The sequence below is a fragment of the Streptomyces narbonensis genome (assembly GCF_014649015.1).
In the GTDB taxonomy this organism is placed as follows: Bacteria; Actinomycetota; Actinomycetes; order Streptomycetales; family Streptomycetaceae; genus Streptomyces; species Streptomyces narbonensis.
On the sequence record NZ_BMSF01000014.1, the window covers coordinates 1 to 223,533 of the forward strand.

Below are 223,533 nucleotides of genomic sequence, written 5' to 3' on the forward strand. Positions count from 1 at the left end.
GCAAGGCCCTGCCCGCCCCCGACGCCGGCTCCGCCCCCGGCGGGCGCGCACCGCGCACGGAGCAGGAGAAGCTCCTCTGCGACCTCTTCGCCGAGGTCCTCGGGATCCCGGACGTCGGAGTGGACGACGACTTCTTCCACCTCGGCGGACACTCCCTCCTCGTCACCCGGCTCATCAGCCGCATCCGTGCGGTGTGCGACACCGAACTGTCCATCAAGACCGTGTTCGAGGCATCCACGCCGGCGACTCTTGCCGAGCGCCTGGACGGCGCCGAGAAGGCCAGGCCCGCACTGCGGCGCCGGTCCCGCTCCTGAGGAGAAACCATGATTCCGTTGTCGTACGCGCAGCAGCGGCTGTGGTTCCTCAGCCGCACGCAGCCGAATCCCAGCTACAACGTGCCGCTCGCCCTCCGCCTGCGCGGAACCCTGGATGCCGATTCCCTGCGCCTGGCGCTCATGGACGTCCTCGGCCGCCACGAGGCGCTGCGCACCCGCTTCCCCGACTCGGACACCGGGCCCCGGCAGGACATCGTCCCGGTCGAGGAGGTCGATCTCCCGTGGGAGGTCGTCGTGACGGATCCCGGCCGGCTGGCCGCCGACCTGAGTGCCACCGCTCGTCACGTCTTCGACCTGACCGCCGAACTTCCCCTGCGGGCAGCCCTGTTCGCGGTCGACGACGGCGATCACGTACTTCTGCTCGTCTGCCACCACATCGCCGCCGACGGCTGGTCCCTCGGCCCGCTCGTACGGGACCTCGCCACGGCCTACACCACCCGCACCGCCTCCGGGCTGGAGCCGGTGTGGCCCGAACTCCCGGTGCAGTACGCGGACTACACGCTGTGGCAGCAGGAGGTGCTGGGGCGCGTGGAGAATCCGGAGAGCGTGGCGTCGAGTCAATTGAGCCACTGGCGCGAGGTGTTGGCGGACCTTCCGGAGGAGCTGGCGCTGCCCGCGGACCGCATGCGCCCGGCTGTGCCGAGTCATCGGGGCGACGCGGTCCCGATGCGACTCGACGCCGGGGTGCACGGCCGCGTGGTGGAGTTGGCGCGGTCCTCGGGTGCGACCGTGTTCATGGTGTGCCAGGCGGCTCTGGCCGGCCTGTTCACCCGGCTCGGGGCAGGCACCGACATTCCCCTCGGGACGCCGGTGGCCGGGCGTACGGACGATGCCCTGGACGAGCTCGTCGGCTTCTTCCTCAACACCCTGGTGCTGCGGACGGACACCTCGGGCGATCCGACGTTCCGTGAGCTGGTCGCCCGTGTCCGGCACACCGACCTGGAGGCCTTCGCCCACCAGGACCTTCCCTTCGAGCGGCTGGTCGAGGAGCTCAACCCGGCCCGCTCCCTCGCCCGCCACCCCCTCTTCCAGGTGCTTCTGGTGAAGAAGGACCCCACCGCCTCAGGCCAGGCCGAATCCATGCCCGGCCTGCGCACCGAGGTGGTCCCCGTCGGCACCTGGGTCGCGAAGTTCGACCTGACGGTGGGGATCGAGGAGCGGTACGACTCCGAAGGTCGTCCGGCGGGTCTCGACTGGACGCTCGGATACGCCTCCGACCTCTTCGACCACACCACCGTGGAGCGCATCGGCCATCGTCTCGGGGTCCTGCTCTCCGCTCTCGCCCAGGAACCCGACCAGGCCCTCGGCGCCGTCGACCTCCTCACCGACGAGGAACGGCGCCGGCTGGTCCCCGTACCGGGCGACGAGCGGCAGGCCCCGGCACCCGGCCGTGTCGACCGGGTCTTCGAGGCGCAGGCGGCCCGCACCCCCGACGCGACCGCCCTCCTCTTCGACGGCGCGTCCGTCACGTACGGCGCGCTCGACGCCCAGGCCACCCGGCTCGCCCGCCGACTCCACGCCCATGGGGTGCGGGTCGGGGACATCGTCGCCGTACACCTGGAGCGTGGGCCCGACCTGGTCCGTGCGCTGCTCGCCGTGCTCAAGGCGGGCGCGGCGTACACCCTCCTCGATCCGGACTTCCCCGCCGAGCGGCTGTCGGCCGTTCTCGCCCAGACCCGGGCCACCGCGGTCGTCACGGCCCCCGATGTGCCGGAGTGGCTCGCGGCCAGCGGCGTCCCGCCGATTCATCCGACCACTCCTGATGACGTCCCCGACGCCGACCTCGCGCCGGTAGCCGCCCTCCCCGCGGGCCCCGACAGCGCCGAGGCGCCCGCCTGCGTGATGTTCACGTCCGGTTCGACGGGCGTGCCGAAGGGCGTCGTCGCCCCGCACCGGGCGCTCACCGGCACCCTCACCGGCCAGGAGTACGCCCCCTTCGGCGCAGGCGAGACCTGGCTGCAGAGCGCCCCGGTGTCCTGGGACGCCTTCGCCACCGAGCTCCTCGGCCCGCTGCTCAACGGCGGCCGCGTCGTGCTTCAGCCGGGGCAGCGCCCCGACCCGGCCACCATGGCCGCCCTCGTCACCCGGCACGGGGTCACCGTCCTCAAGGCCTCGGCGAGCCTCTTCAACCACCTGCTCGACGAGCACCCCGAGGCCTTCCGGGGCCTGAACGCCGCCATGACCGGCGGCGAGGCCGCCTCCGTCGCCCACACCGCGCAGGTGCTCGAACGGTTCCCCGGAGTCCGCGTCACCAACGGCTACGGCCCCGCCGAGAGCATGGGCTTCACCACCACCCACACCGTCACCGCCGGCGATCTGACCGGTCCGCCCATCCCGGTCGGGACGCCCGTCCACGGCAAGTACGCCCACGTCCTCGACGACCGGCTCAGGCCGGTGCCCGACGGCGTGCCGGGCGAGCTGTACCTGTCCGGCGCCGGGCTCGCGCTCGGCTACCTCCACCGCCCCGCCGCCACCGCGGAGCGCTTCGTCGCCCACCCGTGCGGAGCACCGGGGGAGCGGGTCTACCGCACCGGCGACCTCGTGCGCCGCCGGGCCGATGGCGTCCTGGACTACCTCGGCCGCGCCGACGACCAGGTCAAGATCCGCGGCTTCCGCGTCGAACCCGCCGAGATCGAGACCCATCTCACCGCGCACCCCGACGTCCGGCAGGCGGCCGTCGCGGTCCGCGAGGACCGGCCCGGTGACCGGCGCCTCGTCGCGTACGTCGTCCCCGTCCGCCCCGGCACGGCCCCGGCCGGCCTGCGGGCCCACACCGCCGCGCGGGTCCCCGACCACATGGTGCCGTCCGCGTTCGTCACCCTGGACGCCCTGCCCCTCACCCCGAACGGCAAGCTCGATCGCCGTGCCCTCCCCGCCCCGGGGAACAGCCCCTCACCGGGCGGCCGGGCCCCGCGCACCCCGCGCGAGGAGATCCTCTGCGGGCTGTTCGCCGAGATCCTCGGCGCCGGCGCGGTCGGTGCGGACGACGGCTTCTTCGACCTCGGCGGCCACTCCCTGCTCGCCGCCCGGCTGATCACCCGGGTCCGCGCCGCGCTCGGGGTGGAGATGACCGTACGCGACCTGTTCCAGGCACCGACGCCCGCCGGCCTCGCCGGCCGCCTCGACGCCGCCGTCCGAGCCCGGCCCGCGCTGCGCCCCGTGCCCCGCCCCAGTACCCCCCCGCTCTCCTTCGCCCAGCAGCGCCTCTGGTTCTTCGGACGGGTCGACGACAGCCCGCTCTACAACGTGCCGTTCGCCCTCCGCCTGCGCGGCACCCTGGACCGCGAGGCCCTGCGGGAGGCGCTCGCCGACGCGGTCCGCCGCCACGAGTCGCTGCGCACCCGCTTCCCGGAGTCCGAGACCGGCCCCTGGCAGGACGTCGTCCCGGCAGAGGAGGCCCAGGCCCAGGTGCCGTGGGAGTACGTCACCACGGACCCCGCTCGCCTGGAGACCGACCTCAGCGACTTCGCCCGCCGCCCCTTCGACCTGACCGGCGGGATGCCCCTGAGGGCCGCCCTGCTCACGGTCGCCGAGGACGACCACGTCCTTCTCCTCGTCCTCCACCACATCGTCTGCGACGGCTGGTCGATGGGGGCGCTGGCCCGGGAGGTCGCCGCCGGATACACGGCCCACGCCACCGGCCGGCCGTCGCCCGCGCAGCCGCTCCCCGTGCAGTACGCGGACTACACGCTGTGGCAGCAGGAAGTGCTGGGGCGGGTGGAGGACCCGGAGAGTGTGGCGTCGGGTCAGTTGCGGCACTGGCGTGAGGTGTTGGCAGGTCTGCCGGAGGAGCTGGCGCTGCCCGCGGACCGCGCGCGTCCGGCTGTGCCGAGTCATCGGGGCGACGCGGTCCCGGTGACGCTGGACGCCGGGGTGCACGGCCGCGTGGTGGAGTTGGCGCGGTCCTCGGGTGCGACGGTCTTCATGGTGTGCCAGGCGGCTCTGGCGGCATTGTTCACCCGGCTCGGAGCGGGGACGGACATTCCGCTCGGGACGCCGGTGGCCGGGCGTACGGACGAGGCCCTGGACGAACTCGTCGGCTTCTTCGTCAACACGCTGGTGCTGCGGACGGACACGTCGGGGGATCCGACGTTCCGTGACCTGCTCGCCCGTGTCCGGCACGCCGACCTGGAGGCGTTCGCGCACCAGGACCTGCCGTTCGAGCGGCTGGTCGAGGAGCTCAACCCGGCCCGCTCCCTCGCCCGCCACCCCCTCTTCCAGGTGCTTCTGGTGAAGAAGGACCCCACCGCCTCAGGCCAGGCCGAATCCATGCCCGGCCTGCGCACCGAGGTGGTCCCCGTCGGCACCTGGGTCGCGAAGTTCGACCTGACGGTGGGGATCGAGGAGCGGTACGACTCCGAAGGTCGTCCGGCGGGTCTCGACTGGACGCTCGGATACGCCTCCGACCTCTTCGACCACACCACCGTGGAGCGCATCGGCCATCGTCTCGGGGTCCTGCTCTCCGCTCTCGCCCAGGACCCCGACCAGGCCCTCGGCGCCGTCGACCTCCTCACCGACGAGGAACACGACCAGGTCGGCCACCACTGGAACGACACCACCGTCCCCGTCCCCGCCACCACCCTGCCCCGGCTCTTCGCCGAACAGGCCCGCCGCACACCCGGGGCCACCGCCGTCCTCTTCGAAGACGAGCGCCTCGACTACGCCGCGCTCGACGCCCGCGCCGAACACCTCGCCCGCCACCTCGTGGCCCACGGCGCCCGCCCCGAACGCGTCGTCGCCGTCGCCCTGCCCCGATCTGTCGAGCTGATCGTCGCCCTGTACGCCGTGCACAAGGCCGGCGCCGCCTACCTGCCCGTCGACCCCGACTACCCCCGGGACCGCGTCGCCCACATGCTCGACGACGCCGCGCCCGCCCTCGTCCTCACCCCCGGACTCCTCGCCGAACTCGAAGCCGCCCCCGCCCCCGACTCCGTACACGACCTGCCCGAGGCCCTGCCCGGACACCCCGCCTACGTCATCTACACCTCGGGCTCCACCGGCCGGCCCAAGGGCGTCGTCGTCACCCACGACGCGATCGTGAACCGGCTCCTCTGGATGCAGCACACCTACGGACTCGAACCCGGCGAACGCGTCCTGCAGAAGACCCCGTCCAGCTTCGACGTCTCCGTCTGGGAGTTCTTCTGGCCGCTGATCACCGGCGCCACCCTGGTCGTCGCCCGGCCCGAGGGCCACAAGGACCCCGACTACCTGGCCGGCCTGAGCCAGCGGCACTCCGTCACCACCGCCCACTTCGTCCCCTCGATGCTGGAGGCGTTCCTCGGCGCCGCCGACGTCGGCGCCTGCCGCTCCCTGCGGCGCGTCATCTGCAGCGGCGAGGCCCTGCCCACCGTGCTCGCCGAACGGCTCGCCGCCGTCAGCGCCGCCGAACTGCACAATCTGTACGGCCCCACCGAGGCGGCCGTCGACGTGACCGCCCACCGCTTCGACCGGGCCGGCGCCGGTGCTCCGCCGAGCGCGGTCACCGTCCCCATCGGCCGGCCCGTCTGGAACACCGGCGTGCACGTCCTGGACGCCGGACTGCGGCCCGTGCCGCCGGGAGTGACCGGCGAGCTCTACCTCTCCGGCGTCCAGCTCGCCCGGGGGTACCTGGGCCGGCCGGGCCTCACCTCGGAACGCTTCACCGCCGCCCCCTTCGGGCCGCCCGGCAGCCGCATGTACCGCACCGGCGACCTCGCCAAGTGGCGCGGCGACGGGGTGGTGGAGTTCCTCGGCCGTGCCGACGACCAGGTGAAGATCCGAGGCTTCCGCATCGAGCTCGGCGAGATCACCGCCGTGCTCTCCCGCCACCCGGGTGTCCGGCAGGCCGCCGTCGTGGTCCGCGAGGACCGGCCCGGCGACAAGCGCCTCGTCGCCTATGTCGTCGGAGAGACGGAGCAGGCCGACGCGGAGGACGCGTCCGCCACGAGCGACGCCGACGGCACCTTGGGCTGCACGGACGCGCTGCGCGACCACCTCGCCCGTGCTCTGCCCGCCCACATGGTGCCCGGACAGTTCGTCCGCCTCGCCGAACTGCCCCTGAGCCCCAGCGGCAAGCTCGACCGCCGCCGTCTGCCCCGGCCCGTCCGCGCGGACTCCACACCCGTGCGCGGGCCCCGGGACAGCCGCGAGGAAACCCTGTGCGGGCTGTTCGCCGAGACGCTCGGCGTGGAGACGGTCGGCGTCGACGACGGCTTCTTCGACCTCGGCGGCCACTCCCTGCTCGCCACCCGCCTCATCGCCGGCATCCGCCGCGTCTTCGGCGTCGACCTCGGAATCCAGGCACTGTTCGAAGCGCCCACCGTGGCAGGCCTCGCCGCCCGGCTCGCCGACGGCGGCGCTGCGACGGGGGCCGGAACCGGCGACTCCCTCGGCTCCCCGCTGCCGCTGCGCCCGCGCGGCGCCGTCGCCCGCACCGCACCGCTCTTCTGCGTGCACCCGGCGGCCGGGATCAGCTGGGTGTACGCCGGCCTGCTGCGCCACCTCGGGCCCGAGCGCCCGCTGTACGGACTCCAGGCCCGCGGCCTGACCCCGTCGGAACTGCCGGCGGCCGGGCTGGACTCGATGGTCAAGGACTACCTGGCGCAGCTCCGCTCGGTGCAGCCCGAAGGGCCGTACCACCTCCTCGGCTGGTCCTTCGGCGGGCTCGTCGCCCACGCCCTGGCCACCCGGCTGCGCGCCGAGGGTCAGGAGGTCGCCCTGCTGGCCCTCATGGACGCCTACCCGCACCTCGTGACGCAACCGTCCGCCACCGCCGGAGGCACCGGGACCGCCGACCTGCCCCCGTCCTGGGCCGCCGGCGGGCCGCCGCCCGCCTCCTGCCCGCGGACGCTCGCCGCCCTGCTGGAGTCCCTGGGCCTCCCGGTCCCGGCCGGCGCCCCGGCCGACCCCCTGACCTTCGCCCGCTTCGAGGAGACCGTACGGGAGACCGGCGGCCCGCTCGCCCGGTTCGACGGCCCCGCGCTCGCCGCCCTGGCGGAGGTCTTCTCCTCGAACGTCCGGCTGCGCCACGAGTTCGTCCCCGAACGCTTCGACGGCGACCTGCTGTTCTTCGCCGCGAGCGAGGGCCGCACCGGCCCCCGCCCGCGCCCGGACGACTGGCGCCCGTACCTCGCGGGCCGGCTCGACGTCCACGAACTTCCCTTCACGCACGGCGACATGACCCGGCCCGACGCGCTCGCGCGGATGGCCGACGCACTGATCGACCGGCTCACCCCGCCGGCGGTCTGAGATCCCGACCCACCCGTCCCGCTCACTCACCGCTCAGGAGACCCCGCATGCGGACCGACGACTCCACCGCCACCGCCACCGCCACCGCCACCGCCGCCTCGGCCGCCGAGGCCGATGTGCGCCGCTACTACGAGCTGGTCGACGCCGGCGACGTCCCCGGCCTGGTGGGCCTGTTCACCTCCGACGCCACCTACCACCGCCCGGGCTACGAACCCTTCGAGGGCCACGAGGGCCTGACCCGCTTCTACGGCGGTGCCCGCGTGATCCGGACCGGGCGGCACACCCTCACCAAGGTCCTCGTCGAGGGCTCCGACATCGCCGTGCACGGCGAGTTCGACGGCGAGCTCCACGACGGCACCACGGTCGGACTGCGCTTCGCCGACTTCTTCCAGCTCACGGCGGACGGCCGGTTCGCCCGCCGCGACACCTTCTTCTTCGCACCGCTCGTCTGACGACCGGAGCGCGCCCGACCGGGCGCGCCCGGCTCCCACCGTCCCGTACCGAACCGTCCCGTAAGGAATCGTCATGACCATCACGTTCGACCGGAACTCCGCCGCCTCCGCGTCCCAGCCCGTCCGCTCCCCGGGGCACGGCGACGCGTTCACCGACCACATGTTCACGATGTCGTGGAACGAGACGGACGGCTGGCACAAGCCCGGTCTCTCGCGGCTGCACGACCTGACCCTGCACCCGGGGACGATCGGCCTGCACTATGCCCAGGTCATCTTCGAGGGCCTCAAGGCCCACCGGCAGGCCGACGGCGGCGTCGCCGTCTTCCGCCCCTGGGAGCACGCCCGCCGCTTCCAGCGCTCGGCCCGCCGACTGGCCATGCCGGAGCTGCCCCAGGACGTCTTCGTCGACTCCATCGAGCAGCTGCTCCGCGCCGACCAGGGGCTGCTCTCCGACGACCCGAGCCACAGCATCTACCTGCGGCCGCTGATGTTCGGCGCGGACGCCAACCTGATGCTCCGGCCCTCCCACACCTACGAGTACCTGGTCATGGCGTTCGTCGCCGGCGGGTTCTTCGGCAAGGCGATGGAGACGGTGTCGGTCTGGGTCAGCCACGAGCACAGCCGCGCCATCCCGGGCGGCACCGGCAACGTCAAGTGCGCCGGAAACTACTCCGGTTCGTTCGTCGCCCAGCTCCAGGCGCAGGAGGCCGGCTGCCAGCAGGTCGTCTGGCTGGACCCGGTGGAGCGCACCTGGGTCGAGGAGATGGGCGGCATGAACATGTTCTTCGTCCGCGGTACCGGCCCCGGCGCCGAGATCGTGACCCCGTCCCTGAGCGGCTCGCTCCTGCCCGGCGTCACCCGTGACACCCTGCTCGGGCTCGCCGAGGGCATGGGATACGTGCCCCGGGAGGAGAAGGTCTCCCTGGAGCAGTGGCGCCGCGAGTGCGCGGAGGGCCGCATCACCGAGGTGTTCGCCTCGGGCACCGCCGCCGTCGTCACCCCCGTCGGCCATGTCAAGGACCGCGACGGCGACTGGACGATCGGCGACGGCACCCCCGGCCCCGTCACCCTCGCCATGCGCGACGCCCTGGTCAACCTGCACCACGGCACCGCGCCGGACCCCAAGGGCTGGCTGCACCGCATCTCCTGACGGGACGTACCCCCCTCCTCCGGCGGCAGCCGGAGGTACCGGAGGCAGCCGATCGGCTCAGGCGCGGCGCGCCTCGGCCGTGCGGACGGCCGCCGGGGGACCATCGGTGGGCGGGCGGCCCCGGCACGGGCCGCCCGGCACCGCCCCCAGGTACGAAGAGGACCGGTCATGGAACAGTTCGGCGGCCGTTACGGCGAGGACGTCTTCCGTCCCGAGCAGGCGGGCGAGGGCGAGCGCATCGACTTCGGGGCCCTCGCCTACGACGGCATCACCATGGCACGGCTGCGGGCCCTCGGGGCCGGGCCGGGCTGGCGGTGCCTGGACGTCGGGGCCGGCACGGGCACGGTCTCCCGCCGGCTGCTCGCCGAGGCCGGCGTCACGAGCGTGCTCGCCGTGGACCGCGACGTACGCTTCCTGAGCGAGCGGCCCCTGCCGGGGCTCGACGTACTGGAGGCCGACATCACCGCCCCGGACTTCGATCCCGGCCGGTTCCGGCTCGTCCACGCACGCTTCGTGCTCATGCACCTGCCCGGGCACGACCGCCTGATCAGCCGGCTCGCCGGACTCGTCGAGCCGGGCGGGGTGCTCGTCCTCAGCGACGCGGTCGACCTGACCAGCGGCCTGCCGGGCTCCGTGACACCCGGGACTCCGTACACCGCGGTCATGCGGGCGATGTGGCAGGGACTCCGGGACACCATCGGCACCGATGTCGGCTGGGTGCCGTCGTACCCCCACCTCCTGCGCACGGCCGGTCTCCTGCCCGTGGCCGCCGAGATCCACGTACCGCCGCTGCAGCCCGGCAGCCCCATCAGCCGCTTCTGGGCGGACACCTGGCAGCGCAGCCGGGCCGCGATGCTCGCCACCGGCCTGGTCGACGACACGGACGTCGACGCGGCGGTCCGGTACCTGGATTCCGCGGAGTGCGCCGCGCTGTCGGCCGGGATGCTCACCGTCTGGGGACGGAAGCCCGGAGGAAGCGAGCCCGGCGGGACGGGGCCCGGGGAGGGTCAGGAGGCGACGGACCGCACCACGGGGCCGGTGAGCAGCGGGTAGCTCTCGCCGCCCATGCGTTCCGCCGCGTCGATGTAGCCGTTGAGGGCCTCGCGGGACTGGGCGAGCCGGTCCATCTGGCTGTCGAGGCGCCGAAGGCGCGAGCGCATCGCGGCCAGCAGCTCGGGACAGCCGACCAGTTCCGGAGCCTCGCCGACCGCGCAGGGCAGCAGATAGGCGATGTCCTCCGAGGACAGCCCGGCGGCGAGCAGGTGCCGGATCTGCTTCACCCGCAGCAGGGCGTTCTCGTCGTACTCGCGGTAGCCGTTCGCGCCGCGGTCCGCCACCAGCAGGCCCTGGGCCTCGTAGTAGCGCAGCTGGTGGGCGTTGACGCCCGTCCGCCGACTCAGTTCCCCGATCCGCATCGAAACCTCGCTTGACCTTCACACCGGTATCAACGTTGACGATGCTGCCATGAACGACAACACAGCACACGCGCCCGTGACGGTCATCGGACTCGGACTGATGGGCCAGGCCCTCGCCGGCGCGTTCCTGAAGGCCGGACACCCCACGACCGTATGGAACCGCACCTCCGCCAAGGCCGCCCCGCTGGTGGCCGCGGGGGCACGGTCGGCGCCGACCGTCGCCGACGCGCTCACGGCGAGCCCCCTGACGGTCCTCTGCCTCACCGACTACGACGCCGTGTACGAACTCCTCGACGCGGAGGGCGTCGAGCCGGCCGGTACGACGCTGGTCAACCTGACCTCGGGGAGCTCGGGCGAGGCCCGCAGGGCCGCCGCATGGGCGAAGCGGCGCGGCGCCCGCTACCTGGACGGCGCCATCATGGCCGTCCCGCCGGGGATCGGCACCGCCGACGCGGTGATCCTCCACAGCGGGCCCGAGGAGGATTTCGAGGCACACGCGCCGACGCTCGGCGCGCTCGGCACGGTCACCCACCTCGGCGAGGACCCCGGCCTGGCGTCCCTGTACGACGTGGCCGGCCTGGCCATGATGTGGAGCGTCCTGAACGCCTGGCTCCAGGGCACCGCCCTGCTCGCGACGGCAGGCGTCGACGCCGTGACGTACGCGCCGTTCGCCCGGCACATCGCCGCCGGCGTCGCCGACTGGCTCCCGGGGTACGCCGAGCAGATCGACAAGGGCTCCTTCCCCGCCGAGGTGTCGGCGCTGGAGACCGACGCGCGGGCGATGGACCACCTGATCGAGGAGAGCGAGACACTGGGGGTCAACGCCGAACTGCCCAGGCTGATCAAGGCGATGGCGGCCCGCGCGATCGCCGCCGGGCACGGCGGGGAGCAGTACCCCGTCCTGATCGAGGAGTTCGGCCGGCCTCAGGAAGGGTGAGCGGCCGACCGGCTCAGCGCGTCGCGTGCGAGGCCGTACTCCCGGGGGTGATCGCCCGCTCCTGGCAGCGCGAGGGCGGTGCGGAACTCCTGACACGCCTCGGCATGGCGGCCCGCCGCCGCGTACGTGCTGCCGAGGCGGATCCGGACGCCCATCTCCAGCCAGGTGCTCGTGTGCCCGGTCAGCGACGACAGCGCCTCGTGGTGGGTGTCGACGGCCGAGCGCAGATCGCCCTGTACGTGCTCCGTCGCGGCGAGCTGCGACAGGCCTGCCGCGCGCAGCGGGAGGTCCTCGGCCTCGCGGGCCAGCTCGGCCGCCCGCCGCAGCAGCTCCGTGGCCTCGGCGGGCCGGCCGAGGGCCAGGTGGGCCTCGGCGGCGAAGCACAGGGTGCTGCTGATCATCCGGGGGCGGCCGTTCTTCTCGGCGAGGGCCAGGGCGGTGGCGTAGTGGTCGAGCGCGAGCTCGTGCCGGCCGGCATGCCGCGAGTGGACCGCTCCGAGGTTGAGGTTCGCCATCCCGGTGAGCCAGTCGTCGTCGAGACCGGCCGCCAGCTCCACCGCCTCGGTCAGGTGCGCCAAGGCCTCCTCGGGCCGGCCCAGCGGCCACGTCGCGGCGCCCAGGCCTGCGGTCGCCCGGGCGCTGTCCCGCGGATCACCCTGCCGGCGGGCGTACCGCAGCGCTTCGGCGAACCAGTCGGCAGCCTGCCGGAACCGTCCCTGGTACACGTCGACGATCCCGAGGCAGATGCGCAGGGAGGACGGCATGCGCCGTTCGGTCGTCATGTCCGCGCAGGCCAGGGCGTGTTCGAGGGCGGAGCGGCACTCGTGGAAGTGGCCCCGGCGCGCCAGGTGGTCGACGAGGGCCTCCGCGATCCGGCAGGCATGGTCGAACTCGCCGGCGGCGGAGGCGGAGGCCACCACGTCGACCAGGTCCCCGCCCGCCGCGTCCAGCCAGGCGGAGGCCCCCGCCCCACCGGAGAAGGGCTGCGCGTCGACGTCCCGGCCCGTGACGTCGGGACCGGCGACCCCCTGCCCGGTGGGGAAGGTCTCCGGTCCCCAGTCGCTCGCGGCGCGGCCCGCCGCCGTGTAGAGCGCCAGTACCGCCGCGCGGTCCGCGGCGGCCTCCCGGGGCGCTTCGGCGGCGAGCCGCCGAGCGTGGGCCCGTACGAGATCGTGCAGCCGGTAGCGGCCGGGGTGCGGCTCTTGGAGCAGGCTCGCGTCGACCAGGTCCTCCAGGAGCGCCTCGGCTTCCTCGTCGGGCGTGCCCAGCATGGCGGCGAGGGTCACGCCGTCGAAGCGGGCGGCCGGTGCCGAACCCAACGCGCGGAATCCACGCCGCAGTTCGGGAGTGAGCTGGTCGTACGACATTCGGAAGGCGGCCTCCACGCTGCGGTCCCCGGCCCGCAGCTCGCCGAGGCCGCGCGTGTCGTCGGGCATCCGGCCGGCCAGGAAGGCCAGCGTCCACGACGGGCGGTTCTGCAGCCGGGCGCTCGCGATGCGCAGGGCCAGCGGGAGGCCGCCGCAGCGCAGGGCGAGCTCGCGCGCGGCCTCGGGCTCGCGGTCCGCCCGGGACTCGCCGAGCAGCTCCCGGAACAGGCCGACGGCTTCGCCCGGGCCCAGCGGCTCCACCGTGAGCCGCAGGTCCGCGTCGAGGCCCGGCAGCCGCTGCCGGCCCGCCACCAGGACCCGGCTGCCCGGTCCGGCGGGCAACAGCGGCCGTACCTGCTCGGCACTGCGGGCGTTGTCCACGACCAGCAGCAGCCGCAGGCCGCTCGTCGCCGCCCGCCACGCGGTGACCAGCTCCGCCATGTCGTCCCCATGTGCCTCGTCGTGCGGGAGTTCGTCGCCGGGGCCGCGCAGAGCACGCAGCAGGCGGCGCAGCGCCCGCTGCGGGCCGACGGACTCGTGGGCGGCGCCGTACGCGTACAGGTCCACGAACAGGCAACCGTCGGGGTAGGAGGCGTCCAGTGCCCAGGCGGCCCGTACCACCAGGGCGGTCTTCCCGACGCCCGCCGTGCCGTCGATGGTCATCACGGACACGGCGCCGGGCGCCACGGGAGCCGTGAGGAGGGCGAGTTCGGCCTCGCGGCCGACTAGGCAGGCGGTGTCGCCCGGCAGTTCGTTCCGGCGCGGACGCGGCTGCCGCCGGAGGTCCTGCGGGAGAGGTCGGGCGGGGGAGGGCCCGGTGGCCGGGTCGGACGGTTCCGTGCGGTGGTCCTGTCGGGGCGGGGAGTCCGGAAGCGGGACGTCCCCGCCCGCGCGCGACTCCGGTGCCCGGCCGAGCAGCAGCGCGTCCTCCCGGCGCAGCACGGCCTGATGGATGCGGCGCAGTTCCTCCCCCGGCTCCACCCCCAGCTCGTCGAGGAGCCGACGCCGCGTCTCCTGGTAGACGGACAGCGCCTCGGCCTGCCGGCCGCTGCCGTACAGGGCGCGCATCCGCAGGGCCGCCATCGGTTCGTCGTGGAGCGGGGCCGGCGGCGCCGCCATCAGCTCCTCCAGCGCGTCCCGGTACCGTCCGAGCAGCAGCAGGCACTCGGAGCGGTCCTGGTGCAGGGCGTGCCGCCGGCGGGCGAGGCGGTGCCGCTCGGTGTCGGCGAGCGGCCCCGGCAGACCGGGCAGCGGCTCGCCGCGGAGCAGCTCCAGGGCCCGGCCGCCGTGGTCGACGGCCCGGTCGAGGTCTCCTGCGGCCTTCGCGGCCCGCGCGAGAGAGGCATGCTCGGCGAGGTCGGCGAGGTCGGTCCGCGTGTCGCCGGTCACGAAGCGGTAGCCACCGCGCCCCCCTTCGATCACCGAGCCGTCCGGTCCTGCGCCCGGTACGTCGAGTGCCTTGCGGAGCGCGTACACATAACTCGGCAGGACCCGGTGGCCCGTCCCCGGAGGTTCGGTCCCCCAGACGTCGTCGAGGAGCTGCCCGTACGTCACGAAGGCCGGTGCGCGCAGGACCAGGGCGGCGAGGACCGCCTGGCGCCGAATCGGGCCGAGACCCAGCGGCCTGCCGTCGCGACGGGCGTGGACGGGTCCGAGCAGCTCGATCCGCAGCCGCCCCGCCGTCCCGGCCGGGACCGCACCCCGCCCCGCTGCATCCACGCCCACTTCGAAGCCCCAAGTCCCCGTGTTCCCTGCCCGCGCAGTGCCCCAGTCTCCCGCATCAGCGGGATTTCATCCGCGCTGCAGAGCGCCTCTCCAGTGTGTGACTCGTCATGTCGGGTGCCGACAGGCCGGGCGGTGAGCGGGAAGAGTCGGTCGGCGGGAAGCAGCCGGCACACCGTCAAGAGAGGACATGTCCCCATGTCTCATGCCAGCGGAGCGTCCGGCGCACGGCCCACCCGGCGGAGCGGCCGATGGGAGCGCTACCGGGTCACCCATCCGTTCTCCGCGCGCGACCAGGCGGCCCTGTGGGGTTCGATCGTCGGCGTCGTGGCCCTGGCCGCGCTCCTCGGCTGGGCCCTCGACATGAAGGGCGGTGTCGTCATCGTCGCGGCGCTGCCCTTCATCATCGCCTCGTTCGAGAACCGCCGCACCGCCTTCCAGTTCGACGCGGCCGGTGCCCGCTTCGGCACGGTCCTCGTGCCGTGGGCCGACGTCACCGAGTTCGTCGTGGCCACACCGGCGGACGGACAGCGGGCGCTGATCGGCGCGCGCCTGCGCCCCGGCGCGGTCCTCCCGGCGGGGGCGGCCACGGCGCAGGACCCGGCCATGCCCGCACCCGTCCATGTCTCCGTTCCGCGTTCGAAGTTCGATCTGTCGAAGATGCTCCACAAGGCCCGCAAGTACGCTCCGTCGCACATCCGGATCGTGGTCTCCGACCCGTCCGGTGAACGCCCCGCCTCCTGATATGACCAGCTCTCGGACCGGCGGACAAAGGGGAGACCGATGCACCACCCGCCACAGCCCTGGTACCGGCCGCACCAGCCACAGCAGCAGGTCCCGGACAATCCGTACGCCCCCGGGGGCTACACCCCGCCGGAGCCGCCGCCCCGCCGCAGACGCTTCGGCAAGGGGTCGCTGATCGCGATGGTCGTCGCCCTGTCGCTCCTGGCGGCGAGCGGATGGGTGTACGCCCTCGTCGACGGCCCGTGGAACCGGTCCGCCGCGCCCGTGGCCGACAAGGCGCCCGGCCCTTCCGCGACGCCGACCCCCTCCCGGGGGCCCGCCGTCCGCACCCCGGTGCCGGTGCGTGTCCCGACGTCGGAGGAGCTCAACGCCGGGCGCGCGGCGGGCGACGCCACGGCGTGGATCGCCGACGACCGGACCGACCTGCCCCGGCGGTCCGTCAAGCTCTATCCCCTGTGGATCGTCGGGGACACCGTCGTCCAGGCCGGGTACGAGAAGGTCACCGCCCGCCGCCTCTCGGACGGCACCGAGGCCTGGAGCGTGCCCCTGCCCGCCTCCGTCTGCGAGGCGCCGGCCAACCCGACACCCGACGGCAAGATCGTCGTGGTCTACAAGAGCGACCGGAACTGGACCGGCAACCGCTGCAACCAGCTCCAGATGATCGACCTCAGGACCGGGAAGGCCGGTTGGCGCAAGAAGCTCACCGAGACCGGTTCCATGGACGGCACGATCATGGTGAACAGCGCCATCAGCGGCGGCACCCTCGCGATCGTCCAGAGCATGAGGGCCGCCGCGTACCGCGTCGACACCGGAGGCAAGCTCTACGACATCCCGCTGGAGAACCCCGGGAAGTGCTACCCCGACAACGTCGCGGGCGGTCCCCGGCTCGTGGTGGGCTCCACGTGCGCGATCAACGTCGACCGCGGCAAGTCCTACCACCAGCTCCGCGAGCTCGACCCGCGCACCGGAAAGGTCCGCTGGCGCTACCGCACCCAGCCGGGCTGGAGCGTCGGGAAGATGCTCTCCGTCGACCCGGTCGTCTTCACCAGCTACCACCACAAGGAACTCACCGCCGACTGGCGGGTCGTGGCCCTGAAGCCCGGAGGGAAGCTCCGCGTCACCATCGACGCCCGGCCCAAGGGATTCGCGTACTGCGCCGACGCGGGCGACTCGGGAGGAAACATGCAGATGTGTCCGGGCACCGCCGTCGGCAAGGACATCGTCTTCCTCGGTGGCACCGACCGCGTCGGCGGCTACAGCCTCGACACCGGGAAGCTCGTCTGGGGCGTGAAGAGCTCGGTCGGCACCCTGCACCCCCTCCGTCCGGACGGCGGCGCGTTCGCACTCGTCTACGAGGCCCCCACGGACGAGGAGCCCGGAAAGATCACCCGCTTCGGGCCCGGCGGCGTGGACACGAAGAAGCAGGTGCTCCGGCATCCCGTGACGGCCCGGGCCACCGAGCGCCGCATGCTCGCCGGACGCCTGGCCTACGCGAACGGCCGGATCGTGATCGCGCCGAGCGGCGTCTCCGGAAACGACGCGGACCACCAGGCCCGCATGCTGTCCTTCGCTCCCGGAACGTAGCCCTCCGGGGCCCCGCCGAGGCGGTGGGGCCCCGGTTACCGCTCAGTGATCACGCAGTGGTACCGGCCCCGTTACGGTCGGTGTCGTTCAGTGAGTCGCTTGACGTCTTCAGGAGTTGTGATGGGCAAGTACGCCGGCAAGAAGGCCGTGGTCATCGGTGGGACGCACGGCATGGGCCTCGCGATGGTGCAGGGGCTGCTCGACGGCGGGGCCGAGGTCCTGCTGACGGGGCGCAACAAGGACAACATCGAGACCGCGCGCCGCGACCTGGACGGCAAGGCCGTGCACGTCCTGCGGTCGGACGTCGCGAGCATGGACGACATCGCGGAGCTCGCCGCGGAGGTCGAGAAGACGCTCGGCCGCGTCGACGCCGTCTTCGTGAACGTCGGCTACGCCGCGCTCGAGCCGATCGCCCTCGTCACCGAGGAGACCTACGACCGGCAGTTCAACGTGAACACCAAGGGTGTGTTCTTCACGGTGCAGAAGCTCGCCCCGCTCGTGAACGACCACGGGTCGATCGTCTTCACCACCTCGATCGCCAACGTCACCGGCACCCCCGGCATGGGCGTGTACTCGGGGGCCAAGGCGGCCGTGCGCTCCTTCGCGCAGGTCTTCGCCGCCGAGCTCCTGCCCCGCGGCATCCGCGTGAACTCCGTCAGCCCGGGCTTCATCCACACCCCGACCATGGGCATCGCGGACGCCTCCGCCGAGGAGCGGGCCGTCCTCAGCCAGGTCGGCGACGCGCTCACCCCGATGAAGCGCCACGGCACGGCGGAGGAGGTCGCCACCGCGGCGCTGTTCTTCGCCTTCGACGCGACCTTCACCACCGGTGTCGAGCTCGCGGTGGACGGCGGACTCACCCAGCACATCCAGCCGGTTCCTCAGCAGTAGCAGTAGCAGGAGCAGTAGCAGGAGCAGGAGCAGGAGCAGGAGCAGGAGCCGATGGCCCGTGGAGCGGCATGGCCGCCCCGCGGGCCGTCACCGTCTCCGGCCGTCTCCGACCGGCTCTCGCGGCCGGTGACGGCCCGCAGGTGACGCGGTCAGGCCCTGACGCGCTGCGAGGCGAGTGCCCTCGGCGCCACCGCCTGCGCCGCGGCCCGGCCCGACTCGATCGCCCCGTCGACGAAGCCGTTCCACACGCTCGCGAGGTCGCCGCCCGCGAACGCGATCCGCCCGTACGGCCGCTGGATGTCCGGCAGCTGACGCAGGAGCTGGCCGGGGCGGCGCAGGGCCTGGGCGCCCCGGGCGTACGGGTCGGAGCCCCAGTCGTGCGAGCGTACGGAGACGACCTGGGCGGCCGGCAGGTACTCCCGGACGGCGGCCTGCACCTGCGAGAGGTTCCTCGGGTCGAAGGTCGGGTCGAAGGCGAAACCGATCATGAGGTGGCTGCCGTCGGTCAGCTTGGCGGTCGGGAAGAGGCTCTCGATGCGCTGGCCCTCGTACCCCTGGCAGAGGGTGAGGGGCGTGACGCCCCGGACCTGCATCCACAGCTTGACCGTGCGGCGCACGCCGATGCCCTCGACCGCCGCGTCGGCGTGCACCTTGGGCAGCCCCGGCGCGAAGGTGATGTCCTTCCACACGTTGGTGGGCACCGCCACGACGACGTGCGAGGCGCGGAAGGTCCCGCGGTTGGCCGTGACGACCGAGACGCCGCTGCCCGTGTCCGCGACGGCGGTGACCGGGGTGGAGAGCTTGACGGTGACCGGCTCCTCGTACAACATCGCGCGGACGAGCCCGCTCATGCCGTCGAGGCCGACGCGCTGGGACATCAGGGAGAACCAGCCGTCCGCGTTCCAGCCGGTGTGCGCCCACCACTGGGCGAGCGAGGTGAGGGCGCCGTCCCTGCTGGACCCGCCGGCGAACCCCGCGACCTGCGAGCTCAGCCAACCCGCGTCCTGGGCCGAGAGGTTGAGCCGGGATATGCGGTCGTGGAGGGACAGGGGGTCGACCGCGCGCAGCAGGTCGGCGCGGAACAGCGGGTCGCGCGGCCGCTCGAAGTACTGCTGGGAGCCTTCGAAGAGCTGGGCCAGCATCTCGCCCAGCCGCCCGAACACCTCGCCGGGCGCGAAGCTCGTCGGACCGCTCGCGGTCGGGTAGACCGCCACCTCCGGCTGGATCTCGGTGACCAGCGGGATGTTGTAGCGGTTCAGCTCCTCCATGGCGTACGTCTGCGCCGGGTGGATCCACTGTCCGCCGAGCTCGATCTTCCGGCCGAGGTAGCTGTCGGTCCAGACCCGGCCGCCCACGCGGTTACGGGCTTCGAGGACCAGGACCCGGAGTCCGCGGGAGCGGAGCTCCCGGGCGGCTGCCGCGCCGGCGAAGCCCGCGCCGACGACGATGACGTCGTAGTCCCTCCGGGCGTCTTCGGCGGCCTCGACGGTTCCGGCGTGCGCGGTGCCGCCGAAGGCGAGCGATCCGGCCGAAGCGGCGACCGCGGCGAGACCCGTGGCCTTGAGCGCGGTACGGCGGCCCACCGGGCGATGGGCTCCGGAGCGCGACGGCGTCCTGTCGGTGTTCACGATGTCTCCTCGATGTTCTGCGACGTTCTACGACGACGGTCTGCGGCGTGCTGCGAGGTTCTGGGCATGCGGTGGCCTTCGGCGACGGCAATGAAGTCCTGTGGTGTTCCGCGTCCGCCGGTCGGCCCGGGAAAGCCGTTCCGAATCGAGCGATTCCCGGGCCGTCGAGCGAAGGGAATGAGCCGAATGCCCGTGCCGGTGCGAAAGTAGCCGAGGTGCCGTCGTGTCCTGCCCAATGCCTGCTCACGGCCCGGTAAGCAGGTGGCTGATGAGCGGACGGAGAGGGGACGGTTTCCCGCCGGTGCCCGGACGGTGGGGATCTTCGAGGACGGTGGAGGAGCACCGGAACGCCCAGGCCTCCGGCCCTGAGGGCGGGGGCGAGGGGGCCCGCGGGCGCGAGTCGAAAAGATGACCGCGGCCCGGCAAGCCTCTCAAGGAGAAAGGCCGACCGATGTGAAATCATGGCAATCGGCGGTGAAATGCGCAGCCGGTTATGTCCTGGATTGCCGACCACACTCCAGAGGCTGAGTATTTCAAGCCAAGAAACAGTAATAACCAGCCAAGAGCGAATGATGTCCGAATGCGGGGGAGCATGGCGACGAGCTGGCAGAACAGAGTGATCCGGCCGAGACGCCGACACGGGGACGCGAGCGGGGCCATGGGGACAATCGACGGATCTTGCGCAGTCCAGGGGGACACATGCACATTCACATGCTGGGGCCGTTGGAGGTCGTTTCCGAGGGTGGGGGGACCGTCTCGTTAGGAGGCTCGCGTCAGCGGGCGACTCTGGGATTCCTCCTGCTGAAGGCCAACAAGGTCGTCGCCACCAGCCAGTTACTGAACGCCGTCTGGTCAGCCGACGACGCACCGAGCTCCGCACGGAAGATCCTGCAGAACGCGGTCTGGGGACTCCGCGGCATCCTCCACAACGGCGCGCAGGGCGGTTCCGGCAACCGGACGACACAGGCTCCCGTCCTGATCACCCAGGCACCCGGCTACATGCTGCGCGTCGAACCGGAGCAGGTGGACCTCTTCCGCTTCGAGCGGCGCGCGACCCAAGGGCGGGCGGAACTGGAAGCCGGCCGGACCGAGTCCGCGGCACGCCTCCTCAAGGAGGCGCTCGACCTGTGGCGTGGGCCCGCACTCACGGATCTGGTGGAGACGGGGATCTCCTGGCCGGAACTGTCGGCCGTCCAGGGCGCCCGCACCGACGCCATGGAGGACTTCTTCGAGGCGCAGCTCGCCCTCGGACGCCACCACTCCGTCCTCGGCGAGCTCGAGACGCTCGTCGAGCGGGAGCCCCTCCGCGAGCGGGCCTGCAGCCAGCTCATGCTGGCGCTGTACCGCTGCGGACGGCAGGCCGACGCGCTCAATGTGTACGGCCGGATCCGCTCGGCCCTCGTCGAGAACCTGGGACTGGAGCCGGGCCATGAACTCCGCACCCTCCAGCAGGCCATCCTCACCCACGACCCCGCCCTCACCCTGCAGGCCGCCGCCACCTCGTACGAGTTCACCCAGGCCGCCGCGGCGACCGAGCACGCGGTCGCCCTGCGAGGCGTCTCCGGAGTTCCCGCGTACCGGGCCGGCTCGGCCGGCTCGCCCGCGCAGGCGGCCGGGGCGGCGGGTCCCGTGGAGGCGCCACCGGCCGGGGCCCACCAGACCGTGGTCTCCGAGCACCGCAAGGTGGGCGTCGTCCTGCTCAGGACCGAACTCCACGCCCACGCCTCCGAGACCGGAATCGAGGCCGACCGGCTGCTCCAGGGCACGGCCGCCGTGGTCGAGGAGGAGATCGAACGCCACGGCGGGACCGTCGCGGGCTCCGTCGGCCCGTTCTCGCTCGCACTGTTCGGCGTGCACCGCGGCCGGGCGGACGACGCGGAACGCGCGGTTCGCGCGGCCCTCGCCATCCGTGACCGGCTCGCCCCCACTCGGCAGCTCGCCGTCAAGGCGGCCGTCGAGGTGGGGGAGGCGCTGGTGCGCTACCTCCCCGGCGACGAGGAGACCCCGCCGTCGGCCGTCGGCGCGCTCATGGACGAGTGTCACCGGCTCCTCGCCCTCGTCCCCCAGGGCGAGATCAGGGTGAGCGACAGCACCTTCAGGGAGACCGAGTCCGTCATCGCCTACGAGCCGGCCGAGGACCCGGCGGGCGGATGGCGGATCAGGAGCGGCAGCGAGGAGCCGGCCGACCACCACGGCGTGCCGATCGTCGACCGCGAGATCGAACTCGAAGTGCTGCGCGGGCTCCTGGAGCTGGCCCGCCACCGCGGCAACCCGCACCTCGTCACCCTCCTCGGCCAGGGCGGTGTGGGGAAGACCCGGTTCATCGTGGAGCTGGAGCACCGCATCACGGGGCGCCCCCACGCGCCGCTGTTCCTCGCGACCCGGGCCACCCTCCTGTACGGCAACCACCCGCTCTCCGCGCAGATCGCGATACTCGCCTCGTGCTGCGGGATCCAGCAGGGCGACTCGGGCAAGTCCGCCCGCGCCAAGCTGGCCAGCACGCTCCACCAGCTGGTCCAGTGCGAGGAGACGGCGGGCAGGCTGCTGCCGTACCTCAGCCCGCTCGTCGATCCCGAGGGCTCGGAGATACGCCAGCCGATGGTCTCCGAACTCCTCAACGCCTGGTACGAGTTCGTGGGCCTCGCCGCCGAGGAGCGGCCTCTCGTGATCGTCGTCGACGACCTCCACCGGGGCGACGACCGCCTGCTCGACTGCGTCGAACAGCTCCCGGAGAGGGTCGGCGCCGTGCCCCTCGTGGTCATCGCGGCCGCCCGGCCCGAGCTCCTGGAGCGTCGTCCCGACTGGGGCAGCGGCAGCCGCCAGGCGACCACCCTCACCCTCGAACCCCTCTCGGACGCGGCCGAACAGCGCCTCCAGGAGCTGCTGTCCGCGGCGGCTCCCGGCGACACGCACGAGGCGGCGGGCGGGGCGGCCGGCGCCATCACGGCGGGTGGTGGCCGGCACGCCGGAGGCCTCCCCGCCCGGGCGGCACTGCGTCTCGCGGAGCCCCGCGTCGTGGAGCCCCGCCACCCGGGTGGCAAGGGCGGCGGCGGTGCGGCCGGCGGACACGGCCCCGGCGTGCCGGAGCAGGTCGAACGGGTCAAGAACGAGCGCCAGTACAGCTAGGGCCTGTCCGGCGGATCATGGCCGGGGAGGATCCCTCCGCCGGGCGGGCTGGAGGGGAGACCTCCGCGTGGCCCGACAGGGAGGAGACCTCCGCTCTGCCGGCCGGGGAGGAGACCTCCGCAGGCGACGGTGTGGCCCGTCCCGTCCGGGACGGGCCACACCGGCCACACGGATCGACGACCCTCACACCCTTCCGCCGGTGAGGCGCTTCTAGTCCTCGTCGCGCAGGACGGAGGCCACCGCGCGCAGGGCGTCCGCGAGCCGCTCGATCTCCCCGTCCGTCAGATGGATCGACGGCGCGAACCGCAGCGTGTTCCCGGCGCTCGCCGTGGGGAACGTCCGCACCCGGTGCTCCCGCAGCAGATAGCCGGACAGCGTGTACCCCAGCAGGCCGGACCGGGCCCCGTCCCGTACCGCCTCGGAGGACGACTCCGACTGGTCATGGAACTCCAGGCCCAGCATCAGTCCCTTCCCGCGGACCTCCTTGACGACGTCCGGGAAGTCGGCGCGGACCCCTTCCAGGGCCTCGGCGAGCCGGGCGCCCCGCTCCCGCGCGAGCCCGTAGGCGCGGCCGCCGTCCGCCTCCAGCATCTCCAGGACCTTCAGGGCGATCGGCGTGGAGAAGCCGTCCTTGGCGAAGGTCGAGCTGTGGACGAGATCGAACTCGTGCCGGTACCGGCCGCTCGCCACGAGCATCACCGACGTCTTCGCCAGACCGCCGCCCAGGCTCTTCGCCAGGACGTAGTAGTCGCCGCGCAGACCGATCAGCGAACTCGCGAGGAACGCGCCCGTGCGGCCCATCCCGCTCTGGATCTCGTCGATGACCACCGGGATGCCGGCGGCGTCGCATTCCCGCCGGACCGTGGCCGCGAACTCCCGGGTCAGCGGGACGATGCCGCCCTCGCCCTGGATCGGCTCCAGCAGGAACGCCGCCACGAGCGGGAAGGGCCGCTCGACGAGCGTGACCGCCCCGTCGCGCACCACGATGTCACGCAGCGCGGCGCTCTCCTCGGCGATGATCTCCCCGACTGCGGAGGGTCGGTCGAGCGGGACGAACCGGGCCCGGTTCGCCAGCGCCCCGAACGGGGTCCGGTAGGCGGAGTTGTGGGTCAACTGGACGCTGCCGACCAGCTTTCCGTGGAAGGAACCCTCCAGCGTCAGGAAGACCGGCGGCCTGGAGCCGACCTCCGCGTTCGCACGGGCCACCTCCTCGGCCAGGACCTCGAAGTCCTGGTGTCCGCCGGCCGGCAGGACCGCCTCGCCGGACTCGACCGCCGCCCGCGCGGCGGCCGTGTGCTCCGCCAGCTCGGCGACGAGCGCCTGCACCTGGAGCACCCGGTCCAGCTCGGCGTGCTTGACGGCCGCCTCGATCGCCTCGGCTCCGCTGTTGGCGAAGATCGCCGCGTACGTCTCGGCGGAGCCCGTCTCCCGGCGAACGATGCCGCTGAGCAGGGCGGCGACCTCCTGGGCGCACGAGTTGCGCGAGAACTGGGCGTTGACCGGAGCGCCTTCGTCGAGCAGCCGCCTCGCCCGCGCGACGAGCTCGGGATGGTTGTGGCCGAAGATCAGCGAGCCGTAGCCGCCCGCCGCGTCCAGGACGGGGACCTCCTCCCCGTCCTCGCCGCGGAAGAACAACGTGTTCCCCTCGGCCCGCGTGTATTCGACATCGAGCCCGACGGAGGTGAGGAAACCGAGCAGATAAGGCTCGGAAATTCCGGGTTCATCGGATACGGATTTCATGACGCCCCCTCTTCTTGGATACGGGGGGACCCTACCCACGGGGGCACCCGGAGAGTGCTGCCACGAGGTCATGGAGCGGTCATCGCCCGGCTACCGCAAGCCGTGAACAGCTCTGTTGGGCACGTTACTTGAGAATGAACAGGCGTCAGAAGGGTCTCCGATACGTTGGTTCGGTGTTCCTGCATCCGAATTTCGAAAGAGGCGCCATGAGTTCATCGTCAGAGGCGACGGGGATTTCCGATCCCGGCCGCTCCGCGTGGTGGCGCGGCGTGGACGACCGGGAATCCGTCGGCCGGCTCTCCGCCGCCGACTGCCTGGAGCTGATATTCGCCCGCATCCCGGTCGGCGAGGGATCCCGCACCTGGTCCTCCGAGGGATCCCGCACCTGGTCCTCCGAGGCCCGCACGGCGGAGGTCTGAGATGTCCCCCGTACAGCCCGTCGCCACCGAGGTGACCCCCGCGTCGCTCCGCGAGGTCATGTCCCGCTTCGCCACCGGCGTCGTCGTCCTCACCGTCGGTGGCGAGAACCCCCACGGCATGACGGCCAACGCCTTCAGCTCCGTCTCGCTCGATCCGCCGACCGTGCTCTGCTGCATCGGCCACAGCGCCGTCATGCACTCCGCGCTCACCCGGGCCGGACGGTTCGGCGTCTCCGTCATGAGCGCCGAACAGGAGGAGACCACCAGGTACTTCGCCGACAAGAAGCGCCCACTCGGACCAGCCCAGTTCGAGCGGATCGACTGGCTGCCCGGCCCCGGCACCGGAGCGCCCCTGCTGTCCGGCGCCCTCGCGTGGCTGGAGTGCGAGGTCACCGCCGCACACGAGGTCGGCGACCACTCCGTCTTCCTCGGCGAGGTCGTCAGCGCGATGAACGGAGCCGCCGGCGAGGGACTCCTCTTCTACGAAGGCCGCTTCCGGCGGACCGGTGCCACCACCACCGCCACCGGCGGCCGCTGAAGGGCGACCGCGGACCCGCACACGCCGATGATCCCGGCGGCCGTCCGGCCGCCGGGATCATCGGCGTCGACGTGTGCGAAGGCGTCGACACACGCGAACCCGGGGCCTCCCCGCCCCGGGTCCACGCCGTTCCCTCCCTACAGGAAGGGGGTCTCCGGGTCGAGACCGAGCAGCGCCCGGCCCTGCACCTCCAGATTGCCGTTCAGCTGCGCCAGCGCGTGCAGGGAGAAGCCCTGGATGTCACGGTGGAAGCGCTGCAGCGGAACGCTCCGCTGGATCACCGACCCGCCGCTCGCGTTGAACAGCACCTCGACGGCCTCCTTCGCGAGCTGCGCCGCGAAAGCGGTCTGACCGCGCACGACCGCCTTCTCCTCCAGCGACAGCTGCTCACCCGCGTCGGCCCGCCGCTGCATCAGCTCCAGCCACACGCCGGCCAGGGCCTCCGCGGCCGTGATCTTGTTGGCGGCGGTCGCCACCTGGATCTGGGTGAGCGGGTGCTGAGTCTGGTCCGTCCACGAGGTGTACGTGATGCCGCGCCCCGGGAGCCGCTCGACGAACAGGTCGTACGCGCCCTTGGCGATGCCGATGAAGACCGCGGCGGCCGCGGCCATCACCTCGCTCACGAAGCCGTACTCACGCCCGTCCGCACCGCCGTTGGACCGGCCACCGGTCGTGCTGAACAGCAGCTCCTCGAAGCGCCCCACGCGATGGTCCGGGACGAACACGTCGTCGGCCGAGGAGGTCGCGCTGCCCGTGCCGGAACCGGCCGAGACCTTCCAGTCGTCGACCACTGTCATGTCGGACATCGGCAGCAGGGCCATGACCTCTTCGAGGGAGCCGTCCGGGTGCTCCAGCATCGCCGAGGCGAAGTTCCACTGGGCGCCCCGGCAACCGGAGTTGAACCGCCAGCTACCGGTCAGCCGGTACCCGCCCTCGACGGGCGTGAGCCTGCCGGTCGGCGCGAAGGCACTGGAGATCCGGACGGAACCCTCGGTGAAGAGCTCCTCCTGCGCCCGGTCGGGATAGAGCGTCGCCGCCCACGCGCTGGTCGCCCAGACGAAGGTCACCCAGCCGGTCGACGGGCAGCCGCGCGCGACCTCGGCGATGACCTTGGACTGGTCCGCCAGGTCGAAGTCCAGGCCCCCGAAACGCTTCGGGACGGCTATCCGGAAGACCCCCGCCTTCTCCAGGAGCTCGACGTTCTCGTCGAGAATCCAGCCGCGGTTCTCCGACTCGACCCCGTTCTCCCTGAGCGTCGGCACGATGCTCCGGACGGATTCCAGTACGGATTCGAGTTCAGCGTTCATGAGATGCAAACTCCCTGCTCGATCGTCTCGTTCCGGAGCCGAGCGTACGGCGGGCCGTTCCCCGGCCGATCGGGACGTGGTCACGAGGCGGTCACCGGGGTGTTCCGGAATTCCCGATTACCGGTCAATTACCGGGCGATTCGCGAGCAGTGGACGAAAGAGGCCGGGGCCGCCCTCCGATTCTCCGGAACATGCGAACGGCTGTGGCAGCATGACTCGCATGTCTATCTCCTGGCCCGACCGCGTAGTTACCGCCGCCACCGACTGCACCGACATTCTGCAGAAGGCCGCCGATCAGGACTGGTCCGTCAAAGCCCGGGACAGCGACTGGTCCTGTCGCGAAGTCCTCGACCACACGGCCCTCGGCCTCGTCGGCTATTCGGCGCTCCTCATCGCCCAGCCGTCCGACCGCTTCACCGGCATGCTCGCCGGGTTCAACGGACAGTCCCCGATCCCCGTCTGCCTCGAAGGCGTCCGCATCTGCGCCACCATCCTGGCCTCGGCCGTGCGCGAGGCGGACCCCCAGGTCCGCGCCTTCCACCCCTGGGGCACGTCCGACGGCCCCGGCTTCGCCGCCATGGGCGTCCTCGAGATGGTCGTCCACACCTACGACGTGACCGCGGCAATGGGCCTCGACCGGCTGCCGTCGGACGAGCTCTGCGCACCCGTCGTCGAGCGCTTGTTCCCGAACGCCCCGACCGGGCACGCCCCGGCCGAGACCCTGCTCTGGTGCACGGGCCGGATCGACCTCCCCGGGCTGCCGCGGCGGCGCGACTGGGGCGGCTGGGACGGCACCGTCCGCTGACCGGCCGTCGGCCGGCCCCCCGGTACGGAGTACGGGAGCGGCAGGAGTACGGCAGAGTCATGGACGCGCACCCGTACGGGAGTCCGTACGCGCATCCGTACAGGAGCCCGAGCGAGGGCGAGCGAGGACAGGAGGGGGAAGTGATGGACATCGCGTGGCTTCGGCGATTCGGTGGGGTGGGGCAGAAGGAACCGGAGGGTGGGGTTCGGCTGGTCTGCTTCCCGCACGCGGGCGGCGCCGCCACCTCGTACGTGCAGCTCTCCCGCCTCCTGAGCCCCGCCGTCGACGTGCTGGCCGTGCAGTACCCGGGGCGGCAGGACCGGCACCGCGAGCGACCGGTCGAGTCCGTCACCCGGCTCGCCGAACTCGTCGCGGACGCCCTGGGCACGGCGGACGGCCGGCCGTACGCCTTCTTCGGGCACAGCATGGGCGCGGCCGTCGCCTACGAGACGGCGCGCACGCTCGCCGCGCGGTCGGCGCCCGGCCCCCTGCGGCTGTTCCTCTCCGGGCGGGCCGCGCCGGAGCCGAAGCCCCAGGCCGCCGACCGGATGACGAGCGACGCCGACGTGATCGCGGCGATCCGGATGCTCGGAGGGACGGGCGTGGGCGTCCTGGACGACCCGGAGCTGATGGAGATGGCCCTGCCGGCCCTCCGCGCCGACTACCGGGCCATCGGCTCGTACGCCTGGGAGCCCGGACCGCCGCTGGACTGCCCGATCACGGCGCTGGTCGGCGACGAGGACCCCGTGGCCCCCGTCGACAAGGTGGCGGCCTGGAGCGGATTCACCGCCGCGGACACCGATCTGAAGGTCTTCCCCGGCGGCCACTTCTACCTCGACGGCATCACGGAGGAGATCGGCGACGTGATCACCGCCGCGCTCGGCGTGCGCGTCTGACAGCACGAAGGAAGAGGGGCCCTGCTTTCCGGTCGACCGGAAAGCAGGGCCCCTGTCCTTTCGTGCTGTCAGCTGCCGTTCGGGTAGTCGATGGCGAAGCGCCACTTGCCGTCCGCGCCGAGCCGCAGGACGTCGTTGCCCACGCCCTCGTGGACCTCCGCGACCCCGTCGGCGCCCGCGACGTCTATCCGCCAGTCCACGACCAGGAGCGCGGCGTCGCCCGCCACGTAGGAGTGGCGGAGGGTGGCCGTCATCTTCGGGCCGAGGGAGAGGAACTCGGCGAGCGCGTCCTTCCGTGCCCGGCCGGTGAGCGGCTTGTCCGCCTCCCAGGCGGAGACCGCCGTCTCGGTGTAGAGCAGATTGACGAGTTCAGGGTCGCCCGAGTTGAAGGCCCGGACGTAGAGCTCGGTCTGCCTGGTCGCGTCGTCGGTGAGAGCGAAGTTTTCGACAATGCTCGTCATAGCGAATTAGTGCCCGCTTTCCATGTGAAGTGCACGGCTGATTCCATTGGCGCTCGAAGGCTATCTCCGGTGACCTCACGAAGGGTTCAGCGAGGGGTAATCGACCGCCCATGAGTGACCAGGCGATGAGTGAGTTCGACGGCCCGAACCGAGTTACCCAGCATTTGCAGAACCTGTTCCGCAGATCTGTATGGTCGTTGACGTCAGCAAAACCCGTGCCGATCCGCGGGGGGCGGAAAAGCGGCAGTAGTTGGGGAAGTCCGTTGGGGGATTCAGTGACGAAGAAGCGGCCAGGCGTGACGACGAAAGACGGGATTCCCGGGACGGCCCACGAGGGCCGGTCGTCCGGCGGGGGCCGTTCGCCCGGCGAGGCGACCCGTCCGATGAACGAGGCCATCGCCGTCGTCGGCATGTCCTGCCGGCTGCCGAAGGCCTCGAACCCGACAGCCTTCTGGGAGCTGCTGCGGAACGGCGAGAGCGCCGTCACCGACGTGCCCCCCGGCCGGTGGGAGTCGGTGCTCGGGGGCCCGGCGCGTGCGGGGGGCGTGAACAGCGCGGAGGGCGTGGAGCCGGACGGGTCCGGTGTCCGCCGCGGCGGCTTCCTCGACTCCCTCGACCTCTTCGACGCGGCCTTCTTCGGGATCTCGCCCCGTGAGGCCGCCGCCATGGACCCGCAGCAGCGACTCGTCCTCGAACTCGCCTGGGAGGCGCTGGAGGACGCCGGGATCGTCCCCGGCACCCTCGCCGGAAGCCGCACCGCAGTCTTCGTCGGCACCCTCCGGGACGACTACACGAGCCTCCTCTACCAGCACGGCGAGCAGGCCATCACCCAGCACACCATGGCGGGCGTCAGCCGCGGCGTCATCGCCAACCGCGTCTCGTACCACCTCGGTTTGCAGGGCCCGAGCCTGACCGTCGACACCGCGCAGTCCTCCTCGCTCGTCGCCGTGCACCTGGCCTGCGAGTCCCTGCGCGCGGGGGAGTCCACGACGGCCCTCGTCGCCGGCGTGAACCTCAACATCCTCGCGGAGAGCGCCGTCACCGAGGAGCGCTTCGGCGGCCTCTCCCCGGACGGCACCGCCTACACCTTCGACGCGCGGGCCAACGGATTCGTCCGGGGCGAGGGCGGCGGAGTCGTCGTCCTCAAGCCCCTCGCCCTCGCCCTCGCCGACGGGGACCGTGTCCACGGCATCATCCGCGCCGGCGCGGTCAACAACGACGGAGCCACCCCGGGTCTCACCGTGCCCAGCAGGACCGCCCAGGAGCAGGTGCTGCGCGAGGCGTACCGCAAGGCGGACCTGGACCCGGCCGCCGTCCAGTACGTCGAACTCCACGGCACCGGCACCCCCGTCGGCGACCCCATCGAGGCGGCCGCGCTCGGCACCGTCCTCGGCGCGGCCCGCCCGGCGGACGAACCCCTGCTCGTCGGCTCGGCCAAGACCAACGTGGGGCACCTCGAAGGCGCCGCCGGAATCGTCGGCCTCATCAAGACGCTCCTCGCGCTCGGCCGGCGCCGCATCCCGGCGAGCCTCAACTTCCGCACTCCCCACCCGGACATCCCGCTCGACACCCTCGGCCTCGACGTGCCCTCCGGACTGCGGGAGTGGCCCCACCTGGACCGCGAACTCGTCGCCGGAGTCAGCTCGTTCGGCATGGGTGGCACCAACGCCCACGTCGTCCTCAGTGAAGGTCCCGCCCGGGACCGCGAGCAGCCCGGCTCCGGCGAGACCCCCGGGACTCCCACCGGCGGCGCGGCCACACTGCCCTTCGTCGTCACCGGCCGCGGCGGCGAGGCCCTGCGCGCCCAGGCCCGGCGCCTGTACGAGGCCGTCGAAGCGGACCCCGAGCTCACGCCCGCCGCACTCGCCCGGTCGCTGGTGACCACCCGTACGGTCTTCACCCACCGGTCGGTCGTCCTCGCCCAGGACCGGGCCCGCCTCCTCGACGGCCTGCGCGACCTCGCCGCCGGCACGCCCGCGCCGGGCCTGGTCACCGGCACCCCCGCTCCCGGACGCCTCGCCGTCCTGTTCAGTGGCCAGGGTGCTCAACGTGCGGGCATGGGAATGGAGTTGTACGCCGCCCACCCGGCCTTCGCGGCAGCCTTCGACGCCGTCGCCGCCGAGCTGGACCCCCTCCTCGACCGTCCCCTCGCCGCACTCGTCGCGGCGGGCGACACCCTCGACCGGACCGGCCACACCCAGCCCGCGCTCTTCGCCGTGGAGGTCGCCCTCCACCGCCTCGTCGAGTCCTGGGGCGTCACGCCCGACCTGCTCGCCGGCCACTCCGTCGGCGAGATCAGCGCCGCCCACGTGGCCGGGGTCCTCTCGCTGCGCGACGCCGCACGCCTCGTCGCCGCCCGCGGGCGCCTCATGCAGGCACTGCCCGAGGGCGGCGCGATGGTCGCCGTCGAGGCGAGCGAGGAGGAGGTGCTGCCGCACCTCGCGGGACGCGAGCGGGAGCTCTCCCTCGCGGCCGTGAACGGCCCGCGCGCGGTCGTCCTCGCAGGCACCGAGCGTGCCGTCCTCGACGTCGCCGAGCTCCTCCGCGCACAGGGCCGCCGGACGAAGCGGCTGAGCGTCTCGCACGCCTTCCACTCGCCGCTCATGGAGCCGATGCTCGACGGCTTCCGCCGGGTCGTCGAGGAGCTGGACTTCCAGGAGCCCCGCGTCGACGTCGTGTCCACGGTCACGGGACTGCCCGTCACGGCCGGCCAGTGGACCGATCCCGGGTACTGGGTGGACCAGGTCCGCAGGCCCGTACGCTTCCTCGACGCCGTACGCACCCTGGAGGCGTCGGGGGCCGACACCTTCCTGGAGCTCGGTCCCGACGGGGTCTGCTCCGCGATGGCCGCGGACTCGGTGCGCGACCAGGAGGCCACCACCACGGTCTCCGCCCTCCGCAAGGGCCGCCCGGAGCCCCAGTCGCTGCTCGCCGCACTCGCCACCGTCTTCGTCCGGGGCCACGAGGTCGACTGGACCTCCGCCCATGGGAGCGGCGACACGGTGAGGGTGCCCCTGCCGACGTACGCCTTCCAGCGCGAACGCCACTGGTTCGACGGCACCGCGCGCACGGCGGCGCCCCTCACAGCGGGCCGAACGGGCAGCGGTGCGGGCGAGGGCGCGGGGGCTGCTTCGGGCACGGAGCCTGTTGCCGGGAGGGGCGAGGGCGGCAGCGATCGTCCGGGCCGCCACGAGACGACCGAGCGCGTGCGGGCGCACGTCGCCGCCGTCCTCGAGTACGACAGCCCGACCCGGGTCGAACCGGGACTCACCTTCAAGGAGTTGGGCTTCGACTCCCTCATGTCGGTCGAACTGCGGAGCGCGCTCGCCGCGGACACGGGCCTGCGTCTGCCCACCGGTCTGCTCTACGACCACCCGACGCCCCGCGCCCTCGCCGCCCACCTCGGCGACCTGCTCACCGGGGGGAGCGGCGGGAGCAGCGAGACCGGCGCGGCCGGCGGGACACCGCCCGCGCCCCCGGCGGACACCACCGCCGAGCCCATCGCGATCATCGGCATGGCCTGCCGCTACCCCGGCGGTGTCACGTCCCCCGAGGACCTGTGGCGGCTCGTCTCCGAAGAGCGCGACGCCGTCTCGGGGCTGCCCACCGACCGGGGTTGGGACGAGGACCTCTTCGACGCCGACCCCGACCGCGGCGGCAAGAGCTCGGTCCGCGAGGGCGGATTCCTGCACGACGCCGCCCTGTTCGACGCCGGCTTCTTCGGGATCTCACCCCGCGAGGCCCTGGGCATGGACCCGCAGCAGCGGCTGCTCCTGGAGACCGCCTGGGAGGCGGTGGAGCGCGCCGGACTCGACCCCGAGGGCCTCAGGGGCAGCCGGACGGCCGTCTTCGTCGGCGCCACCGCCCTGGACTACGGCCCACGCATGCACGACGGCGCCGAGGGCGTCGAAGGTCACCTCCTGACCGGCACGACGCCCAGCGTGATGTCGGGCCGCATCGCCTACCAGCTCGGCCTCACCGGACCGGCGGTCACCGTCGACACGGCCTGCTCGTCCTCCCTCGTCGCGCTGCACCTGGCCGTCCGCTCACTGCGGCAGGGAGAGTCGAGCCTCGCGCTCGCCGGCGGAGCGACCGTCATGTCCACACCGGGCATGTTCGTCGAGTTCTCGCGGCAGCGCGGCCTCGCCGCCGACGGCCGCTCCAAGGCGTTCGCCGAATCCGCCGACGGCACCTCATGGGCCGAGGGCGTCGGCCTCCTCGTCGTCGAGCGGCTCTCCGACGCCGAGCGCAACGGCCACCCCGTCCTCGCCGTGATCCGGGGCAGCGCCGTCAACCAGGACGGCGCCTCCAACGGCCTCACCGCCCCCAACGGCCCGTCCCAGCAGCGCGTCATCCGGCAGGCCCTGGCCGACGCCGGGCTCACCCCCGCCGACGTCGACGCCGTCGAGGCGCACGGGACGGGCACCCGCCTCGGCGACCCCATCGAGGCCGAGGCGATCCTCGGCACGTACGGCCTGGACCGGGGCGAGGGCGCTCCGCTCCAGCTCGGCTCGCTGAAGTCCAACATCGGCCACGCGCAGGCCGCCGCGGGCGTGGGCGGGCTCATCAAGATGGTCCTCGCCATGCGCCACGGCGTACTGCCCAGGACGCTCCACGTGGACCGGCCCACCACCCGCGTCGACTGGGAGGCGGGCGCCGTCGAGCTCCTCACCGAGCAGCGGGAGTGGCCGCAGACGGGCCGCCCGCGCCGCGCGGCGATCTCCTCCTTCGGCATCAGCGGGACCAACGCCCACGTCGTGGTGGAGCAGGCTCCGGAGCCCGCGGACTCCACTTCGGCCCCCGCGCCGGGCGCGCCGCAGGCCGCGGATTCCACCTCCGCCAGCGCCCCCGGCGCCCCACAGACCGCGGGCCCCGCCTCCGCCACCGACCCCGAGCCCGTACGCGCCCCCGTCTTCGTCTCCGCGCGCGACGGCTCCGCCCTGCGCGCCCAGGCCGACCGTCTGCGGACCTTCCTCGACGGCTGCCCTGACGTCACCGTCGCCGACCTCGGACGCTCGCTGGCCGCCCGTACCGCCTTCGAGCACAGGGCCGCCCTCACCGCCGGCACCCAGGACGAGCTGCTCGCCGCGCTCGACGCACTCGGCCGCGGGGAGCAGGCCACGGGCCTGGTCACCGGCGGCGTGGGCAGGGCCGGACGCACGGCCTTCCTCTTCACGGGCCAGGGAGCCCAGCGCACCGCCATGGGCGAGGAACTCCGCTCCGCCCACCCCGTGTTCGCGGACGCCCTCGACACCGTGTACGCGGCCCTCGACCGGCACCTCGACCGGCCGCTGCGGGAGACCGTCGCCGCCGGCGAGGAGCTGGACCTCACGGCGTACACCCAGCCCGCCCTCTTCGCCTTCGAGGTGGCGCTGTTCCGCCTGCTCGAACACCACGGGCTCGTCCCCGACCTGCTCACCGGCCACTCCGTCGGCGAGATCGCCGCCGCCCACGTCGCCGGCGTCCTCTCCCTGGACGACGCCGCACGGCTCGTCACGGCCCGCGGCCGCCTCATGCAGTCCGCCCGAGAGGGCGGCGCGATGATCGCCGTGCAGGCGGGCGAGGCCGAGGTCGTCGAATCCCTGAAGGGCTACGAGGGCAGGGTCGCCGTCGCCGCCGTCAACGGGCCCACCGCCGTGGTCGTCTCAGGCGACGCCGACGCGACCGAAGAGCTCCGCGCCGAGTGGGCAGGACGCGGCCGCCGCACCCGCCGACTGCGCGTCAGCCACGCCTTCCACTCCCCGCACATGGACGAGGTCCTCGACGAGTTCCTCCGGGTCACCGAGGACCTGACCTTCGAGGAGCCGCGGATCCCCGTCGTCTCCACGGTCACCGGCGCGCTCGTCACCTCCGGCGAGTTCACCTCGCCCGCGTACTGGGCCGACCAGATCCGGCGGCCGGTGCGCTTCCTGGACGCCGTCCGCACCCTCGCCGCCCAGGACGCGACCGTCCTCGTCGAGATCGGCCCCGACGCGGTCCTCACGGCACTCGCCGAGGACGCCCTCGCGCAGCCGGAGGACGCGACACACGCCCCGGACGCCCGGGAGGTGACGGTCGTCCCGCTGCTGCGTGCGGGACGACCCGAGGCCGAGACCCTCGCCGCCGGTCTCGCGACCGCCCATGTCCACGGCGCCCCCCTGGACCGCGCGTCGTTCTTCCCGGACGGACGCCGTGTCGACCTGCCCACGTACGCCTTCCGGCGCGCGCACTACTGGCTGACGCCCGAGGCCCGCACGGACGCCCGCGCCCTCGGCTTCGACCCCGCGCGGCACCCGCTGCTGACGACCACGGTCGAGGTCGCGGGCGGCGACGGCGTCCTGCTCACCGGCCGCCTCTCCCTCGCCGACCAGCCCTGGCTGGCCGACCACGAGATCCACGGCACCGTCCTGCTGCCCGCCACCGCCTTCCTGGAGCTCGCCCTCGCGGCGGGCGACCACGTCGGCGCGGTCCGGGTGGACGAACTCACCCTCGAAGCACCGCTCGTCCTGCCCGAGCGCGGTGCCGTCCGCATCCAGGTCGGCGTGAGTGGCGAGGGCGACGGCGACGCGCCGACCGGTCGCACCTTCGGTGTGTACAGCAGCCCCGACTCCGGCGGTGCGGAAAGCGGCGACGACGCGCCCCGGGAGTGGACCCGCCACGTCTCCGGCGTACTGGCCGAAGGAGACCCGACCACGGCGGCGGACCACTCCCTCACCGGCGGGGACGACCCAGCTGCCTGGCCGCCCGCCACGGCGACCGCCACGCCCCTCGACGGCGTCTACGACCGTCTCGCGGAGCTGGGCTACGGCTACGGCCCGGCGTTCCAGGGCCTGACGGGGCTGTGGCGCGACGGCGCCGACACGCTCGCCGAGATACGGCTGCCCGCGGCGCAGCACGAGAGCGCGGGACTCTTCGGCGTCCACCCGGCGCTGCTCGACGCGGCGCTCCACCCGATCGTCCTGGAGGGCGGTGGTTCCGCCACCGAAACCGGGGCCAGTGCGGCCGACCGGATCCGGCTGCCGTTCGCGTGGGCCGGGGTGACCCTGCACGCCGAAGGCGCCACCGCGCTGCGCGTACGGATCACCCCCACCGGCCCCGACACGGTCACGCTCCGCCTCACCGACACCACCGGCGCGCCCGTGGCCACCGTGGAGTCCCTGACCCTGCGCGCTGTGGAGAAGAACCGTCTCGGCACGACCGCCGGACGCCTCGACGACGCCCTGTTCACGGTCGCGTGGACCGAAACCTCCACCCCGGAGCCCGCGGGGCGCCGAGCGGCGGAGATCGAGGACCTCGGCGACCTCGCCGCACTCGGTGACCTCGTGGACCTCGGCACGACGGACGTCGTCCTCCGCGCCGACCGCTGGACGGCCGACGGGGACCCGTCGGCCGCCGCGCACACCGCCGCGCGGCGCGCCCTCGGCATCGTCCAGGAGTTCCTGTCCGAGCCCCGCTTCGACGGCTCGCGACTGGTCTGCGTCACCCGGGGCGCGGTCGCCGTGCTCCCCGGCGAGGACGTCACCTCCCTCGCCACCGCGCCCCTGTGGGGCCTCGTCCGCTCCGCCCAGTCCGAGAACCCGGGACGTCTGTTCCTCCTCGACCTCGGTGCCGGTGGCAAGGACGCGGGCGGCACGGGTGAGGGCGACGGCGGGGCGGCGATGATCCGCGCGGCGGCCGCCGGCGACGAGCCCCAGCTCGCGGTACGGGACGGCCGGCTGCTCGCGCCGAGGCTGGCCCGTACGGTCGCCCCTTCGAGCCCTTCGAGCGGGGACGCCGACGCCAACGGGACCGACCGCTTCGGCCCCGACGGCACCGTCCTCGTCACGGGCGGGACGGGAGGCCTCGGAGCGCTCCTCGCGCACCACCTCGTCACGCGTCACGGGGTACGCCGCCTGGTGCTGGTGAGCCGTCGCGGGGCCGACGCCCCGGGCGCGGCCGAACTCGCCGAGGACCTCACCGGGCTCGGCGCCGAGGTGGTGTTCGCCGCCGCCGACGTCGCCGACCGCGAGAGCCTGGCGCGGGTGATCGCCGCCGTGTCGGCCGAGCAGCCGCTGACGGCCGTCGTGCACACGGCGGGCGTCGTCGACGACGCGACGGTGGAGGCGCTCACGCCTGACCGCCTGGACGCCGTGCTGCGCCCGAAGGTCGACGCCGCGTGGAACCTGCACGAGCTGACGAAGGACCTCGGCCTCGACGCCTTCGTCCTCTTCTCCTCCGTCTCCGGCATCGTCGGCACCGCGGGCCAGGCCAACTACGCGGCGGCCAACACGGCCCTCGACGCCCTCGCGGCCCACCGCGCCGCCACGGGCCTCGCCGCCACGTCCCTGGCCTGGGGCCTCTGGGACGGCACGCACGGCATGGGCGGCACCCTCGGTGCCGCCGACCTCGCCCGCTGGAGCCGTGCCGGTATCACCCCGCTCACCCCGGAGCGGGGCCTCGCGCTCTTCGACGCCGCGGTCTCCCGGGACGACGCCCTCCTCGTACCCGCCGCACTCCGCCCCACCACCCACCGGGGCACGGACGGACAGCCTCCGGCGCTGTGGCGCGGGCTCGTACGAGCGCGTCCGCGCCGTGCCGCGAGGACGGCCGCGGAGGCCGCCGGCACGCCCGGCGGGTGGCTCGGCGAGCTTGCCGCGCAGTCCCCGGAGGAACGGCGCGGCACGGCCGTCGCCCTCGTGACGGCCGTCGTCGCTGACGTCCTCGGGCACGCCGATGCCGGCGCGGTCGGGGCGGAGCGATCCTTCAAGGACCTCGGCTTCGACTCGCTTGCCGGGGTGGAGCTCCGCAACCGGCTGAACACCGCCACCGGCCTGCGGCTCCCCGCGACCACGGTCTTCGACCACCCCTCGCCGGCCGCGCTCGCGGCCCATCTCCTCGGCCAGGTACCCGGATCGGGCACCGGTGCGACGGCGAACGGCGCCGCCGCGGTCACTGCCGCCCCCTCCTTTGCGCGCACGGCGGACGCCGACGATCCGATCGCGATCGTGGGGATGGCGTGCCGCTATCCGGGCGGGGTGTCGTCGCCGGGGGACCTGTGGCGCCTGGTGGCCGAGGGGACGGATGCGATCAGCGAGTTCCCCGTCAACCGTGGCTGGGACCTGGAGAGCCTCTACGACCCGGATCCCGAGCGGACCGGTACGTCGTACGTCCGGCACGGCGGCTTCCTCCACGAGGCGGACCTCTTCGACGCGGACTTCTTCGGGATGTCGCCGCGCGAGGCGACCGCGACCGACCCTCAGCAGCGGCTCCTCCTGGAGACCGCGTGGGAGAGCTTCGAGAGCGCCGGCATCGACCCGGCGACCCTGCGCGGCACCAACACGGGTGTCTTCACCGGCGCGATGTACGACGACTACGCGTCGCGCCTCGCCGCCACCCCGGCGGAGTTCGAGGGCTTCGTCCTCGCGGGCACCCTCTCCAGCGTCGTTTCTGGGCGTCTGTCCTACACGTACGGCCTTGAGGGCCCGGCGGTGACCGTCGACACGGCGTGCTCGTCGTCGCTGGTGGCGCTGCACCTGGCGGCAAGCGCCCTGAGGCGCGGTGAGTGCGACCTCGCGCTCGCCGGCGGAGTCACCGTCATGGCGGGCCCGCACGTCTTCGTCGAGTTCTCCCGACAGCGAGGCCTTTCCGAGGACGGCCGCTGCCGGTCTTTCGGAGCCGGCGCCGGCGGCACGGGCTGGGCCGAGGGCGTGGGGCTTCTCCTGGTGGAGCGGCTGTCGGATGCCGAGCGGCACGGTCACCGGGTCCTGGCGGTGCTGCGGGGTTCCGCGGTGAACCAGGACGGCGCGTCCAACGGCCTCACGGCCCCGAACGGTCCGGCGCAGGAGCGGGTGATCCGACAGGCGCTGGCGAACGCCGGTCTGTCGGCTGCGGATGTGGACGCGGTGGAGGCGCACGGTACGGGTACGAGGCTCGGCGACCCGATCGAGGCGCAGGCGCTCCTTGCGACGTACGGGCAGGACCGTTCGAGCGAACGACCTCTGTACCTGGGCTCGTTGAAGTCGAACATCGGCCACTCGCAGGCGGCTGCCGGCGTCGGTGGCGTGATCAAGATGATCGAGTCGATGCGGCACGGTGTGCTGCCCAGGACCCTGCACGCGGATGAGCCGTCGCCGCATGTGGACTGGGAGGCGGGCTCGGTCTCGCTGCTCACGGAGGAGCGGGAGTGGCCGGAGGTCGGGCGTCCGCGCCGGGCCGCGGTCTCGTCCTTCGGGATCAGCGGCACGAACGCGCACGTCATCATCGAGCAGGCTCCGGAACCCAGCGGCACGAACGCGCACGTCATCATCGAGCAGGCTCCGGAACCCGTGTCGGTGGACGGGGAAGAGCAGGCCGCCACGCCGGTGTCCTCCCTCCCGGCCGTCCCCTGGCTTCTGTCGGGACGCGACGAACGGGCCGTGAGCGCCCTGGCCGAGCGCCTCCACGCCTACGCGATCGAGCATCCCGAGGCGGGCGTCGCCGACATCGGCCTCTCGTTGGCCACGGACCGGGCCCTGCTCGACCACCGGGCCGCCGTCGTCGGAGCCGACCGGGACGAACTCCTCGACGCCCTGGCCTCCTTGGCCCGGGGCGAGGAATCGCCGGCCATCGTCCGCGGCGGGGCCGAGGCCACGGGCCGGACGGCTGTCCTGCTCACGGGCCAGGGATCCCAGCGCCGGGGCATGGGGCGTGAACTGTACGACCGTGCACCGGTGTTCGCCGCCTCGCTCGACGAGATCTGCGCCCACCTGGACCCACAACTGCCCCGCCCCCTCAAGGACGTTCTCTTCGCCGCCGAGGGGTCGGAGGACGCGGGGCTCATCGACCGCACGGTGTTCACTCAGGCGGCACTGTTCGCCGTGGAGACCGCCCTCTACCGGCTGTTCGAGGCCCACGGCCTCGTCCCCGACTACCTCATCGGCCACTCCATCGGCGAGGTCACCGCGGCCCATCTGGCCGGGGTCCTCGACCTGGCCGACGCGTGCGTCCTGGTCGCCCACCGGGGCCGCCTCATGCAGTCGGCCCGGGCCGGCGGCGCGATGGCCGCGGTCCAGGCGAGCGAGGAGGAGGTCCGCGAGGCCCTCGCGGCCGTCGGCGACGCGGTGGCCGTGGCCGGAGTCAACGGCCCGAACGCCACCGTCGTCTCCGGCGACGAGGACGCGGTCGAGAGACTGGTCGCGCGGTGGCGCGAGCAGGGAAGGCGGACGAAGCGGCTGCCGGTCAGCCACGCCTTCCACTCGCCGCACATGGACGAGATCGTCGACGAGTTCGTCGGTGCCGTCTCCGGCCTCACCTTCCGCGCCCCGAGGATCCCGGTCGTCTCCAACGTCACCGGGACCCTGGCCACCGCCGACCAGCTGTCCTCGCCCGCGTACTGGGCGCGCCACATCCGCGAGGCCGTGCGCTTCGCCGACGGGGTGCGGTTCCTGGAGGGCGAGGGCGTCACCGAATGGCTGGAGCTGGGCCCCGACGGAGTTCTCGTCGGGCTGGTCGAGGACTGCCTCGTGAAGGAGGCGGGATCGCTCGCCACCGCCCTCCGCAAGGGCGCGAGCGAGATCCGGACCGTGGGCGCGGCCGTGGCCCGGACGGCACTGCGCGGAACGAGCCCCGACTGGGCGGCGGTGTTCCCGGGCGCACGACGGGTCGACCTCCCGACGTACGCCTTCCAGCACCGGCGCTACTGGCTGGAGGGCCGCGCGGAGGCTCCGGTCGACGCCACGGCCCTCGGCCTGGCCGCCGCGGACCATCCGCTGCTCGGCGCGGAGGTCGCGATGGCGGACCGCGACGGGTACGTGTTCACCGGACGCCTCTCGACGCGCACGCACCCGTGGCTCGCCGACCACGCGGTCGCCGGCTCGGTGCTCGTGCCCGGCACGGGCCTGCTCGAACTGGTCCTTGCCGCCGGCGAACAGGCCGGCGCGGGCCACGTCGAGGAACTGCTGCTCTCGGCACCCCTGGTGCTGCCCGAGCGGGGCGGCGTACAGGTGCAGGTCGTGGTCGGGGGTGCGGAGGAGTCCGCGGGCCGTCGCGCGGTGGAGGTCTACGGACGGCCGGACGGTGAAGGCTCGTGGATCCTGCACGCGAGCGGTTCCGTGGTGCCCCGCGCGGGCGGGTCGGACGTGCGCGGCGATGGTCTGTCCGTGTGGCCGCCGGCCGGTGCGACCGAGGTGGAACTCGACGGTGTGTACGGCCGCTTGCCGGAGCGCGGATACGAGTACGGCGACACCTTCCAAGGGCTGAGGCGGCTGTGGAAGAGCGAGGGAGCACTCTTCGCCGAGGTCGCCCTGGAGGAGGGACAGCGGACGGACGCCGGTCTGTACGCCGTGCATCCCGCCCTCCTCGACGCGGCCCTGCACTCCCTCCTCCCGGGCGTCGCCACAGAGGAAGGCCCGTCGTGGCTTCCCTTCTCCTGGGCCGGCGTGGACGTCCACGCCACCGGGGCCTCGGTGCTCCGCGTGCGGTTCGCGCTGACCAGCCCCGACCCGGACTCCCTCGTGGCGTCCCTGACCCTCGCGGACGGCGCGGGCGATCCGGTGGGTTCCGTGGGTGCGCTGGTGCTGCGGCCGTTGTCGCGGGAGGCGCTGCGTGCGGCGGGCTCGTCGCGGGACGGGCTGTTCCGGGTGGAGTGGCGCCCGGTCCCGGTGGCCGGGACGGAAGGTGCCGGAGCGCCGCACACGGTGTCGCTCGTACTGGCTCCGGGGACCGGCGGTGCCGGGAGCGGTCTCGCCGAGGCGGCTCGGGGTGCTGTGGCGGACGTACTGACGAAGGTCCAGGAGTTCCTGGCGGACGAGTCGTCGGCCGAGTCCCGGCTGGTGGTCGTGACCCGGGGCGCTGTGGGTGTCGGTGGTGGGGGTGTCGCGGATCTCGTGCACGCGGGTGTGTGGGGTCTGGTGCGTTCGGTGCAGGCCGAGCATCCGGGGCGGGTGGTTCTGGTCGACGTCGACGTCGACGAAGAGGCGGACGCCGCCGTCGGCCTGGTGCTGGCCTCCGGTGAGGACCAGGCGGCTGTGCGGGATGGCCGGGTGTTCGTGCCGCGGCTGGTCCGTGCGGATGTCGCGCCTGCGGAGGAGCCCGTGGACTGGGGGCGGGGCACGGTCCTGATCACCGGCGCCACGGGCACGCTCGGCAGCCTCGCCGCACGCCATGTGGTGACCCGGCACGGTGCCCGTCGGCTGGTGCTGGTGAGTCGGCGTGGCGGGGAGGCTCCGGGGGCTGCGGAGCTGGCCGGAGAGTTGGTGGCCGAGGGCGCCGAGGTGGTGTTCGCGGCTGCCGATGTGGCCGATCGTGGCGCCTTGGCGGAGGTGATTGCCGGGATTCCGGCGGAGAGTCCTCTGTCGGCGGTGGTACACACGGCGGGTGTGTCGGACGACGCGACGGTGGAGGCGCTGACGCCGGATCGTCTGGATGCGGTGTTGCGTCCGAAGGCCGATGCCGTGTGGAACCTGCACGAGCTGACGAAGGACCTGCCGCTCGACGCGTTCGTCGTCTACTCCTCGCTCGCGGGTCTGCTGGGGACGGCGGGTCAGGCGAACTACGCGGCCGGCAACACCTTCCTCGACGCGCTGATGGAGCACCGGCGGGCTTCTGGTCTCGCGGGTGTGTCGCTGGCATGGGGTCTGTGGGCGGAGTCGAGTGATCTCTCCGGGCATCTGGGCGAGGCGGATCTGCAGCGTCTGGCGCGTTCGGGTCTGCTGGCGCTGGAGTCGAAGGATGCGATGGAGCTGTTCGACTCGGCCACCTCGGCCGGTGCGACGGACGCCGTGTTCGCGGTGACGCGGATGGACATGGCCGCCCTTCGGGCGCAGGGGAGCGAGTCGCTGTCGGCGATGCTGCGGGGTCTGGTGCCCCCGGCACCCCGCCGCGCCGCCGCGGGCACCACCTCCGCGAGCAGGGTTCCGGCCCTGCCGGAGCGACTGGCCGGCCTGGCCCGGGCCGAGCGGGAACGGATCCTGATCGACCTCGTACGCGAGCAGGCCGCGGGAGTGCTGGGGCACGCGGATCAGGGTGCGGTGGAGGCGGAGCGGGCGTTCCAGGAGCTGGGTTTCGACTCGCTGACGGCGGTGGAGCTGCGTAACCGTCTCAACGCGGCCACCGGGCTCCGTCTGCCCACCACCCTCGTCTTCGACCACCCCTCGCCCGCCGCCCTCGCCACCCACCTCCTCGACCTCCTCGCCCACGACGAGGTCGCGCCGGAGGAGCCCGTCCTGACCGAACTGGCCGGGCTCAGGGCGGCGATCGGGGCGGTGGCCACGGACGGCACCGCATACGAGCGGATCACCGCCGGGCTGCGCGAGCTCCTCGACGTCGCCGACGCGGCGGCCGGAGCACCCGGAGCACCCGGAGCCCCCGGAGCCGGGGACGAGTCCGAGGCGGAGGGTGACGACCGGGACCGGGACCAGGACCTCACGACCGCGAGCGACGAGGAGCTCTTCGCGCTCTTCGACGACCTGGAGTGACAGGCATGACGAGCGCAGCACGGAAGTCGACCAGCACAACACAACCGGGAGCTGAGAACACCATGGCGGGCGAGGACAAACTCCGCGACTACCTCAAGCGGGCGATCGCGGACGCCCGTGACGCGCGCAGGCGGCTGCGCGAGGTGGAGGACAAGGCCCAGGAGCCCATCGCGATCGTGGGCATGGCGTGCCGCTATCCGGGCGGTGTGTCGTCGCCGCAGGACCTGTGGCGACTGGTGGCCGAAGGGACGGACGCGATCAGCGAGTTCCCCGTCAACCGTGGCTGGGACATCGACGACCTCTACGACCCCGACCCCGACCAGGCGGGCAAGTCGTACGGTCGCGAAGGCGGCTTCCTCCACGAGGCCGACCGTTTCGACGCGGACTTCTTCGGGATGTCGCCGCGCGAGGCGCTCGCCACCGACCCGCAGCAGCGGCTCCTCCTCCAGACGGCGTGGGAGAGCTTCGAGAGCGCGGGGCTCGCCCCGGACGCCCTGCGTGGGAGCCGTACCGGCGTGTTCACCGGCGTCATGTACAACGACTACGGATCGAGGCCCAACCTGCCCCCCGAGGGCTTCGAGGGATACCTGTTCAGCGGTAGCGCGGGCAGTGTCGCCTCGGGCCGCCTGTCGTACACGTACGGCCTCGAGGGCCCGGCGGTGACGGTGGACACGGCGTGCTCGTCGTCGCTGGTGGCACTGCACCTGGCGGCGAGCGCCCTGCGGCGCGGCGAGTGCGACCTCGCGCTCGCCGGCGGCGCGACGGTCATGTCGACCCCGGTCGCCTTCGTCGAGTTCTCCCGCCTGCGGGGCCTCGCGGCCGACGGCCGGTGCAAGGCGTTCGGAGCCGGTGCGGACGGCACGGGCTGGGCCGAGGGCGTGGGCCTTCTGCTGGTGGAGCGGCTGTCGGATGCCGAGCGGAACGGTCACCGGATCCTGGCGGTGCTGCGGGGTTCGGCGGTGAATCAGGACGGCGCTTCGAACGGCCTGACCGCTCCGAACGGTCCGGCGCAGGAGCGGGTGATCCGACAGGCTCTCGCGAACGCGGGTCTGTCGGCCTCCGACATCGACGCGGTGGAGGCGCACGGTACGGGTACGAGGCTCGGCGACCCGATCGAGGCGCAGGCGCTCCTTGCGACGTACGGCCAGGACCGCTCCGAGGAACGACCGCTCTACCTCGGCTCGTTGAAGTCGAACATCGGCCACGCCCAGGCGGCCGCCGGTGTCGGCGGTGTCATCAAGATGATCGAGTCCATGCGCCACGGCGTGCTGGCGAAGACGCTCCATGTGGACGAGCCTTCGCCGCATGTGGACTGGGAGGCGGGTTCGGTCTCGCTGCTCACGGAGGAGCGGGAGTGGCCGGAGACCGGTCGTCCGCGCCGGGCCGCGGTCTCGTCCTTCGGGTTCGGCGGCACCAACGCGCACGTCATCATCGAACAGGCACCCCAGACCGTCACTGCGGGCGACGACGAGGCCGCCGTCACGCCGCTCGCCCCGCTCCCGGCCGTCCCGTGGCTGCTCTCCGGGAAGAGCGCCGACGCCCTGCGGGAGCAGGCGGCGCGCCTGGCCGCTCTCCTGGACGCGGCAGGACCGGGCGCGACGCGAGCGCTCGACGTGGGCTACTCCCTCGCCGTGAGCCGCTCCGCGCTCGACCACCGGGCGGTGGTGGCCGGCGAGGACCGAGAGCAACTGCTGTCCGAAATCCGTCTGTTGGCGGCGGGTGAGACGGCTCCGGGCGCCGTGCGGGGCGTCCGGAGCAGCGGAAGGACCGCGTTCCTCTTCACGGGGCAGGGCGCGCAGCGGATCGGGATGGGCCAGGGACTGTACAAGTCGTTCCCCGCCTTCGCGCGGGCCTTCGATGTGGTGGCGGCGGAGCTGGACGGTCACTTGGCGCGGCCGCTGCGGGAGGTGATCGCGTCGGGTGACGAGCTGGACCTGACGGGGTACACCCAGCCCGCGCTGTTCGCCGTCGAGGTGGCGCTGTTCCGCCTGCTGGAGTCCTGGGGCGTCACTCCGGACTTCGTCGCCGGGCACTCGATCGGCGAGCTCGCCGCCGCCCACGTCGCCGGCGTCCTCTCCCTTGAGGACGCCTGCGCCCTGGTCGCCGAGCGAGGCCGCCTGATGCAGGCGCTGCCCGGCGGCGGTGCCATGACCGCCGTACAGGCGAGCGAGGAGGAGGTCGTCGCGCTGCTCGCGGGCCGCGAACAGCGGGCCGCCATCGCCGCCCTCAACGGCCCCACGTCCGTCGTGATCTCGGGCGACGGCGATGCGGTGGCCGAGATCGCCGCGGAACTGGAGCAGCGGGGACGCAGGACCAAGCAGCTCACCGTCAGCCACGCGTTCCACTCGCCGCACATGGACGGGATGCTCGACGCCTTCGGCGAGGCCGCTTCGCGGCTCACCTTCGACGCCCCGCGGATCACCGTCGTCTCCACCCTGACCGGACGGCTCGCCTCCGGCGACGACCTGCGGACCGCCGCGTACTGGACGGACCAGGTCCGGGGCACCGTGCGGTTCGCCGACGCGGTCGCCACCCTCGTCGACGAGGGCGTCACCACGTTCGTCGAGCTGGGCCCCGACGGCGTGCTCACGGCCCTGGCCGGCGGCCTGACCGACGGACTGCGTGGCGCGGACGGGTCGGACACCTCCCACCGCTCCCACGCGACGGACGTCTCCGGCGTCTCCGGTGGCGCCGGTCGCTCTGACGGCTCCGGCCCGGCGAACGGCGTGTCCGAGGCCGTCGTCGCCGTCCCCCTCCTGCGTCGCGACCGGCCCGAGGACCGGACCCTGATCACCGCTCTCGGGTGGCTCCACGTCCGGGGCGTCACCGTGGACTGGGACGCCTTCTACGAGGGGACCGGCGCCCGGCGGATCGACCTGCCGACGTACGCCTTCCGGACCGACCGGTACTGGCTGGAGCCCGGCACCGCCGCCGCGTCAGGCGCGGAGGCCCTGGGCCTCGGGTCGGTCGTGCACCCGCTGCTCGGCGCCGCCGTCACCGTGGCGGGGGCCGAGGAGACCCTGTTCACGAGCCGCGTCTCGCTGCGCACGCACCCGTGGCTCGCCGACCACGCCGTACTCGACAGCCTTCCCTTCCCCGGCACCGCGTTCGTGGAACTCGTCCTGGCGGCGGGGGAGCAGGTGGGCGCGGGACAGGTCGAGGAGCTGACGCTGGCCGCCCCGCTGGTGCTGCCCGAGCGCGGCGGTGTCCAGCTCCAGGTCGTGGTCGGGGGCGCGGAGGGGGCCTCGGGCCGTCGCGCGGTCGAGGTGTACGGGCGGCTTGAGGGCGAGGGCTCGTGGGTCCTGCACGCGAGCGGTTCGCTGGTGCCCCGGGCGCTCGCGTCGGTCGCGTCGGTCGCGGATGAAGCCGGTCTGTCCGTGTGGCCGCCGGCTGGTGCGGCCGAGGTGGAACTCGACGGTGTGTACGGCCGGTTGGTGGAGCGCGGTTACGGTTACGGGCCTGCTTTCCAGGGGTTGAGGCGACTGTGGAAGGGCGAGGGCGAACTCTTCGCAGAGGTCGCCCTGGAGGAGGGACAGCGGGCGGACGCCGGCCTGTTCGCGGTGCATCCCGCGCTTCTCGACGCGGCGCTGCACTCCCTGCTCCCGGGCGTCGCCGACGAGGTCGGCCAGGAAGGTTTCCCGTTCTCCTGGTCCGGCGTGAACGTCCACGCCACCGGAGCCTCCGTCCTGCGCGTCCGCCTCACGACGACCGGACCCGACACCGTCACCCTGACCCTCGCGGACGGCGCGGGCGGTCCTGTGGGTTCGGTTGCCGCGCTGGTGCTGCGGCCGTTGTCGCGGAAGGCGCTGCGCGCGGCGGGTTCGTCGCGGGACGGGTTGTTCCGGGTGGAGTGGCGGCCGGTTCCGGTGGCCACCGGTCGGCGACCCGCGGACGATGCGGTGACCGTACGGCTCATACCCGGCGCAGCCGACGGGAGTGGTCTCGTCGAGGCGGCTCGGGGCGCTGTGGCGGATGTACTGGCACGGGTCCAGGAGTTCCTGGCGGACGAGTCGGCGGCCGAGTCCCGGCTGGTGGTCGTGACGCGGGGCGCTGTGGGCGTCGAGGGGGAGGGTGTAACGGATCTTGCGCACGCGGGTGTGTGGGGTCTGGTGCGTTCGGTGCAGGCCGAGCACCCGGGCCGGGTGGTTCTCGTGGACGTGGAGGACGAGACGGGTGTCGCCGTCGCCCTGGCGTCGGGTGAGGATCAGGCGGTTGTACGGGGCGGGCGGGTGCTCGTGCCGCGTCTGGTCCGTGTGGATCTCGCGCCTGCCGAGCCATCCGTGGACTGGGACCGGGGCACGGTCCTCGTCACCGGTGCGACAGGTGCGCTGGGCTCGGTCGCGGCTCGCCACCTCGTGCAGGGGCGAGGTGCCCGCCGGCTGCTCCTGGTGAGTCGGCGCGGGGCGGAGGCTCCGGGGGCTGCCGAGCTGGCCGAGGAGCTGACGGCCGAGGGTGCCGAGGTGGTGTTCGCGGCGGTTGACGTGACGGATCGTGCCGCATTGGCGGGGGTTGTTGCTGCGATCCCTGCCGAGAGTCCCTTGTCGGCCGTGGTGCACACGGCGGGTGTGTCGGACGACGCGACCGTGGAGACGCTGACCGCCGAGCGGTTGGACGCGGTGCTGCGCCCGAAGATCGATGCCGTGTGGAACCTGCACGAGCTCACGAAGGACCTGGCACTGGACGCGTTCGTCGTCTACTCCTCGCTCGCGGGGCTGCTGGGGACGGCTGGTCAGGCGAACTACGCGGCCGGTAACACCTTCCTCGACGCGTTGATGGAGCACCGGCGGGCGTCTGGTCTTCCGGGTGTGTCGTTGGCGTGGGGGCTGTGGACGGAGTCGAGTGCGCTGTCGGGGCATCTGGGGGAGGCGGATCTGAAGCGTCTGACGCGTTCGGGTCTGCTGCCGCTGGAGTCGGCGGACGCGATGGAGCTCTTCGACGCGGCCACGGCGGTCGGCGTGAAGGACGCCGTGTTCGCGGTCACCCGTATGGACACCGCTGCCCTTCGGGCGCAGGGGAGCGAGTCACTGTCCCCGATGCTGCGGGGGCTGGTGCCCCCGGCGCCCCGCCGGGCGGGGGCCGGCGCCACCGCTGCGGGGGGTTCCTCGGCTCTGGCCGATCGCCTGGCCGGACTGGACCGGCCCGAGCGGGAGCGCGCGCTTCTGGAGCTGGTGCGGGGTGTCGTCGCCGGCGTACTCGGTCATACGGATCAGGGTGCGGTGGAGGCGGAGCGGGCGTTCCAGGAGCTGGGTTTCGACTCGCTGACGGCGGTGGAGCTGCGTAACCGTCTCAACGCGGCCACCGGGCTCCGTCTGCCCACCACCCTGGTCTTCGACCACCCCTCGCCGGCCGCCCTCGCCACCCACCTCCTCGGGGAGTTCTCCACCACGGACGACCAGGTGCAGGCCGTGGCCGAGCGGGGCGCTTCGGCCCGTGACATCGCGACCGTCACTGCCGCCCCCACCGCCGAGGCCGACGATCCGATCGCGGTCGTCGGGATGGCGTGCCGGTACCCCGGTGGCGTCTCCTCGCCGCAGGACCTCTGGCGGCTGGTGGCCGAGGGGACGGACGCGATCAGTGAGTTCCCGGTCAACCGGGGCTGGGACCTCGACAACCTCTACGACCCGGATCCCGAGCGGACCGGCACGTCGTACGTCCGGCACGGCGGCTTCCTCCACCAGGCAGACGGCTTCGACGCGGACTTCTTCGGGATGTCCCCGCGCGAGGCGCTCGCCACCGACCCGCAGCAGCGGCTCCTCCTGGAGACCGCGTGGGAGGCCGTGGAGAGCGCCGGCATCGTGCCGGCCACCCTGCGCGGCAGCCGCACCGGGGTGTTCGCGGGCGTGATGTACCACGACTACGGCGTCGGCGCGCAGAACATACCGGACGACCTGGAGGGCTACCTCGCCGCCGGCATCGCGGGCAGCGTGGCCTCCGGCCGCGTCTCGTACGCGCTCGGCCTCGAAGGGCCCGCGATCACCGTCGACACGGCGTGTTCGTCGTCGCTGGTGGCGCTCCACACGGCGGCGCACGCGCTCCGGCGCGGAGAGTGCGACCTCGCGCTCGCCGGCGGTGTCACCGTCATGTCCTCGCCCCTCACGTTCGTCGAGTTCTCGCGGCAGCGCGGTCTCTCGACCGACGGCAGGTGCAAGCCGTTCGCGGCCTCCGCGGACGGTACGGGCTGGGGAGAAGGAGTGGGTCTGCTCCTGGTGGAGCGTCTGTCGGATGCGGAGCGGAACGGGCACCGCGTGTTGGCCGTCCTGCGGGGTTCGGCGGTGAACCAGGACGGTGCGTCGAACGGTCTGACGGCGCCGAACGGCCCGGCGCAGGAGCGGGTGATCCGACAGGCTCTGGCGAACGCGGGTCTGTCGACCTCCGATGTCGACGCGGTGGAGGCGCATGGGACGGGTACGCGGTTGGGTGACCCGATCGAGGCGCAGGCGCTGCTTGCGACGTACGGTCAAGGCCGTGCGGAGGAACGGCCGCTGTATCTGGGCTCGTTGAAGTCGAACATCGGTCACGCGCAGGCGGCCGCCGGTGTCGGTGGCGTGATCAAGATGATCGAATCCATGCGCCACGGCGTGCTGCCGAAGACCCTTCACGTGGACGAGCCCTCGCCGCACGTGGACTGGGAGGCGGGTTCGGTCTCGCTGCTCACGGAGGAGCGGGAGTGGCCGGAGACCGGTCGACCGCGCCGGGCCGCGGTCTCCTCCTTCGGGATCAGTGGTACCAACGCCCACGTCATCATCGAGCAGGCACCGCAGCCGCAGCGCTTACCCGGACTCGGACCCGTATCCGTACCCGTACCCGACCCGGTGTCCGTGTCCGAGGGGGACGACGAAGCCGTCGTCGCGCCGATCGTGCCCAATGCGGCGATCCCGGTCGTGCCGTGGCTGCTCTCGGGGAAGTCCGGTGACGCGCTGGAGGCGCAGGCGGCCCGTCTCGCCGCCTTCGCCGAGTCCGATGGGACGGCCGTGGAGCACGTGGGCTGGTCGCTGGCGACGCGCCGCTCGGTGTTCGAGCACCGGGCCGTGGTCGTCGGTGGCGACCGGGAGGCGCTCGTCGCCGGGCTGCGTGCCCTCGCGGCCGGTGCCGAGGCGCCCGGGGTCGTAAGAGGCGCAGCCAGGGAGTCCATGCGTACGGGATTCGTCTTCACGGGGCAGGGTGCGCAGCGGGTCGGCATGGGGCAGGGGCTCTACGAGTCGTTCCCCGCCTTCGCGCGGGCCTTCGACGCCGTGGCGGCACAGCTGGACGGCCACTTGGCGCGACCGCTGAGAGAGGTGATCGAGAGCGGAGACGAGCTCGATCTGACCGGCTACACCCAGCCCGCCCTGTTCGCCGTCGAGGTGGCGCTGTTCCGTCTCCTGGAGTCCTGGGGCGTCACGCCGGACTTCGTCGCCGGCCACTCCATCGGTGAACTCGCCGCCGCCCACGTCGCCGGAGTCCTCTCCCTTGAGGACGCCTGCCTCCTCGTGGCGTCCAGGGCCCGCCTGATGCAGGCCTTGCCCGGGGGCGGGGCGATGCTCGCGGTACGTGCCGGCGAGGACGAGGTCGCCGGACTGCTCGCGGGGCGCGAGCACCAGGTGGGGATCGCGGCCGTCAACGGCCCCGCGTCGGTCGTCCTCTCGGGAGACGCCGACGCGGTGGCCGAGATCGCCGGGCGGCTGGAGGAACTCGGTCACCGTACCCGCTCCCTGACGGTCAGTCATGCCTTTCACTCGCCGCACATGGAGGGCATGCTCGACACGTTCCAGCAGGTCGCAGAGGGTCTCGCGTACCACGAACCGCGGATCCCGGTGGTGTCGACACTGACCGGCCGGCTCGCTGCCGGAGACGACCTGCGGTCCTCCGCGTACTGGACGCATCAGGTGCGGAGCGCGGTCCGGTACGGCGACGCCCTCGCGGCCCTCGCGGGCCTGGGCGTCACCACGCTGCTGGAACTGGGGCCCGACGGTGCCCTGACCGCGATGACCGACGGCGTACGGCCGGAGGGCGCCGCGACGGCGATGACGGCGGTGCCCGCACTGCGCCGCGGGAGGCCCGAGGCCGAGACCCTGCTCGCCGCACTGGGCCTGCTCCACACTCGTGGCGTACGGGTCGACTGGTCGGCGTTCTACGGAGACGGCGGCGACCGTCCGCACGTCGACCTGCCCACGTACTCCTTCCGGCACCGGCGCCACTGGCTGGAGTCCGGTCCGATGCGGTCCGGGGCCCGATCAAGGGCCGGATCAGGGGCCGGATCAGGGGCCGGATTCGGGGTCGGAGCCGGGGCGGTCGGCTCTCGGCACGCCGCCTCCGAGGCGACCCTGGGAGGTCACCCCATCCTCGGCGCGCCCGTCGCCCTCGCGGGCTCCGGGGAGACCGTGTTCAGCGGCCGTGTCTCCCTGGCCACCCACCCCTGGCTGGCCGGACACGTGGTGCGGGACGCCGTCGTCGTGTCCGCCGGCACGCTCGTCGACATGGCTGTAGGGGCGGGTGACGCGACCGGCGCGACCGTGCTGGACGCGCTGTCCCTGCGCGCGCCGCTCGTGATGCCCCGCGAGGGCGCGGTGGAGACACAGGTGCGGGTCGGGGCCCCGGACGAGGCCGGTCGTCGCTCCCTGGCCGTCCACGCGCGCCCCGACCGTCCGGGCGCCGGCTGGGCCCTCCACGCCGAGGGGCTGCTCGCCGGAGGAGGGGCCGACGCGGATGAGGAGCAGCACGGGTACGCGGCGTCGGGCTCCGGTGGCGGGGAGACCTCACGGAACGCACCCGAGGTTCGCGTCCCCGAGGAACTCCTGGCCGACGTACCGCGGTTCGGTCTGCATCCGGCCCTCCTCGACGCGGCCGTCCTCGGTCACCCGTTCCCGGCCGGCGACGCAGGTTCCGTACTCGTACCGGCCGAGTGGCGGGGGGTTCGGCTCCACGCCACCGGCGCGGCGACAGCTCGTGTACTCCTCGCGGAGACCGGCGAGTCGACCGCCACCGTCCGGCTCACGGACCCGGCGGGCCGACCCGTGATCACGGTGGAATCGCTCGGCTACCGGGAGGTCCTGCTGGAGGAGTTCGCTCCGGTGAACCCCTCGGCAGGGGAGGAGCAGACGGTGGAGACGGTGGAGACGGGGGCCGGAGGTGCGATCGGACCCGTCCGGCGCGTCATCGAGCCCGCCGCCGTCACGACAGCGGCCACGGGGCCCGCCGCCTCCGGAGCCACCGAGCCGTTCGCCGAGCTCCTCGCGGCCATGCCCCGGGAAGCGCGGCGCGAGGCGCTGCTCGACCTCGTCAGGGGTGAAGCGGCCGCGGTTCTCGGTCACTTCGACCCACTCGCCATCGAGCCCGAGCGGGCCTTCCAGGACCTCGGCTTCGACTCGCTGATCGCCGTCGACCTGCGCAACCGCCTCGGCAGGGCGATCGGATCCGAACTCCCCGCGACGCTGGTCTTCGACCACCCGACGCCCGACGCGCTCACCGATCACCTGCTCGCCCACCTCGCGGCCGTACGGGAGGAGTCGACCGTCCGGTCGACTCTGGCCGGCCTCGACCGCCTGGAATCGGCGCTGCCGGACATGGCCGGCGACGGGGAGCTCCGCGCGACCGTCGCGGCGCGACTCCAGGGGCTCCTCGTCACGCTCACCGGAGAGGGGCGGCCGGGCGGCGCCCCCGCCCTGAGTGCTTTGACCGCTCCGACCGCTCCGACCGCTCCGACCGCTCCGACCGACCTGGCTGGCCTGGCCGGCCTGCCGGAGGACGGCGACGACCTCGCCGCACGGCTCGCGGACGCGACCACGGACGACCTCTTCGCCCTCATCGACGGCGAGTTGGACCCGTCGACCGACTGAACCGACCGACTGAACCGACCGACTGAACCGGTCGGCCGGCCGAAGCCGCCGGCAACCGACCTCTCCGACGACCCCACTGATCTGGGAGACCGCAAGCCCATGAACAACGAAGACAAGCTCGTCGACTACCTCAAACGCGTCACCGTGGACCTGCAGAAGACCCGCCGGCGGCTCGCCGAGCTGGAGTCGGCGGCGTCCGAGCCCGTCGCCGTCGTCGGCATGGCCTGCCGCTACCCGGGCGGCGTCGCCTCACCCGACGACCTGTGGGACCTCGTGGCCGAGGGGCGCGACGCCATCACCGAGTGGCCCGCCGACCGCGGCTGGGACGTCGACTCCCTGTACGACCCCGAGCCCGGGACGCCCGGCCGGACGTACACCAAGGAAGGCGGCTTCCTCGAAGGAGCGACCCGCTTCGACGCGGGCTTCTTCGGGATCTCGCCGCGCGAGGCGCTCGCCATGGACCCGCAGCACCGCGTGCTCCTGGAGACGGCGTGGGAGCTCTTCGAGGACGCGGGCATCGACCCGACCGCCCTCCGGGGCAGCAGCACCGGCGTCTTCGCCGGCATCGTCGAGCAGAGCTATCTGGGCCTCGACGGACCGGAGGAGTTCGAGGGATACCTCATGACGAGCAAGCTGGGCAGTGTGGCGTCCGGCCGCATCGCCTACTCGTTCGGCTTCGAGGGCCCGGCCGTCTCGCTCGACACCGCCTGCTCGTCCTCGCTGGTGGCGCTGCACCTCGCCTTGCAGTCCGTACGCTCGGGAGAGTCGGCTCTCGCGGTCGCCGGCGGCGTGACGGTCAACGGCCATCCCGGCGGGTTCGTCGACTTCTCCCGCCAGAACGGGCTCTCCGCCGACGGCCGTTGCCGTTCCTTCGCCGCCTCGGCCGCCGGCACCGGCTGGTCCGAGGGCGTCGGCCTGGTCCTCGTGGAGAAGCTGTCCGACGCGCGTCGGAACGGGCACCGCGTCCTCGCGGTCATCCGGGGCTCCGCCGTCAACCAGGACGGCGCGTCCAACGGCCTGACCGCCCCCAACGGCCCGTCCCAGGAGCGGGTCATCAAGGGCGCGCTCGCCGACGCCGGACTGACCACCGCGGACGTCGACATCGTCGAGGCGCACGGCACCGCGACCCGGCTCGGCGACCCGATCGAGGCACAGGCGCTCCTCGCCACCTACGGCCGGGGCCGCCCCGCCGACCGTCCGCTGCGGCTCGGCTCGCTCAAGTCCAACATCGGGCACACGGTCGCCGCGGCCGGCGTCGGCGGCGTCATCAAGATGATCCAGGCCATGCGCCACGGCACCATGCCGAGGACGCTCCACGTCGACGAGCCCACCCCCGTGGTCGACTGGCGTGCGGGCGCCGTCGAGCTCCTCACCGAGGAACGGGCCTGGCCCGAGCTCGACCGGCCGCGCCGCGCGGCGGTCTCGTCCTTCGGAGTCAGCGGCACCAACGCCCACGTCATCCTCGAAGAAGTGCCGGAGGAGAGCCGTGTTGCGCGCGAGGCGGCAGCCGAAGAGACCGAATGGACCGAAGCGACCGAAGAGACCGAAGCGACCGAAGAGACCGAACGGACCGAAGAGACCGAACGGACCGAAGCGACGGCAGACACCGCGGAGATCCCTCCCTGGGTGCTCTCGGCCAAGTCCCGCCCCGCGCTGCGCGATCAGGCGCGCCGTCTCGCGGAGCACCTCGCCGAGCGGCCCGGACTGACCTCCCAGGACGTGGCGTTCTCCCTCGCGACCACGCGGGCCGCGCTCCCCGAGCGGGCGTCGATCGCCGGCGCCGACCGGGAGACCCGGCTGGCACGGCTCCAGGCCCTCGCCGACGGCGAGCCCTCCGCGGGCCTGGTGACGGGGAGCGCGGGCCGGTCCGGCAAGACCGTGTTCCTGTTCCCCGGCCAGGGCTCGCAGTGGGCGGGGATGGCCGTCGACCTCATGGACACGTCCCCGGCGTTCGCCGCCCGCCTCGACGCCTGCGCCGAGGCGCTGGCCGAGTTCGCCGACTGGTCGCTCCAGGACGTCCTGCGCGGCGCCGACGGCGCACCCGGGCTGGACCGCGTCGACGTCGTCCAGCCCGTCCTGTGGGCGGTGATGGTGTCCCTCGCCGAGCTGTGGCGTTCCCAGGGCGTGCGCCCCGAGGCCGTGGCCGGACACTCGCAGGGGGAGATCGCGGCGGCCACCGTCGCCGGGGTGCTGACCCTCCGGGACGGCGCCCGCGTGGTGGTGCTGCGCAGCCAGGCTATCGGCCGGGTCCTCGCCGGTCTCGGCGGCATGGTGTCCGTGGCCCTGCCCGCGGCGGAGGTCCGCGAGCGGATCGTGCCGTGGGAGGGCAGGATCCAGCTCGCCGCCGTCAACGGCCCGCGCTCGGTGGTCGTCTCCGGTGAGAACGAGGCGCTCGACGAGTTCCTCGCGGAGGCCCGGACCGGCGGGATACGGGCGCGTCGCGTCCCCGTCGACTACGCCTCGCATTCGGCGTACGTGGAACTGCTCCAGGACGAACTGTCCACCCTCCTCACGGACATGGCTCCGCGCCGGGCGGAGATCCCGATGCTCTCCACCGTGACCGGGGACTGGGTCGAGGGGCCCGAGCTGGACGCCGGCTACTGGTACCGCAACCTCCGGCAGACCGTCGAGCTGGAGCGGGCCGTCCGGGCCCTCCTCGGCCAGGGCTTCGGCACGTTCGTGGAGGCGAGTGCCCATCCGGTCCTCGTGACCGGGGTCCAGGACATCGCGGAGGACGCCGGGCGCACCGCCACCGTGGTCGGCACCCTGCGACGCGACGAGGGCGGCCTGGAGCGGTTCTGGACCTCGGCAGGCGAGGCGTACGTGCGGGGCACCGCACCCGACTGGAAGGCCGTCTTCGAGGGCTCCGGGGCACGCAGGGCCGGGCTGCCGACGTACGCCTTCCAGCAGGAGCGCTACTGGTACGAGCCGGTCCGGGCCGCCACGGACGCCGTGGGCCTGGGCCTGGACGCCGTCGGCCACCCGCTGCTCGGCGCGGCCGCGACCGTCGCGGGTCCGCACGGCGACGAGGTGCTCTTCACCAGCCGGATCGCCCGGCACTCCCACCCGTGGCTGGCCGACCACGTCGTGGACGGGGCGACCGTCCTGCCGCCGGCAGCCCTCGTGGAACTGGTGGTGCGGGCCGGCGACGAGTTCGGCGCCACGGTCCTCGACGAGTTCTCCGTCGAGGCTCTGCCGAGGCTGGACGCCGGAGCCGGGCTGCGGGTGCAGGTCGGCGTGGGCGTCGCGGACGAGCGGGGACGGCGTACGGTCACGGTCCACACCCGCCCCGAGGCCGGTGACGTCACGTGGTCGCTCGCCGGTCGCGGCCGGGTCGGCGTGGAGGCCTCCGAGCCGGGCTTCGAGCTGGAGAACTGGCCGCCGGAGGGCGCGACCGCGCTCGACCTGGACGGCGCCTACGAACGACTCGCGGCCGACGGGCCGGCCTACGGCCCCGGTTTCCGGGGCGTGAGCGCAGCATGGCGACTCGGCGACGACCTGTACGCCGAGGTACGCCTGCCGGAAGCGGGCCGGAACCGCGCCCTCCCCGGCGACTTCGGCCTGCACCCCGCCCTGCTGGACGCGGCCCTGCACGCGGCACCGCTGACGGCCGGGGCACCGCTCACGGCCGCGACGCAGCCGGCGGCCGACCCGACGGCGGCGCCGACCACTCCGCACGAGAGCGCCACGGAGGTCTCCTCCGACCCTGCCGAGGCCGCCACCAGGGGCACCGCCACCACCACCGCCCCCGACCCCGGAGCCCGGTCCGGGCGGCTCGCCGTCGATTGGCGCGGGGTGCGGTTGTACGCCACCGGCGCCTCTCTCGTCCGTGTGCGCCTGACGCCCGCCGGTGACAGCACCCTCGCCGCGTACCTCGCCGACGCGACGGGGCGGCCCGTCGCCACGGTCGCCTCGCTCGGCTTCGGCCCCGCCGAGCCCCGTGTGGCCGCCGGGGCGCGCGAGCACGACGCCCTCTTCGAGGTCGCCTGGGCACCCGTCGGCCTCGCCGGGGCGCCGTCCCAGGACGGGACCGCGGCCTGGGGCGTGCTCGGGGCCCGTACGCCCCAGGCCGACGCCCTCCTGCCCGGCGCCCGGCGCCTGCCCGACGTGCCGGCCGCGGGCGAGGCCGTGCGGTCCGGAGGGGGCTCGCAGCCGCTGCTCGCCGTGCTCGCCCCCGCCGGGGGCGCCCAGGGCGGCATCCTGCCCGGCTCCGCCCACCGGGCCGCGCGTCACGCGCTCGCCCTGGTCCAGGAGTGGCTGGCCGACGACCGGCTCGCCCGGACCCGGCTCGTCCTCCTCACGCGGGGCGCGGTCGCCACCCGTACCGAGGACGTGACCGACCTCGCGGCATCCGCCGTCTGGGGCCTGGTGCGTTCGGCCCAGTCCGAGCACCCGGGACGCATCGTGCTCGTCGACACCGACGGCTCCCCGGCCTCGGACGCGGTGCTTCCGTTGCTGTCCGGCGCGGGCGCCGGCGAGGCGCAGCTCGCGCTCCGCGACGGTCGGCTGCTCCGGCCGCGGATGCGCCGGGTGTCGGCCGCGGCGGACGGCCGCCCGTCGGGGGTCTGGAACCCCGAAGGCACCGTCCTGATCACCGGCGGCACCGGCTCTCTCGGCGCGCTCTTCGCGCGTCACCTGGTGACCCGCCACGGCGTGAGGGATCTGCTCCTCACCAGCCGACGCGGTGAAAGGGCACACGGAGCGCGGGAGTTGGCCGACGAGCTGACGCGTCTCGGCGCCCGGGTGACGATCGCCGCCGCCGACGCCGCGGACCGGGACGCGCTCGCGCGGGTCCTCGCCGAGGTCCCGTCGGACCGCCCGCTGACCGGCGTCGTCCACATGGCCGGTGTCCTGGACGACGGCCTGATCGCGGACCAGACGCCGGAGCGCCTGGACGCGGTGCTGCGCCCGAAGGCCGACGCCGCCTGGAACCTGCACGAACTGACCCGCGGCCTCGGCCTCTCCGCCTTCGTGCTGTTCTCCTCCCTCGCCGGCGTGATCGGCGGCGCCGGCCAGGCCCCGTACGCCGCGGCCAACGCCTTCCTCGACGGCCTCGCCGAGCACCGCGCGGCCCGCGGCCTGCCCGCGACCTCCGTCGCCTGGGGCCTGTGGGAGCAGTCCGGAGGCATGACCGGGGACCTGGACGAGGCCGATGTCCGGCGCATCGCCCGGGCCGGCTTCCGGCCCGTCACCGCCGAGCGCGGGCCGGCGATCCTCGACGCCGCCCTCGCGCAGGCGTTGCCGGCGCTCGTCGGCACCCCGCTGGACGTGGCCGCCCTGCGGGAGCACCCCGGCCGGGCGCCGCTCCTGCTGTCCGCGCTCGCGGGTGCCCCGACCCGCGGCACCGCCCGGAATGCCGCAGACCCCGGCGCCGCCCCCGGCCGTGACCTGGGGGGGATGACCGAGGCCGAGCAGCTCGCGTACCTCCTCGGGGTCGTCCGGGCGGAGGTCGGTGCCGTGCTCGGCCACCCCGACCCGGCGGGCATCGCGGGCGACCTGCCGTTCCCGTCGCTCGGCTTCGACTCGCTGACCGCGGTGGAACTCCGCAACCGGCTGGACGACGTCGCGGGCGTCAGGCTCCCCGCCACGCTGGTCTTCGACCACCCGACCCCCGCAGCGCTCGCGGCGTACCTCCGTACGGTCCTGTCGGCAGGGGCGGCGGGCAGCGGCACCGGCCGGGCGGGGGCCAAGGGCGACGCCGCCGGCGCGGCACGCGGCGTGGACTTCGCGGCCGAGACCGTACTCCCCGAGGACATACGCCCCGAGGGCGCCGTCACCCGGGTCTCCACCGACCCCACGACGGTGTTCCTGACCGGGGCGACCGGCTTCCTCGGCGCCTTCGTCCTGCGCGACCTGCTGCGGACCACGACCGCCCGCGTGAGGGTGCTCGTCCGGGGCGCGGACCCGGCCGAGGCCCGGGAGCGACTGCGCGCCAACCTGGACTGGTACCGCCTCGGGGAGGAGATCGACGAGAGCCGGGTCGACGTCGTCGTCGGCGACCTCGCCCGGCCTCTTCTCGGCCTCGACGAGGGGGAGTTCGACCGGCTGAGCCGCGAGACCGACGTGGTCTACCACGTCGGCGCCTCGGTCAACTGGATCCTTCCGTACGAGGACGTGAAGGCGGCCAACGTCGCCGGCACGATCGAGGTCCTGCGGCTCGCGGCCCGGCACCGCTCGGTGCCCGTTCACTACGTGTCGACGACCGGGGTCTTCTCCGGCGCCGACGGCGGTGGCGCCGCCCTCGCGCCGGGCGCGCCGACCGGCCCGGCCGAGTCGCTCCCCACCGGATACGTCCAGAGCAAATGGGTGTGCGAGCAGCTCATCGGAACGGCCCGGGAGCGAGGACTGCCGGTCTCGGTCTACCGGGTCGACGTGATCTCCGGTGACCAGGTCAACGGAGCCTGTCAGACACGGGACTTCGTGTGGCTGAGCCTCAAGGGCATCCTGCAGGCGGGCGCGGTGCCGGAGGGGATGGTGGGGCCCGTGCACCTGATGCCCGTGGATTACGTCAGCGCGGCCATCCTCGCGATGTCGGGCCGGGAGGGCGCGGCGGGACGGACGTTCCACCTCTACAACCCGAGCGAGCTGACGCTCGCCGAAGCCGTCGACCACCTGCGGTCGTTCGGCTACCCGCTGGGGGAACTGGACCGGGACGCCTGGCTGGAGCTCGTGCGCTCCGACCGGGGCAACGCGCTCGTGCCGCTGCTCGACGCCTTCGAGCTGCTGACCGCGGACAGCTCCGGTTTCTACCCGCCGATGGACGTCACCGACACGCTGGAGGTGCTCGCGGGAAGCGGCGTGCACTGCCCGCCCGTGACCAAGCAACTGTTCGGCAGGTACGTCGACTTCTTCACCGAGGTCGGCTACTTCCCGGCCCCACCGATGACCGAGGGGTGATCCGCGCCGGATCGGCGATTACCCCATGGTGGACGGGGGGTGGGGCGCCGCCGCATACGGTCGGCGTGCCGTCGGACCCCCCGTCTCAGCCGGCGCGGACCGTAGCGACCGGGCACGGCCCGGACGGACCAGAGCGCGCCGGAACGACCGGAACACCAGAGAAAGCACCAACGAACAGGAAGCAGTCATCACCATGACCACCGATCTCGCCAACCTGGTCCTCACCGACGACGTGGAACAGCAGAACCAGGCGTTCATCGACGCCTTCAACTCGGGCGACGGCGCCATCTTCGACACGCTCTACCGTGACGACGCCATCTCGAACCTCTCGGGCAGCCCGCTGTCGGGCGCGGAGCGCCGCCAGGGCATCATCGACCTGCTGAAGACCGGCCCCAAGCTCGACTCGAAGGTCGTGCAGAACTACGTCGCCGGTGACGTCTCCCTCGTGATCGTCGAGTTCCGCCTCGACGTCGCCGACGGGCAGGGAGGGCGCCAGATCATCACGGGCACCTGCACCGACGTCATGCGGCGCACCGGCGACAACCGCTGGATCATGGCGATCGACCGCCCGCTCGCGGACGAGCTCCCGACCAAGTAGCCGCCCGCCGGATCCGCAGCCCCCACCCGTCGGCCCCGGCCCCGAATCCCCCGCGGGGCCGGCACCAGGAGAGCCCTCCGTCCCCGTGGACGGGGGGCTCTCCGCGCTCTCCGCGCCCCGAGTGTCACCCGCGTCCCGAGTGTCACCCGCGCCCCGGGTATCACCCGTGCGGGGGCGCGTCACCCGTGCGGGCCGCCTGGGCCTCCCTCCGGGTCCCCGTCGGGGAGAGGCCGGGCCACGACGCTCTGGGCGGGTTCCTGATGGCCGCCCGAGGCGAGCACGCGCACCTCGCCCCGGTCGCTGATCTCCGCTCGGATGATGCCCGTCGGGTCGGAGTACACGGGATGACCACCGGGCCCTTTGGAGAGGGTGCGCTCCACGGTCACGACGTCCCGGGCCGAGCCCGCACCGTCAGAGAACACCAGCTCGTACCGGAGTGTGTTCATTTGCCCCATTTTACGCCGCATGTGTGGCGCACACCGCGCCGACCCCGCCCCCTCCGGCACGAAACCGCTGGTTAGAGTGGTGATCGGTTGCGCCGCCGCACCAGGACCACGCGCATGACCGGGCCGACTGTCGACCACAGAGTCCCGTACGACCGTCACTCCCGACTCCTGCCCTGCGCGGCCCCCGGCCGCCCGCCCGGAAACGCCGCATCACATGAGCACCGACACCGCACGCCGTACCGCAGCCGACGGCACGGCTTCCGCCCGCCCCTCCGGCCCCCGCAGGCCGAGGATCGTCGGCCGGGCTCCGGCCCGGCCCGCGCCCGCGGCCGCCTTCCACAGCGTCACCGCGGCGACGGCCGCCCTCCTGGGTCTCGTCGCGATAGGCGCCGTCATCCACGAGCCGGTACTGATACCTCCGCTGGCCGCGAGCGCCGCCCTGGTGCACTGCGCTCCCACCCTTCCCCTCGCCCAGCCCCGCAGCGTCATCGTCGGACACCTGCTGGGAGCCGCCGCCGGCTACGCGGTCGCGGCAGCGGCGGGCAGCAGCACCTGGGCCGCCGCGGTCGCCGCCGGTGTCGCCCTCGCGCTCACGACGCTGGCTCGGACCCCGCACTCCCCGGCCTGCGCGACCGCCGTCGTCATCGTGCTCCAGACGCCCGCGCCGAACCGGTTCGTCCCGCTGCTCTTCGGCGCCACGGTCCTGCTCGTCCTGACCGCGTTCACCGCGTCCCGCATCCGCAGGGGCGCACCGCGGTACCCCGCCTACTGGTGGTGAATCAAGCCACCGTCAGGCCCCTTCGCAGCCCGCTCCCAGGCCGCTCCCGGGCCGTTGTCAGTGGGCGGGGATAGGTTCGTTCCTGTCGCGCCGATCCGGCGTGGACATCCCCTTTGACGTGCATGGGAGAGGTGTCTTGACGGTCTGGGAGACGTCGAGCGTGGCGCGGGTCGTACCGCCCGCGCGACCGCGGAAGCTCGCCAAGGTGCCGTTCGTCGAGCTGGCCGACGGACGGTTGCAGGGTGTCGTGTCCAGCGGGTCCGACATAGGGCGCGTGTACGTGTCCTCGATCGCCGCCGGGACGTACGCGTTCGCGTGCAGCACCAACAACAACCGCCCCTGCGGCGGTGCTCGCGGCTCGTTCTGCAACCACATCCGCGCGCTCGTCGGCGAAGCCGCCCTGCAGTACGGGGCCGAGCGCGTCGCCCGCTACCTGAAGGCCGAGACGCCGGGGCAGGAGCCCGACGCCTCCACGCTCGTCTCGGTGATGACCGCCACGCGCCCCGCCCAGGGCGACACCTCGGCCGCCGCCCCGGTGTTCAGCCGCTTCCTGCGCCACCTGGCCTACCTCGAACGGGAGCCGGTGACCGTGCCGTTGCCCGAGATGCAGTGGTTCCCGCCGACGAGGGCGGTGGCCTGATGCGCACGGATCTGCTCTCCGACCCCGTGGACGGGCTCGACGAGGCCCTCGCGGCCGTCGACGCGTTCGACCGGGTGCTCGTCGCCGGACTGCTCCGTCCGCAGCCCGCGCAGGCCGAGGGCCTCGCCGCGATCACGGAGGCCGTCGCCGGGACGCCACTGGCCTCGCGCGTCGCCGAGGCCGCCGAGAAGACGGCGGCCGGCGCGGCGGGCGAGGAGCACTTCGTCGCCCTCGCCGCCGCCCGCACCGCCCTCATGGGTTCCGTGCACGACGCCCTCGTCGCCCGCGTCGGCGACGTCACGGGCCGACCGCGCGCGGAGGCCGCCGCACCGGCCGAGGGAGACGGGGGCCCCGCCGCCAACGTGCTGGCGGCGGCCCGCGCCTGGCTCTGCGACCTCGCGCGCGCCGGCTGGCAGGGCATCGACCACGAACTGGTCGCCGGTGCGGCGCCCGTCGTCTCCGCGATGCTGCCGGACCCGCTGCTGCGGCGTCAGGCCGCCCTGCTCGACGGCTTCGCCGCCGAACTGGCCGCCTCCTGCCCGGGAGCCACCCTGGAGCGCGTCCCCGTGCGCCGCTGGGCCGACCTCTGGTCCCGCGCGCTGCTGCTGACCCTGCCCGGCGCGACCGGTGCCGCCGCAGGACCGATGACGTCCGCCGCGACCGGCCGCCTGCTACCCCTCGGCGTCGACGTGCAGGAGCACGCGACCGCCGTACAGGCACAGGTCCACGCGGTGTTCGAACCCGCCGACGGCACCGCTCCGCGACTCGTGCGGGCCGCGGTCTCCGCACCCAAGCCGGACACCGTCGTCGGCGCCGGACTCTGGCAGCTGCTCCGCCCGCGGATGTCGCTCCTGGCCGCCGTGAGCGAGGGCCGCTCCATGGAACTCGACGCCATGCCCGTCACGGACGAGGGCGACCTCGTCTGGGACGACGAGCGGGCCCGCGCGGGAGAGCCCGCCGACCCCTTCGCGACGGCCCGGGTGATCCTCTCCACCGCCGCCGACCCGGTGACCGCCCCTCTGGACCGCCACCCGGTCCGGATCGCCGTACCCGTGCTCGTCGAGGGATACACGGTGGAGCGCGAGGACGACGGACCGACGGCGTTCGCCGTCGCCGGGCACCGGCTGGCCGTCGACACCGACCGCGCCCCGGCGGCCGGTCCGCTCACCCCGGAGGCGGTCGCCGCGTCCGGAGCGTGCGTCGGACTGCTCCGCTGGGACGCCGGGCAGTTCGTCCTCCAGCCGCTGGCCGTCGAGACGACCGTGCGGAAGAAGACCGTCGCGGTCCACGCGGGAGCCTGGGCCGGAGGCACCACCGACAAGGTCGGCGTCCGGGCGGAGAAGGCCGCCACGGACTCCGTCGCCGTCCTGCGCGAACGAGCGGGAAGGCTGCTGCGGAAATGACCGACCGCACCCACCCCGGCGACGCCACCGCCGACCTCACCGAAGCCACCGACCCCATCGCCGACCTCACCGAAGCCACCGACCCCATCGCCGTCCCCACCGACCCGGCCACCGCCGTCCCCGCCGTCCCCACCGACGCGGCCATCGCCGTCCCCGCCGACTCCGACGACAACCGCCGCCAGGTCCTCTACTGGCGTCTCCTCGCCCGGCTCTTCGACCACGAGGAGCAGCCCGCCCTGGAGTCCGCGAGCCTCGCCGTCGTCGAGGACATCGGCCTCCCGTCGGCGCTGCTCGACCCGGGCGCGTCCGTCGACTCCGTCGTCCAGCGCCACCCGGAACTGGCCGAGGAGTTCGACGGCCTGATGACCCCGGAGCCCGAGCCGGACGACACCCGCGACCGGGCCGCCGAAGTGCGGCGCGCCGCACTCGCCTCGAAGGTCCTGCTCAACGTCTTCTCCACCGGCTCCGGCACGGTCTCCGCCGGACAGCTGGCGCGCTGGCAGTCGGACGCCGGCTGGCTGGAGCGCGCGCTCGGCTGCCCGCCCGGCGGCCTGCGTGGCGGACGGGCGGCCGGAGCGGGCCTGACCGGCGGCGGCCTCGGTGCCGAGCTCGGCACCGTCGAGGCCGACCTGGTCCAGCGCATGCACCTGCGGGAGGTGCTGGCCGACCCCGCGCTCGCCGCCAAGCTCACCCCGAGCATGTCCCTCATCGAGCAGCTCCTGCGCGACAAGGGCAACCTCTCCGGCATCGCCCTGGCCAACGCCAAGTCCCTCATCCGGCGTTACGTCGACGAGGTCGCCGAGGTGCTGCGCACCCAGGTGGAGAAGGCGACCGTCGGCGAGCTGGACCGCTCGGTCCCGCCCAAGCGGGTCTTCCGGAACCTCGACGTCGACCGCACCATCTGGAAGAACCTCACCAACTGGAGCCCGGAGGAGGAGCGGCTCTACGTCGACCGCCTCTACTACCGGCACACCGTCCGCAGGACCACGCCCCAGCGGCTCGTCGTCGTCGTGGACCAGTCCGGTTCCATGGTCGACTCGATGGTGAACTGCACCATCCTTGCCTCGATCTTCGCCGGTCTGCCGAAGGTGGACGTCCACCTCATCGCGTACGACACCCGCGCGATCGACCTCACCCCCTGGGTGCACGACCCGTTCGACGTGCTGCTCCGCACCAACCTCGGCGGCGGCAACGACGGCCCGGTCGCCATGGCCATGGCCCGGCCGAAGATCGCCGAACCGAAGAACACCGTCATGGTGTGGATCTCCGACTTCTACGAGTTCGACCGCTCCCAGCCCCTCTTCGAGGGCATCGAGGCGGTCCACCGGTCCGGCGTGCGGTTCATCCCCGTCGGCTCGGTGACCAGCTCCGGACGCCAGGAGGTCAACCCCTGGTTCCGCGAGCGGTTCAAGGCACTCGGCACCCCCGTGGTCTCCGGCCACATCGACAAGCTCGTCCACGAACTCAAGACCTTCCTCACCTGAGAGGCCCTTCGCATGTCCGAACTGCTCCGCGCCCCCGCCGAGATCAAGTACGCCGAGGAACTCGACTGGCTGGAATCGATCGACGACAACCCCAAGCCGTTCTCCTGGCGGCTGTCCCCGAAGATGGTGCGCCTCTTCGTCCTCGGCTCCGAGCGCGCCGACGGCCTCGACCGGGAGGTGGCCCAGAAGTGGTTCGGCGACCGCAGCATCGTCGAGCGCTCCATCGTCACCCTGGCCTCCGACCGGGGCCTGCTCCTCATCGGTGACCCCGGCACCGGGAAGAGCTGGCTCGCCGAGCTCCTCGCGGCCGCGATCAGCCGAAACTCGACCCTGGTCGTGCAGGGCACCGCGGGCACCACCGAGGACCACATCAAGTACTCGTGGAACGTGTCCATGGTCATCGCCAAGGGCCAGTCGCGGGAGTCGATGATCCCCTCGCCGATCATGACCGCGATGGAGTCCGGCACCATCGGCCGCTTCGAGGAGCTGACCCGCTCCACCAGCGACGTCCAGGACGCGCTCATCTCGATCCTCTCCGAGAAGTACGTCTCCGTCCCCGAGCTGGAGAGCGACGGCGGCGGCGACAACATCGTCTTCGCCAAGCCCGGCTTCTCGATCATCGCCACCGCCAACAGCCGCGACCGGGGGGTCAACGACCTGTCGTCCGCGCTCAAGCGCCGCTTCAACTTCGTCCGCATCCCGGTCGTGACGAACAAGAAGAGCGAGGCCGAGATCGTCCGCTTCCGCACCGAGGAACTGCTCCGCCGCCACCAGATCGACCTGGACGTGCCGCCCACCCTCCTCGACGTCCTCCTCCAGAGCTTCGCCGACCTCCGCGCCTCCTCCGCGGCGGCCGGCAGCGACGACGAGAAGCTGGAGTCCGCGCTGTCCACCGCCGAACAGATCGGCGTACTGGAGGACGCCGTCCTCCACAGCAACTTCTTCGGCGAGCGCGCCCTGACCGCCCGTACCCTCGCCGCCTCGCTCGTCGGCTCCCTCGCCCGCCGCGAGCCCGAGGACCTCGCCATCCTCAACAAGTACCTGCACGGCGTCGTCGAGCCGCGCGGCAAGGAGGAGGGTGGCTCCTGGCCCGAGTTCCTGGAGGGCGGCCGCGAAGCGATCGCCAAGCTGGCATGAGCGCGGCCCCCGAGACCCCGTTCGCCGCGCTGCGGGGCCAACTCCACGAGGCGGCGGCCGAGTTCGCCGGGGGAGGGGACGCCCTCGAAGGCATCCTCCTCGGCATGGTCGACGACGTCGACCGGGCGGCCGGCGAACCCCTGGAGATCTTCCCCGTCTGCCACCACTCGCCCGCGTCGGCACTCGCCATGGCCCGCCGGCTCCGGGAGAAGCAGCCGAAGGTCGTGTACCTGGAGCTGTGCGAGGACATGGCGCCGCTCCTGACCGAGTTGCGCAACTGCCGGCTGCCGGTCGCCGTGCAGGCGTTCGCCGGCGACATCGACGGCTTCCCGGCCGACTGGGCCCCGCTGTCCGTCGTCGCCCCGATCACCGAGGCCTCCGCCGAGTACCAGGCCATCGCGTACGCCCTCGACACCCCCGGTGTGGAGCTCGTCCTCGTCGACCGCTCCTCCGACCACGTCTTCCAGTGGGACACCCGGCACGACCGGTCAGGAGCCCCGGACGGCACGGACGGGGACACGGCGGCTCCGGCGGGCGCCGCGGGCACGGCGGCCCCCGCGACGAAGGCCGCCGAGGCCGAGGCGGCGCTCCACGGCGAGGCCGTCGGCGTCGAGATCGGCGACCTGCGGCCGCGCTTCGCCGAGCTGGAGGAGCACCTGCTCCGGCACGGCAAGGTCCGCCACTGGTCGGAGTGGTGGCACCAGTACGTGGAGGTCCCGCTCGGCGACAGCGATCACGACACCTACCGCCAGGTCATGTTCCTCATCGGCAGCCTGTTCCGGCGGCTCGCCCCGGGCGACGGCGACCGGGTCCGCGTGGACGAGGACCGCGAGCGCTACATGTGGACCCGGATGCGCGAGCACCTGACCGCGACCGGCACCGACCCGGCGGACTGTCTCTACGTGTGCGGCGCCTTCCACGCCGCGAGCCGCGTCGACGAGTTCGGTGTGGACGGCACCACGGGCGCCGACGGCACCACCGGCTTCACGATCTCCCCGCGGACCGCCACCACCTGGCAGTACGGGCTGATCCCGTCGAGCCACACCGCGATCGAGGCGCAGTTCGGCCTCGCCGCCGGATCGGTGTCGATCGCCGCGACGCAGTGGGCGAAGAACCTCAAGCGCACCCGCGTGAAGCCGTACCGCCTCGAAGGCCAGGCCGGCGCGAAGAAGCCGGCGCCGACGAAGACGGCCGCGAAGGCCGCCGTCCCCGTCGTGCCCGTGGGCGCGGAGGACCGGCTCTCCGGCTTCCTGCGCCGGCCGCCGGTCGTCGACACCCTGGACGAGGCCGAGCTGCTCGGCTGGTCCGTGGACATCGTCCGCGCGGCCCGCCGCAGTGGCTACCTCGCCTCGACGGCCGACGCGATCGCCGTCTTCGAGACGTCGATCCTGCTCGCCGGAATGCGGGACCGGGCCAAGCCGACGCCGTACGACTTCCAGGACGCGGCCGTCACCTGCATCGAGAAGGACTCGGTGCCGGGGCGCCGGGACGTGCGGCGCCTCGTCGAGATCATGATGGGCGGCGACCGGATCGGCCAGGTCGGCTACGACGCGTTGCCGCCCCTCGCGCGCGACGTGTACGACCGGCTGGCGCCGCTGGCGCTCAATCTGGAGCAGCGCGGTGTGCGCCGCGCCCTCCTCGACATGGCCTCGGAGCCGGACCTCCGGGCCTGCTCCGACGTCCTCTGGATGCTCCGCCGGCTGATGCCGCCGGGTGCCGCCCGGCCCATCATGGGAGAGCGGCGGCTCGGCGAGCGCTCGATCCAGGAGTCGTGGGACCTGTCCCTCGGCACCCACCAGCGCGCGCTCATCGAGCTCGGCTACGAGGGCGTGAGCCTCGAACAGGTCCTGGAGCAGCGGCTGCGGCGCACGGCGTACGGGCCGCAGGCGACGACCGCGCAGGTCCTGGCGGCGGTCGAGGACGCGACGCTGTACCTCGGCGGCCGACGCCTCGCCGAGGAGCTGGGGACCCGGGCCCTGGAGGTCCTGGCCGCCGAGCGGACGGTGGACGGGGCCCCGGAGGTGCTGCGCAGGGTCCGCGGCCTCCTCGCGTACTACCGGACGAGCGAAGCGGTGCTGCCGCCGTGGATCGAGTCGTTCGTCCGGACCGGTTACGCCCACTACTGCACCCTGCTGCCGACCGCCTTCCGGGACGAGGACGCGACGGCCGGGCAGGTGGCGGCCATGCTGGGCTTCCTGTTCAGCATGGAGAGCCTGGCCCTCTCGCTGGGCTGCGACCGGACGCAGCTCGAACTGTCGGTGGCGCAGTCGCACCCGCAGGACCCTGCGAAGACGGCGCTGCTGTGGGCGGCGCAGGTACAGCTCGGCACGCTCTCCCGGGCGGAGCTGAGGGCCCGCTGCGACGAGCTCCTCGGCAACCCCCTGGTGGTGCCCTCCTATCCGCGCTACCTCAGCGGTTTCGTCCACGCGCTCGAACCGGTGCCGGGACTCGCCGACGTCGTGGTGGAGGCCGTGTCGAACGCCTTCGGGCGGCTGCCGGACGCCGTCCTGCTGCCGTGGCTGCCGGTCCTCATCACCACGCTCCGGTCGAACGCGACGGAGCTGGCCCCGCTGCTCATCCGCGAGGCGGGACGCATCTTCCCGGCCCGGCTCGCCGCCCTGGACGCCTGGGTCCCGCCCTGGCGGCAGCAGCCGGTGGCGCTCGCGGCGGCCCGTACCCGTCCGGACTCCACGGCCCCAGGGGGCGTGGCGCTGCTCCCGGCGCACCCGGAGACCTGCGACGCGCTCGCGGAGCTGCTGGGCTGCGCGGACGGCTGGGAGCCGGCGGGCACCGCGTCCCGCCGCCCGTCCCTGACGGACCGCCACCCCGACACGGCGCGTGCGGTGGCGGCCCTCCTCGCGGGCGCATGACGCCCCCGCGAGGCCGTTGACGTGATGCGCGTCACTGCCCGGGCGGTCCGGCCCGGGCATACGCGATCATGAAGGGATGGACACTCGTTTCCTCTCCATCGCCGAAGTGGCCGAAGTCCCCTCCGTGGCCGTCGTCGTCGACGTCATGCGCGCCTACACGGTGGCCGCCTGGGCCTTCGCCCGGGGCGCGGAGAAGATCGTGCTCGCCGGGTCGCTGGACGAAGCCCTCGCGCTCAAGTCCCGTCACCCGGACTGGATCGCGCTCAAGGACGGTCCGCCCGCAGCCGGCTTCGACGCCGTCAACTCCCCGGGCCTGCTGCGCTCCCTCGACCTCGACGGGCGGACCGTCGTCCAGAAGACCACGGCGGGGACGGTCGGCGCCCTCGCGGTCAAGGACGCGTCGCTGGTGCTGTGCGCCGGTTTCGTGGTCGCGGAGGCCACGGCCGGGGTCCTGCGGGCCCGGGGGAGCGAGGGTGTCACGTTCGTGGTCACCGGCGAGGACGGTCAGGCCGACGAGGACCTGGCGTGCGCGCAGTACATCGCCCGGAGGGTCACCGAGACGGAGACCGGCGCGGCGGAGTTCCTGCGCCGCGCCGACACGTCACGCGCCGCCGCCGAACTGAGGGAGGGCGTGCGCAAGGGAGTTCATCCTGACGACGTCGCCCTCTGCCTGGAGCTCGACCGCTTCCCCTTCGCCATGGTGGCGACCGTGGAGGACTCGCTCATGGTCCTGCGGCCGGTGGCCGTCTCCTCGCCGACGGACGAGGCCTGAGCAGCCGGCCACGGCAGGTGACGGACGTCAGCGACCTCCGTCACCGGCGCCCGGACCGCTGCCATCCGGACCGCTGCCGTCCGGTGCACTGCCGTCCGGACCGCTGCCGTCCGGACCGGCCGGGTTTTTCGGGCCGCCGACCGCCGGAGCCCGGCCGAGCGCGCGGACGGCCGGGACGCAGAGCATGACCCCCAGGAGCGCGACACCCGTCACGGCGGAGAAGAGCAGCACGCGGTCGGCCCCGAAGGACTCCGCCGCCGGACCGGCCAGCGCCCGGCCGAGCGGGATCACCATGATGGAGCCGGCGATGTCGTAGGCCGAGACACGGCTGAGGACGGCCAGCGGGATGTGGGACTGCACGCTCGTCGCCCACATGACCCCCCAGAAGGCGAAGCCGCAGCCGGCCACGACGCCGGTGACCGCCGTGAGCGTGAACGACCAGCCGAGGGCCGGGGCCAGGGGGTTGAGCGAGAAGAACAGCATGGCGAGCGCTCCCGCGACGAGTGGCCGACGAGGTTTGACGCGCATACCGAGCAGCCCGCCCACGATCGTGCCGGCCCCGTCGGCCGAGGCGATCCAGCCGTAGCCGCTCGCCCCGTGCTGCTCCGTGAGCAGCGCCGCGCCCAGCGGCAGCGCCGGGCCGAAGACGAAAAGGCCGTAGACCGCCCAGACGGCGATGACACCCCACAGCCAGGACCGGGACCGGAACTCGTGCCACCCCGTGGCCAGCCGCTGCCACAGCGGGTCGGCGCTGTCGTCCTCGGCGGTGCTCAGCTTCCGCAGCGGCGCGAGGCCCAGCGCGCTGAGCGCGTACGCCGCCGCGATCACCAGGAAGGAGCCCGCCACGTCCCAGTAGGCGACCAGGAGCCCCGCGAGGCCCGGGCCGAGCAGGGTGCATATCGCCTCGGATATCCGCAGCAGCGCGTTGGCCCGCTGGATGTCCTCGGCGACCTGGGGGACCATACTCGCCAGGCCCGGCTGGAACATGGCCGTCGCTGCGCCGCTGACCGCGAGCAGCGCCATGATGTGCCAGAGCCGCACCCCGCCCGCGGCCAGCAGCGCCGCGAGCGCGAGCATGGCCACCAGGCGCACCACGTCGGCGCCGACCATCATCACCTGCGGGGTGAACCGGTCCGCGAGGACTCCGCCGACCAGGACCAGCAGCACGATCGGCGCCATCCACGCGGCCAGCGCGTATCCGACGCCGGCGGCCCCGTAGCCCGCGCCGAGGACGGCGGTCGTGAGCGAGACCATCAGCATGCCGTCGGCGAGCAGGGACGCGCTGCGGGCGGTGAAGAAGAGCCGGAAGCGGCTCGACCGCCACGGGCTGGGAAGCGTGTCCGGCTCCTGCCGGACGGTCACACCATCGGTTTCCATCGTCATGTCACATCCGCCGGTCCCGGCCGGTCCCTTCCGAGAGAATCTGCTGCCGGACCCAGGCGTCGCTCAGGTCGGCCTCCGCCGGCGGGTCCTGGACGATCACGTACCGCCGGGGAGCGAGGAGTCCGGGACGGCCGGGGAGGACGTCCATGAACGCGGCGTGAGCCCCCGCCGGGGTCAGCGGGCCGCCCCCGGCGGCGATGTACGCCGTGAGCCCCGGCCCGGCTGCCCCGTCCGGCGACCCACCGTCCGGCGGGGGAGCCGTCGTGACGTGTACGGGCACGCCGTCGAGGGCCCGGCTCAGGGCCTCCGCCACGGCGGGCGGCGACACCCAGGAGCCGTCGACCCGCTCCCAGTCCGGGCCGCGCTCGACAGGCCGGACCCCCGTCACCTCGCTGAGCGTGTCCAGTGGCACGTCCCCCACTGCGGCCGCCTCCAGGAGACGTACCAGGCCGACGACGAAGCCCTCTGCCTGCTCCCGCGGGAACAGCGCGGGGTCCGCCCACACGCCGAGCCGCAGCAGCGGGTCCGTCTCGTGGACGAAGGTCAGGACGCGCGTCGGCAGCACCTGCACCTCGCCCCAACTGAGCTCCAGCTCCGGTCCGATGACGGTCTCGTCGCCGGAGGGGAGCGAGGACGGCAGCGCGGTGGGCAGGGTGCTCACGTCGTTGAAGGCGACGTCGCGCGCGAACCGGCTGCCGCGCTCGAAGGTCGTCCTGTCGATCATCTCCCACAGGCTCACCGCGTCGAAGCGGCTGTGCCGGTAGGCGTTGAGCGCCGCGCCCCAGGCCTTGCTGAGGAGCACGTCGAAGGACGGAACCCGGACGTCGAGGCAGAGCAGGGCGTCCTGCGAGAGGGTGTTGACCGAGCGGGTCAGCCTGGGCTCGTGCCGGTTGGCGGTCGGGACGGCGGTCACACAGGCCGGCTGGCCCGCTCGGTGCGCGAGGAGCGCGCACCAGGCCGTGAGCAGCACCGTCGCCGGGAGGCCGCCGGTGCGCTCCGCGACGGCCGCCAGGGCGCGGGCGCCCCGCCGCGACCGCAGGGTGAGCCGCGGGGCGGCGGCCTCGGTGCCCCCGGCACCCGGCTCCGCGAACATGGCCTGCGGTCCGGTGCGGATGATCCGCTCCCAATACCGCAGCGACGCGGCGGACTTGCGGATCCCGGTGGGGGCCGCCTCCTCCGCGGCGAGGCCCAGGGGCGTGAGAGCCGTCAGCGCGGGCAGCGTCCCGCCGGACAACAGCGTGAGCCATTCCTCCTTCAGGACGGCGAGGGCGCTGATGTCGGTGACGGCATGGCTGGCCGCCACGGCGGCGTACGCCACCGCGCCGTCGAGGGCGACCAGGGTCACCCGGAGGGGGAAGTCCCGGTCCAGGCGGAAGCGCTCGCCACGGGCCTCGCGCGCCAGCGACTCCGCGTAGACGGCGGCATCGCCGGGCAGTTCGTCGTGGTCGAGGACGGTGACCGTGAACGCCCCGGCGGCGGCCACGACTTGCTCGCGAGGAGCGGATCCCGGGTCGTGCGGGAAGGTGGTGCGCAGCCCCTCGTGCCGTACCGCGAGGGTACGCAGGGCGTCGACGGCCGCCGCCGTGCCGGTCCCGGCGGGCGTCGGCCACACGTCGTGGATGTTGATGTGCTCGGGCTCGTCCCGCAGGACGCAGCGGATCATGTTGGCCTGCCCCATCGTGACGGGCCCCCGACGCTCCTCGCCGCCCTCGTACGCCACGGTGAGAGTGGCCGCGCGTGCCGGTGCGGGAGTGTCCTTGAGCCGCGAGGAGTCTCGCTCACTCACCATGTGATGCCTTTCACGGACTTCGTGGAGCGGGTCAGGTGGCCCCAGGCGTCGATCAGGAGGGCGAACTCCGCCATGTCGGACCGGGCTTCGTCGAGGAGCTGTCCGCGCTCGGCGGCGAGGACGTCGGCGGCCCCGGCGTAGCGGCCGCCGAGCTTGCGGTAGGAGCGGTCGACGACGTCGAGCCGCTCGATGTTCTCGGCGGGGTCCAGGCGGGTGCTGTCCCTGACGAAGCCGGCGACGGCGTCCGCGCGGACACGGCCGTCGCTGTCGAGCAGCTCCGCTCCCGCGGCGGCCATCCGGTCGTACACGGCGCCGAAGTACGGCGTGGAAAGGAAGAACTTGGCGAGCCGGCGGTGGTAGGCGAGGAATCCCGAGTCGGAACGGCGTTCGTTCGTATGGAAGTTGACGATATGGCGGTTGTGGAGGACGCCGGGCAGCCGGGCGTCGTGGACCAGGTGGATGAGGAAGTAGTCGCTGCCGATGGTGTCGGTGGCGGGAGGCAGCGGCACCCGACTGTAGACCTCACTCGTGAAGGCGATGTTGCACATGTCCACGCGCGTGGGGCCGATGCTGGTGAGCGTCGAGAGGTCACGGGTGAAGGGGGTGGTCCCGGCGCCGCGGAACGACTCGGCGATGAGGTTCCTGCGCCAGATCTCCGGATAGCCGGCGGGGACCGAAAGACCGATGACGTCCTCGTAGACGGCGGGGTCGAGCCGGTGGATCTCCTCGACGTCCACGGACATCTCGCCGATGAAGGAGCCGCCGACCATGGCCACCGGCCGGTCCGCGTGCGCGGGGTCGAGCCTGCTCCGCGAGACGCGTCCGGCGAGGTCGGCGGGCAGCCGCCCCAGGGACGTCAGCTCGTGGTGGATCGGGAACACCGGTCCGTCCTCGTCCGGATGCCCGGAAGGGGAGCGGGAAGGGGACCGGGACTGGTAGCGGCTGTCGGAGTCCCGGCGGTGCACCGACGCGCAGCCCAGGGACTCCGCGATCAGGAAGGCGCGGTCTGTGCAGGCGCCGTAGGACAAGCGGGACGGCAGCAGCAGGTCGAGCACCCGCTCGGGCTCCGGAACACCCGATGCGGCGGTCACCTCCCGCAGGAAGGTCCGCTGCTCGGTCTCGTCGAGGTGGTGGACGACCACGCCCGGTACCGGCGGCAGACCGGCCACCGTCGCCCGGTGGCCGGCGAGCACCGGCGCCTCGGAGGAGTCCAGGACCAGGAGGTGCACTTCGACACCGAACCGGCGGGCGCCGTAGGCGGCCTCCTCGGCGACCGCGCTGATGGTCTCGGAGCAGGCCCGGTTGGTGGGGAGGGTCAGGCAGACGCGGCGCACGCCGGTTCTCCGTCCCCGCTCCGACCAACCCTCGCGGAAGCGCCGGTGGTCGCGGCCACGTTCGTACCGGCATCTCCGGCCGAGGTCGCCCCGGAATCCCCGACCGCCGTCGCGCCGGCTTCGGCCGACTCGTGCCACGAGGTGAGCCCGAGGAGCCGGCTGCCGAGCCCGGTCAGTTCGGCCGTGGGGTAGCGCTTGGACTCGTGCAGCACCGGATCGCCGACGAGCGTGCGGTTCCAGCGGGGAGTGCGCAGGTGCCGCCAGGACTCGACGCGGGAGCGTCGCAGCCTGTCGTGCTCCTCGAGCGCCGGCATCATCGACAGGTACTGGACGGCCCGCACTCCGTTCTCGGAGGCGTTGCGCGCCACGCCGTGGGCGAGGAGGCCGTTCCAGATCAGCAGGTCGCCGGGGTGGAGGTCGGGCCGTTGGACGGGGAACTCGGTCCGGTCCACGGCGGGACGCAGCGGGTCCCGGTCGGCAGGCTGGGCGACCTTCCACTCGTCGAACCGCCGGAACAGCTCGGGGTCGCACTGGAAGCCGCCGGTCTCGGGCCGGGTGTCGTTGAGCGCGATGATTCCCTGCACCCGCTGCGGCGGGACGCCGAGCGTCGTGTCGATGTCCCAGTGCAGCTCGATGTCGAAGCCCCGGTCCGTGGGCTCGATCAGGGCCCGGTCACGGTTGCCGACGTTGGGCGGGTTGAGGTTGAGCCGGTCCAGCGTGACCCACAGCTCCTCACAGTCCCAGACGTCGACGAAGGCGTCGTAGACGCGCTGTGACTGGCGGCTGTTCCACAGCAGTTGGTGGTGGTACGCCTCGACGAAGCCGTACACGTGCAGCTGTTGGTCCAGTTCGGAGCGGAACGGCCTTTCCTCGTACCAGCTTTCCGGTCGGTCCGGGTCGAGCCCCTGGAAGTCCCAGGTGAAGTCGAGGAGCTGCTGGGCGTCCTCCGCCGGTATCGCCTCTCGGACGATGACGTACCCGTACGCCTGCCAATGGGCGAAGTCCTCCTCGGACAGCACCCTTAGGGGGCGGGACTTCTTGAGTTCCCGCAAGGTGGTCTGTGCGAGATAGGACTCGCCGTCCGCGCTGAAGTACGGAAGGTCCGACGCCGCTCTGTGCAGACGGGGGCGGCGAGGGCGGCCGTGGGGAGCGGGGGTCGTCATGGGGTCCCTCCAGAACGGGGTCAGGCCCCAGGGGGCCTCCTGCCGATTACGCAGCAGCATTGGTTTAGACCATAGCCGCTGTCAAGCGTCGGCTGGATATGCGCAGTTGACTTGTCCGGAAGATCGAAACGAACACTCGGCGACCTGCGCCGACCCGCCCACTTTGGTCTAGACAAGGCGTGCGGGGCTGGCCTAGGGTCCATGGCGCGGCTCCGATTCCAGGGGCTTTTCGCAGGCCGTGGTCCCGGCGGGGCACCGGCCGGACGCACCGCCGCGCCCGGTCGAAGGCGACTCGCCGGCGACGCAACGGCGACCACATTCCCGGACGTTCGAACCGACCGAACCGAACCGATCCGGCCGCCACCACCACACGCCCGCCCTTGATCGTCGCCCTGCCCACCCGCCTACGCCCCCGACTGTTCGCACACGCTGAGAGGGAGCGGTTCCCATGAGCACAACCAGCAGTACGGCCCTGCCGGACGGCGGCCTCAAGAACCCCGGTCCGGGCCTGCTCACGCTCGACCCGGTCCACACCGCCCTGCTGCACGGCCTCGACGCCCTGCTGGCCGGACTGGCGGCCCGCCTCTCCGCCCCCGAGGTCGTCGGACCCCCACTGCTGTCCGTCGAAGGCCTGGCCCGGCTGGACTACTTCCGCAACTTCCCCCATCTCGGAGTCTCTGCCGGGCGGTTCACCCCCGAAGCGCTCGACGGACTGGCCGCCGGCGAGGACCCGGCGGAGCTCCCGCTGCGCCCCACCGGCCACCTCCTCCCCTCCGCCACCTGCTACGGACTCCTGCTCTCCCTGGAGGGCAGGGACGTCGGCGAGGACGGGCTGCGCCTCTCCGCGACCGGCCGCTGCTTCCGCAACGAGACCCACTACGACGGGCTGCGCCGCCTGTGGGGCTTCCACATGCGCGAGGTCCTGTACCTCGGCACCAAGCAGGGAGCGGTCGAACACCTGGAGCGCGGTGCCGAGTTCATTCAGGAACTGGCCGGCCTCCTCGGCCTCGACCTGACCCGGGCCACGGCCGACGACCCGTTCTACGACCGCGGGGGCTCCCGGGCCCGCCTCATGGCGCTCGATCCGGTCAAGCACGAGTTCAGCGCGCCGGACGGCACGGCCATTGCCTCCGTGAACCGGCACCGCAACTTCTTCGGCGAGCGGCTGGACATCCGGGCGGGCGCCGAGGGGCCCGCGTACAGCGCCTGCGTCGCCTTCGGGGTCGAACGCTGGGTGCACGCCATGATCCTCGCCCACGGCACCCCCGAACAGGCCCTCGCCCGGCTCCTCGCCGCCCGGTCCTGAGACACCACCGAACCCGCACAGCACCAGGGAGTGACCCGCACCATGGAACGCATCGCCGAGTGGCTCCACGAGAAGAACCCCGGCCTCGACGGCCCCATCGACGTCGACGAGGACCTCATCGAGGCCCGGCTCATCGACTCGATGGACTTCCTGGAGTTCATCGACCTGCTGGAGGAGATCTCCGGCGACACCATCGACCTCCAGGAGGTCACCATCGACGACTTCCGCACGCTCAGCCGCGTGGAGCGCCGCTTCCTGACCCCCTCCGCGACGGCCGCGGCCCCCGGCGCCGCCGCCGCCGGCTGACCGGCCCACCCATGACCGCACCGGTCCACGCATGACCGCACCGGCCTACCCATGACCGCACCGGCCCGACCCATGACCGGCGACGGCCGTACGGCACTGGCGGCCGTCGCGACCACCGGCGAGGTCCTTGCCCACCCCCGGCTGCACGAGGGACTGCTCGAACCCTGGGAGCTGCGGCGGCTCGCCGCGATACGGATGCCGCGCCGCCGGGACGACGTCCTGGCCGCGCGGCTGCTGCTGCGGCTCTGCGTCGCCCGGTTCACCGGAAGACCACCGGAGGAGTCGGCGCCGGCCCAGTACTGCGCCGACTGCGACCGGCCGGGCCACGGCCGGCCCTACCTCCACGACCACCCCGGCGTGGGCGTCAGCCTGAGCCACGCCGACGGCCTCGTCGGGGCGGCCGTCGGCCCCGGCGCCGTGGGAGTCGACGTGGAGCCCGCCACCCGCAGACCGGGCCCGCTGTCCGTGCTCGCCCGGGTCCTGCCCGAGTCCGCCGTCCGCGAGGCCGCCGACGCCCCGGACCCGGGCGCGGCCCTGCTCCGCTTCTGGGTCCGCGCGGAAGCGCGGCTGAAGGCCGGCGACGGAGATCTCCGCGTCCTGGAATGGACGGACCGTCACAGGTCGGCCGTGGTGGCGGTGGCCTCCACCGCCCCCGCCACGACCTTCACCGTCGGACCGGAGCCCGCCCCGCGGATCAGGCGGCCGCGGGACCCCACGCGGTGAGCAGGCCGTCCAGCCACGCCGGCGGCAGCTCGGCGGCGTCCCACTCCTCGTGGAGCGCCGCCGGCGCCGCGGCGAGACGTTCCAGCACGGCGACGCTGGTGGGGGAGTGGACGAGGGAGTAGCGGCCGTGGATCGCGATGGCGCTGCCGGGGCCGTACTCCGCGTACAGCCGCTCCAGGCGCGCGTGATGGGCCGTGGCGAACTCCGTCAGCCGCCCCGGGTACCCGGCGCGCTGCCGGGGGCTCATCGTGCTCAGGACGGCGGTGAGCACCTGCTCGGTCGCGTCGGGGTCGAGCTCGGAGACGGCGGTGTACGAGAGGTAGAGCGGCGTGATCGCGACCTTCGCCCGCTCCATCTCCGCCCGGCCGACGGGAGAACGGTCGTCCGGTGAGGACGCCGTGGGGTCGGGGGCGAGGGCCCGGCGCAGAGTGCGTTCGGCGATGTCCGCGAGTTCGTCGGAGACGGCCCGGGTGCCGTCGCGCCAGCCGGCCTCGTAGTGCTCGCCGTTCCCCTCCGGCGCGCTCCGGCCGCTTGCGCCGATCTCGGTGTGGGCGAGGGCGAGGGCGCCGGCCTCCACGAGCCCGATCAGCTCCTCGGCGTCGCCGGACCAGACCCCGGCTCTGGCCAGGAGCTGGAGGAGCGTCCTCTTGGCGTTCAGGACGCTCGCCGCGTCCAGCTGCTGCCGTCCTTCGTCCGCGGCGTTCATGGGCTCCTCCTCACCCGGCACGGGACACCCGCCCCGTACCGGACACTAGCAGCGGACGATCACTCGAACACGGGACCCGACCGGCTCCGTGACGCGCCGCCCGCACCCTCGGGTCCGCCCCCGGCTGACCGGGCGAATGTCGGGCCGCCGGCGTGGCCCGGAGCGCCCCCGGTGGTACCTCGTCGCCATGCAGCCAGGCACAGCACCGCCGGTGACCCCGTTCCTCCGCACGGCCGCCGCGTACGCGTGGCGGCTGCTGATCGTCGGCCTGCTCGTCTACAGCCTCTTCGCCGTCCTCGGCCGCTTCCACGAGATCGGCGTCGCCCTCTTCCTCGGCCTGGTGATCACCGCGCTGCTGCGCCCGGTCGCCGACATCGCCGCCAAGGGCCTGCCCCGGCCCCTGGCCGTGGCACTCACCCTGCTCGGCGGCATCGCGCTCGTCCTCGGCGTGCTCACGCTGGTCGGCGAGGCCGTCGCGGGGGAGCGGACGACGCTTGTCCGCGAGTTCCGGGACGGTGTCGGCCGGATCGAGGACTGGCTGGAACGGCCGCCGTTCCGCCTGCACCCCGAGGCCCTCGGCGACGTACAGGCGAGGATCGGACAGTTCCTGTCCAGCCACCGGTCGGCCCTGGTGAGCGAGGCGGTGAGCGGCGCGGGCCATGTGGTGGCCGTCTTCACGACCCTGGCCCTGGCGCTGTTCTCCGCCGTGTTCTTCATCCACGCGGGGGACCGGCAGTGGGCCTGGTTCCAGGGGCAGCTGCCGAGGTCGGCACGGGGCCGGGTGGGGATCGCGGGACGCGCGGCCTGGCGGACCTTCACCGGCTACACGCACGGCATCGTGCTCGTGGCCGCCGTGAACGCGATCCTGGTCGGCATTGCGCTCTGGCTGCTCGGCGTCCCGCTGGCCGTCCCGCTCGCCCTCCTGGAGTTCGTCGCCGCCTTCGTCCCCCTGATCGGCTCTCCCGTCGCCCTCGCCGTCGCCGCCGTCGTGGCGCTGGCCTCGCAGGGCCCGCTGGTCGCCCTGATCGTGGTCGCCCTGATCGTCGTGATGGGCCAGATCGAGGGGCACCTCCTGCACCCGCTGGTCATGAGCTGGGCCGTACGGCTCCACCCCTTGGTGGTGGCCGTCTCGGTCATCGCCGGCTCGATCGCGGCCGGCATCGTCGGCGCGGTGGTCGCCGTGCCGCTGGTGTCCGTGGTCTGGTCGGTCCACACGGCGCTGCGCGAGGCGCGGGAGGCGGCGCGGGACGGGGCCACAGAGGCGATGTGACGGGCTTCCGGAGGGCCCGTCCGACGCGGAATCCGAAGAAGTTCCGTGCCAAAGAGCCCTCCGGCCCATTCCGTGATACAGTAGTTATCAGTTGCAGTTGTGGTTCCCATAGACTTCAAGTGCTTAGGTGGGTTCATTCTCGCCAGAGCACTTTTTGTGTTTTCGGTGCTTTTTCCGGACGGGGCAATCATCGCGGCGACGCCGGGATTCACGCAGTGTGAATTCCGGGTAATGCCTCGAAGGAGATATCGCATGGCTACCGGCACCGTTAAGTGGTTCAACTCGGAAAAGGGCTTCGGCTTCATCGAGCAGGAGGGTGGCGGCCCGGACGTCTTCGCCCACTACTCGAACATCGCCTCCTCCGGCTTCCGTGAGCTCCAGGAAGGCCAGAAGGTGAACTTCGACGTCACGCAGGGCCAGAAGGGCCCGCAGGCGGAGAACATCACCCCCGCCTAAGCTTGACGCGCTTGACGTAGCCGGTGCCCCCCACCCCCAGGGTGGGGGGCACCGGCCGTCGCCGTTTTACCGGGCCTGAAGCCCGCGGGCCGCAGGCCGCCGCCCGCCGGGTCCCCGGCATTCCGCCCACCGGATGCCATGACGCGGTACCGCACCGCACGGATGCGCCCGGATCCGTACAGGTACTGTTCTCGGCCCGTTCCTGCAATTCTTCCGGCGCATTCACGCCGTGGATTCCTTGATACGCGCCGCATCTCAGATCGCCGCATCAAGGAAGGCATCCATGAACCGCTCGGACCGCACGAACGACACCCGCCGCCCCGCCCCCTCCAAGGGGGAGTTCGCGCCGCCGGCCACCGTCACCCCGGCCCTGCCCCCCGCGGACACCTTCGGCGCCATGGAGCTCCCCGCCGAGGTGCTGCGGACGCTGACCGACCTCGGCGTCACCACGCCGTTCCCGATCCAGGCCGCGACCCTGCCGAACGCCCTCGCGGGCCGCGACGTCCTCGGCCGTGCACGCACCGGATCCGGCAAGACGCTCGCCTTCGGGCTCGCGCTCCTCAGCCGCACGGCCGGCCGGCGCGCCGACGCCAAGAGGCCCCTGGCCCTGGTCCTCGTCCCCACGCGCGAGCTCGCCCAGCAGGTCGGCGACGCCCTCGAGCCGTACGCCAAGGCCCTGAAGCTGCGGATCACCACCGTCTTCGGCGGCGTGTCGATCAACCGTCAGGTCGCCGAGCTCCGCGCGGGCGTCGAGGTCCTCATCGCCACCCCCGGCCGCCTCATGGACCTCGTCGAGCGCCGCGACTGCCACCTCGACCAGGTGGCGATCACCGTCCTCGACGAAGCCGACCAGATGGCCGACCTGGGCTTCATGCCCCAGGTCACCGAGCTGCTCGACCAGATGCGGCCCGGCGGGCAGCACCTGCTCTTCTCGGCCACCCTCGACCACAACGTCGACCTGCTGGTCCGCACCTACCTCAGCGACCCGGTGGTCCACTCCGTCGACCCCTCGGCCGGCGCCGTCACCACGATGGACCACCACGTCCTCCAGGTCCACGGACCCGACAAGTACGCCACCGCCACCGAGATCGCGGCCCGCGACGGCCGCGTGCTGATGTTCCTCGACACCAAGCACGCCGTCGACCGCTTCACCCGCCACCTCCTCGGCAGTGGTGTACGGGCGGCGGCGCTGCACGGCGGCAAGTCGCAGCCGCAGCGGACGCACACCCTCGAGCGGTTCAGGACCGGCGCCGTCACCGTCCTCGTCGCGACGAACGTCGCCGCCCGCGGCATCCACATCGACGACCTCGACCTCGTCGTCAACGTCGACCCGCCCGCCGACCACAAGGACTACCTGCACCGCGGCGGCCGCACCGCGCGCGCCGGCGAGTCCGGCAGGGTCGTCACCCTCGTCACGCAGGACCAGCGCAAGGACGTCGCGCGCCTCATGGCGGACGCGGGCATCCGGCCGAAGATCACCCAGGTCCGCTCGGGCGAGGCCGAACTCACCCGGATCACCGGCGCCAAGGCCCCCTCCGGCGTAGCCATCGGAGGCAACGCGCCCGTCACCCCGGAGCGCTCCCAGCGCGGCGCGGCCTTCCGGGGAATCGGCACCGTCCCCGGGAAGCCCGGCCGCGCCAAGAACGAGTCCCGCCGCTCCGCCGAGGCCCGCAAGCAGGCCGAGGCCCGCCAGGCCGCCCGGATCCGGCGCGGCGCCTGACATTCCGCGACGGTCGCGCGCCGCGCCAGGGGTGGGAGAGGGCCGCGGCGCGCCCGGCACGCCGCGCGCCGGCGGGTCCTGTGCGGTGGAACGCCCTTGATTCCGCGCCGGAGTCGTGGTCGTATGTCCCGTCTGTTTCATGATCATGAATATGGGGGGTTACGAATGACCGGGAACATGGACCGACGCTCGCTCATACGCGGAATGGCCACGGCCGGCGCGGGTGCGGCGGGCGTCATGGCGCTGGGCGGAAGCCCGGCGTACGCCGCCGGCGGGGGCGACGACCCGTACAGCGTCGACGTCATCAGCAAGGGCGCCGACCCGACGGGTGCCACCGCGAGCGACGCCGCCTTCCGCGCGGCCGCCGCCGAGGTGCTCGCCTCCTTCCAGCCGGACCCGATCTCGGGGGCCGTCCCGAAGAAGGTGCTGGTCATCCCGCCGGGCACCTACCTCCTGACCCAGCCCGACTCGCTCCTGCCCAACGTGAACGGCGAGGGCGGCGGCGGCATCGTCGACGGCATCTCGATCACCGGCTACGGCAAGCGGCTGTCCCGCATCGTGTACGCACCGACCGCGGACGACACCACGCTGTGGACCAACTACCAGCGCTACAAGAACATCCGGATCTCCGGGCTGACGTTCACCAGCGAGAACGCCACGTCGAGCTTCAACTACGCCTACTCCTCGGCCGCCTACGGCGTCCAGGACACCTGGTACACCGACGTGGAGTGGCGCGGTGCCTGGAAGCGCGGCATCGGCCTCGACGGCCCGGCCACCACCTCCAACCTCAACAGCGAGATGGGCTGGGACCGTTGCCAGGTCGGCGGCTCCTACTCCGACGCCTTCCTCGTCATGGGGATGACCCCGGCCGCGACCCAGCAGGACCAGTTCCTCAACTACTGGTTCCGCGACTGCAAGGTCGAGTACCAGTCCGGTGTCTTCGTGAAGAACAACCGCGGCGGCTCGATGAACTTCATCGGCGGCTCCTACATCCTCACGGACGCCGCTTCCAACGGCACCTTCTTCCAGCTCAGCTCGGACGCGCCCACCCGCGCCGACTCCACGATGCGCCTCTACGCCGAGGGCATCCGCTTCGAGCTGCGCGGCCTCGGCCACAAGGTGATCGACTCCCGCTGGTACAAGGGCAGCATCAGCTTCGTGTCCTGCGACGACACCGCGCTGAGCTTCAAGTCCTGGGCGCCGGACGCCGTGACGCACACGTACGCCTTCAACGCCAACGGCGACCGCGGCCCGACGGTCCGCTACACGGACTGCGCGCTGATGGGCTCGCACCAGGTCGCCACCGGCAGCGCCGCCACCACCGCCGGCAAGCTGATCTACGACGGATGCCGATTCATCGACATGACGTCCGCGACCGGCGCCACCGGCTTCCTCCGGTGGACCGGATCGGCCGCGCCCCGCTACGCCGTCCGCGACTGCCTCGGCGGCGCGACCTACGTCGCGGACGTGAAGAACCCGGCCTGACGGTCCGGTTCCACCACCATCCAGTGATCACCCCGCACGCGGAGGGAACACCATGATCGGCGAGCTCGTGCCCGGATCGGTCGCCACGGCCTGGCGGCTCGACGACAACGAACCGGTCACGCTCTTCCCCGAGGAGACGGCGCTCGTCGTCAAGTCGGTCGAGCGACGGCAGCAGGAGTTCGCCACCGTCCGGCTCTGCGCGCGGCTCGCGCTGGCCCGGTTCGGGGTGCCCGAGGGCCCCCTGACACCGGGCCCGCGTGGGGAGCCGCGGTGGCCGGCGGGCATCACGGGAAGCATGACCCACTGCGAGGGCTACCGGGCCGCCGCGGTGGCCAGCACGGCGGACGTCGTGTCGATCGGCATAGACGCCGAGCCGGCCGAGCCCCTGCCGGACGGCGTCCTCGCGGTGGTGTCACTGCCCGAGGAGCGCCGCCACCTGGCCGCCCTGGAGGCCCGGAAGCCGGGGATCTCCTGGGAGAAGCTCCTCTTCAGCGCCAAGGAGAGCGTCTTCAAGACCTGGTACCCGCTGACCGGGCGCGAGTTGGACTTCGACGAGGCAGTGCTCGAGTTCACCCCGGACGACGGGGAAGGACAAGCGGGTTCGTTCGATGCCCGGCTGCTCGTGCCCGGTCCGACGGTCGACGGCGTCCCGCGTGGGCACTTCAGCGGTCGCTGGATCGCCCGTGGAGGCCTGGTGATCACGGCGATCGTCCTGACGCGTGACGCGTGACGCGTGACGCGTGACGCCTGACGCCTGACGCGTGATGCGTGACGCGTGACACCTGACGCCTGACGCGTGACGTGGTGACGCGTCACGCGGTGACGTGGTGACGCTCTGATCCGGCGCCCGGACGCCCCGGCGCCCCGGCTTCGGGTGAACCGGTAACCCGGCCTGGCCGGCTGCCGGTTCATCAGGAGTTCACGGGCGTCGGGGATCGTTGCTCTCCCATCCTTCCGGACAAGGGGGAGCGCCATGCCGTACGGGGACGGGGAGACACCGGAGACCGGTGCGGGGACGGACGCCACGGGCGAGGCGGAGCGGACCGTGGCCGCGCTGCGGCGCGCGGTGGCCGCCGACCCCGGCCGCGCGCTCCCCGAACTCGCCTACGCGCTGCTCGCCTTGGGGTCCCTGCTCGCGGGCGACCCGGAGCGCCACGAGGAGTCGATCGGCGTCCTGGGCGAGGCGGCCCGGATCTACCGGGGGCTGGCCGGTGACGGGACGGATCCCCCTCTCGTCGGCCTTGCCGTCGCCTCGCAGCGTCAGGCCCTCGCCCTCGGAGTAGTGGGACGGCGCGAGGAGGCGCGTGCGGTGGCGCGCGAAGCCGTCGGGCTCTGGCGCGGGATCGTGGAGCGACATGTCGAGGGCGCCCGGCCGGAGTTGGCAGGCGCCCTGGTGAACCTCGGCAACCAGCTCGCCGAGACGGGACACCACCACGAGGCCCTCGACCGCATCACCGAAGCCGTGGAGATACGGCGCTCACTCGTCGACCCGGCGAGCGGAGCGGGCCGCCAGGAGCTCGCCTCCGTCCTCGGGGACCTCGGCGTCAAGCTGGGGGAGATGGGGCGCCGGACGGAGGCCCTCGACGCGCTGCGGGCGGCGGTCGGCACGTACCGCGAGAGCGGGGCCGCGGGCCCCGGACGTGCGGCCGGGGCGCGGGGCACCGGGGAGCTCGCGGAGCACGCGGCGGTCTCCTTCGCGACCGCCCGCACTCTCACCGGCCTCGGGCGCACGGGGGAGGCCCGGCCCTACCTCGAGGAAGTGGCCGCGCTCCGCGCCGAGATCACCGCGCGCGATCCCAGGGCCGGCGCGTTCCTCGACCACCTCCTCACGGGCCACGGCTACCGCGTCACCCAAGACGGCGGGATCCAGCGGGAAGGAGCCGAGGGAGTCGATCCGCTCGGCGAGCTCGACCGGCTGAACGCGCACGGTCTGGCCCTCGCGGACTCCGGCCGGGTGGACCTCGCGGCGGAGACCCTCGCCGAGGCCGCCGCCCTCGGCCGCTCGGCAGCCGCCGACGGCGGCACCGCAGTCGTCGTCGCCCTGGCCCGGACACTGCACCACCTCGGCCTCGTCCGGGCTTGGGCCGGTCGTCGGGAGGAGGCGCTGGAAGCCGCGGACGAGGCCGTCCACCTCTGCCGACGCCACCTCTTCACCGCACCCGACACCCTCCGGCCCCTCCTCGCCGAGGCCGCGGACAGCCTCGGTAGCCGGCTCGCGGTCCTCGGCCGCCACAGTGACGCCGTCGCGCCCGCCACGGAGGCCGTCGCGCTCTACCGGCAGCTGGCCCACACCGACCCGGAGACGTACGAGGGAGAGCTCGCCCGGGCGCTGAACAACCTCGGCATCCGGCTCACCGACAGCGACCGGCACGAGGAGGCGCTCGCCGTCACGGAACAGGCGGTCGACCTCCAGCGTCGCCTGCACCGGCGCGACCCGGAGGGCCACTTCGAGGGCCTTGTCCACGCCCTGTCCAACCTCGCGCTGAGGCTGGCCCGCGTCGACCGGTCCGAGGAGGTCGTGCGCCCCACGGCCGAGGCCGTGCGGCTGCTGGGTTCTCTGGACCGGATCCATCCGAGCAACGACGTCGCCGCCCTCGCCGACTCCCTCGCCTGGCTCGCCTGGTACCTGGGGAAGCGGGGCCACCGCGGAGCCGCGAAGGACACGGCGCGGGCGGCGGAGGAGCTGCGCCGTCGCGCCCCGAAGCCGGGCAGGTAGCGCAGGAGGAACCGTCCGGCGGCGGCCGGCGTCCGTAGCCGACATGAGCGGTGGGGAGCGGCCGGAGAGGGCCGAGGACGAGGGGTCCGACGAGAACGGTGAGCGGGGAATCCTGGGCGAGCCGGGTGGACCGGGCGAACCGGGCGAGAAGGGCGAGCCGGGCGGGGACAAGGAGCTGTTGCTGAGCAGCGCCGGCTGCGTGCTGGCCCTCGCCGGCGTCCTGGCCGCGGCCGCCTACGCGGTGCCCCGGGCCGAGTACAGCTACGACGGTGGCTTCGAGGGCGAGGGCACCGACTGGGGCGTGGTCCTCGTCGAGGTGCCGCTGATCCTCCTCGGCGGCTTCGCTCTCCCGCCCCTGACCTGGGCGGCGGCCACCCGGCACCTGCGCCCGTGGGCGGCGGCGCTCGTCTGCCTCGCCGTCGTCGTCCTCGGACTCTGGGGACTCGACGCGCTCTGGCATCCGCCGCAGGCCCCCCGGGGGTACGAGCGGGGGATCTGACGGCCGCGCAACCACCCGTGGCCGAGGGGGAGTACGGTCGTGATCATGTACGGACGCAGGGCGTCCCCCGGCGAGGAGTGAGGAACCCCATGGCACAGGAACAGAGCACCCCCGAGACCGTCGTCTCGTACCCGGTCGGGCACGTCGTCGGCGGACGGCAGGAGGTGCGCGACGACGAGTGGGGCGACGTCGAGTCGGTGGTCCGGCTCGACGCGGAGGCCTTCGGCCCCGAGGCGCTGGCCGGCCTCGACGCCTTCTCGCACCTGGAGGTCGTCTACCACTTCGACCGGGTGCAGCCCGACGCGGTCCAGACCGGGGCTCGCCACCCGCGCGGCAACACGGAGTGGCCGCTGGTCGGGATCTTCGCCCAGCGCGGCAAGAACCGCCCCAACCGCCTCGGGGTCTCGCGCTGCCGGCTCATCCGCACCGACGGCCTCGACCTCCACGTACAGGGTCTGGACGCCGTCGACGGCACGCCCGTCCTCGACATCAAGCCGTACATGGCCGAGTTCGGCCCCCAGGGCACGACCACCCAGCCCGAGTGGGCCGACGAGATCATGCGCCGCTACTACTGAGGCGTGGGCGCTCGCTTCGACAGCCGTCCGGCGGTGAACCGACGCACACGGAACTCGAACCAGGGGGTGTCTCGTCGATCAGGCCGGATCAGGGAGCGGCGTCCGGTGCGGTGCATCGCAAGGCGCCGGAGCGGCATAATAGCGGAGCTATTCAGGCGTTTCGGCAACGCGGCGAGGTGACGTGCCGGACGCCGCGAGCCCGGCATGATCGACAAGACACCCCCTAGGGTTTCCCTTGTGCGTGTACTGCTGGTGGCAGACGACGAGCCGATCGCGGAGTCCCTGCGGCGCGGACTGCTGCGCTACGGGTTCGAGGTGGAATGGGTGACCACGGGGGCCGCGGGGCTCGCCGTCTCCACCCCGTACGACCTCGTCCTCCTCGATCTCGGCCTGCCCGACACCGACGGGTTGGACGTCTGCCGGGCGCTGCGGCTCCGAGGTGACGTGCCGATCATCGTGATCAGCGCGCGCAGCGACGAGACGGACCGGGTCGTCGGCCTGGAGATCGGGGCCGACGACTACGTGTCCAAGCCCTTCGGGGTGCGCGAGGTGATCGCCCGGATCCGGGCCGTACTGCGACGGGCACGGCCCGAGAACCGTCCGTCGGGGCCCCAGAGTTACGGCGCGCGGCTGAGCCTCGACCGCAAGGCCGGACGGGTGCGGCTGGACGGCGCCGAGGTGGCGCTGACGCCGAAGGAGTACGACCTGCTGGCCTTCCTCACGGAGGAGCCGGGCGCCCTGATGTCCCGCGAGCAGATCATGGAGGCCGTCTGGGGCGCCAACTGGTTCGGGCCGACCAAGACGCTGGACGTCCATGTGGCCGGCCTGCGCCGGAAGTTGGCGGGGGCCGTGGCCATCGAGGCGGTGCGCGGAGTGGGGTTCCGGCTGGTCGTCGCGCCGGACGGGACGGGTGACGGGCCCGTGGCCCCGGGGGACAGCGCGTGATCAGACGGCTGATCGTCAGTTACGTCGCACTCGTCGGCGTCGCGCTCGCCGCCTTCACCGTGCCCGTCGCCTTCACCCTCACCGCCCAACTCCGGGGCGACACCGAGGAGTCCGTACGGCGCGAGGCGACCACGATGGCGCTGCTGCTCGGCGACGGGGACGAGCCCGCCCGGCAGGCACTCGTCCGGATGGCGCGGGCGTACGCGGACGAGACACCGGGCACGGTCGAGGTGGTGGCGGCCGACGGCAGGAGTGCGGTGGCTCCGCTGCCGCTGCCCGCGAGCCCGGCCGACGACCCGGCGATCCGGGAGGCCCTGCGTCGCGGGGTGACCACGGTCGACTGGGGCTCCCCGCTCGTCTGGGGGCCGGAGCTGGTCCTCACCGTGCCCGTGTACGAAGGGCGGCACGCGGTCCGGGCGCCGGCGGGGGAGGAGGCGCGGATCGTGGGCGCCGTGCGCATCCGCTACGCGACCGCCGACCTGACGGACCGGCTCTGGCGGATCTGGGGCTTCCGGGCGGTCCTCGCGATAGGGGTGCTCGCGGTCGCGGCCGGCCTCGGCGCCGTCGTGGCCCGGCTGCTGACCAAGCCGCTGCGCCAACTCAACGACATGGCACGCCGCTTCGGGGACGGAGATCTCACGGCCCGCTCGCCCGTCACGGGACCGAGGGAGACGCGCACGCTGGCCCGGACGCTCAACCAGGGCGCCGAACGCCTCGACACCCTGGTCGCCTCGCAGCGCATCTTCGTCGCCGACGCCTCGCACCAGCTGCGCACCCCGCTCACCGCCCTGCGGCTCGCGCTCGACAACATCGCGGACGGCGTCGAGGACGACTGCGTACGGGAGGACGTGGACCAGGCGACCGCCGAGGTCGTCCGGATGAGCCGGCTGGTCAGTGGACTGCTGGTGCTGGCCCGCGCCGAGGCCAAGGTGGCCGCGCCCGAGCCGCTCGCCCTGCGCGAGCTCGTCGAGGACCGGCTGAGCGTGTGGCGGCCCGCCGCCGACGAGCGCGGAGTGACGATCGTCCTCTCGGGCACGGCCGACGAAGGGCCCCGGGTGCTCGCCGGGCCCGGCAATCTGGACCAGGTCCTCGACAACGTCCTCTCCAACGCCCTGGAGGTCTCCCCTGACCGGGGGACGATCACCGTACGGGTGGAGACGCGCGGCCCGGAGGAGGCGGTCCTGGAGGTCTTCGACCAGGGCCCCGGCATGTCCGCCGCCGAACAGGCCCGCGCCTTCGACCGCTTCTGGCGCGGCCAGGGCCTGACCGGCCGCACGGGATCCGGCCTGGGCCTGGCCATCGTCAAGCAGCTGGTGACGGACGACGGCGGCCGGGTCGCCCTGAGGGACGCGCCCGGCGGCGGACTGTGCGTACGGATCGGGCTGCGGACGGCGGGCCAGGACCTGTCCGGCCGATCACGGCCGGGGCCGCGGCCTTTCCGACCCTGATCGTCCGGTCCTGGGGTCCGTCGTCGACCGTCACATGGGCAAGGACAGCAGGCGGACGGGACCCGATGGCCACGCCGCGTCATCGCGCAGCGGGATGACCATCGTGCGCAGGGGCATCACGACCAGCCGTGACTCGGGCTGTTCGACGAGGACGTCGACATCGAGGCCGTGCCAGCCAAGACGGCCGTACAGCTCTTCCAGGGGCGGCCGGCAGAACAGCAGAGCGTGGCGGGGGCCCATCGTGCGGGCGTGCTCCAAGGCCGCGGAGACGACCTGACGGGCGAGGCCGCAGCCGCGTACGTCAGCGGCCACGGCCACCCCGCCGACACCCACGACCTCGGTCGGCGTGTCGTCGATCACGAGCGGAAGGCGGACCAGACCCGCGTGCGCGACGAGGCGCGCGCCGCGCCGGATGCCGAAGTGCTCGTCCTTGCCCCGCCACGTGAGGCCGGCCTCCATGACGCCGAAGGGGTCATCGGCGGCGCCAAGGATCTCGTCCTGCTCGGCTCGGGTGTAGCGCTCCAGGCGTAACACGGTGAACGGGGCAGGGCTCGTGTTCTCGTTCATCTCCCCATCGTGATCCATGCGACCGCGGGCCGGTCACCGGGGTCATCGCTCACACGCAGAGCTCTCAGCTCTCGGCCGGGACCACCGAGGAGTGGTGGTTGACGATCAGCCACCGGCCGTCGCGCTTCTCGTACTGGTAGGTGTAGCGGGCGTCGACCGCCTTGGTGACGCCCGTCCGGGGGTCGGTGAGGTGGAAGCGGTAGAGCCCGGCGTCGAGCGCCGAGTTCCGGTCGAGGAGGTGTATCACGGAGCGCAGCTTCTCGCCCCGCGGCTTCTTCTGCAGGAAGTGCGCGAAGTAGTCGGTGATCCCTTCGTGGTCGGTCCGGATCCGGGAGGAGGCGGTCGGCAGCAGTACGGCGTCCTCGGCGTACCGGTCGGCGACCTTCTCCGGGTCACCGGTCAGGAGCGCCGCGTTCCACTGGTCGAAGAGCGCGGCGATCTCCCGCTCACCCGCCCGGCCGCGCTGCTTGCCGTCCTCCTCCCCGGCCACGCCGACCCCGGCGGCGAAGGTGCCGAGCGTCGCCACGGCCAGGGAGGCGGCGAGGGCGGTACGAATGCGGGACTTGGGTGTCATCGGGGCTCCTGCTGCGAGTGGACGTCACCCGGACGCGGACCGGTCCGGGTGGTGTCACTCTCGTCGCGGGTCGTCCAACACCCGTACAGCGGACGGCAAGAGCCCGGACAAGGCTCGGGAAAGTCCGCGCCGCGGACGGGCGGGTCCGCTCACACGGCGGGGCGGACGGGCGGGAAGGGGACCTCCCTGAGCAGCGGCAGCAACATCTCCTCCTCGTAGGCGAGATGGGCCGTGAGCTCCCTGGACATCCGCTCCAGTTCGGCGCGGAACACCTCCGGGTCCGCGCCGGCGATGTCGGCGAGGTGTCCGCCCAGCTCCTGCTGGAGGCGGGCGAAGGTGCGGTGTTCGGCGCGGAGCCGCTCGAAGACGTCGGCGAGGTGCGGGTGATGGGCCTCGACGCCCGGGAAGAGATGGGCGTCCTCGGTCGTGTGGTGGAAGGTCAGCGACTGGCAGAACGCGAGGCACCGCTGCCGGATCTGGAGTCCTAGCCCCGGCGCCGGCGGCTCGCCGGGTTCCTGGTGCGCGGCCAGCGCGGCGAAGTGCGCGTCGACCTCTTCCCGTACGCGTCCCAGCTGGCCGCGGAGCCAGACGTGGACCTCCATGACCTTGTCGGCGAGGTTCGCGACCTCGGACGGGCCCTCGTCCGCGGAGGTCGTATCGCGCTCCAGGACCACGACCGGCAGGACGCGCGCGGTGTTGCGCTGGTACTCGCCGTAGCCCGGCTCCGCGCTCACCACATGGGCGAACAGCCGGTCGCGCCGGGCGCCTTCGGCGGGGACGGCGAGGGCCTCGAACTCCTCGGTGCCGAGCTCCACCCGGACCAGCGGGTGGGCCATCAGGTTGTGGAACCAGTCGGGGTGCCGGTCCGACCCGAGGTTCGATCCGACGACCATCAGGAGGTCGCCGTGGCGGACGTACCCGAGGGGCACGGTGCGCTGGACGCCGGAGTGCGCCCCGGTGGTGGTGAGGAGCAGCAGGTCGCCGCCCTCGAAGTAGCCGCCGACCTTCCCGCTGTTCGCGCGGAACTCGTCGATGACGGACTGGTTGAAGGATGTGGGCATGATGATGCGGTCTCCGTGAAGGGCGCGAGCGCCCCGGGTGTGCCGTGCGGGCGCGCGTCGGAGGCGGCCGGGTCACGGTGTGCGTGAAAGGACGGGTGCCTCGCGCGGGAATGCCGCGCGCGAACGCACCGGGTCAGGTGGTCGCTTGACTGCCGGCCGGCCCACTGCTCTTTGGCCGACGCCACGCGCCACGGGTCCGATTAAAGCACAGCACCGTCGAGCGCCGTGCCCCACCGCACGGAGCCTCAGCCCGAGGGCGGTCCGTCGACGATGCCCCGGACCGCGCCGAGGGAGAGGAGGTCCCGCGGGCGCAGCCGGAGCAGGTCGGCGGTGGAGTCCGCCTCCTCGGGAGCCCGCTTGAGGATGGCCGCCGCGAGTTCCGGGGCGATGACGGAGAAGTAGCTGTCCGGGGTCGCCCAGGTGTTGCCGGGGGCGGCGAGGGCGAGCGCGCCGCCCGAACCGCCTTCCCCGACGAGCAGGGACGTGATCGGGACATGGGCCGTGGCGACGGCCTCGAAGAGGGCGGCGATGGCGGGGCCCGCTCCGTCCCGCTCGGCCTGGGGGTCGTTGGCCGCGCCGGGCGTGTCGACGAGGGTGAGGACCGGGATCCCGAGGCGGTCGGCGAGGCGGACGAGCCGGGTCGCCGTGCGGAAGCCGGCGGGCCGGGTGGCGGTGCCGCACTGGGCGGCGTAGGCGACGGTCCGGCCGTCGGGGTCCTGCCCGAATCCGCAGAGCATGCCCGGGTCCGTGCCTCCGCAGCGGTCGCCGGAGATCTCGGCGCGGTGCGTGAAGTGGGCGTCGAGGTAGGCGGGCGCCCGGGGCCGGTCGGGGTGCCGGGCGCGGGCCACGGCCTCCCGGCCGGACTCGACGGCCGCGGTGGCGCCGGTGAGGGGGCCGGCTCCGGTTCCGAGGGCGTACGGCGGCGGGACCGGCCCTTCGGCGGGCCGCGTGAGGAGCGTGAGCCAGCGGCCGAGCACGGCCCGTAGCTCCCCGGGCGGAACGACGGCGTCGATGTGGCCGTGGGCGAGCTGGGCCTCCGCCGTGTACGCGGCGGGGTCGGCGTCCGCCGGGCGCACCCGCGAGCCCGCGAAGCCGACCTGTGCGCCCGGCAGGGCGAGGACGACATCGGAGCCCGCCCCGAGCGTGGCCCAGCCGCCACCGGTCGTCGGGTCCCGCAGGACCGCGACCTGCGGCAGGCCGGCGGCCCGGGTGAGCGCCGACTCGCGGGCGATCGCCTGCAGTTGGAGCAGAGCGCGCATGCCCTCGTGCATCCGGCTTCCGCCGGTGGCGGGAAGCGCGACCACGGGCAGCCGCCGGGAGCGGGCGAGCCGGTGCGCGGCGGCCGCCCGCGCGCCCGTGCGCTCGCCGATGGACCCGCCGAGGAAGCGGAACTCGAAGGACAGCAGCACCACCGGCACGCCGCCGATCGCACCCGTACCGCAGATCACCGACTCGGACTCGCCGGAGCGGTCCGCGGCGCGGCCGTGCGCGGCCGCGTAGCCCGGCCAGCCGATCGGCCCGTCCCCTTCCAAGGGTCCCTCGGAGAAGGGGAGTTCGGTGAAGTCGTCGGTGACGAGCGCGATCGCCTCGCGTGCCGTCATCGGGTGGGTCATGCGTCGCCTCGCCGCTCGTCGCCGGTCCGTCCGTAGGGGTGGTTCGGTGGTGCCCCTCCACCGTACCGTCGGCCGGTGGAGGGGTGACGAAGCCGCACGAAAGACCAGGTCAGACGCCTGGGCGGGGCTCCGCTACGGGTCCGGCCGCCGCTCCGGCGGTCGCCGCCGTCCCGCCCCCGGCCGCCTCCGGCTCCTTGCGCCGGCTCCGGCGCCAGGGCCGCCGCCGGGGACGGTCGGGCAGCCAGCCGAAGGCGAGCGAGCTGCCGACGAGTCCCAGCAGCATGCCGATGACGAACCCGCCCAGGTTGGACGTCACCCAGCTGCCCAGGGACGCGAGGACGCCGACGACCGAGTAGAAGAGCCGCTGGCGCGGGTTGAGGACGACGAGCAGACCGCAGATCACCATGAGGACGGGCAGGACGTAGCCCACGAGGCTGTCGGCCCCGGCCGTGAGGATCACGGTGATGCTCGCCCGCTGGGTCAGCAGGATCTCCGCGCCGCCCAGGGCGAGCGTGAGACCGGCGCCGAACGGGCGGCGGTACCGCCAGAGCCGGAAGGCCCGCCAGGGGTGGCGGGGGCGGCCGGACGCCACGCTCAGCAGCCCTTCGAGCTGAAGCGCATCTTCAGGTCGGGCAGGGTGAACCGGACCGCTGTCGTGGCGTAGTTGGTCTGCCGCAGGTCCTTGATCCTGACGGTGTCGGCCTGCTGGCCGAACACACCCAGCGGTCCCTTGACCGGCGGTTTCTCGAAGGTGCTCGCGTCGCCGCCGATCTCGATGTTGTCGAAGTCGGCGAGCTTGCCGGAGATCTCGGTGGAGTCGGTGGTGAGCCCCGAGGCCTTGACCGGGGTGCCCTTGGCGCCGGCCGTGATGTGCAGGAAGGTGCCGCCGAGCTCCACGCTCTGGCAGAGGTCGGTGAGTTCGGCCTCGCGGATCGCGGTGACGATCACCAGGACCTGGCCGCCGGTGTCGCCGGCGTTCGGGCTGCCCTCGGGCATGTTGTCGAGGCCACCGAACTGCCCGAAGCCCCGGCCCTCCAGGCTGTCGGCGGTCACCGTGAACGGCATGCCGGAGATGGCGAACTGGGCGGCGAGGGCCCCCTGGGCGGTGAGCACCACGAGCGTGGCGGCGGCGGCGAGGGCGGGTCCGCCCATCAGGGCCGCGCGGCGGAACCGGACCCGGCCGCGTCTGTCGGACCGGTCGTCGGGTAACGGGGCGGGGGTGTTGTCCTGGGTGTTTTCGGACAAGGCCATGAGGCGCTCCTGACATGGGTGAGGAAACTGACCTGCGCGGCGGCGTCCTGGCGCGGACGGTTCCCCGAGCTGCCCGGGTCTTCCTCGCGTGGTGCGGAGGCAGACGTGCCGCAGGGAACCTACCGGACAGTAAGGCTTGTGGTTACCCGGGGTCAACTACCGCGCATGTGCGGTCTTTTGACCTTGCCGCAGTGGATCATTCGGCGGTGAAAGGGGCCACGACGACGTGCACCAGGGTGTCGAGCAGCGGAGGGAGGTCGGTGAACCGTCCCTCGTCGACCGCGCGGTGCACCGCCGCGTGGACGGCGCCCACCACGATGTCCACGAGCTCGGCCCGCGCCACCCATGGCGGGCCCGCCGGGGCGTCCGCGAAGAACCGTCGAAAACTGGCCAGAAGTTCCGCCCGGGCCCCGCGCCCCGCGGGTCCCACCGACTCGATCTCGACCACCATCGTGGCGAAGGCGGGGTTCTCGGTGAGCAGGGTCAGGAGCACCCGCAGCCCGGCCCGCACCGAGGCCGGCCAGTCCGCCGCGCCGCCCGCCTCCTCGTACGCCCGCCCCATGGCCCGCACCACCAGCTCCGTACCGCCCCGGTAGGCGGCGACGACGGCGTCCTCCTTGCCGGAGAACAGCTCGTAGAAGACCGGTCGGGTCACCCCGGCCTCCCGGCAGATGTCGCTGATGCGCGCACCGGCGTAGCCGTTCTCCGCGACCGTCCGGGCCACTCCGTCGAGCAGCCGCTCCCGCTGCCGGGACGCCACCTGCTCGGGGCTCAGCCGGCGCGGCCCGGGGCGCAGTGAGCGCCCCGGTTCACGGCCCGAGCGGGCCCCCGGCAGGACGAGCCCCTCCTCGGCCTCGCGGGCACTCGTCATCGGCCACATCCTTCCGGGCTTGTTGACGTCACATACTCGGCGGGATTACAACCCTCGTGGGTTTTCCTCTCGGTGCGCCGAGTGTCATCGGGTGTTCTCAGGTGTTCGGCGGAGCCGCTCCCCGAGGGACGGGACGCGTCTCCACCGCACACGGCACCGAGTATCACGCTCCCCGTACCGCTCCAGCACCCCTCTCCAACCGCTGTCTCCCGCACCGCTCTCTCCAGCACGCCGCTGCCGGGACGTCATCCGTGGCGCCGGACCGTTCCGCCAGGGCTCGCACGTCGCTCCGTACGCACCGCCATCCCCACCCCACATCCGTACGGAAGGAAGCATCCCCATGCGCAAGTACGCTCTCCTCGCCGCCGTCGGCCTCGCCGTCTCGGCCACGCTCGCCGCGACCACCCAGGCCGGCGCCCTCGGAGCCACCGCAGGGAACGTCCTCACCACCGGCTCCGCCACGGGCACCGCCGTCGCGGTCGGCGACGTCCTGTCCGCCTCGCTCTCCACCGGCACCAAAGCCCGGATCGCCACCACGCTGGGCGGCAGCACGGGCATCACCTGCAACACGTCCGCGTTCACCGCCACCGTCACCGGCAACCCCGCCGCGCCCGGCACCGCCACCGAGACCGTCACCGCCCACACGCTCAGCAGCTGCACCACCAACATCTTCGGGGCGACCGGCGTCCAGAGCATCACCGTCAACAACCTGCCGTTCAGCACGGCCGTCGTCTCCGGCGGCGCGCTCACCGTCACGGCCGGCGCCGCGGGCCCGATCCAGACCACCCTGAAGATCAACAGCGTCCTCGGCCTGATGACCTGCGTCTACCGGGCCGGCAGTCTCACCGCCACACCCTCCAACACCGACAACTCACTCACCTTCACCGACCAGCTCTTCACCAAGGCCAGCGGACCCGGCACCTGTCCGGCCAACGGCTACTTCACGGCGAAGTACGGCCCCGTCCAGGACGTCAGCCAGGCCGGCAGCCCCTCCGTCTTCGTGAACTGAACCCGGTCGGACCGTGGCCCCGCCCTCCGCCTGTACGGCGAAGGGCGGGGCTCACGCGAGGGCGGGGCTCACACCGGGCAGGGGCTCACGCGAAGATGCCGCTCCCGTGCGGGGCGTACAGGTCGAGGAGCCGGACCCGGGTCACGTTCAGGCGATGGGCCAGGATGGACCCCACCCAGAACACGACCGAGGCGCCGAACTCCGTGTCCGCCCGGCACATCGACAGGACTGCCGGGGCGTCGAACTCGTACGCCCGTACCGGCGTCATCGCCTCGGCCCCCGACTGGCACAGATACGGCGGGAACATCCAGGACAGGCCCACCAGCTCGCCGTGGCGCAGGGTCTCGATCACCGGCGACCCGCGGCCCGGCACCTTGGCGTCGAGCGTCACCGCTCCCGTCTTCACGATCCAGAACCGGTCGGCGTGCTGCTGCTCCTCGAACAGCCGATGACCGGATTCGAAGTACACGTCCTCGGCGAAGGCCATCAGCCGCTCCCGGTGCTCCGGCGGCAACGTGCTGACCTTGGGCGCGACACTGGTCATGGCGGACCCTCCTCCGACGCTCGGCTCCCACCCCCAGTGTCCGACAGGCCGGGCCCGGGCGCGCCCGAGAGGACGTGCGGAGCCCCCGCTCCACACGTAGCGTGGCGGCGGGGAGACGGGGCGGGATCAGGGGCGGGAACAAGGGGCGGGGACAGGGGGCGGGAACAAAGGGCGGGATCCATCCCTCGTACAGATCGGTACGGAAACCCATGGCAGACAAGCCCGCGATCGTCCTCGTGCACGGATTCTGGGGCGGCGCCGCCCACTGGTCGAAGGTCGTCTCCGAGCTCCACCGGCGGGGCTACGACAAGCTGCACGCCGTCGAGAACCCGCTCACGGCACTCGGCGACGACGCCGAACGCACCCGGAAGATGGTCAGGCAGATCGACGGCCCCGTGGTGCTCGTCGGCCACTCCTACGGCGGCGCCGTCATCACCGAGGCCGGAGACCTGCCGAACGTGATGGGCCTGGTCTACGTCGCCGCCTTCGCCCCGGACGTCGGCGAGAGCCCCGGGCAGCTCAGCCAGGAGATGCCGCCGGCCGCCTTCGAGAACATCGTCCCCGACTCGGACGGCTACCTCTGGATCGAGCAGAAGGCTTTCCACGACAGCTTCGCCCAGGACCTCACCCAGGAGGAGGCACTGGTCATGGCCGTCACCCAGAAGGCCCCGCTCGGCTCCACCTTCGGCGACCCGGTCACCGCCCCGGCCTGGCGGGCCAAGCCCTGCTGGTACCAGGTCTCGACCCAGGACCGCATGATCCACCCCGACAACGAGCGGCGCATGGCACAGCGCATGAACCCGCGCAAGACGATCGAGCTCGACGCGAGCCACGCCTCGCTCGCCTCCCGGCCGGCCGAGGTCTGCGACCTCGTCGAGCTCGCCGTACGGGAGACGACGGGCTGATCCCCCTGCCGACGGGCCGATGCCGCTGCCGACCGGGCTGATCCCGCTCCCCCCACCGCCCGGCGTGCGAGGGCCCGGCGGAGGGCGGAGCATGAACGTGAGGAGGGGGCGGCGAGCGGGGACGTGACCCTGGAGGGTGCCATGCCCGTCCCGGACGGTGGCGACGCGCTTGTCGTGCTGCGCGAGGTGGACAAGCACTTCGGCACCCTGCACGTCCTCCAGTCCATCGACCTGACGATCCACCGAGGCGAGGTGGTCGTCGTCATCGGGCCGTCCGGCTCGGGGAAGTCGACGCTCTGCCGGGCGATCAACCGCCTGGAGACCATCGACGCGGGCGAGATCGTCATCGACGGCCGCCCCCTCCCGGCCGAGGGCCGCGAGCTGGCGGCCCTGCGGGCCGACGTCGGCATGGTCTTCCAGTCCTTCAACCTCTTCGCACACAAGACGGTGCTCGACAACGTCACCCTGGGCCAGATCAAGGTCCGCAAGAAGGACCGGAAGGCCGCCGAGCAGCGGGCCCGCTCGCTGCTCGAACGGGTCGGGGTCGCCTCCCAGGCGGACAAGTACCCGGCGCAGCTCTCCGGTGGCCAGCAGCAGCGCGTGGCGATCGCCCGCGCGCTGGCCATGGGCCCGAAGGTCATGCTCTTCGACGAGCCGACCTCCGCGCTCGACCCCGAGATGATCAACGAGGTCCTCGAGGTCATGCAGCAGCTCGCCCGGGACGGCATGACGATGGTGGTCGTCACCCATGAGATGGGATTCGCACGGTCCGCCGCCAACCGGGTCGTCTTCATGTCCGACGGCAAGATCGTCGAGGAGACGACCCCGGACGAGTTCTTCAGCAATCCGCGCAGCGACCGGGCCAAGGACTTCCTCTCCAAGATCCTCCACCACTGAGCCCGGCCGTCGCCCGACCAGCAGCCCGCAGGGGTGATCCACATGAACGTCCACAGGACCTGCAGGACCACCGTGGCCGTCGCCGCGGCCGTCGTCCTCTCCTTCACGTCGGCGGGACTGGCCTCCGGAGCCTCCGGAGGCGTCTCCCGCGCCCAGGACGAGGACGAGATCACCATCGGCATCAAGTACGACCAGCCCGGCATCGGCCTCAAGACCCCGGACGGCACCTATACGGGATTCGACGTCGACGTGGCGACGTACATCGCCAAGGAGCTCGGTCACGAACCGGGCGACATCGTGTGGAAGGAGGCCAAGAGCGCCGACCGGGAGACGCTGCTCCAGCGCGGTGACGTGGACTTCATCGCGGCCTCGTACTCGATCAACGACGAGCGCGCGGAGAAGGTCGACTTCGCCGGCCCCTACCTCCTCGCCCACCAGGACGTCCTGATCCGCGCCGACGACGACTCGATCAAGCAGCCGTCCGACCTGAACAACAAGAAGCTCTGCTCGGTCACCGGATCGACCTCCGCGCAGAACGTCAAGGACAAGATCGCCCCCGACGCCCAGCTCCAGGAGTACGGCGGCTACTCCGAGTGCCTGACCGGCCTGGAGAACGGGGTCATCGACGCCGTCACCACCGACGACTCGATCCTCGCCGGGTACGCCTCGCAGGAGGAGTTCAAGGACAAGTTCAAGCTCGGCGGCTTCAAGATGAGCAACGAGAACTACGGCATCGGCGTCCAGAAGGGCAGCGAACTCCAGGACCAGATCAACACCGCCCTGGAGAAGATGGTCGCCGACGGCTCGTGGGAGGCGGCGGTGGAGAAGAACTTCGGTCCCGCCGGCTACCAGAACGAACCCGCGCCGGAGATCGGCGTCATCGTGAAGTGAGCAGGCCGTCGTGTTCGACTTCCTCCAGGGGTACGACCTGCTCGGAGCCTTCTGGGTGACGGTGCAGCTCACCGTCTACTCCGCGATCGGCTCCCTGATCTGGGGGACCCTGCTGGCCGCCATGCGCGTCAGCCCGGTCCCCCTGATGCGGGGCTTCGGCACCGTCTACGTCAACGTGGTGCGCAACATCCCCCTCACGGTCATCATCGTCTTCACCTCGCTCGGCCTCTTCCAGACCCTCGGGGTGAGCCTCGGCGCCGACAAGTTCACCACGATCAACTTCCGGCTGGCCGTCCTCGGCCTCACCGCCTACACGAGCGCCTTCGTCTGCGAGGCGCTCCGCTCCGGCATCAACACCGTCCCCCTCGGCCAGGTCGAGGCGGCCCGCGCCATCGGGCTCAGCTTCCCTCAGGTCCTGCGCATCATCGTGCTCCCGCAGGCCTTCCGCTCCGTCGTCGGCCCCCTCGCCAACGTCCTCATCGCCCTCACCAAGAACACCACCGTGGCCGCCGCGATCGGCGTCGCCGAAGCGGCCCTGCTGATGCGCGAGATGATCGAGAACGAGGCCCAACTCATCCTCATCTCCGTGATCTTCGCCGCGGGCTTCCTCTGTCTCACCCTGCCCACCGGGCTGTTCCTCGGCTGGGTGGCCAAGAAGGTGGCGGTGAAACGGTGAAGAGCAAACCCACGGTCCTCTACGACGTCCCCGGCCCGCGCGCCCGGCGGCGCAACCTCCTCTGGACGCTGCTGTTCCTGGTCGCGCTCGCCGCCGTGGTGTGGTGGGTGGTCGCGAGCCTCGCCGAGAAGAACCAGCTCGAATGGGCCAAGTGGGCGCCCTTCTTCACCGACGCCCGCGTCTGGGAGACGTACATCCTGCCCGCCCTGAAGAACACCGTGATCGCCGCGGCGCTCGCCATGGTGATCGCGCTGCCGCTCGGCGCCTTCCTCGGCATCCTGCGGCTCTCCGACCACCGCTGGGTGCGCGGCGCCGCCGGCACCGTCGTCGAGTTCTTCCGGGCCATCCCCGTACTGATCCTCATGCTCTTCGCCAACGCCGCGTACGCCGAGTTCACCGACATCAGCCCGGACACCCGTCCCCTGTACGCGGTCGTCACCGGCCTCGTCCTCTACAACGCCTCCGTGCTCGCCGAGGTCGTCCGCGCCGGCATCCTCGCCCTGCCGAGCGGGCAGACCGACGCGGCGAAGGCGATCGGCATGCGCAAGGGCCAGACCATGACGTACGTGCTGCTCCCGCAGGCGGTCACCGCCATGCTGCCCGCCCTGGTCAGTCAGCTCGTCGTCATCGTCAAGGACACCGCGCTCGGCGGCGCGATGCTCGGCTTCTCCGAACTCCTCGCCTCCGTGCGCCCGATGAGCGCGAACTACGGAGCCAACACGATCGCCTGCTTCACCGTCGTCGCCGTGATCTTCGTGGTCCTCAACTTCGCCCTCACCACCTTCGCCTCCTGGCTCGAAGGCAGGCTGCGGCGCGGCAAGAAGTCCACGGGCGCGGTCGTGGGCGTCGAGGCGGTCGAGGAACTGGCCGCGCCGGGCGAACACATGGGTCCGACCGACGGGACCAAGTGACCTCAGGGCTCCGGGTCCGTCAGGTAGCGCTGCACGGTCGGTCCCAGCCATGCGACGACCTCGTCCGTGGACATCTCGACCGCGGGCGGCAGCCGGAGCACATAGCGGGCGAGTGCCATGCCGAGGACCTGTGAGGCGACGAGCGCCGCCCGGCGGGGCGCTTCCGCGGGGTCGGGGCAGACTCCGCGCGCGATGGGTCCGAGCTGCTCGGCGAAGACGGCCCGCATCCGCTCGGCGCCGGCGGTGTTGGTGACCCCCACTCTCAGCATTCCGGTGAGGACGTCGTCGCGTTCCCACCGGTCGAGGAAGTGCGTGACGAGGACGGCCCCGATGTGCCGGGCCGGCAGGCCGCCGAGCGCGGGAAGGTCCAGATCGATCTCGGAGGCGGCGGCGAACAGCCCCTCCTTGTTGCCGTAGTACCGCATGACCATCGAGGGATCGATGGCGGCGTCACGGGCGATGGCGCGGATGGTGGCGCGCTCGTAGCCGTCCTCGGCGAAGCGTTCGCGGGCGGCTTCGAGGATCGCGGCCCGGGTGGCGTCGGAGCGGCGTGCGGTCGTCATGCCAACAACCGTATGCCAACACCTGTTGACGGTCCATCGCGGGCGGGTCTACATTGGCCAACAAGCGTTGGCCAACAAGCGTTGGCCAACAGTCGTGGGTACTACGGTCAGGCAGGGGAGAGTCATGAAGAGCCTGGACATGGACTTGGACACGGACGTCCTCGTCGTGGGGGCCGGCCCCACCGGAATGCTGCTCGCCGGCGACATCGCCGCCGCGGGCCTGCGCGTGACCCTCGTCGAGCGCCGCCCGCACGGCATCAGCAACATGACCCGTGCGTTCGGAGTCCACGCCCGCACCCTGGAGCAGCTCGACGCACGCGGACTCGCCGACGAGCTGGTCTCCACCGGCACCCCCATCACCGAGCTGCGGCTCTTCCGTCGCCTCACCCTCGACCTGGACCGGCTCCGCACCCGCTTCCCGTACCTGCTCATCACCCCGCAGTACGAGGTCGAGCGGCTTTTGGAGCGGCGCGCGGTCACCGCAGGCGTGGACTTCCGGTACGGAACGGAACTGCGCGGACTGAGCCAGGACACCGGTCGCGCCGTCGCGGAGCTCACGGGCCCCGACGGGACCCCCGTCACCCTCCGTGCCCGCTATCTCGTCGGCACCGACGGCGTGCGCAGCGCCGTGCGGACGGCTCTGGGCCTGCCCTTCCCCGGTGCCTCGGTGATCCGGTCCATCGTGCTCGCGGACGTCCGCCTCGCCGAGAAGCCCGAAGGGCTGCTCACGGTCAACGGCGTGGGGGACGCCTTCGCCTTCGTCGCCCCCTTCGGTGACGGCTGGTACCGGGTCATGGGCTGGGACCGCACCCGCCAGGTGCCCGACAGCGAGCCCGTCGACCTCGACGAGGTCCGCGCCATCGCGCGCCGCGCACTCGGCAGCGACTACGGGATGCACGACGCCCGCTGGATCTCCCGCTTCCACAGCGACGAGCGCCAGGTCCCGGCCTACCGCGCCGGTCGCGTCTTCCTGGCCGGGGACGCCGCCCACGTGCACTCCCCGGCCGGAGGTCAGGGGATGAACACCGGCCTCCAGGACGCGGCGAACCTCTCCTGGAAGCTCGTCGCCGCACTGCGCGGCGACGCTCCCGACCCCGAGGCCCTTCTCGACAGCTACCAGTCCGAGCGGCACCCTGTCGGAGCCATGGTGCTCCGCAGCAGCGGAGCCATCGTCCGGCTCGCCATGGCCCGCGGGCCGCTCCAGCGCACCCTGCGGGCGCTCGCCGCACGGATCCTTGCTGCTGTCCCGGCCGCCTCCGCCAAGGCACTGGGCATGGTCAGCGGGCTTGGGATCTCCTACGGCCGGAACACCCGGCGCGTCCCCGACCTGGAGCTCCGCGAGGGCAGGCTGTACGAGCTGCTGCGCGAGGGCGAGTTCGTCCTGATCGGTCCCGAGGGCGCGCGGCCCGATCCGGCGCCCTCCTCCCCGACCGGTCCGGCCCGCCTCATACGGGCGACCTGGACCGACCCCGCGGACCGCTCCACCCTCCTGGTCCGCCCCGACGGCTACACGTTCTGAGCGCACCGCCGGAAGGCGCGGGCCCAGGCCGCCCCGCGGTCCTGGGCCCGATCGTCACGGAGTCCCGGCGCCGGTTTCCTCCCGAGCCGGACCGGTGCTCTCGGGACCCGTCGCGCGTCGGCTGAGCTCGCCCGGCCACCACGCGACGGGGCCGAGGTCCCTGACGAGCGCCGGTACGAGCAGCGAGCGGACGACGAGGGTGTCCAGGAGGACGCCGAACGCGACGATGAAGGCGATCTGCACCAGGAAGGCGAGCGGGATGACACCCAGGGCCGCGAAAGTGGCGGCCAGGACGACACCGGCGGAGGTGATGACCCCGCCGGTGGCGGTCAGACCGCGCAGGACGCCCTCCCGGACCCCGTGCAGCAGCGACTCCTCACGGACCCGGGACATCAGGAAGATGTTGTAGTCCACGCCGAGCGCGACCAGGAACACGAAGCCGTAGAGGGGGACCGAGGAATCCGTACCGGTGAATCCGAAGACGTGCTGGAAGACCACGGCCGAGACGCCGAGTGTGGCGAGGAAGTTCAGGGCGACCGTGGCGACGAGCAGCAGGGGCATCAGCAGGGAACGGAGGAGGCCGACGAGGATGGTCAGGATGACGGCGAGCACCACCGGCACGATCAGCGTCCGGTCGCGTTCGGCGGTCTCCCGGGTGTCGTAGCGCTGCGCCGTGTAGCCGCCGACCAGGGCATCGGCCCGCGGCACGGCGTGCACGGCCGAGCGGAGGCGGGCGACGGTCGCCGCGGCGGCCTCGCTGTCCGCCGCGTCGGCCAGGGTGACGTCGATCCGGACCCGCCCGTCGACCACCAGCGGCGCACCCGCGCCGGGCCGGCCGGAGGCGGTCACGGCATCGGCCGAGTCCACTCCCTCGACGCTCTCGGCCGCCGCCGTCACCTCGGCGAGCTCGCCGGCCCCGGCGATCACGATCGCCGGATTGCCCGCCCCGCCGGGGAAGTGCCGGCCGAGCGTCTCCTGCGCGGCCACGGAAGGGGCGTCGTTCACGAAGATCTCGTCGAGCGGAACGCCCTTGGACTCCAGGACCGGGGCGAAGGCGGCGCAGGCGAGCAGTCCGGCGAGCGTCGCCGCCCAGACCTTGCGCGGCGCCCGGTCCACCAGTGCGGCGACCCGCCGCCAGATGCCGGTGCCGCCGCCCTCGGCGTCGGACGGGCGGGGCTTGGCCGGCCAGTACGCGGCGCGGCCGAGCAGGACCAGGACGGCGGGCAGGAAGGTCAGGGTGCTCAGGACCGCGCAGACGATGCCGATGGCGCCCACCGGTCCGAGGGCCCGGTTGTTCGTCAGATCGCTGAACAGCAGCGCGAGCAGGCCGAGCGCGACGGTGGCCGCGCTGGCCGTGATCGGCCCGGCGGACCGGCGCAGCGCCGCGCGCATGGCCGGGAAGCGGTCGCCCTCGTGGCGGGCGAGCTCCTCGCGGTAGCGGGCGGCGAGGAGGAGGGCGTAGTCGGTGGCGGCGCCGATCACCAGGATGGACAGGATGCCCTGGACCTGGCCGTCGACCCGGACGACGCCGTGGTCGGCGAGGACGTAGACGACGGCGCAGGCCAGAGCCAGGGAGAGCACCGCGCCGACGATGATGATCAGGGGCAGCAGCACGCTGCGGTACACGAGCAGCAGGATGAGCAGCACCGTCACCAGGGCGACCGCGAGCAGCAGCCCGTCGATGCCGGCGAAGGCGTCCGACAGGTCGGCCTGGGTGGCGGCGGGACCGGCCAGCTGGACGGCGGTCCCGGGCACCGCGGAGGCGGCCTTTCCGATCGCTTCGAGCGTGGGCGCCAGCTCCTCGCCGAGGTCGGGACGGAGCTGGACGACTCCGCGCAGCGCCTCACCGTCCTCGGAGGGGAGGGCCGGGGACGGCGTGCCGACGATTCCGGGGCGACCGGCGAGCGTGGTCAGAGCCCGTGTGGCGGCGCTCTGCGCCTCCGGGCCGATCCGCCCGCCGCCGGGCGAGGTCCAGACGACGAGCGCGGGGAGCGTCTCCTCCTGGCGGAAGGCCCGCTGGGCCTCGATCACCCGGGTGGATTCGGCGCTGCGCGGGAGGAAGGCGGCCTGGTCGTTGGTGGCCACCTCGCCGAGCTTCCCCGCGTAGGGGCCGAGGCCGCCGCCGACGGCGAGCCAGAGGACGAGCAGGACGAGGGGCAGCAGACGGGCGGCCCATCGCATGGGGCGGGGCATGCGGACTCCAGGGGAGGGGTCTCTCGACACGGAATCGGTATCTCAAGGAAAAAGTATCTCAATGATTGAGAGAGATTGAATCATGGAGCTTCCGCGTGAAGAGGCATGGGGGTGCCGGGGCCGTGATGAGGTGGTGGGAGCCCGCGGGACGTCCCGGTCAGCGGCGGGGGACCCGCAGGTCGCCGAGTTCCTCATTGAGGGCTTCCAGGAACCGCACGGCCGCGGCGAGCTCCTCGTCGTCGAACCGCAGCCGGGCCCGCTCCGCCGCCTGTGCCAGCGGCATGAAGTAGCTGCGCGCGGCGGCCTTCGCGCCGTCCACGTAGTGCACGTGGACGACCCGGCGATCGGCGCTCTCCCGGGAGCGGCGGATGTGCCCGGCGCGCTCGAGCCGGTCGAGGCAGGCCGTGACCGCGCCCGAAGTCAAGCCCAGGTGTTCCCTCAGGCGGCCCGGCGTCAGCGGCTCCGGGCTGTCCAGCACGACCGAGAGCGCCTGCACGTCCGTGGGATGCAGTCCTTGGGCGGCCGCGAAACCGTGCACCAGCCGATTGATCTCGCCGTTCGTCCGCCGCAGTGCGCGGGCGAAACTCTGAGCGTCACCCGGCGCGCCACCGGGCGCGGTTCCACCGGTCTCGGAATCCTCTGTACTGGCCACACGATCAGCCTATATAAGGCGGTCCGCGCGGCCGGTCCATGGGTGGCGCCGGCAGCGCACAGCCGTCCGCCTTCCAGGTGAACCGGCCCATCCGGACCGCCGTCGATGCCGAATGAGGAACATGACCCCCTCCGAGTCACCCCGCGAACCGACCCGTACGGACCGACTCCTGGCCGCCGTCGGCGGTCTGCTCGCCGGATACGTCTCGCTGGCCGTCGCGGACATCGCCGCCCACTGGGTGCGGCCCGAGGCCGGCCCCGTCCCCGCCGTCGGCGGCGCCGTCGTCGACCAGACCCCGGCGGCCGTCAAGGAGTGGGCGATCCGCGAGTTCGGCGAGAGCGACAAGGCCGTCCTCCAGCTCGGCATCCTGGTCGTCCTCGGGCTCCTCGCCGTCGGCATCGGGCTCCTCGCCCTGCGCCACCGTCTGCTCGGATCGGCCGCGGTCGGCGCCTTCGGCGTCCTCGGGGCCCTGGCCGCCGTCACCCGCCCCGACTCGGACTCCGCCCTCGACGCCGTGCCCTCGCTCGTGGGTGCCGTGGTGGGCGCGATCCTGCTCTACGGCCTGATCGGCCTCCTCTTCGCCCGGAGGGCCCGCGCCGGATCCGGGGCCGCCCAGGCCGACCGCCGGAACTTCCTGGTCGTGGGCCTGTCGGCCGGGCTCGCTGCGACCGGCGCCGCCGCCGTCGCCAGGGCGATCGGCAGCCCCGTCGAGGAGAACGCCGCCGCCTCCCGCGCGGCCCTGCGGCTGCCGAAGCCCGCGTCCCCCGCCCCGGCCGTACCCGCCGGGGCCCAGCTCCGAGTGCCCGGCATCAGCCCCTTCGTGACGCCCAACCGCGACTTCTACCGGGTCGACACGGCGCTCGTCGTGCCCCGGGTCGACGCCGACCGCTGGCGGCTGCGCGTCCACGGCAGCGGCGTTCGCGAGGAACTCACCCTCACACTGCCGGAGCTGATGACCCGGCGGATCGTGGAGCGGGACATCACCCTGGCCTGCGTCTCCAACGAGGTCGGCGGTCCGTACGTCGGCAACGCCCGCTGGCTCGGCGTCTCCCTCGCCGACCTGCTCCGCGAGGTCGGTGTCCGCCCGCCGTCCGAGGGCGGTCCCGCCGACCAGCTCGTCGCCCGCTCCGTCGACGGCATGACCATCGGTACCCCCGTCGAGGCCGTCATGGACGGCCGCGACGCCCTCCTCGCCTTCGGGATGAACGGCGAACCCCTGCCCTTCACCCACGGATTCCCCGTCCGCATGCTCGTCCCTGGTCTGTACGGATACGTCTCCGCCTGCAAGTGGATCACCTCGATCGAGCTCACCACCTTCGACGCCTACGACGCCTACTGGGTCCCGCGCGGCTGGGCCGCCCAGGCACCCGTCAAGACCCAGTCCCGCATCGACACCCCGCGCCCCCTCGCCCGCCCCGCCGCCGGCACCGTGATGATCGCCGGGGTCGCCTGGGCCCAGCACCGGGGCATTCGCCGGGTCGAGGTACGGATCGACGAAGGACCCTGGCGGGACGCCCGGCTCGCCGCCGAGGACAGCCCCGACACCTGGCGCCAGTGGACGTACCCCTGGGAGGCCACCCCCGGCCGCCACACCCTCACCGTCCGCGCCACCGACGGCACCGGCGTCACCCAGCCGGAAGAGCGCACCGACACCATGCCCGACGGGGCGCAGGGGTGGCACTCGGTGGTCGTGACCGTGAAGTGACCGGGGAACGACGGGGGATGACCGGGAACGACGCAGAATGACGGTCAGATGCCGGACAAGATGCGTAACGAAGAGGTTCAGCCGGTCCGTTCGAGCCCAAGATGAGGGACACTGCTTCCGTGCGTGGACATCTTCCGGACGAGAACCCTGGGTTCGTGGGGCGCCGCACGGAACTGGGCCGAATATCCGCCGCGTTGGCGGAGCACCGACTCGTCACCGTGACCGGCGTCGGCGGAGTCGGCAAGACCCGGCTCGCGCTGCGCTCCGCGCACCGCGTCGCCGAACGGTTCCCGGACGGCGCCTGGTGGACCGACCTGACCCCCCTCGACGGCGACCGGCTCCTCGTCGCGCTCGTCGCCGACTCCGTCGACCTCTCCGACCACACCCCCGGCATGGCGAGCACCGCGCTCTGCCGCAGACTCGCCGAGGACCGGCTGCTCCTGGTCCTCGACTCCTGCGAGCACCTCGCCGAACCCTGCGCCCGGCTCGTCGCCGAACTCCTTGCCGCCGCCCCCGGACTCACCGTCCTCGCCACCAGCCGCCGCCCCCTCGGCGTCGAGGGCGAACGGATCGTCGCCCTCGACCCGCTGCCGCCCGCGGGGCGCGACGCCCTGGAGCTGCTCCGCCGGGCCGCCGGCGAGGACTTCCCCGCCGCCGGGCCCGCTGGGGAGATCTGCGTACGCCTGGAAGGCATCCCCCTCGCCCTGGAGCTGGCCGCCGCACAGATCCGCCTCCAGGGCGCCGAGGCCGTCCGCGACCAGCTCGGGACCCGCCTCGACACCCCGCCCGGAGCCCGCTTCGACCTGCTCGCGCACACCCAGCGGGTGTGGCCGAGCCGGCACCAGACCCTGCGCGCCGCCATCGGCTGGAGCCACGAGCTCTGCTCCCCGCTCGAACGCCTCCTCTGGGCCCGCCTCTCCGTCTTCCGCGGCCCCTTCGACCTCGCGTCGGCCCTCGCCGTGTGCTCCGGCGGCCCGCTGACCCCCGCGACCCTGCCGGAGGCCCTCGACGGACTCGTCCGCTCCTCCGTGGTCCGTCCGCCCGACGCCTCCGGCCGCCACCGCATGCTCGACACCATCCGCGCGTACGGGGCGACCTGGCTGGAGCGGACCGGCGAGACCGGGACCGTCGCCGACCGGCACGCCGCCCACTTCCGGGGCCTCGCGCGCCGCGCGGACACCGAATGGCTCGGCGCCCGTCAGCTCCGCTGGTACCGCAGCGTCGACGCCCACCACACCGACCTTCGCACCGCCCTCGACCGGCTGCTGCGCACGGAGCCCGACGCGGCCCTCGACCTCGTCGGCTCCGTCGCCTTCGCCTGGTCCTGCCGCGGCCGCCTCAGAGAGGCCCGCGACGGCCTCGAACAGGCCCTGCTCCTCAGCGGATCGCGCGGCCGGGCCCGGGCCCGCGCCCTCTGGGCGCTCGGCGTGACCCTCGTCCTCCAGGGCGAGTTCGGCCCCGCCCAGGACGTCAGCGAACGCTGCGCCCGAGAGGCCCGCTACACGGAGTACGAGGAGGCCCTGGGGACGGAGCGCGCGGCCGTACCCGGCCCGCACCCGCACCCCGACCCGTACGCGGAGATCACCCGGCCGCGCCCCGGCGACCTCACCCTGGACGCCGCCGCCCTCGCGGGGCTGCTCGCCCTGACCACCGGCCGCCCCATGGCCGCGTTCGTCGTCGTGGACCACGTCCTCGATTCCGTGCCCGGTGGACCGGCCGACTCCGCGGCCCGCCTCCGCTGCGGCCTCGTGCGGGTCTTCGCCCTCACCGGTCTCGGCCGGCTCGCCGAGGCCCGTGAGCGGGCCCTCGCGCTCCACGCCCTTTGCGAGCAGCTCGACGAGCACTGGACCCGCACCGCCCTGGAGTACCAGCTCGCCCTCACCGGCCTCCTGGAAGGCGCACCCGCGGACGCCGCCGGACACGCCCGCGCCATGCTCGAAGGCACCCGGAGGCTCGGCGCGAGCCTCGGCGTCGCCCTCGGCCTCGATGTCCTCGCCACGGCCCTCGCCGCCGCAGGCGACGGCGAGCGGGCGGCCGACGTCTCCGGCACGGGCGAGGCCTACTGGCGCTCCACCGGCCAGCCACGGCGCGGCCTGCCCGGCCTGCGCGCCCTCCGCGAGAAGTACACCGACACGGCCCGCGCGACGATCGGCGAGCCCGCGTACGAGGAGATCTTCCTGCGCGCCCTCACGGGCCTCCCGCAGGACGGCCTCGACCGTGCCCTCCGCGGCTTCCCCCAGGCCTGACGACGGGTCCGCCGCCCCGCTCCTCCCGGCAGCCCGAAGGCCCGCGGGCCTTCGGGCTGCCGCTTCCGGCGGGCCCGCATGCCTGACGGCCGGATCGCCCCCCGGGGGGCGGGCGAAGGCCCTCGCCGCCGACCGCTGCCGCTCCCACCGACAGGACACCCCGAGCCGCCCGGCGCACCATGAGGGCATGGAAGGATCCCTGAGCGCGCCGGGCGGCGTCAGCGGGCCGGGGCGGCTCGCGGACCCCGAGGAGGGCATCTCCGTCCAGGAGCTCGCCCTCGCCGCCCGCAACCACGGGCTGCCGCTGGAGGCGCTGCGGTACGACGTGACCCCGCCCGGCCTCCACTACGTCCTCGTGCACTACGACATCCCCGCCACGGACCCCGACGGCTGGCGGCTCACCGTCGGCGGCCGGGTCCGGCGACCGCTCTCCCTCGACCTGGACGCGCTGCGCGCCCGCCCCTCCGTCACCCGCCGAGTGACCCTGGAGTGCGCCGGCAACGGCCGCGCCCGCCTCACGCCCCGGCCCGTCAGCCAGCCCTGGCTCGTCGAGGCCGTCGGCACGGCCGACTGGACGGGCGTCCCGCTCGCGGAGCTCCTCGCGGAGGCCGGGACCGCCGAGGGCGCCGTCGAGGCGGTGTTCACCGGAGCCGACCACGGCGTGGAGCGGGGCGTCGAGCAGGACTACCGGCGCAGCCTGCCCCTGCGGGTCGCCGCGGAGCCGGCGCGGGACGTCCTCGTCGCGTACGCCATGAACGGCGCGCCCCTGCCACCGCAGCACGGCAGCCCGCTCCGGCTCGTCGTCCCCGGCTGGTACGGCATGGCCCACGTGAAGTGGCTCCACGACATCACGGTCACCGACACCCCGTACACCGGCTTCCAGCAGAGCGTGGCCTACCGCATCCGGACGACAGCGGAGGGGGACGACCCCGGGACGCCCGTCACCCTCATCGCGCCGCGCGCCCTGATGATCCCGCCCGGCTTCCCGGACTTCATGTCCCGCGCCCGGGTCGTCCGCCCCGGGCCCGTCCCGCTCGCCGGGCGCGCCTGGTCAGGCCATGGAGGGGTCACGCGGGTCGAGATCGGCGAGTTCGGGGAGGGGGTCGGCGAGGACGGCGACGCGGTCTGGACCGACGCCGTGCTCGAACGCGACCCCGCGCACCCCTGGGCCTGGCAGTCCTGGCGTACGACCTGGACCGCGACACCGGGGCACCACCACCTCGCGGTACGGGCTACCGACGCCGAGGGGCACGTCCAGCCGCTCGCCGCGCCGTGGAACCGCGGCGGCTTCGCCAACAACCTCGTCCAGCGCGTAGAGGTGTTCTGCACCCCCGAAGCCACCTGAGCCGCCCGGGGCCGCGAAGCAGCCCAAGCGGTCAGCGCCCCTGAAGCCGGCGTGGCCGCGACGCCGCCCAAGCCGCCGTCGCCCCTGAAGCCGTCGGGGCCGCGACGCCGCCCAAGCCGCCAGCCCCCCGGAGCCACGCGAGCCCCCGACGCCGCCGAAGCCCCCCCGTAGGCGCCCGAGGCGCCCGCCACCCCCGAAGCGCCCGCCACCCCCGAGGCCGCCCGGGCCGGGGAGCGGCCGGGGCCGGGGCCGGGCGACACCCCCAGGCCCCGGTGCGTAGAGTCGACCTCGGCAGTCCGCAGCCCGCCCCGACGAGGAGAACCCCGTGACCGACCCGGCGTCCACCGCCCTCCAGCAGCAGATCGCCCGGGACCTCGAGGTGTCCGACACCTTCGACCCGGCCGTGGAGATCGAGCGCCGAGTGGCCTTCCTCGCCGAGCGCCTCACCTCCACCGGGCTGCGCTCCCTCGTCCTCGGCATCAGCGGTGGCGTCGACTCGACCACAGCAGGCCGGCTCTGCCAGCTCGCCGTCGAGCGGGTCCGGGCCGCCGGCCACGACGCGACCTTCTACGCCATGCGCCTGCCGTACGGCGTCCAGGCCGACGAGAGCGACGCCCAGACCGCCCTCGGCTTCATCCGCGCCGACCAGGTCCTCACGGTGGACGTGAAGGCCGCCAGCGACGCGGCCCTGGCGGCCGCCCTCGCGGGCGGGGTCGTCTTCCGCGACGCCCACCACGAGGACTTCGTGCAGGGCAACATCAAGGCCCGCCAGCGGATGATCGCCCAGTACGCGGTCGCCGGCGCCCACGCCGGTCTCGTCGTCGGCACCGACCACGCCGCCGAGGCCGTCTCGGGCTTCTTCACCAAGTTCGGCGACGGCGCCGCCGACGTCGTCCCGCTCACCGGTCTCACCAAGCGGCGCGTCCGCGCGGTCGCCGCCGAGCTCGGCGCCCCCGGCGAACTGGTGTGGAAGGTCCCGACGGCCGACCTGGAGACCCTGGACCCGGGCAAGCCCGACGAGGACGCGCTCGGCGTCACGTACGACGACATCGACGACTTCCTGGAGGGCAAGCCGGTCGCGGAGGCCGCCTTCGCCTCGATCGTCCGCCGCTACGAGCTCACCGAGCACAAGCGACAGCTGCCGATCGCGCCCTGACCGGTCCTTTCGGGCGCTCCTGAGCGCTTCGCGGCCCGTCGGCGGATCCTGGAAGGGGACCTCGGACGAGTTCCCCGGAAGGGAGCACGACATGTTCGGCGAGACCTCGGCATTCAGCGGCTTCTCGGTCGACGACATCGACGCCGCCCGGCGCTTCTACGGCGAGACCCTCGGACTGAAGGTGGAAGAGCAGGGCGTGGGCGACATGCGCATGCTCCTCCTCACCCTGGCCGGCGGGGCCCGGATCTTCGTCTACCCGAAGGAGAACCACACCCCCGCCTCGTTCACGATCCTCAACTTCGAGGTCGACGACGTCGACCGGGCCGTCGACGACCTGACGGCGCGCGGGGTGACCATGGAGCGCTACCCCGAGTTCGACGCGGACGAGAAGGGCATCATGCGGGGCGGGGAGGGCCAACCGACGATCGCCTGGTTCACGGACCCCGCGGGAAACGTCCTGTCGGTCCTCAAGGAGGCCTGATCACCGGCCGGCCCGGTCGCGCCTCCTGATCACCGGACGGTGCCTGATCCCCGGCCGACCCGGTGCGCGTACCTGAGCACCGGACGGTGCCTGACCCCCCGGCCGGCCCGGTCGCGCCTCCTGATCACCGGACGGTGCCTGATCCCCGGCCGACCCGGTGCGCGTACCCGAGTACCGGACGGTGCCTGCACACCGGTCGGCCCCGCCCGCGTACCTGATCACCGGCCGGTCCGGCCGACGTCCCCGAGCACCCGAACGGCCCGGCCGGCGTGCGGGAGGCCCCCGGCACCGCCTGCAATGGACAGGTGACCGCGCCGCCCGACGACTGCCTCGCCCGCAACGACTGGATCTGTGGCGCGTACGTGTCCACACGCGACGAGATCCTGACGGACGCCGTCGTCCAGCACCTCCAGCTGACGGGCGTCTCGGTCGCCCTCGCCCTGCTGCTCGCGCTGCCCCTCGCGGTCCTCGCGCGCCGCTGGCGCTGGGCGGCCGGGCCCGTCCTCGGGATCACCACGGTCCTGTACACGATCCCGGCCCTCGCGATGTTCTCGCTGCTCCTGCCCGTGTACGGCCTCTCCGCCTCCCTGGTCGTGGCCGGGCTCGTCCTGTACTCGCTCACCCTCCTCGTACGGAACGTCCTCGCAGGCCTCCGTGCCGTCCCCGAGGAGACGCGGCAGGCCGCGCGCGGCCTCGGCTACGGGCCGGTCCGCCTCCTCCTCGCCGTCGAACTGCCCCTCGCGCTGCCCGCGGTCATGGCCGGGCTGCGCATCGCCACCGTCTCCGCCGTCTCCCTCGTCACCATCGGCGCGATCGTCGGCCACGGCGGCCTCGGCAACCTCATCTACGCCGGGATGAACACCTACTTCAAGGCCCAGGTCCTCACCGCCTCCGCCCTCTGCGTGATCATCGCCGTCGTCGCCGACCTGCTCCTCCTCGGCGTGCAGCGGCTCCTCACCCCGTGGACACGGGGGCAGGCCGCGTGACCACGCTGACCGACGCCTGGTCCTGGCTCACCACCGCCGCGCACTGGTCCGGCGAGAACGGGGTCTGGCACCGCCTCTTCGAGCACCTCCTCCTCACCGTCGTCTGCCTCGCGCTCAGCTGCCTCGTCGCCCTGCCCGTGGCCCTCGTCCTCGGTCACCTCGGCAAGGGTGGCGCGCTCGCCGTGAATCTCGCCAACGCGGGCCGCGCCGTGCCGACCTTCGCCGTCCTCGTCCTCCTGCTCCTCAGCCCGCTCGGCCCGTACGGCGAGTGGCCGACGATCATCGCGCTCGTCCTCTTCGCCGTGCCCCCACTGCTCACCAACGCGTACGTCGGGATGCGCGGCGTCGACGCCGACGTCGTACGGGCCGCTCGCGGCATGGGCATGACGGGCGCTCAGACCCTCGCCCGGGTCGAACTGCCGCTCGCGCTGCCGATGGTCCTCACCGGCGTCCGGATCGCCGCCGTCCAGCTCGTCGCCACCGCCACCGTGGCCGCGCTCGCCGGGGGCGGCGGCCTCGGCCGGATCATCACGGCGGGGTTCAACCTCGCCTCCACCCCGCAGGTCGTCGCCGGCGCCCTCCTCGTCGCCGCCCTCGCGCTCCTGGTGGAGGGCGTCTTCGAGGGGGTCCAGCGCCTCGCACCCGCCGGGGCACGGGGGAGCGGCGCGTGAGGAGGGCCCGTGGGCGCCTGCTGCTCGCCGTCGCGGTTTCGCTCGCGCTGTCGCTCTCCGGCTGCGCCGAGGGCCCGAGCCTGGAGGAGCAGGGCGAGGTCACGGGGCCGCCCGGCGACAGCCGCCGCCTGGTCGTCGGCTCGGCCGGGTTCACCGAGAGCGACCTGCTCGCCCAGATGTACGCCCTGCTCCTGGAACAGGTCGGCTACCGCACGAAGATCCTCTCGGTCACCAACCGCGAGCTGTACGGACCCGCGCTGGAGAACGGTCAGATCGATGTCGTGCCGGAGTACGCGGCGACCTTCGCCGACTGGCTGAACGCCAAGGTCAACGGCGCGGAGGCGCCGACCGTCGGCTCGCCCGACCTGGCCGCGACCATGACCGCGCTCCGCTCGCTCGCGGGACCGCGCGGGCTCACCGTCCTCGACCCCGGCCGCGCCGTCGACCAGAACGCCTTCGCCGTCACGGCCGCCTTCGCCGCCGAGCACCGGCTGAAGACCCTGAGCGACCTCGGCGCCACCCGACTGCCCGTCCGCCTCGCAGCCGGGGACGAGTGCGTCCAGCGGCCGTACTGCGCGCCCGGCCTGACGAAGGTGTACGGGATCGAGGTGACCGCCGTCGACCCCAAGGGGGTCGGGACGACCCAGGCGAAGCAGGCGGTCCAGAGCGGTGAGGACCAGCTGGTCCTCACGACGACCACCGACGCCACGCTCGACGAGTTCGGGCTCGTCCTGCTCGCCGACGACAAGAACCTCCAGAACGCCGACCACATCGTGCCCGTCGTCAATCGCGCCCGCGCCGGGGGAGAGGACGTCACGGGCGCCCTGGACCGCCTCAACACCGTCCTGACCACGGCCGATCTGGCGGCGCTCAACGAACGGGTGGACAGCTGGCGCCGGCTCCCCGAGGACGTGGCACGCGACTATCTCGCCGGCAAGGGCCTGATCCCGCACTGAGAGGGCCGGAGCAGGGAAGTCAGCCTGCTGAACAGCGTCTCTTGTCATGACCCTTGCGAGGTGCTCCGGAGCCCTGCTATTCATTCGTTAGGAAGGTTTCCTTCCAGTCTGACATCCCTCTTCCTCGTTCATCGTTCCGGGAGACCCCCATGACTTCGGCACGATCCGTACGACCCCGCCCCCGTCCCCGCCCTCGCGCCGGGCTCCGGCGCCTCGGCGTCGCCGCCACCGCCCTCGGTACCCTGCTCGTCGGCCTCGCCGCCGCACCGGCCACCGTGAGCGCGGCGCCAGCCCGCGCCGCCGCCTCCACCCCCGCCGAGATCAACGGACAGCTCAAGGTCTGCGGCACCAAGCTCTGCAACAAGTACGGCAACCCGATCCAGTTGCGCGGCATGTCCAGCCACGGCACCCAGTGGTACTCCCAGTGCCTGACGGGCGGTTCCCTCGACGCCCTCGCCAGGGACTGGAAGGCCGACGTCCTGCGCGTCTCCACGTACGTCCAGGAGGACGGCTACGAGACCGACCCCCGCAAGTACACCGACCTGGCCCACTCGCTCATCGAGCAGGCGACCGCGCGGGGCATGTACGTGATCGTCGACTGGCACATGCTCGACCCGGGCGACCCCCACCACAACCTCGCCCGCGCCAAGACCTTCTTCACCGAGATCGCCAAGCGGCACGGCTCCAAGACCAACCTGCTCTACGAGATCGCCAACGAACCCAGCGGCGTCTCCTGGTCCCGGATCAAGAGCTACGCCGAGCAGCTCATCCCCGTCATCCGCGCCAAGGACGCCGAGACCCCGGTCCTCGTCGGCACACGCGCCTGGTCCTCGCTCGGAGTCTCGGAAGGGGCGAACGAGTCCGAGGTCGTGTCCAACCCGGTGAACGCGGCCAACATCATGTACACCTTCCACTTCTACGCGGCCTCCCACCGCGAGGAGTACCTGAACACCCTCTCCCGCGCCGCCGGCAAACTGCCCGTCTTTGTCACCGAGTTCGGCACGCAGAACTACGCGGGCGAGGGCGCGAACGACTTCACCATGACGAAGAAGTACCTCGACCTGATGGCCGCGAAGAAGATCAGCTGGGTCAACTGGAACTTCTCCGACGACGAGCGCAGCGGCGCCGTCTTCAAGCCCGGCACCTGCGCCTCCGGCGGAAGCTGGACCGGCACCGGCTCCCTCAAGCCCGCCGGCGTCTGGATCCGCGACCGCATCAGGACGGCGGACTCCTTCCCCACCTCCTGACCGCGCCCGGCCCCGGTACGCCCCCGCCATGTGATCCACTGTCCTGGCGGGGGCGTACCGATCAGGAGCAGGAGCAGCGTTGACCACCTACCGCCAGCCGGGACTCGTCCTCACCGACCACCGCTTCCCCGTCCCCCTCGACCACACCCGCCCCGACGGCGAGCGGATCGAGATCTACGGCCGCGAGCTCGTCGCGAGCGGGTCGGCCGGCAAGGACCGGGAGCGACTCCCCTGGCTGGTGTACCTGGAGGGCGGCCCCGGCTTCGGCGCCCGCCGCTTCGTCGGGCCGCAGGCCTGGCTCGGCCGGGCCGTACGCGAATACCGCGTCCTCCTCCTCGACCAGCGCGGCACCGGCCGCTCCACCCCCGCCAACCGCCAGACCCTGCCCCTGCGCGGCACCCCGGCCGAGCAGGCCGGCTACCTCGCCCACTTCCGCGCCGACTCCATCGTCAGGGACTGCGAACTGATCCGGCGGCGCCTCACGGGCGGCGCCCCCTGGACCGTCCTCGGCCAGAGCTTCGGCGGTTTCTGCGCGACCCACTACCTCTCCACCGCCCCCGAAGGCCTGGACACGGTCCTCGTGACCGGGGGCCTGCCCTCCCTGTACGCCACGGCCGACGAGGTCTACCGCGCCGCCTACCCCCGCGTCCGGCGCAAGAACGAGGCCCACTTCGCCCGCTACCCGCAGGACGCCGAACGCGCCAGGGCGATCGCCGCCCACCTCCTCGACCACGAGGTCACCCTCCCCGGCGGCGGGCTCCTGACCGTCGAGGCCTTCCAGTCGCTCGGCATCCTCCTCGGCTCCGGAGACGGCACCCACCAGCTCCATCTGCTCCTGGAACACGCCTTCGTGCCGGCCCCGGGCGGACCCGAGCCGGCCGACGCCTTCCTCGAACAGGTCCAGGCCCACCTGTCGTATGCGGGACACCCGCTCTACGCCGTCCTCCACGAGGCCATCTACGCCCAGGGAGAAGGCCCCACCGACTGGGCCGCGGAGCGGGTCCGGGGCGAGTTCCCCGAGTTCGACGCCGCCGCGGCCCTCTCCTCGGGCGCGCCGTTCCTCTTCACCGGTGAGACCGTCCACCCCTGGCTCTTCCACACGGACCCCGCCCTGCGCCCGCTCCGCGAGACCGCCGAACTGCTCGCCGCCCGCGCCGACTGGGACCCGCTCTACGACCCCGAGCGCCTCGCCGCCAACGAGGTCCCGGTGGCCGCCGCCGTCTACCACGACGACATGTACGTGGACACCGCCCACTCCCTCGAAACAGCGAACGCCGTACGCGGCCTGCGGACCTGGGTGACCGACGAGTTCGAACACGACGGCGTACGGGCCGGCGGCCCCCGAGTCCTCGACCGCCTGCTCTCCCTCGCCCGCGGGGAGAAGTGACAGGGGGGCGATAGTGGCGATCTGCCCGTACGGGTCGGTCGCGTCACCGCGCGGGGCGGGCCGTTCGTCCTCGCGAGGGTGGAGGCCCGGGCCGGATCCGGCCGGTCGGGCATAGGATTCGGCGCGCAATCGATCAGTACTGGAGCCGGGCGCGTGGCCGGCCCGCGTGAGGGGGTCCGGGTGGCGGGACGACGTGAGACTCCGGCGTCCGGCCGGGAGCTGAAGTTCCGGGCCCTCATGGCCGAGCTGCGGCGCGGCATCCTCGACGGCACCTGGCCGCCCGGCAGCAAACTCCCCACCGAGCGCGCCCTCGCCACCGAGACCGGCCTTTCGGTGACGACCGTCCGCCGCGCCTACGAGGACCTCGTCGCCCTCGGCCTCGTCGAGCGCCGCCAGGGCGCCGGCACCTTCGCGGCCCACCGCCCCGAGCGCGGCGGCACCGGCCGACGGATCGTCGGCGTCCTGGTCCCCGACACCACGTTCTACTACCCGCGCGTCCTCCAGGGCATCGAGAAGGAACTCGCGGCGGACGGCGCCCGGCTCGTCCTCGCCTGCTCCCACTACGACCCCGTCGAAGAGGACGCCGCCGTCGAGCGGCTCCTCTCCGACGGGGTCCACGGGCTCCTGCTCGTCCCGAGCCTGCACACCGCCACCGATCCCGGCCGGCGCGCCGAGGAGCTCCTCGCGCTGCCCGTGCCCGCCGTCCTCGTCGAGCGCCGACTCGCCGCGCACGGCCCCGGCGACGCCACCGAGCACGTCTGCACCGACCACGAGGGCGGTGCCTACGACGCCGTACGGCACCTGCACGGCCTCGGCCACGAGCGGATCGGGCTCGTCGCCCGCACCGACGCGCCCACCACCGCACCCATCGAGTCCGGCTTCGCCCGGGCGCTCGCCGACCTCGGCCTGCCCGCACCGCCGCCGTACGAGCGGGACGTCATGGCCCACTGGGACCCGGACCGCGCCGACCGGGCCCTCGCCGCCCTGCGCGCGGCGGGTGTCACCGCCGCGCTCTGCTTCGGCGACCGGGAGGCCGCCCTGATGCTCGGGGCGGTCCGCCGCGCCGGGCTGCGGGTGCCCGAGGACCTGGCCATGATCAGCTACGACAACGAGTTCGCGGACGTCGCGGAGACCCCGCTGACGGCCGTCTCACCGCCCAAGTACCAGCTCGGGCGGCTCGCCGCGCAGATCCTGCTCCGCCGCCTCGCAGAGGGCGACGCCGCCCCGCTCCACCAGGTGCAGCTGCGGCCGCGGCTCGTCGTCCGCGCCTCCTGCGGGAAAAAGTCCAAGCAGTGAGTGCCTATTGCTCATGGTGTGCTCTTGACCGGCGCCGGTAGAACTCGGTCCGGACCCCACGGGGGAGTCTGCGAGAGAGGACCGGACCATGAGCACCCACGTCACCGCGGAGATCGCCAGCCAGCCCGACTGCTGGCGGCGCGCCGCCGAGACCGCCGACCGCCACGCCGCCCGGCTGCCGCGCCGGGGCGAGCGCGTCGCCGTCGTCGGCTGCGGCACCTCCTACTTCATCGCCCGCGCCTACGCCGCGCTGCGGGAGTCCCTCGGCGCGGGCGAGACCGATGCCTTCCCCGCCTCGGACCGGACACCGCTCGGCCGCGGTTACGACAGGATCGTCGCCCTCACCCGCTCCGGGACGACCACGGAGGTCGTGAACCTGCTCGCCGGCGCGGCCGGCCGGATCTCGACCCTCGTGCTCACCGGCGTCCCCGACAGCCCGGCGGGACGGCTCGGGGACGAGACCGTCGACCTCTCCTTCGCCGACGAACGCTCCGTCGTCCAGACCCGGTTCGCCACCACGGCACTCCAACTCCTGCGCGCGGGGCTCGGGGTGGACCTCGCACCGGCGATCGCCGACACGGAGCTCGTCCTCTACGAACGGCTCCCCGCGGTCTGGGAGCGGCGCGGCCAGTTCACCTTCCTCGGCACCGGCTGGACCGTGGGGCTCGCCGACGAGGCGGCGCTTAAACTCCGCGAAGTGGCCCGCGCCTGGACGGAGTCGTACGCGGCGATGGAGTACCGGCACGGCCCGATCAGCATCAGCGACCGGACGAGCCTGGTCTGCTGTCTCGGCCCCGCGCCTTCGGGTCTCCGGGACGAAGTGGAGTCCACCGGTGCCCTGTTCGCCGCCGACGCGATCGACCCGGTCGCCGCCCTCGTCCGCGCCCAGCGGCTCGCCGTTGCCCTCGCCGACCGGCGCGGACTCAACCCCGACCGCCCGCGCCACGTCTCGCGCTCGGTGATCCTCGCCGGAGCGTTCCGTCCTACCGTCGCGGACGCGACCCGTATCCTGCGTCCATGATCGAGAACGCCGCCCCGGACCTTCTGGACATGCCCCGCGACTGGCAGCGGGCCCTCGCTGTCGTCGCCCACCCCGACGACCTGGAGTACGGCTGCGCCGCCGCCGTCGCCGACTGGGCGGACGAGGGCAAGGAGGTCGTCTACGTCCTCGCCACGCGCGGCGAGGCCGGCATCGACACCCTCGCCCCGGACGTCTGCGGCCCGCTGCGCGAGCGGGAGCAGCGGGACAGCGCCGCCGTCGTCGGCGTCCGCACGGTCGACTTCCTCGACCACCGTGACGGCGTCATCGAGTACGGGCTCGGCCTGCGCCGGGACATCGCGGCGGCGATCCGCCGTCACCGCCCGGAGCTCGTCATCACCCTCAACCACCGAGACACCTGGGGCGGCGGCCCGGGCGCCCCCTGGAACACGCCCGACCACCTGGCCGTCGGCCGCGCCACGCTCGACGCGGCGGCCGACGCCGGAAACCGCTGGATCTTCCCCGAGCTGACCGCACAGGGCCTGGAGCCCTGGAACGGCGTCCGCTGGGTCGCGGTCGCCGCCTCCAGCACCCCCACCCACGCGGTCGACGCGACCCCGGGCCTGGACCGCGCCGTCCGTTCCCTCCTCTGCCACCGCGCCTACATCGAGGCCCTGACGGACGAGGACCCGGAGGAGTACGTCCGCTCCTTCCTCACCTCGGCGACGAGCCGCGCCGCCGCCCGCTTCGGCGACCGCCCGGCGGTGACGTTCGAACTCTTCGGCCGTTAGGGTCCGTTCAGGGGAATCCGTTCTACTGGGGGGCAGATGGCGCACGAGGGTGCTCGGCAGGTGACCAAGCCGGCTGACGGCGAGGGGCAGCGGCTGGTACGCCGAAGGGCGGTGCGGGGCGCGGTCGTCGGCGGGGCCGTCGGGGCGGTGTGGCCGCTCGGCGGCGTGATCGGTCTCGTCCCGCCCGAGCTCGTCGAGCCGTTCGCGCGGTGGTGGTGGCTGGGAGTGCCCGTGCTGCTGGCGTGCAGCGCCGTCGGCACCTGGATCGGCATGCGGTTCGGCCGCACGGACGGCATCCGTGAGGCGGCGCTCGAACCGGGCGAGACCGTGCTGAGCGCGTACGCCGTCCGTCCTCCCGTGGTGGACGGGCGGCCGACCAGGCCGACGGAGCTCGACCGGTTCGAGCTGAGGATGACCAACCGGGGCCTCCAGCTGTGGGACGGGCCCGGCCGGCTCTGGAGCCATCCCTGGTCCGAGGTCCGTCTGACGACCGTCAAGGGCAGCCTGCTCCTCGTCCACCACGGGGACCAGGAGATCGCGGAGTTGCTGCCCGTACCCGAGACGATCGGCTGGGACGCCCTGCTGCTCGGCGCCCGGCGGCTGCGTGCGGCCTCGGCCCGCTAGGGGGTGTCGTCACATTCCCGTCTGCCCCGCAACGTCTGGTGCCGCGGGGCCGCCCTTCGGGCGACGACGGGAATGTGACGACACCCCCTAGCGCTGAGAGCGGGCCGCTCAGCCCATCGGTGCCGGCTTCAGCACCGCGAAGGGGGCGCCGAAGGGGTCGGCGAGCCAGGCGATGCGGCCGACGTCGGGGATGTCGGCCGCCGGCATGAGGACCGAGCCGCCGTTGCCCTGGGCCGTCCGGGCCATCGCGTCGGCGTCCTCGACCGCGAAGTACGGGATCCAGTGCGGCGTCTTGCCCTGGAGTTCTGCGACTCCGCCGAAGGAGGCGTCCTCCTGGTCGCCCGCGGCGGTGGAGATCACCCGGTACGTCATGCCGGGCGCCTCCATCTCGGCCCAGCGCCAGCCGAACAGGGTCCGGTAGAAGGCGAGCACGGACTCCGGGTCGGCGACGTGGAGTTCCGCCCAGACGAGCGTGTTGGCCGAGGAGGTCCGCTCCAGGCCCCGGACGGTTCCCGGCTGCCAGATCGCGAACCGGGCGCCGCCCGGGTCCGTGAGGGCCGCCATGCGGCCCGCGTCCATGACGTCGAACGCCGCGAGGCGCACGGTGCCGCCCGCGGACTCGGCCGCCTTCTGGGTGGCGTCCGCGTCCGGCGTCTGGAAGTACACCGTCCAGGCGCTGCTCGCGCCCTCCTCGGTGAGCGGGCCGAGCGCGCCGACCGTGAGGCCGTCCTGCTGGAAGAAGCCGTAGCCGCCGGCGTCCGGTCCCGCCGAGCGGAACTCCCAGCCGAGGACCGCCCCGTAGAAGGCGGCGGCGGCCTCGGTGTCGGGGCTGCCGAGGTCGATCCAACTGGGGGAACCGGTGGTGAACTGCGTACCGAGCATGGGAGGTGTCCTGTCCTTCCGTCGTCCGAGACTGCCGGAGCCGCGGCGTCAGGGTGAGTCCTGCCGACCCTGACGTCGGACGGGTGCTGGTCCCGTCGGCTTCCGGCCACCATGACCGATCCTCACCCCTGCGTCGTGGCGGCGCAGCCGCAGCGCCCCCGGTTCATCCGAGCGGCCGACCGGCCGGCCACCGCGTCCTCCAGGGGGTGTCTCACCGGCCTGGTGGCCGAGCACGGCCGCGTCCTCGACCAGGGCGCGGCGCCGCGACCTCCCCAGGATCAGCGCGGCGCCGAGTCCTCAGAGAACGGCAATTGTTCTTGCTGTTTCTGCAAGACTTGCGTCATGACCGAAGACGACGACCGCATCGACGCCGTACTCAACGAGGTGGGCCCCCGGCTCCGCCGCGTCCGCCGCGACCGCGGGGTGACCCTGGCCGAACTCTCCGCCGCCACCGGCATCTCCGTGAGCACGCTCTCCCGCCTGGAGTCCGGGCAGCGCAAGCCCAGTCTCGAACTGCTCCTCCCGCTCGCCCGCGCCCACCAGGTCCCCCTCGACGAGCTGGTCGGCGCCCCCGCCGTCGGCGACCCCCGGGTCAAGGCGCGGCCGATCGTGCGCCACGGCCGCACCATGTACCCCCTGACCCGGCAGCCCGGCGGGCTCCAGGCGTACAAGGTGATCCAGGAGAAGCCCGCGGAGGCCCCGGAGCCCCGCGTCCACGAGGGGTACGAGTGGCTGTACGTGCTCTCCGGGAAGCTGCGGCTCGTCCTCGGCGAGCACGACGTCGTCCTCGCCGCCGGCGAGGCCGCGGAGTTCGACACGCGCGTCCCGCACTGGTTCGGGCCGACGGTCGAGGGGCCGGTGGAGTTCCTGAGCCTGTTCGGGCCGCAGGGGGAGCGCATGCATGTCAGGGCGCGCCCCAAGAAGTCGGGCTGAGCCGTTCCCCCAGGGGCAAGCGACCGCTTAGTATGCAACCGACCGCTCGGTACGGAGGAGGCTTCCGGATGCAGGCATGGCGTGTGTACGAGAACGGCGAACCCGGCGTGGTGATGCGCCGCGAGGAGGTGGAGCCGCCCACGCCCGGCGACGGGCAGGTCCTCCTCAGAGTCCGCGCCGCGAACGTCAACTTCCCCGACGCGCTGCTCTGCCGCGGCCACTACCAGATCAGGCCCCCGCTGCCCTTCACCCCCGGCGTCGAGGTCTGCGCCGAGACGGAGGACGGGCGCCGGGTCATCACGACGGCCGCCCTGCCGCACGGCGGCTTCGCCGAGTACACGCTCGCCGACGCCGCCGGGCTGCTCCCCGCCCCCGAGAGCCTCGACGACGCCGAGGCCGCCGCGCTGCACATCGGCTACCAGACCGGCTGGTTCGGCCTGCACCGCCGCGCCGCCCTCCAGGAGGGCGAGACCCTGCTCGTCCACGCGGCGGCGGGCGGCGTCGGCAGCGCCGCCGTCCAGCTCGGCAAGGCGGCCGGCGCCACCGTCATCGGAGTCGTCGGCGGACCGGAGAAGGCCGCCGTCGCCCGCGCCCTCGGCTGCGACCTGGTGATCGACCGCCGCTCCGAGGACGTGGTCGCAGCCGTCAAGGCCGCCACCGGCGGCCGGGGCGCCGACGTGATCTACGACCCCGTCGGCGGCGAGGCCTACCAGCAGTCCGCCAAGTGCGTCGCCTTCGAGGGCCGGATCGTGATCGTCGGCTTCGCGAGCGGCACCGTCCCCGCCCCCGCCCTCAACCACGCACTCGTGAAGAACTACTCGGTCCTCGGCCTCCACTGGGGCCTGTACGCGGCGAAGGACCCGGCCTCGATCGGCCGCTGCCACGAGACCCTGACGGCCTACGCGGCGAAGGGGCTCATCAAGCCGCTCATCGGCGAGCGGGTCCCCTTCGCGGGCGCCGCGGACGCCGTCCAGCGCGTCGCCGACGGCACCACCACCGGCCGCCTGGTCGTCCTCCCGGAAGGAGCCTCCGCGTGACCGACACCGCACCCGACACGGACGCCCGGGGCCTGACCGGTGCCGGGCGCCCGATCGACGCCGAGGAACTCCGGGCCCGCACCCGGAGGCTGCTCGCCGACCACCCGCCCGCCACCACCGACCGCACCGACTTCCTGCGTGCCCGCTTCGACGCGGGACTCGCCTGGGTGCACTACCCCGTGGGCCTCGGCGGACTCGACGCGCCCCGCGCCCTCCAGGCCGTCGTCGACACCGAACTCGCCGCCGCGGACGCCCCCGACAACGACCCGCGGCGCATCGGCATCGGCCTCGGCATGGCCGCCCCCACCCTCCTCGCCTACGGCTCCGAGGAGGTCAAGCGCCGCTTCCTCCGGCCCCTGTGGGTGGGGGAGGAGGTCTGGTGCCAGCTCTTCAGCGAGCCCGGCGCCGGCTCCGACCTCGCCGCACTCGGCACCCGCGCCGTCCGTGACGGTGGGGGAGACTGGGTGGTCGACGGCCAGAAGGTGTGGACCTCCAGCGCCCACGTCGCCCGCTGGGCCATCCTCATCGCCCGCACCGACCCGGACGTGCCCAAGCACCGGGGCATCACCTACTTCGTGTGCGACATGACCGACCCCGGCGTCGAGGTCCGGCCACTGCGCCAGATCACCGGCGAGGCGGAGTTCAACGAGGTCTTCCTCACCGGCGTCAGGATCCCCGACGCCCACCGCCTCGGTGGGCCCGGAGACGGCTGGCGGGTCGCGCAGACCACCCTCATGAACGAGCGGGTCTCGATCGGCGGCGCCCGCATCCCGCGCGAGGGCGGCATGATCGGGAAGGCGGCCACGACCTGGCGCGAACGCCCCGAGCTGCGCACCCACGACCTCCACCGGCGCCTCCTCGACCTCTGGGTCGACGCCGAGGTGGCCCGGCTCACCGGCGAACGGCTCCGCCAGCAGCTCGTCGCGGGCCAGCCCGGCCCCGAGGGCAGCGCGATGAAGCTCGGCTTCGCCCGGCTCAACCAGGCCATCAGCGGCCTCGAAGTGGAACTCCTCGGCGAGGAGGGCCTCCTGTACGGCGAGTGGGAGATGCGCCGTCCCGACCTCGTCGACTTCACCGGCCGCGACGCCGGCTACCGCTACCTGCGCTCCAAGGGCAACTCGATCGAGGGCGGCACGACCGAGGTCCTGCTCAACATCGTCGCCGAGCGGGTCCTCGGCCTGCCCTCCGAGCCCCGCAACGACAAGGACGTCGCATGGAAGGACCTCGCCCGATGACCGAAGCGACGGAACGGACCGGTCGGACGGAACAGCTCGACCTCCTCTACTCCGAGACCGAGGACGACCTGCGGGCCGCCGTTCGCTCCCTGCTCGCCGACCGCGCCGGCCACCAGGATCTGCTCGGCCGGATCGAGACCGACAGCCCGTACGTCCCCGGCCTCTGGAAGGCGCTCGCGGGGGACATGGGCGCCGCCGGACTCCTCGTACCCGAGAAGCTCGGCGGCCAGGGGGCGAGCCACCGTGAGGCCGCCGTCGTCCTGGAGGAGCTGGGGCGCGCGGTGACCCCGGTGCCGTACCTGACGAGCGCGGTCGTGGCCACCGAGACGCTGCTCGCCCTCGCGGGGGAGTCCGTCCCGGCGGCCGAGCTCCTCGCGGAGCTCGCGAGCGGCCGCACGGTCGCCGTCCTCGCCCTCCCGCTCACCGCGAGCCCGCACGCGAAGCCCGTTTCCACCCCGTCCACCGTCACCGGCGTCGCGGACGCGGGCGCCGCCGACGTCCTCCTCGTCTCCCGCGCCGACGGCCTGTACGCCGTCCCGGCCGCCGAGGCGACCGTCGAGCCGCAGACCCCGCTCGACCTCACCCGCCCCCTCGCGCAGGTGACCACGGAGGCCGGGGGCGGCACCCGGCTCGCCGGGCCGGACGAGGCCGCCGCCGCGGTCCGCCGCGGGCTCCTCGCGGGAGCGGGGCTGCTCGCCTCCGAGCAGCTGGGCCTGGCCGAGTGGTGTCTGGAGGAGACCGTCCGGCACACCCGCGAGCGCCACCAGTTCAACCGGCCGGTCGGCTCCTTCCAAGCGCTCAAGCACCGCATGGCCCAGCTCTGGCTGGACGTCGTCGGCGCCCGGGCGGCGGCCCGCGCCGCGGCCGACGCCCTCGCCACCGGCAGCCCGGACGCCCCGCTCACGGTGGCGGTCGCCCAGGCCTACTGCTCCAAGGTGGCCGTCCGCGCCGCCGAGGAGTGCGTCCAGCTGCACGGCGGGATCGGTATGACCTGGGAGCACCCCGCACACCTGGCGCTCAAGCGGGCCAAGTCCGACCAGCTCGCCCTGGGCTCGGCGGGCCGCCACCAGGACGCGGTCGCCGCCCTGGTGGACCTCCCGGCGCCCGGGACGGAGGCCGTCGGCGCCGGTTGAGCGGTGGCCGTCGGCGCCCGCCGAACGGAGGCCGTCGGCGCCCGCCAAGCGGCGGTCATCAGATCCCCGTAAGGGGCCACTGTGTCCACACCCCGTTACATGCTGTTTAATTGCATGCTGTTCGCAATAACAGTTGATCTCCAAAAAGGGGTGTGGACACGATGACCGCCCGATCCATCCGCGGCACGGCCACCGCGATACTCGCGGGGGCCGTGGCACTCACCGCGGCGGCCTGCACGAACCCCGGCTCCACCGCCGGGGCCTCCGGCGGCCCCAAGGATTCCGCGGTCGTCGGCATCGCCTACGAGCCCGAGACGCTCAGCCCGCTCCTCGGCTACGGCAAGGACGGCAACTCCAAGATCTTCGACGGCCTTCTCGCCTTCGACGAGAACATGAAGCTGAAGCCGGCCCTCGCCGTGAAGCTGCCGCACATCACCGCGGACGGGCTCACGTACACGTACACGCTCCGCGACGACGTGAGCTTCAGCGACGGAGCACCCTTCACCTCGAAGGACGTCGTCTTCACCTACCGGACGATCCTCGACCCGAAGACGAACAACGCCTCCCGCACCGAGCTCGACGCGGTCAAGAAGGTCGAGGCGGTCGGTGACGACACCGTCGTCTTCACCCTGAAGTACCCCTACGCGCCCTTCGCCGAGCGCACCGTCCAGGCCATCGCGCCCGAGCACGTCGCCGCGAAGCAGGACGTCAACACCGGCGCCTTCACCACGAAGCCCATCGGCACCGGACCGTACGTCCTCACCGGCTGGTCCAAGGGCGAGAAGCTCACCTTCAAGGCCAACCCCACCTACTGGGACGGCGCCCCCGAGGTGAAGAAGTTCACCATGGCCATCGTCAAGGACGACGACGTCCGCGCGACCCGGCTGCGCGCCGGCGACCTCGACGGCGCCATCCTCCCGCCCAACCTCGCCGAGGGCTTCGAGGCGGACAAGGGGAGGAAGACGTACGCGGCGAAGACTTACGACTACCGCACCGTCACCCTCCCCACCCACCACAAGGTCACCGGCGACACCGCCGTCCGCCGCGCCCTCGACATCGCCGTCGACCGGCAGGCCATGGTCGACAAGATCCTCGAAGGCGCCGGAAAGCCCGCCTACGGGCCCGTCCCCACCGACAGCCCCTGGTTCACCAAGGGCACCGAGCGCCGCCACGACCTCGCCGGCGCCCAGAAGATCCTCGACGAGGCCGGCTGGAAGCCCGGCCCGGACGGCGTACGCGTCAAGAACGGCGTCCGCGCCGAGTTCCCGCTCTGGTACCTCTCCGGCGACAAGCTGCGCCAGGACCACGCCCTCGCCTACGCCTCCGACGCCAAGAAGGCCGGCATCGACATCAAGACCCAGGCGGGCACCTGGGAGGTCATCGAGCCCCGCATGAAGACCGACGCCGTCCTCGCCGGCGGCGGCTCGCCCGGCGACCCCGACTTCGACCAGTACCTGCTCCTGAAGTCCTCCCTCGCCGGCGACGGCTTCAACAACATGGCCCGGTACGACAACAAGACCGTCGACAAGGCCCTCGACGACGGCCGCCGGACGAACGACCCGGCCAAGCGGAAGGCCGCCTACGACACCGTCCAGCGCGAACTGGCCGCGAACCCCGGCTACACCTTCCTCACCCACATCGACCACCTCTACGTCGTCGACGACAGCTGGGACGGGCTGAGCACCCAGATCGAGCCGCACGACCACGGCCTCGCCTCCGGACCCTGGTGGAACGTCGAGGGCTGGAAGCCGAAGAGCACCGGAGAAGCGAAGAAGTGAGCCGCCGCCTCCCCTGGGGGGCCATGGCACGGATGACGGGACGGCGCGCCCTGGCCGCCGTCCCCGTCCTCCTCGCCGTCACCCTCGCGGTGTTCGCCGTCGCCGCGGCCTCCCCCTTCGACCCCGTCAAGGCCTACGCCGGCACCGCCGGACTCACCGCCTCGCAGGAGAACCTCGACCAGCTCCGCGCCAACCTCGGCGCCGACCAGCCGCTCCTCACCCGCTGGTGGGACTGGCTCACCGCCGCCGTCACCGGCGACCTCGGCGACTCCTCGGTCATGCGCCGGCCCGTCGCCGAGGTCATCACCGAGCGACTCGGCTGGTCCGTCCTCCTCGCCGTCACCGCCTTCGCCGTCGCCATCGTCCTCGGCACCCTCCTCGGCGTCCTCGCGGGCCGCCGCCGCGGCGGCCTCCTCGACCGGGCCGTCAGCTCCGCCGCGTACACCCTGGAAGCCGCCCCCGCCTTCTGGCTCGGCCTCCTCGCCATCTGGTTCTTCGCCCTGAAGCTCGGCGTCCTGCCGGCCGGCGGGCTCACCGACACCGCCAGCGACACCGTCACCGCCGACCAGGTCGCCCGCCACCTCGTGCTGCCCGCGCTCGTCCTCGGGATCTCCCAGCTGCCCTGGTTCTTCCTGTACGTCCGCCAAGGCGTCGGCGACGCCCTCGACGAGGACCCGGTCCGCGGCGCCCGCGCCCGCGGCCTCAGCCGCCGCACCGTCCTCACCGGCCACGCCCTGCGCTCCGGAATGCTGCCGATGCTCACCCTCGTCGGCTCCCGCGTCCCCGAGCTCATCACCGGCGCGCTGCTCGTGGAGACCGTCTTCAGCTGGCCCGGCATCGCCGCCGCCACCGTGCAGGCCGCGACCTCCGTCGACTTCCCGCTGCTCGCCGCGCTCACCGTGCTCGCCACCGCGGCCGTCCTCCTCGGCAACCTCCTCTCGGACCTGCTGTACGGACTGGCCGACCCGAGGGTGGGCTTCGATGGCTGACCGCCGCACGCACCGCCTGCGGCTGTGGACCTCGGCCGTGACCGTCGGCGTCGTCCTCCTCGCCGTCCTCCTCGTGCCCCCGCTCGTCCAGCTCGACGAACAGGCCGTCGACCTTTCGCAGAAGCTCCTGCCGCCGTCCTGGGACCACCCCTTCGGCACCGACGACCTCGGCCGCGACCTGCTCCTGCGCTGCGTCTACGGGCTGCGGATCTCGCTTCTCGTCGGGCTCGTCGCCGCGCTCGTCGCCACCGTCGTCGGCACTGCCGTCGGGGCGGCCGCCGGAGCGCTCGGCGGCTGGACCGACCGCTGCCTGATGCGGCTCGTGGACGCCTTCTCGTCCGTGCCGCACCTGCTGCTCGGCATCTTCGTCGTGGCCCTCTTCAGGCCGGGCGTCTGGCCGGTCATCGCCTCCGTCGCCGTCACCCACTGGCTCTCCACCGCCCGGATCGTCCGCTCCGAGGTCCTCTCGCTGCGCACCCGGCCCTTCGTGGACGCCGCAGTCTCCGGCGGCGCCTCGCGGTGGCGCGTCACCGTCCGGCACCTGCTGCCCGCCGTCCTGCCGCAGGCCGGACTCGCCGCCGTCCTCATGGTCCCGCACGCCATGTGGCACGAGTCTGCGCTCTCCTTCCTCGGCCTCGGCCTCCCCAGCCACCAGGCGAGCCTCGGCAACCTCGTGCAGAACGCCCGCTCCTCGCTCCTCGCCGGAGACTGGTGGCCGACCCTCTTCCCCGGCCTCCTCCTCATCGTGCCGACCCTCGCCATCGCGGGACTCGCGGGCGTCTGGCGCGACCGGCTCAACCCGCGCCGCCGATCGGAGCTGATGCTGTGAACGCCGCCGACCCCACGGTCCTGCGCGCCCTGGCGGCCGTCACCGCTGGGGGTCCCCCCGCCACAGGTAGGGGGAGGGCCGACGACGCCGTCCTCAGCGTCCGGGACCTGACCGTCCGCTTCCGGCTGCGCGGCGGGCGGAGCGTCGCCGCCGTCAGCGACGCCGACTTCGATCTCGGCGCGGGGGAGTGCCTCGCCCTCGTCGGCGAGAGCGGCTGCGGCAAGTCCGTCCTCGCCTCCGCCCTCCTCGGCCTGCTCCCGGGCAACGCGGAGGCCTCCGGTACGGCCCTGCTGGCCGACCCCTCCGGAGCCGGACCCACGGACCTGCTCACCGCCGACGAGAAGACCCTGGCCCGCACCGTACGCGGCCGCCGCGTCGGGCTCGTCCCGCAGAGCCCCGCCGCCCACCTCACGCCCGTCCGCACCGTACGGTCCCAGCTGGAGGAGACCGTACGGGCCCTCACCGGCACCCCCCGCCGGGCGCGGCGCAAGGCCGCCGAGGACGCCGCCGAGCGGGCCGCCTTCCCGGGCGGCCACCTCGACCGCTACCCGCACGAACTCTCCGGTGGCCTCGCCCAGCGGGCCGCCACCGCCCTCGCGCTCATCGGCGACGCCCGCCTCCTCCTCGCCGACGAACCGACCACCGGCCTCGACCGGGAGCTCGTCGACCGCACCGTGGACGAACTGCGCCGCCACGTCGACGAGGGGCGGGGCCTGCTCCTCATCACCCACGACCTCGCGGCCGCCGCGCGCGTCGCCGACCGCGTCGCCGTGATGTACGCCGGCCGGATCGTCGAGATCGCCCCCGCCCCGCGCTTCTTCGGCCCCACCGGACCCCGCCACCCCTACGCGCGCGGACTCCTGGACGCCCTCCCCGACCGGGCGTTCACGCCCGTCCCCGGCATGCCCCCGGAGCTCTCCGCGCTGCCCGACGGCTGCGCCTTCGCCCCGCGCTGCCCCCTGGCCACCGACCTCTGCGCCACCCGCCCCGAGCCGCGCGCCGGGGTGGCCTGCCACCACCCGGAGCACCCCCGTGCTTGAACTCGACACCGTCACCGCCGGATACGAGCGCCGCGCCCCCGTCTTCCGGGGCGCCTCGCTCACCGTCGCCCCCGGCGAGTCCGTCGGCCTCCTCGGCCCCAGCGGCTGCGGCAAGTCCACCCTCGCCCGCGTCGCCGCCCTCCTCCACCGGCCCGACGCGGGCCGCCTCGTCCTCGACGGCACCGAGATCCGCGCCTGGCGCCACCGCGCACCGCGCGAACTCCGCACCGCCGTCGGCGTCGTGTTCCAGCAGCCCCGCACCGCGGCCGACCCACGCCTGACCCTCGCCGAGATCATCGCCGAACCCCTCCGCGCCACCGGCCGCCGCACCGAGGCGGACGCCCGGGTCGCCGAACTCGCCCCCGCCGTCGGCCTCACCGCCGACCTGCTCACCCGCCGCCCCCACGAGGTCAGCGACGGTCAGCTCCAACGCGCCTGCCTGGCCAGGGCGTTGACCCTGCGCCCGCGCTGGCTGATCTGCGACGAGATGACCGCGATGCTCGACGCCTCCACCACGGCCGCACTCGTCGCCGCCGTCGAGGCCTACCGGACGGAGACCGGAGCGGGCCTCCTCGCCGTCGGCCACGACCGCGTCCTGCTGAATCGCTGGTGCGACCGTACGGTGGAGTGGAAGGACTGCCTGCCCGCGGAGGACACCCCGTGACCACCACCTGGACACGCGCCACCGAGGGCGACCCACTGGACGGGCTGCGCGCGGCGCTCACCAGCGACGGCGCCGGGTGCGGGTACGAGCCCCCAGGCGGGTACGGGGACCGCTGCTGGCTCCTCCACCCCATCCACGAAGGGCCGGTACGACTCCGCTGGGACCAGGTCCTGGCCCGGGAGGGCCGCCGCCTCGACGACTGGACCGGGACCCCGTCCCACCTGGTCTTCGAGGGCGTGGCGGGGACGGACGACCTCGAAGGCCCCGACCCGGCGGAGCTGGACCGCGCCACGCTGGCCCGGCTGGTGGACCGGCTGGCACGGCACACCCCGCACGGGGCGGACGCCCTCGTCGGCGCCGCCCAGGCACCCGTCGCGGCCCTCGTGGGAGACACGGGGCTCGTGGCCTGGCGGGGCCGGCTCGGTGACGCTCTCGCCCACCACGACACCATGCCGGACCCCTGGTTCCCCGCCACCTGGTGGGCCGCCGACGGCAGTTGGCTCGTCCTCACCGACTTCGATCTCAGCGCCACCGAAGTCTTCGGGAGCCGTGCGCTGATCGAGGGCCTGCTCGCCGACCCGGAGCTCGACGCGGTTCGCCACCCGAGCATCGCCGAGAGCCTCGGTGGCTGGACGCGACCTGGATCCCACCCGTAAATCCCACCCGTATGGCCGCCCCGCCATACGCCCGGACGGACGGGTCATTCCGCCACACTGTCCGCCGAACGCCGCAATTCCGGTGCGGCGACGGAGGGACGTGAAGGCGATGGCCGTTTCCATTTCAGTCGTGGTGCTCCTGCTGGTGCTGGCCGTGATCTTCCTGCGCAGCGGCGGGCTCAAGGTCACCCACGCGCTCACCTGCGCCCTGCTCGGCTTCTTCCTCGCCGGCACCAGTGTGGCGCCCACGATCCACAACGGGGTCGCCGCCACCGCCAACGTGGTCTCCAGCCTCAAACCCTGACCTCCCCGCCGGGGTTCGGATATCCGAACCCCGGATGCGGGGGCGGACACGATCGACCCGCCCCGCCGTGCCCGCCGAGGATGAGGGCATGGCTGAGACGACGACAGACACGAGGACGGCGACCGCCGCCCGCGCCGATGACCTGCACCGCGCGTACGGACGCGGCGGCGCCACCGTGCAGGCACTCCGAGGAGTGTCGGTGGCCTTCACACCCGGCACCTTCACCGCGGTCATGGGCCCCTCGGGATCCGGGAAGACCACCCTGCTGCACTGCCTCGCCGGCATGGACCGCCCCACCCGGGGCACCGTGCGGTGGGGCGACACCGAGGTCTCCCGGCTGCCGGAACGGAAACTGGCGGAACTGCGGCGCACCCGCGTCGGGTTCGTCTTCCAGGCGTTCAACCTGATGCCCGCGATGACCGTCGCCCAGAATATCGAGCTGCCCGGCCGGCTCGCCGACGCCCGGCCGGACCGCGGCCAGGTCCTCGACGCCGTCGCCCGGGTCGGCCTCGCGGGACGCGAGCGGCACCGCCCCGGACAGCTCTCCGGGGGTCAGCAGCAGCGCGTGGCCATCGCCCGGGCGCTCGTCTCCCGGCCGGGCGTCCTCTTCGCCGACGAACCGACCGGCGCGCTCGACCGGGCCACCGGCCACGAGATCCTCACCCTGCTCCGTGCCGGGGTCGACCGGGACGGCCAGACGTGCGTGATGGTCACCCATGACCCCGTCGCGGCCGGGTACGCGGACCGGGTGCTGCTCCTCGCCGACGGACTGCTCGTGGACGAACTCGTCCGCCCCACAGCTGCCCAGGTCGCGGAGCGCCTCGGCCGGCTGAGCGGGTGAGCGAAGTGTTCCTCCTCGCCCTCGGCCAACTCCGCCGGCGCCCGGCGGCCTTCAGCGGCCTCGCGGTCGCGCTCTTCCTCCTCATCGCCACCACGACCCTCTTCGGCTCGCTCGCCGCCGCCGAGATCACCGCGCCCGAGGCCGTCCGCGACACGAAGGCGGCGGGACCCGGACTGATGGTGATCGCCGGAGTCTTCGGCGAGATCGCCGTCCTCGTCGCGTTCTTCGTCGTCGTCAACGCGACCGGCTTCGCACTCCGCCGCCAGCTGCGCGAACTGGCGCTCCTGCGCACCATCGCGGCGACACCCCGCCAGGTGAGGCGGCTGGCCCGCGTCCAACTCCTCGCCACCACGCTCGCCGTCGCGGCGCCCGGCGGGCTCGCCGGAACCGCCGCCGCCCACAGCTTCCTCGCCGCGCTGCGCGAGCGCGGGATGGCGGCGCCGGACCCTGCAGGTGCCGACGACACCCCTCCCCGCCCTGATCGCCACGGCGATCACCCTCGCCGTCGGCCTCGCGGCGTCGGCCGTCGCCGTCCGGCGCATCTCCCGGATCGCGCCCGCCGCCGCCCTCACCGCGACCACCACCGAGCACGGCCGGACCGGTGTGCTGCGCCTCCTCGCCGGCGTCGGCGCCCTGGTGGGCGGCGGCGTGCTGCTGCGGCTGGCCGCGACCCGGCCGGCCGAAGAGCTCGACAAGGCGGGGCAGGCCGCGCTGTTCGGCTCGCTGGTGCTGCTGGTCGCGGTCGCCCTCACGGGACCGCTCGCGGCGCGCGCCCTTGCGGCCGCGCTGGGCGTGCCGATGCGGCTGCTCCTGCCCGGTACGGGCTGGCTGGCTGGCCGACGCCAACCTCCGTGGCTACGCCCACCGGCTGACCTCCGCCGTGGTCCCGGTCGCGCTCCTCGTGGGCCTGTCCGCGACCATGTTGATCATGACAAGCACCGCCGAACACGCGGCCCGCGCGACCAGCGCCACCTCCGCCACCGACGTCTGGCTGCGCCAGGCCGAACTCGCCCTGCTGACCTGCTTCGCCGCCGTCTCCACGATCAACACCGTCGTCGCCGTCACGGCGGAGCGGCGCCGCGAGTTCGCCCTGCTGCGGCTGGTCGGCGCGACCCGGCGGCAGCTGCTCCGCATGCTGACCGCCGAGGCCGCGCTGACCACCGCGGTCGGAGTGCTCCTCGGCGCCGCGGTCGCCGCCGCGGCCACGGCGGCCTTCAGCACGGCGGCGACCGGCTCGGTCCTTCCGTCCGTCCCGGCCGCGGCCTGCGGCTGGATCGTCCTGGGCGCGGCGGCGCTGACCGTGCCCGGCATCCTCACCACGGGCCTGGTCACGATCCAGGGCGCGCCGACGGAACAGGCGGGCGCCGGCCGTGACTGATGCCGACCTCCACGCAGTCAGCGACGCCCACGCCCACGCCGACGCCGAGGCAGTCACCGACGCCCACGCCGACACCCACGCGGTCACCGACGCCCACGCCGACACCCACGCGGTCACCGACGCCCACACCGATACCGACGCGGGCGCCGACGCCCACACCGACACGCACGCGGTCACCGACGCCCACACCGATACCGACGCGGGCGCCGACATCCGAGCCTGCGCCCTCCGTTCGACGGCGGACGGCGTTCCGGCGGCCGGGCCCTCCGGTTCCGGGACGGGCGTGCGGCACTCCGGCGGCGTGGATGCGACGGACGCGGTGCCCGCCGACGAGCGGGCGCCCGCCCCGTGCGAGGCGTCCGGCGGCGAGGACGGCGCCGAGCGGCGGCGGTACCTCTCCGTGCGCGGCGGCGAATGGGCCTTCGCCGTCCTGGGGCTGCCGCTCGCCGTGGGCGCCGGCGCGTACGCGCTGGCCGTCCTCTACGCGGGGACACTGCTCTCGCTCACCGTGCTCGGGCTGCCGTTCGTCGTCGTCGCGCTGCTCGGCGCGCGCGGTCTCGGCGCGCTGCACCGGCGCCTCGTCGGTCGGCTGCTCGGCGAGCACGTCGACGCGCCGGCCGCGCTGCCCCGCCCCGCCGGTGTCCTCGCCCGCGGTCGCGCGGTCCTGACGGACCCGGTCGCCTGGCGGACTCTGCTGTACCTGCTGCTCAGGCTGCCGCTCGGGGTACTCGGCTTCGCCGCCGCGGTGGGCCTGCCCCTCGGCTGCGGCTGGCTGATCGGCTTCCCGCTCTGGGGCCGCCTGATCGAGCCCGACTCCCCGCCGCCCGCCTGGCTGGGCGTCGTGTCCGTCCTGCTGGGGCTCGCCCTGCTGGCCGCAGCGCCCGGCGCTCTGCGCGTACTGAGCGGAGCGAACCGGAGGCTCGCGGGGCTCCTCCTCGGGCCCGCCAGGGCGCAGCGGCGCGTCCGCGAGCTGGAGGCGGCCCGCGTCGCCCTGCTCGCGGACAGCGGTGACCGGCTCCGCCGTCTGGAGCGCGACCTGCACGACGGCACCCAGGCCCGGCTGGTCGCCCTGGCCATCACCCTCTCGCTCGCCGAGGACGCGCTGGAACCGCCCACCGGTCCCGACCTCGCCCGGCTGCGGACCCTGATCGACCGTGCCAAGGGGCAGACCGAGGAGACCGTCGCCGAACTGCGGCTGCTCACGCGCGGCATCCACCCCGTGGCGCTGGACGGGGGCCTGGGGGAGGCGCTGCCGGGACTGACCGCCACCTCGCCCGTGCCCGTGACGGTCCGCCTGGACCTCGCCGAGCGCCCGCACCAGGCCATCGAACGGGCCGTCTACTTCTGCGCCGCCGAACTGCTCACCAACATCGCCCGGCACAGCGGAGCCCGTACGGCCGGGCTCTCGGCCTCCGTGCGCGACGGGCGGGTCCGACTTACGGTCCGCGACGACGGCCGGGGCGGGGCGGCGCCGGGTGCGGGAACCGGCCTCGCGGGACTGGCCGAGCGGCTCGCGGCGGTGGACGGCACCCTCCGGGTGGTCAGCCCGCCCGGCGGGCCGACGGAGATCACCGCCGAGCTGCCCGCACGGTTGTGACCCGCCGCCGGGCCGCCGGGTCACCCGCCTGCTTCCGACGGACAGGCGGGCGCGGCCTTCACCCGCCGGTCTCCGACAGATAGGCGAGCACAGCCTTCACCCGCCGGTTGTCCTCGTCCGAGGCCGGCAGGCCGAACTTCGTGAAGACCGCGGCGACGTGTTTCTCCACCGCCCGCTCCGACACCACGAGGCGCGCGGCGACGGAGCGGTTGGAGTGCCCCTGCGCCATCAGTTCGAGCACCTCGCGCTCGCGGGGGGTCAGGGTGTCCACCCGGCCGGCGCGGCCGCCGTGCACCAGCCGGTCGACCACCTCGGGGTCGAGCGCCGTCCCCCCGTCCGCCCCGCGGCGCACCGCGTCCATGAACTCCGAGGTGCGCGCGACGCGTTCCTTCAGCAGGTAGCCGACGCCCGTGGCGCCCGCAGCCAGGAGCCGGGAGGCCCAGGCGGTCTCGACGTGCTGGGAGAAGACGAGGACTCCGACCCGGGGTGCGGTCGACCGGATCGCGACGGCGGCGCGGATGCCCTCGTCGGTGTGGGTGGGCGGCATCCGGACGTCCACCACGGCGACGTCGGGCCGGTGGTGCTCCACCGCCGCGAGCAGCTCGTCCGGTGTCCCGGCCGTGGCCACCACCCGGCATCCGCGGGCGGTGAGCAGCTCGACCATCCCGTCCCGCAGGATGACGGAGTCCTCGGCCAGCACCACGCGCAGATCTCTTTCGGTCATCGGACCATTATCGGCCCCCTCGAACGCGGGGCGAGGCACGCGCCCCTCGTGAACGGCGCATGAAAGCCGGGGCGGTTCCATGTACTTCTCCGCTGCTCGGGCCTAGCGTCGGCCGCCGGCGCGACGCACGCACGGACCCTGAGGAGAAGCCTTGACCACCCCACCGTCCCGCAGGAGGACACGCGCGCTCGCGCTGGTCACCGCGCTCGCGGCGACCCTCCTGGCGGGCGCCGCCCCCGTGGCCCAGGCCGAGGAGATACCCCTCGCCATCGGCCACCGCCTCGTCGACCACTACGACGGGGCGCCCGCCACCGCCCGGCCCGTGCCCGGCAAGGCCCCCGCCCAGCACCCGTACCTCGCCCCCAACGGGCGCAGCGGCATGCACGCCGACGGCGCGGGCAGCGGCACCCACCCGTACTCCGGCCCCCTCGGCCGCGATCCGCAGGTCGACAGCGAGAAGATCGCCCCGATCGGCGGCGAGTGCGCCACCGTCACCTTCGACTCCGGCGGCCGCCTCGTCACCGTCTGCGGCACCTTCAGCGGCTTCCTCCTGAAGCTGCTCGACCCGCGCACCCTCGACACGCTCGCCGAGTACAAGCTGCCGCAGCGCTCCTCCACCGTCGAGGCCATCACGCGCCTCGACTTCGAGAAGATCTTCAAGGACACCTCCGGCGGCGCCTACTTCTACCTCGACGACCAGGACCGCGTCGTCCTCGCCGACTCCCGCCAGCACGTCCTGCGCATCGCCCACCGTCAGAAGGCCGATGGGGCTTGGGAGTTCGTCGTCGAGAACGACTGGGACCTCACCTCGCTCGTCCCGCACGACTGCGTCACGTGGACCAACCTCTTCCCCAGCGGCGTCTGCGACCCCGTCACCTCCGTCATGCCCGACTGGGACGGCCGCATCTGGTGGGTCACCCGGCTCGGCCGCGTCGGCACCGTCGACCCGGTGACGGGCGCGCTCCGCGCGATCAGGCTCGACGGGGAGGAGATCCAGAACTCCTTCTCCGTGGCCGAGGACGGCGTCTCCATCGTCACCGACCACGCCCTGTACGGCTTCCGAGCCGACGCCGACGGCACCCCGCGCGTCGAGTGGCGCCAGACGTACGACCGGGGGACCGGCACCAAGCCCGGCTCCGTGAACCAGGGTTCGGGCACCACGCCCGACCTGTTCGGCGACCGGGACCAGTACGTCGCCATCACCGACAACGCCGACGACCGCATGAACGTCCTCGTGTACCGGCGCGACTCCGACGTCCCCACCGCAGAGCGGCTCGTCTGCGAGGTGCCGGTCTTCCGCTCCGGGGCGTCCACCACCGACAACTCCCTCATCAGCTGGGGCAACAGCCTCGTCGTCGAGAACAACTACGGCTACGAGAACCCGAGTACGCTCGCGCTCGGCCGCAGCGTCGTCGGCGGAGCGACCCGCATCGACGTCCGCGCCGACGGCAGCGGCTGCGACACCGTCTGGGAGAGCGACGTCCGCTCGCCGTCCACCGTCCCCAAACTCTCCACCGCCAACGGGCTGCTCTACTTCTACGAGAAGCGCCCCCACTCCTTCGGCATCGACGCCTGGTACCTGACGGCCGTCGACTTCCGCACCGGGAAGCGGGCCTTCTCGCGCTTCACCGGCACCGGCCTCGCCTACGACAACAACTGGGCGCCGATCACCATCGGCCCGGACGGCACCGCGTACGTGGGTGTCTTCAACGGCATCGTCGCCGTTCGCGACGGAGCCTGACGCACGGCGGCGCGGCGCCCCGTGGCGCCGCGCCGGTCGTTCCGGTGCTTCCGGTCGTTCCGGTGCTTCCGGTCGTTCCGGTGCCTCCGGCCGTTCCGGTGCCTCCGGCCGTTCGGCGTGTGTCAGACCATCTCGGGCACGTCACCGACCGTGGTCTTCAGGTCGATGACCGCGAAGGGGGCACCCTGCGGGTCGATGATCACCGCGAACCGGCCGAACGGACTGTCCATCGGCCCGAAGACCTTCTTCCCCTTGAGGCGCTCGGCGGCCTCGACGGCCTTGTCGCAGTTGTCGACGGCGAAGTAGATCTGGAGGTACGGGGGCACTTCCGGGGGGAAGTCCTCCGCTGTCATCTTCATCCGGCCCAGGACCGGCATCTCGCCGCCGAGGTCGAACACCTTGTAGTCGACGTGCTCGTCCTGCATCTTCTTCGCGTTGTAGCCGAAGACGGCGGTGAAGAAGTCGTCGGACTTCGCCGGCTCCCGGGTGAACACCTCGGCCCAGGCGTACGAACCGGTCTCGCCCTCCAGCTCGAAGCCCTCGTGGTCGCCGGGCTGCCAGACGCCGAACGTCACGCCCGTCGGGTCCTGCGCGATGCACATCGAGCCGAAGGTGCCGACGTCCATCGGATCCATCAGGACCGTGCCGCCCGCAGACCGGATCTTCTCCGCGGTCGCGCGGACGTCCGGCGAGGAGAAGTACAGACACCAGGCCGACTGCGCCTCGCCGTCCTGGCCCGGCATTGGCGGCACGACGGCCGCGACCGCCTTGCCGTTCTTGTACGCCTGCGTGTAGTTGCCGTATTCGGAGGAGGACTCGCCGAAGGTCCAGCCGAGCACGTCGCCGTAGAACACCTTGGCGCCCTCGACGTCGGTGAACGCCGCGTCGGTCCAGACCGGCGTGCCTTCAGGTCGTGCGGCCATGATGGTGACTCGCTCTCTTGCGATCGATGTCGTGTTCCCTGGGAGCCACGCTAGCCACGCCCGCGGCTCACCGCGCGGTGACGCAAGGTGACGGCGTGTCCCGGCTGCGATCATGTAGCCATGAAGCCGAGCGCAGAGCAGGGGATCATCGCCGTCCCGGCGGGGCGGGTCACGCTGTCCGACCGGCGCACCGAGCGGAGCTGGACGGTCGAGCTCGACGCCTACGGCCTGGCCGCCGCCCCGGTCACCCAGGAGCTGTACGAGCACGTCACGGGCGAGCGGCCGAGCAGCGCGCACGGTGCCCGGCTCCCGGTGGAGGGCGTCTCCTGGGGCGACGCGGTCCGCTTCTGCAACGCGCTCTCCGGCCAGGAGGGGCTCACCCCCGCGTACCGGATCACGGACGGTGGTCCGGAGGGTGCCGAGGACGGCGACCCGGGCGGGGTCGAGTGGGACCGCGGCGCCGACGGCTACCGGCTGCCGACCGAGGCCGAATGGGAGCACGCCTGCCGGGCCGGCACGACGGAGGCGCGGTACGGGCCGCTCGACGAGATCGCCTGGCACCGGGGGAACTCGGGTGAGCGCCTCCACGAGACCGGGGGCCGCCGCCCCAACGGCTGGGGGCTCCACGACATGCTCGGCAACGTCTGGGAGTGGTGCTGGGACGTCTACGACGCCGAGGTGTACGGGAGCTACCGGGTGCTGCGCGGTGGCGGCTGGTTCGACGAGCGCTGGAGCTGCCGAGCCTCCGTGCGCCGCCGCAGCCACCCCACCCTCCGCATCGACGACGTGGGTTTCCGGATCGCCCGCACGCTGACGGGCTGATACCGGGCGGGCGTCGGCCTCAGCGGGGCAGGCGGCTCAGGGCGTCGGCCTCAGCAGGCCAGGCGGCTCAGGGCGTCGGCATCAGTGGGCCAGGCGGCTCATCGCGTAACGGTGGAACGGGCCGTCGGGTACGGGGAGTTTGGGACGCCACATCTTCAGGACCTGGCCCGAGGGTACGAACAGCTCCGTCGGCAGCTGGTCCGGGTCCGTCCACTCCCAGCGGGCGATGCTGTCCGGCTCCGTGACGGCCGGGGTGCCGCGGAAGCCGCGTACCACCGTGGCCACGGTCATCCGGGTCAGCTCGGCCGAGGTGACCGAGTCCAGGATCAGCCCCAGCACCTCCACGTCGGCGGCGTCCGCGACCAGCGACGTCTCCTCGGCGAGCTCGCGCACCGCCGCTGCCTCCACGGACTCGCCCGGCTCGACCTTGCCGCCCGGTAGCTCCCACACGCCGGAACGGTGCAGCCCGAGGAGGACCCGCCCGGACGCGTCGGTCACGACGACACCCGCGCCGAGCGAGGCCTGGGCGGCGGGCGGCCGGACGTTGCGGAGGGCGGCGGGGGCCTGCTCGGCGGGGGTTTGCTCGGGGCTGGACATGATCCTTTTCTATCAGGTAATAAAAGTCGCAGAACCTCTTGAATCGGGCGAAAAAAGGAGGAAACTCGTCCTTACACCGGACAACCGGAAAGAGCCGCACCCGCCGACGGAGACGTCCGAAGGCCCGCGTGACCCTTGACTCGGCTCTGGCCAGGCCCCCGGCGGGGCCGGTCGGGCACGGAGCCGTCGGCGACGGCCGACGACCGCGCGAACCGACCCGGACCGCCGGGGACTGTCATGTCCCGGAGCGGCTGGAGCGCCCGGCAGCACCGGAGTTGCCGGAGGAGCCCCCGATCGGCGGGACCACCGCGACCGGGCAGTGCGCGTGGTGCAGCACCGCGTGGGCGACCGAACCGATGAGCAGCGAGCCGATCCGGTGCCGGTGGTGCCGCCCCACGACCACCAGACCCGCGTCCCGCGAACCCTCCACGAGCCGCCCCGCCGCGTCTCCCGGTACCACCGAGGGGGCCAGCTCGACGGCGGGCCACCGCTCCGCGAAGGGCGCGAGCCGCTCCTCCTGCTCCCGCTCCGCCTCCCGCAGCAGCTCCGCCGAGTCGTCGGCCTCCGGCAGCGGCGGCGGCACCTGGAGCGCCGGCGACGGGGCCGCGAGCAGCGCGCCCGGCTGCGGAGGCAGCCGGAAGGCGGTCACGACCTCCAGGGGTACGCCGCGCAGCCGGGCCGTCTCGAAGGCGAAGGCCACCACCTCGTCCGGGGTCTCCTCGGGATGCAGGCCCAGCAGGACCCGCCCCTTGTCCGGGCCGCCGGTCGGCTCGACCGTACGGGCCTCGTGCGGCACGACCACGAGCGGACAGGGCGCGGTCATCGCCAGCGTGCGGCTGGTCGAACCGACCAGCAGCGACACGAAGCCGCCGTGTCCCCGCGAGCCCGTCACCAGCAGCCGCCCGCCCCGCGCCGCCGCCGGCAGTGCGTCGGTCACGGCCCCGTCGAGGGAGGAATACCGGACGGGGACGGTGTGCCCGCGCTTCTCCACCACGTTCCTGACCGCGTTCAGCACGGTGTCGGGCAGCTCGGGCTCCTTGCCCAGGGAGGCGATCCGGGCGGCCCCGAGCTGGAGCGCGTCGGAGCGGACGTGGGCCACCACCACGGGCGCACCGAGGAGCTCCCCGGCCTCCAGAGCCCACTCCAGGGCGCGGAAACTGTGGTCGGACCCGTCCACACCGACGACGACCGGGGGCTCGGAGGCGGTACTCGTGTCACTCATGGGGACATGCCTCCCGCGCGGGCCCGGACGCCACACCGGCCCGTACCGAAGCGAATCGGTACGGGCCGGTGAAGAGCCGGGGAAGGTCAGGCGCCCTGCTGCGCGCGGCGCGCCCGCTCCGCGTCCCGCTCCTTGATGCGGACGGTCTCGGCGCGGACCTCGGACTGGGTGGCCCGCTCCTTGCGCAGCCACGAGGGGAACTCGTCCTTGATCGCGTCGATCTGCTCGGTGGTGAGCGCCTCGGTGATCCCGCCGCGCGCGAGACCGGCGATGGAGACGCCGAGCTTATTGGCGACGACGGGGCGGGGGTGCGGGCCGTTCTTGCGCAGCTCCTGGAGCCAGGCCGGCGGGTTGGCCTGGAGCTCGGTCAGCTCGGCGCGCGAGACGACACCCTCCTGGAACTCGGCGGGGGTGGCTTCGAGGTACACACCCAGCTTCTTCGCCGCGGTCGCGGGCTTCATCGTCTGGGCGTTCTGGTGCGACGTCATGGTGTCAAGGGTATCGAGCATGCGGGCGACCTCCGACCACGTTCGCCAGCCGGTAGCCTTGCGGGGTGACAGGCTCGGACGTTTCCCCCGCGGTTTCCCCTTCGGATTCCCCCACCCCTTCCCCCGCCGCTCCCGCTTCCACGCCCGCCTTCCGGCTCGCGTACGTGCCGGGAGTGACGCCCGCGAAGTGGGTGCGGATCTGGAACGAGCGCCTGCCCGACGTGCCGCTGACGCTCCTCGCGGTGACCCCCGCGGAGGCCTTCGGCGCACTCCGGGACGGGGCCGCGGACGCGGGCCTCGTGCGGCTCCCCGTCGACGGGGACGACCTCAGCGCCATCCCCCTGTACACGGAGACCACGGTCGTCGTCGTCCCCAAGGACCACCTCTTCGCGGAGGTCGAGGAGATCTGGGCGTCGGACCTCGCCGAGGAGCTCGTCCTGCACCCCCTCGACGACACCCTGGGCTGGGAGCAGCCGCCGGGCCGTGCCGCGAACGAGCGTCCGGAGACCACCGCGGACGCGATCGACCTCGTCGCCGCCGGCGTCGGCCTGGTCGCAGTCCCGCAGTCCCTCGCTCGGCTCCACCACCGCAAGGACCTCACCTACCGGACGCTCAACGACGTCCCGCAGTCGCGGGTGGCCCTGTCCTGGCCGGCGGCCGACGAGGCCCCCGACCTGGTCGAGGAGTTCATCGGGATCGTCCGCGGCCGGACGGTGAACAGCACCCGGGGCCGGCGCGCCGAGGCCCTGAAGGGCCAGAAGCAGCCGCGCAAGGACCAGAAGCCCGCCAGGTCCGCGAAGCCGGGCGGCGGCTCGCGCACCGGGGGCAGGCCCGTGGCGGGCAAGGGCGGCGCGAAGAGCGGCGGCAAGGGCGGCGCCAAGGGTGGCGCCAAGAGCGGCGGCGCGGGCGGCTCCGGCCGCGGCAAGGGCGGGAAGCCCCGCGGCCGGTCCTGACCTCCGCCGTGCCGTCCTCGGCGCGCTGTCCGCACGGCGGACACCCTTCCCCGGGGCGGGAAGCGCCTCGGCATACTGACCCCTCCTGATCATCGAGATCACACAGGAGGAGCTTTGGCCGCCAGTTTCAGGACCGTCGTCGAGGTGGGACCCGACCATCTCGAACGGGCCCGGTCCATCGACCGGGTGTTCCAGGAGGCGATCGCGCCCGCGACCGTCAACTTCGACTTCGAGGCGATACGGGCGGCCGCCGCGGCCGTCCCCGACACCACCGTCGTGCGGCAGGTCCGGGGCTGGGGGCTCCAGGAGCACGCCCCCGTCCTCGTCATGGTCCTCTCCCTGAAGGAGGCCGTCCGGCAGGCCCTGCCGCCGGAGTACGCGGAGGCCGGCTTCTGGGGGACCGTCGAGCGGGAGCTCGTCGAGGCCTTCACCGGGCTCGCCGGGCAGGAGGGGCAGCCCGGACTCTCCTTCTACGAGGAGTCCGAGCAGCGCACCCGCTTCTACCGGGACCTGTTCTTCGCCCTTCAGGACGAGGAGACCGGGGACGACATCTACGCCCTCGCGTTCTGCGTCGACGTGACCGTCGAACTGCCGAAGGCCGAGGCCACGACGATGGAGCTGACGGACGTCGTCCCCTTCGCCGTCCGGCTCAACGCGATCCTGGTCCGCCAGGCGCTGACCGTCGCCGTCTGAGCCGTGCCGGCCCGCCGTCCCGGGCCGGATGCCACGCTCTGTCTCAGACCGGGCGGCGCCACCGTCCCGCCCGTGCCACCGCGACGAGTTCCGGGACCGTCGCCAGCTTGACCCGGGGACGCCCCGTCTCCCGGCCCCGCGCCCGCTCGGTGCGGTCGATGGCCGCGAGACCGCGCGCGTCGACGAGACCCGTGCTGCGGCTCCGTACCAGCTTGCGGAAGGCCTGCGGGGTGCCCGTGGGGGAGGGCAGTGCGCCCGCGACCGCGTCCGCGAGCAGTGTCCCGACCGTCTCCTCCGCGCACGCCCGGTTCGCCCCGATGCCCCCGGTGGGCCCCCGCTTGATCCAGCCGACGACATAGCCGCCGGGCAGTCCGGTCACCCGTCCGGCCTCGTGGGGCACGGTCCCGCCGGCCTCGTCGAACGGCAGGCCGGTCAGCCGGATGCCGCGGTAGCCGATCGCCCGGACCAGCAGGCCGGCTCCGATCTCCGTGCCGGCCGGCGAGCCTTCCTCCGTCACCCGGACCGCCCGCACCCGCTCCGCGCCGATCGCCTCGACCGGAGCCGAGTGGAAGCGCAGGACGATCCGTCGCCGGTCCGGCGCCGGCTCCCGCGTCCAGTCCACCGTCTCGCGGGGCACGTCCCGCAGGAGCGCGGCCTTGTCGCCGGGCGCTGCCGTGTCGATGGTCTCACCGGTGCGCGGGTCCCGGTCGTCGACGAGCAGCTCGACCCCCGGCAGGTGCTTCAGTGCGAGCAGTTCGGACGAGGTGTACGCCGCGTGCTCGGGGCCCCGGCGGCCGAGCAGCACCACCTCGCGCACCCGCGTGCCGCGCAGCGCGGCGAGGGCGTGGTCGGCGATGTCGGTGGCGGCGAGGGAGCCGGGGTCCGTGACGAGGACGCGGGCGACGTCGAGCGCGACGTTGCCGTTGCCCACGACCACCACCCGCCCGGCCGGCGGGTCGACCGCGTCCGGGCCGGTCTCCGGGTGGGCGTTGTACCAGGAGACGACCGAGGTCGCGGAGACGCTGCCCGGCAGGTCCTCGCCGGGGATGCCGAGCCGGCGGTCGGCGGGCGCGCCCACCGCGTAGACCACCGCGTCGTGGTGCGCGGCGAGTTCCTCGACGGTGACGTCCCGGCCTATCTCCACGCCCAGCCGCAGCCGGACGCGGGGGTGGGCGTGGAAGCGGGCGAACGTCTCCCCTGCGCCCTTGGTCGCCGGGTGGTCCGGGGCCACGCCGTAGCGGACGAGGCCGCCGGCCACCGGCAGCCGGTCGATCAGCGTGACCTCGGCGTTGGTGTGCAGGAGCAGGTCCTCGGCGGCGTACATGCCCGCGGGGCCCGTGCCGACGACGGCGATCCGCAGCGGGGCGAAGTCGGAGGGCAGGGACCGGCGGAAGGCCGGTTCGCCCCAGCTGTGGAAGGTGGGCGAGGCCACGGCCGGCGGGGACGTGCGGTCGGCGTAGTACTCCGCGTTGACCGCTTCGTACTCCCGCAGACGACCCGTGAGCCGGTCCGCCGGGAAGATCGCGTCGACCGGGCAGGCGTCGGCGCAGGCCCCGCAGTCGATGCAGGACCCCGGGTCGATGTAGAGCATCTCCGTGGTCCCGAAGTCCGGTTCCTCCGGCGTCGGATGGATGCAGTTGACCGGACAGACGGCGACGCACGTCGCGTCGTTGCAGCAGGTCTGGGTGATGGCGTAGGTCATGTCGTCGACTCGACTCTGGTGCGGGAGACGGGGCGGGGTCAGGTGGGGTGGAGGCCGGACGCGGCGGGGCTCAGACGAGGTGGGCGCGCCGGTAGAAGAAGAGCGCGGGTCGGGTGAGCATCCCCACGTCGGCCAGGAAGTCCATGAGGCCGGAGCAACTGGCGCGCAGCTGCGCCTTGTAGTGCTCGTTGGCGGCGGCTTCGCGACGGGCCCGCTCCGGGTCGAGCCCGGCCCGCACGTACACCTCCGGGTTCACCAGGCTGGTGATGATGTAGTACGCGGCGATGGCCACCACGAGGGCCTGGAAGTGCCGGCGCGCCCGGCTCGCGCGGGCCAGATGGCGGCGCGTCTCGTCCCGGGCGAACTTCATGTGCCGGGATTCCTCGACGACATGGATGTTGTTGATGGTGCGGACGAAGGGGACGACCCGCTCGTCGCGCATCCAGTCGCGCTGCATGACGTCGAGGACCTCCTCGGCGACGAGGATGCCGGCGTACGCGGCTTCGCCGAACCCGACGGTCTTCATGAAGCGGCCGAGCTCCAGCACGGCCCGCTTGGGCCGGTAGGCGGGGGCGCCGAGCTTCTGGGAGCCCCGGGCGAACATGATCGAGTGCCGGCACTCGTCGGCGATCTCGGTGAGGGCCCACTGGAAGCGGGGGTCGGTGTGGTCCATGAGGTAGATGTCGCGGAGCACCATCTGCTGGAGGATCATCTCGAACCAGATGCCGGTGCTGGCGACCGAGGCGGACTCCTGCCGGGTCAGCTCCTTGCGCTGCTCCTCGGTCATCTCGTGCCAGTAGGCGGTGTTGTAGAGGGAGTTCCACTCGGGGCTCTGCCCGTGGAAGTCCTTGTCGAGGGGCGTGTCCCAGTCGACCTCGACGACGGGGTCGTACGACAGCTTCGCGGCGGACACGAGCAGTCGCGCGGCGATGTCGTGGCCTTCGTTGTCCGGGCGGACGGTGCTGCTTGCCATGGGGCGGCTCCTCGGTTCGCGTGGGCTGTTCGGACGCTTGTTAGACAGCGCGTCTAGCAAGCTTGTTAGACGGAACGTATAGCAAGCGGGCCGGGCGGGCCTACCCCCCGGTACGGACTTTCTTCCACGGGAGTTACCCCGGGTACGCAAACGGGGCCGGAGCCAAGGCGGCTCCGGCCCCGTTCCCGGGTCGGGAAGGACTAGAAGGTCAGGTTCCAGGCGTCGATCTTGCCCGTGTCCTGGCTCGCGTTGTCGTTCACGCGGAGCTTCCAGACGCCGTTGGCGACCTCCGCCGAGGCGTTGACCGTGTACGTCTGCGCGATGTTGTCCGTACCGCTGCCGGTCCGGTTGTGGAGCGTGTACACGGTGCCGTCCGGGGCGACCAGGTCGACCTTCAGGTCACCGATGTAGGTGTGCTTGATGTCCACGCCGACCTTGAGGGTCGCCGGGGCGTTGCCCGTCACGCCGCTGACCGTGATCGGGCTCTCGATCGTCGCGTTGTCGGCGATCGTGACGTCGGCCAGGTTCTCGAAGTACGCGCCGGGGGGCGGGGTGGAGCCGCCGACCGCCTTCAGGGCGTCGACCGCGCCTTCGCCGAAGAAGCCGTTCTTCGTCGAGGTGCCGGTGCAGCGGGCGTCCGAGGGGCAGGCCCGGTCGGTCGCCTGGACACCGAGCTGGTCCCGGATCTGCGCCGGCGTGAAGGTCGGGTTGACGCTCGCGATCAGCGCCGCGACGCCCGCCACGTGCGGGGAGGCCATCGACGTGCCGTTCATGTTGCCGTACTTGCCGCCCGGGAGCGTCGAGTAGACACCGGAGGCACCGTCGCCGCCGGGGGCGGCGATGTCGATGATGCCGTTGCCGAAGTTCGAGTACGAGGCCTTGGCGCCGCCGTTGCCCTGCGCGGCGACGGTGACGACGCCCGGGAGCTCCGTCGGGATGTCGATGCAGGCGTTGGTGATCGTGCGGGTGACCGGCGTCGAGTCGTTGGGGGACTCCGAGTCGGTCGTCTTGTTCGCCAGGTCGTAGTTGGAGTTGCCGGCGGCGGCCACCTGGAGCGAGCCCTTGCCCTCGGCGTACGCCTGGGCACGGCGGACGCCCTCGATGATGGCGGCCTGGTCCACGTTGTCCGGGCAGTTGAACGCCCACGGGTCCGTGTAGTAGCTGTTGTTGGTGACCTTGAAGCCGTGGTCACCGGCCCACATGAAGCCGCAGATCGTGTTCTCCGCGAAGAACAGGCTGCTGGTCGGCTCCGCGATGCGGACCGAGGAGATCTTCACGCCCGGCGCGACGCCGATGACGCCCTTGCCGTTCTTCGCCGCGGCGATCGTGCCCGCGACATGCGTGCCGTGGGTGCCGACGTCACGCCAGGCCCCGGCGCGGGTGTCCGCCTTGCCGTAGGCGCAGGACGCCGAGTCGGCGGCGTTGAAGTTGGGCGCGATGTCCTGGTGCTGGTCGTCCACGCCGGTGTCGAGGACGCCGACCTTGACCGACGCCGAACCGGTGGTGACGGCCCAGGCCTGGTCGGCCTTGATCTGGGTCATGTCCCAGCGGTTGGACTCGTTCAGCGTCGTCGCGGACTGCGACGGGTTCGCGGGGAGCGCCGGGTTGTAGGCGTCGGCCGGGACGTCGGACGTCCGGGTCGCGCCGACCTGCTGGACGCCGGCGACCGTGCGCATCGACGAGGCGAACGACGTGGACGTCGAGTGCGCCACGATCACGCCGATCGCGTCGTAGGTCGCGAAGACCGAACCGCCCTTGGTCGCGACGGAGCCGCTGACGGCGGAGGTGCCGCCCGGCGCGGTGATCACCAGGTAGGCGCGGGTGCCCGCGGCCCACGCCGCGGGTGCCGCGGCGGCCTTGGTGACGTTCGTGTTGGTGGTGGCCTGGTTCGCCCCCGCCGAAGCGCCCGCGACGGGCGCGGTGTCCGACGTTGCTGCCTGGGCGAATCCGGCGGGAGCGGCGAGCGCCACGGTCGTACCGAGCGCCGCCACGGCGACGGCCGAGACTCTCAGCCGGCTGGATATCTGGGAAAACAATGCGTCCTCCGATGACCCGGTGACGCGGGTGGCGCCGACCGGGCCCTGTGATGTGTGGGGTGGACGCAAGATCCCAGACTCCGGGAACGGAAGGAAGCATTCTGTCCGAGAAGCCTGTTCGCGTTACGCACTGTTGACCTGGCGCCGCCGGGAAGGCGCAAGAATCCGCCGTCCTGTCCTGTTCGTTCTCCGGAGCTCCCCGTCCGTTCTTCGGTGCTCTCCGGAGCCGTACGGGGCGGGCGGCGCTGCCCGCCCCATACGGGGTACTTGACCCGGGTGGTCCCTACTTCAGGTACGGGCCCGGGGCGCCGATCCTGCCGGTGCCGTTCAGGACGTACACACGCAGGTTGCCCTTGCCCGGCGCGCCGACCGACAGCGTTCCGTTGGAGACGGTCCGCACGTCACCGGTGACGGCGTCGGTGTACGTGCCGTTGGGGATGCCCGTGTAGGTGGCGCCGCCCGAGATGGTGACCAGGGCGAAGCTGTCCGTCGAGCCGCTGGTGTAGCGGCGCTTGAAGGCCATGCCGCCCTGGATGCCCTCGGTGGAGTACTGGCCCATCTGGAGCGCGGGGATCGCCCGGCGGATCTGGTTGAGCCGCTGCACGTGCTGGGCCAGGGGCTGCTGGAGCGTCGTGGCCACGGCGCCGGAGGCCGAGGAGACCTGGGAGAAGTCGGAGGTCGTGACCGAGCCGGCGACGTGGTCGCCGAAGTAGGCGCGGCCGGTGGTGGCGAGCGGGCAGGACGGCCCGCAGTCGATCTTCTTCCCCTTCTGGAACTCGATCTCCGATCCGTAGTACAGCGTCGGAATGCCGCGGAAGGTCCACATCAGCGACATGTTCTCGGCCCAGGCGTCGGTGCCGCCCGTGTAGCGCTCGCTCGACTTGTTGGGGCCGTAGTCGTGGCTGTCGACGTAGACGACGTTATAGGTGGCGTCGTTGTAACTGTCGTCCGAGTCCTTGCCGTTGGAGAAGGCGTTGTAGGCGTCACCGAAGTTCATGTGCATGCGCATGTCGATGACGTTCATGCCGGAGAAGCGGCTGTGGTCGGGGGCGTGGTAGGTGTTCCCGTTCAGGAAGGCGTTGGTGGAGGTGGGCTGGCTGCCCGTGCCCTGCTGCTGCTCGTAGTCGTACATCTCCAGGGCGGCCTTGGTGTCGTCGGCGTCGTACTCCTGCCCGCCGACGGACCGGATCGTCCCTCCGAACGGCTGGAGCCGACCCGCCGGATGTCCACACTCCACCGTCGTCGCGCCACCGCGTACCCTGCCGGACGTACTGTCGGCGGCAGGCGATCACCGTACAAGAGCGTGAACGCGCCGGTGCGGGTGCCGACACGGATCGCCGAGAGGCCTGAACGGAGTAGACGAGTGCAAGGCGGGACGCCGGTGATCCGGGTAGTGGTGGTGGACGACGAGGCCCTGGTGCGGTCCGGTTTCCAGATGATCCTCAACGCGTCCGACGGCATCGAGGTCGTCGCGACCGCGGAGGGGGCGCAGGCGGCCGACGTCATCCGACGCGAGAGGCCGGACGTCGTACTCCTCGACATCCGCATGCCGGACGTGGACGGCCTGACCGTCCTGCGGAAGATCCAGGAACTGCCCGAACCGCCGCACGTGGCCATGCTGACCACCTTCGACACCGACGAGTACATCCTCACCGCGCTGCGGTCGGGTGCCGCCGGCTTCCTGCTCAAGGACACCGAGCCCGAGCAGCTCGCCCAGCTCGTGCGCACCCTGGCCGCAGGCGGGGTGGTGATGTCCCCGAAAGCCTCACGCGCGCTGCTGCGCGGTCACCCCGGGGCGGGAGCACCCCAGGACGCGGAGGTGGCACGCGTGAACCTGCTCAGCGAACGGGAGCGCGCCGTCCTCGTCCTGGTCGCGGAAGGACTGTCCAACGCCGAGATCGGCACCCGTATCCATCTGAGCGCGGGCACCGTCAAGGACCACGTCAGCTCGATCCTGAACAAACTGCGGGTCGCCGGCCGTGTCCAGGCCGCACTGCTCGCCGAGCGCGCCGGACTGCTCGGCAGGAACGGCGACAACCCGTCGCGGGACAACGGGCGATGAGCACGGGCCGGGCGGTGTGGGGCCACGTACCCCCCTGGGCCGTCGACGGGGGTCTCGTCGTCCTCGCCGTGCTCGACGCCTGGGTCAACCTCTACGGCGAGGGGACCCCTCTCGTCTGGGCCTGCGTGGCCCTCGGCAGCACGGCATTGTTGCTGCGCAGGCGCTTCCCGCTTGCCGTCTTCCTGCTCACCCTGCCCATGACCTTGTTCATGGACGTCGCGGTCGCGCCGATCACCGCCCTGTACACACTGGCCGCGTCCACCCGCAACCGACCGATGCTGGCCGGCTGTGCCCTGCTCAGCGCGGGGGTGGACACCCTCGTCTGGCCGTTGTCCGACGCGTTCGACGGCGACCGGACCTGGACCCTCGTCCAGTTCGTCTACACGCTGGCCACGGCCGTCGCCCCCGTGCTGTTCGGCCAGCTCGTGCAGGCCAGGCACGACGTGGCGCGCCAGCTCGTCGAGGTCGAGGAGGCCCGGGAACACGAACGGGCCCTGTACGCCCAGACCGTCCTCGCCCGCGAACGCGCCCAGCTGGCCCGCGAGATGCACGACGTCGTCTCCCACCAGGTCAGCCTCATCGCCGTCCAGGCCGGAGCCCTCCAGGTCGCAGCCAAGGACCCTGACGCCCGCGAGGCCGCCCGCACCATCCGCACCCTGAGCGCGAACACCCTCGACGAACTCCGCCACATGGTCACGCTGCTCCGCGCCTCCGGCGGCAAGGCAACCGAACTCACCCCCCAGCCCACCCTCGCCGACCTCCGGCAGCTCATCGCCAACAGCGGCATCGAGACCACCCTGACCGGAGAGCTTCCTCCCGGCATCAGCACCACCGCCCAGCGCACCGTCTACCGCACGGTCCAGGAAGCCCTCACCAACGTGCGCAAGCACGCTCCCGGAGCCCGTGCCGAGGTGCGCCTGTGGCACGACGCGCACCAATTCGGCGTCACCGTCTCCAACACCGCCCCCACCCGCCCGACCGTCGCCCTGCCCAGCGCACGCCACGGCCTCATCGGCCTGAAGGAACGCGCCGAACTCCTCGACGGCACCCTCATCGCCGAATCCACCCCACAGGGCGGCTACACGATCGAACTACGAGCCCCCACCCGGTCCGACTGAGCCGGCCGCACAAGCAGCCCGCGAGGCGTGTCGGCAACAGGTCGCCCCTCCGGGTGGAGGCCGTGGCACCTGCCGGGGCCGCAGGCACCGTGCCTGCGGCCCCGCTCGGGGGGAGGGTCAGGACGGGTCGCCGTACTGGAGGCCGCGTCCGTTGGTGCCGACGTAGACGCGGCCGTAGGTGTCGGGGTCGCCGGTGACGACGCCGACGCCTCCGATGGCGCCCCACTGGTGGGCGTCGTCGTTGACGCGGAGCCAGCTGGCGCCCTTGTCGGTGGAGCGGAAGACTCCGGTGACGTCCTTGACGGTACCGATCAGATAGAGGGCCTGGTAGGAGGCGCCGGGTGCGGCCTTGCCGAAGCCGAGGGCAGACGCGGACCGCACCGTGGTGAGCGTGGTGAAGGTGCGGCCGCCGTCGGTGGAGTGCAGCAGCCCCTTGGCGCTGTCGGCGATCCACAGGTCTCCGGCGACGCCGGGGACGGCCGTGAGCCGGCCGGCGGGCAGATTCGTGGCGCGGGCGGTGAAGGTCGCGCCGCCGTCGGTGCTGGCGTGGAGCGTGCCGCCGGACAGCGAGTAGAAGGTCCTGGCCGAGGAGCGGTCGGCGACGACGACGGCGCCGGTGCCGAGGCCGCCGACCTTGGACCAGCTCGCACCCTTGTCGGTCGAGCGGTACGGGGCCTGGCCGTCCTGGGTCCAGACGATGGCGGAGCCGTCCGCCGCGAGCGCGACATGCCCGTCCTGGGCTCCGGCCACCGGCTCCGCCTTGAAGCCGGTCCAGTTGCTTCCGCCGTCGGTGGAGTAGGCACCGTCCTGCGCGCCGCCCCGGCCGACACGGACCATCATCGAGGGGTTGGCCTGGGCGAAGTCGATGTCGGTGCTGTTGGTCATCATCGGGTTGTTCAGCCGCCCGGCGGGCACCTTGGTCAGGTCGTCATGGCGGAATCCGCCCTGGTCGCCCATGGCGGTGATGACGGTGGCGCCGCCGGGCGGGGCGATCGCGTCCATCAGCGCGGTCTCCTCAAGACCTCGGGCGCCCATGCTCCAGTGGCTGGTGCCTCCGCTGTCCGAGGCGTTGGCGTCCTTGCTGCGCAGGATGCCGTTGCCGGTGCCGTACAGCACGTGCCCGGAGTTGAAGGGGTCGATGGCCAGGGCGGTCATCCAGTGCCCGGTGTGGGTACCGACGTACGGAGCGGCGGAGGCATCCCGTACCGATTTCCCGGCCAGTGCCTTCCAGGTCGTGCCGCCGTCGGTGGTGCGGTAGATCTCGTCCTCGGGCCACCAGCGGCCGAGGGTGGTGACCATCACCGTGGACGGCTTCTGCGGGTCGACGGACAGGCCGGAGAACCCGTAGGCGCCCTGGGACGGGGAGATGTTCTTCCACGCCCCGCCGGCCGGCGTGTGCTTCCACACCGAGCCCGCCGTCACGCCGTTGGGTCCGAGTGCGTTGGTGTATGTCAGGTACAGCGAGCCGTCACCGGAGAGCACGCCGTGCTGCGGCAGCTGTCCGGTGGGCTGTCCGGGGACGGCCTGCCAGGTGGTTCCGCCATCGGTGGAGCGGTACAGGGAGGTGGACTTGTCGGCGACGCCGACGTAGATCGTCCTGCTGCCGGCCGGACCGTACGTCACGAAGGAGATGCCCGCGCCGCTGCTCGCTCCGTCCTTGACGGGGAACGAGGTGACCTGCCTCCATGTCGTGCCGTGGTCGGTGCTGCGCCACAGGCCGTTCTTACGGGTGCCGAGCAGCAGGGTGCGGTTGTCCGAGGGGTCGATCACGAGCCGCTCGCCGGCCCCGCGGCCGTCCTCGTTGCCGCCCAGTTTGAAGGGGAGTTCGGTGCGCTGGAAGGTGCGGCCCCGGTCGGTGGAGCGCAGGATCGCGCCGTTGCCGGCCCACTCGTTGGTGTAGGTGCCGGCTGCGAGGTAGAGCCGGTCGGGTGCGACGGGGTCGGTGGCCACCGCGTCGATGCCCAGCAGGTTCCAGTCCTTCTCACCGAGCCAGTCGGTCAGCGGGATCCACTGCTCGGCCGCGCTGTCCCAGCGGTAGGCGCCGCCCATGTCGGTACGCGCGTACAGCAGCCCCTTCTCCCGTGGGTTGAACACCAGCCCGGTGACGTAACCGCCGCCGACCACCTGGGCGTTGTTCCACACGTACGGTCCGTTCCCGGTGGCCGGGGCCTCGGCCGTCTTCACCAGCTTCCACTGCTGGTTGGTGCTGCCATGGCCGGGATACTGGATGACTGCCGCGCCGTCGGCCGTGGAACCTCTGGATACGTCCAGGACCTGGCCGCTCCTGCGGGAGGTGAAGGTGACGGCGCCGGAACCGCTCACCTCGTCGATCCGCCACTCCTGGGAGGCGGAGGAGCTGTCGGTCTGCTGCTCGGCGGCGGCCGCCTGTGCGGTCGAATCGCCGGCTATGCCCAGCACCTTGCCGCTGTTGCGGTTCACCAGCTCGTAGTAGCCGTCGCCGGTGGACCGCAGCCGCCACTGCTGGTTGGCGGTGTTCTGGTCGGTCCACTGCTGGATGCGGGTGCCGTCGGCGGTGGAGAAGGCGTTGACGTCCAGGGCCTTGCCGCTGCGCACGGAGAGCAGCCGGTAGTAGGCGTGGGCGTCGACCGTCGCGGCCTGCGAGTCCTCCTGGGTGAACAGGAGGTACGGGACGACGGCGGCGGGCACACCGAGCAGCAGGGCGGTGGCACTCCAGCGACGACGGTGACGCCCGCGGCGCGCGCCGTTCGTGGGGTTGTTCATGGGGGGTGTTCTCCTTGTGGAACCGTGGATCGGGCGGGTCAGCGCTGCAGGGTGAGGACGCCCGGCCGGTACGGCAGTCGGTCGTAGGGGCCACCCGCGGTGCGGGACTTGCCCTGGTAGAGGAACTGCAGGTTGCAGGGGTCGACGGTCATGGTCTGGTCCGGGTTGCTGCGGACCAGGTCACCGTGGCTGATGTCGTCGGTCCAGGTGGCTCCGCTGTTGGCCTTGCCCGCGAAGGGGTTGTTCTCGGTCGCGGCCTGCGGCGTCCACGAGCCGTTGAGGCTGGTGGCCGTGAACGAGCGGAAGTAGCGCCGCTCGCTCGCGCCCCGCGCCTCGACGATCATGAGGTACTGGTTCTGGCCCTTGACCTTGTAGACCTGGGGCGCCTCGAAGAGGTTCTTCTCCGTGTCGCTCATGATCGTCGTGTACGACGAGCCGAAGCTGCCCGGGAAGTTCCCGATCGGCATGCTCGCCCGGTAGATCTTGCCGTTGTCACCGGCGAAGAACAGGTACATGTTCTTCTCGTCAGCGATCAGGGTCTGGTCGATCGGTCCGGTGCCGGATTCGGTGCGGGGGATGCTGCCGGTGAACAGCGGCTGCGGCGTGGACCAGCTGTTGGGGTTGGTGGGGTCGCTGGACGTGCGGTAACTGAAGGGCGACGCACCCCACTGGTATGCGAGCACCCAGATCTTCTTCGGCGCGAAGTAGAAGAGCGTGGGTGCCACCGCGTTCTGGCTCATCTTCGTCTGGCCGGCCGACGCCATGTCCGACCAGTTCACGAAGGGGCTGAACGCCATCGAGCCGTACGAGGTTCCCGACGCGCTCGACGCGTAGACCAGGTGCTTGCCGCCCAGCATGACGTGGGTGAAGTCCTTCACCGCGGCCCATCCGTTCGCCGGCTGGGCGAGGGCGCCCGTCGAGGTCCACTTGTACGTCGAGGGAAGAGCACACGCGCCGCTGCCCGTCGCGGAGGGGGCGGTCCACTTCTGGTTGCCGACCGACGCGCAGGTGTACAGCTGGATCGTGGTGCCGCTTGCGGTGGCCGCGCCGACGGCGTCGAGGCACAGCCCGGACTGGACGCCGGTGATCGTGCCGTCGGTGTTGATGTTCCACTGCTGGTTGGCGCCGCCGTTGCAGTCCCAGATGATCACCGGGGTGCCGTTGGCGGTGCCCTTGCCCTTGGCGTCCAGGCACTTGTTGCCCTGGACCTGCAGCTGCTTGGCGGCGGTGTGGGTCCAGCGTTGGCCGGCCTGTCCGCCGCAGTCCCACAGGTGCGCCCGGGTGCCGTTGGCCGGGGCGGAGCCGGGGATGTCGATACAGCGGCCGGAGGCTACGCCCTTGATCTCCCCGGTACGGTCGGTCGGCTTGGGCGGCGTGGTGCCGGAGCCGGACGTGAGAGCTTTCATGACGGCGGTGTAGGCGGGCTTGGGCTTGCCGTTCCGGTCGAACAGCAGGGGACTTTCGCCGCTCCGCCAGGAGTCGCTGTCACGGACGCCCCACACGGTGATGCCGGTGCACCGGGCCACGGACAGGCAGGTGCTGACCGTGTTCGCGTAGTGGGTGGGTGAAGCCTGGGCGATGTCCAGCTCGGTGATCTGGACGTCGGCGCCCAGGGAGGCGAAGGCGGCCAGGGTGGTCCTGAAGCTCGCCGGTGGGCCGCCCGCGCCGAAGTGGCTCTGGAACCCGACGCAGTCGATGGGCACGCCGCGGGACTTGAAGTCCTTCACCATGCGGTAGACGCCCTGGGTCTTGGCGTCCGACCAGTTCTCGATGTTGTAGTCGTTGTAGCAGAGCTTGGCCGAGGGGTCGGCCGCGCGGGCGGTGCGGAACGCTTCCTCGATGAAGCCGTCGCCCAGCACCTTCTGGAAGACCGAGTCGCGGAGCCGGCCGCTGCCGCCGTCGGCGAACGCCTCGTTGACCACGTCCCAGGCGTAGATCTTGCCCTTGTAGTGAGTCAGCTGGGTGGTGATGTGGTGGTTCATCACGCCGCGCAGCGTCTTCGCGTCGCGGAGGGAGCCCACCCAGGAGGGAAGCTGCGAGTGCCAGACCGTGGTGTGGCCGCGGACGCGCTGACCGCGTGCCAGGGCACGGTCGACGATCCGGTCCGCGGGACCGAAGTCGAAACGGCCGCGGGACGGCTCGACGGCGTCCCACTTCATCTCGTTCTCCGGGGTGATCATGTTGAACTCCCGGTCGGCGATGGCGGTGTACGCCGAGTCGCCGAGCCGGCCCGCGGCCACAGCCGTGCCGAAGTACCGGCCCGAGGGGGCCGCCTCGGTACCCAGGGCCGCAGCTCCGGCGGAGTTGGGGAGGAGCGTCAGGGCACCGGCGACCACCGCTGCGGCCGACAGTCCCGCCGCCCAGGTCCGGCGACGGCGGCGGAGCCGGTGCAGGCCCTTCATGCCTTTCCTCGCGGGTCGCGGTTCAGGTGGGTGCGCTGCGTCATGGGAGGCCTCTCTTCAGGGGGATACGCCAGTGGGGGAAGGTCACCCCTGAAGTGGAGGCTGTCGAACTCGCGGTCGCGTAACAGAAAAGTCGCGCCGTCCGGAAGTTCGCTCAGTGACGCATGTCGCACGCAGAAAGCGTTATGCCGAGCCCCGTGGTTCGGCCGTCCCCGCGGAGTCGGTGCGAGGCACCCGACTCCCTGCCTGGTGGGAAACGGCATGGCGCAGGAGCGACTCTCAGGACCAGGTCCTGCGCACGATGAAGGAAGCCTGCCCGGCGAAGGTCCGTGTTCCGTCGGAGCCGTCGAGCCAGATACCTCCGTCACGGTGGCGGAGGACGGAGCCGGGATAGTTGTGCGCGTGCAGGGTCACCGACCCCGCGACCGACCCGGGGCGCGGACAGAAGGTCGCGTCTTCACGGAACAGATCGCTGCCGTCGTCGGCGCTCAGCCGCAGCCGGAGGTAGTAGTGGCGAAGATACCGGCCGTCCGCTGCGCGGAAGGTGACGCACCGTGTGTCGGCCAGCCCCGCGATGACCGTGAAGGTGCCCCGGCTCCGGGTCTGCGCGCCGCTGGACGCGGAGACCCGGCCGAGCGTCGCGTGGTCGCCGGCATAGGTGACGAACAGGCCGGGTTCGTCCACGGACTCCAGCGACCGCGCGCCGAGCGGAACAGTGGCTGCTGCGGCGGACGGACTCACGGGCGACGGTTCGTCCGACGTCGTGGCGCGTGACGGGCCCGGTGAGGCGGTGCCCGCCGTGGGGGCGGCGATGACGGCGGGCACTCGAGGCGCCGGTTCGGGCCAGGTCGCGTAGACGGCGGTTCCGGCGATGAGCACCGCGCCGGTGGCGAGGCTCACCAGCGGGTGAGCGGTGACCCCCGCGAGCTTGCCGCTCAGCGCGACGGGCAGGCCACCTCCCCCCGCCGCGGTGCCGACAGCGACGTGTGCCGCGACCGGCCCGGCGGCGATCGCGGCGGTACCCGACAGCAGGCCCTTGGCGGCGAGCGCGGAGATCAGTCCGGCCGGGACGGCCAGCGTCGCGAGGCCGAGGGGGAGCAGTTCGACCGGAACCCGTTCGGTCGTCGGCGCCGTGCAGACCGGGCAGTCACGGGTGTGCCGCGCCATGCGCTTGCGCCACACCGATGCGTGCAGGCCGTCCCAGCCGACGACGGCCTCGTCCAACTGCGGACAGCGCGGGTCGGCCTCCAGCGCGGCGACGATCGTCCTGCACAGTTCCAGCTGCTCGCGCATGCGTTGCAGGCGTACTCCGACGTGGGCGACCGTGAGCCCCGTCGCGGCGGCGATGTCGTCACGGCTCAGCGAACCGGCGCATTCCTGCCACCAGAGCGACAGCAGCACCCGATGATCCGGATCGAGCCACCGGCTGGCTTCGACGACGCGACGGCGCTCGTCCGAGACATGCAGCCGCAGGATCGCCGTGTCCACGGGCTCCGCGCCGGCGTCCGGTATCCGGTGCGCCTCGTCGATGACCGCGGTCCGTTCGGCGAAGGCGTGCTTCCGGTGCAGGTGGGTGTTGATCTGGCGGAGCGTGATCGACACGAGCCAGGACCGGAAGCTCTCCGGGGCGCGTACGGCGGGCAGGTCGCGCACCACACGCAGCAGGGTCTCCTGGACGACGTCGTCGACGTCGGCATGGCCGCTCAGCGCTCGCCCGACGATGTTGTAGACGAGCGGCAGGTACGCGGCGATCAGCTCCTCGCGCGCCCGGTCGTCACCGGCCTGCGCCGCGACGACCAGTCCCGCGTGGTCCACATCAATGAGCTCCATTCCCACCTTCTCCAGGGGAGCGATCCGCCCAGTACGGCGGCATACCTTAGCGTCGGCAAAGGTATACGCCCAACGCCTGTGCCTTGGGTGGACGGGCCGGCCCGCGTCGACGTGGAGGGCCGGGTACCGCCTGTGCGTTCGGGCGGCAGGCGATCCGTGGGAGTGTCGTGTCACGTGACGGCGGGGGGATCTCGTGCGCGCCTCGGGCCAGGTCGGGTTCAGGGGGGTGTGAGGGTGTCGAGCCGGGCGGCGAGGTCGGGGTGGGCGGCGGCCAGGTGGGGGCGGGTGGCGGCCAGGGGGGCGATGAGGTCGGTGGGGTCGTCGTGGGCGAGGGCCGCGTGGAGCCTGTTGAGCGGGCGGCGGGCGGCGGCGGGGAGGTCGGTGAGGCCGGTGATCTGTCCGGCGAGGCGACGCAGGTCGGCGGCGTGGGTGCGTGCCCAGGTGGCGGTGGTGCGTTCGGCGGCCCGGGCCTGGCGGGTGGCCGTGACGCGTTGCTCGCCCGTGGCCCCGGCGGGCCCGGGGCGGCCGCGCAGGTAGCGGCGTTCGGCTGCCTGGCGACTGGCGACGCCGAGGGGATGGGCAAGGTCCGCCCAGCTGGCCCCCGCGTCGCGGGCCGTTTCGATCAGGCCGGATTCCCATCCGGCGAGCTGCTCGCGCACCTGCCGCAGCAGCATCAGGGAGGCCAGCGCCTGCTCCGGGCCCGGACCGGGGCCTTCGGTCGGGTCCGGAGAATCTCGCTGGGCGTCGCGCAGGGCGTCGTCTATGACGTTGAGAGCCGCCGCGGCGGCGAGGAACGACGCCGGGCTGTGGGCGTTCGTGCTGGTCATGGGCGGTTGGCCGGCTGCGGTCACGGGCGCCTCCCCGGGGTTGTCATCGTGTCGATGACATCGTGGTTGTCATCCATTGGATGACATGTTACAACGGTGTCAGTGCAGCGCATTGGCAGCAACTGCCTGAACCTGCTGGAGGTGTTCTCACGATGTTGATGCGCACTGACCCCTTCCGCGAGCTGGACCGGCTGACGCAGCAGCTGATGGGCCCGGGCACCTGGTCCCGCCCGTCGGCGATGCCGATGGACGCCTACCGCGAGGGCGACGAGTACGTGGTGGCATTCGACCTTCCCGGCGTCAGCGCCGACGCGATCGATATCGATGTCGAGCGGAACATGCTCACCGTCAAGGCCGAGCGCCGGCCGGTGGCGAGGGCCGCCGATGCCGGGCAGATGGAGCTGTCCGAGCGGCCGCTAGGCGTCTTCTCCCGCCAGATCGCGCTCTCCGACACCCTCGACACCGAGCACATCCAGGCCGACTACGACGCGGGCGTCCTGACCCTGCGCATCCCGATCGCCGAGCGCGCAAAGCCCCGCAAGATCTCCATCGGCGTGGGCTCCGGCCGCAAGGGGATCTCCGGCTGACACCGGCCGGACGTGTGCGGAGGACGGGTACCCGATCTCCCCCCTCACCCCGCCCTCCGCACCCTGCGGGCAGCCCGAAGAGGAGGAGGTGGCAGGCGAGATGACACTGCGCCGCGAAGCGTTTCTCGAGCACGTGAAGGAACGCGGCGAATACCGCACCGCGGAGGAAACCGAGCGCGCGGCCCGCGTGGTGCTCGCCCTGCTCGGCGCGCATCTGATAGGCGACGTCCGCGCCCATCTCGCGGCCCGCCTGCCGGAGGGCTTCGCCCTGATCCTGCTCAACCCGCTGCAGAGCGCCGAGCCACTACCCCCGCAGCGGTTCGTCCGGGCGGCCGCCGCCTGGATCGAGGGCGCCACGGAGCAGACCGCTGCCTGGGATGTCAGCGCCGTGCTGTCCACCGTCGCCGACGCGGCCGACGATGACCTGCTGGGGCAGATCCTGCTCCAGCTCCCCGCGGGCTACGACCTCCTCTTCGGCCGCCCCCAGCCCACCTGACCATCGGTGATGCCGCACCCCCGGCACCACCCGCCCATCCTCGCTCCACGAAAGGCATGCACCGCAGTGATCTCCCACGCGCGCGTACCGCTCGAGCACCAGCAGCCGTACGGGACGGCGTATGAGCAGATGCTGGAGAAAGTCCGCTACGAAGGCGCCTACCCCACCCACGAGCGTGCCGACCAGGCCGTCCGCCTGGTCCTCGCAGGCCTGGGGCGCCAGCTGACCGGCGACGAACGCGTCGATCTCGCCGCCTGTCTGCCCTTGGAGGCCGCCCGCGTCCTCACCTCGCAGATCCCCGACACCCAGCCCCTGACCGGCTGGGCCTTCGTCAAGGACCTCGCCGCCCGCACCGGCACCTCCCTGGCTACCACCCGCTGGGACACGGGATCCGTCTTCTCCGCCGTCGCCGCCCACGCCGGCCCCGACCTCATCACCCGAATCCTGGACCAACTCCCCACCGGTTACGCCCTGTTGTTCGGTCGCGCCGAACTCACCTCGGCCGCCTGAACGGAGAGGTGTGTACGCGGGGCGGGCGCGACGAACGGCGACGAGCGGCGGGGTCGCGCTCAGCGACGTGTGGGGCGACCGCGTCGACGCCGGGACGGGCGTACCGCTCCAGGGAGCGGACGGAGGCGCGACGAGAGCGGTCGGCGGGTGACCACCGTGGCCGCTTCGGCGGAGAGGTCGCGGGCCGTGGCGGGCCCGGCCGTCCGCCGAGCCCGCGGCTCCGGCTCCGGTGCGGAGCCGGAGCCGGAGCCGGAGCCGTGTCACATCGTCAGCGCTGCAGCGTCAGCAGTCCCGGCCGGTAGGCCCACTGGCCGTAGTCACCACCGGAGTTGGGATCACGGCCCTGGTAGAGGAACCGCAGGTTGCAGGGGTCGATCGTGAAGGTCTGGTCGGCGCCGGCGCGGATCAGCTCGCCGTGGCTGATGTCGTTGGTCCAGGTGGCTCCGCTGTTGGCCTTGCCGGCGAAGGGGTTGTTCTCGGTCGCGGCCTGCGGCGTCCACGAGCCGTTGAGGCTGGTGGCCGTGAACGAGCGGAAGTAGCGCCGCTCGCTCGCGCCCCGCGCCTCGACGATCATGAGGTACTGGTTCTGGCCCTTGACCTTGTAGACCTGGGGCGCCTCGAAGAGGTTCTTCTCCGTGTCGCTCATGATCGTCGTGTACGACGAGCCGAAGCTGCCCGGGAAGTTCCCGATCGGCATGCTCGCCCGGTAGATCTTGCCGTTGTCACCGGCGAAGAACAGGTACATGTTCGTCCCGTCGCCGATGAGCGTCTGGTCGATGGGGCCCGTTCCCGAGCCGGCGATGCTTCCGGAGAAGAGCTCCTGCTCCGCCGACCATCCGTTCGGGTTGGTGGGGTCGGTCGACGTCCGGTAGGAGAACGCGGTCCTGCCCCACTGGTAGGCGAGCACCCAGATGTTCTTCGGCGCGAAATAGAAGAGCGTGGGCGCGACGACGCCGTTCGACATGGTGTTCTGGCCGGTGGAGGCCATCTGCGACCAGTCGGTGAACGGGGTGAAGTTCATCGAGCCCCAGCCCACTCCCGTCCCCGTGGTGCCGTGGGTCGTCGCGTAGACGAGGTGCTTGCCGTTGTGGGGAGCGACGGTGAAGTCCTTGAGCGAGGCCCATCCGGCCTTGGGCTGCGCCAGCGCGCCCGTCGACGACCAGCGGTACGTCGAGGGAAGCGCACAGGTGCCGGGGGTGCCGCCGGCGACCTTGACGAGCTGCCACTGCTGGTTGGCGCCGCCCCAGTCGTCGTACTGGACGACGTTCGCGTTGTCGGCGGTGGAGGCGCCCTGGACCTCGAGGGCCTTGCCGCTGTGGCGGGCGACGAGCCTGATGTGGCCGTCCGCGCTGTCGGCGAGCCGCCACTGCTGGTTGGTGCCGTTCGCATCGGTCCACTGGACGATCGCGGCGCCGTTGGCCGCGGAGCTGCTCTGGACGTCCAGGACCTTGCCGGAGTGGCGGGACTTGACGCGGTAGTAGCCGTCGCCGGAGGCGACGAATTGCCACTGCTGCTGGTTCTGGTCGTTCCTGGTCCACTGGGTGATGCGGGCGCCGTCGCCGGTGGCCAGGTTGTAGACGTCCAGTGCCTTGCCGCTGTTGCGGTTGACCAGCACGTACCAGGCGTTGGTGTCGACGGTCGCCGCGGCGGCGGGCGGGGCGGTGACGAGAGTGGCACCGAGCAGCAGGGACGCCAGGACCGCGAGGACGAGGCCCAGGATCAGGGGTGGATGACGACGTGTCATCGGAGTCGCTCCTTCAGGGGAGGGCGGTGGGGGTCTGTGGGGGCGGTGTAGGGGTGGAGACGGCCGCACATGCCGAAGAGCGGAGCCTTCGGGCGGTCCAGCCGCGACACCGCGCCCTGGTCGAGGTGGGAGAGGTCTCCGGCCTTCAGCCGCTCCAGCTGACGGCCGGTTTCGTGGGCCGCCGCCAGCGCGCCGTCGCGCCAGCGGACGTCCCACGCGTCCAGGAGTGCGCTTTTCAGCCGGTGAGCCGCGGCGTGGAACTCCCGCAGCCCTCCGTCGCGGCGCAGGGCCAGGAAGCCTTCGAGCGCCAGGTCACGGCGGCGGCGCGCCGCCGCGGCGTGGTCGCCGCTGAGGACGGCCGCCCTCCGGTAGGCGTCGAGATCGGCCAGCACGGGGGCGGGGAAGGTGAAGACGGCGTCGCCGGCCTCGGGCAGGCCGCTGTTCTGCATGAGGACCACGAGACGCAGGTCTCCGGCGTTGACGAGACGGTGGATCGTTCCCGGCGTGAACCCGACGACGTCGCCGGGGCGCAGCGGCGTGTCGTCGAAACCGGAGGTGGTGAGGGTCTGGACGCTGCCCGCCCCGCCGATCACGACGTACGCCTCGGAGCAGACGAGGTGCATGTGGGGGGTGCCGCCGCACAGCCCGTCGGCGCCCTCCGACTCGTACACGGTCAGATCGGAGAGTCCCACGCCGCCGGGGAGCGGTGTCACCACGGGTGCTCCTCGACGTACCGGGTCAGGCGCGCGAGGTCCCACGCGCCGTCGGCCACGACGATCCGGTAGCGGCGCGCCAAGGTGTCGCCCGGGGCGAGGGGTACCTCCTTGTCGAACGCCAGGGACGGATTGACGGCGGGGATGGGCTCGCTGCGGACGAACCACTGGCAGGGGTTGTCCGGGTCGTCCAGGAACAGCAGGGTGGAGGAGCGGTCGACCTCGTCGTGCGCGCCGACGAAGGCCAGCCAGTCACCCTGCTCGCCCATGCCGGGGCCGATCACGTCGCCGCCGGTGAACGCGCGCGGACCACGCCAGAACAGGCCGGAGTATCCGGCGAGTTCCCTGCCCTGGGTGCCGGGGCTGCCGAACACGAGCTCGGCGTCGTGGACGTTGGTGAGCGCCGTGGTGACCTCCAGGGCCCAGGAGCCGTCCTCGACGTCGCACACCGTCAGGGTGCGGCGTTCGCCGATCCAGTGCTCCCCCGCCGCCGTGTGCCAGGCCAGGTCCTCGCTGATCACGGCGCGGCCCTGGCCCGTCTCGGCGGACAGGGTGAGGCTGCGCATCGTGCCGAGGTTGGGCAGGTCGACGTAGCCCTGGCCGCGCAGGTAGGTGCCGCCGCCCCAGAAGTTCTGGCCCGACACCCATGACGCCGTGAACTGGACGCCCTTGTGCCAGCGGTGGTCGTGCGGCCGGTATCCGGTGACCACGTCTCCGGCGAGCGTGCGTACCGGATGCAGATAGGGTTTCGGCGCCTCGAAGGGGTCCATGACCGGTCGGTGCACGTACCGGAAGAGCTCGGTGCCCCGCGCCCGTACGGTCAACGCGTCCTCGTCCCGCTGGAGTTCGAGCGTCATCGGAACACCTCCGGGCGTCCTCCGTGGAGCGCGCCGTAGAACGGGTCGCTCGCGTCGATCTCGCCGCGCACGACCGGCCGGCCGGTGACCGCGGCCTTGTACAGGGCGGTGACCAGTTCCATGGTGGGCCTGCCGAGGTCGGGGCGGATCCCGGCCTCGTACCCGTCCAGGAACTCCGCGAGCTGGGCGGTGTGCGAGCTGGGCTGGTCGTCCGGCGGCTCCCACTTCACCCCGGGGTTCCTGCCGGTGAACGTCCAGTCCGCGTTGGAGTAGCCGTAGAGGTGCCGCAGTTCGACCGTGGCGTCGGTGAGGTCGAAGCGCAGGTAGCTCTCCTCGCGTGGGGAGAGGACGCTGTTGACGACCGTCGCGATGGCTCCGTTCTCGAAACGGACCAGGGCCGTGGAGACGTCCTCCGTCTCGACGTCACGGTCGAGGCGCCCGGCCATGGCGCGTACCTCGGCCCAGGGCCCGAGCACCGCGAGCATCAGGTCCATCTGATGGATGCCGTGGCCGAGGGTCGGGCCGCCGCCCTCGCTCCGCCAGGTGCCCCGCCACGGCACGTCGTAGTAGGCGTCGTCGCGGTACCAGGTCGTGACGCACTGGGCGACCAGCGGGCGGCCCAGGGTCCCGGCGGCAATCAGCTCGCGCAGGTACCGGGCGCCGGAGCCGTACCGGTGCTGGAACACCGCACCCGCGGCGGCCGTCCCCTCGGCGGCGCGGATCCGGTCGAGCTCGGCCAGCGACAGCGCCACCGGCTTCTCGCACCAGACCCACGCCTCCGCGTTCAGGCAGGCCACGGCCTGTTCGGCGTGGAGGAAGGGAGGCGTGCACAGGTGCACGACGTCCGGGCGCTCCTCCCGGAGCATCGTGTGCAGGTCGGTGTGGACGGCGGGGATGCCGTGCTCGGCCGCGAAGGCCTCCGCGCGCACGGCGTCCACGTCGACGGCGGCCACGATCTCGGCCCGGTGCGCCTGGGCCCGCAAGGCGGGCACGTGGCAGATGCCCGCGATCCCGCCCGTCCCGACGATCGCCGTCCTGATCATCCGCCCAGCACCTTCCTGATGGCGTGGTAGGCGGGCTTGGGCTGGAGGTTCTCGTCGTAGGGCAGCGCGGCTCCCTCGTTCGGGAAGACCCCGGGGATCCACGAGTACTTGTCCGTGTAGTCCCAGATGGTGACGCCGACGCACCTCTTGACGTCCAGACAGGCCTTGACGTAGTCGGCGTACCAGGTGGCCTGGGTGGCGAGCTTCTCCGGGGTCGCGGGGAGTTCCATCCGGATGTCGAGCTCCGTGACCGCGACGTCGACCCCGAGGTCGGCGAAGCGCTGGATGTTCTCCTTGATGCCGGCGGGGTAGCCGTACTGGAGCGCCAGGTGGCCCTGGAGGCCGAAGCCCTCGATCGGGACGCCGTCGGCCTTCAGCTGCTTGATGAGCTCGTAGTAGGCGTCGCTCTTGGCGTTGATGCCGTCGACGTTGTAGTCGTTGAGGTAGAGCTTGGCGTGCGGGTCGGCCTCGTGGGCCCAGCGGAGGGCGTCGGCGATGTAGCCGGGGCCGAGCGTCTTGTAGAAGACCGACTCGCGGTAGGTGCCGTCCTCGTTGAAGGCCTCGTTGACGACGTCCCAGTGGATCACCTTGCCCTTGTAGTGCCGTGCCACCGTCTGGATGTGGTTCTTGAGGACGGGGCGCAGCTCCTCGGCGGTCCAGGTGCGCTCGGTGAGCCAGGCGGGGAGCTGGCTGTGCCAGACGAGCGTGTGGCCGCGGACCTTCTGGTGGTGGTCCTTGGCGAAGGCCATGACCTCGTCGCCGGCGGTGAAGTCGAAGACGCCCGGTTCGGGTTCGGTGGCATACCACTTCATGGCGTTGCCGGGGGTGGTCTGCCCGAACTCGCTGCCGAGGAGCTTCAGGTAGGCGGCGTCGGTGAACTCGGGGTTGTCGGTCGCCGAGCCGAAGTACTTGTGGTGCTTCTTGGCCAGCTCGCCGAGCGTGCGGGGGCGGGGCTCGGCGGTGGCGGGGGTGGCGGCGAGGCCGGCGGCGACGCAGACGGCCGCGGACAGGGCGATCAGGTGCCGGGACAGGGACCTGGGCTTGGACGTGACCTTGGGCATGGACATGGGTGACTCCTCGGGTGAGGGACGGCTCAGTCGAGAACGATCGTCGTGAGCGCGCGCGGGGCGAGCCTGGTCGTGAGGGTCGTGCCGTGGGTGGAGACCACGTCCGCCGGGGTGATCGAGCGGGTCCCGTCGGTCACGTAGGCGTCGGGCTGCCGGTCGTGCCCACCGCGAAGGGTGAACTCGGCGGACTTCTCGGTGGTCGCGGTGTTGAGGATCTCGATGACGCGGCGGCCGTCGGTGTTGCGGAAGGCGGTGACGCTCAGGGCCGGGTCGGCGTTCGTGACCGGTACGCGAACGGCGCCGGGGCGGATGAAGCGGCTGAAGGCGGCCAGCGCCCAGTACCGCTTCGACACCCGGTAGTCGTCGCCGGGGTTGGCGAGCTGGATCAGCCCCCGGGTCGCGCCGAGGGACGCGCCGGTCCAGTAGACGTAGGCGTTGGCGTTGCCGACGGTCAGGGTGTTCTGGATGTCGGCGGCGACGGTGAGACCGTCGTAACCACTGCCGTCGTCCCAGTTCTCGTTCCAGGTGGTGCCGTCCGGCGACCATTCGGACATCCACACGTGCTTGTCGGTCGGCTGCGGGACCGTGGTCGCACCGCTGTATCGGTGGCCGGTGATGGTCCGCACAGCCTTGTCGGCCTCCGGGTCCGCCTCGATCGCCTCGGTGAAGGCGACCTGCCGGTCCCAGCCCGCGGCGTCGCAGCAGACCAGTTCCGTCTTCAGTCCGGAGGCGCGGACTGTCGGTCCGAGCACCTTGAGGAAGTCGACGGCCTGCTGCGGGGTGAAGCGCATCGAGGCGTAGGTCGCCGTCCAGTCGGGTTCGTTGGTGAACCCCAGGTCGGTGATCCTGATGCCTTCCCGCTGGTAGAACTTCGCGTACTTCACGAGGTAGTTCGCGTAGGCCTGCCGCCATGCGGGCAGGAGCTCGCCGCCGTCGTTCTCGCTGCCGTTGGTCTTCATGAATGCCGGGGCGCTCCAAGCGTCGGCGTAGAACCTCTTGACGCCGTACGCCTTGGCCTCCTTCGCCAGCCAGACCTGACCGCCGTCCCAGCCGTCCCAGACGTACTCCGGGGTGGCGTCCGGCCCCCCCCGGGGTCGGTGGGCAGGATCGTCGGCATGTGGTCGTAGACCCGGTCGGTCGACGACCCGATGCCCAGGCGCAGGATCGACAGACCCGCGCCCTTCTCCTTGCTGAGCAGCAGGTCGAGGACCTCGCGCTGCTTGGCGGGGCTGAGGCCGCGGGCGCCGTGCAGCAGGTCGGCGCGCTGGAAGGCCATGGAGAAGCCGAATCCGTCGATGGGCTGGAGTGCTGCCCGGAAGTCGATGGCGGGTCCGGCCTGCTTGGTCTGGGTGGCCTTGGCCCGGGTGGCCGCCGACGGTACGGGTTCGACGGCGGCCACCTGTGATGTTAGCGCTAACAATATGACGCCCGTCAAGGCGGTCAGATGTTTCACTGGCTCTCCTAGGGAGGGATGTCACGCGGTACGGGTCAGCCCTTGGTCGCGCCGGCGGTGAGGCCGCCGATCAGCTGGCGCTCCGCGACGGCGTAAAAGGCGAGGGCGGGGACCATGGCGAGCACGATGTAGGCGAGGACGAGCGCGAAGTCGGTCGAGTACTGACCCTGAAACTGCTGGACGCCGACCGGGATCGTCTGCCATTTCGGATCGCTGAACACCAGCAGCGGCAGGAAGAAGTTGTTCCAGCTCGCGACGACCGCGAGCACGGAGACCGTGCCGAGCGCGGGGCGCGCCATCGGCAGCAGGATCTGCCAGAAGAAGCGGAACTTCCCGCAGCCGTCCATGGTGGCGGCCTCCTCGATCTCCGCCGGGATGGTCCGGAAGAAACCGCGCAGGATCACGATCGTCATGGGAAGCCCGAAAGCCGCCTGCGGGAGGATCACTCCGAGCGGATTGTCGAGCAGACCGAAGGTCCGCAGCATGAGGAAGAGCGGCAGGACGGCCACCGCGAACGGAAACATCAGCCCGATGGTGAAGAGCGTATAGAACAACTCCCTTCCGCGGAAGGCATATCGCGCCAGAACGAAAGCCGCCATCGCGGAGGCCACCACGGTACAGACCGTGGTACCGATCGCGATTCCCGCACTGTTGGCGATCTGCCGCCAGAACATTCCGTCGCCGAGAATTCCGATGTAATTGCCGATCTTCCAGTGCTCCGGAAGTCCGAAGGGGTTGTTCGTCAGCTCCGCCGTGCTCTTGAAACCGGATATCACCGCGTAGAGCAGGGGTACGGCGACGAACGCGGAGATCAGCCAGACCACGGCGTGCAGCGACAGGCCGCGTACTGTCCGGCGGGCGTTCATCGGCCACCTCCCGAGGTAACGGCCCCGGTCAGATCGCGGCGGAGCACGTACCGCTGGTAGAAGAGCGAGAAGACGAGGCTGATCATGAACAGCACCACGCTGATCGCGCTGGCGTAGCCGACCTGGTACCGCTTGAAGCCGAACTGGAACATCGCGATGGCCATCGTCTCGGATGAGTGGTTGGGCCCGCCGGCGGTCATGACCCAGACGAGGTCGAAGAGCTGGATGGACCCGATGATCGACAGGAACACGCTGATGCGGATCGTCGGTCCGAGCAGCGGCAGCGTGATGTGCCGGAAGCGCTGCCAGGCACCGGCCCCGTCGATGGAGGCGGCTTCGAGGATCTCGGACGGGATGCTCTGCAGCCCGGCGAGGAACAGCATCATGTGGAAGCCGAAGTACTTCCAGATCATGACGACGAACAGGGTCGGCATGACCGTCGAGGGATCGGCGAGCCACTTGCCCTGGAGGCCCTCCAGGCCGAAGAAGCCGGCGAGGTGGTCTGCCATGCCCGCGCCGGGCAGGAAGATCATCGTGAAGAGGACCGCCGTGACGACCTCGGAGAGGATGTACGGCGCGAAGAACAGCATCCGGTACACGGCCCGGCCGCGGAGCTTCTGGTTGAGCAGGACCGCGGTGAACAGGGCGAACGGCAGCTGCACCAGGACCGACATGAGGATCAGGTACAGCCCGCGCCCCAGGTCGCCGAGGAAGACCTGATCGTCGAACAGTTTGGTGTAGTTCCCGAAGCCGACGAAGTCGTCCATGGGGCCGATCCCGCCCCATTTGAAGAAGCCGGTCCAGACGGCGACGACGATCGGGGCGAGGACGAAGACGAGGAAGAGGACCAGGGCCGGTACGAGGAACCAGGCGACGGACGCCCAGGCCGCCCAACGGCGGGGACCCGATGAGGACTTGGTCGGCGGGGGCGGGGGCGCGGCATCCTCCGTCCGTTCCTTGGTCAGGGTGGTCACGGAGCTAGGCACTCTTCGCAGCCTCGGTGATCGCGGCCGTGACCTGCTCGGGCGTCTTCTTGCCCGCTATGAGGTCGGCGACGCTGTCGTTGACCTCCTGGCCGACCGCCGGCGGGTACGCCTGGTCGAGGAAGAGCTGGAAGCCCGTCGCCTTGACCAGGGCTTCGGCCACCACCTTCTTGTTGGCGTCGGTGAGCTGGCTCTCCGCACCCTTGACCACGGGCAGGTAGCCGTTGGAAGCGAGGAGCTTGGACTCGTTGTCGAGGACGAAGAACTTCAGGAAGTCCAGTGCCTCCTTCGGAGCGCCCTTGCGCAGCGCGAAGCCGCCGCCGCCGCCGAACACCTCGGTCGCCTGTCCCACACCGCCGTCGACCGTCGGGAAGGGGAAGAAGCCCAGGTCCGCTCCGAGGTCGGCGCCCGCGTCCTTCTGCACCGACGGTCCCCACTGGCCCATCAGCTCCATGGCGGCCTTGCCGTTGCCCATGGTCGCGGCCTGGCCGCCCGGGGTGGCGTACCCGGCGCCGAGGAAGCCCGGCTGGAACGGCTGGAGGTCGACGAGCTCCTTGAGGTGGGCGCCCGCCTTGACGAAGCCGGGGTCGGTGAAGTCCTTGGAGGTCGCGGCCTTCTGGAGGGCGGGGAGTCCTGCGACGCGCATCGCGAGGTAGGCCCAGTAGTAGTGGCCCGGCCACTTCTCCTTGCCCGCGAGCGCGATCGGGGTGACGCCCGCGGCCTTGAGCTTCCTGACGGCGCCGAGGAACTCGGCCCAGGTGGCGGGCGGTGCGGTGATGCCCGCCTTGGCGAAGAGCTTCTTGTTGTACCAGAAGCCGACCATGCCGATGTCGTACGGGACTCCGTAGGTCCGGCCGTCGATCTGGTAGGCCTGGAGCGAGACCGGCGTGAGCTTGTCCGACCAGTCGAGGAGGTCGGTGATGTCCTCGACGAGGCCCGCATCGACCTGCTGCTGCAGCACGCCGCCACCCCAGGTCTGGTAGACGTCGGGGAGCTTGCCCGAGGAGGTGGTGGCGGTCAGCTTGGACTTGAACGCCTCGTTCTCCAGCGAGGTCGTGTTGATCGCGATCTTCGGGTGCGCCTTCGTGAACGCCGTGGAGATCTCCGGAAAGAGGGACTTGCCCGGCTCCGTCGTGGCGATGTTCCACCAGTCGAACGTCACCTTGCCGTCGGCCGCCGCCCCGCCGCCCGATCCGCCGGCCCCGCAGGCCGCCGTCATGGACACGGACAGTGCGGTCATGCCGGCGAGCGTCAGGAAGCTGCGCCGGCTCGGGGTGGTGCTGGCCATGGGACCTCCATGAGGGGGATGCGCTCGAAAATTTTTCGAAACACTCTCGAATTACGTGGTGCCATAAACTAGGAACGACGGGCAGCACGGTCAAGACTTCTCACCGATTTATCTCGGAAACCCCGCTGCAACATGGGTCTTGACAAGCCGTCATGCCGCCAAGAAACTCTTCGAAAGTTTGCGAAACCTGTCGTCGCACCGACCGACGGCGTCGAAGAGGAGAGAAGTTGAGCGAGCAGCGGGCGACTCTGGCGGTCATCGCCGCGGAGGCGGGGGTCTCACAGGCCACCGTCTCCAAGGTGATCAACGGCCGCTCCGACGTCGCGCCCTCGACGCGCCGACGGATCGAGGCTCTGCTGCGATCCCACAACTACCTCCAGCCCGGCCGGCAGAACAGGACGCGCAGATCGGGACTCGTCGACCTGATCATCGGCGGCCTGGACAGTGCCTGGGCGGTGGAGATCCTCCGCGGCGTCGAGGCCGAGTGCGCCGGCCGGGGCATCGGCACCGTCGTGTCGCTCGTCCCGCCGGGCGAGGCCACGCCGTCGAGCTGGTCCGCGGTGCCGGTCCAGCACCACAGCGACGGCGTCATCCTCGTCACCGCCTCCGTCACCGCGGCGCAGCGCGCCCAGGTCGAGCGGGGCGGGGTGGCGCTGGTCGTCATCGACCCGATCGATCTGCCGGACAACGGTGTGCCGAGTATCGGCGCGACCAACTGGGCCGGCGGACTCGCCGCCACCGAACACCTGCTTGAGCTGGGGCATCGCCGGATCGCCGCGATCGGCGGGCGCAAGGAGATGCTCTGCAGCCAGGCCCGCATCGACGGCTACCGGACGGCCCTGGAGCGGGCCGGGATCGAGTTCGACCGCGACCTCATCCGGTTCGGCGACTTCCAGCACGAGGGCGGATTCCGGTGCGCGCGCGAGCTGCTCGCCCTGCCCGAGCCGCCCACGGCCATCTTCGCGGGCAGCGACCAGCAGGCGATGGGCGTCTACGAGGCCGCTCGGCAGGCCGGGCTGAGCATCCCGCGGGACCTCAGCGTGGTCGGTTTCGACGACCTGCCGATGTGCGACTGGCTGTCACCACCGCTGACGACGGTGCGTCAGCCGCTGGAGGAGATGGGCCGGCTCGCGGCTCGCACGCTCTTCCAGCTTCTGGAGGACCAGCCCCTGGTCAGCCCCCGGATGGAGCTGTCGACCGAACTCAAGGTCCGCGTCTCCACCGCCCCACCCCGTTCTTAGGAGCACCCCCGTGACCGAGCCTTGGCGTGACCCCCTCCTGCCCGCTGCCGTTCGAGTCGCCGATCTGCTGAGTCGGATGTCGCTGGAGGAGAAGGCGGGTCAACTCGCCGGCTTCTGGGCCCTGCCGTCCGATCCGGGAGCGCCGGTGGCGCCGATGGAGGACGATTCCGGCGAACCGGCGCCCAGCCTCGACGACATCATCGGGCAGGGTCTCGGCCAGCTCACCCGGGTGTACGGAACGGCGCCGATCACCGCGGAGACCGGCATGGAGCGGCTCGCCGCGCTCCAGACGCAGGTGACGGAGGCCGGCCGCTTCGGCATTCCGGCCCTCGCGCACGAGGAGTGTCTGACCGGGTTCATGACGCTCGGGGCCACGGTCTTCCCCGGGCCGCTCGCCTGGGGCGCGTCCTTCGATCCCGGGCTCGTGCGGCGGATGGCCGCCGCCATCGGCGACGGGATGCGGCGGGTCGGCGTTCACCAGGGGCTCGCTCCGGTGCTCGACGTGGTCCGCGACTACCGGTGGGGCCGTACCGAGGAGTGCGTGGGCGAGGACCCCTACCTCGTCGGCGCGATCGGCACCGCGTACGTCCAGGGCCTGGAAGGCGCGGGCATCGTGGCGACGCTCAAGCACTTCGCCGGGTACTCGTCCTCGCGCGGCGGCCGGAACATGGCCCCGGTCGCCGTGGGGCCGCGCGAGTTCGCCGACGTGCTGGTCGAGCCCTTCGTCCGGGCGCTGCGCGAGGGCGGTGCCAGGTCGGTGATGAACAGTTACACCGACGTGGACGGCGTCCCCGTCGCCGCCGACGATCGGCTCCTCACCGGACTCCTCAGGGACGAGCTCGGCTTCGGCGGCACCGTCGTCGCCGACTACTATTCGGTCTCCTTCCTGGAGTCCCGGCACGGCGTCGCCGGATCGCGGGGCGCGGCCGGCGCGCTGGCGCTGACCGCCGGAATCGACGTCGAACTGCCCACGGCCCGCTGTTACGGCGAGCCACTGACCGCACTCGTCCGCTCGGGAGATCTGTCCGAGGCGCTCGTCGACCGGGCCGTGGAGCGGGTGCTGCTGCAGAAGGCCGAGCTCGGCCTGCTCGACCCCGACTGGGAACCCGTCAAGCCCGAGCCGGTCGACCTCGACCCGCCGGAGAACCGGGCGCTGGCCAGGATCCTGGCCGAGCGGTCCACGGTGCTGCTGGCCAACGACGGCATCCTGCCGCTGCGGCCGTGCCGGGTCGCGGTCACCGGGCCGTACGCGGACGATCCGCACGCCTTCCTCGGCTGCTACTCCTTCCCGAACCACGTCGCACTCCCCGGCGATCCCGGGGTGGAGATCCCGACGCTCGGCGAAGCGCTCGCCGCCGCCGGGTTCACGGTCACCGAGGAGGACCCGGAGGTGAACGTGCTGGTACTCGGCGACCGGGCCGGCATGTTCGGCCGGGGCACCTCGGGCGAGGGCTGCGACGCCGAGACCCTCGACCTGCCGGGCGACCAGGCCGCGCTCGCCGCCGAGGTCCTCGACTCCGGGGTGCCGACCGTCCTGGTCCTCGTCTCCGGACGCCCCTACGCGCTCGGCTCGCTCGCCGATCGGGCGGCGGCCGTCGTCCAGGCCTTCTTCCCCGGCGAGGAGGGCGGGACGGCGCTGGCCCGGATCATCAGCGGGGCCGCGGAACCGGGCGGGCGGCTCCCCGTCTCCCTCCCCCGCCAGGTCGGCGGTCAGCCCGGCACCTACCTGCACTCGACGTTGGGCGGTCCGACCGACTGGAGCTCGGTGGACCCGACGCCGCTGTTCCCCTTCGGTCACGGACTGAGCTGGACCAGCTTCGCCTACTCGGATCTCTCCGTGGATCCCGTCGCCGCGACGGACGGAGCCGTCTCCGTCGCGGTCACCGTGCGCAATGTCGGCGAGGTCACCGGGACGGAGGTGGTCCAGCTCTACCTGTCGGACCCCGAGGCGTCCGTCGTCCGGGCGAGACGCTGGCTCGCCGGATTCGGCAGGGTCGAGCTGCGGCCGGGCGAGGCCGCCCGGATCACCTTCTCCGTCCATGCCGACCGGACCTCTTTCACCGGGATCGACCTGCGCAGGAGAGTGGAGCCCGGAGAGATCGGCGTGGCTGTCGGACGGTCCAGCGGCGATCTGCCGCTCCAAGGGTCCTTCACCCTGCGCGGCCCCGTACGTCACCCGGGGGCCGACCGGGTCCTGTCCGTGCCGGTCGAGATCGTGCCGGTGTCGTGAGCGCGGCGTTCGGCGATCCCGTACTGCCGGGGTTCCGGCCCGACCCGTCCGTCTGCCGGGTAGGGGCGGACTACTACCTGGTGACGTCCAGCTTCGAGTGGTTCCCGGGGCTTCCCCTGTTCCACAGCCGCGATCTCGTGAACTGGCGACGTCTCGGCTCCGCGCTGGACCGGCCGTCCCAGCTCGACCTCGACGGGTGCGAGCCCTCACGCGGCCTGTTCGCGCCGACGATCCGGCACCATGACGGGCTCTTCCATCTCGTCTGCACGCTGATGGACGGCCCCGGCCATTTCGTCGTCACGGCGGCCGACCCGGCCGGACCGTGGTCGGAACCGTACTGGCTGGAAGGAGCGGGCTTCGACCCGTCGCTGTTCTTCGACGACGGGCCGGACGGAGACGGCCGGGCCTGGTTCACCGCCGCCCGCGTCCTGGACGAGGCCGCCGGCCGCACCGAGATCTGGATGCGTGAGTACCTTCCCCGCGAACGACGGCTCACGGGGCCCGAACACGTCCTGTGGTCGGGAAGCCGGCCGGGCGCACGCTGGTCGGAGGCCCCGCACCTCTACCGGATCGACGGTACCTATCTCCTGCTCACCGCGGAGGGCGGCACCGATGTGGACCACAGCGTGGTGGCCGCCCTCGCCGACCACGTGACCGGCCCGTACGAGAGCTCCCCCGGCAATCCGGTTCTGCCTCCCGCCCGGAAGGGCCCCGTCACCTGCACCGGGCACGCCGACCTCGTGCGGACCCCGTGCGGCGACTGGCGGGCGGTCCTCCTGGGTGTCCGCCCGGGCTCCGCCATCGGACGCGAGACCTTCCTCAGCGGGGTCACCTGGAGCGATGGTTGGCCGGCCTTCTCCCCCGTCGAGCACACCAGCCCCCGCCGCCGTCTCCACGACGACTTCGCCGCCCTCTCCACCGACTGGAGCACCCTGCGCACCCCACGTGCGCCGTTCTGGACCACCGGCGACGGGCTCCGCCTCCGGCTCCGTCCCGAACGCCTCGGCGAACGCACCGTCCCGTCCCTCCTGGTCCGCCCGCAGGAACAGCCCGACTGCGACGTGTCCACCGAGCTGCACTTCACTCCCGCGGCACCGGGCGAACAGGCCGGCCTCGCCGTAGTCGTCGACGACGACACCCACCTCCTCTTCCTTCGCACCGAGGAAGGGCTCGTCCTCCGCCGCGGGCCCGAGGTCCTGGCGGGCGTTCCCGTACCCCCGGGGCCCGTTCGCCTGGGGGTCCGCGTCCGGGGCTTCAGCCACACCTTCGCCCACGCGGCGCCCGACGGTGCCTGGCAGGACCTGGCCACCGTCGAAGCCACCTTCCTCACGCCGCTGTTCACCAGCGTCCAGCTCGGCCTCTACGCCACCTCCCACGGCCGCCCGTCCACGAACCAAGCCCATTTCACGTGGTTCGACGTCACGTATCCGCACCGCCCGGAGGCGCGTGACATCGGCGAACCGGAAAGGTGATCCGCGCCGAGAACTCCTTTTGAGACACGCGGCCCATGTCGAAACAATTTCGACAGGGGCCGCTTCGTCGTCGCGCTCCAGAATTCTCTCAGCGGATCGCCAGAAAGGACCCCACAGGTCACCTTATCGAAAACTCTTCGAAACACTTGACATGGCCCTGACCTGTTTCCAGACTGAATCCCGAGGCGCCGCCGCCCCTTCACCTGCGTGTCGCGGCACCGGCCTCGAATCACTGCGCCCTGATGGTCCGCGCCCTATTTCGACGGACGCGGACATCGCCCCGCGGAATCCTTCCGCCGCGCTCGCTTCCATCCGTGATTTCCGTCCTGGAGGTCCATTCATGCGTTCACACCCCATTCCCCCGTCCACCGTCCGCCGGAAAATCGGCGGCCTGTGCGCGGCGCTGATCGTCGGCGTCCTCGGTGCCGCCACCGTGCTGGTGGCGCCGCCGGCCTCACACGCCGCCGAGAGCACGCTCGGCAGCGCGGCGGCGCAGAGCGGCCGGTACTTCGGCACCGCCATCGCCTCGGGAAGGCTCGGCGACTCGACGTACACGACGATCGCGAACCGCGAGTTCAACTCGGTGACGGCCGAGAACGAGATGAAGATCGACGCCACCGAGCCCCAGCAGGGCCAGTTCAACTTCACCGCCGGCGACCGCGTCTACAACTGGGCGGTGCAGAACGGCAAGCAGGTACGGGGCCACACGCTGGCCTGGCACTCCCAGCAGCCCGGCTGGATGCAGAACCTCAGCGGCGGCGCGCTGCGCCAGGCCATGACCAACCACATCAACGGCGTGATGGCCCACTACAAGGGCAAGATTCGCCAGTGGGACGTCGTGAACGAGGCCTTCGCCGACGGCAGTTCCGGAGCCCGGCGCGACTCCAACCTGCAGCGCAGCGGCAACGACTGGATCGAGGTCGCCTTCCGCACCGCACGCGCCGCCGACCCGGCCGCCAAGCTCTGCTACAACGACTACAACGTCGAGAACTGGACCTGGGCCAAGACCCAGGCCATGTACGCCATGGTCCGGGACTTCAAGCAGCGCGGCGTGCCCATCGACTGCGTCGGCTTCCAGTCCCACTTCAACAACGACAGTCCGTACAACAGCAACTTCCGCACCACCCTGCAGAGCTTCGCCGCCCTCGGCGTCGACGTGGCCATCACCGAACTCGACATCCAGGGCGCCTCGGGCACGACCTACGCCAACGTGACCAACGACTGCCTGGCCGTCCCGCGCTGCCTCGGCATCACCGTCTGGGGTGTCCGCGACACCGACTCCTGGCGAGCCGAGCACACGCCGCTGCTGTTCAACGGCGACGGCAGCAAGAAGCCCGCCTACTCCTCCGTTCTCAACGCGCTCAACTCCGGCTCCCCCAACCCCAACCCCACTCCGACCCCCTCCCCCGGCTCCGGAGCGATCAAGGGAGTCGCCTCGGGCCGCTGCCTGGACGTACCCGGTGCCGTCACCACCGACGGCACCCAGGTCCAGCTGTGGGACTGCAACAACCGCACCAACCAGCAGTGGACCCATACCGCCGCGGGTGAGCTCAGGGTCTACGGCGACAAGTGCCTGGACGCCGCCGGCACCGGCAACGGCGCCAAGGTCCAGATCTACAGCTGCTGGGGCGGCGACAACCAGAAGTGGCGCCTCAACTCCGACGGATCCATCGTCGGCGTCCAGTCCGGCCTCTGCCTCGACGCCGCTGCCAACGGCACCGCCAACGGCACCCTGATCCAGCTCTACTCCTGCTGGAACAGCGGCAACCAGCGCTGGACCCGCACCTGACCTGCCACGGCGAAAGGGTGAACCGATGAAGACCTACGCTGCGGCAGCCCCCACCCCTCCACAAGGACATCGCTGGTGGTCGCGGTTCGCCGTCGTGATGGCGGCGGCACTCGCGCTCGGCACGCTCGTGGTGGCGAAGCCGACGCCCGCCGAGGCGGCGACGGTGGACACCAACGCCTCGTACGTCCTGGTCAACCGCAACAGCGGCAAGGCGCTGGACGTCTACGGCGCGTCCACCGCCGACGGCGCGCGGGTCAGCCAGTGGACGCGCAACGACGGAACCAACCAGCAGTGGCAGTTCGCGGACTCCGGCGGCGGCTTCTACCGGCTCAAGGCCCGGCATTCGGGGAAGGTTCTCGACGTGGCCGGCGCCTCGACCACCGACGGTGCCGCGATCCAGCAGTGGGCCGACGGCAACGGGGCCAACCAGCAATTCCGACTGGCCGACTCCGACGCGGGCTACGTCCGGCTGATCAACCGCAACAGCGGCAAGGCGGTGGAGGTGCAGGGTGCCTCCACCGCCGACGGCGCCAACGTCGTCCAGTACACCGACTGGGGCGGTGCCAACCAGCAATGGCAGATGGTCAAGCTGTCGTCCGGTGGCGGCGCCTGCGGCAGCGCCCCGACTCTGACCAGCGGTACGCACACGATTCAGAGCGGCGGCAAGAGCCGCAGCTTCATCCTCAGGGTTCCCGTCGGCTACGACAACGCCCGTCCCTACCGGCTGATCTTCGCGTTCCACTGGCGGGGCGGAACCGCCGGCGAAGTCGCCTCGGGCGGAACGAGCGGAAACGCCTGGTCCTACTACGGTCAGCAGGAACAGTCGGACAACAGCGCGATCCTCGTCGCCCCCCAGGGCCTCGGCAACGGCTGGGCCAACTCGGGCGGTGAGGACATCACCTTCGTCGACGACATGATCCGGCGCATCGAAGGCGGCCTCTGTGTCAACACGGCGCAGCGCTTCGCCACGGGGTTCAGCTGGGGCGGCGGCATGAGCTACGCACTCGCATGCAGCCGGGCGAACGTCTTCAGGGCTGTCGCGGTCATCTCCGGCGGCGAGATCAGCGGGTGCAGCGGCGGCACCCAGCCCATCGCCTACTTCGGAATCCACGGCATCGGCGACTCCGTCCTCAACGTCGCGCAGGGACGGTCCCTGCGCGACAGGTTCGTCCGCGCCAACGGCTGCACTCCGCAGAGCCCGCGCGAACCCGCGCCGGGCAGCCGGACGCACATCACCACCACCTACTCCGGCTGCCGTGCCGGGTACCCGGTCCAATGGGCCGCGTTCGACGGCGGCCACATCCCCGGTCCGGTCGACGGCTCCTCCGGCGAGAGCGGCGTCGCGACCTGGACCAAGGGAGAGATCTGGAGGTTCTTCGCACAGTTCCAGTGACACGCCCGTACCAGCGAGGGGAGCCAGGATGATCCTGGCTCCCCTTCGTGCGGTCAGACGGAGGGAGAATTGCCGTAGTAGGCGTCCGGGCCGTGCTTGCGTGTGAAGTGGCGGTCCAGGAGGTGCTGCGGAGGCTCGACCGTGCCCAGCGCGATGGTGTGGAGGGCCATCTCGGCCACCGCCTCGCAGATGATGGCGTGCTCCAGAGACGCGGTGGCGTCGGCGCCCCAGGTGAAGGGGCCGTGGTGGGCGACCAGGGCACCGGGGACCTCGCGGGCCCGGGTGTCGTCACGGCCCAGCAGGTCCACGATGACCTGGCCGGTGTTGTACTCGTAGCCCGTGGCGCACTGCTGGGGGGTGAGGGCCGCGGTGACGGGGACGGGACCGTTGAAGGTGTCCGCGTGGGTCGTGCCGAGCACCGGTATCGGACGCCGGGCCTGGGCGAAGGCGACGGCGTGGGTGGAGTGCGTGTGGGTCACGCCTCCGATGGAGGGGAAGGCCAGGTAGAGGCTCCGGTGCGTCTCCGTGTCGGTGGACGGTCGCAGGTGGCCCTCCACGACGCTTCCGTCGGACAGGGAGACGACGACCAGGTCCTCCTCGCTCAGCACGTCGTAGGCCACACCCGAGGGCTTGATGACGAAGACGCCGGCCTGTCGGTCCACACCGCTCACGTTGCCCCAGGTGAGGGTGGCCAGACCGGCCCGGGGGATGCGGAGGTTGGCCTCCAGCACCTCCCGGCGCAGTTCCTTGGAGACGGCGGTGGTCACGGAGGGCTCCGTCCTCGTGGGGATGGATGGGGTGGCGGGGGTGCTCACAGGCTCTGGGCCAGACGGTGGTACGCCTGGTTCCAGCGCAGCTCGCGCGTGAAGGTCCGGACCGTGGTGTCCTCGTCGATGACGGCGAGTTCGGTCCGCAGCATCTCGGCGAGGTCGTCGAGCTCCTCGCCGCCGAGGGCGGTGGTCAGGACGGTGTGGTGCGGTGCTCCGGCCGTCAGCCAGGCCTCGGTGGAGGTGCGCAGGTCGGGACGGGGGCGCCAGACGGCCCGGGCGACGGGGAGCTTGGGCAGCGGCTCGGGCGGCGCGACGACGTCGATGTGGTTGGCGACGAGGCGGAACCGGTCGCCCATGTCGGCGAGACCGACGACGACGGCCGGACCGGGATCCGCGTCGAAGACGAGTCGGACCGGGTCCTCGCGTCCGCCGATCCCGAGCGCGTGGATCTCGCAGCTGGGCGTGGCCGTCGTGAGGGAGGGGCAGACCTCCAGCATGTGGGCGCCGAGGATGAGTTCCCGGCCTGGCGTGAGGTCGTACGTGTAGTCCTCCATGAAGGAGGTGCCGCCGGGCAGGCCGTGAGCCATCGCCTTCAGCGCGCGCAGCAGGGTGGAGGTCTTCCAGTCCCCTTCGCCGCCGAAGCCGTAGCCGTCCGCCATCAGGCGCTGCACGGCGAGGCCGGGCAGCTGGCGCAGGCCGCCGAGGTCCTCGAAGTTGGTGGTGAAGGCGCGGAACCCGCCTTCCGTGAGGAAGGTGCGCAGACCCGCTTCGACGCGGGCGGCGTAGCGCAGGGATTCGTGGCGCTCGCCGCCGGGCCGCAGCTCTGGCGTGAGGGCGTAGAGGTCCTGGTACTCCTTGACGAGGGCGGTGACGGTGTCCTCTTCGGTGGCGTCGACCACGGCGACGAGGTCGTTGACGCCGTACGTGTTGACCGAGACCCCGAACCGCAGCTGCGCCTCGACCTTGTCGCCTTCGGTGACGGCGACGTCGCGCATGTTGTCGCCGAACCTGGCGAGTTTGAGGGTGGTGAGTTCGGAGCGGCCGACGGCGGCGCGGGCCCAACCGGCGATGCGGTCGACGACGTCGGGGGCGGAGACGTGGCCGGCCACGGTCTTGCGCGGGACACCGAGGCGGGTCTGGACGAAGCCGAACTCGCGGTCGCCGTGGGCGGCCTGGTTCAGGTTCATGAAGTCCATGTCGATGGTGGACCAGGGCAGTTGGCGGTTGGCCTGGGTGTGCAGGTGGAGCAGGGGCTTGCTCAGGGCGTCGAGGCCGGCGATCCACATCTTGGCCGGGGAGAAGGTGTGCATCCAGGCGATGAGGCCGATGCAGCGGTCGTCGGCGTTGGCCTCCAGGCAGATCGCGCGGATGGCGGCCGCGTCGGTGAGGACCGGCTTCCACACCACGCGGACGGTCATCCGTGGCTGCCTGGCGAGGGTGTCGCAGATGGCACGGGACTGGTCGGCGACCTGAGCCAGGGTGTCGTCCCCGTAGAGGGCCTGGCTGCCGGTGAGAAACCAGATCTCGCGGTCGGGCTGGGCGAGCGTCATGTCGGGTGTGCTCCTCGGAGGTGCTGGGGCGGAGAGTTCGGGCCTACGGGGGGAGGCGGGCCGGGTCAGTCGGTGGTGGCGGCACGTGCGGTGTTGCGGATCCGTCGCAGGCGGTGCAGGAGGAGGTCTGCTCCGGTACCGAAGTGGTCGTGCAGGGCGCGGTACTCCTGGAACAGCGCGTCGTAGGCGTCCGCCCGTGCGGGGTCGGGCACGTACGCATGGCGCTGGACGCTGCCCATCACGGAAGCGGCGGAGCGGACGTCGGGGTGGGCGCCCGCGGCGACGGCGGCGTGGATGGCGGAGCCGAGCGCCGGCCCCTGCTCGGAGGTGCCGACGGACACGGGTCGGCGCAGCACGTCGGCGTAGATCTGCATGAGCAGCGTGTTCTTCCTCAGTCCACCGGTGACGATGAACTCCTCGACCGGGATCCCGCCGCCCTCGAAGGTCTCGACGATCATCCGGGTGCCGTAAGCGGTGGATTCGAGCAGGGCCCGGTAGACGTCCTCGGGCCGGGAGTCGAGGGTGAGGCCGGCGATGACGCCGGAGAGGTGGTGGTCGACCAGGGTGGAGCGGTTGCCGTTCATCCAGTCCAGGGCGACCAGCCCGTGCGCGCCGACCGGCTGGTCCGCGGTCTTGCGGGTCAGGAGTTGGTGGAGGTCCTCGCCGGATGCCTCGGCCTCGGCGCGGTAGTGGTCCGGGACGCCCTGGCGGAGCCACCAGGCGAAGATGTCGCCGACCGCGCTCTGACCGGCCTCGTAACCGTAGGCACCCTCGACGATGCCTCCGTCGACGACCCCGCAGATGCCGGGGACTTCGGCGAGTGTGGCGCCGTTGAGTACGTGGCAGGTGGAGGTGCCCATGATGGCGAGCATCCGGCCGTTCTCCACGGCGCCCGCCGCGGGTGCGGCCACGTGGGCGTCGACGTTGCCCGCCGCGACGGCGATGCCCTCGGGGAGACCGGTCCAGTGGGCGGCCCGGCTGCTCAGGGTGCCGACACGGGAGCCCAGCGGGGAGAGGGGATGTTCCAGGCGAGTGGCGGGGAAGTCGGCGAAGTCCGGGTGCAGTCCGGCGAGGAAGTCGGGCGAGGGGTAGGTCCCGTCCTGGTGGATGCCTTTGTAGCCGGCTGTGCAGGTGTTGCGGGACTCGGTGCCGGTCAGCTCCCAGACGATCCAGTCGGCCGCCTCGATCCAGCGGGCGCAGGCGGCGTAGACGGCCGGGTCCTCTTCCAGGACCTGCAGGGCCTTGGCGTACTGCCACTCGGCGGAGATCTTGCCTCCGTACCGTGCGATCCACTTCTCGCCGCGTGCGTGAGCGAGGGCGTTGATGCGGTCGGCCTGGGCCTGGGCCGCGTGGTGCTTCCACAGTTTGGGCCAGGCGTGCGGGCGGTCGGCCCATTCGGGCGTCAGGGCGAGCGGGGTGCCGTCCGGGGCGGTCGGCAGAACCGTGCAGGCGGTGAAGTCGGTGGCGACGCCGATGACGCGGGCCGGGTCGACTCCGGCGTCGGCGAGCGCCGCCGGAACGGCGGTACGCAGGACGTCGCGCCAGTCCTCGGGGTGCTGCAGTGCCCAGTCGGGGGGCAGGGGGGCGCCGGTGGAGGGAAGGTGGTCCTCGATGACTGCGTGGCGGTACTCGTGGACCGACGAACCGAGTTCTGCACCGTCCCGGACCCTGACCACGACGGCGCGCCCGGAGAGGGTGCCGAAGTCGACTCCGATGGTGCATGCCTCGGGATGGTGAGGGGCTGCGGGGCCGGAAGGGATGTGTGTGGTCACGATGCGGTCTCTCTCGTCATGAACAGGGCCAGAGGAGCACCCTGATTGTTAACGCTCACAATTGACTTGGACAAGAGTTGCGTGCAGTTCTGTCGAACTTTCGGCAAGAAGAGGGGCCTCTGAAGTGAGCGCTCACCTGCCGTCCAGAGGCAGCCCAGGCGTCGCGACCGGCCCGGCGGGAGGGCCGAGCGGACGGAAGGGTCGACGGAGCGCTTGCGCGGGCGGACGACGCGCGTGCGCCGGCGGACGCCAGACATCAGGCGGCAGGCCGCAGGCCCCAGACATCAGACATCAGACATCAGACAGGAGACCTGTCACCGGCCTCCACGTGAGGGCCGCCAGGAGGTGGCGGCGAGAGCCCGCCCCGCGTCAGGATTCGTTCGAGGGGCGCGTGCTCGCGCGCATGATGAGCTGCGGTTCCACCAGGAGGTGCTCGGCCTTCCGGGCGCGACCCTCGATGTGGTCCACCAGGAGCCCGATGCTCCGGCGCCCGATGGCGGCGAAGTCCTGGCGGACCGTCGTCAGCGGCGGAGGGAAGAACTCGGCCTCCGGAATGTCGTCGAAGCCGGCGACGGCGACCTGCCCGGGGGTGCGGATCCCCCCCTCGCGCAGCGCCCGCAGGACGCCGAGCGCCATCTGGTCGTTGGCGACGAAGACGGCCGTGACCGGTGTCGCCCCACGGCGGGCCAGGGCGAGTCCGGCGAGTTCCTGCCCCGCCCGGTACCCGGACAGCGGGCTCCAGTCACCCGTCAGGACGCGCGGAGGGCGGATGCCGCTCTCCTCCAGGACGGTGCGCCATCCCGCGGTGCGGGCCTCGCTCTCCAGCCAGTCGTCGGGACCCGCCACGTGCCATACGTTGCCGTGCCCGGCGGCGAGCAGGTGCTCCGTGACCATGCGCGCGCCGAGCTCCTGATCCAGGGAGACGCCGGGCAGGTCGAGCTGATGTCCACCCTCCACGGTGACCACGGGGAAGGGTGCGTCCAGCTCGGCGAGCGCCTGCACGTGCGAGCGTTGCGGGGTGATGGCGACGACGCCCTCCACACCCCAGGACGCGAGGTGGTCGATGGCGTCCTTGAGCCCCTGCCCCTCTCCGGTGCGCAGGCTGACGGTCGAGACGAGGTAGCCCTGCTCCCGGGCCGCCTCCTCCAGGCCGGTCAGGGTGCTGGCAGGGCCGTACAGGGCGGTGTTGACGGCGATGACACCCAGCGTCCTCGTGCGGCGCGTCACCAGGGCGCGTGCCGCGGAGTTGCGACGGTAGCCCAGCCGTTCGATGGCCAGGGTGACCTGTTCCCGCGTGGCCGCGCGCACGTTGGGGTGATCGCTCAGCACCCGGGAGACGGTCTGGTGGGAGACCCCCGCCTCTCGTGCGACGTCGGCCATCGTCGGCGGGCGGACGTCTTCCGCGGGATGCGCCACGTTCGCCTCCCTTCTCCCTGCTTACGGCTGTGTATCGATACGAGAAAAACCTTAGCGCCTCTTGTATCACGCTGTTGTGAGCGCTAACAATCAACCTCGACCGGGGCGCCGACGTCCCGGCCACCCAGCCGGAACGGCGCCGTCCCGGTGGTGCGAGGTCGCGCGCCGCCGCCGAACCCGTCCCTCGGCCGGAGCCGCCCTCGACGACGGGATTGCCAGGTAAGCCATGAAGAAGTTCCGATCCGCATCCGCCCTCCTGGCCGTGACCACCGGCTGTGCCCTGCTCCTGACAGCCTGCGGGCAGAACAGCGAGGGCGGCAGCCAGGAGTCGAAGGACTCGAAGGACCACACCATCGGCATCGCGATGCCCACCAAGTCCTCCGAGCGGTGGATCGCCGACGGCCGCAACATGACCGAGAGCCTGAAGAAGGCCGGCTTCGCCACGACCCTGCAGTACGGCGAGGACGACCCCGACCAGCAGGTCGCCCAGATCGAGAACATGATCACCCAGGGCGTCGACGCCCTGGTCGTGGCCGCCATCAACGGCGAGGCCCTGTCCAACGTCCTGCAGCAGGCGGCCGACGCCCACATCCCGGTCATCTCCTACGACCGGCTCATCCTGGGCTCCCCGCACGTCGACTACTACGCCTCCTTCGACAACGAGAAGGTCGGCGAGCTCCAGGCCACGTACATCGTCGAGAAGCTGGGGCTGAAGGCCGGCCCGAAGAAGGGCCCCTTCAACATCGAGTTGTTCGCCGGGTCCAACGACGACAACAACACCAAGTACTTCTTCAACGGCGCCATGAAGGTGCTGAAGCCGTACATGGACAAGAAGCAGCTGGTCGTGCGCTCCGGGCAGACCCAGCTGAACCAGGTCACCACGCTCAGGTGGGACGGCGGTACGGCCCAGAAGCGCATGGACGACCTGCTGACCTCCGCGTACGCCTCCGCCCGGGTCGACGCCGTCCTCTCCCCCTACGACGGCATCTCCATCGGCATCCTGTCCGCCCTGAAGTCCGACGACTACGGGAGCGCCGCCAAGCCGCTGCCGGTCGTCACCGGCCAGGACGCGGAGGTCGCCTCCGTGAAGTCGATCATCGCAGGCCAGCAGACGCAGACCGTCTACAAGGACACCCGCGCACTCGCGCAGGTCGCCGCAGACATGGTGACCGCCGTCCTCGCCGGCAAGAAGCCCGAGATCAACGACGACGCCACCTACGACAACGGCAAGAAGGTGGTCCCGGCCTTCCTGCTCGATCCGGTCAGCGTCGACAAGACGAACTACCGGAAGGTCCTGGTCGACTCGGGCTACATCAACGCCCAGGAACTGCGGTGACTCCCGCCCCGGCCCACTCCCCCAAGGTTCCCGTCTCCGCCTCGTCCCCGGCCGGCCCCGTCCTCGAGATGCGGTCCATCGTCAAGACCTTCCCCGGGGTCAGAGCACTGTCCGACGTGACCCTGTCCGTGGAGCGCGGCGAGGTGCACGCCCTGTGCGGAGAGAACGGTGCCGGCAAGTCGACGCTCATGAAGGTCCTGTCCGGCGTCCACCCGCACGGCACCTACGAGGGCGAGATCCTCTTCGAAGGCGAGCCGTGCCGGTTCAAGGACATCAGGGCCAGCGAGCAGCGCGGCATCGTCATCATCCACCAGGAGCTCGCACTCGTTCCCCATCTGTCGATCGCCGAGAACGTCTTCCTCGGCAACGAGCCGTCCCGGCGCGGGATCATCGACTGGCACGAGGCGCTGCGCCGTGCTTCCGAACTGCTCAGGCGGGTCGGGCTCGACGAACACCCCGAGACCCGGGTCGCCGACATCGGTGTCGGCAAGCAGCAGCTCGTGGAGATCGCGAAGGCGCTGGCGAAGAACGTCCGCCTGCTGATCCTCGACGAGCCCACCGCGGCGCTCAACGACGAGGACAGCGCGAAGCTGCTGCGGCTGATGCGCGAGCTGAAGAGCCAGGGCATCACGTCGATCATCATCTCGCACAAGCTGAACGAGATCGCCCGGATCGCCGACTCCGTCACCATCCTGCGCGACGGGCGCTCCATCGAGACCCTCGACGTCAGGGACCCCGCCACCACCGAGGAACGCATCATCCGCGGCATGGTGGGGCGGGACCTCGACAGCCGGTTCCCCGACCGCACGCCGTACGAGGGCCCGGCCGACGCCGCCCCTGTCCTGGAGATCCGGGACTGGACCGTACGTCACCCCCTCGACCGCGGCCGCAAGGCCGTCGACGGGGTCTCGCTCCAGGTCCGCCGCGGGGAGATCGTCGGCGTCGCGGGACTCATGGGTGCCGGCCGGACCGAACTCGCGATGAGCGTCTTCGGCCGTTCCTACGGCCACTACGAGCAGGGCACCGTGCTCAAGGACGGCCGCGAGGTACGGACCCGCACGGTCCCCGAGGCGGTCGCCCACGGCATCGCGTACGTCACAGAGGACCGCAAGCACTACGGGCTCAACCTCGGGGACTCCGTGAGCCGGAACATCTCGCTCGCGTCCCTCGGCGCCCTCGCCCGCCGCGGCGTCGTCGACGGGCATGAGGAGCGCAAGGTGGCCGAACGGTACCGGCGGACCATGAACATCAAGGCTCCGAACGTCCTCGAACCGGTCGGCCGCCTTTCCGGCGGCAACCAGCAGAAGGTCGTCCTCAGCAAGTGGATCCTCGCCGGACCGGACGTCCTCATCCTCGACGAACCCACGCGCGGAGTCGACGTCGGAGCCAAATACGAGATCTACACCGTGATCGACCGGCTCGCCGCCGAGGGCAAGGCGATCCTCCTCATCTCCTCCGAACTGCCCGAACTGCTCGGCATGTGCGACCGCATCTACACCATGGCCGCAGGCCGGCTGACCGGCGAGGTCACCCGCGCGGACGCCACCCAGGAAGTCCTGATGCGGCACATGACGCAGGACACCCCCGCACCACCGGCGGTCACCGCAGGCGCCGCCTCCAACGAAGGACACCAGGCATGAGCACCGACGTCAGCACGAAAACGACCACACCGGCGCCCCCGGGCCGCGGGGCTCCGTCCACCGGGGCACCGCTGGTCCGAATTCTCCTGGACGGTGTCCGGCGGAACATGCGCCAGTACGGGATGCTCTTCGCACTCGGCCTGATCGTGCTCCTCTTCCAGATCTGGACGGGCGGCGACCTCCTGCTGCCGCGCAACGTCTCCAACCTGGTGCTGCAGAACAGCTACATCCTCATCCTGGCCATCGGCATGATGATCGTCATCATCTCCGGCCACATCGACCTGTCCGTGGGCTCCCTGATGGCCCTGGTCGGTGGCATCGGGGCGGTGCTCATGGTCGAGCACCATGTGGCCTGGCCCGTCGCGGTGCTCCTCACCCTGCTGCTGGGAGCCGCCGCCGGCGCCCTGCAGGGCTTCTTCATCGCGTACGTCGGAATACCGTCGTTCATCGTGACCCTCGCCGGCATGCTGCTGTTCCGCGGACTCACGGAGATCTTCCTCAAGGGTCAGACGCTCGGCCCGTTCCCGGACGGACTGCAGAAGGTCGCCAACGGCTTCCTGCCGGAGGTGGGGCCGCAGACCAACTACCACAACGGGACCCTGCTCCTCGGCCTGGGACTGGTCGCCTACGTGGTCTTCCAGGAGGTACGGGACCGCCGTCGCCAGCGCGAATTCGCTCTGGAGCCACTCCCCACGGGCCTGTTCGCGCTGAAGCTGACGGCACTGGTCGCCGCTGTCCTGGTCACCACCCTGCTGCTCGCCAGCTACAAGGGCGCCCCCGTGGTCCTCCTGATCCTGGCCGTGCTGCTGGTCGGCTTCGGTTACGTGATGCGCAACGCGGTGATCGGCCGCCACGTGTACGCGATCGGGGGGAACCTGCCGGCCGCCAAGCTGTCCGGGGTCAAGGACAAGAAGGTGACCTTCGCGGTGTTCCTCAACATGGGAATGCTCGCGGCGCTCGCCGGGCTCGTCTTCGCCGCGCGCTTCAACGCGGCCTCGCCGAAGGCGGGCGTCAACTTCGAACTGGAGGCCATTGCCGCCGCGTTCATCGGCGGGGCGTCGATGAGCGGTGGAGTCGGGACCGTCCTGGGAGCCATCATCGGCGGCCTGGTCCTCGGCGTGCTCAACAACGGCATGAACCTCGTCGGGGTGGGCACCGACTGGCAGCAGGTCATCAAGGGCCTGGTGCTCCTCGCGGCGGTCGGCTTCGACGTGTGGAACAAGCGCAGGGCGGGTGCCTGACACCGCTGCGAACATGGCTGTGCCCGCCGGTTCCTCCCCCGGCGGGCACAGCCATGTCGGCGTGTCCGTACGCGGTCAGCCGCGCGTACTGAACCGCAGGACCGTCCTCGACCGGTACTCGTCGCCGGGTCGCAGCACCGCGGACGGGTCGCCGGGGCGGTTCGGGGAGTCGGGGAAGTGCTGGGTCTCCAGCGCGATACCGGCGCCCGCCCCGTAGTGCGTACCGCTCTTGCCGAGGACCGTTCCGTCGAACTGCCCCGCGGTGTAGACCTGGAGTCCCGGCTCCGTGGTCAGCACCTCCATGCGGCGGCCCGTGGCCGGCGCGTACAGGACGGCGGCCCGGCGCAGTGTTTCGTTGTCGTGCGGGCTGAGGACGAAGTTGTGGTCGTACCCGCCATCCGCGCCGGGGCGGGCCAGGGCCCCGGCGATCCTGAGCGGCCGGCGGAGGTCGAACGCGGTGCCGGGGACGGGGCGGTGGGCGCCGGAGGGGATGAGATCCGCACCGACCGGCGTGTAGTGGGAGGCGTCGACGGTCAGTTCGTGGTCGAGGATGTCGCCGGCACCCTCGCCGTCGAGGTTGAAGTAGGCGTGGTTGGTCAGATTGACCAGGGTCACCTCGTCGGTGACCGCCGTGTAGGAGAAGGCGAGTTCGTCGTCGCGGCCGATAAGCATGGTGACGGTGACGTCCAGGTTTCCCGGGAAGCCCTGGTCGCCGTCGGGGCTGCGGAGGCGCAGGAGCACACCGGTCCAATCCGGGGTGTGTACGCTCTCGGCTTCCCAGAGCCGGGTGTCGAAGCCGTCGGTTCCACCGTGCAGGGAGTGGCCGTCCTCCTCCTGCGTGGTCAGCTGATACGGCTTACCGTCCAGGGAGAACCGGCCTCGCGCGATGCGGTTGGCGTAGCGGCCGACGGTGGCGCCGAAGTACCGGGCGGTGGTGGCCGTCCGGGCCGGGTCGCGAGGAGCGAGGACGATGTCGGCCGAGGTGCCGCCCCGGTCCGGCGTCCACAGCCCGTGGAGGCGGGCGCCGCGGGTGTGCACCTCCGCCGTGAGGCCGCCGGGGAAGCCGAAGGTCCATCGTTGTCCGGCGTACGGATCGGGGCGGCAGACCGGGGGGACCCCGGCGAAGGGGGACGGTGGCGGGTTCATGGAGGTTCCTTGTCGGCGAGAGGCAACAGCCGGAAAGGGGGCAGGGAAGGCCCTGCCCCCTCCCTGGGCGCGTTCGTACGCGGAGGACGGTTCGGGGTTCGCCGCTCTTGGCGAGGCGGCTATTCCGCCTGGCGGGAGCTTCCGAAGAGGCGTTGGAGGAGGATGAAGACGAACAGCAGACCGCCGATGACGATGCGGGTCCACCACGAACTGAGCGTGCCCTGGAAGCTGATGACGGTCTGGATCAGGCCGAGGACCGTCACGCCCAGGGCGGTTCCCAGGACGAAGCCGGAACCACCGGTCAGCAGCGTCCCGCCGATCACGGCGGCGGCGATGGCGTCGAGTTCCATGCCGACGGCGTGCAGGGCATAGCCGGACAGCATGTAGAACGTCAGCAGCAGACCGCCGAGGGCGGAACACAGGCCGCTCACGGCGTACACCACGACCTTGGTGCGGCCCACGGGCAGGCCCATGAGACGGGCGGAGGACTCGTTGCCGCCCAGGGCGTAGACGGTGCGGCCGAAGCGCGTGTGGTGGAGGACGACGAAGGCGAGCACCAGCACGACCAGGGCGATGACCACGGCGGGTGAGACGAACAGGCCCCCGGGCAGGAGCACCCGCGTCTGGGCGATCCGGGTGGTCGTCGGGTCGGTGACGGAGATGGACTCGGTGCTGATCATGTAGCAGAGGCCGCGAGCGAGGAACATGCCCGCGAGGGTGACGATGAAGGGCTGGATCTCGAAGGCGTGGATCACCCAGCCCATGAGGGCGCCGCCTCCTGCTCCCACCAGCAGGACCACCGGCACCGCCAGGGCGAGCGGCAGGCCGTTCTGTTCGACGAGCCAGGCCGTCAGCATGGTCGACAGTGCCACCATGGAGCCGACCGAGAGGTCGATCCCGCCGGTGAGGACGACGAACGTCATGCCGATCGCCACGACGAGCAGGAAGCCGTTGTCGATCAGGACGTTGAGCAGGACCTGCGCGGAGAAGAAGCCTTCGTACTGCACGGAGCCGATCGAGAACATCGCGACCAGCAGGGTGGCCGTCACCATGAGCGGCAGGCGGGAGGCGTGCCGTGCCGAGAGGCGGTGGAGCGGCTTGGTGAGGATGGTGCTCACGGGTGGACCTCCTGCCGGCGGGCCGTCAGGTCGCCGGCCGCGGATGCCGGGTCCGGGGCGGCCGTTCGGCGACGGCGTGAGAGCCGCGCGCGGAACGCGGGCGACTGGACGAGACACACGACGATGACGACCAGGGCCTTGAAGACGAGGGTGGTCTCGGGCGGTACGCCGAGGGTGTAGATCGTGGTCGAGAGGGTCTGGATGATCAGCGCTCCCAGGACCGTCCCACCGAGGGAGAAGCGACCGCCCGTCAGGGCGGTGCCGCCGATGACGACGGCGAGGATCGCGTCCAGTTCGATCCACAGGCCGGCGTTGTTGCCGTCGGCACTGGACACGTTGGAGCTGATCATCAGGCCGGCCACCGCGGCGCACACGGCGCTGACGACGTAGACCATGACCAGGAGGCCGGCTGCCCGGATGCCGACGAGTCGGCTGGCGACCGGGTTGCCGCCCACCGATTCGATGAGCAGCCCGAGCGCGGTCCGCCGGGTGACGAGGGAGGTGACGGCGACGAGGGCCGCGGCGAGGAGGACGGCGAAGGGGAGGGTGAGCCAGTATCCGCCGCCGATCATCTTGTAGGCGCTGCTGGACACGCTGATGATCTGGCCGTCGGTGATCAGCTGGGCCACGCCGCGTCCGGCGACCATGAGGACCAGCGTGGCGACGATGGGCTGGACGCCGAGCCGGGCGACGAGGAAGCCGTTCAGCAGTCCGATCGCGGCGGCCACACCAACCGCCAGCGCGACCGCGGACAGGACGGTGGACAGGCTCCCCGGGTCCTTCGCGGTGGCGATGTGCTCGCACGCGAGGGCGCCGGCGATGGCGACCGTCGAGCCGACCGAGAGGTCGATGCCCCGGGTCGCGATGACCAGCGTCATGCCGAGCGACACCAGGATCAGGGGGGCACCGAACTGCAGGATGTCGATCAGGCTGCCGTACAGGTGTCCGTTCTGGACGCGGACGGCGAGGAAGTCATGGGTGAAGAGGACGTTCCCCGCCAGCAGGGCGGCCAGCACGGCGGCGGGCCAGAACAGGCGGTGCTCGATGAGCCGCCGGGTGCCGGGCGCCCGGCCCGGGCGCTTCCCGGTGCCGAGGTCGTCAGGTGGTGTCATGAGGTGGCTCCGGTGGCGATGGCGCCCAGGATCCGGTCGGGCGTCAGGGTCGTGTCGTTGGGAAGGGTGGCGACGAGCCGGTGGTCGCGCAGGACGCCCACGCGGTGGCTCAGCCGCAGCACTTCCTCGAGTTCGGCGGAGATGAAGAGGACCGCGGTGCCTTCCGCGGCCAGGCTGGTGACCAGTTTCTGGATCTCCGTCTTGGCACCGATGTCGATGCCCCTGGTGGGTTCGTCCAGGATCAGCAGCTCGGGGTCGGTGAGCAGCCATCGGGCGAGCAGCACCTTCTGCTGGTTGCCCCCGCTGAGGTTGCGGACCTGCGCCTCGGGGTCGGCCGGGCGGATGTCGAGGACCTCGGTCCAGCGGGCGGCGATCTCGTCCTGCCGGGTGCGGGAAAGGGGTCTGGTCCAGCCGCGTGCGGCTTGGAGGGCGAGCACGATGTTCTCGCGGACGGTGAGTTCGCCGATGAGGCCCTCCGCCTTGCGGTTCTCCGAGCAGAAGGCGATCTTGTGGGCGATCGCGGCGCGCGGCGAGCGCAGGACGGCGCGCCGTCCGTCGATGCGCAGCTCGCCTCCGTCGGCGTGGTCGGCTCCGAAGAGCAGCCGGGCCGCCTCGGTGCGTCCGGAGCCGAGGAGCCCGGCCAGGCCGATGACCTCGCCGCGGTGGATGTCCAGGTCGTAGGGCTGGACGGCCCCGGTACGGGCGAGGCCACGGGCGCTGAGGAAGGGCGTGCCCCCGGAACCGGGGCCGGCCGTGGGGCCGGTGTGGGACGTCTCGGCCAGTTCGTCGAGGATGCGCAGTTCGCTGCCGACCATGCGGTGTACGAGGGTGACGGGTGTCAGCTCGTCGATCCGGTACTCGCCTTCGAGGCGCCCGTTGCGCAGGACGGTCACCCGGTCGCACAGGTCGAAGACCTGGTCGAGGAAGTGGGTGACGAAGAGGATCGCGGCGCCGCGGTCGCGCAGTCTGCGCACCAGGGTGAACAGCTGGGCGACTTCGTCCCGGTCGAGGCTGGAGGTGGGCTCGTCGAGGATGAGGACCTTCGCCTTGACGTCCACGGCCCGTACGATCGCGACCAGTTGCTGGACGGCGAGGGAATGCGCGCTCAGCGGCAGGCGGACGTCGAGGTCCAGTTCCAGTTCGGCGATGAGCCGTGCCGCGCGTTCGTGGAGGGCCGACCAGTGGACCAGCCCCAGGCGCCGCGGTTCACGGCCGATGAGGATGTTCTCGGCGACGGAGAGGTTGGGGCACAGGTTCACCTCCTGGTACACCGTGCTGATTCCGGCGTGCTGCGCTTCCAGTGGTTCGGCGAATCCCTGGGGGCTGCCGTCGACGGAGACCGTTCCCGCGTCGGGTGGGTGGACCCCGGTGAGCACCTTGATGAGAGTGGACTTGCCGGCGCCGTTCTCGCCCATCAGGGCGTGGACCTCGCCGGGGAAGAGGCGCAGGTCCACGCCGTCGAGGGCGAGGACGCCGGGGAACACCTTGCGGATGCCCTGGGCCTCCAGGACCGGCCGGTCGGTGCGGGTGGGTGTGGGGGTGGGTGGGGCTGCCATCCGCCCTCCTCTCCTGAGGGGTCGGGGGCGGCGCGAGGACCGCCCCCGGTCCGGTGCGGGCGTCGGGTCAGTACTGGCGGCCGGGCAGGGCGGCCGCGGCCTGGTCCTGGGTGAAGACGCCCTCCTTGACCTCGACCCGTCGCGGGACGCTCTCCCCCGCCGCGACCTTCTTGGCGAGTTCCATCAGCTGGTCGCCGAGGAGCGGGTTGCACTCGACCACCACGTTGATCTTCTTCTCCTGCATGGCGACGAAGGCGTCCTTGATGCCGTCGACGGAGATCACCTTGATGTCGGTGCCCGGCTTCTTACCCGCCTCCTCGATGGCCTGGATGGCGCCCAGGGCCATGTCGTCGTTGTGGGCGTACAGGACGTCGATGTCCTTGTGGGACTTGAGGAAGGCCTGCATGACCTCCTTGCCCTTGGCGCGGGTGAAGTCCCCGGTCTGGGACGCGACGACCTTGAACTTGGCCTCGCCCTTGACGACTTCGGCGAAGCCGGCCTTGCGGTCGTTGGCAGGTGCGGAGCCGGTGGTGCCCTGGAGCTCGACGACGTTGACCGGTTCGGAGGTCCCCTCGTACTCCTTCACGAGCCACTTGCCGGCCTCCTGCCCCTCCTTGACGAAGTCGGAGCCGAGGAAGGTCCGGTAGAGGGAGGTGTCCTGCGAATCGACCGCACGGTCGGTGAGGATCACCGGGATGCCGGCGCTCTTGGCCTCCTTCAGGACGGTGTCCCAGCCGGACTCCACCACCGGGGAGAAGGCGATGACGTCCACCTTCTGCTGGATGAACGTGCGGATCGCCTTGATCTGGTTCTCCTGCTTCTGCTGCGCGTCGGAGAACTTCAGCGTGATGCCGGCCTTCTCGGCCGCCTCGCGTACGGACTTGGTGTTGGCGGTGCGCCAGCCGCTTTCGGCTCCCACCTGGGCGAACCCGAGCACCAGCTTGCCGTCGGAGGAGCCCTTGCCGGCGCCGCCGGTGGTACCGGTGGGCGCGGGCTCGGTGGTGCAGGCGGTCAGCACACCAGCGGCCAGAACGGCGGCGGTGATGACACGGAGGGCTCTGTGGGCCATGTCGAGGTTCCTTTCGGGACGTGCGTCGTACAGGGCGGTGCCCGGAAGGGGCTGGGCCCGGCGAAGGCGTGGCTGCGCAGCGGTGGTTGAGCTGAGCGGAGGCGAGTGTGCGTGGACCTCCGACGGCCGGTGGGCTGCCGAACGCGACACATTGTGAGCGCTAACAGACTCGTAACTCAAGGGTTCGTACGGCCGTTACCCGTTTTTGATGCGGAGAGACGAGTCGCCGCTCAGCTAGTCGCGCCTCAAAGATGTGAGCGTTAACAGGACTTGCTGAGGCGCCCCGCGACACAGAAGGCTCCGCAGAATGAAGCCCGTTGACACACCTCACCATGCTTCGTATCGTCGCGACACAATTTCGAACGACGCCCGAAATATCGAACGTCAGGAGTCGCCCCATGTGTTCCACTCCGCCCACCGCCCAGGGCGCCTTCCTGTGAGCCGCCGGGGGCAGGCTGTGGTTCTGGACGCTCCCAAGTCGTTTCGCCTCGTGCAGCACGAGCCTCGACAGGCGGGGCCCGGAGAAGCCCGGGTGCGCGTGCATGCCGTCGGGATCAGCCGCAGCGACCGCGACGTCTACCTGGGCCGCCGCCCCGTTCCGTACGTGCGCTATCCGGTCACCCCTGGCCACGAGTGGTCCGGCACCGTCACCGCCGTGGGAGAGGGCGCGCCCGCTTCCCTGATCGGTCGCAAGGTCGTGGGCGAAGGGCTGCGCACCTGCGGGACCTGCGCGCCGTGCCGCGACGGAGAGACCACCCTGTGCATCCGCGGATACGCGGAGACGGGGTTCACCCTTCCCGGCGCCATGGCTCCCACCCTCGTCCTCCCCGCTCGTCTGCTGCACACACTCGCGCCGGACGCCGACCTCACCGCCGCCGCGTTCCTCGAGCCGGCCGCCTGCGCGGCCGCCGCGGTACTCAAGGCGTCCCCCCTGCCCGGCTCACGAGTGGCCGTCATCGGCTCCGGTGCCCTCGGACTGCTCGCCGCACAGCTCCTCTGCGCCTTCTCGCCGAGTGAGCTGACGGTCGTCGGCACGAGCCCCGACCGAGCCGATGTGTCCCGTCGTCTGGGAGCCACCGCCTATCGGACGTGGGACCGCGCCTCCGGTCTCGCGGACTTCGACGTGGTGATCGACGCCGCGGGCGCGACGTCGAGCGCGCACACAGCGACGTCCCTGCTGCGACCGGGAGGGCACCTGGTTCTCACGGGCATCCCGGTCCCGGGGGCGGAAAGGCTCGATCCCGCCCAGGTCGTCGCACGGCAGCTGTCGATCGGAACCGCCTTCGGGGCCTCCTCCGGCGCCTGGTCCTACGCCGTGAGCGCCTTCTCCGCGGGAAGGCTGACGCCGCTCGAACTCCTCACGCACCAGCTGGACATCGACGAGTTCGAGCGGGCCATGGAACTCACGGACAGCGGGGACCCCCGCGTCGGGAGAGTTCTGCTCCGTCCTTGAAACTCACAGACCCGGGACCGCGTTCGCGGCGATGGCCCTGGCGTACCAACGGGCGCTGTGCTTCGGGGTGCGCAGCTGGGTGGTGTAGTCGACGTGGACGGCGCCGAAGCGCTTCTCGTATCCGTACGCCCACTCGAAGTTGTCGAGCAGGGACCAGAGGAAGTAGCCGCGGACGTCGGCACCGTCGGCGATGGCCTGGTGGACGGCCTTGAGGTGCTGGTGGAGGTAGTCGATCCGGTCGTGGTCCTGGATCTGGCCGTCCGCCGTGGGGATGTCGGGGAAGGCTGCGCCGTTCTCGGTGACCGCCAGAGGGAGGCCGGGGTGGGCTCGGGACGTGGCCATGAGGAGGTCGTAGAGCCCGGTGGGGTCGATGGTCCAGCCCATGTCGGTGGTGTCGCCGGGCGGGAGGTGGAAGTTGACGTCCTCGGAGCCGGGCCACGGGGAGTGGTCGCTCTCGCCGTGGGCGTGGTTGACCGCAGCCGCTCCGGGTATCGGGGCGGAGACGACGGCGGGCGTGTAGTAGTTGATGCCCAGGAGGTCGATGGGGGCGCCTATGGCGGATTCGTCGCCGGGCTTGACGAGGGTGCCCCAGTCGACGACGTGGGCGGTGTCGGCGAGGAGGTCGGCCGGATATCCGCCGGAGAGCATCGGGCCGGTGAAGACCCGGTTGGCGACGGCGTCGATGCGGCGGGCCGCGTCGAGGTCGGCCGGTTCCGGGGTGAGCGGCCGGACGTGGTGCAGGTTGAGGGAGACCGCGATCTGGGCGTGGGCGGGGAGGGACGCGCGCAGGGCCGCGGTGGCGCGGCCGTGTCCGAGGTTGAGGTGGTGGGCCGCGCGCAGGGCGAGGCCGGGGTCGGTGCGGCCCGGGGCGTGGACGCCGGAGCCGTAGCCGAGGAAGGCCGAGCACCAGGGCTCGTTGAGCGTGGTCCACAGGGCGACCCGGTCGCCCAGTGCGTCGGCGGCCAGCGCCGCGTAATCGCCGAAGCGCTCGGCGGTCTCGCGTACCGTCCAGCCCCCTTCGTCCTCCAGCGCCTGGGGAAGGTCCCAGTGGTACAGGGTGGCGACGGGCTGCACGCCGGCGTCGAGGAGTTCGTCGACGAGCCGGCTGTAGAAGTCGAGGCCGGCGGCGTTGGCGGGGCCCCGTCCGCCGGGCTGGATGCGGGGCCAGGACAGGGAGAAGCGGTACGCCTGAAGGCCGAGGTGGGACATCAGGGTGACGTCCGTGCGGTAGCGGTGGTAGTGGTCGCAGGCGGTGTCGCCGGTGTCGCCGTTGGCGACCTTGCCGGGGGTGCGGGAGAAGGTGTCCCAGATGGACGGCGTGCGGCCGTCCTCGCCGACGGCGCCCTCGATCTGGTAGGCGGCGGTGGCCGCGCCCCACAGGAAGCCGGGCGGGAAGTGGAGGCGGTCGACGGCCGTGGAGGCGGGGGCGGTGGCGGGGGTTGCGGGCATGGCGGAGTCTCCCTTTGGCGGAGGTGTGGGACGAGGAGAGGAGGGGAGGTCAGCCCTTGATGGCGCCCTGGGTGATGCCGCCGACGATGTGCCGGCCGAAGAGGGCGAAGACCAGGAGGAGCGGCAGGGTGCCCATGAGCGCTCCGGCGGTGATGACGGACCAGTCGGTCGACCAGCCGGTTCCCAGTCCGGCGAGGGCGACCTGCACGGTCGGGTTGGTGGAGCCGTTCATGACGATGATCGGCCAGAGGAAGTCGTTCCAGGACTGGACGAAGGTCAGCATGCCCAGGACCGCCATCGCCGGGCGGGCGACGGGGAAGACGACGTGCCAGATGACGCGCAGCGAGTTGGCGCCGTCGACGCGGGCGGCCTCCAGCAGTTCGGTGGGCAGTGCCTGGGAGAGGAACTGCCGCATGAAGAAGACGCCGAAGGCGGTGACCAGGACGGGCAGGATCAGCGCCCCGAGGTGATTTCCCAGTCCCAGATTCTTGGTCAGGATGAACAGGGGTACGACGCTGAGCTGCGCGGGCACGGCGAGGGTGGACAGGACCAGGCCGAGCATCACCTTCTTCCCCCGGAACCGGAGTTTGGCGAAGGCGAAGCCGGCGAGCACGGAGAAGGTCACCGTGGTGACGGTGACGGCGCCCGCGACGAGCGTCGAGTTGAGCAGGGCGACGCCCATGCCACGCCCGCCGGCGTTGTGCCAGACGTAGGTGAGGTTCTCGAAGAGGTTGCCGCCCGGCAGCATCGGGGGCGGGCTGGAGACGACCGCGTGGCTGTCGGTGGACGCGGCGACCAGCGTCCAGTACAGCGGGAACAGCGAGGCCAGGGCAGCGAGTCCGAGGACGATGCGGGCGAGTGGCCCGGCCCGGTGCTGTCCGCCGGCCCTGCCGGCGCGGACGGACGGTCGCGTCGCCGTCCGGTGAGGACGGTCGGACACGGGGGCGGTGGTGGTCATGTCGTACTCCACGTCACTGGGAGGCGCGCAGGCGGCGGGTGATCAGCGCGTTGACGAGCCCGATGAGCAGCAGCAGGCCGAACATGATCCAGGCGACCGCGCTGGCGCGCCCGAGCATGCTGGAGTGGAAGCCCTGGTCGTACATGAGGATTCCGAGGGTCTCGTACTGGTGGTCGGTGCCGCCCTGGTGGCCGCTCTGGCCACCGAACAGATAGGGCTCGCCGAAGAGCTGGGTGGCTCCGATGGTCGACACGATCACCGTGAAGAGGATCGTGGGCTTCAGGGCGGGGACCGTGACGTGCAGGAACTGCTGCCAGCGGCTGGCGCCGTCCAGGGCGGCGGCCTCGTACAGCTCGCGCGGCACGGCCTGCATGGCGGCGAGGTAGATCAGGGCGTTGTATCCGGTCCAGCGCCAGGTGACGATCACGGAGATCGCGAACTGCGAGCTCCAGCGACCGGCCTCCCAGTGCACGGGCCCGGCGCCGAACAGGCCGAGGAACCAGTTGGCCATGCCCCCCTCGGGGCTGAAGATCAGGGCGAAGACGAGGGTGGCGGCGGCGACGGAGGTCGCGTACGGGGCGAGGAGTGCCGTGCGCAGGAACCCGCGGGCGCGCAGCCGGTAGTTGAGCAGGTGGGCGAGACCCAGTGCCATCAGCAGCTGGGGGACGGTGGACAGGACACCGAGGGTGAAGGTGTTGAGGAGCGCGTTCCAGAAGTAGTGGCTGACCTGACCGGTGAACAGGTCGGTGTAGTTGCGCAGGCCGACCCATTCGGCGCGGTCGACGTTGTACAGGCTCACCCGGTGGAAGGAGAGCCACCCCGTGTAGAGCAGCGGGAAGAGGCCGAAGGCGGCGAAGACGAGGAAGAAGGGTGCGACGAGGGCGTACGGCGTGCCCTTGGTGTCCCAGCGGTGCAGGCGGCTGCGCCAGGCCGTGGGGCCGGAGGGGTGGGCGTGGGGCGGTGGGGTGTCCTGGCGGCCTGCGGGGCCGTTGCGGCTGGGTGCGGTCGTGGAGGCCACGGGCGGTTCCTTCGGTGGTCACGGCCGGTCGCGTCGGTACGGGGTGGGGGTGGCCGGCTCCCCGGTGGCCGGCCACCCTCTCCCCCGCGACGGCGGCCCGGAAGAGGCGGGGCGGGGAGCGCTACTGGATGGTGCTGTCGATCTGGCGCACCGTGGCGTTCCACGCCTCCTCCGGGCTCTTGCCGTTCTGCTCCATCAGCTGGATGCCGGTGCTGAACGCCCCGGTCAGGTCCTGCGCGTGCGGGCCGGTCTCGGCGGGCTGGATGGCCTTGGCGGCGGTGGAGAAGATCTGTCCGGTGGCGGCGTCGGGGCCGATGTAGGCGTTCTTGTAGTCGACGACGCCCGGCAGGTCATGGGCAGCCTGGTTGGCGGGGATGTTGCCCACCTTCTGGAAGACCTTCGCCTGCTGCTCGGGCGCGGTGAGCCAGGCGACGAGCTTCTTGGCCTCGTCGACGTGCTTGCCGGAGGCCGGTACGGCCAGGAAGGAACCGCCCCAGTTGCCGGCGGCCGGGGGCTGGGCGATGTTCCACTTGCCCTTGTTGGAAGGGCCGGAGAACTGCTGGATGTTCGCCTGCTGCCAGGAGGGGCAGACCGTGGTGGCGAAGGTGGACTTGGAGAACGCGGTCTGCCAGGGGGTGTCGAACATCTTCAGGCCCTGGCTGGTCTTGCCCTGGACGGCCTTGACTGCCAGGTCCCAGCCGGTCTTGACGCTGGGCGAGTCCTTGTAGGCGAGCTTGCCGTCCTTGTAGTACTGGACGGTGCTGCTGGAGACGACGGCGTTGAACAGCCCGGTGGCGCTGTCCATGAAGGAGGTGCCCTTGGGTGCCTTGGCCTGGTATCGCTTGCCCGTCTCGACGAACTTCGCCCAGTCGCCCGCCCACAGCTTGCCGACGGACTCGGGGTCGGAGGGCAGACCCGCGGCCTTGAACAGGTCCTGGCGGTAGCAGATGGCCATCGGGCCGACGTCGGTGCCCAGGCCGATCGTCCTGCCGTCGGCAGTGGTGGCCTGGTCCCACTTCCAGGGCAGGTAGTTCTTCTTCTGGACACCGGGGGCGTCGGACAGGTCGGCGAAGGCGTCGGAGAGGTCCTCGGAGGTGGCGCGGGCTATGCGACCGACCTCCAGGGCCTGGACGTCGTCGAGTCCGCCGCCGGACAGGCGGGTCTGCAGGGCGGTCCAGTAGTTGCCCTCGACGGTCGTCGGGTTCTCCTTGATGGTGATCTCCGGGTGCTGCTTCATGTACGCGTCGTACAGGCCGGCCTCCTTGTATCCGAAGGTCCCGAAGGTGCCGACGGTGAGGGTGATCTTCCCGTCGGCGGAGGCGGAAGCGTCGCCGGAGGTCGAGCAGCCGGTGAGGGCGAGGGCCAGCGTCGCCGCCGCGGAGGCGAGTACGACGGAGCGGATACGGGCGCGCGGCACGGACGAGCGGGACATGGCATCTCCTCGATGCGTCAAGGGAGGGCTGGAGGTACGCCGACAGGTCGCTTCGATGGCGGTCGGCGTGGGAGAGGCGGCCTCGAAGGCCGGGGTGAAGCCATGCGTTTGGGCTTCTTTCCCAGATTGGGAGCGCTCCCAAATGGTGGCGTCGAAACCCTGCCGCCACCTTGACGGTCTGTCAAGGCGGCCGACAGGGGCGGGCTGTAGGCGGCGCACGGGTGAGCGCGAAAGGGGGCGCACGGCAGAGCGCGGGCCGGAGCGCTGGCCGGAGCACCGGGCCGTACGCCAGGCCGGCCAGGAGGCGGTTCGTCAGGCGCTGGCGCGGGTGACCAGACGCGTGGGGAGGATCAGCGGGGTGGGGGCCTGCCCGTTGATGAGCGCGACGAGCATGCGCGCCATCTCGCGACCGAGACCCTCTATGGGCTGGTGCACCGTGGTCAGCGGCGGATCGGAGATCCTGGCCACGGCCAGGTCGTCGAAGCCGATCACGGCTACGTCGGCGGGGACGCGGCGGCCGGCATCACGCAGCGTGCGCAACGCCCCCGCCCCCATGTTGTCGCTGGCGGCGAACACTCCGTCCAGCTCCGGGTGCCGCGCCGACAACGCCGCCATGGCGGCCGCTCCGCTCGGCTCGGTGAAGTCACCGGCTTCCGGCGGATACGGTTCGAGGCCGGCCGCCAGCATGGCGTCCTGGTAGCCGCGGTAACGGGCGCGCCCCACCTCGGTGTCCAGCCGCCCGCAGATCGTCGCGACCCTTGTCCGGCCGAGCGAGATCAGGTACTCGGTCGCCGCGCGCGCTCCTCCGAGGTTGTCCACGTCCACATACCACCGCGGGTCCAAGCCGACCGGGCGCCCGCCGAACACCACGGGAATCTCCGCCTCTTCCGCCAAGCGGGCCAACGGATCGTCCTCGCGCAGCGCCATCAGCATCACTCCGTCGGCCCCCTTGGACCGGAGAAGCTGCTCCACGCGCCGGCGCCCCCGGTCGGAGGCCGCCAGGCACAGCATCAGGTGCAGTTCGGCCTCCTCCAGCGCGGCCGAGGCGCCCACGATCACCTTGGCGAAGAACGGGTCCGCGAAGATCGACGGATCCTCTCCCGACACGACCAGGGCGGCCGCACCGGTCTGACGGGTCGCCAGCGCCCTGGCGGTCGGATTCGGCACGTATGCGAGTTGATGGACCGCCCGTTCGACGGCCTCGCGTTTCGCGCGGCTGACGTGCGGGGCGTTGTTGAGCACACGCGAGGCCACCGATCGCGAGACGCCGGCCAGTTCGGCCACCTCGTCGAGTGTCGACTGCCGGTGCGGCACACCTTGCGCCATGAGCCGCCCTCCTCCCTCTATCTGAACACCCGGAAGGCTGGAAGCGCTTCCAGTTTCAGGACTGTAAACCCTCCCCCTCGTCCTGTGAAGTGCTGTTTAAGTGGGCGCACTTGACAGTCCCAATAGGCGCATCACACGATACGGCCACACCTCGGCCCCACAGATCATGGCCTGGGAACGCTTCCAGTGGGAGCGCTTCCACGGGCTCTTGTGCGTCCGGAGTGTGCTGGTGTACCCGCCGGGGGCGCCTCCGTGAGTCGCCGCACCGGGAACTTCGTACCACTGCAATTCCTCACCGCGTCGCACCGCTCGGGACGAGAGCGGTCGACGCGTCCGCCGTCAGGAAAACGAGGTACAGCCATGCGCCGCAGAATCCGCGCCCTCGTCGCAGCCCTCTCCGCAGTGCCGTTGGCGCTCGTCGTCGCCCCGTCCGCCCACGCGGCGGATCCCACCACCATGACCAGCGGGTTCTACGCGGACCCGGACTCCAGCGCGAGGAAGTGGGTCGCCGCCAACCCCGGCGACGGCCGGGCCCCCGCGATCAACAGCTCCCTGGCCAACACCCCCATGGCCCGCTGGTTCGGCGCCTGGAGCGGCACGATCGGCACCGCCGCGGGCGCGTACGTCGGCGCGGCGGACTACCACGACAAGCTGCCCGTCCTGGTCGCGTACAACATCTACCTCCGCGACTCGTGCGGCGGGCACTCCGGAGGCGGAGCCTCGTCGGCCTCCGCCTACGCGACCTGGATCGCGCAGTTCGCCGGCGGGATCGCCAACCGCCCTGCCGTCGTCGTCCTCGAACCCGACTCCCTCGCGGACTACGGCTGCCTGAACCAGACCCAGATCCGCGAACGCCAGGGCATGATCAGCGGCGCCCTCGCCGAGTTCAACCGCCAGGCCCCCAACACCTGGGTCTACCTCGACGCCGGCAACCCCGGCTGGGTGAGCGCGGCGACGATGGCCCAGCGCCTCCACGAAGCCGGACTCCGACAGGCGCACGGCTTCTCCCTCAACATCTCGAACTACTACACCACCGCCCAGAACACCGCCTACGGCAACGCCGTCAACAGCGAACTGGCCGCCCGCTACGGCTACACCAAGCCGTTCGTCGTCGACACCAGCCGCAACGGCAACGGCTCCAACGGCGAGTGGTGCAACGCGGCCGGCCGCCGCATCGGCACGCCCACCCGGCTGGGCGGCGGCGCCGAGATGCTGCTGTGGATCAAGGCCCCGGGCGAGTCCGACGGCAACTGCGGCGTCGGAACCGGTTCCACGGCCGGCCAGTTCCTCCCGGAGGCCGCCTACAAGATGATCTACGGCTACTGACATCCGACTCCTGTGGCCCGGTATCCGCCGCCCCGCGGCCCGGGCCACAGACACCACCGGCCCTCCTCACCCCAGCCCTCCGAACCCCATCCCTCCGACCAGGAGCCCCCATGAATCCACGCAGCCTCCGGCGCCGTACGACCGCCGCCCTCGCGGCGCTCGCGGCCTGCGCCGCCCTCATCGCGACGCAGGCGCAGGCGCAGGCCGCACCCGTCGCGGACGCGCTCACCCCGGCCACGAGGTTCTACGTGGACCCGCACAGCAAGGCCGCCAAGCAGGCGCTCACCGACCTCGGGAACGGCGACTTCGCGAACGCAGTGAACATGGCCAGGCTCGCGAGCTGGCCGCAGGCCGAGTGGTTCACCGAAGGAACACCCGACGAGGTCCGGGCCAAGGTCAGAACCCTGGTCCGCAAGGCCCGGGCGGTGAACAGGACCCCCGTCCTGGTCGCCTACAACGTGCCGGGCCGGGACTGCACCCAGTACTCCAGCGGCGGCGCCGCGTCCTCCGCCGCCTACCGGCAGTGGATCGACGCCTTCGCCGCCGGCATCGGCGACAGCAAGGCCGTCGTCGTGGTCGAGCCCGACGGCCTGGCCCTCCTCCCGAGCGACTGCGGGCCCGGCGTGGACCCGACCGGCGAACTCACGGCGACCCGCGTCGCCGACCTCGCGTACGCCGTCAGGACCATCAAGGCCAAGGCCCGCACCGCCGTCTACCTCGACGCGGGCAACGTCCTGTGGCGGCCCGTCGGCGAGATGGCGCGGCGACTGCTCGACGCCGGCGTCGAGAAGAGCGACGGATTCGCCCTCAACGTGTCCAACACCCACCCCACCGACCACAACGCGCGCTACGGCACCTGGATAGCCAAGTGCATGTGGTACGCCACCGAGGGGCCCGAGTACGCCCGCGGCCACACCGACTGGTGCGCCACCCAGTACTACTCGCCCGCCGCGCCCAACGACGGCGCCCCGGGCAACGCGGTCGACTCCGCCGACCCGGCCACCTGGCGCTGGACCGACGCCTGGTTCGACCAGAACGTGGGCACCCCGCCGAACGACGCCCTGCACCACTTCGTCATCGACACCAGCCGCAACGGTCTGGGCGCCTGGACCCCGGAGCCCGGCAAGTACACCGGCGACCCGGAGATCTGGTGCAACGCGCCCGGCCGCGGCCTCGGCGCGCGCCCGACCGCCGACACCGGTGTCCCGCTCGTCGACGCCTATCTGTGGGTCAAGATCCCCGGCGAGTCCGACGGCAGCTGCACCCGCAACACCGGCGGCACCATCGACCCCGAGTACGGCATCGTCGACCCGCCCGCCGGCACCTGGTGGCCCGAGCAGGCCCACACGCTGGCCCGCAACGCGGCACCGCGGCTGACCTTCAACCGCTGAGCTCCGCTCATCCCCCGTCCGCGTCGGCCACGGGAAGCCTCTCGTCCGCGGCCGGGCCCGCGCGGGAGCCGGTCGCCTGGCCGGCCCCCGCCGCTGGCCGGCGGTTCGTCGTTCGTCAGACGGTGTGACGCGGAGGAGGGGGCGGCATGGTGGGCAGCCCCGGCGACGGTTCGGGCCACACGAGCAGCACCGGACAGGGTGCGTGGTCGACGACGAAGCGCGCGGCGGGGCCGAGGCTGTGCGGTCCGAGGTGGGCGCGGTCGCCGTCCCGGGCCAGGATCAGCAGGTCGCCGCCCTCGGCCGCGGCGACGACCTCGCGCTCGACGCGGCCGGTGCGTTCGGTACGCGTGCAGGGGCGGTCCAGGCGGTCGGCGGCGTCCTGGAGCAGCTGCCGCGCGGAGGTGGCGGCGAGGTGTTCCAGGCGCGTGCCGGGGTCTTCCCCCCAGCCTTCGGCCGGGCGGTGCCCCGCGGGGTGGCCGCGGCCGAGGAGTCCGGCGAAGGCGCCGTGTGCGGCACCCGGGACGTCGGCGGGGGTGACGTGCAGGAGGACGATGTCGGCGTCCGCCGGGGTGTGCGCGCGGGCGGCGTCCACGCAGGCGCGCCAGGTGCCCTCGACGATCCAGACGACCACGGCCATGGGTCAGCCTCCTCCGATGACGGTCAGCGAGAGCCACAGTGCCAGTACGGCGGCGACCAGGCTCGTGGGTACCGCGTACACGCCGAGCCGGGTGAACTCCTTCAGCTCCACCTCGCCGTCGTGGGCGTGGACGATACGCCGCCACAGCAGGGTCGCCAGCGAGCCGGCATAGGTGAGGTTGGGGCCGATGTTCACCCCGAGCAGGACGGCGAGGACGGCGCCGGGCCCCGACGGGGCGGTCAGCGGCAGGAGTACCAGGACCGCGGGCAGGTTGTTGATGACGTTCGCGAGGACGGCGGCCAGTCCGGCGAGGGCGAGGAGTTCCGGCAGGCCGGTGCCGTCGGGGATCAGGTGTCCCAGGGCGTCGTCGAGACCGTTGTCCACCACTGCCAGGACCACGATCCCGAGGGCCAGGACGAAGGCGAGGAAGGGCACGGAGACTGCGCGGACCAGTGCACGGGGAGTGGTGCGGCGGCGGACGAGGGCCCGTACGGCGAGGGCGAGTGCCCCTGCCAGGGCGGCCCACGCCGGGTCGACGCCGAGCACCGAGGTCAGCACGAAGCCTGCGAGCGTGCATCCCACGGTCACCAGGGCGAACAGCGGCAGCGGCGGCGGTTCGACGACGGCGGGGGCCAGGGCTCCCGCGTCCAGGTCGGTGGCGAAGAAGCGCCGGAAGACCAGGTACTCGACAGCGATCGCGGCTGCCCACGGCAGGGCCATCAGGGCGGCGAACCGGGTGAAGCTGAGTCCGCTGGCCGCGAAGGCCAGGAGGTTGGTGAGGTTGGAGACGGGCAGCAGCAGGGAGGCCGTGTTCGACAGGTGGGTGCAGGCGTACACATGTGGCTTCGGACGGGCGCCGATACGGGCCGCGGTGGCGAACACCACCGGGGTCAGGAGCACGACCGTGGCGTCCAGACTGAGCACGGCGGTGATCGCCGACGCGGCCAGGAACACCTGGACGAGCAGCCGACGCGGCCGGCCCGCCGCCGTACGCGCCATCCACGCCCCGCAGGCCTGGAACAGCCCCTCGTCGTCGCAGAGCTGGGCCAGCACCAGTACGGCCGCCAAGAAGCCGATCACCGGCCCGAGCCGTTCCGCCTCGGCCAGGGCGTCGTCGAGGGAGATGGCCCCGGTGACGATCACCAGGACGGCGGCCGGGACGGCCACGACCGCCTCCGGCCACCCGAAGGGGCGGATGACCGCACAGGCCAGCACGAGGACGAGCAGGGTCGCGGACAGGGTCTCCGCGAGCTGGGGGTTCAGAATCGGTTCCTTCCGTCGCGGCGGTCGGCCGCCTGCACCGTTGCGCCGCACGCTACCCGCACGAGCGTCGCGTCCCGTGGACCGGCCGGATGGTCGACTTCGCGCCACCGCGTCGATCCCGTTGACGGTGTGGGCGGGCCTCACTAATGTGCGCTCAGATCTCCACCCCCTCAGCCGGGGCTCGACATTCCCTTGCCTGGGAGCGCTCCCATGACCAGGGAGACAAAGAGGGAACGACTCGCGTGCCCACTTCACACGGGCGCGGCCCTCCAGTGGTTCCCTGGCCGGCCGGAGGCGACCACCTCCGCCTGCCCGGCAGATGACCTGCCCACGCAGACCGCCTCACCCGCCGATCCCCCCGACGACACACACGGAGCCGCACATGCCGCCGTCTCGCTCGTTACGTCTCTCCACCGCCCTGCTGACGGGCGCCCTGCTCCTGGGTGGTCTCGCGACCACCCAGGCCGCCGCGGAGGAAGCCGCCACGGCGGCGACCACGGCCGTACGCGTCAACCAGGTCGGCTACCTGCCCGACGGGCCGAAGCGCGCCACCGTCGTCACCACGGCGGCGCAGGCGCTCGGCTGGCAGCTGCGGAACGCGTCCGGGGCGGTGGTCGCCTCCGGTTCGACCGTCCCGCGCGGCGCGGACGCCCCCTCCGGACAGTCCGTCCAGGTGGCGGATTTCTCCTCGCACCGGGCGGCGGGCACCGGATACGTCCTGACCGTGGACGGCACCAGCAGCGCTCCCTTCGACATCCGCGTGGACCTCTACGACACGTTGCGCTCCGACTCGATGGCGTTCTTCCACCACCAGCGCAGCGGCATCGCGATCGACGCCTCCCTCGTCGGTTCCGCCTACGCGCGCCCGGCCGGACACCTCGGCGTCGCACCAAACAAGGGCGACGTCTCCGTCCCCTGTCAGGCCGGCGTGTGCGACTACACCCAGGATGTGCGGGGCGGCTGGTACGACGCCGGCGACCACGGCAAGTATGTGGTGAACGGCGGCATCTCCACCTGGCTGGTCGTCAACTCCTTCGAGCGGGCCGAGCGAGCGGGCAAGGAGGCGGCGCTGGGCGACTCCACCCTGCGCGTCCCCGAGCGCGGCAACGGCATACCCGACGTCCTCGACGAGGCGCGGTGGGAGCTCGACTTCCTGATGCGCATGCAGGTGCCCGACGGCAAGCCGCACGCGGGCATGGCGTTCCACAAGATCCATGACGCCGCCTGGACCGGCATGCCGACGCGCCCCGAACAGGATCCCCAGCCACGCGAACTGCACCGCCCGTCCACGGCGGCCACCCTCAACCTCGCGGCGGCCGCCGCTCAGTGCGCCCGGGTCTTCCGGCCGTACGACTCCGCCTACGCCGACCGCTGCCTGTCGGCCGCCCGCCGGGCGTGGGGCGCCGCGCAGACCAGTCCGGCGATGTACGCGCCGGATTCCGACAGCACCGGCGGCGGGGCCTACGGGGACACGCGGGTCACCGACGAGTTCTACTGGGCCGCGGCCGAGCTGTACGTGGCGACCGGCGAGAGCGCCTACCGGGACGCGGTCACCTCCTCGTCCTGGCACACCTCCGCCGACGCCTTCAGCCCGTACGGCTTCGGCTGGGCGGACACCGCGGCGCTCGGCCGGCTCGTCCTGGCCACCGTCCCCAACGGGCTGCCCGCCGCCGACACTGCTCGGATCCGCACCTCGGTGACCGCCGCGGCCGACGGCTACCTGTCCAGGATGGCCGCCCAGGGGTACGCCGTACCCGTCCCCGCGGACGGCTACTTCTGGGGATCGAACGGTGAGGTCGCCAACGACGCCATCGTCATGGCCGTCGCCGGGGAGCTGACGGGCGACGCGCGCTACCGCGCCGGCGCCCTGGAGACCATGGACTACCTGCTGGGGCGCAACGCCCTGGGTCTGTCCTACGTCACCGGCCACGGCGAGACGTCTTCGCAGAACCAGCACCACCGGTTCTGGGCACACCAGCTGGACTCCTCGCTGCCCCACCCGCCCGCCGGTTCGCTCGCGGGCGGTCCCAACAGCGCACTCCAGGACCCGGTGGCCGAGGAGAGGCTGCGCGGCTGCGCCCCCGCCGCCTGCTACGTCGACCACATCGACTCGTACTCGACCAACGAGGTGGCGGTCAACTGGAACGCCCCGCTGGCCTGGCTCGCCGCCTACGCCGCCGAGCGGACCTCCGCCGGCGGCGAACCGCCCACCGCTTCCTGCACGGTGACGTACGCGGTGAGCAACGTCTGGGGCACCGGCTTCACTGCGAACGTCACCGTCAAGAACACCGGTCCGACGGCCGTGGACGGATGGCAGCTGGCCTGGACCTACCCGGCCGGCCAGCGCGTCACGAGCTCGTGGAACGCCACCGTCACCCAGAGCGGCACCGCCGTCAGCGCCCGCCACACGGACTGGAACCGGACGATCGTCCCGGGAGCGACCGTGAGTTTCGGAGTCCAGGGAACCCATACCGGCTCGACACCCTCCCCCACGGCCTTCACGCTCAACGCCGGCGCCTGCGCCTGACCCGACCGGCCGGGCCCGGACGGCACCTCCGTCGGGCCCGGCCGACGCCCCGCCACCGCAGACCCCACTCACCAGGAGATGTCCATGCGCCGACTCCTCGCCGGACTGGCGGCCGTGGCGGCCGCCCTCGTCGGACCAACCACGACGGCGCCACCCGCAACGGCCGCCCACCCCACCGAATCGGGCACCTTCAGCCTGCTGACCTACAACATCGCCGGGCTGCCCGAGAGCATCTCCAGCGCGCCGACGCCCCGCGAGCCCGCGACGACCGAGATCGGCCGACGGATCACGCCGTACGACATCGTCCACGTCCAAGAGGACTTCAACTACCACGCCCGCCTCTACGCCGCCGACACCGCCCACCCGTACCGCACGCCCACCAGCGGCGGGGCCGGCTTCGGGAGCGGTCTCAACACACTGGCGAAGTCTCCCTACGAAGCCGACGACTTCGCACGGGTGCGCTGGAACTCCTGCCAGTACGACTCCGGCGACTGCCTGACCCCCAAGGGCTTCACCCTCGCACGGCAACGCCTCGCCGAGGGCGTGTACGTCGACTTCTACAACCTCCACACCAACGCGGGCACGAGCGCAGGAGATCTGAAGTCACGCGCCGACAACCTGAACCAGCTCACCGCCTTCATCACGACCCACTCGGCGGGCAACGCCGTCGTCGTGATGGGCGACACCAACACCCGCTACACACGCACCGGCGACACCATCGCCGCCTTCGCCGCCGCCAACAGGCTCACCGACGCCTGGGTCGAACTGATCCGCGGCGGCGTCCCGCCCTCCCAGGGCAGCGACCCCCTGCTCTGCGACCAGTCTCTACCGACCGTGCCCGACACCTGCGAGCTCGTGGACAAAGTCCTCTACCGCGGCAGCAGACTCGTCTCCCTGAACGCCACCTCCTACAGGAACGAACACGCCGCGTTCCTCACCGACGCCGCCCGCATGCTCTCCGACCACGACCCCGTCGCGGTCGGCTTCTCCTGGTCGCGCAACCCGGCCTTCCAGCTGAGCGAGCAGTTCGGCGGACCGCACGGCGTCCCCTTCAACGACCTCGACAGCGTTCCCGCCGGCGCGCGTGCCACCACCATCACCTTGAGCGCCGGCTCCCGGATCGACCGGCTGGCCGTCACCCTGGACAACGGCACGACGCTCACCCACGGCGGCACCGGAGGCACCACGGCCTCCCTCACGCTCGGCACCGGGGAGTACGTCACGACCGCGCACGTGTGCCGGGCCCAGAAGGACGGCCGCACCCGGATCTTCCACGCAAGGTTCGGCACGAACCTCGGCCACGTCCTCGCCGGCGGCACGCCGACCTCCGACTGCGTCACCCACACCGCCCCTCCCGGCCGGCAGATCACCGGTTTCCACGGCCGCTCGGGCGACGAGATCGACAAGATCGGTTTCATCCACACCCTGCGCTGACGCCCGCGATGGCGGCCGGCGCCTGGAAGGGCGCCGAGCGCAACGGCACCCTTGGAGGAGGTGCTGAAGGCCGCCGACCAGCCCCAGAAGGGCCGGAACGGCGGCTCGGTGCTGGTCGACGCGCACAAGGGTGTCGAGCTGGTGGACGAGCCAGGCTCGCTGTCCTGAACGAAGCTGCACACGGGCGATGTGGCGGCTGCCAAGACGCACCGGGCTCGACGCCTCCTCAACGGGCGCGGCGGACGCGGGCGAGGACCAGAACCGCGTCGTCGGCCGGCGGGGCGGGCAGCAGGCTCGCGAGGATGCGGTCCGCCATTGCTTCCAACGGGCCTGGGGCCCTGCCCAGTTCGGCGCGCAATGCTTTCAGACCGACCTCGAGGTCCGCGCCTCGTGTCTCGATGAGGCCGTCGGTATACAGGGCGAGACTCGCGTCCACGGGGAGTTCGATCTCGATCGCCCGGAAGGGGCAGCCGCCGACGCCGAGAGGGATTCCCAGGACGTCGTCGATGGTCTCCACTGTGCCGTCCGGCCGGAGTACCAGGGGCGGGGGGTGGCCGGCGCTGGCGATGCGGGCTCGTCCGCTTTTCGGGTCGTAGACGATGTACAGGCACGTCGCCAGCTCGATGCCGGCCTCCTGGGCGCATGCGTCGAGCTCGGTGAGGAGGTCGTCGGGCTCGCTGTCGTGTCTGGCCAGAGCCTTGGTGGTGATACGAAGGCGGCCCATGGCGGCGGCGGCCGACACACCGTGCCCCATCACGTCGCCCACCACTAGAGCGACTCGGCCGTCGGACAGGCTGATCACGTCGTACCAGTCTCCGCCGACCTCGGTGATCCGACTGCCGGGTACGTACCGGTGGGCCACGTCCACGTACGGGCTGGTCGCCAACGCGCTGGGCAACAACGCCCGCTGCAGGGTGAGGGCGATGTCCTGGACGCGGCTGTACAGACGGGCGTTGTCCAGGCAGATCGCAGCCCGTGAGGCGAGCTCACCGGCCAGGCTGACATCGTCCCGGGTGAAGGCCGGCCGACCCGTGGACCGGCCGAACATGGCGATTCCCTGGACCGTGCCCCTGGCGATGAGCGGGGCGACGAGGATGCAGGCCAATCCACTCTCGGCGAAGAGCTGTGCGCGTGACTCGATGAGGACGGTCCGGGCCAGGAACTCCTCGTTCACCACGGCGGAGATGGCGCGACCGGTCCTCAGCATGTCGTGGATGACGGAGCCGGGCGGATACCGCACCGTCTCCACTCCGCTCACGAGTTCGGTGGCCGGAGGGGGCAGGATCGTCCCGGAGGCGATCCTGCGGGTGAACAGCGGTCGCGCCGGGTCAAAGACCTCTGCCTCGTCCATCCACTCGACGACTTCGACCACGGCTCCGTCGCAGAAGTCCGGCATCGAAGCGTCGACCAGCTCCTGGGCGGTGACGTTCACGTCCAGGGTGGTCCCGATGCGAGTGGAGGCCCCGTCCAGCAGAGCCAGCCGTCGACGGCTGGCGGTGGCTTCCAGGATGGCCTGTTCCCGGTCGGTCACATCGAGCATCAGCCCGCCCACTCCGGGGCGCGAGCCGACCGCCTGGCTCAGGGGGAAGAGACTCACCGACCGCACCTGGTCAGAGTCCGGATGCCCCTGCGGACGCATGCCCACCAGGGTGCCCACGACCGGTGCTCCGCCCAGGGCGACGCCGCGAAGCATGTGCTGGTACTCACCACCGTCGGACATGATCATGATTTCGTCCATGCGCCGCCCGAGGTGGGCCTCGATCGGCAGACCGTCCATGTCGGCTAGTGCCTGGTTGAGATGGACGTACCGGAGGTCCTGGTCGAGCATGACCAGACCGATGGGGCACGTTTCGAAGAGGGCGTCGAGGAAGGCGAGGTTGGTCTTGACCCGATCGAGCTCGTCATTACGGCTCGCCAGGACCATCACCACCGAAGGTCCGCCGGATCCGGTCACGGAGAAGGCCCGGAAGCCGCAGTCGAAGACGGTGCTGTCACGATGGCGGGCCGGCAGCCGCCCCCTCCAGTAACCCTGGGTCCGGCCTCGCTCGGTCAGCCGGGTGCACGGATCGGGGGCGCCCCGGGGCCCGTCGGCGAAGAGAACGGCGCCGGGCCTCGACAAGACGGCGGTGGCGTCATATCCGAAGAGGTCCCGCGCGCCGGGCCCCCAGTAACAGACGAGGTCCCCGTCATCGAGGCCGAAGACGGCCACGGGCACGTGCTCGAGCAGCGTCCCCGGCTCGGACCAGAACGGGCCGTGGGTCTCCTCGCCCCCCGGCCGAGCCGATGGCACGAGATGTCCCCTTCCACTCGCCGTTCCATCCATTATCCGGACACCATGGGCATTCCGCGGCGCGAAGTGCGCCGTAGCGAGGACTGAGCCGAAGGGAAACGCCCCCGGCCGCCGGCGGCCGGCTCAGCCCAGACGGGCGGCAACGGCGGCCGGCACGTCGTTGAGCTCGTCCCGTCCGCCCTCCGTTTTCCTGAACCAGGACTTCTTGCACGGCGTGTGGGCGTGGGATCCACATCGGCGAGGCGGCGGCCCGGATCCCGCCCGCGTCCCCACGCGCCGCGCCACACCCTCGCTCTGCGGAAGGGATCCGGATCGCCGGCCCGGCGGCCGTCGCTCCCCGCTGCCGACGGCCCATAGAGGTTGGAAAATAAGGTATGAGCGACCTACTTGGACAACTCCGACGTCGGCTGCTCGGCTCGACCACGAGCTCTTCCTCTCCCCCTCGGCGTCCCCGCTCAGGAAGCCACCAGGAGCGTCAGGAGCACGCCCAGCCCCCCAAGGGAAGGGCGCGGCGCCTGTCCTCCCTTCTGAGCGTGCGCAGCGTGGCCGGCGAAGTGTTCCTCCTGCAGCTGGCCGTCGTGGTGTTGCTCGTCGCCGCCGCTGTGGTGGCGCTCGTGGTGCAAGCCCGGAGCGCCGGCATGGTGGACGCCCGGCACCGTACGCTCGCCGCGGCCGGAACGTTCGCGGAATCTCCGGGAATCGTCGCGGCGCTCCGCAGCCCCCATCCGAGCGCAGCGCTACAGCCGAGCGCCGAGGCAGCCCGGAAGATCGCCGGGGTCGACGGCATCAACGTGTACACACTCTCCGGGGTCACCCTCGCCCACAGCGACCCACGGCAGATCGGGAAGCACGTCGTCGGCCCCTTCTCCAAGGCGGCGGCCGGCCAGTCCTTCACCGAGACCTTCGAAGGGTCCCTGGGACAGTCCGTGGTATCGGTGGTCCCCGTCAAGGACTCCGACGGCCGCGTCATCGCCATCGTCTCCTCCCCGGTCACGGTCCAGAACGTGCAGAGCATGGTGAACCGGCAGCTGCCGGTCGTGCTCGGCAGCGCAGCCGCGGTGCTCGCCCTGTCCGCGGGCGGAACCGCTCTCGTGAGCCGTCGGCTGCTGCGCCGGACCCATGGCCTGGGACCGGCCGAGATGACGAGGATGTACGAGCACCACGACGCGGTGCTGCACGCGGTGCGAGAGGGCGTGCTGATCATCGGCGGCGGCGAACGGCTGCTGCTGGCCAATGACGAGGCGCGGCGGCTGCTGCGTCTGCCCGAGGACGCGGAAGGCCTCCCCGTCACGGACCTGGGCCTGGACGAGGGAATCGCCGAGTCGATCACATCGGGCCGTTCCGCGACCGACGAGCTGCACATGGCAACCGACCGGCTGCTGTCGGTGAACATCCGGCCCACCGCCCCCTACGGGCAGGCCGGGACCGTCGTCACGCTGCGGGACACCACCGAGCTGCGGGCACTCTCCGGCAGGGCCGAGGTGGCCCGCGAGCGGCTGAAGCTGCTCTACGACGCGGGGGTGCGGGTGGGAACGACACTGAACGTGGAGCGCACTGCGGAGGAACTGGCGGAGGTGGCGGTCCCACGGTTCGCCGACGTGGTCACGGTCGACCTGCTGGACCCGGTGCTGCGCGGCGAGGAGCCGACCGAACCGAGGACCGAGATGCGCCGCACCGCCGCCGTCGGCCTTCAGGGCGACCACCCGCTCTACCCCGTCGGCGAGCTGATCAGGTTCGTTCCCACCAGCCCCATGGCGGCTGGGCTGGCCGACAGCCGTGCGGTCCTGGAGGCGGACCTGCGCGTCACCCACCGCTGGCGGACCCAGGACCCGGCCAACGCCCTGCAGATCCTGGACCGCGGCATCCACTCCTTGATCGCCGTGCCTCTGCGGGCCCGGGGCGTGGTGCTGGGGATGGTCGGCTACTGGCGGGGGCAGGACTCCCCGCCGTTCGACGAGGAGGACGTGTCCTTCGCCGAGGAGCTGACCGCCCGGGCGGCACTGGCCGTCGACAATGCCCGCCGCTACACCCGCGAGCACACCATGGCCGTCACCCTGCAGCGCAGCCTGCTGCCCCGGGGCGTACCGGAGCAGTCCGCCGTCGAGGTCGCGCACCGCTATCTGGCTGCCCAGGCCGGTGTGGGTGGTGACTGGTTCGATGTCCTCCCGCTGCCCGGTACCCGGGTGGCCCTGGTGGTCGGCGACGTCGTCGGCCACGGCCTCCACGCAGCCGCCACCATGGGCCGCCTGCGCACCGCCGTGTACAACTTCTCCACCCTCGACCTGCCTCCGGACGAACTCCTGAGCCACCTGGACGAGCTGGTCGCCCACATCGACACCGACGAGCAGGAGTGGCAGGGGATCACCGGAGCCACTTGCCTGTGCGCCATCTACGATCCCGTCTCGGGGCAGGTGACGGCCGCCACCGCCGGGCATCCGGGCCCCGCTCTGGTACACCCCGACGGAACCGTGTCCTTCCCCGACGTGCCGGTCTCCCCGCCGCTGGGCCTGGGCGAGGGCCTGCCCATGGAGACCATGACGGTCACCCTGCCCGAAGGCTCCCGGCTGGCGCTCTTCACCGACGGGCTGATCGAGAGCCGCGACCGCGATCCGGACGCGGGCCTGGCAGCCCTGCGTGGCGCCCTGGCCGGGCCCGCCCTCACCCCGGAGGAAACCTGCACCGCGGTGATCGACGCGATGCTGCCCAGCAGGCCCAGCGACGACGTCGCGCTGCTGGTCGCCCGCACCCGCCGACTGGACCCCGCGCGGATCGCCGAGTGGGACGTGCGCCCCGACCCTGCGGCGGTGTCCCCGGTGCGCAACGCCTGCGCCCGCCGACTGGCGGACTGGGGGCTTGAGGACATCGCCTTCACCACGGAACTCATCCTCAGCGAGCTGATAACCAATGCCATCCGCTACGGCTCCGAGCCCATCCGGGTGAGGTTGCTGCACGACCGCAGCCTGACCTGCGAGGTCTCCGACGGGTCCAGCACCTCCCCGCACCTGCGCCGGGCCGAGGCCACCGACGAGGGCGGTCGCGGCCTGTTCCTCGTCGCGCAGTTCGCCGAGCGCTGGGGCACCCGCTACACCGCCCGCGGCAAGGTCATCTGGAGCGAGCAGGCCCTCCACGACGGGGCCGCACCGCCCGCGATGGATCTCGGGGAGGCGCTCCTGGCCGGGTGGGACGACGAGGGGTTCTGAGAACGCGCCGGTACGGCAGCCGCAGGGAAGACGGCGGACACCGCCGCCCGGGACTGCGCTGCCGACGCCGCCGAACGTACGCTGGCCTCGATCAGTACGCGACCGCCCGTTATGGAGCCTTTGTGCCCGCACCTCGTCTCCGGACAGCCTCCGTCGCCGCCTGCCTGGTCCTCGCGGCGCCCCTCGGCGCCTGCGGAGACAAGCCCACCACCGCGCCCAGAGCACCCGCGGTGGCCACCTCCGCCGCGGACGCCGGCGGCATGGCAGCGCTGACCGCAGCGGCGAAGAAAGAGGGCTCGCTCAACACGATCGCGCTCCCGAGCGACTGGGCCAACTACGGCGCGCTGATCGACGGCTTCGAGAAGAAGTACGGGATCAAGGTCATCGTGGAGAACCCGGAAGGCACCAGCCAGGACGAGATCAACGCCATGAAGGAGCACAGGGGCGGAGGCCGCGCCCCCGATGTGATCGACGTGGGGGGCTCGTTCGCGCAGTCCGCGGCACGGCAGGGCCTGCTCGCTCCGTACGAGGTCGCCGCGTACGACGAGATCCCCAAGGAACAGAAGGACGACCGGGCCCGCTGGTACAACAACTACGGCGGTTACATCTCGATCGGCTGTGACGCCAAGCGCGTCAAGACCTGCCCCGCGACCTTCGCCGACCTGCGCAAGCCCGAGTACGAGGGCAAGGTCGCGCTCAACGGCAACCCCACCAAGTCCGGCTCCGCCTTCGCCGGGGTCTACGCGGCGGCCCTGGCGAACGGGGGTTCCTTCGACGACATTCAGCCCGGCATCGACTTCTTCGCCGAGCTCAGCAAGAACGGCAACTTCATCCCGGCCGAATCCACCCCGGCCACGATCGCGAGGGGCCAGACCCCGATCAGCATCGACTGGGACTTCCTCAACCTCGGATACGCCGACGAGTTCCGCGAGAACGGCACGGACGTCGACTGGCGGACCGCCATCCCCTTCGACGGCAGCTTCGCTCAGTACTACGCGAACGGGGTGAACAAGGACGCTCCGCACCCCGCGGCGGCACGTCTGTGGCAGGAGTACGTCTTCAGCCCGGAGGGCCAGAACCTCCGGCTCGGCGCCTATGCACGCCCCGTCCTCGTGGACGCCATGGAGAAGGACGGCACCCTCGACAAGGCCGCCGCGGAGAAACTGCCGACAGTCGAGGGCACGCCGACGTTTCCGACGGAGGCGCAGACTGAGAAGGCAAGAGAGACCGTCAACCGCGGCTGGGCCGAGGCCGTCTCGAACTGAGGGCCAAGGACACTCCTGGCCAGGCATGCACCCGCCCCTCCGGGCTCACACCGGTGGCCACGGAACTCGCGGCCGCTGTCGGGCCCGACTACAGGCCGTGCTCACCGTTTGACGATCAGATCGCGGAGCTCGGCGAGACGGTCCCTGACCGCCTCACGGTGGTGAAGGGCGTCCGGTGTCGACTCAGCGCTCGGCCGCACGCCCCGGTCCGCGAAGGCATAGAGCATGCGCCTCCCACCGGAACCGGTTCCGCCGCCGTGGCCTTCTCGCCCGACGGCTCCGTCCTCGCCGCGGCCGGATCATACGGCACCGTGCGGCTGTGGGACGTGGCCTCCCAGCAGCCGCTGGACACCGCCCTGCCCGGTGCGGGGGACGCCGTCCTGTCGCCCGCGTTCTGCGCGGACGGCCTCACCCTGCGGCGGGGGCGCGCGTCCCCGTCCAGACGTACGACATCGCCCGGCGCGGGCGGTCACCGAGGTGTGCCGCCGCGCCGAAGGGACACTCTCGCCCGCCTAGTGGCGGACGTACCTGCTCGGCATCCCCTACCGGAAGGTGTGCTGAACGGCGCCCGCGAGGCCGGCCGGCGCGCCAGGCAGCGCGTCGAGCAGGCCGACGGCCGCGCCGGCGGCGAGGAGGACCGGCGCAGAGCGCTTCGCGTCCGGGGGACGAGGGTGTGGTTCGTGGTCATGCCCGGCGTCCTTGGGGCCGTCGGTGCCTTGCCGCCAGGTCAGGCAGGCACCGGGCCCGGGTGCGGCGCGTGACCGCCGGGCAAGTCGCGCGGCGTCGGCCGGCTCGGTCCGGACGGAGGTCAGGGACGAGGCGATGCCTTCGATCTCGCCGAAGCGCTGTTCGTCTCCGGCGGTGTGCGGTGGCCTCGCTGGGATCCGCCGCGTTCTCCGCCGATGAGATGCGGACGCCGTCCCCTCCGGGCAGAGTGGGGAAGGACCTGTTCGTACCGAGGTGGTCCCCCGTGGCCCCGCGTGCTGGAGACGGGACAGACTGATACGAGGATTGTCGTGACGTCGGAGTGATCGATGTTCCGCAGACGGCCGACCGACGACAGCGAGGACCTTCTGGTCCGGCTCGGGTCGCTGACCGCCAGGGCGCGGGAGTTGGCCGAGACGCAGCGTTCCCGTGTCGAGCTCGCCGTGGCCCTGCAGCGCGACATGCTGCCCTCGGACCTGCCCAGTTTTCCGGGCGCCCGGCTGGCCGTCCGCTATGAGCCCGCCAACCACGGGCTCAACGTCGGCGGTGACTGGTACGACGCCTTCTCCCTGCCCGGCGGGCAGATCGGCATGTCCATCGGTGACGTACAGGGGCACAACATCGAGGCCGCCGCCTTCATGGGACAGGTCCGCGTGGCACTGCGCGCGCTGGCCTCCGTCACCGGAGACCCGGGAGAGCTGCTCGGTCGCACCAACGACCTGCTGATCTCTCTGGGCGCCGACCTCTTCGCCACCTGCACCTTCCTGCGGCTCGACCCCGCTGCAGGCACCCTGGAGTGCGCCCGGGCCGGTCACATCCCCCACATCTGGGCCACCACCGACGGCCGCTCCGGCATCGACGACAGCGAGGGCGGTCCTCCGCTCGGTGTGCTCCGCGGCGTCGACTACCCGGCCACGCGCCACCGGCTCACCGCCGACGGCGTCTTCGTCCTCCTGACCGACGGGGTGGTGGAGGGGCCATCGCTCCACATCGACGAGGGTCTGGACCGGGTGACGCGGCTCGCCGGGATCACCGCCGTCGCCGGGCTGGACGTCGACGCGCTCGCCACCGCCGTCATGAAGCTGGCGGCCACGGTGGGGCACGAGGACGACGCTGCCGTCCTGGTCGTCGGCCATGACGGCGGTCCGGGCCGGTCGGCGGCCGGGGAGTAAGGGGAGGGGGCTCGCCTCGGGCCGGGTCGGTCCTCGGACCGGGTCGGTCCTCGGACCGGGTCGGGCCCGTGCCGTAAGGCGGCGTCCGACACGCAGGGGGCCTTGCCCGGTCGTGGCGGCCCGGCCGGTGTCTGATGGCTGACGTGTTGGATACTCGGCAGTTCCGGCCTTCTACGGAGGCGGCTCTGATGTCGCTGGCCGTGGCCATTTGCTACTACGCGGCCGGACGACTCGGCCTGATGGGCCGCCTCGTCGTCGAAGGCGTGGTGGTCACCCCCATCTGGCCGCCCACCGGCGTCGCCGTCGCCGCCCTGCTGCTGCTCGGCGCGCGGGTCTGGCCTGGGATCGCCCTCGGCTCATTCCTCGTCATCGCCTCCCTCACCGCTCCGGGGCCCACCACGGTGGTCACCGTGGTGAGCAACACCGTCGCGCCGCTCTGCGCCTTCCTGCTGCTGAGACGGGCCGGCTTCCGGCAAGACATGGCGCGGCTTCGGGACGGACTCTCCCTGGTCTTCCTCGGCGGGTTCGGCGCCATGCTGATCAGCGCGACCGCGGGAGTCGGACTGCAGGTGGCGAAGGGCTCCCTGGACAAGAGCGAGTTCTGGCCAGTCTGGCTGGCCTGGTGGGTGGGCGACACGATGGGGGTGCTGCTCGTCGCCCCGCTCCTGCTCGTCCTCGCGGGGCCGGCCGCACGGTTCCGGGTACGGCGCTGGAAGGAGGCGGTCTTTCTGGGGCTGACGACCCTGGTCCTCATGCCCATGGCCGTCCTCAGCCAGATGAGCATGCTGTTCCTCGTCTTCCCCCTGCTGATCTGGGCAGCGCTCCGCTTCCAGCTCGCCGGAAGCATGCTGTGCGCGCTCTTCGCCTCCGTGCTCACCACCTTCGAGGCGACCTCCGGGCGGGGCGCGTTCCTCCACCTGACGGACGTCGAGATCATGGCCAAGCTCCAGGCGTTCAACGGTTCCGCCGCCCTGACCGCCCTGCTTCTCGCCTCCGTCATCACCGAGCAGCGTGCGACCCGCCGGTCGGTGCGCCGCGCCTGCCAGGAACTGGCGGAGGTCCTGGAGCACCTCGCGGCGGGCGAGCCCTCGCCGGGTCCACCCGGCACCGCCGAGAGCCGGGCAGCCCCACCCGGCGGGCACCGAGATCCGTGACACCCGCGCCGGAGTCGGCGCAGGCATCAGGAGCCGTACAACGACTGCAAGGCACGGGAACTGTCCGGCGCTGACAGGCTGGTGCGTGACTGCGTGGGAGATGCACGGTCCTGAGCTGGTGGTTTTGTCAGGTGGACGAATGCCCGGCGCCGCCGTGGCCGGCTGCGGATACTCGGACCTGGACCTCGGTGGCACCCAGCCGCAGCTCGACGCCTCGGCTACGAAGTCCCCGGGGGCCCGAGCCCCACCTCGTCAACACCCACGACGGCGGCGAGCGCCCTCGACTCCTGTAAAACCTCCACGCCGGCTACGTCCTGGGCCCCCGACGACCGAGTCGTCATCGCCGCCACCCGCCGCGGGCTCGCCGAACTCCACGCAGCAGCCTCACAGCCGACGGGTGAGCCGCGCGCCGGGCGGTGACGTGCGGGTGGAACGACCCCGACGCTCAGGTCAGGCGCGGGCCAGGGTGGCCGCGCCGAAGGAGACGTCGAACCGGTCGCACCAGATGCTGACGCTCGGGTACGTCGACCAGTCGACG

Annotated in this window: 165 protein-coding genes and 1 pseudogene; 101 read left to right on the forward strand and 65 right to left on the reverse strand. The window is 72.3% G+C overall.

What is annotated here, in order from left to right; all coding sequences use genetic code 11:
* From IE124_RS24905 to IE124_RS24925, 5 genes are all read left to right on the forward strand, one after another.
* Nucleotides 1–314, forward strand: a 314-nt coding sequence (locus tag IE124_RS24905; RefSeq protein WP_189510357.1) for a phosphopantetheine-binding protein, incomplete at its 5' end; no start/stop codon positions are given.
* A 9-nt stretch (nucleotides 315–323) separates the two neighbouring features.
* A complete protein-coding gene (locus IE124_RS35430) occupies nucleotides 324–7,562 on the forward strand; it encodes a non-ribosomal peptide synthetase (protein WP_189510359.1) in 7,239 nt (2,412 codons plus the stop codon).
* Between the two features lie 47 nt (nucleotides 7,563–7,609).
* Nucleotides 7,610–8,014: a nuclear transport factor 2 family protein gene (locus tag IE124_RS24915; protein ID WP_189510361.1), complete on the forward strand. Its 405-nt coding sequence runs from the start codon at nucleotides 7,610–7,612 to the stop codon at nucleotides 8,012–8,014.
* 73 nt (nucleotides 8,015–8,087) lie between these two features.
* A complete protein-coding gene (locus IE124_RS24920; protein ID WP_189510363.1) occupies nucleotides 8,088–9,164 on the forward strand; it encodes a branched-chain amino acid aminotransferase in 1,077 nt (358 codons plus the stop codon).
* Nucleotides 9,165–9,332: 168 nt separating this feature from the next.
* Nucleotides 9,333–10,217 carry a class I SAM-dependent methyltransferase gene (locus tag IE124_RS24925; RefSeq protein WP_189510365.1) on the forward strand — a complete coding sequence of 295 codons (885 nt, stop codon included), beginning with the start codon at nucleotides 9,333–9,335 and terminating at the stop codon, nucleotides 10,215–10,217.
* On the opposite strand, the gene IE124_RS24930 is transcribed toward IE124_RS24925, so the two are convergent.
* Nucleotides 10,172–10,579, reverse strand: a complete 408-nt coding sequence (locus tag IE124_RS24930; RefSeq protein WP_189510367.1) for a MerR family transcriptional regulator — start codon at nucleotides 10,577–10,579, stop codon at nucleotides 10,172–10,174. The two genes, IE124_RS24925 and IE124_RS24930, sit on opposite strands and share 46 nt — an antisense overlap.
* A 49-nt stretch (nucleotides 10,580–10,628) precedes the next feature.
* Between IE124_RS24930 and IE124_RS24935 the strand changes: the two genes are divergently transcribed.
* The gene (locus IE124_RS24935; protein WP_189510369.1) at nucleotides 10,629–11,516 is read left to right on the forward strand and encodes an NAD(P)-dependent oxidoreductase; all 888 of its coding nucleotides are present in this window, start codon (nucleotides 10,629–10,631) and stop codon (nucleotides 11,514–11,516) included.
* On the opposite strand, the gene IE124_RS24940 is transcribed toward IE124_RS24935, so the two are convergent.
* Nucleotides 11,504–14,602: an AfsR/SARP family transcriptional regulator gene (locus IE124_RS24940; protein ID WP_229832824.1), complete on the reverse strand. Its 3,099-nt coding sequence runs from the start codon at nucleotides 14,600–14,602 to the stop codon at nucleotides 11,504–11,506. The genes IE124_RS24935 and IE124_RS24940 overlap by 13 nt on opposite strands.
* A 201-nt stretch (nucleotides 14,603–14,803) precedes the next feature.
* Here IE124_RS24940 and IE124_RS24945 point away from each other — a divergent pair, with 201 nt between their 5' ends.
* The 3 genes from IE124_RS24945 (at nucleotide 14,804) to IE124_RS24955 (ending at nucleotide 17,824) form a co-directional block, all read left to right on the forward strand.
* Nucleotides 14,804–15,349, forward strand: a complete 546-nt coding sequence (locus IE124_RS24945; protein WP_189510372.1) for a hypothetical protein — start codon at nucleotides 14,804–14,806, stop codon at nucleotides 15,347–15,349.
* Between the two features lie 39 nt (nucleotides 15,350–15,388).
* Nucleotides 15,389–16,933 (forward strand): outer membrane protein assembly factor BamB family protein, encoded by a 1,545-nt coding sequence (locus IE124_RS24950; protein WP_189510373.1) that lies wholly within the window; start codon nucleotides 15,389–15,391, stop codon nucleotides 16,931–16,933.
* Between the two features lie 120 nt (nucleotides 16,934–17,053).
* Nucleotides 17,054–17,824: an SDR family oxidoreductase gene (locus IE124_RS24955; RefSeq protein WP_189510375.1), complete on the forward strand. Its 771-nt coding sequence runs from the start codon at nucleotides 17,054–17,056 to the stop codon at nucleotides 17,822–17,824.
* 149 nt (nucleotides 17,825–17,973) lie between these two features.
* On the opposite strand, the gene IE124_RS24960 is transcribed toward IE124_RS24955, so the two are convergent.
* On the reverse strand, nucleotides 17,974–19,452 hold the full coding sequence (locus IE124_RS24960) for a flavin monoamine oxidase family protein (RefSeq protein WP_229832826.1): 1,479 nt from the start codon (nucleotides 19,450–19,452) through the stop codon (nucleotides 17,974–17,976).
* Between the two features lie 699 nt (nucleotides 19,453–20,151).
* Here IE124_RS24960 and IE124_RS24965 point away from each other — a divergent pair.
* Nucleotides 20,152–22,578, forward strand: coding sequence for an ATP-binding protein (locus IE124_RS24965; protein ID WP_189510377.1), 2,427 nt, complete (start codon nucleotides 20,152–20,154; stop codon nucleotides 22,576–22,578).
* 210 nt (nucleotides 22,579–22,788) lie between these two features.
* Here the strand turns inward: IE124_RS24965 and IE124_RS24970 are convergent, their stop codons facing one another.
* Nucleotides 22,789–24,318, reverse strand: coding sequence for an aspartate aminotransferase family protein (locus tag IE124_RS24970; protein ID WP_189510379.1), 1,530 nt, complete (start codon nucleotides 24,316–24,318; stop codon nucleotides 22,789–22,791).
* A 206-nt stretch (nucleotides 24,319–24,524) separates the two neighbouring features.
* Here IE124_RS24970 and IE124_RS24975 point away from each other — a divergent pair, with 206 nt between their 5' ends.
* Together IE124_RS24975 and IE124_RS24980 are read left to right on the forward strand one after the other, a co-directional pair.
* Nucleotides 24,525–24,737 carry a hypothetical protein gene (locus tag IE124_RS24975; RefSeq protein ID WP_189510381.1) on the forward strand — a complete coding sequence of 71 codons (213 nt, stop codon included), beginning with the start codon at nucleotides 24,525–24,527 and terminating at the stop codon, nucleotides 24,735–24,737.
* A 1-nt stretch (nucleotide 24,738) separates the two neighbouring features.
* A complete protein-coding gene (locus tag IE124_RS24980) occupies nucleotides 24,739–25,275 on the forward strand; it encodes a flavin reductase family protein (protein WP_189510383.1) in 537 nt (178 codons plus the stop codon).
* 137 nt (nucleotides 25,276–25,412) lie between these two features.
* Here IE124_RS24980 and IE124_RS24985 read toward each other — a convergent pair whose 3' ends face one another.
* Nucleotides 25,413–26,582, reverse strand: coding sequence for an acyl-CoA dehydrogenase family protein (locus tag IE124_RS24985; protein WP_189510385.1), 1,170 nt, complete (start codon nucleotides 26,580–26,582; stop codon nucleotides 25,413–25,415).
* Nucleotides 26,583–26,802: 220 nt separating this feature from the next.
* On the opposite strand from IE124_RS24985, the gene IE124_RS24990 reads away from it, so the two are divergent.
* A complete protein-coding gene (locus tag IE124_RS24990; RefSeq protein WP_189510387.1) occupies nucleotides 26,803–27,387 on the forward strand; it encodes a maleylpyruvate isomerase N-terminal domain-containing protein in 585 nt (194 codons plus the stop codon).
* A gap of 143 nt (nucleotides 27,388–27,530) precedes the next feature.
* The gene (locus IE124_RS24995; protein ID WP_189510779.1) at nucleotides 27,531–28,283 is read left to right on the forward strand and encodes a thioesterase II family protein; all 753 of its coding nucleotides are present in this window, start codon (nucleotides 27,531–27,533) and stop codon (nucleotides 28,281–28,283) included.
* Nucleotides 28,284–28,351: 68 nt separating this feature from the next.
* Here IE124_RS24995 and IE124_RS25000 read toward each other — a convergent pair whose 3' ends face one another.
* The gene (locus IE124_RS25000) at nucleotides 28,352–28,744 is read right to left on the reverse strand and encodes a YybH family protein (RefSeq protein WP_189510388.1); all 393 of its coding nucleotides are present in this window, start codon (nucleotides 28,742–28,744) and stop codon (nucleotides 28,352–28,354) included.
* 383 nt (nucleotides 28,745–29,127) lie between these two features.
* Here IE124_RS25000 and IE124_RS25005 point away from each other — a divergent pair, with 383 nt between their 5' ends.
* The 4 genes from IE124_RS25005 (at nucleotide 29,128) to IE124_RS25040 (ending at nucleotide 60,465) form a co-directional block, all read left to right on the forward strand.
* Nucleotides 29,128–43,155: a type I polyketide synthase gene (locus IE124_RS25005; RefSeq protein ID WP_189510782.1), complete on the forward strand. Its 14,028-nt coding sequence runs from the start codon at nucleotides 29,128–29,130 to the stop codon at nucleotides 43,153–43,155.
* Between the two features lie 5 nt (nucleotides 43,156–43,160).
* A complete protein-coding gene (locus IE124_RS35050) occupies nucleotides 43,161–52,970 on the forward strand; it encodes a type I polyketide synthase (protein WP_229832828.1) in 9,810 nt (3,269 codons plus the stop codon).
* A 99-nt stretch (nucleotides 52,971–53,069) separates the two neighbouring features.
* Complete coding sequence (locus IE124_RS25035) at nucleotides 53,070–59,867, forward strand: type I polyketide synthase (protein WP_189510390.1); 6,798 nt, start codon at nucleotides 53,070–53,072, stop codon at nucleotides 59,865–59,867.
* A 193-nt stretch (nucleotides 59,868–60,060) separates the two neighbouring features.
* On the forward strand, nucleotides 60,061–60,465 hold the full coding sequence (locus IE124_RS25040; protein ID WP_189510392.1) for a YybH family protein: 405 nt from the start codon (nucleotides 60,061–60,063) through the stop codon (nucleotides 60,463–60,465).
* Nucleotides 60,466–60,644: 179 nt separating this feature from the next.
* Here IE124_RS25040 and IE124_RS25045 read toward each other — a convergent pair whose 3' ends face one another.
* The gene (locus IE124_RS25045; RefSeq protein ID WP_370468816.1) at nucleotides 60,645–60,911 is read right to left on the reverse strand and encodes a DUF6296 family protein; all 267 of its coding nucleotides are present in this window, start codon (nucleotides 60,909–60,911) and stop codon (nucleotides 60,645–60,647) included.
* Nucleotides 60,912–61,125: 214 nt separating this feature from the next.
* Here IE124_RS25045 and IE124_RS25050 point away from each other — a divergent pair, with 214 nt between their 5' ends.
* The 7 genes from IE124_RS25050 to IE124_RS25080 all read left to right on the forward strand — a co-directional run bounded on the left by IE124_RS25050 (nucleotide 61,126) and on the right by IE124_RS25080 (nucleotide 69,995).
* The gene (locus IE124_RS25050; RefSeq protein ID WP_189510396.1) at nucleotides 61,126–61,689 is read left to right on the forward strand and encodes an HPP family protein; all 564 of its coding nucleotides are present in this window, start codon (nucleotides 61,126–61,128) and stop codon (nucleotides 61,687–61,689) included.
* A gap of 136 nt (nucleotides 61,690–61,825) precedes the next feature.
* Nucleotides 61,826–62,329 (forward strand): hypothetical protein, encoded by a 504-nt coding sequence (locus IE124_RS25055; protein WP_189510398.1) that lies wholly within the window; start codon nucleotides 61,826–61,828, stop codon nucleotides 62,327–62,329.
* A complete protein-coding gene (locus IE124_RS25060; RefSeq protein WP_189510400.1) occupies nucleotides 62,299–63,732 on the forward strand; it encodes a hypothetical protein in 1,434 nt (477 codons plus the stop codon). Before IE124_RS25055 ends, IE124_RS25060 begins: the two co-directional genes overlap by 31 nt.
* Nucleotides 63,729–65,216, forward strand: coding sequence for a VWA domain-containing protein (locus tag IE124_RS25065; RefSeq protein ID WP_229832830.1), 1,488 nt, complete (start codon nucleotides 63,729–63,731; stop codon nucleotides 65,214–65,216). Before IE124_RS25060 ends, IE124_RS25065 begins: the two co-directional genes overlap by 4 nt.
* Nucleotides 65,217–65,228: 12 nt before the next feature.
* Nucleotides 65,229–66,353 (forward strand): ATP-binding protein, encoded by a 1,125-nt coding sequence (locus IE124_RS25070; RefSeq protein ID WP_189510403.1) that lies wholly within the window; start codon nucleotides 65,229–65,231, stop codon nucleotides 66,351–66,353.
* On the forward strand, nucleotides 66,350–69,223 hold the full coding sequence (locus tag IE124_RS25075; RefSeq protein WP_189510407.1) for a DUF5682 family protein: 2,874 nt from the start codon (nucleotides 66,350–66,352) through the stop codon (nucleotides 69,221–69,223). Before IE124_RS25070 ends, IE124_RS25075 begins: the two co-directional genes overlap by 4 nt.
* A gap of 76 nt (nucleotides 69,224–69,299) precedes the next feature.
* A complete protein-coding gene (locus tag IE124_RS25080; RefSeq protein WP_189510410.1) occupies nucleotides 69,300–69,995 on the forward strand; it encodes a 2-phosphosulfolactate phosphatase in 696 nt (231 codons plus the stop codon).
* Nucleotides 69,996–70,022: 27 nt separating this feature from the next.
* Here IE124_RS25080 and IE124_RS25085 read toward each other — a convergent pair whose 3' ends face one another.
* From IE124_RS25085 to IE124_RS25100, 4 genes are read right to left on the reverse strand one after another with little or no spacing between them, the layout of a single operon-like run.
* Nucleotides 70,023–71,372: an MFS transporter gene (locus IE124_RS25085; RefSeq protein ID WP_189510788.1), complete on the reverse strand. Its 1,350-nt coding sequence runs from the start codon at nucleotides 71,370–71,372 to the stop codon at nucleotides 70,023–70,025.
* A gap of 7 nt (nucleotides 71,373–71,379) precedes the next feature.
* Entirely contained in the window at nucleotides 71,380–73,167 is a 1,788-nt protein-coding gene (locus IE124_RS25090) for a condensation domain-containing protein (RefSeq protein WP_189510413.1), read from the reverse strand.
* On the reverse strand, nucleotides 73,161–74,501 hold the full coding sequence (locus IE124_RS25095) for a DUF6271 family protein (RefSeq protein ID WP_189510418.1): 1,341 nt from the start codon (nucleotides 74,499–74,501) through the stop codon (nucleotides 73,161–73,163). Before IE124_RS25095 ends, IE124_RS25090 begins: the two co-directional genes overlap by 7 nt.
* The gene (locus tag IE124_RS25100; protein WP_189510421.1) at nucleotides 74,483–75,664 is read right to left on the reverse strand and encodes a phytanoyl-CoA dioxygenase family protein; all 1,182 of its coding nucleotides are present in this window, start codon (nucleotides 75,662–75,664) and stop codon (nucleotides 74,483–74,485) included. Before IE124_RS25100 ends, IE124_RS25095 begins: the two co-directional genes overlap by 19 nt.
* A gap of 448 nt (nucleotides 75,665–76,112) precedes the next feature.
* Here IE124_RS25100 and IE124_RS25105 point away from each other — a divergent pair, with 448 nt between their 5' ends.
* Genes IE124_RS25105 through IE124_RS25115 form a run of 3 tightly spaced genes read left to right on the forward strand, consistent with a single transcriptional unit; the run spans nucleotide 76,113 to nucleotide 77,999 of the window.
* Nucleotides 76,113–76,970 (forward strand): class-II aminoacyl-tRNA synthetase family protein, encoded by an 858-nt coding sequence (locus tag IE124_RS25105; RefSeq protein ID WP_189510424.1) that lies wholly within the window; start codon nucleotides 76,113–76,115, stop codon nucleotides 76,968–76,970.
* A gap of 42 nt (nucleotides 76,971–77,012) precedes the next feature.
* Nucleotides 77,013–77,276 carry an acyl carrier protein gene (locus tag IE124_RS25110; RefSeq protein WP_189510427.1) on the forward strand — a complete coding sequence of 88 codons (264 nt, stop codon included), beginning with the start codon at nucleotides 77,013–77,015 and terminating at the stop codon, nucleotides 77,274–77,276.
* Nucleotides 77,277–77,327: 51 nt separating this feature from the next.
* A complete protein-coding gene (locus tag IE124_RS25115) occupies nucleotides 77,328–77,999 on the forward strand; it encodes a 4'-phosphopantetheinyl transferase family protein (RefSeq protein ID WP_229832832.1) in 672 nt (223 codons plus the stop codon).
* Here IE124_RS25115 and IE124_RS25120 read toward each other — a convergent pair.
* Nucleotides 77,971–78,705 (reverse strand): hypothetical protein, encoded by a 735-nt coding sequence (locus tag IE124_RS25120; RefSeq protein WP_189510430.1) that lies wholly within the window; start codon nucleotides 78,703–78,705, stop codon nucleotides 77,971–77,973. The two genes, IE124_RS25115 and IE124_RS25120, sit on opposite strands and share 29 nt — an antisense overlap.
* Before the next feature lie 187 nt (nucleotides 78,706–78,892).
* Here IE124_RS25120 and IE124_RS25125 point away from each other — a divergent pair, with 187 nt between their 5' ends.
* The 10 genes from IE124_RS25125 to IE124_RS25170 all read left to right on the forward strand — a co-directional run bounded on the left by IE124_RS25125 (nucleotide 78,893) and on the right by IE124_RS25170 (nucleotide 89,819).
* Nucleotides 78,893–79,975 carry an AI-2E family transporter gene (locus tag IE124_RS25125; protein ID WP_189510432.1) on the forward strand — a complete coding sequence of 361 codons (1,083 nt, stop codon included), beginning with the start codon at nucleotides 78,893–78,895 and terminating at the stop codon, nucleotides 79,973–79,975.
* A gap of 252 nt (nucleotides 79,976–80,227) precedes the next feature.
* The gene (locus IE124_RS25130) at nucleotides 80,228–80,431 is read left to right on the forward strand and encodes a cold-shock protein (RefSeq protein ID WP_024760785.1); all 204 of its coding nucleotides are present in this window, start codon (nucleotides 80,228–80,230) and stop codon (nucleotides 80,429–80,431) included.
* 283 nt (nucleotides 80,432–80,714) lie between these two features.
* Nucleotides 80,715–82,151, forward strand: a complete 1,437-nt coding sequence (locus IE124_RS25135; RefSeq protein WP_189510434.1) for a DEAD/DEAH box helicase — start codon at nucleotides 80,715–80,717, stop codon at nucleotides 82,149–82,151.
* Between the two features lie 177 nt (nucleotides 82,152–82,328).
* The gene (locus IE124_RS25140) at nucleotides 82,329–83,636 is read left to right on the forward strand and encodes a hypothetical protein (protein WP_229832834.1); all 1,308 of its coding nucleotides are present in this window, start codon (nucleotides 82,329–82,331) and stop codon (nucleotides 83,634–83,636) included.
* 52 nt (nucleotides 83,637–83,688) lie between these two features.
* Entirely contained in the window at nucleotides 83,689–84,366 is a 678-nt protein-coding gene (locus tag IE124_RS25145) for a 4'-phosphopantetheinyl transferase family protein (RefSeq protein WP_189510438.1), read from the forward strand.
* A 243-nt stretch (nucleotides 84,367–84,609) separates the two neighbouring features.
* Complete coding sequence (locus tag IE124_RS25150) at nucleotides 84,610–86,352, forward strand: tetratricopeptide repeat protein (RefSeq protein ID WP_189510440.1); 1,743 nt, start codon at nucleotides 84,610–84,612, stop codon at nucleotides 86,350–86,352.
* Nucleotides 86,353–86,395: 43 nt separating this feature from the next.
* The gene (locus tag IE124_RS25155; protein WP_189510442.1) at nucleotides 86,396–86,851 is read left to right on the forward strand and encodes a hypothetical protein; all 456 of its coding nucleotides are present in this window, start codon (nucleotides 86,396–86,398) and stop codon (nucleotides 86,849–86,851) included.
* Nucleotides 86,852–86,940: 89 nt separating this feature from the next.
* Entirely contained in the window at nucleotides 86,941–87,426 is a 486-nt protein-coding gene (locus IE124_RS25160; protein WP_189510446.1) for an SAM-dependent methyltransferase, read from the forward strand.
* A 237-nt stretch (nucleotides 87,427–87,663) separates the two neighbouring features.
* On the forward strand, nucleotides 87,664–88,371 hold the full coding sequence (locus IE124_RS25165; RefSeq protein WP_189510449.1) for a response regulator transcription factor: 708 nt from the start codon (nucleotides 87,664–87,666) through the stop codon (nucleotides 88,369–88,371).
* Nucleotides 88,368–89,819 carry a sensor histidine kinase gene (locus IE124_RS25170; protein WP_189510451.1) on the forward strand — a complete coding sequence of 484 codons (1,452 nt, stop codon included), beginning with the start codon at nucleotides 88,368–88,370 and terminating at the stop codon, nucleotides 89,817–89,819. The genes IE124_RS25165 and IE124_RS25170 overlap by 4 nt, the downstream gene beginning before the upstream one ends.
* Nucleotides 89,820–89,849: 30 nt before the next feature.
* Here the strand turns inward: IE124_RS25170 and IE124_RS25175 are convergent, their stop codons facing one another.
* From IE124_RS25175 to IE124_RS25205, 7 genes are all read right to left on the reverse strand, one after another.
* Complete coding sequence (locus IE124_RS25175) at nucleotides 89,850–90,386, reverse strand: GNAT family N-acetyltransferase (RefSeq protein WP_189510453.1); 537 nt, start codon at nucleotides 90,384–90,386, stop codon at nucleotides 89,850–89,852.
* Between the two features lie 64 nt (nucleotides 90,387–90,450).
* Entirely contained in the window at nucleotides 90,451–90,960 is a 510-nt protein-coding gene (locus IE124_RS25180) for an SgcJ/EcaC family oxidoreductase (RefSeq protein WP_189510465.1), read from the reverse strand.
* 149 nt (nucleotides 90,961–91,109) lie between these two features.
* Complete coding sequence (locus tag IE124_RS25185) at nucleotides 91,110–92,021, reverse strand: nitroreductase/quinone reductase family protein (protein WP_189510478.1); 912 nt, start codon at nucleotides 92,019–92,021, stop codon at nucleotides 91,110–91,112.
* 245 nt (nucleotides 92,022–92,266) lie between these two features.
* A complete protein-coding gene (locus tag IE124_RS25190) occupies nucleotides 92,267–93,634 on the reverse strand; it encodes a carboxyl transferase domain-containing protein (RefSeq protein ID WP_189510481.1) in 1,368 nt (455 codons plus the stop codon).
* A gap of 109 nt (nucleotides 93,635–93,743) precedes the next feature.
* The gene (locus IE124_RS25195; protein WP_229832836.1) at nucleotides 93,744–94,226 is read right to left on the reverse strand and encodes a DUF6114 domain-containing protein; all 483 of its coding nucleotides are present in this window, start codon (nucleotides 94,224–94,226) and stop codon (nucleotides 93,744–93,746) included.
* Between the two features lie 2 nt (nucleotides 94,227–94,228).
* Nucleotides 94,229–94,885, reverse strand: a complete 657-nt coding sequence (locus IE124_RS25200; RefSeq protein ID WP_189510484.1) for a DUF6230 family protein — start codon at nucleotides 94,883–94,885, stop codon at nucleotides 94,229–94,231.
* Nucleotides 94,886–95,081: 196 nt separating this feature from the next.
* A complete protein-coding gene (locus IE124_RS25205; protein ID WP_189510487.1) occupies nucleotides 95,082–95,756 on the reverse strand; it encodes a TetR/AcrR family transcriptional regulator in 675 nt (224 codons plus the stop codon).
* Nucleotides 95,757–96,096: 340 nt separating this feature from the next.
* Between IE124_RS25205 and IE124_RS25210 the strand changes: the two genes are divergently transcribed.
* A complete protein-coding gene (locus tag IE124_RS25210) occupies nucleotides 96,097–96,765 on the forward strand; it encodes a Tat pathway signal sequence domain protein (protein ID WP_189510490.1) in 669 nt (222 codons plus the stop codon).
* Between the two features lie 85 nt (nucleotides 96,766–96,850).
* On the opposite strand, the gene IE124_RS25215 is transcribed toward IE124_RS25210, so the two are convergent.
* A complete protein-coding gene (locus IE124_RS25215; RefSeq protein ID WP_189510493.1) occupies nucleotides 96,851–97,309 on the reverse strand; it encodes a Crp/Fnr family transcriptional regulator in 459 nt (152 codons plus the stop codon).
* A gap of 209 nt (nucleotides 97,310–97,518) precedes the next feature.
* Between IE124_RS25215 and IE124_RS25220 the strand changes: the two genes are divergently transcribed.
* The 5 genes from IE124_RS25220 to IE124_RS25240 all read left to right on the forward strand — a co-directional run bounded on the left by IE124_RS25220 (nucleotide 97,519) and on the right by IE124_RS25240 (nucleotide 101,589).
* Nucleotides 97,519–98,214, forward strand: a complete 696-nt coding sequence (locus tag IE124_RS25220) for an alpha/beta hydrolase (RefSeq protein ID WP_189510496.1) — start codon at nucleotides 97,519–97,521, stop codon at nucleotides 98,212–98,214.
* A gap of 141 nt (nucleotides 98,215–98,355) precedes the next feature.
* Complete coding sequence (locus IE124_RS25225) at nucleotides 98,356–99,111, forward strand: amino acid ABC transporter ATP-binding protein (protein ID WP_189510499.1); 756 nt, start codon at nucleotides 98,356–98,358, stop codon at nucleotides 99,109–99,111.
* A gap of 42 nt (nucleotides 99,112–99,153) precedes the next feature.
* Complete coding sequence (locus tag IE124_RS25230) at nucleotides 99,154–100,002, forward strand: glutamate ABC transporter substrate-binding protein (RefSeq protein ID WP_189510502.1); 849 nt, start codon at nucleotides 99,154–99,156, stop codon at nucleotides 100,000–100,002.
* A gap of 10 nt (nucleotides 100,003–100,012) precedes the next feature.
* On the forward strand, nucleotides 100,013–100,678 hold the full coding sequence (locus IE124_RS25235) for an amino acid ABC transporter permease (protein WP_189510505.1): 666 nt from the start codon (nucleotides 100,013–100,015) through the stop codon (nucleotides 100,676–100,678).
* Entirely contained in the window at nucleotides 100,675–101,589 is a 915-nt protein-coding gene (locus IE124_RS25240; protein WP_189510508.1) for an amino acid ABC transporter permease, read from the forward strand. Before IE124_RS25235 ends, IE124_RS25240 begins: the two co-directional genes overlap by 4 nt.
* Nucleotides 101,590–101,591: 2 nt before the next feature.
* Here the strand turns inward: IE124_RS25240 and IE124_RS25245 are convergent, their stop codons facing one another.
* On the reverse strand, nucleotides 101,592–102,152 hold the full coding sequence (locus IE124_RS25245) for a TetR/AcrR family transcriptional regulator (RefSeq protein ID WP_189510511.1): 561 nt from the start codon (nucleotides 102,150–102,152) through the stop codon (nucleotides 101,592–101,594).
* A 124-nt stretch (nucleotides 102,153–102,276) separates the two neighbouring features.
* Here IE124_RS25245 and IE124_RS25250 point away from each other — a divergent pair, with 124 nt between their 5' ends.
* Nucleotides 102,277–103,671 carry an FAD-dependent monooxygenase gene (locus IE124_RS25250; RefSeq protein WP_189510514.1) on the forward strand — a complete coding sequence of 465 codons (1,395 nt, stop codon included), beginning with the start codon at nucleotides 102,277–102,279 and terminating at the stop codon, nucleotides 103,669–103,671.
* Nucleotides 103,672–103,725: 54 nt separating this feature from the next.
* Here IE124_RS25250 and IE124_RS25255 read toward each other — a convergent pair whose 3' ends face one another.
* Nucleotides 103,726–105,864, reverse strand: a complete 2,139-nt coding sequence (locus tag IE124_RS25255) for an MMPL family transporter (protein WP_189510517.1) — start codon at nucleotides 105,862–105,864, stop codon at nucleotides 103,726–103,728.
* A gap of 157 nt (nucleotides 105,865–106,021) precedes the next feature.
* Nucleotides 106,022–106,516: a MarR family winged helix-turn-helix transcriptional regulator gene (locus IE124_RS25260; protein ID WP_189510520.1), complete on the reverse strand. Its 495-nt coding sequence runs from the start codon at nucleotides 106,514–106,516 to the stop codon at nucleotides 106,022–106,024.
* A 121-nt stretch (nucleotides 106,517–106,637) separates the two neighbouring features.
* On the opposite strand from IE124_RS25260, the gene IE124_RS25265 reads away from it, so the two are divergent.
* The 14 genes from IE124_RS25265 to IE124_RS25330 all read left to right on the forward strand — a co-directional run bounded on the left by IE124_RS25265 (nucleotide 106,638) and on the right by IE124_RS25330 (nucleotide 122,386).
* Nucleotides 106,638–108,221 carry a molybdopterin-dependent oxidoreductase gene (locus IE124_RS25265; protein ID WP_189510523.1) on the forward strand — a complete coding sequence of 528 codons (1,584 nt, stop codon included), beginning with the start codon at nucleotides 106,638–106,640 and terminating at the stop codon, nucleotides 108,219–108,221.
* A 101-nt stretch (nucleotides 108,222–108,322) separates the two neighbouring features.
* Entirely contained in the window at nucleotides 108,323–110,467 is a 2,145-nt protein-coding gene (locus tag IE124_RS25270; RefSeq protein WP_189510526.1) for an ATP-binding protein, read from the forward strand.
* Between the two features lie 187 nt (nucleotides 110,468–110,654).
* Nucleotides 110,655–111,812 carry a sulfite oxidase gene (locus tag IE124_RS25275; protein ID WP_189510529.1) on the forward strand — a complete coding sequence of 386 codons (1,158 nt, stop codon included), beginning with the start codon at nucleotides 110,655–110,657 and terminating at the stop codon, nucleotides 111,810–111,812.
* A 325-nt stretch (nucleotides 111,813–112,137) separates the two neighbouring features.
* Nucleotides 112,138–112,968: an NAD(+) synthase gene (gene nadE / locus IE124_RS25280; protein ID WP_189510532.1), complete on the forward strand. Its 831-nt coding sequence runs from the start codon at nucleotides 112,138–112,140 to the stop codon at nucleotides 112,966–112,968.
* Nucleotides 112,969–113,059: 91 nt separating this feature from the next.
* A complete protein-coding gene (locus IE124_RS25285) occupies nucleotides 113,060–113,449 on the forward strand; it encodes a VOC family protein (protein WP_189510535.1) in 390 nt (129 codons plus the stop codon).
* A 305-nt stretch (nucleotides 113,450–113,754) separates the two neighbouring features.
* Nucleotides 113,755–114,435, forward strand: a complete 681-nt coding sequence (locus IE124_RS25290) for an ABC transporter permease (protein ID WP_189510537.1) — start codon at nucleotides 113,755–113,757, stop codon at nucleotides 114,433–114,435.
* Complete coding sequence (locus IE124_RS25295; RefSeq protein WP_189510540.1) at nucleotides 114,432–115,106, forward strand: ABC transporter permease; 675 nt, start codon at nucleotides 114,432–114,434, stop codon at nucleotides 115,104–115,106. Before IE124_RS25290 ends, IE124_RS25295 begins: the two co-directional genes overlap by 4 nt.
* On the forward strand, nucleotides 115,103–116,062 hold the full coding sequence (locus IE124_RS25300; protein WP_189510543.1) for an ABC transporter substrate-binding protein: 960 nt from the start codon (nucleotides 115,103–115,105) through the stop codon (nucleotides 116,060–116,062). The genes IE124_RS25295 and IE124_RS25300 overlap by 4 nt, the downstream gene beginning before the upstream one ends.
* Nucleotides 116,063–116,211: 149 nt before the next feature.
* On the forward strand, nucleotides 116,212–117,309 hold the full coding sequence (locus IE124_RS25305) for a glycoside hydrolase family 5 protein (protein ID WP_189510546.1): 1,098 nt from the start codon (nucleotides 116,212–116,214) through the stop codon (nucleotides 117,307–117,309).
* 79 nt (nucleotides 117,310–117,388) lie between these two features.
* Complete coding sequence (locus IE124_RS25310) at nucleotides 117,389–118,696, forward strand: alpha/beta fold hydrolase (RefSeq protein WP_189510548.1); 1,308 nt, start codon at nucleotides 117,389–117,391, stop codon at nucleotides 118,694–118,696.
* A 180-nt stretch (nucleotides 118,697–118,876) separates the two neighbouring features.
* Complete coding sequence (locus IE124_RS25315; protein ID WP_229832838.1) at nucleotides 118,877–119,992, forward strand: GntR family transcriptional regulator; 1,116 nt, start codon at nucleotides 118,877–118,879, stop codon at nucleotides 119,990–119,992.
* 88 nt (nucleotides 119,993–120,080) lie between these two features.
* Entirely contained in the window at nucleotides 120,081–121,013 is a 933-nt protein-coding gene (locus IE124_RS25320) for an SIS domain-containing protein (RefSeq protein WP_189510554.1), read from the forward strand.
* A complete protein-coding gene (locus IE124_RS25325; protein WP_189510557.1) occupies nucleotides 121,010–121,762 on the forward strand; it encodes a PIG-L deacetylase family protein in 753 nt (250 codons plus the stop codon). Before IE124_RS25320 ends, IE124_RS25325 begins: the two co-directional genes overlap by 4 nt.
* Before the next feature lie 60 nt (nucleotides 121,763–121,822).
* The gene (locus IE124_RS25330; protein WP_189510560.1) at nucleotides 121,823–122,386 is read left to right on the forward strand and encodes a hypothetical protein; all 564 of its coding nucleotides are present in this window, start codon (nucleotides 121,823–121,825) and stop codon (nucleotides 122,384–122,386) included.
* A gap of 108 nt (nucleotides 122,387–122,494) precedes the next feature.
* Here IE124_RS25330 and IE124_RS25335 read toward each other — a convergent pair whose 3' ends face one another.
* Nucleotides 122,495–123,268: a VOC family protein gene (locus IE124_RS25335; RefSeq protein ID WP_189510563.1), complete on the reverse strand. Its 774-nt coding sequence runs from the start codon at nucleotides 123,266–123,268 to the stop codon at nucleotides 122,495–122,497.
* Nucleotides 123,269–123,610: 342 nt separating this feature from the next.
* On the opposite strand from IE124_RS25335, the gene IE124_RS25340 reads away from it, so the two are divergent.
* From IE124_RS25340 to IE124_RS25405, 15 genes are all read left to right on the forward strand, one after another.
* Entirely contained in the window at nucleotides 123,611–124,201 is a 591-nt protein-coding gene (locus IE124_RS25340; protein WP_189510566.1) for a helix-turn-helix domain-containing protein, read from the forward strand.
* Between the two features lie 68 nt (nucleotides 124,202–124,269).
* Nucleotides 124,270–125,238, forward strand: a complete 969-nt coding sequence (locus IE124_RS25345; RefSeq protein WP_189510569.1) for an NADPH:quinone oxidoreductase family protein — start codon at nucleotides 124,270–124,272, stop codon at nucleotides 125,236–125,238.
* Between the two features lie 53 nt (nucleotides 125,239–125,291).
* Nucleotides 125,292–126,473, forward strand: a complete 1,182-nt coding sequence (locus tag IE124_RS25350; protein WP_189510794.1) for an acyl-CoA dehydrogenase family protein — start codon at nucleotides 125,292–125,294, stop codon at nucleotides 126,471–126,473.
* A complete protein-coding gene (locus tag IE124_RS25355) occupies nucleotides 126,470–127,606 on the forward strand; it encodes an acyl-CoA dehydrogenase family protein (protein ID WP_229832840.1) in 1,137 nt (378 codons plus the stop codon). Before IE124_RS25350 ends, IE124_RS25355 begins: the two co-directional genes overlap by 4 nt.
* A 161-nt stretch (nucleotides 127,607–127,767) precedes the next feature.
* Nucleotides 127,768–129,384, forward strand: coding sequence for an ABC transporter substrate-binding protein (locus IE124_RS25360; protein WP_189510575.1), 1,617 nt, complete (start codon nucleotides 127,768–127,770; stop codon nucleotides 129,382–129,384).
* Nucleotides 129,381–130,373 (forward strand): ABC transporter permease, encoded by a 993-nt coding sequence (locus tag IE124_RS25365; protein WP_189510578.1) that lies wholly within the window; start codon nucleotides 129,381–129,383, stop codon nucleotides 130,371–130,373. The genes IE124_RS25360 and IE124_RS25365 overlap by 4 nt, the downstream gene beginning before the upstream one ends.
* Complete coding sequence (locus tag IE124_RS25370) at nucleotides 130,366–131,202, forward strand: ABC transporter permease (protein WP_189510581.1); 837 nt, start codon at nucleotides 130,366–130,368, stop codon at nucleotides 131,200–131,202. Before IE124_RS25365 ends, IE124_RS25370 begins: the two co-directional genes overlap by 8 nt.
* Nucleotides 131,199–132,242 (forward strand): ABC transporter ATP-binding protein, encoded by a 1,044-nt coding sequence (locus IE124_RS25375; protein ID WP_370468817.1) that lies wholly within the window; start codon nucleotides 131,199–131,201, stop codon nucleotides 132,240–132,242. The genes IE124_RS25370 and IE124_RS25375 overlap by 4 nt, the downstream gene beginning before the upstream one ends.
* Nucleotides 132,235–132,906 carry an ABC transporter ATP-binding protein gene (locus IE124_RS25380; protein WP_189510584.1) on the forward strand — a complete coding sequence of 224 codons (672 nt, stop codon included), beginning with the start codon at nucleotides 132,235–132,237 and terminating at the stop codon, nucleotides 132,904–132,906. Before IE124_RS25375 ends, IE124_RS25380 begins: the two co-directional genes overlap by 8 nt.
* Nucleotides 132,903–133,562: a hypothetical protein gene (locus tag IE124_RS25385; RefSeq protein ID WP_189510586.1), complete on the forward strand. Its 660-nt coding sequence runs from the start codon at nucleotides 132,903–132,905 to the stop codon at nucleotides 133,560–133,562. Before IE124_RS25380 ends, IE124_RS25385 begins: the two co-directional genes overlap by 4 nt.
* Before the next feature lie 109 nt (nucleotides 133,563–133,671).
* Entirely contained in the window at nucleotides 133,672–133,866 is a 195-nt protein-coding gene (locus tag IE124_RS25390; RefSeq protein WP_141297606.1) for a hypothetical protein, read from the forward strand.
* Nucleotides 133,867–133,954: 88 nt separating this feature from the next.
* On the forward strand, nucleotides 133,955–134,707 hold the full coding sequence (locus tag IE124_RS25395; protein ID WP_189510589.1) for an ABC transporter ATP-binding protein: 753 nt from the start codon (nucleotides 133,955–133,957) through the stop codon (nucleotides 134,705–134,707).
* A complete protein-coding gene (locus IE124_RS35065) occupies nucleotides 134,704–135,579 on the forward strand; it encodes an FtsX-like permease family protein (RefSeq protein WP_229832842.1) in 876 nt (291 codons plus the stop codon). Before IE124_RS25395 ends, IE124_RS35065 begins: the two co-directional genes overlap by 4 nt.
* A gap of 56 nt (nucleotides 135,580–135,635) precedes the next feature.
* Nucleotides 135,636–136,085 carry an FtsX-like permease family protein gene (locus IE124_RS35070; protein WP_229832844.1) on the forward strand — a complete coding sequence of 150 codons (450 nt, stop codon included), beginning with the start codon at nucleotides 135,636–135,638 and terminating at the stop codon, nucleotides 136,083–136,085.
* Nucleotides 136,078–137,682, forward strand: coding sequence for a sensor histidine kinase (locus IE124_RS25405; RefSeq protein WP_229832846.1), 1,605 nt, complete (start codon nucleotides 136,078–136,080; stop codon nucleotides 137,680–137,682). The genes IE124_RS35070 and IE124_RS25405 overlap by 8 nt, the downstream gene beginning before the upstream one ends.
* A 58-nt stretch (nucleotides 137,683–137,740) precedes the next feature.
* Here IE124_RS25405 and IE124_RS25410 read toward each other — a convergent pair whose 3' ends face one another.
* Nucleotides 137,741–138,406 (reverse strand): response regulator transcription factor, encoded by a 666-nt coding sequence (locus tag IE124_RS25410; RefSeq protein ID WP_189510592.1) that lies wholly within the window; start codon nucleotides 138,404–138,406, stop codon nucleotides 137,741–137,743.
* A 151-nt stretch (nucleotides 138,407–138,557) separates the two neighbouring features.
* On the opposite strand from IE124_RS25410, the gene IE124_RS25415 reads away from it, so the two are divergent.
* Complete coding sequence (locus tag IE124_RS25415; RefSeq protein ID WP_189510595.1) at nucleotides 138,558–140,147, forward strand: hypothetical protein; 1,590 nt, start codon at nucleotides 138,558–138,560, stop codon at nucleotides 140,145–140,147.
* Between the two features lie 122 nt (nucleotides 140,148–140,269).
* On the opposite strand, the gene IE124_RS25420 is transcribed toward IE124_RS25415, so the two are convergent.
* The gene (locus IE124_RS25420; RefSeq protein WP_189510600.1) at nucleotides 140,270–141,070 is read right to left on the reverse strand and encodes a VOC family protein; all 801 of its coding nucleotides are present in this window, start codon (nucleotides 141,068–141,070) and stop codon (nucleotides 140,270–140,272) included.
* 120 nt (nucleotides 141,071–141,190) lie between these two features.
* Here IE124_RS25420 and IE124_RS25425 point away from each other — a divergent pair, with 120 nt between their 5' ends.
* A complete protein-coding gene (locus IE124_RS25425) occupies nucleotides 141,191–141,892 on the forward strand; it encodes a formylglycine-generating enzyme family protein (protein WP_189510611.1) in 702 nt (233 codons plus the stop codon).
* A gap of 81 nt (nucleotides 141,893–141,973) precedes the next feature.
* Here the strand turns inward: IE124_RS25425 and IE124_RS25430 are convergent, their stop codons facing one another.
* From IE124_RS25430 to IE124_RS25440, 3 genes are all read right to left on the reverse strand, one after another.
* Nucleotides 141,974–142,489, reverse strand: coding sequence for a nucleotide triphosphate diphosphatase NUDT15 (locus tag IE124_RS25430; RefSeq protein WP_189510614.1), 516 nt, complete (start codon nucleotides 142,487–142,489; stop codon nucleotides 141,974–141,976).
* A gap of 235 nt (nucleotides 142,490–142,724) precedes the next feature.
* On the reverse strand, nucleotides 142,725–143,711 hold the full coding sequence (locus IE124_RS25435) for a universal stress protein (RefSeq protein WP_189510617.1): 987 nt from the start codon (nucleotides 143,709–143,711) through the stop codon (nucleotides 142,725–142,727).
* Nucleotides 143,712–143,797: 86 nt separating this feature from the next.
* Entirely contained in the window at nucleotides 143,798–144,199 is a 402-nt protein-coding gene (locus tag IE124_RS25440) for a DUF5997 family protein (protein WP_189510620.1), read from the reverse strand.
* A 65-nt stretch (nucleotides 144,200–144,264) separates the two neighbouring features.
* Between IE124_RS25440 and IE124_RS25445 the strand changes: the two genes are divergently transcribed.
* Both IE124_RS25445 and IE124_RS25450 read left to right on the forward strand, forming a co-directional pair.
* A complete protein-coding gene (locus IE124_RS25445; RefSeq protein WP_189510623.1) occupies nucleotides 144,265–145,152 on the forward strand; it encodes a LysR family substrate-binding domain-containing protein in 888 nt (295 codons plus the stop codon).
* 114 nt (nucleotides 145,153–145,266) lie between these two features.
* A complete protein-coding gene (locus tag IE124_RS25450; RefSeq protein WP_189510626.1) occupies nucleotides 145,267–145,845 on the forward strand; it encodes a Type-2Aa cytolytic delta-endotoxin in 579 nt (192 codons plus the stop codon).
* A gap of 43 nt (nucleotides 145,846–145,888) precedes the next feature.
* Here the strand turns inward: IE124_RS25450 and IE124_RS25455 are convergent, their stop codons facing one another.
* The 4 genes and pseudogenes from IE124_RS25455 to IE124_RS25470 form a co-directional block, all read right to left on the reverse strand.
* Entirely contained in the window at nucleotides 145,889–147,547 is a 1,659-nt protein-coding gene (locus tag IE124_RS25455; protein WP_189510629.1) for an FAD-dependent oxidoreductase, read from the reverse strand.
* A gap of 70 nt (nucleotides 147,548–147,617) precedes the next feature.
* Nucleotides 147,618–148,520, reverse strand: coding sequence for an AurF N-oxygenase family protein (locus tag IE124_RS25460; protein WP_189510632.1), 903 nt, complete (start codon nucleotides 148,518–148,520; stop codon nucleotides 147,618–147,620).
* A gap of 200 nt (nucleotides 148,521–148,720) precedes the next feature.
* A complete protein-coding gene (locus tag IE124_RS25465; protein ID WP_229832849.1) occupies nucleotides 148,721–150,556 on the reverse strand; it encodes a S8 family serine peptidase in 1,836 nt (611 codons plus the stop codon).
* Nucleotides 150,557–150,839: 283 nt separating this feature from the next.
* Nucleotides 150,840–151,727, reverse strand: a pseudogene (locus tag IE124_RS25470) (alpha-amylase family protein); the annotation flags it as partial.
* A 210-nt stretch (nucleotides 151,728–151,937) separates the two neighbouring features.
* Here IE124_RS25470 and IE124_RS25475 point away from each other — a divergent pair.
* Nucleotides 151,938–152,618, forward strand: coding sequence for a response regulator (locus tag IE124_RS25475; protein ID WP_189510634.1), 681 nt, complete (start codon nucleotides 151,938–151,940; stop codon nucleotides 152,616–152,618).
* On the forward strand, nucleotides 152,615–153,736 hold the full coding sequence (locus IE124_RS25480; RefSeq protein ID WP_189510637.1) for a sensor histidine kinase: 1,122 nt from the start codon (nucleotides 152,615–152,617) through the stop codon (nucleotides 153,734–153,736). Before IE124_RS25475 ends, IE124_RS25480 begins: the two co-directional genes overlap by 4 nt.
* Before the next feature lie 117 nt (nucleotides 153,737–153,853).
* On the opposite strand, the gene IE124_RS25485 is transcribed toward IE124_RS25480, so the two are convergent.
* The 4 genes from IE124_RS25485 to IE124_RS25500 form a co-directional block, all read right to left on the reverse strand.
* Nucleotides 153,854–156,478: an RICIN domain-containing protein gene (locus tag IE124_RS25485; RefSeq protein WP_189510640.1), complete on the reverse strand. Its 2,625-nt coding sequence runs from the start codon at nucleotides 156,476–156,478 to the stop codon at nucleotides 153,854–153,856.
* A gap of 38 nt (nucleotides 156,479–156,516) precedes the next feature.
* Entirely contained in the window at nucleotides 156,517–158,880 is a 2,364-nt protein-coding gene (locus tag IE124_RS25490; RefSeq protein WP_189510643.1) for a non-reducing end alpha-L-arabinofuranosidase family hydrolase, read from the reverse strand.
* Between the two features lie 279 nt (nucleotides 158,881–159,159).
* Entirely contained in the window at nucleotides 159,160–160,710 is a 1,551-nt protein-coding gene (locus tag IE124_RS25495) for a sigma-70 family RNA polymerase sigma factor (protein ID WP_189510646.1), read from the reverse strand.
* A 218-nt stretch (nucleotides 160,711–160,928) separates the two neighbouring features.
* Entirely contained in the window at nucleotides 160,929–161,561 is a 633-nt protein-coding gene (locus tag IE124_RS25500) for a type III effector protein (RefSeq protein ID WP_189510649.1), read from the reverse strand.
* Nucleotides 161,562–161,689: 128 nt separating this feature from the next.
* Here IE124_RS25500 and IE124_RS25505 point away from each other — a divergent pair, with 128 nt between their 5' ends.
* The 3 genes from IE124_RS25505 to IE124_RS25515 all read left to right on the forward strand — a co-directional run bounded on the left by IE124_RS25505 (nucleotide 161,690) and on the right by IE124_RS25515 (nucleotide 163,130).
* Complete coding sequence (locus IE124_RS25505) at nucleotides 161,690–162,124, forward strand: Hsp20/alpha crystallin family protein (RefSeq protein ID WP_189510652.1); 435 nt, start codon at nucleotides 161,690–161,692, stop codon at nucleotides 162,122–162,124.
* 100 nt (nucleotides 162,125–162,224) lie between these two features.
* On the forward strand, nucleotides 162,225–162,620 hold the full coding sequence (locus IE124_RS25510; RefSeq protein ID WP_189510655.1) for a DUF2267 domain-containing protein: 396 nt from the start codon (nucleotides 162,225–162,227) through the stop codon (nucleotides 162,618–162,620).
* Nucleotides 162,621–162,686: 66 nt separating this feature from the next.
* On the forward strand, nucleotides 162,687–163,130 hold the full coding sequence (locus tag IE124_RS25515; protein ID WP_189510658.1) for a DUF2267 domain-containing protein: 444 nt from the start codon (nucleotides 162,687–162,689) through the stop codon (nucleotides 163,128–163,130).
* Nucleotides 163,131–163,398: 268 nt separating this feature from the next.
* Here the strand turns inward: IE124_RS25515 and IE124_RS25520 are convergent, their stop codons facing one another.
* From IE124_RS25520 to IE124_RS25560, 10 genes are all read right to left on the reverse strand, one after another.
* The gene (locus IE124_RS25520) at nucleotides 163,399–164,874 is read right to left on the reverse strand and encodes a non-reducing end alpha-L-arabinofuranosidase family hydrolase (RefSeq protein ID WP_189510661.1); all 1,476 of its coding nucleotides are present in this window, start codon (nucleotides 164,872–164,874) and stop codon (nucleotides 163,399–163,401) included.
* On the reverse strand, nucleotides 164,871–165,590 hold the full coding sequence (locus tag IE124_RS25525; protein WP_229832851.1) for a cupin domain-containing protein: 720 nt from the start codon (nucleotides 165,588–165,590) through the stop codon (nucleotides 164,871–164,873). Before IE124_RS25525 ends, IE124_RS25520 begins: the two co-directional genes overlap by 4 nt.
* A complete protein-coding gene (locus IE124_RS25530) occupies nucleotides 165,584–166,444 on the reverse strand; it encodes a DUF6807 domain-containing protein (protein ID WP_189510663.1) in 861 nt (286 codons plus the stop codon). Before IE124_RS25530 ends, IE124_RS25525 begins: the two co-directional genes overlap by 7 nt.
* Nucleotides 166,441–167,487, reverse strand: a complete 1,047-nt coding sequence (locus IE124_RS25535; protein WP_189510666.1) for a Gfo/Idh/MocA family protein — start codon at nucleotides 167,485–167,487, stop codon at nucleotides 166,441–166,443. The genes IE124_RS25530 and IE124_RS25535 overlap by 4 nt, the downstream gene beginning before the upstream one ends.
* A complete protein-coding gene (locus IE124_RS25540; RefSeq protein ID WP_189510808.1) occupies nucleotides 167,484–168,548 on the reverse strand; it encodes an endo-1,4-beta-xylanase in 1,065 nt (354 codons plus the stop codon). Before IE124_RS25540 ends, IE124_RS25535 begins: the two co-directional genes overlap by 4 nt.
* A gap of 32 nt (nucleotides 168,549–168,580) precedes the next feature.
* The gene (locus IE124_RS25545; protein WP_229832862.1) at nucleotides 168,581–169,582 is read right to left on the reverse strand and encodes a glycoside hydrolase family 30 protein; all 1,002 of its coding nucleotides are present in this window, start codon (nucleotides 169,580–169,582) and stop codon (nucleotides 168,581–168,583) included.
* Nucleotides 169,510–169,953 (reverse strand): glycoside hydrolase, encoded by a 444-nt coding sequence (locus IE124_RS35075; RefSeq protein ID WP_229832870.1) that lies wholly within the window; start codon nucleotides 169,951–169,953, stop codon nucleotides 169,510–169,512. Before IE124_RS35075 ends, IE124_RS25545 begins: the two co-directional genes overlap by 73 nt.
* Before the next feature lie 89 nt (nucleotides 169,954–170,042).
* Complete coding sequence (locus tag IE124_RS25550) at nucleotides 170,043–170,873, reverse strand: carbohydrate ABC transporter permease (RefSeq protein WP_189510669.1); 831 nt, start codon at nucleotides 170,871–170,873, stop codon at nucleotides 170,043–170,045.
* On the reverse strand, nucleotides 170,870–171,847 hold the full coding sequence (locus IE124_RS25555) for a carbohydrate ABC transporter permease (protein WP_370468820.1): 978 nt from the start codon (nucleotides 171,845–171,847) through the stop codon (nucleotides 170,870–170,872). Before IE124_RS25555 ends, IE124_RS25550 begins: the two co-directional genes overlap by 4 nt.
* A gap of 4 nt (nucleotides 171,848–171,851) precedes the next feature.
* Nucleotides 171,852–173,144 carry an extracellular solute-binding protein gene (locus tag IE124_RS25560; RefSeq protein ID WP_229832853.1) on the reverse strand — a complete coding sequence of 431 codons (1,293 nt, stop codon included), beginning with the start codon at nucleotides 173,142–173,144 and terminating at the stop codon, nucleotides 171,852–171,854.
* A gap of 227 nt (nucleotides 173,145–173,371) precedes the next feature.
* Between IE124_RS25560 and IE124_RS25565 the strand changes: the two genes are divergently transcribed.
* From IE124_RS25565 to IE124_RS25585, 5 genes are all read left to right on the forward strand, one after another.
* The gene (locus IE124_RS25565; protein WP_189510675.1) at nucleotides 173,372–174,385 is read left to right on the forward strand and encodes a LacI family DNA-binding transcriptional regulator; all 1,014 of its coding nucleotides are present in this window, start codon (nucleotides 173,372–173,374) and stop codon (nucleotides 174,383–174,385) included.
* Nucleotides 174,386–174,395: 10 nt separating this feature from the next.
* Nucleotides 174,396–176,615, forward strand: coding sequence for a beta-glucosidase (locus IE124_RS25570; RefSeq protein WP_189510679.1), 2,220 nt, complete (start codon nucleotides 174,396–174,398; stop codon nucleotides 176,613–176,615).
* Nucleotides 176,612–178,087 (forward strand): glycoside hydrolase family 43 protein, encoded by a 1,476-nt coding sequence (locus IE124_RS25575; protein WP_189510682.1) that lies wholly within the window; start codon nucleotides 176,612–176,614, stop codon nucleotides 178,085–178,087. Before IE124_RS25570 ends, IE124_RS25575 begins: the two co-directional genes overlap by 4 nt.
* Nucleotides 178,088–178,427: 340 nt before the next feature.
* Nucleotides 178,428–179,876, forward strand: a complete 1,449-nt coding sequence (locus IE124_RS25580; RefSeq protein WP_189510685.1) for an endo-1,4-beta-xylanase — start codon at nucleotides 178,428–178,430, stop codon at nucleotides 179,874–179,876.
* A gap of 94 nt (nucleotides 179,877–179,970) precedes the next feature.
* Nucleotides 179,971–181,269: an RICIN domain-containing protein gene (locus tag IE124_RS25585; protein ID WP_370468823.1), complete on the forward strand. Its 1,299-nt coding sequence runs from the start codon at nucleotides 179,971–179,973 to the stop codon at nucleotides 181,267–181,269.
* 53 nt (nucleotides 181,270–181,322) lie between these two features.
* On the opposite strand, the gene araD is transcribed toward IE124_RS25585, so the two are convergent.
* The 4 genes from araD to IE124_RS25605 form a co-directional block, all read right to left on the reverse strand.
* A complete protein-coding gene (araD, locus tag IE124_RS25590) occupies nucleotides 181,323–182,036 on the reverse strand; it encodes an L-ribulose-5-phosphate 4-epimerase AraD (protein WP_189510691.1) in 714 nt (237 codons plus the stop codon).
* A gap of 44 nt (nucleotides 182,037–182,080) precedes the next feature.
* Nucleotides 182,081–183,589 (reverse strand): L-arabinose isomerase, encoded by a 1,509-nt coding sequence (araA, locus tag IE124_RS25595; RefSeq protein WP_189510694.1) that lies wholly within the window; start codon nucleotides 183,587–183,589, stop codon nucleotides 182,081–182,083.
* Between the two features lie 65 nt (nucleotides 183,590–183,654).
* Nucleotides 183,655–185,361 carry a ribulokinase gene (gene araB / locus IE124_RS25600; protein WP_189510697.1) on the reverse strand — a complete coding sequence of 569 codons (1,707 nt, stop codon included), beginning with the start codon at nucleotides 185,359–185,361 and terminating at the stop codon, nucleotides 183,655–183,657.
* 369 nt (nucleotides 185,362–185,730) lie between these two features.
* Nucleotides 185,731–186,777 carry a LacI family DNA-binding transcriptional regulator gene (locus IE124_RS25605; RefSeq protein ID WP_015037908.1) on the reverse strand — a complete coding sequence of 349 codons (1,047 nt, stop codon included), beginning with the start codon at nucleotides 186,775–186,777 and terminating at the stop codon, nucleotides 185,731–185,733.
* 226 nt (nucleotides 186,778–187,003) lie between these two features.
* On the opposite strand from IE124_RS25605, the gene chvE reads away from it, so the two are divergent.
* The 3 genes from chvE to mmsB are packed head-to-tail and all read left to right on the forward strand — an operon-like array spanning nucleotide 187,004 to nucleotide 190,994.
* Entirely contained in the window at nucleotides 187,004–188,113 is a 1,110-nt protein-coding gene (gene chvE / locus IE124_RS25610; protein ID WP_189510700.1) for a multiple monosaccharide ABC transporter substrate-binding protein, read from the forward strand.
* Nucleotides 188,110–189,753 carry a multiple monosaccharide ABC transporter ATP-binding protein gene (mmsA, locus tag IE124_RS25615; protein ID WP_370468821.1) on the forward strand — a complete coding sequence of 548 codons (1,644 nt, stop codon included), beginning with the start codon at nucleotides 188,110–188,112 and terminating at the stop codon, nucleotides 189,751–189,753. The genes chvE and mmsA overlap by 4 nt, the downstream gene beginning before the upstream one ends.
* Nucleotides 189,750–190,994, forward strand: coding sequence for a multiple monosaccharide ABC transporter permease (mmsB, locus tag IE124_RS25620; protein ID WP_189510703.1), 1,245 nt, complete (start codon nucleotides 189,750–189,752; stop codon nucleotides 190,992–190,994). Before mmsA ends, mmsB begins: the two co-directional genes overlap by 4 nt.
* Nucleotides 190,995–191,069: 75 nt before the next feature.
* Here the strand turns inward: mmsB and IE124_RS25625 are convergent, their stop codons facing one another.
* The 5 genes from IE124_RS25625 to IE124_RS25645 form a co-directional block, all read right to left on the reverse strand.
* Entirely contained in the window at nucleotides 191,070–192,140 is a 1,071-nt protein-coding gene (locus IE124_RS25625; protein WP_189510706.1) for an aldose epimerase family protein, read from the reverse strand.
* A gap of 119 nt (nucleotides 192,141–192,259) precedes the next feature.
* Nucleotides 192,260–193,258, reverse strand: a complete 999-nt coding sequence (yjfF, locus tag IE124_RS25630; RefSeq protein WP_189510710.1) for a galactofuranose ABC transporter, permease protein YjfF — start codon at nucleotides 193,256–193,258, stop codon at nucleotides 192,260–192,262.
* Nucleotides 193,255–194,370 (reverse strand): ABC transporter permease, encoded by a 1,116-nt coding sequence (locus IE124_RS25635; protein ID WP_189510713.1) that lies wholly within the window; start codon nucleotides 194,368–194,370, stop codon nucleotides 193,255–193,257. Before IE124_RS25635 ends, yjfF begins: the two co-directional genes overlap by 4 nt.
* Nucleotides 194,367–195,926, reverse strand: a complete 1,560-nt coding sequence (locus tag IE124_RS25640) for a sugar ABC transporter ATP-binding protein (protein ID WP_189510716.1) — start codon at nucleotides 195,924–195,926, stop codon at nucleotides 194,367–194,369. The genes IE124_RS25635 and IE124_RS25640 overlap by 4 nt, the downstream gene beginning before the upstream one ends.
* A 67-nt stretch (nucleotides 195,927–195,993) precedes the next feature.
* Complete coding sequence (locus IE124_RS25645) at nucleotides 195,994–196,995, reverse strand: ABC transporter substrate-binding protein (RefSeq protein ID WP_189510719.1); 1,002 nt, start codon at nucleotides 196,993–196,995, stop codon at nucleotides 195,994–195,996.
* Between the two features lie 436 nt (nucleotides 196,996–197,431).
* On the opposite strand from IE124_RS25645, the gene IE124_RS25650 reads away from it, so the two are divergent.
* Nucleotides 197,432–198,448: a zinc-dependent alcohol dehydrogenase gene (locus IE124_RS25650; RefSeq protein WP_229832855.1), complete on the forward strand. Its 1,017-nt coding sequence runs from the start codon at nucleotides 197,432–197,434 to the stop codon at nucleotides 198,446–198,448.
* A 3-nt stretch (nucleotides 198,449–198,451) separates the two neighbouring features.
* Here the strand turns inward: IE124_RS25650 and IE124_RS25655 are convergent, their stop codons facing one another.
* The 5 genes from IE124_RS25655 to IE124_RS25675 all read right to left on the reverse strand — a co-directional run bounded on the left by IE124_RS25655 (nucleotide 198,452) and on the right by IE124_RS25675 (nucleotide 204,631).
* Nucleotides 198,452–199,897, reverse strand: a complete 1,446-nt coding sequence (locus IE124_RS25655; RefSeq protein WP_189510725.1) for a GH1 family beta-glucosidase — start codon at nucleotides 199,895–199,897, stop codon at nucleotides 198,452–198,454.
* Nucleotides 199,898–199,946: 49 nt separating this feature from the next.
* A complete protein-coding gene (locus tag IE124_RS25660) occupies nucleotides 199,947–200,855 on the reverse strand; it encodes a carbohydrate ABC transporter permease (RefSeq protein ID WP_189510728.1) in 909 nt (302 codons plus the stop codon).
* Between the two features lie 13 nt (nucleotides 200,856–200,868).
* A complete protein-coding gene (locus tag IE124_RS25665; protein ID WP_189510731.1) occupies nucleotides 200,869–201,873 on the reverse strand; it encodes a carbohydrate ABC transporter permease in 1,005 nt (334 codons plus the stop codon).
* 121 nt (nucleotides 201,874–201,994) lie between these two features.
* Entirely contained in the window at nucleotides 201,995–203,305 is a 1,311-nt protein-coding gene (locus tag IE124_RS25670) for an ABC transporter substrate-binding protein (RefSeq protein WP_189510734.1), read from the reverse strand.
* 312 nt (nucleotides 203,306–203,617) lie between these two features.
* Nucleotides 203,618–204,631 carry a LacI family DNA-binding transcriptional regulator gene (locus IE124_RS25675; protein WP_189510737.1) on the reverse strand — a complete coding sequence of 338 codons (1,014 nt, stop codon included), beginning with the start codon at nucleotides 204,629–204,631 and terminating at the stop codon, nucleotides 203,618–203,620.
* A gap of 360 nt (nucleotides 204,632–204,991) precedes the next feature.
* Here IE124_RS25675 and IE124_RS25680 point away from each other — a divergent pair, with 360 nt between their 5' ends.
* Both IE124_RS25680 and IE124_RS25685 read left to right on the forward strand, forming a co-directional pair.
* A complete protein-coding gene (locus IE124_RS25680; protein ID WP_189510740.1) occupies nucleotides 204,992–205,957 on the forward strand; it encodes a glycoside hydrolase family 6 protein in 966 nt (321 codons plus the stop codon).
* Between the two features lie 110 nt (nucleotides 205,958–206,067).
* A complete protein-coding gene (locus tag IE124_RS25685) occupies nucleotides 206,068–207,348 on the forward strand; it encodes a glycoside hydrolase family 6 protein (RefSeq protein ID WP_189510744.1) in 1,281 nt (426 codons plus the stop codon).
* A gap of 115 nt (nucleotides 207,349–207,463) precedes the next feature.
* Here the strand turns inward: IE124_RS25685 and IE124_RS25690 are convergent, their stop codons facing one another.
* Nucleotides 207,464–207,985 carry a universal stress protein gene (locus tag IE124_RS25690; RefSeq protein ID WP_189510747.1) on the reverse strand — a complete coding sequence of 174 codons (522 nt, stop codon included), beginning with the start codon at nucleotides 207,983–207,985 and terminating at the stop codon, nucleotides 207,464–207,466.
* Between the two features lie 3 nt (nucleotides 207,986–207,988).
* Nucleotides 207,989–209,248: an SLC13 family permease gene (locus tag IE124_RS25695; RefSeq protein WP_189510816.1), complete on the reverse strand. Its 1,260-nt coding sequence runs from the start codon at nucleotides 209,246–209,248 to the stop codon at nucleotides 207,989–207,991.
* Nucleotides 209,249–209,630: 382 nt separating this feature from the next.
* On the opposite strand from IE124_RS25695, the gene IE124_RS25700 reads away from it, so the two are divergent.
* Both IE124_RS25700 and IE124_RS25705 read left to right on the forward strand, forming a co-directional pair.
* Nucleotides 209,631–211,775 carry a glycoside hydrolase family 9 protein gene (locus tag IE124_RS25700; protein ID WP_189510750.1) on the forward strand — a complete coding sequence of 715 codons (2,145 nt, stop codon included), beginning with the start codon at nucleotides 209,631–209,633 and terminating at the stop codon, nucleotides 211,773–211,775.
* A gap of 84 nt (nucleotides 211,776–211,859) precedes the next feature.
* Entirely contained in the window at nucleotides 211,860–213,209 is a 1,350-nt protein-coding gene (locus IE124_RS25705; RefSeq protein ID WP_189510753.1) for a jacalin-like lectin, read from the forward strand.
* Between the two features lie 226 nt (nucleotides 213,210–213,435).
* On the opposite strand, the gene IE124_RS25710 is transcribed toward IE124_RS25705, so the two are convergent.
* Nucleotides 213,436–215,499 carry a SpoIIE family protein phosphatase gene (locus IE124_RS25710; protein ID WP_189510756.1) on the reverse strand — a complete coding sequence of 688 codons (2,064 nt, stop codon included), beginning with the start codon at nucleotides 215,497–215,499 and terminating at the stop codon, nucleotides 213,436–213,438.
* Between the two features lie 533 nt (nucleotides 215,500–216,032).
* Here IE124_RS25710 and IE124_RS25715 point away from each other — a divergent pair.
* The 5 genes from IE124_RS25715 (at nucleotide 216,033) to IE124_RS25735 (ending at nucleotide 222,995) form a co-directional block, all read left to right on the forward strand.
* Nucleotides 216,033–218,699 carry a SpoIIE family protein phosphatase gene (locus tag IE124_RS25715; RefSeq protein ID WP_189510758.1) on the forward strand — a complete coding sequence of 889 codons (2,667 nt, stop codon included), beginning with the start codon at nucleotides 216,033–216,035 and terminating at the stop codon, nucleotides 218,697–218,699.
* 122 nt (nucleotides 218,700–218,821) lie between these two features.
* A complete protein-coding gene (locus tag IE124_RS25720; RefSeq protein ID WP_189510762.1) occupies nucleotides 218,822–219,964 on the forward strand; it encodes an ABC transporter substrate-binding protein in 1,143 nt (380 codons plus the stop codon).
* Nucleotides 219,965–220,221: 257 nt separating this feature from the next.
* Entirely contained in the window at nucleotides 220,222–220,725 is a 504-nt protein-coding gene (locus IE124_RS25725; protein ID WP_189510764.1) for a WD40 repeat domain-containing protein, read from the forward strand.
* 273 nt (nucleotides 220,726–220,998) lie between these two features.
* Nucleotides 220,999–221,841: a PP2C family protein-serine/threonine phosphatase gene (locus tag IE124_RS25730; RefSeq protein ID WP_189510767.1), complete on the forward strand. Its 843-nt coding sequence runs from the start codon at nucleotides 220,999–221,001 to the stop codon at nucleotides 221,839–221,841.
* Nucleotides 221,842–221,975: 134 nt separating this feature from the next.
* Complete coding sequence (locus tag IE124_RS25735) at nucleotides 221,976–222,995, forward strand: MASE1 domain-containing protein (protein ID WP_189510770.1); 1,020 nt, start codon at nucleotides 221,976–221,978, stop codon at nucleotides 222,993–222,995.
* Between the two features lie 450 nt (nucleotides 222,996–223,445).
* On the opposite strand, the gene IE124_RS25740 is transcribed toward IE124_RS25735, so the two are convergent.
* Nucleotides 223,446–223,533, reverse strand: an 88-nt coding sequence (locus IE124_RS25740) for a DM13 domain-containing protein (protein WP_189510820.1), incomplete at its 5' end; no start/stop codon positions are given.

Coding starts and splice junctions, on each gene's coding strand:
- IE124_RS24950 (WP_189510373.1), top strand. CDS start 15,389: ATGCACCACCCGCCACAGCCCTGGTACCGGCCGCACCAGCCACAGCAG.
- IE124_RS25185 (WP_189510478.1), bottom strand. CDS start 92,021: ATGCCCACATCCTTCAACCAGTCCGTCATCGACGAGTTCCGCGCGAAC.
- IE124_RS25105 (WP_189510424.1), top strand. CDS start 76,113: ATGAGCACAACCAGCAGTACGGCCCTGCCGGACGGCGGCCTCAAGAAC.
- IE124_RS25155 (WP_189510442.1), top strand. CDS start 86,396: ATGAGCGGTGGGGAGCGGCCGGAGAGGGCCGAGGACGAGGGGTCCGAC.
- IE124_RS24955 (WP_189510375.1), top strand. CDS start 17,054: ATGGGCAAGTACGCCGGCAAGAAGGCCGTGGTCATCGGTGGGACGCAC.
- IE124_RS24985 (WP_189510385.1), bottom strand. CDS start 26,582: ATGAACGCTGAACTCGAATCCGTACTGGAATCCGTCCGGAGCATCGTG.
- IE124_RS25220 (WP_189510496.1), top strand. CDS start 97,519: ATGGCAGACAAGCCCGCGATCGTCCTCGTGCACGGATTCTGGGGCGGC.
- IE124_RS24925 (WP_189510365.1), top strand. CDS start 9,333: ATGGAACAGTTCGGCGGCCGTTACGGCGAGGACGTCTTCCGTCCCGAG.
- IE124_RS25395 (WP_189510589.1), top strand. CDS start 133,955: ATGGCTGAGACGACGACAGACACGAGGACGGCGACCGCCGCCCGCGCC.
- IE124_RS25425 (WP_189510611.1), top strand. CDS start 141,191: ATGAAGCCGAGCGCAGAGCAGGGGATCATCGCCGTCCCGGCGGGGCGG.
- IE124_RS25340 (WP_189510566.1), top strand. CDS start 123,611: ATGACCGAAGACGACGACCGCATCGACGCCGTACTCAACGAGGTGGGC.
- IE124_RS25125 (WP_189510432.1), top strand. CDS start 78,893: ATGCAGCCAGGCACAGCACCGCCGGTGACCCCGTTCCTCCGCACGGCC.
- IE124_RS25640 (WP_189510716.1), bottom strand. CDS start 195,926: ATGGCAGCCCCACCCACCCCCACACCCACCCGCACCGACCGGCCGGTC.
- IE124_RS25635 (WP_189510713.1), bottom strand. CDS start 194,370: ATGACACCACCTGACGACCTCGGCACCGGGAAGCGCCCGGGCCGGGCG.
- IE124_RS25270 (WP_189510526.1), top strand. CDS start 108,323: ATGAGGGACACTGCTTCCGTGCGTGGACATCTTCCGGACGAGAACCCT.
- IE124_RS25580 (WP_189510685.1), top strand. CDS start 178,428: ATGCGTTCACACCCCATTCCCCCGTCCACCGTCCGCCGGAAAATCGGC.
- IE124_RS25460 (WP_189510632.1), bottom strand. CDS start 148,520: ATGGCAAGCAGCACCGTCCGCCCGGACAACGAAGGCCACGACATCGCC.
- IE124_RS25685 (WP_189510744.1), top strand. CDS start 206,068: ATGAATCCACGCAGCCTCCGGCGCCGTACGACCGCCGCCCTCGCGGCG.
- IE124_RS25040 (WP_189510392.1), top strand. CDS start 60,061: ATGACCACCGATCTCGCCAACCTGGTCCTCACCGACGACGTGGAACAG.
- IE124_RS24975 (WP_189510381.1), top strand. CDS start 24,525: ATGAGTTCATCGTCAGAGGCGACGGGGATTTCCGATCCCGGCCGCTCC.
- IE124_RS25730 (WP_189510767.1), top strand. CDS start 220,999: ATGTTCCGCAGACGGCCGACCGACGACAGCGAGGACCTTCTGGTCCGG.
- IE124_RS25000 (WP_189510388.1), bottom strand. CDS start 28,744: ATGACGAGCATTGTCGAAAACTTCGCTCTCACCGACGACGCGACCAGG.
- IE124_RS25275 (WP_189510529.1), top strand. CDS start 110,655: ATGGAAGGATCCCTGAGCGCGCCGGGCGGCGTCAGCGGGCCGGGGCGG.
- IE124_RS25420 (WP_189510600.1), bottom strand. CDS start 141,070: ATGGCCGCACGACCTGAAGGCACGCCGGTCTGGACCGACGCGGCGTTC.
- IE124_RS25160 (WP_189510446.1), top strand. CDS start 86,941: ATGGCACAGGAACAGAGCACCCCCGAGACCGTCGTCTCGTACCCGGTC.
- IE124_RS25150 (WP_189510440.1), top strand. CDS start 84,610: ATGCCGTACGGGGACGGGGAGACACCGGAGACCGGTGCGGGGACGGAC.
- IE124_RS24915 (WP_189510361.1), top strand. CDS start 7,610: ATGCGGACCGACGACTCCACCGCCACCGCCACCGCCACCGCCACCGCC.
- IE124_RS25045 (WP_370468816.1), bottom strand. CDS start 60,911: ATGAACACACTCCGGTACGAGCTGGTGTTCTCTGACGGTGCGGGCTCG.
- IE124_RS25490 (WP_189510643.1), bottom strand. CDS start 158,880: ATGAAGGGCCTGCACCGGCTCCGCCGCCGTCGCCGGACCTGGGCGGCG.
- IE124_RS25120 (WP_189510430.1), bottom strand. CDS start 78,705: ATGAACGCCGCGGACGAAGGACGGCAGCAGCTGGACGCGGCGAGCGTC.
- IE124_RS25200 (WP_189510484.1), bottom strand. CDS start 94,885: ATGGCCTTGTCCGAAAACACCCAGGACAACACCCCCGCCCCGTTACCC.
- IE124_RS25410 (WP_189510592.1), bottom strand. CDS start 138,406: ATGACCGAAAGAGATCTGCGCGTGGTGCTGGCCGAGGACTCCGTCATC.
- IE124_RS25700 (WP_189510750.1), top strand. CDS start 209,631: ATGCCGCCGTCTCGCTCGTTACGTCTCTCCACCGCCCTGCTGACGGGC.
- IE124_RS25265 (WP_189510523.1), top strand. CDS start 106,638: ATGACCCCCTCCGAGTCACCCCGCGAACCGACCCGTACGGACCGACTC.
- IE124_RS25670 (WP_189510734.1), bottom strand. CDS start 203,305: ATGTCCCGCTCGTCCGTGCCGCGCGCCCGTATCCGCTCCGTCGTACTC.
- IE124_RS25530 (WP_189510663.1), bottom strand. CDS start 166,444: ATGACGCTCGAACTCCAGCGGGACGAGGACGCGTTGACCGTACGGGCG.
- IE124_RS35430 (WP_189510359.1), top strand. CDS start 324: ATGATTCCGTTGTCGTACGCGCAGCAGCGGCTGTGGTTCCTCAGCCGC.
- IE124_RS25250 (WP_189510514.1), top strand. CDS start 102,277: ATGAAGAGCCTGGACATGGACTTGGACACGGACGTCCTCGTCGTGGGG.
- IE124_RS25540 (WP_189510808.1), bottom strand. CDS start 168,548: ATGCCCAAGGTCACGTCCAAGCCCAGGTCCCTGTCCCGGCACCTGATC.
- IE124_RS24945 (WP_189510372.1), top strand. CDS start 14,804: ATGTCTCATGCCAGCGGAGCGTCCGGCGCACGGCCCACCCGGCGGAGC.
- IE124_RS25075 (WP_189510407.1), top strand. CDS start 66,350: ATGAGCGCGGCCCCCGAGACCCCGTTCGCCGCGCTGCGGGGCCAACTC.
- IE124_RS25355 (WP_229832840.1), top strand. CDS start 126,470: ATGACCGAAGCGACGGAACGGACCGGTCGGACGGAACAGCTCGACCTC.
- IE124_RS25430 (WP_189510614.1), bottom strand. CDS start 142,489: ATGTCCAGCCCCGAGCAAACCCCCGCCGAGCAGGCCCCCGCCGCCCTC.
- IE124_RS25345 (WP_189510569.1), top strand. CDS start 124,270: ATGCAGGCATGGCGTGTGTACGAGAACGGCGAACCCGGCGTGGTGATG.
- IE124_RS25180 (WP_189510465.1), bottom strand. CDS start 90,960: ATGACACCCAAGTCCCGCATTCGTACCGCCCTCGCCGCCTCCCTGGCC.
- IE124_RS25245 (WP_189510511.1), bottom strand. CDS start 102,152: ATGACGACCGCACGCCGCTCCGACGCCACCCGGGCCGCGATCCTCGAA.
- IE124_RS25675 (WP_189510737.1), bottom strand. CDS start 204,631: ATGGCGCAAGGTGTGCCGCACCGGCAGTCGACACTCGACGAGGTGGCC.
- IE124_RS25455 (WP_189510629.1), bottom strand. CDS start 147,547: ATGACCTACGCCATCACCCAGACCTGCTGCAACGACGCGACGTGCGTC.
- IE124_RS25130 (WP_024760785.1), top strand. CDS start 80,228: ATGGCTACCGGCACCGTTAAGTGGTTCAACTCGGAAAAGGGCTTCGGC.
- IE124_RS25035 (WP_189510390.1), top strand. CDS start 53,070: ATGAACAACGAAGACAAGCTCGTCGACTACCTCAAACGCGTCACCGTG.
- IE124_RS25255 (WP_189510517.1), bottom strand. CDS start 105,864: ATGCCCCGCCCCATGCGATGGGCCGCCCGTCTGCTGCCCCTCGTCCTG.
- IE124_RS25505 (WP_189510652.1), top strand. CDS start 161,690: ATGTTGATGCGCACTGACCCCTTCCGCGAGCTGGACCGGCTGACGCAG.
- IE124_RS25435 (WP_189510617.1), bottom strand. CDS start 143,711: ATGAGTGACACGAGTACCGCCTCCGAGCCCCCGGTCGTCGTCGGTGTG.
- IE124_RS25145 (WP_189510438.1), top strand. CDS start 83,689: ATGATCGGCGAGCTCGTGCCCGGATCGGTCGCCACGGCCTGGCGGCTC.
- IE124_RS25520 (WP_189510661.1), bottom strand. CDS start 164,874: ATGACACGTCGTCATCCACCCCTGATCCTGGGCCTCGTCCTCGCGGTC.
- IE124_RS24965 (WP_189510377.1), top strand. CDS start 20,152: ATGCACATTCACATGCTGGGGCCGTTGGAGGTCGTTTCCGAGGGTGGG.
- IE124_RS25660 (WP_189510728.1), bottom strand. CDS start 200,855: ATGACCACCACCGCCCCCGTGTCCGACCGTCCTCACCGGACGGCGACG.
- IE124_RS25510 (WP_189510655.1), top strand. CDS start 162,225: ATGACACTGCGCCGCGAAGCGTTTCTCGAGCACGTGAAGGAACGCGGC.
- chvE (WP_189510700.1), top strand. CDS start 187,004: ATGAAGAAGTTCCGATCCGCATCCGCCCTCCTGGCCGTGACCACCGGC.
- IE124_RS25115 (WP_229832832.1), top strand. CDS start 77,328: ATGACCGCACCGGCCCGACCCATGACCGGCGACGGCCGTACGGCACTG.
- IE124_RS25690 (WP_189510747.1), bottom strand. CDS start 207,985: ATGGCCGTGGTCGTCTGGATCGTCGAGGGCACCTGGCGCGCCTGCGTG.
- IE124_RS25140 (WP_229832834.1), top strand. CDS start 82,329: ATGGACCGACGCTCGCTCATACGCGGAATGGCCACGGCCGGCGCGGGT.
- IE124_RS25080 (WP_189510410.1), top strand. CDS start 69,300: ATGGACACTCGTTTCCTCTCCATCGCCGAAGTGGCCGAAGTCCCCTCC.
- IE124_RS25110 (WP_189510427.1), top strand. CDS start 77,013: ATGGAACGCATCGCCGAGTGGCTCCACGAGAAGAACCCCGGCCTCGAC.
- IE124_RS25210 (WP_189510490.1), top strand. CDS start 96,097: ATGCGCAAGTACGCTCTCCTCGCCGCCGTCGGCCTCGCCGTCTCGGCC.
- IE124_RS25190 (WP_189510481.1), bottom strand. CDS start 93,634: ATGACCCACCCGATGACGGCACGCGAGGCGATCGCGCTCGTCACCGAC.
- IE124_RS24970 (WP_189510379.1), bottom strand. CDS start 24,318: ATGAAATCCGTATCCGATGAACCCGGAATTTCCGAGCCTTATCTGCTC.
- IE124_RS25680 (WP_189510740.1), top strand. CDS start 204,992: ATGCGCCGCAGAATCCGCGCCCTCGTCGCAGCCCTCTCCGCAGTGCCG.
- IE124_RS24935 (WP_189510369.1), top strand. CDS start 10,629: ATGAACGACAACACAGCACACGCGCCCGTGACGGTCATCGGACTCGGA.
- IE124_RS24995 (WP_189510779.1), top strand. CDS start 27,531: ATGGACATCGCGTGGCTTCGGCGATTCGGTGGGGTGGGGCAGAAGGAA.
- IE124_RS25305 (WP_189510546.1), top strand. CDS start 116,212: ATGACTTCGGCACGATCCGTACGACCCCGCCCCCGTCCCCGCCCTCGC.
- IE124_RS24920 (WP_189510363.1), top strand. CDS start 8,088: ATGACCATCACGTTCGACCGGAACTCCGCCGCCTCCGCGTCCCAGCCC.
- araA (WP_189510694.1), bottom strand. CDS start 183,589: ATGACGCTCGCCCAGCCCGACCGCGAGATCTGGTTTCTCACCGGCAGC.
- IE124_RS25550 (WP_189510669.1), bottom strand. CDS start 170,873: ATGAACGCCCGCCGGACAGTACGCGGCCTGTCGCTGCACGCCGTGGTC.
- IE124_RS25065 (WP_229832830.1), top strand. CDS start 63,729: ATGACCGACCGCACCCACCCCGGCGACGCCACCGCCGACCTCACCGAA.
- IE124_RS25225 (WP_189510499.1), top strand. CDS start 98,356: ATGCCCGTCCCGGACGGTGGCGACGCGCTTGTCGTGCTGCGCGAGGTG.
- IE124_RS25485 (WP_189510640.1), bottom strand. CDS start 156,478: ATGAACAACCCCACGAACGGCGCGCGCCGCGGGCGTCACCGTCGTCGC.
- IE124_RS25090 (WP_189510413.1), bottom strand. CDS start 73,167: ATGGTGAGTGAGCGAGACTCCTCGCGGCTCAAGGACACTCCCGCACCG.
- IE124_RS25205 (WP_189510487.1), bottom strand. CDS start 95,756: ATGACGAGTGCCCGCGAGGCCGAGGAGGGGCTCGTCCTGCCGGGGGCC.
- IE124_RS25325 (WP_189510557.1), top strand. CDS start 121,010: ATGATCGAGAACGCCGCCCCGGACCTTCTGGACATGCCCCGCGACTGG.
- IE124_RS25480 (WP_189510637.1), top strand. CDS start 152,615: ATGAGCACGGGCCGGGCGGTGTGGGGCCACGTACCCCCCTGGGCCGTC.
- IE124_RS25135 (WP_189510434.1), top strand. CDS start 80,715: ATGAACCGCTCGGACCGCACGAACGACACCCGCCGCCCCGCCCCCTCC.
- IE124_RS25560 (WP_229832853.1), bottom strand. CDS start 173,144: ATGGCCAGCACCACCCCGAGCCGGCGCAGCTTCCTGACGCTCGCCGGC.
- IE124_RS25705 (WP_189510753.1), top strand. CDS start 211,860: ATGCGCCGACTCCTCGCCGGACTGGCGGCCGTGGCGGCCGCCCTCGTC.
- IE124_RS25440 (WP_189510620.1), bottom strand. CDS start 144,199: ATGACGTCGCACCAGAACGCCCAGACGATGAAGCCCGCGACCGCGGCG.
- IE124_RS24990 (WP_189510387.1), top strand. CDS start 26,803: ATGTCTATCTCCTGGCCCGACCGCGTAGTTACCGCCGCCACCGACTGC.
- IE124_RS25535 (WP_189510666.1), bottom strand. CDS start 167,487: ATGATCAGGACGGCGATCGTCGGGACGGGCGGGATCGCGGGCATCTGC.
- IE124_RS25625 (WP_189510706.1), bottom strand. CDS start 192,140: ATGAACCCGCCACCGTCCCCCTTCGCCGGGGTCCCCCCGGTCTGCCGC.
- IE124_RS25085 (WP_189510788.1), bottom strand. CDS start 71,372: ATGGAAACCGATGGTGTGACCGTCCGGCAGGAGCCGGACACGCTTCCC.
- IE124_RS25050 (WP_189510396.1), top strand. CDS start 61,126: ATGAGCACCGACACCGCACGCCGTACCGCAGCCGACGGCACGGCTTCC.
- IE124_RS25645 (WP_189510719.1), bottom strand. CDS start 196,995: ATGGCCCACAGAGCCCTCCGTGTCATCACCGCCGCCGTTCTGGCCGCT.
- IE124_RS25175 (WP_189510453.1), bottom strand. CDS start 90,386: ATGAACGAGAACACGAGCCCTGCCCCGTTCACCGTGTTACGCCTGGAG.
- IE124_RS25495 (WP_189510646.1), bottom strand. CDS start 160,710: ATGGAGCTCATTGATGTGGACCACGCGGGACTGGTCGTCGCGGCGCAG.
- IE124_RS25070 (WP_189510403.1), top strand. CDS start 65,229: ATGTCCGAACTGCTCCGCGCCCCCGCCGAGATCAAGTACGCCGAGGAA.
- IE124_RS25005 (WP_189510782.1), top strand. CDS start 29,128: ATGAACGAGGCCATCGCCGTCGTCGGCATGTCCTGCCGGCTGCCGAAG.
- IE124_RS35050 (WP_229832828.1), top strand. CDS start 43,161: ATGACGAGCGCAGCACGGAAGTCGACCAGCACAACACAACCGGGAGCT.
- IE124_RS25320 (WP_189510554.1), top strand. CDS start 120,081: ATGAGCACCCACGTCACCGCGGAGATCGCCAGCCAGCCCGACTGCTGG.
- mmsB (WP_189510703.1), top strand. CDS start 189,750: ATGAGCACCGACGTCAGCACGAAAACGACCACACCGGCGCCCCCGGGC.
- IE124_RS35070 (WP_229832844.1), top strand. CDS start 135,636: ATGACAAGCACCGCCGAACACGCGGCCCGCGCGACCAGCGCCACCTCC.
- IE124_RS25735 (WP_189510770.1), top strand. CDS start 221,976: ATGGCTGACGTGTTGGATACTCGGCAGTTCCGGCCTTCTACGGAGGCG.
- IE124_RS25360 (WP_189510575.1), top strand. CDS start 127,768: ATGACCGCCCGATCCATCCGCGGCACGGCCACCGCGATACTCGCGGGG.
- IE124_RS25335 (WP_189510563.1), bottom strand. CDS start 123,268: ATGCTCGGTACGCAGTTCACCACCGGTTCCCCCAGTTGGATCGACCTC.
- IE124_RS25655 (WP_189510725.1), bottom strand. CDS start 199,897: ATGCCCGCAACCCCCGCCACCGCCCCCGCCTCCACGGCCGTCGACCGC.
- IE124_RS25100 (WP_189510421.1), bottom strand. CDS start 75,664: ATGACGACCCCCGCTCCCCACGGCCGCCCTCGCCGCCCCCGTCTGCAC.
- IE124_RS24980 (WP_189510383.1), top strand. CDS start 24,739: ATGTCCCCCGTACAGCCCGTCGCCACCGAGGTGACCCCCGCGTCGCTC.
- IE124_RS25370 (WP_189510581.1), top strand. CDS start 130,366: ATGGCTGACCGCCGCACGCACCGCCTGCGGCTGTGGACCTCGGCCGTG.
- IE124_RS25285 (WP_189510535.1), top strand. CDS start 113,060: ATGTTCGGCGAGACCTCGGCATTCAGCGGCTTCTCGGTCGACGACATC.
- IE124_RS25230 (WP_189510502.1), top strand. CDS start 99,154: ATGAACGTCCACAGGACCTGCAGGACCACCGTGGCCGTCGCCGCGGCC.
- IE124_RS25390 (WP_141297606.1), top strand. CDS start 133,672: ATGGCCGTTTCCATTTCAGTCGTGGTGCTCCTGCTGGTGCTGGCCGTG.
- IE124_RS24930 (WP_189510367.1), bottom strand. CDS start 10,579: ATGCGGATCGGGGAACTGAGTCGGCGGACGGGCGTCAACGCCCACCAG.
- IE124_RS25215 (WP_189510493.1), bottom strand. CDS start 97,309: ATGACCAGTGTCGCGCCCAAGGTCAGCACGTTGCCGCCGGAGCACCGG.